The sequence below is a fragment of the Pantoea sp. JV6 genome (assembly GCF_025910055.1).
GTDB classification, from domain to species: Bacteria; Pseudomonadota; Gammaproteobacteria; order Enterobacterales; family Enterobacteriaceae; genus Pantoea; species Pantoea agglomerans.
Genome location: NZ_JAPCIM010000002.1, coordinates 56,992 through 287,677, shown reverse-complemented (window position 1 = coordinate 287,677; position 230,686 = coordinate 56,992). Strand labels below are relative to the sequence as shown.

At 56.0% G+C, this 230,686-nt stretch carries 187 protein-coding genes, 2 tRNA genes, 1 pseudogene and 1 riboswitch (2 of these 191 running past the window's edge); of the genes and pseudogenes, 61 read left to right on the top strand and 129 right to left on the bottom strand.

What is annotated here, in order from left to right:
- Together OK412_RS01965 and OK412_RS01960 are read left to right on the top strand one after the other, a co-directional pair.
- Positions 1 to 347: the 3' portion of a mannitol dehydrogenase family protein gene (locus OK412_RS01965; protein ID WP_033758422.1), read on the top strand. It extends 1,114 nt beyond the left edge of the window; only the last 347 of its 1,461 coding nucleotides appear in the window; its start codon lies beyond the left edge, outside the window; its stop codon occupies positions 345 to 347.
- A gap of 100 nt (positions 348 to 447) precedes the next feature.
- Positions 448 to 1,134 carry a GntR family transcriptional regulator gene (locus tag OK412_RS01960; RefSeq protein WP_010248206.1) on the top strand — a complete coding sequence of 229 codons (687 nt, stop codon included), beginning with the start codon at positions 448 to 450 and terminating at the stop codon, positions 1,132 to 1,134.
- 52 nt (positions 1,135 to 1,186) lie between these two features.
- Here the strand turns inward: OK412_RS01960 and thiD are convergent, their stop codons facing one another.
- Positions 1,187 to 1,987: a bifunctional hydroxymethylpyrimidine kinase/phosphomethylpyrimidine kinase gene (thiD, locus tag OK412_RS01955; RefSeq protein ID WP_033778762.1), complete on the bottom strand. Its 801-nt coding sequence runs from the start codon at positions 1,985 to 1,987 to the stop codon at positions 1,187 to 1,189.
- Complete coding sequence (thiM, locus tag OK412_RS01950) at positions 1,974 to 2,771, bottom strand: hydroxyethylthiazole kinase (protein ID WP_264352618.1); 798 nt, start codon at positions 2,769 to 2,771, stop codon at positions 1,974 to 1,976. Before thiM ends, thiD begins: the two co-directional genes overlap by 14 nt.
- Positions 2,772 to 2,805: 34 nt before the next feature.
- A riboswitch (TPP riboswitch) is annotated at positions 2,806 to 2,906 on the bottom strand.
- A gap of 307 nt (positions 2,907 to 3,213) precedes the next feature.
- Here thiM and OK412_RS01945 point away from each other — a divergent pair.
- Positions 3,214 to 3,411: a hypothetical protein gene (locus OK412_RS01945; RefSeq protein ID WP_010248217.1), complete on the top strand. Its 198-nt coding sequence runs from the start codon at positions 3,214 to 3,216 to the stop codon at positions 3,409 to 3,411.
- Between the two features lie 97 nt (positions 3,412 to 3,508).
- Positions 3,509 to 4,468 (top strand): AEC family transporter, encoded by a 960-nt coding sequence (locus tag OK412_RS01940; RefSeq protein ID WP_022625034.1) that lies wholly within the window; start codon positions 3,509 to 3,511, stop codon positions 4,466 to 4,468.
- A 54-nt stretch (positions 4,469 to 4,522) separates the two neighbouring features.
- On the opposite strand, the gene ahpF is transcribed toward OK412_RS01940, so the two are convergent.
- Both ahpF and ahpC read right to left on the bottom strand, forming a co-directional pair.
- The gene (ahpF, locus tag OK412_RS01935; protein WP_264352617.1) at positions 4,523 to 6,091 is read right to left on the bottom strand and encodes an alkyl hydroperoxide reductase subunit F; all 1,569 of its coding nucleotides are present in this window, start codon (positions 6,089 to 6,091) and stop codon (positions 4,523 to 4,525) included.
- A 71-nt stretch (positions 6,092 to 6,162) separates the two neighbouring features.
- On the bottom strand, positions 6,163 to 6,726 hold the full coding sequence (ahpC, locus tag OK412_RS01930) for an alkyl hydroperoxide reductase subunit C (protein ID WP_010248225.1): 564 nt from the start codon (positions 6,724 to 6,726) through the stop codon (positions 6,163 to 6,165).
- A gap of 236 nt (positions 6,727 to 6,962) precedes the next feature.
- Here ahpC and OK412_RS01925 point away from each other — a divergent pair, with 236 nt between their 5' ends.
- Entirely contained in the window at positions 6,963 to 7,418 is a 456-nt protein-coding gene (locus OK412_RS01925) for a GNAT family N-acetyltransferase (protein ID WP_010670997.1), read from the top strand.
- Here the strand turns inward: OK412_RS01925 and apbC are convergent.
- A complete protein-coding gene (apbC, locus tag OK412_RS01920; protein ID WP_010248231.1) occupies positions 7,415 to 8,527 on the bottom strand; it encodes an iron-sulfur cluster carrier protein ApbC in 1,113 nt (370 codons plus the stop codon). The genes OK412_RS01925 and apbC overlap by 4 nt on opposite strands.
- Before the next feature lie 178 nt (positions 8,528 to 8,705).
- Between apbC and metG the strand changes: the two genes are divergently transcribed.
- From metG to sanA, 6 genes are all read left to right on the top strand, one after another.
- Positions 8,706 to 10,739, top strand: a complete 2,034-nt coding sequence (gene metG, locus OK412_RS01915) for a methionine--tRNA ligase (protein ID WP_264352616.1) — start codon at positions 8,706 to 8,708, stop codon at positions 10,737 to 10,739.
- Between the two features lie 233 nt (positions 10,740 to 10,972).
- Positions 10,973 to 11,365, top strand: coding sequence for a CidA/LrgA family protein (locus tag OK412_RS01910; protein ID WP_010248237.1), 393 nt, complete (start codon positions 10,973 to 10,975; stop codon positions 11,363 to 11,365).
- Positions 11,358 to 12,050, top strand: coding sequence for a CidB/LrgB family autolysis modulator (locus OK412_RS01905; RefSeq protein WP_264352615.1), 693 nt, complete (start codon positions 11,358 to 11,360; stop codon positions 12,048 to 12,050). Before OK412_RS01910 ends, OK412_RS01905 begins: the two co-directional genes overlap by 8 nt.
- Positions 12,051 to 12,170: 120 nt before the next feature.
- Complete coding sequence (cdd, locus tag OK412_RS01900) at positions 12,171 to 13,061, top strand: cytidine deaminase (protein WP_264352614.1); 891 nt, start codon at positions 12,171 to 12,173, stop codon at positions 13,059 to 13,061.
- 269 nt (positions 13,062 to 13,330) lie between these two features.
- Complete coding sequence (locus OK412_RS01895; protein WP_031592077.1) at positions 13,331 to 15,028, top strand: NAD-dependent malic enzyme; 1,698 nt, start codon at positions 13,331 to 13,333, stop codon at positions 15,026 to 15,028.
- Positions 15,029 to 15,163: 135 nt separating this feature from the next.
- Entirely contained in the window at positions 15,164 to 15,883 is a 720-nt protein-coding gene (sanA, locus tag OK412_RS01890; protein WP_010248246.1) for an outer membrane permeability protein SanA, read from the top strand.
- Between the two features lie 700 nt (positions 15,884 to 16,583).
- Here sanA and mglC read toward each other — a convergent pair.
- From mglC to OK412_RS01855, 7 genes are all read right to left on the bottom strand, one after another.
- Complete coding sequence (gene mglC / locus OK412_RS01885) at positions 16,584 to 17,594, bottom strand: galactose/methyl galactoside ABC transporter permease MglC (protein WP_010248248.1); 1,011 nt, start codon at positions 17,592 to 17,594, stop codon at positions 16,584 to 16,586.
- A gap of 19 nt (positions 17,595 to 17,613) precedes the next feature.
- Positions 17,614 to 19,134 (bottom strand): galactose/methyl galactoside ABC transporter ATP-binding protein MglA, encoded by a 1,521-nt coding sequence (gene mglA / locus OK412_RS01880; RefSeq protein ID WP_134160815.1) that lies wholly within the window; start codon positions 19,132 to 19,134, stop codon positions 17,614 to 17,616.
- Between the two features lie 68 nt (positions 19,135 to 19,202).
- Positions 19,203 to 20,198, bottom strand: a complete 996-nt coding sequence (mglB, locus tag OK412_RS01875) for a galactose/glucose ABC transporter substrate-binding protein MglB (RefSeq protein ID WP_010248252.1) — start codon at positions 20,196 to 20,198, stop codon at positions 19,203 to 19,205.
- Positions 20,199 to 20,509: 311 nt separating this feature from the next.
- Complete coding sequence (gene galS, locus OK412_RS01870) at positions 20,510 to 21,550, bottom strand: HTH-type transcriptional regulator GalS (protein WP_010248254.1); 1,041 nt, start codon at positions 21,548 to 21,550, stop codon at positions 20,510 to 20,512.
- Positions 21,551 to 21,697: 147 nt separating this feature from the next.
- Positions 21,698 to 22,858: a DUF418 domain-containing protein YeiB gene (gene yeiB / locus OK412_RS01865; RefSeq protein ID WP_061703765.1), complete on the bottom strand. Its 1,161-nt coding sequence runs from the start codon at positions 22,856 to 22,858 to the stop codon at positions 21,698 to 21,700.
- A gap of 49 nt (positions 22,859 to 22,907) precedes the next feature.
- Positions 22,908 to 23,573 (bottom strand): GTP cyclohydrolase I FolE, encoded by a 666-nt coding sequence (folE, locus tag OK412_RS01860; protein ID WP_010248259.1) that lies wholly within the window; start codon positions 23,571 to 23,573, stop codon positions 22,908 to 22,910.
- A 125-nt stretch (positions 23,574 to 23,698) separates the two neighbouring features.
- Positions 23,699 to 24,826, bottom strand: coding sequence for an MFS transporter (locus OK412_RS01855; protein ID WP_264352613.1), 1,128 nt, complete (start codon positions 24,824 to 24,826; stop codon positions 23,699 to 23,701).
- Positions 24,827 to 24,943: 117 nt separating this feature from the next.
- Between OK412_RS01855 and ptrR the strand changes: the two genes are divergently transcribed.
- From ptrR to fghA, 3 genes are all read left to right on the top strand, one after another.
- Entirely contained in the window at positions 24,944 to 25,855 is a 912-nt protein-coding gene (gene ptrR, locus OK412_RS01850; protein WP_010248266.1) for a putrescine utilization regulator PtrR, read from the top strand.
- Between the two features lie 100 nt (positions 25,856 to 25,955).
- Positions 25,956 to 27,080 carry an S-(hydroxymethyl)glutathione dehydrogenase/class III alcohol dehydrogenase gene (locus tag OK412_RS01845; protein WP_010248270.1) on the top strand — a complete coding sequence of 375 codons (1,125 nt, stop codon included), beginning with the start codon at positions 25,956 to 25,958 and terminating at the stop codon, positions 27,078 to 27,080.
- A gap of 12 nt (positions 27,081 to 27,092) precedes the next feature.
- On the top strand, positions 27,093 to 27,935 hold the full coding sequence (gene fghA / locus OK412_RS01840; protein ID WP_154210354.1) for an S-formylglutathione hydrolase: 843 nt from the start codon (positions 27,093 to 27,095) through the stop codon (positions 27,933 to 27,935).
- A gap of 151 nt (positions 27,936 to 28,086) precedes the next feature.
- Here the strand turns inward: fghA and OK412_RS01835 are convergent, their stop codons facing one another.
- From OK412_RS01835 to OK412_RS01815, 5 genes are all read right to left on the bottom strand, one after another.
- The gene (locus OK412_RS01835) at positions 28,087 to 28,875 is read right to left on the bottom strand and encodes an ABC transporter ATP-binding protein (protein WP_010248276.1); all 789 of its coding nucleotides are present in this window, start codon (positions 28,873 to 28,875) and stop codon (positions 28,087 to 28,089) included.
- Positions 28,875 to 29,951, bottom strand: coding sequence for a FecCD family ABC transporter permease (locus OK412_RS01830; protein ID WP_264352612.1), 1,077 nt, complete (start codon positions 29,949 to 29,951; stop codon positions 28,875 to 28,877). Before OK412_RS01830 ends, OK412_RS01835 begins: the two co-directional genes overlap by 1 nt.
- A gap of 208 nt (positions 29,952 to 30,159) precedes the next feature.
- Entirely contained in the window at positions 30,160 to 31,626 is a 1,467-nt protein-coding gene (locus OK412_RS01825) for an amino acid permease (RefSeq protein ID WP_022625044.1), read from the bottom strand.
- A gap of 117 nt (positions 31,627 to 31,743) precedes the next feature.
- A complete protein-coding gene (yieE, locus tag OK412_RS01820; RefSeq protein WP_010248285.1) occupies positions 31,744 to 32,610 on the bottom strand; it encodes a DNA-binding transcriptional regulator YeiE in 867 nt (288 codons plus the stop codon).
- Between the two features lie 9 nt (positions 32,611 to 32,619).
- Entirely contained in the window at positions 32,620 to 32,994 is a 375-nt protein-coding gene (locus tag OK412_RS01815; RefSeq protein ID WP_031592072.1) for a YkvA family protein, read from the bottom strand.
- Between the two features lie 106 nt (positions 32,995 to 33,100).
- On the opposite strand from OK412_RS01815, the gene OK412_RS01810 reads away from it, so the two are divergent.
- Entirely contained in the window at positions 33,101 to 34,156 is a 1,056-nt protein-coding gene (locus OK412_RS01810) for a YeiH family protein (RefSeq protein ID WP_052272103.1), read from the top strand.
- A gap of 51 nt (positions 34,157 to 34,207) precedes the next feature.
- Positions 34,208 to 35,053, top strand: a complete 846-nt coding sequence (gene nfo / locus OK412_RS01805; protein WP_010671008.1) for a deoxyribonuclease IV — start codon at positions 34,208 to 34,210, stop codon at positions 35,051 to 35,053.
- 890 nt (positions 35,054 to 35,943) lie between these two features.
- On the opposite strand, the gene fruA is transcribed toward nfo, so the two are convergent.
- The 3 genes from fruA to fruB are packed head-to-tail and all read right to left on the bottom strand — an operon-like array spanning position 35,944 to position 39,738.
- Complete coding sequence (gene fruA, locus OK412_RS01800; protein WP_033778749.1) at positions 35,944 to 37,656, bottom strand: PTS fructose transporter subunit IIBC; 1,713 nt, start codon at positions 37,654 to 37,656, stop codon at positions 35,944 to 35,946.
- Positions 37,657 to 37,672: 16 nt separating this feature from the next.
- Positions 37,673 to 38,611, bottom strand: coding sequence for a 1-phosphofructokinase (gene fruK / locus OK412_RS01795; RefSeq protein WP_010248301.1), 939 nt, complete (start codon positions 38,609 to 38,611; stop codon positions 37,673 to 37,675).
- Complete coding sequence (gene fruB, locus OK412_RS01790; RefSeq protein WP_010248303.1) at positions 38,608 to 39,738, bottom strand: fused PTS fructose transporter subunit IIA/HPr protein; 1,131 nt, start codon at positions 39,736 to 39,738, stop codon at positions 38,608 to 38,610. The genes fruK and fruB overlap by 4 nt, the downstream gene beginning before the upstream one ends.
- 312 nt (positions 39,739 to 40,050) lie before the next feature.
- On the opposite strand from fruB, the pseudogene OK412_RS01785 reads away from it, so the two are divergent.
- Positions 40,051 to 40,287 (top strand): annotated as a pseudogene (locus tag OK412_RS01785) (type II toxin-antitoxin system VapC family toxin); the annotation flags it as partial.
- Positions 40,288 to 40,326: 39 nt separating this feature from the next.
- Here OK412_RS01785 and OK412_RS01780 read toward each other — a convergent pair.
- Positions 40,327 to 40,581, bottom strand: coding sequence for a YkgJ family cysteine cluster protein (locus tag OK412_RS01780; RefSeq protein WP_031292689.1), 255 nt, complete (start codon positions 40,579 to 40,581; stop codon positions 40,327 to 40,329).
- A 343-nt stretch (positions 40,582 to 40,924) separates the two neighbouring features.
- Between OK412_RS01780 and yeiP the strand changes: the two genes are divergently transcribed.
- The 9 genes from yeiP to yejF all read left to right on the top strand — a co-directional run bounded on the left by yeiP (position 40,925) and on the right by yejF (position 51,751).
- Complete coding sequence (yeiP, locus tag OK412_RS01775; protein ID WP_003854146.1) at positions 40,925 to 41,497, top strand: elongation factor P-like protein YeiP; 573 nt, start codon at positions 40,925 to 40,927, stop codon at positions 41,495 to 41,497.
- A 76-nt stretch (positions 41,498 to 41,573) separates the two neighbouring features.
- A complete protein-coding gene (locus OK412_RS01770; RefSeq protein ID WP_264352611.1) occupies positions 41,574 to 42,542 on the top strand; it encodes a CobW family GTP-binding protein in 969 nt (322 codons plus the stop codon).
- 45 nt (positions 42,543 to 42,587) lie between these two features.
- Positions 42,588 to 43,295, top strand: coding sequence for a phosphatase PAP2 family protein (locus tag OK412_RS01765; protein ID WP_010671014.1), 708 nt, complete (start codon positions 42,588 to 42,590; stop codon positions 43,293 to 43,295).
- 513 nt (positions 43,296 to 43,808) lie between these two features.
- The gene (gene mepS / locus OK412_RS01760; protein ID WP_010248316.1) at positions 43,809 to 44,384 is read left to right on the top strand and encodes a bifunctional murein DD-endopeptidase/murein LD-carboxypeptidase; all 576 of its coding nucleotides are present in this window, start codon (positions 43,809 to 43,811) and stop codon (positions 44,382 to 44,384) included.
- A gap of 222 nt (positions 44,385 to 44,606) precedes the next feature.
- Complete coding sequence (locus OK412_RS01755) at positions 44,607 to 46,169, top strand: cyclic di-GMP phosphodiesterase (RefSeq protein ID WP_029519627.1); 1,563 nt, start codon at positions 44,607 to 44,609, stop codon at positions 46,167 to 46,169.
- Positions 46,170 to 46,212: 43 nt separating this feature from the next.
- Positions 46,213 to 48,021 (top strand): extracellular solute-binding protein, encoded by a 1,809-nt coding sequence (locus tag OK412_RS01750; RefSeq protein WP_264352610.1) that lies wholly within the window; start codon positions 46,213 to 46,215, stop codon positions 48,019 to 48,021.
- Positions 48,022 to 48,032: 11 nt separating this feature from the next.
- Complete coding sequence (locus tag OK412_RS01745) at positions 48,033 to 49,127, top strand: microcin C ABC transporter permease YejB (RefSeq protein ID WP_010248326.1); 1,095 nt, start codon at positions 48,033 to 48,035, stop codon at positions 49,125 to 49,127.
- The gene (locus OK412_RS01740) at positions 49,124 to 50,146 is read left to right on the top strand and encodes an ABC transporter permease (protein ID WP_033772273.1); all 1,023 of its coding nucleotides are present in this window, start codon (positions 49,124 to 49,126) and stop codon (positions 50,144 to 50,146) included. The genes OK412_RS01745 and OK412_RS01740 overlap by 4 nt, the downstream gene beginning before the upstream one ends.
- Positions 50,147 to 51,751 (top strand): microcin C ABC transporter ATP-binding protein YejF, encoded by a 1,605-nt coding sequence (gene yejF / locus OK412_RS01735; protein ID WP_264352609.1) that lies wholly within the window; start codon positions 50,147 to 50,149, stop codon positions 51,749 to 51,751.
- On the opposite strand, the gene OK412_RS01730 is transcribed toward yejF, so the two are convergent.
- From OK412_RS01730 to rsuA, 3 genes are all read right to left on the bottom strand, one after another.
- Positions 51,738 to 52,058 carry a hypothetical protein gene (locus OK412_RS01730; protein WP_033788223.1) on the bottom strand — a complete coding sequence of 107 codons (321 nt, stop codon included), beginning with the start codon at positions 52,056 to 52,058 and terminating at the stop codon, positions 51,738 to 51,740. The genes yejF and OK412_RS01730 overlap by 14 nt on opposite strands.
- A gap of 293 nt (positions 52,059 to 52,351) precedes the next feature.
- On the bottom strand, positions 52,352 to 53,548 hold the full coding sequence (locus OK412_RS01725) for a Bcr/CflA family multidrug efflux MFS transporter (protein WP_010248339.1): 1,197 nt from the start codon (positions 53,546 to 53,548) through the stop codon (positions 52,352 to 52,354).
- Positions 53,549 to 53,597: 49 nt separating this feature from the next.
- Complete coding sequence (gene rsuA / locus OK412_RS01720) at positions 53,598 to 54,317, bottom strand: 16S rRNA pseudouridine(516) synthase RsuA (RefSeq protein WP_010248342.1); 720 nt, start codon at positions 54,315 to 54,317, stop codon at positions 53,598 to 53,600.
- A gap of 155 nt (positions 54,318 to 54,472) precedes the next feature.
- Here rsuA and OK412_RS01715 point away from each other — a divergent pair, with 155 nt between their 5' ends.
- Positions 54,473 to 56,227, top strand: a complete 1,755-nt coding sequence (locus OK412_RS01715) for a DEAD/DEAH box helicase (protein WP_264352608.1) — start codon at positions 54,473 to 54,475, stop codon at positions 56,225 to 56,227.
- A 176-nt stretch (positions 56,228 to 56,403) separates the two neighbouring features.
- Entirely contained in the window at positions 56,404 to 56,688 is a 285-nt protein-coding gene (gene rplY, locus OK412_RS01710; RefSeq protein WP_003854168.1) for a 50S ribosomal protein L25, read from the top strand.
- Between the two features lie 118 nt (positions 56,689 to 56,806).
- Here rplY and yejK read toward each other — a convergent pair whose 3' ends face one another.
- Complete coding sequence (gene yejK / locus OK412_RS01705) at positions 56,807 to 57,811, bottom strand: nucleoid-associated protein YejK (protein ID WP_010248346.1); 1,005 nt, start codon at positions 57,809 to 57,811, stop codon at positions 56,807 to 56,809.
- A 158-nt stretch (positions 57,812 to 57,969) separates the two neighbouring features.
- Here yejK and OK412_RS01700 point away from each other — a divergent pair, with 158 nt between their 5' ends.
- The 5 genes from OK412_RS01700 (at position 57,970) to OK412_RS01675 (ending at position 61,556) form a co-directional block, all read left to right on the top strand.
- A complete protein-coding gene (locus OK412_RS01700) occupies positions 57,970 to 58,197 on the top strand; it encodes a YejL family protein (RefSeq protein WP_010248348.1) in 228 nt (75 codons plus the stop codon).
- A gap of 22 nt (positions 58,198 to 58,219) precedes the next feature.
- Positions 58,220 to 59,974 carry an LPS biosynthesis-modulating metalloenzyme YejM gene (yejM, locus tag OK412_RS01695; RefSeq protein WP_022625056.1) on the top strand — a complete coding sequence of 585 codons (1,755 nt, stop codon included), beginning with the start codon at positions 58,220 to 58,222 and terminating at the stop codon, positions 59,972 to 59,974.
- 73 nt (positions 59,975 to 60,047) lie between these two features.
- Positions 60,048 to 60,124: transfer RNA gene (locus tag OK412_RS01690), tRNA-Pro, on the top strand.
- 440 nt (positions 60,125 to 60,564) lie between these two features.
- Positions 60,565 to 60,768, top strand: a complete 204-nt coding sequence (locus OK412_RS01680) for a hypothetical protein (RefSeq protein ID WP_003854174.1) — start codon at positions 60,565 to 60,567, stop codon at positions 60,766 to 60,768.
- A gap of 71 nt (positions 60,769 to 60,839) precedes the next feature.
- Positions 60,840 to 61,556: a 4'-phosphopantetheinyl transferase family protein gene (locus tag OK412_RS01675; RefSeq protein WP_264352607.1), complete on the top strand. Its 717-nt coding sequence runs from the start codon at positions 60,840 to 60,842 to the stop codon at positions 61,554 to 61,556.
- Between the two features lie 170 nt (positions 61,557 to 61,726).
- Here the strand turns inward: OK412_RS01675 and OK412_RS01670 are convergent, their stop codons facing one another.
- The 3 genes from OK412_RS01670 to apbE form a co-directional block, all read right to left on the bottom strand.
- Positions 61,727 to 63,379, bottom strand: a complete 1,653-nt coding sequence (locus tag OK412_RS01670) for a multidrug ABC transporter permease/ATP-binding protein (protein ID WP_010671022.1) — start codon at positions 63,377 to 63,379, stop codon at positions 61,727 to 61,729.
- A 96-nt stretch (positions 63,380 to 63,475) separates the two neighbouring features.
- Positions 63,476 to 64,117: a DNA oxidative demethylase AlkB gene (gene alkB, locus OK412_RS01665; RefSeq protein ID WP_033767444.1), complete on the bottom strand. Its 642-nt coding sequence runs from the start codon at positions 64,115 to 64,117 to the stop codon at positions 63,476 to 63,478.
- On the bottom strand, positions 64,117 to 65,163 hold the full coding sequence (gene apbE / locus OK412_RS01660; RefSeq protein ID WP_264352606.1) for an FAD:protein FMN transferase ApbE: 1,047 nt from the start codon (positions 65,161 to 65,163) through the stop codon (positions 64,117 to 64,119). Before apbE ends, alkB begins: the two co-directional genes overlap by 1 nt.
- A gap of 171 nt (positions 65,164 to 65,334) precedes the next feature.
- On the opposite strand from apbE, the gene OK412_RS01655 reads away from it, so the two are divergent.
- Positions 65,335 to 65,445, top strand: coding sequence for a hypothetical protein (locus tag OK412_RS01655; RefSeq protein ID WP_010248361.1), 111 nt, complete (start codon positions 65,335 to 65,337; stop codon positions 65,443 to 65,445).
- Between the two features lie 153 nt (positions 65,446 to 65,598).
- A complete protein-coding gene (locus OK412_RS01650) occupies positions 65,599 to 65,793 on the top strand; it encodes a hypothetical protein (protein ID WP_010248364.1) in 195 nt (64 codons plus the stop codon).
- A gap of 17 nt (positions 65,794 to 65,810) precedes the next feature.
- On the opposite strand, the gene ompC is transcribed toward OK412_RS01650, so the two are convergent.
- From ompC to OK412_RS01620, 6 genes are all read right to left on the bottom strand, one after another.
- The gene (gene ompC, locus OK412_RS01645) at positions 65,811 to 66,929 is read right to left on the bottom strand and encodes a porin OmpC (protein WP_010248366.1); all 1,119 of its coding nucleotides are present in this window, start codon (positions 66,927 to 66,929) and stop codon (positions 65,811 to 65,813) included.
- A 598-nt stretch (positions 66,930 to 67,527) separates the two neighbouring features.
- Positions 67,528 to 68,697 carry an HlyD family efflux transporter periplasmic adaptor subunit gene (locus OK412_RS01640; protein ID WP_010248368.1) on the bottom strand — a complete coding sequence of 390 codons (1,170 nt, stop codon included), beginning with the start codon at positions 68,695 to 68,697 and terminating at the stop codon, positions 67,528 to 67,530.
- Positions 68,694 to 70,841, bottom strand: coding sequence for a type I secretion system permease/ATPase (locus OK412_RS01635; RefSeq protein ID WP_086906152.1), 2,148 nt, complete (start codon positions 70,839 to 70,841; stop codon positions 68,694 to 68,696). Before OK412_RS01635 ends, OK412_RS01640 begins: the two co-directional genes overlap by 4 nt.
- Positions 70,842 to 70,857: 16 nt before the next feature.
- Positions 70,858 to 72,213, bottom strand: a complete 1,356-nt coding sequence (locus tag OK412_RS01630) for a TolC family outer membrane protein (RefSeq protein WP_010248373.1) — start codon at positions 72,211 to 72,213, stop codon at positions 70,858 to 70,860.
- Between the two features lie 304 nt (positions 72,214 to 72,517).
- The gene (locus tag OK412_RS01625; protein ID WP_264352605.1) at positions 72,518 to 74,461 is read right to left on the bottom strand and encodes an Ig-like domain-containing protein; all 1,944 of its coding nucleotides are present in this window, start codon (positions 74,459 to 74,461) and stop codon (positions 72,518 to 72,520) included.
- A gap of 347 nt (positions 74,462 to 74,808) precedes the next feature.
- The gene (locus tag OK412_RS01620; RefSeq protein ID WP_264352604.1) at positions 74,809 to 92,811 is read right to left on the bottom strand and encodes an Ig-like domain-containing protein; all 18,003 of its coding nucleotides are present in this window, start codon (positions 92,809 to 92,811) and stop codon (positions 74,809 to 74,811) included.
- A 738-nt stretch (positions 92,812 to 93,549) separates the two neighbouring features.
- Here OK412_RS01620 and OK412_RS01615 point away from each other — a divergent pair.
- Genes OK412_RS01615 through rcsB form a run of 3 tightly spaced genes read left to right on the top strand, consistent with a single transcriptional unit; the run spans position 93,550 to position 98,033 of the window.
- Positions 93,550 to 94,704: an MFS transporter gene (locus tag OK412_RS01615; protein ID WP_010248386.1), complete on the top strand. Its 1,155-nt coding sequence runs from the start codon at positions 93,550 to 93,552 to the stop codon at positions 94,702 to 94,704.
- 19 nt (positions 94,705 to 94,723) lie between these two features.
- The gene (gene rcsD / locus OK412_RS01610) at positions 94,724 to 97,381 is read left to right on the top strand and encodes a phosphotransferase RcsD (RefSeq protein ID WP_010248389.1); all 2,658 of its coding nucleotides are present in this window, start codon (positions 94,724 to 94,726) and stop codon (positions 97,379 to 97,381) included.
- A gap of 1 nt (position 97,382) precedes the next feature.
- Entirely contained in the window at positions 97,383 to 98,033 is a 651-nt protein-coding gene (gene rcsB / locus OK412_RS01605; RefSeq protein WP_009089068.1) for a response regulator transcription factor RcsB, read from the top strand.
- A gap of 54 nt (positions 98,034 to 98,087) precedes the next feature.
- On the opposite strand, the gene rcsC is transcribed toward rcsB, so the two are convergent.
- Positions 98,088 to 100,940: a two-component system sensor histidine kinase RcsC gene (gene rcsC / locus OK412_RS01600; protein WP_167433225.1), complete on the bottom strand. Its 2,853-nt coding sequence runs from the start codon at positions 100,938 to 100,940 to the stop codon at positions 98,088 to 98,090.
- Between the two features lie 899 nt (positions 100,941 to 101,839).
- Positions 101,840 to 104,512 (bottom strand): DNA topoisomerase (ATP-hydrolyzing) subunit A, encoded by a 2,673-nt coding sequence (gene gyrA, locus OK412_RS01595; RefSeq protein ID WP_022625068.1) that lies wholly within the window; start codon positions 104,510 to 104,512, stop codon positions 101,840 to 101,842.
- Positions 104,513 to 104,689: 177 nt separating this feature from the next.
- Between gyrA and ubiG the strand changes: the two genes are divergently transcribed.
- The 4 genes from ubiG to yfaE all read left to right on the top strand — a co-directional run bounded on the left by ubiG (position 104,690) and on the right by yfaE (position 109,693).
- Positions 104,690 to 105,415 (top strand): bifunctional 2-polyprenyl-6-hydroxyphenol methylase/3-demethylubiquinol 3-O-methyltransferase UbiG, encoded by a 726-nt coding sequence (gene ubiG, locus OK412_RS01590; protein ID WP_010671459.1) that lies wholly within the window; start codon positions 104,690 to 104,692, stop codon positions 105,413 to 105,415.
- Between the two features lie 526 nt (positions 105,416 to 105,941).
- A complete protein-coding gene (gene nrdA / locus OK412_RS01585; protein ID WP_010258098.1) occupies positions 105,942 to 108,227 on the top strand; it encodes a class 1a ribonucleoside-diphosphate reductase subunit alpha in 2,286 nt (761 codons plus the stop codon).
- A gap of 72 nt (positions 108,228 to 108,299) precedes the next feature.
- Positions 108,300 to 109,430 (top strand): class Ia ribonucleoside-diphosphate reductase subunit beta, encoded by a 1,131-nt coding sequence (gene nrdB, locus OK412_RS01580; RefSeq protein ID WP_010258096.1) that lies wholly within the window; start codon positions 108,300 to 108,302, stop codon positions 109,428 to 109,430.
- A 2-nt stretch (positions 109,431 to 109,432) separates the two neighbouring features.
- A complete protein-coding gene (yfaE, locus tag OK412_RS01575) occupies positions 109,433 to 109,693 on the top strand; it encodes a class I ribonucleotide reductase maintenance protein YfaE (RefSeq protein WP_010258095.1) in 261 nt (86 codons plus the stop codon).
- Positions 109,694 to 110,043: 350 nt separating this feature from the next.
- Here yfaE and OK412_RS01570 read toward each other — a convergent pair whose 3' ends face one another.
- Both OK412_RS01570 and elaB read right to left on the bottom strand, forming a co-directional pair.
- Positions 110,044 to 111,240: a nicotinamide mononucleotide deamidase-related protein YfaY gene (locus OK412_RS01570; RefSeq protein WP_264352603.1), complete on the bottom strand. Its 1,197-nt coding sequence runs from the start codon at positions 111,238 to 111,240 to the stop codon at positions 110,044 to 110,046.
- A gap of 239 nt (positions 111,241 to 111,479) precedes the next feature.
- Complete coding sequence (gene elaB / locus OK412_RS01565; protein WP_010258091.1) at positions 111,480 to 111,791, bottom strand: stress response protein ElaB; 312 nt, start codon at positions 111,789 to 111,791, stop codon at positions 111,480 to 111,482.
- Between the two features lie 335 nt (positions 111,792 to 112,126).
- Between elaB and OK412_RS01560 the strand changes: the two genes are divergently transcribed.
- Positions 112,127 to 113,785 carry a glucan biosynthesis protein D gene (locus OK412_RS01560; protein ID WP_022625071.1) on the top strand — a complete coding sequence of 553 codons (1,659 nt, stop codon included), beginning with the start codon at positions 112,127 to 112,129 and terminating at the stop codon, positions 113,783 to 113,785.
- Positions 113,786 to 113,818: 33 nt separating this feature from the next.
- On the opposite strand, the gene OK412_RS01555 is transcribed toward OK412_RS01560, so the two are convergent.
- From OK412_RS01555 to lrhA, 15 genes are all read right to left on the bottom strand, one after another.
- On the bottom strand, positions 113,819 to 114,277 hold the full coding sequence (locus OK412_RS01555; RefSeq protein ID WP_154210339.1) for a GNAT family N-acetyltransferase: 459 nt from the start codon (positions 114,275 to 114,277) through the stop codon (positions 113,819 to 113,821).
- Between the two features lie 124 nt (positions 114,278 to 114,401).
- Positions 114,402 to 115,859: an NADH-quinone oxidoreductase subunit NuoN gene (gene nuoN, locus OK412_RS01550; protein ID WP_010258083.1), complete on the bottom strand. Its 1,458-nt coding sequence runs from the start codon at positions 115,857 to 115,859 to the stop codon at positions 114,402 to 114,404.
- Positions 115,860 to 115,865: 6 nt separating this feature from the next.
- Positions 115,866 to 117,386, bottom strand: coding sequence for an NADH-quinone oxidoreductase subunit M (gene nuoM, locus OK412_RS01545; protein WP_010258081.1), 1,521 nt, complete (start codon positions 117,384 to 117,386; stop codon positions 115,866 to 115,868).
- Between the two features lie 210 nt (positions 117,387 to 117,596).
- On the bottom strand, positions 117,597 to 119,432 hold the full coding sequence (gene nuoL / locus OK412_RS01540; protein ID WP_264352602.1) for an NADH-quinone oxidoreductase subunit L: 1,836 nt from the start codon (positions 119,430 to 119,432) through the stop codon (positions 117,597 to 117,599).
- Positions 119,429 to 119,731 carry an NADH-quinone oxidoreductase subunit NuoK gene (gene nuoK / locus OK412_RS01535; protein WP_003854236.1) on the bottom strand — a complete coding sequence of 101 codons (303 nt, stop codon included), beginning with the start codon at positions 119,729 to 119,731 and terminating at the stop codon, positions 119,429 to 119,431. Before nuoK ends, nuoL begins: the two co-directional genes overlap by 4 nt.
- A complete protein-coding gene (gene nuoJ, locus OK412_RS01530) occupies positions 119,728 to 120,279 on the bottom strand; it encodes an NADH-quinone oxidoreductase subunit J (RefSeq protein ID WP_250327908.1) in 552 nt (183 codons plus the stop codon). Before nuoJ ends, nuoK begins: the two co-directional genes overlap by 4 nt.
- 10 nt (positions 120,280 to 120,289) lie before the next feature.
- Positions 120,290 to 120,832: an NADH-quinone oxidoreductase subunit NuoI gene (gene nuoI, locus OK412_RS01525; RefSeq protein WP_003854239.1), complete on the bottom strand. Its 543-nt coding sequence runs from the start codon at positions 120,830 to 120,832 to the stop codon at positions 120,290 to 120,292.
- 11 nt (positions 120,833 to 120,843) lie between these two features.
- Positions 120,844 to 121,821, bottom strand: coding sequence for an NADH-quinone oxidoreductase subunit NuoH (gene nuoH, locus OK412_RS01520; RefSeq protein WP_003854240.1), 978 nt, complete (start codon positions 121,819 to 121,821; stop codon positions 120,844 to 120,846).
- Positions 121,818 to 124,541, bottom strand: a complete 2,724-nt coding sequence (gene nuoG / locus OK412_RS01515) for an NADH-quinone oxidoreductase subunit NuoG (RefSeq protein ID WP_264352601.1) — start codon at positions 124,539 to 124,541, stop codon at positions 121,818 to 121,820. The genes nuoH and nuoG overlap by 4 nt, the downstream gene beginning before the upstream one ends.
- Positions 124,542 to 124,653: 112 nt before the next feature.
- Positions 124,654 to 125,994: an NADH-quinone oxidoreductase subunit NuoF gene (nuoF, locus tag OK412_RS01510; RefSeq protein WP_187508512.1), complete on the bottom strand. Its 1,341-nt coding sequence runs from the start codon at positions 125,992 to 125,994 to the stop codon at positions 124,654 to 124,656.
- Positions 125,995 to 125,996: 2 nt separating this feature from the next.
- Positions 125,997 to 126,512 (bottom strand): NADH-quinone oxidoreductase subunit NuoE, encoded by a 516-nt coding sequence (gene nuoE, locus OK412_RS01505; protein ID WP_010258066.1) that lies wholly within the window; start codon positions 126,510 to 126,512, stop codon positions 125,997 to 125,999.
- A gap of 2 nt (positions 126,513 to 126,514) precedes the next feature.
- Complete coding sequence (gene nuoC, locus OK412_RS01500) at positions 126,515 to 128,314, bottom strand: NADH-quinone oxidoreductase subunit C/D (protein WP_010258063.1); 1,800 nt, start codon at positions 128,312 to 128,314, stop codon at positions 126,515 to 126,517.
- A gap of 113 nt (positions 128,315 to 128,427) precedes the next feature.
- Positions 128,428 to 129,105 carry a NuoB/complex I 20 kDa subunit family protein gene (locus tag OK412_RS01495; RefSeq protein ID WP_003854245.1) on the bottom strand — a complete coding sequence of 226 codons (678 nt, stop codon included), beginning with the start codon at positions 129,103 to 129,105 and terminating at the stop codon, positions 128,428 to 128,430.
- Between the two features lie 15 nt (positions 129,106 to 129,120).
- Positions 129,121 to 129,564 carry an NADH-quinone oxidoreductase subunit A gene (locus tag OK412_RS01490; RefSeq protein WP_010258058.1) on the bottom strand — a complete coding sequence of 148 codons (444 nt, stop codon included), beginning with the start codon at positions 129,562 to 129,564 and terminating at the stop codon, positions 129,121 to 129,123.
- A gap of 639 nt (positions 129,565 to 130,203) precedes the next feature.
- A complete protein-coding gene (gene lrhA, locus OK412_RS01485) occupies positions 130,204 to 131,127 on the bottom strand; it encodes a transcriptional regulator LrhA (protein ID WP_010258055.1) in 924 nt (307 codons plus the stop codon).
- 960 nt (positions 131,128 to 132,087) lie between these two features.
- Here lrhA and OK412_RS01480 point away from each other — a divergent pair.
- Positions 132,088 to 133,305, top strand: coding sequence for a pyridoxal phosphate-dependent aminotransferase (locus tag OK412_RS01480; protein ID WP_010258051.1), 1,218 nt, complete (start codon positions 132,088 to 132,090; stop codon positions 133,303 to 133,305).
- A gap of 75 nt (positions 133,306 to 133,380) precedes the next feature.
- Positions 133,381 to 133,980, top strand: coding sequence for a 5'-deoxynucleotidase (gene yfbR / locus OK412_RS01475; protein ID WP_010258048.1), 600 nt, complete (start codon positions 133,381 to 133,383; stop codon positions 133,978 to 133,980).
- Positions 133,981 to 134,009: 29 nt separating this feature from the next.
- Here yfbR and OK412_RS01470 read toward each other — a convergent pair whose 3' ends face one another.
- From OK412_RS01470 to yfbV, 3 genes are all read right to left on the bottom strand, one after another.
- Positions 134,010 to 134,669 (bottom strand): sugar phosphatase, encoded by a 660-nt coding sequence (locus OK412_RS01470; protein ID WP_264352600.1) that lies wholly within the window; start codon positions 134,667 to 134,669, stop codon positions 134,010 to 134,012.
- 13 nt (positions 134,670 to 134,682) lie between these two features.
- Positions 134,683 to 135,177, bottom strand: a complete 495-nt coding sequence (locus OK412_RS01465) for a YfbU family protein (RefSeq protein WP_010671451.1) — start codon at positions 135,175 to 135,177, stop codon at positions 134,683 to 134,685.
- A gap of 145 nt (positions 135,178 to 135,322) precedes the next feature.
- On the bottom strand, positions 135,323 to 135,775 hold the full coding sequence (gene yfbV / locus OK412_RS01460; RefSeq protein ID WP_010258042.1) for a terminus macrodomain insulation protein YfbV: 453 nt from the start codon (positions 135,773 to 135,775) through the stop codon (positions 135,323 to 135,325).
- A 337-nt stretch (positions 135,776 to 136,112) separates the two neighbouring features.
- Between yfbV and ackA the strand changes: the two genes are divergently transcribed.
- Complete coding sequence (ackA, locus tag OK412_RS01455) at positions 136,113 to 137,315, top strand: acetate kinase (RefSeq protein ID WP_010258040.1); 1,203 nt, start codon at positions 136,113 to 136,115, stop codon at positions 137,313 to 137,315.
- Positions 137,316 to 137,400: 85 nt separating this feature from the next.
- The gene (pta, locus tag OK412_RS01450; protein WP_031292718.1) at positions 137,401 to 139,533 is read left to right on the top strand and encodes a phosphate acetyltransferase; all 2,133 of its coding nucleotides are present in this window, start codon (positions 137,401 to 137,403) and stop codon (positions 139,531 to 139,533) included.
- Positions 139,534 to 139,641: 108 nt separating this feature from the next.
- On the opposite strand, the gene yfcD is transcribed toward pta, so the two are convergent.
- Complete coding sequence (gene yfcD / locus OK412_RS01445) at positions 139,642 to 140,166, bottom strand: NUDIX hydrolase YfcD (protein WP_010258035.1); 525 nt, start codon at positions 140,164 to 140,166, stop codon at positions 139,642 to 139,644.
- Between the two features lie 108 nt (positions 140,167 to 140,274).
- Complete coding sequence (yfcF, locus tag OK412_RS01440) at positions 140,275 to 140,916, bottom strand: glutathione transferase (protein ID WP_010258032.1); 642 nt, start codon at positions 140,914 to 140,916, stop codon at positions 140,275 to 140,277.
- A gap of 182 nt (positions 140,917 to 141,098) precedes the next feature.
- On the opposite strand from yfcF, the gene OK412_RS01435 reads away from it, so the two are divergent.
- Complete coding sequence (locus OK412_RS01435) at positions 141,099 to 141,995, top strand: TIGR01777 family oxidoreductase (RefSeq protein WP_010258028.1); 897 nt, start codon at positions 141,099 to 141,101, stop codon at positions 141,993 to 141,995.
- A 33-nt stretch (positions 141,996 to 142,028) separates the two neighbouring features.
- On the opposite strand, the gene OK412_RS01430 is transcribed toward OK412_RS01435, so the two are convergent.
- From OK412_RS01430 to dalD, 3 genes are read right to left on the bottom strand one after another with little or no spacing between them, the layout of a single operon-like run.
- Positions 142,029 to 143,309, bottom strand: coding sequence for an MFS transporter (locus OK412_RS01430; RefSeq protein WP_182500225.1), 1,281 nt, complete (start codon positions 143,307 to 143,309; stop codon positions 142,029 to 142,031).
- A gap of 27 nt (positions 143,310 to 143,336) precedes the next feature.
- Positions 143,337 to 144,806, bottom strand: a complete 1,470-nt coding sequence (gene xylB, locus OK412_RS01425) for a xylulokinase (protein ID WP_010671450.1) — start codon at positions 144,804 to 144,806, stop codon at positions 143,337 to 143,339.
- Positions 144,807 to 144,808: 2 nt separating this feature from the next.
- On the bottom strand, positions 144,809 to 146,197 hold the full coding sequence (gene dalD / locus OK412_RS01420) for a D-arabinitol 4-dehydrogenase (protein WP_010671449.1): 1,389 nt from the start codon (positions 146,195 to 146,197) through the stop codon (positions 144,809 to 144,811).
- 196 nt (positions 146,198 to 146,393) lie between these two features.
- Between dalD and OK412_RS01415 the strand changes: the two genes are divergently transcribed.
- Complete coding sequence (locus OK412_RS01415; RefSeq protein WP_179256728.1) at positions 146,394 to 147,341, top strand: sugar-binding transcriptional regulator; 948 nt, start codon at positions 146,394 to 146,396, stop codon at positions 147,339 to 147,341.
- 135 nt (positions 147,342 to 147,476) lie between these two features.
- On the opposite strand, the gene hisP is transcribed toward OK412_RS01415, so the two are convergent.
- The 15 genes from hisP to OK412_RS01340 form a co-directional block, all read right to left on the bottom strand.
- Positions 147,477 to 148,250 carry a histidine ABC transporter ATP-binding protein HisP gene (gene hisP, locus OK412_RS01410; protein WP_010258014.1) on the bottom strand — a complete coding sequence of 258 codons (774 nt, stop codon included), beginning with the start codon at positions 148,248 to 148,250 and terminating at the stop codon, positions 147,477 to 147,479.
- An 8-nt stretch (positions 148,251 to 148,258) separates the two neighbouring features.
- Positions 148,259 to 148,975, bottom strand: coding sequence for an ABC transporter permease (locus OK412_RS01405; RefSeq protein WP_010258010.1), 717 nt, complete (start codon positions 148,973 to 148,975; stop codon positions 148,259 to 148,261).
- Positions 148,968 to 149,657: a histidine ABC transporter permease HisQ gene (locus tag OK412_RS01400; protein WP_010258006.1), complete on the bottom strand. Its 690-nt coding sequence runs from the start codon at positions 149,655 to 149,657 to the stop codon at positions 148,968 to 148,970. The genes OK412_RS01405 and OK412_RS01400 overlap by 8 nt, the downstream gene beginning before the upstream one ends.
- Before the next feature lie 179 nt (positions 149,658 to 149,836).
- Positions 149,837 to 150,619: a lysine/arginine/ornithine ABC transporter substrate-binding protein ArgT gene (gene argT, locus OK412_RS01395; RefSeq protein ID WP_010258004.1), complete on the bottom strand. Its 783-nt coding sequence runs from the start codon at positions 150,617 to 150,619 to the stop codon at positions 149,837 to 149,839.
- Positions 150,620 to 150,878: 259 nt separating this feature from the next.
- Positions 150,879 to 151,448, bottom strand: coding sequence for a UbiX family flavin prenyltransferase (locus tag OK412_RS01390; RefSeq protein WP_010258003.1), 570 nt, complete (start codon positions 151,446 to 151,448; stop codon positions 150,879 to 150,881).
- A 112-nt stretch (positions 151,449 to 151,560) separates the two neighbouring features.
- The gene (gene purF / locus OK412_RS01385) at positions 151,561 to 153,078 is read right to left on the bottom strand and encodes an amidophosphoribosyltransferase (RefSeq protein WP_010258001.1); all 1,518 of its coding nucleotides are present in this window, start codon (positions 153,076 to 153,078) and stop codon (positions 151,561 to 151,563) included.
- A gap of 37 nt (positions 153,079 to 153,115) precedes the next feature.
- On the bottom strand, positions 153,116 to 153,601 hold the full coding sequence (gene cvpA / locus OK412_RS01380; protein ID WP_003854265.1) for a colicin V production protein: 486 nt from the start codon (positions 153,599 to 153,601) through the stop codon (positions 153,116 to 153,118).
- A 265-nt stretch (positions 153,602 to 153,866) separates the two neighbouring features.
- A complete protein-coding gene (gene dedD / locus OK412_RS01375) occupies positions 153,867 to 154,655 on the bottom strand; it encodes a cell division protein DedD (protein WP_010671447.1) in 789 nt (262 codons plus the stop codon).
- Complete coding sequence (gene folC / locus OK412_RS01370) at positions 154,645 to 155,913, bottom strand: bifunctional tetrahydrofolate synthase/dihydrofolate synthase (RefSeq protein WP_264352599.1); 1,269 nt, start codon at positions 155,911 to 155,913, stop codon at positions 154,645 to 154,647. The genes dedD and folC overlap by 11 nt, the downstream gene beginning before the upstream one ends.
- A 94-nt stretch (positions 155,914 to 156,007) precedes the next feature.
- Entirely contained in the window at positions 156,008 to 156,922 is a 915-nt protein-coding gene (accD, locus tag OK412_RS01365) for an acetyl-CoA carboxylase, carboxyltransferase subunit beta (RefSeq protein WP_064690256.1), read from the bottom strand.
- A gap of 144 nt (positions 156,923 to 157,066) precedes the next feature.
- Complete coding sequence (locus tag OK412_RS01360) at positions 157,067 to 157,729, bottom strand: DedA family protein (protein ID WP_154210337.1); 663 nt, start codon at positions 157,727 to 157,729, stop codon at positions 157,067 to 157,069.
- Positions 157,730 to 157,758: 29 nt separating this feature from the next.
- Positions 157,759 to 158,562, bottom strand: coding sequence for a tRNA pseudouridine(38-40) synthase TruA (gene truA, locus OK412_RS01355; RefSeq protein ID WP_045139793.1), 804 nt, complete (start codon positions 158,560 to 158,562; stop codon positions 157,759 to 157,761).
- 2 nt (positions 158,563 to 158,564) lie between these two features.
- Positions 158,565 to 159,572 (bottom strand): aspartate-semialdehyde dehydrogenase, encoded by a 1,008-nt coding sequence (locus OK412_RS01350; protein ID WP_010257986.1) that lies wholly within the window; start codon positions 159,570 to 159,572, stop codon positions 158,565 to 158,567.
- Positions 159,573 to 159,874: 302 nt separating this feature from the next.
- Complete coding sequence (pdxB, locus tag OK412_RS01345) at positions 159,875 to 161,008, bottom strand: 4-phosphoerythronate dehydrogenase PdxB (protein WP_033778724.1); 1,134 nt, start codon at positions 161,006 to 161,008, stop codon at positions 159,875 to 159,877.
- 55 nt (positions 161,009 to 161,063) lie between these two features.
- Positions 161,064 to 161,843: an AraC family transcriptional regulator gene (locus OK412_RS01340; protein ID WP_010257982.1), complete on the bottom strand. Its 780-nt coding sequence runs from the start codon at positions 161,841 to 161,843 to the stop codon at positions 161,064 to 161,066.
- Positions 161,844 to 161,940: 97 nt separating this feature from the next.
- On the opposite strand from OK412_RS01340, the gene OK412_RS01335 reads away from it, so the two are divergent.
- Both OK412_RS01335 and flk read left to right on the top strand, forming a co-directional pair.
- Positions 161,941 to 162,840 carry a DMT family transporter gene (locus tag OK412_RS01335; RefSeq protein ID WP_010257979.1) on the top strand — a complete coding sequence of 300 codons (900 nt, stop codon included), beginning with the start codon at positions 161,941 to 161,943 and terminating at the stop codon, positions 162,838 to 162,840.
- 203 nt (positions 162,841 to 163,043) lie between these two features.
- The gene (gene flk, locus OK412_RS01330) at positions 163,044 to 164,093 is read left to right on the top strand and encodes a flagella biosynthesis regulator Flk (protein ID WP_010671443.1); all 1,050 of its coding nucleotides are present in this window, start codon (positions 163,044 to 163,046) and stop codon (positions 164,091 to 164,093) included.
- A gap of 1 nt (position 164,094) precedes the next feature.
- Here flk and OK412_RS01325 read toward each other — a convergent pair whose 3' ends face one another.
- Positions 164,095 to 164,538 carry a rhodanese-like domain-containing protein gene (locus tag OK412_RS01325; protein WP_010671442.1) on the bottom strand — a complete coding sequence of 148 codons (444 nt, stop codon included), beginning with the start codon at positions 164,536 to 164,538 and terminating at the stop codon, positions 164,095 to 164,097.
- Between the two features lie 87 nt (positions 164,539 to 164,625).
- On the opposite strand from OK412_RS01325, the gene OK412_RS01320 reads away from it, so the two are divergent.
- A complete protein-coding gene (locus OK412_RS01320) occupies positions 164,626 to 166,050 on the top strand; it encodes a PLP-dependent aminotransferase family protein (RefSeq protein ID WP_010671441.1) in 1,425 nt (474 codons plus the stop codon).
- A gap of 85 nt (positions 166,051 to 166,135) precedes the next feature.
- On the opposite strand, the gene fabB is transcribed toward OK412_RS01320, so the two are convergent.
- Complete coding sequence (fabB, locus tag OK412_RS01315; protein ID WP_010257968.1) at positions 166,136 to 167,356, bottom strand: beta-ketoacyl-ACP synthase I; 1,221 nt, start codon at positions 167,354 to 167,356, stop codon at positions 166,136 to 166,138.
- A gap of 154 nt (positions 167,357 to 167,510) precedes the next feature.
- On the opposite strand from fabB, the gene mnmC reads away from it, so the two are divergent.
- Positions 167,511 to 169,517, top strand: a complete 2,007-nt coding sequence (gene mnmC / locus OK412_RS01310) for a bifunctional tRNA (5-methylaminomethyl-2-thiouridine)(34)-methyltransferase MnmD/FAD-dependent 5-carboxymethylaminomethyl-2-thiouridine(34) oxidoreductase MnmC (RefSeq protein ID WP_264352598.1) — start codon at positions 167,511 to 167,513, stop codon at positions 169,515 to 169,517.
- Between the two features lie 33 nt (positions 169,518 to 169,550).
- On the opposite strand, the gene OK412_RS01305 is transcribed toward mnmC, so the two are convergent.
- From OK412_RS01305 to prmB, 6 genes are read right to left on the bottom strand one after another with little or no spacing between them, the layout of a single operon-like run.
- Positions 169,551 to 169,835 carry a YfcL family protein gene (locus OK412_RS01305; protein ID WP_010257960.1) on the bottom strand — a complete coding sequence of 95 codons (285 nt, stop codon included), beginning with the start codon at positions 169,833 to 169,835 and terminating at the stop codon, positions 169,551 to 169,553.
- A 32-nt stretch (positions 169,836 to 169,867) separates the two neighbouring features.
- A complete protein-coding gene (locus tag OK412_RS01300; protein ID WP_003854284.1) occupies positions 169,868 to 170,413 on the bottom strand; it encodes an elongation factor P hydroxylase in 546 nt (181 codons plus the stop codon).
- Between the two features lie 19 nt (positions 170,414 to 170,432).
- The gene (locus OK412_RS01295) at positions 170,433 to 171,236 is read right to left on the bottom strand and encodes a sulfite exporter TauE/SafE family protein (RefSeq protein WP_010257955.1); all 804 of its coding nucleotides are present in this window, start codon (positions 171,234 to 171,236) and stop codon (positions 170,433 to 170,435) included.
- A gap of 8 nt (positions 171,237 to 171,244) precedes the next feature.
- Complete coding sequence (gene mepA, locus OK412_RS01290) at positions 171,245 to 172,069, bottom strand: penicillin-insensitive murein endopeptidase (protein WP_010257953.1); 825 nt, start codon at positions 172,067 to 172,069, stop codon at positions 171,245 to 171,247.
- Between the two features lie 4 nt (positions 172,070 to 172,073).
- Positions 172,074 to 173,159, bottom strand: a complete 1,086-nt coding sequence (gene aroC, locus OK412_RS01285; protein ID WP_010257950.1) for a chorismate synthase — start codon at positions 173,157 to 173,159, stop codon at positions 172,074 to 172,076.
- 45 nt (positions 173,160 to 173,204) lie between these two features.
- Positions 173,205 to 174,137, bottom strand: coding sequence for a 50S ribosomal protein L3 N(5)-glutamine methyltransferase (prmB, locus tag OK412_RS01280; RefSeq protein WP_010257947.1), 933 nt, complete (start codon positions 174,135 to 174,137; stop codon positions 173,205 to 173,207).
- A gap of 159 nt (positions 174,138 to 174,296) precedes the next feature.
- On the opposite strand from prmB, the gene smrB reads away from it, so the two are divergent.
- Positions 174,297 to 174,845 carry an endonuclease SmrB gene (gene smrB / locus OK412_RS01275; protein WP_010257944.1) on the top strand — a complete coding sequence of 183 codons (549 nt, stop codon included), beginning with the start codon at positions 174,297 to 174,299 and terminating at the stop codon, positions 174,843 to 174,845.
- A 29-nt stretch (positions 174,846 to 174,874) separates the two neighbouring features.
- Here smrB and sixA read toward each other — a convergent pair whose 3' ends face one another.
- From sixA to OK412_RS01255, 4 genes are all read right to left on the bottom strand, one after another.
- Entirely contained in the window at positions 174,875 to 175,357 is a 483-nt protein-coding gene (gene sixA / locus OK412_RS01270; protein ID WP_010257941.1) for a phosphohistidine phosphatase SixA, read from the bottom strand.
- Positions 175,358 to 175,581: 224 nt separating this feature from the next.
- Positions 175,582 to 177,678 carry a fatty acid oxidation complex subunit alpha FadJ gene (gene fadJ / locus OK412_RS01265; protein ID WP_264352597.1) on the bottom strand — a complete coding sequence of 699 codons (2,097 nt, stop codon included), beginning with the start codon at positions 177,676 to 177,678 and terminating at the stop codon, positions 175,582 to 175,584.
- The gene (gene fadI / locus OK412_RS01260; RefSeq protein ID WP_033767497.1) at positions 177,678 to 178,988 is read right to left on the bottom strand and encodes an acetyl-CoA C-acyltransferase FadI; all 1,311 of its coding nucleotides are present in this window, start codon (positions 178,986 to 178,988) and stop codon (positions 177,678 to 177,680) included. Before fadI ends, fadJ begins: the two co-directional genes overlap by 1 nt.
- A gap of 158 nt (positions 178,989 to 179,146) precedes the next feature.
- The gene (locus OK412_RS01255; RefSeq protein ID WP_010671435.1) at positions 179,147 to 179,443 is read right to left on the bottom strand and encodes a YfcZ/YiiS family protein; all 297 of its coding nucleotides are present in this window, start codon (positions 179,441 to 179,443) and stop codon (positions 179,147 to 179,149) included.
- 358 nt (positions 179,444 to 179,801) lie between these two features.
- Between OK412_RS01255 and fadL the strand changes: the two genes are divergently transcribed.
- Positions 179,802 to 181,085: a long-chain fatty acid transporter FadL gene (gene fadL / locus OK412_RS01250; protein ID WP_010671434.1), complete on the top strand. Its 1,284-nt coding sequence runs from the start codon at positions 179,802 to 179,804 to the stop codon at positions 181,083 to 181,085.
- 136 nt (positions 181,086 to 181,221) lie between these two features.
- On the opposite strand, the gene mlaA is transcribed toward fadL, so the two are convergent.
- From mlaA to ccmA, 10 genes are all read right to left on the bottom strand, one after another.
- Entirely contained in the window at positions 181,222 to 181,986 is a 765-nt protein-coding gene (gene mlaA, locus OK412_RS01245) for a phospholipid-binding lipoprotein MlaA (protein ID WP_010257927.1), read from the bottom strand.
- A 150-nt stretch (positions 181,987 to 182,136) separates the two neighbouring features.
- Positions 182,137 to 183,345, bottom strand: a complete 1,209-nt coding sequence (ccmI, locus tag OK412_RS01240; RefSeq protein ID WP_249654694.1) for a c-type cytochrome biogenesis protein CcmI — start codon at positions 183,343 to 183,345, stop codon at positions 182,137 to 182,139.
- Positions 183,345 to 183,797 (bottom strand): cytochrome c-type biogenesis protein, encoded by a 453-nt coding sequence (locus OK412_RS01235; RefSeq protein WP_022625093.1) that lies wholly within the window; start codon positions 183,795 to 183,797, stop codon positions 183,345 to 183,347. The genes ccmI and OK412_RS01235 overlap by 1 nt, the downstream gene beginning before the upstream one ends.
- Complete coding sequence (locus OK412_RS01230; RefSeq protein ID WP_010257920.1) at positions 183,794 to 184,351, bottom strand: DsbE family thiol:disulfide interchange protein; 558 nt, start codon at positions 184,349 to 184,351, stop codon at positions 183,794 to 183,796. The genes OK412_RS01235 and OK412_RS01230 overlap by 4 nt, the downstream gene beginning before the upstream one ends.
- Positions 184,348 to 186,306: a heme lyase CcmF/NrfE family subunit gene (locus OK412_RS01225; protein WP_264352596.1), complete on the bottom strand. Its 1,959-nt coding sequence runs from the start codon at positions 186,304 to 186,306 to the stop codon at positions 184,348 to 184,350. Before OK412_RS01225 ends, OK412_RS01230 begins: the two co-directional genes overlap by 4 nt.
- Positions 186,303 to 186,788 (bottom strand): cytochrome c maturation protein CcmE, encoded by a 486-nt coding sequence (ccmE, locus tag OK412_RS01220; protein ID WP_010671430.1) that lies wholly within the window; start codon positions 186,786 to 186,788, stop codon positions 186,303 to 186,305. The genes OK412_RS01225 and ccmE overlap by 4 nt, the downstream gene beginning before the upstream one ends.
- Positions 186,785 to 187,018, bottom strand: coding sequence for a heme exporter protein CcmD (gene ccmD / locus OK412_RS01215; RefSeq protein WP_060680658.1), 234 nt, complete (start codon positions 187,016 to 187,018; stop codon positions 186,785 to 186,787). The genes ccmE and ccmD overlap by 4 nt, the downstream gene beginning before the upstream one ends.
- Positions 187,015 to 187,755: a heme ABC transporter permease gene (locus OK412_RS01210; protein WP_010257913.1), complete on the bottom strand. Its 741-nt coding sequence runs from the start codon at positions 187,753 to 187,755 to the stop codon at positions 187,015 to 187,017. The genes ccmD and OK412_RS01210 overlap by 4 nt, the downstream gene beginning before the upstream one ends.
- Before the next feature lie 68 nt (positions 187,756 to 187,823).
- Entirely contained in the window at positions 187,824 to 188,483 is a 660-nt protein-coding gene (gene ccmB, locus OK412_RS01205; protein WP_010257910.1) for a heme exporter protein CcmB, read from the bottom strand.
- Positions 188,483 to 189,100, bottom strand: coding sequence for a cytochrome c biogenesis heme-transporting ATPase CcmA (gene ccmA, locus OK412_RS01200; protein ID WP_010257907.1), 618 nt, complete (start codon positions 189,098 to 189,100; stop codon positions 188,483 to 188,485). Before ccmA ends, ccmB begins: the two co-directional genes overlap by 1 nt.
- Before the next feature lie 242 nt (positions 189,101 to 189,342).
- Between ccmA and OK412_RS01195 the strand changes: the two genes are divergently transcribed.
- Together OK412_RS01195 and OK412_RS01190 are read left to right on the top strand one after the other, a co-directional pair.
- Positions 189,343 to 190,278: a formate/nitrite transporter family protein gene (locus OK412_RS01195; RefSeq protein WP_010671426.1), complete on the top strand. Its 936-nt coding sequence runs from the start codon at positions 189,343 to 189,345 to the stop codon at positions 190,276 to 190,278.
- Positions 190,279 to 190,582: 304 nt separating this feature from the next.
- A tRNA-Arg gene (locus OK412_RS01190) sits at positions 190,583 to 190,657 on the top strand.
- Between the two features lie 229 nt (positions 190,658 to 190,886).
- Here OK412_RS01190 and OK412_RS01185 read toward each other — a convergent pair.
- The 25 genes from OK412_RS01185 to OK412_RS01065 all read right to left on the bottom strand — a co-directional run bounded on the left by OK412_RS01185 (position 190,887) and on the right by OK412_RS01065 (position 221,360).
- A complete protein-coding gene (locus OK412_RS01185) occupies positions 190,887 to 192,272 on the bottom strand; it encodes a VasL domain-containing protein (RefSeq protein ID WP_264352595.1) in 1,386 nt (461 codons plus the stop codon).
- A 91-nt stretch (positions 192,273 to 192,363) separates the two neighbouring features.
- A complete protein-coding gene (locus OK412_RS01180) occupies positions 192,364 to 192,834 on the bottom strand; it encodes a hypothetical protein (RefSeq protein ID WP_264352594.1) in 471 nt (156 codons plus the stop codon).
- Positions 192,835 to 192,848: 14 nt separating this feature from the next.
- On the bottom strand, positions 192,849 to 193,301 hold the full coding sequence (tssE, locus tag OK412_RS01175; protein WP_062758737.1) for a type VI secretion system baseplate subunit TssE: 453 nt from the start codon (positions 193,299 to 193,301) through the stop codon (positions 192,849 to 192,851).
- Entirely contained in the window at positions 193,294 to 193,830 is a 537-nt protein-coding gene (gene tssJ / locus OK412_RS01170; RefSeq protein WP_264352593.1) for a type VI secretion system lipoprotein TssJ, read from the bottom strand. The genes tssE and tssJ overlap by 8 nt, the downstream gene beginning before the upstream one ends.
- Positions 193,811 to 194,914 (bottom strand): type VI secretion system baseplate subunit TssG, encoded by a 1,104-nt coding sequence (gene tssG / locus OK412_RS01165; protein WP_264352592.1) that lies wholly within the window; start codon positions 194,912 to 194,914, stop codon positions 193,811 to 193,813. Before tssG ends, tssJ begins: the two co-directional genes overlap by 20 nt.
- Entirely contained in the window at positions 194,869 to 196,632 is a 1,764-nt protein-coding gene (gene tssF, locus OK412_RS01160; protein ID WP_158149145.1) for a type VI secretion system baseplate subunit TssF, read from the bottom strand. The genes tssG and tssF overlap by 46 nt, the downstream gene beginning before the upstream one ends.
- Positions 196,633 to 196,652: 20 nt before the next feature.
- Positions 196,653 to 198,248 carry a type VI secretion system protein TssA gene (gene tssA, locus OK412_RS01155; protein ID WP_264352591.1) on the bottom strand — a complete coding sequence of 532 codons (1,596 nt, stop codon included), beginning with the start codon at positions 198,246 to 198,248 and terminating at the stop codon, positions 196,653 to 196,655.
- Positions 198,248 to 201,667, bottom strand: coding sequence for an ImcF-related family protein (locus OK412_RS01150; protein WP_264352590.1), 3,420 nt, complete (start codon positions 201,665 to 201,667; stop codon positions 198,248 to 198,250). The genes tssA and OK412_RS01150 overlap by 1 nt, the downstream gene beginning before the upstream one ends.
- Positions 201,654 to 202,814 (bottom strand): hypothetical protein, encoded by a 1,161-nt coding sequence (locus tag OK412_RS01145; RefSeq protein ID WP_060680671.1) that lies wholly within the window; start codon positions 202,812 to 202,814, stop codon positions 201,654 to 201,656. Before OK412_RS01145 ends, OK412_RS01150 begins: the two co-directional genes overlap by 14 nt.
- A 3-nt stretch (positions 202,815 to 202,817) precedes the next feature.
- Positions 202,818 to 203,084, bottom strand: coding sequence for a PAAR domain-containing protein (locus tag OK412_RS01140; protein WP_072008757.1), 267 nt, complete (start codon positions 203,082 to 203,084; stop codon positions 202,818 to 202,820).
- 29 nt (positions 203,085 to 203,113) lie between these two features.
- A complete protein-coding gene (locus OK412_RS01135; protein ID WP_033772338.1) occupies positions 203,114 to 203,794 on the bottom strand; it encodes a hypothetical protein in 681 nt (226 codons plus the stop codon).
- Positions 203,791 to 205,695, bottom strand: a complete 1,905-nt coding sequence (locus OK412_RS01130) for a muramidase family protein (RefSeq protein WP_264352589.1) — start codon at positions 205,693 to 205,695, stop codon at positions 203,791 to 203,793. The genes OK412_RS01135 and OK412_RS01130 overlap by 4 nt, the downstream gene beginning before the upstream one ends.
- Before the next feature lie 8 nt (positions 205,696 to 205,703).
- Complete coding sequence (locus OK412_RS01125) at positions 205,704 to 206,243, bottom strand: hypothetical protein (protein WP_033772340.1); 540 nt, start codon at positions 206,241 to 206,243, stop codon at positions 205,704 to 205,706.
- A complete protein-coding gene (locus OK412_RS01120) occupies positions 206,236 to 208,872 on the bottom strand; it encodes a type VI secretion system Vgr family protein (RefSeq protein WP_256844631.1) in 2,637 nt (878 codons plus the stop codon). The genes OK412_RS01125 and OK412_RS01120 overlap by 8 nt, the downstream gene beginning before the upstream one ends.
- Before the next feature lie 303 nt (positions 208,873 to 209,175).
- Positions 209,176 to 209,640, bottom strand: a complete 465-nt coding sequence (locus OK412_RS01115) for a putative T6SS immunity periplasmic lipoprotein (protein ID WP_341850316.1) — start codon at positions 209,638 to 209,640, stop codon at positions 209,176 to 209,178.
- Between the two features lie 36 nt (positions 209,641 to 209,676).
- A complete protein-coding gene (locus OK412_RS01110; RefSeq protein WP_235194782.1) occupies positions 209,677 to 210,138 on the bottom strand; it encodes a putative T6SS immunity periplasmic lipoprotein in 462 nt (153 codons plus the stop codon).
- Positions 210,132 to 210,680, bottom strand: coding sequence for a hypothetical protein (locus OK412_RS01105; RefSeq protein ID WP_033772344.1), 549 nt, complete (start codon positions 210,678 to 210,680; stop codon positions 210,132 to 210,134). The genes OK412_RS01110 and OK412_RS01105 overlap by 7 nt, the downstream gene beginning before the upstream one ends.
- Entirely contained in the window at positions 210,673 to 213,312 is a 2,640-nt protein-coding gene (gene tssH / locus OK412_RS01100; RefSeq protein WP_264352588.1) for a type VI secretion system ATPase TssH, read from the bottom strand. The genes OK412_RS01105 and tssH overlap by 8 nt, the downstream gene beginning before the upstream one ends.
- Positions 213,313 to 213,614: 302 nt before the next feature.
- Entirely contained in the window at positions 213,615 to 214,106 is a 492-nt protein-coding gene (hcp, locus tag OK412_RS01095; RefSeq protein ID WP_033758542.1) for a type VI secretion system effector Hcp, read from the bottom strand.
- A 4-nt stretch (positions 214,107 to 214,110) separates the two neighbouring features.
- On the bottom strand, positions 214,111 to 215,835 hold the full coding sequence (locus OK412_RS01090; protein WP_264352587.1) for an OmpA family protein: 1,725 nt from the start codon (positions 215,833 to 215,835) through the stop codon (positions 214,111 to 214,113).
- A gap of 3 nt (positions 215,836 to 215,838) precedes the next feature.
- Positions 215,839 to 216,492, bottom strand: a complete 654-nt coding sequence (tssL, locus tag OK412_RS01085; RefSeq protein ID WP_223566161.1) for a type VI secretion system protein TssL, short form — start codon at positions 216,490 to 216,492, stop codon at positions 215,839 to 215,841.
- Positions 216,489 to 217,826 carry a type VI secretion system baseplate subunit TssK gene (gene tssK, locus OK412_RS01080; RefSeq protein ID WP_264352586.1) on the bottom strand — a complete coding sequence of 446 codons (1,338 nt, stop codon included), beginning with the start codon at positions 217,824 to 217,826 and terminating at the stop codon, positions 216,489 to 216,491. Before tssK ends, tssL begins: the two co-directional genes overlap by 4 nt.
- A gap of 17 nt (positions 217,827 to 217,843) precedes the next feature.
- Entirely contained in the window at positions 217,844 to 219,391 is a 1,548-nt protein-coding gene (gene tssC, locus OK412_RS01075) for a type VI secretion system contractile sheath large subunit (RefSeq protein WP_010671385.1), read from the bottom strand.
- Positions 219,392 to 219,424: 33 nt separating this feature from the next.
- Positions 219,425 to 219,925, bottom strand: a complete 501-nt coding sequence (gene tssB / locus OK412_RS01070) for a type VI secretion system contractile sheath small subunit (RefSeq protein WP_010671384.1) — start codon at positions 219,923 to 219,925, stop codon at positions 219,425 to 219,427.
- A gap of 565 nt (positions 219,926 to 220,490) precedes the next feature.
- Complete coding sequence (locus tag OK412_RS01065) at positions 220,491 to 221,360, bottom strand: helix-turn-helix domain-containing protein (RefSeq protein WP_264352585.1); 870 nt, start codon at positions 221,358 to 221,360, stop codon at positions 220,491 to 220,493.
- 177 nt (positions 221,361 to 221,537) lie between these two features.
- Here OK412_RS01065 and OK412_RS01060 point away from each other — a divergent pair, with 177 nt between their 5' ends.
- On the top strand, positions 221,538 to 222,437 hold the full coding sequence (locus OK412_RS01060) for a DMT family transporter (protein WP_132499571.1): 900 nt from the start codon (positions 221,538 to 221,540) through the stop codon (positions 222,435 to 222,437).
- A 36-nt stretch (positions 222,438 to 222,473) separates the two neighbouring features.
- On the opposite strand, the gene OK412_RS01055 is transcribed toward OK412_RS01060, so the two are convergent.
- Entirely contained in the window at positions 222,474 to 222,707 is a 234-nt protein-coding gene (locus OK412_RS01055; protein ID WP_010257893.1) for a hypothetical protein, read from the bottom strand.
- Between the two features lie 285 nt (positions 222,708 to 222,992).
- Here OK412_RS01055 and OK412_RS01050 point away from each other — a divergent pair, with 285 nt between their 5' ends.
- Positions 222,993 to 224,219, top strand: a complete 1,227-nt coding sequence (locus tag OK412_RS01050; RefSeq protein WP_022624176.1) for an OFA family MFS transporter — start codon at positions 222,993 to 222,995, stop codon at positions 224,217 to 224,219.
- Positions 224,220 to 224,257: 38 nt separating this feature from the next.
- Here OK412_RS01050 and OK412_RS01045 read toward each other — a convergent pair whose 3' ends face one another.
- The 5 genes from OK412_RS01045 to OK412_RS01025 form a co-directional block, all read right to left on the bottom strand.
- Positions 224,258 to 225,133 (bottom strand): SMP-30/gluconolactonase/LRE family protein, encoded by an 876-nt coding sequence (locus tag OK412_RS01045; RefSeq protein WP_033788124.1) that lies wholly within the window; start codon positions 225,131 to 225,133, stop codon positions 224,258 to 224,260.
- A gap of 512 nt (positions 225,134 to 225,645) precedes the next feature.
- Positions 225,646 to 225,927, bottom strand: a complete 282-nt coding sequence (locus tag OK412_RS01040) for a lipoprotein (protein WP_033758553.1) — start codon at positions 225,925 to 225,927, stop codon at positions 225,646 to 225,648.
- 274 nt (positions 225,928 to 226,201) lie between these two features.
- Positions 226,202 to 227,008 (bottom strand): hypothetical protein, encoded by an 807-nt coding sequence (locus OK412_RS01035; RefSeq protein ID WP_010257881.1) that lies wholly within the window; start codon positions 227,006 to 227,008, stop codon positions 226,202 to 226,204.
- Positions 227,009 to 227,017: 9 nt separating this feature from the next.
- Positions 227,018 to 227,470, bottom strand: coding sequence for a universal stress protein (locus OK412_RS01030; RefSeq protein WP_010257878.1), 453 nt, complete (start codon positions 227,468 to 227,470; stop codon positions 227,018 to 227,020).
- Between the two features lie 7 nt (positions 227,471 to 227,477).
- Positions 227,478 to 228,263, bottom strand: coding sequence for an IclR family transcriptional regulator (locus OK412_RS01025; RefSeq protein WP_264352584.1), 786 nt, complete (start codon positions 228,261 to 228,263; stop codon positions 227,478 to 227,480).
- Positions 228,264 to 228,412: 149 nt separating this feature from the next.
- Here OK412_RS01025 and OK412_RS01020 point away from each other — a divergent pair, with 149 nt between their 5' ends.
- The gene (locus tag OK412_RS01020) at positions 228,413 to 230,011 is read left to right on the top strand and encodes an MFS transporter (RefSeq protein ID WP_033778697.1); all 1,599 of its coding nucleotides are present in this window, start codon (positions 228,413 to 228,415) and stop codon (positions 230,009 to 230,011) included.
- 2 nt (positions 230,012 to 230,013) lie between these two features.
- A protein-coding gene (locus OK412_RS01015) for an HlyD family secretion protein (RefSeq protein ID WP_264352583.1) crosses the window boundary here: on the top strand, positions 230,014 to 230,686 show its 5' portion. Its footprint extends 356 nt past the window's final position; 673 of the gene's 1,029 nt are visible here — the first part of the coding sequence; its start codon is at positions 230,014 to 230,016; its stop codon lies off the right edge, out of view.

Genomic DNA, 230,686 nt, shown 5'->3' with positions numbered 1-230,686 from the left:
AATTGCCACAACGCATGCTCGACAGTCTGCGCTGGCACCTGCAGCGCGGCAGCCGCTGCGACCTGCTGCTGCTGGGCGTGGCGGGCTGGATGCGCTATGTCGGCGGCATCGATGAACAGGGTCAACCGATTGAGATCCGCGATCCGCTGAAAGCCACGCTGTCAGAGACGGTTGCCGGTAGCGAAGAAGGCGAAGCGCGTGTCCGTGCGCTATTGGGTCTGCGCGACATCTTTGGCGAAGATTTAGCGCAGAACGCCGATCTGGTGGCCCGACTGACGACGTATTACCAGCAACTGACGACTCAGGGCGCGCGGGCGACGGTGCAACAGTGTATGAGTCAGGCATAACAGCCTGGTGACAAAGCGCTGGCGCAGATGCAGCGCGCTGATTAGACTGACACTTTCCCATCGCGCTGGCCCCTGCCAGCCGTAATATGGATATTGCTGCATGTCGATCGCCTATACCATTACTACCAGCGAACCGGTAAATCAGCAGATTTACCGGTATCTGCGCAAAGATATCGTCACCTGCGCAATTCAGCCGGGCTCGCTGCTCTCGGAAAAAGAGGTGTCCGCGCGCTTCAACGTTTCACGCCAGCCGGTGCGTGAAGCGTTCATCAAGCTGGCCGAAGCCGGACTGGTACAGGTATTGCCGCAGCGTGGCACTTTCGTGCGCAAAATCTCCGCTAAGCGGGTGGCGGATGGCCGTTTTATCAGGGAGGCAGTCGAGGTGTCGGTGGTTCGCCGTGCGGCACTGGAGATTGATGATCCGGCCCTGATGGCGCTGGAGCATAACCTGCAGCTGCAGCGCATGGCCGCTGAACGGCATGACAGCCAGGCTTTTCTCACTCTGGACGATGAGTTTCATCGCCTGATTGCTGAAAGCATTGACTGTAAGCTGGCCTGGGAAACGGTGGAGAACATCAAAGCGGCCATGGACCGGGTGCGGTTTCTGACGCTGAGTGAAGTCTCTCCACCGGACAAGCTGATTGAGCAGCATGAAGAGATTTTTGCGGCGCTGAAGCGTCATGACGCCGATGCAGCCGAAGCGGCAATGCGTCGTCATCTGCAGGAGATGATCTTCTCTATCACCCCGATTGCCGAGCGTAACAGCGCCTGGTTTGAAGCACCCTGAACCTGAAACCGCCCGCACCACCTGATTACCAGGTCGATGCGGGCCTTCGTAGTTACCACCATTGATGAAAATGGTGAACCGGCCCGATACCCTTCCCGACCTCCAGCGAATCCGCCTGTAGCAACGCCTGCTGTAACCAGTTTTTGGCTTCCCCAATCGTCTCTGCCCAGTCAGCATGACGTGGTCGCAACGCGGCTAAGGCTGCCGACAGCGTACAGCCGGTGCCGTGCGTATGACGGGTATTCACCCGCGGCGTACTGAATCGCTGCTCTGCTGAGTGCGTGATCAGCCAGTCCGGGCTCTCCGCCGCCGTAAGGTGACCGCCCTTCATCAGCACGGCCTGACAGCCCAGTGCCAGCAATGCCCGTCCCTGCTCGCGCATCTCCTCTTCATCTGCCGCAATGGCGCAATCCAGCAACGCCGCCGCTTCCGGCAGATTAGGCGTGATCAGCGAGACCTGCGGCAATAACAGCTCTCGTACACTGGCTACGGCGTCTGGCGAGAGCAGCGCATCACCACTTTTCGCAACCATGACCGTGTCCAGCACGATAAACGGGATTGCCGCATTGCTCAGCCGGGCCGCAACCTGCTCCACGATAGCCGTTTCTGACAGCATGCCAATTTTTGCGCTGTCGATGCGCACATCACTGAGCACCGAATCGAGCTGGGCAGCAACAAAGTCAGGCGTAATGCGATAAACCGACTGCACGCCGCAGGTATTCTGTGCCACCAGCGCGGTAATGACGCTGGTGCCATAGGCTCCCAGAGCCGAGAAGGTTTTCAGATCGGCCTGAATACCAGCGCCGCCGCTGGGATCGGTACCCGCAATCGTCAGAGCGTTAATACGCTTCATGATTACCCTCCAGCGTCCAGAGTGCATCGATAAACGCCGTAGCAAAGCTGCCGGGTCCGGCAGCCTGCGCCGCCGCCTTTTCACCCGCCAGCGCCATCACCTGACAGGCGGCCGCGACATTCATCAGCCGATCGCCAGCCAGAGAGCTGAAACCCGCCACCACTGCCGAGAGGGCGCAGCCGGTCCCGACTACCCGTGTCATTAAGGGGCTTCCTCCGTGTACAGCAAGGAGTCGCTGACCATCGGTGGCGTAGTCCACTTCACCGGTGACGACCACCAGCGTGCTCCAGGTTTCCGCGAGCTGTTGGGCCGCATCGAGTGCTGCATCCGCCTGATGCAGCGTGTCGACACCGCGCCCGCCGCTGGCCTGTTGTGCCAGCGCCAGAATCTCTGACGCATTCCCCCGAATCACCGCCGGTTGCTGGCTTAACAACTGCTGGCAGAAGTCACTGCGCAGCGTCAGCGCGCCGACGGCAACCGGATCGAGTGTCCAGGGCGTGCCCGCCTGATTAGCCGCGGTGACGGCAGCCTGCATCGCCTGCTGGCGCTCGCGGGTTAAGGTGCCCACATTAATCAGCAGTGCATCGGCGATGCTACTGAACTGGGCGGCCTCAGCGGCATCGATCACCATCGCCGGTGAGGCATGGAGTGCCAGCAACACGTTGGCGGTGAAGTTCTGGACCACGTCATTGGTCATACAGTGCACCAGCGGTGACTGGCGGCGGAAAGCGTGCAGAATGGGCGCGAAGTGCGCGGCAGAAAGGTGTTGAGATTGATGTGTCATCGTAGCTCCCAACCGGCGAACAAGAAGGCGAATGCGGTCAGGCATCAGACTTCCCTACGCTGGCATTATCCAGTTCAGGTCAGCGGGTTTTTCTCAGCCCTTTCCGTGTGGAAAGCGGCACCCCGAGTCATCTTACGGCTTGCAGCATAGGCAAGCCGCGCAGCGAAAGCAAGCGACTCCCGCCGGGGAAATAATCGGAGCTGAAACAATTCACATGATCCCGATCAACGCCTGAGGGTGCAAAAAAAGGCTTAATGCTGCGGGTTAACGAGATACCTCTTTATAGGTAGTCCCGCTTATTACCCGGATGGGTAATATTTCCCGCAGTGACTCTGGTTACCCCATAATAATTAACCTGCTTGCAGCATCATCGTAAAAAACACTTTATTTCATGGGGTTAGAAAACTCCTGAAGCGGAACTTCATACTATTCAGGATGTATGATGCGATTTTTAGCGCTTATTCCACACCGCCATCGATGGCAGGATATTAATATTGAACGCAAGGGTGCCGTAGCACCCAATGGCAGACAGTATCTCTCCACCTATATTTCCGCCCGCTGCACAGGCTGTGGCGAAATTATTCACCGGGTCTATTATCGCGACATCAGCGATCGGCAGGCGCGCCGCTGGTTAGGTTAGCGTCCCGGCAACGGTCATTCCGGACACAGTTCAGATTAACAGTTAGTTAGCAATTTGTTAGTCTGGTAACTAATCATCGTCTGACCAGACTCTCTCTATGCCACTGCTGTTTGAAAGCTTAAGCCATCAAATTTACCTGTCAGCCCCGCTGTTTATCCTGATCCTGCTGGGGTACTGCCTGACGCGCCTCGGGAAATGGCCCGCCAGCATCAGCGAAGGGATGAACCGCTTTGTGTTTAACGTTGCCCTGCCCTGCATGCTGTTTCGGGTGATGAGCACCTTCTCGCAAAGTCCGCCGGTGGATGCGCGCCTGTTGCTGGCCTTTTTCGGCAGTTGCCTGCTGGTGTTTATCGTGGGGCGACTGCTGGCAACAAGGCTGTTTAATCTGGATGGCGTAGCGGCGTCGGTTTTTGCGCTGGGCGGCATCTTTTCCAACAACGTCATGCTGGGGATCCCGGTAGCCACGGTACTGCTGGGGCCAGAAGCCCTGCCCCCGGTGGCGCTGGTGCTGGTGTTTAACAGCCTGATCCTCTGGACCTTACTGACCGTTTCGGTCGAGTGGGCAAAACAGGGCAGCTTCTCGCTGGAAGGACTCTGGCGCACCCTGCTCGGCGTGCTGAAGAATCCGCTGATCATCGGTATTCTCAGCGGTACAGCCTGGAGCTTTCTGCAACGTCCCTTGCCGCTGCTGGCCGCTGAACCGCTAAAGATGCTGGCCTCACTGGCTGCACCTCTGTCGCTGGTGACGCTGGGCATGAGCCTGGCACACTATCGGGTGCGGGATGGCTTAAAAGAGAGCTATACCATCTGCCTGCTGAAGCTGGTGCTGCAACCGATGACGGTATGGGCTATCGCGTGGCTGACCGATCTGCCGCCGCTGGAGAGTAAAGTGGTGGTGCTGCTGGGATCGATGGCAGTCGGGGTTAACGTCTATCTGATGTCGCAGAAGTTCAATGTCATTACCGGCCCGGCGGCGGCGAGCATGCTCTTTTCTACCGTGTTTGCGGCGGTGACAACGCCAATCTGGATGATGCTGATGACGCTGGCGGGCTATTAACAAAAAAGCCCCTCAGCAGGCGTGCTGAAGGGCTATTGTCTGAGTGGCGAAAATTTACTCAGCCGATTTGGTACGAATCAGATAGTCAAAAGCGCTCAGTGAGGCTTTAGCACCCTCGCCGCTGGCGATGATGATCTGCTTGTACGGTACGGTGGTGCAGTCGCCCGCGGCGAACACGCCTTTCAGGCTGGTTTCGCATTTACCATCGATGATGATCTCACCCATTTTGTTACGCTCAACCGCACCTTCCAGCCATGGGGTATTCGGCAGCAGACCGATCTGAACGAAGATACCGGAGAGCGGCAGCTCATGAGTGGTCTGCGTCGTACGGTCGATATAGTGCAGGCCGGTGACTTTGGTGCCGTCGCCTTTCACTTCAGTGGTCTGCGCGTTCAGAATCACATCCACGTTCTTCAGGCTGCGCAGCTTATCCTGCAGCACCTGATCGGCGCGCATCTCACCGGCAAACTCCAGCAGCGTAACGTGTTCAACGATACCGGCCAGGTCAATGGCCGCTTCCACACCGGAGTTACCGCCGCCGATCACCGCCGTGCGTTTGCCTTTAAACAGCGGGCCATCGCAGTGTGGGCAGTAGGTCACGCCTTTGGTGCGATACTCTTCTTCACCCGGCACACCCATGTTACGCCAGCGTGCGCCGGTCGCCAGGATGATGCTGCGTGATTTCAATACTGCGCCGGAGGCGGTTTCGATGGCGTGCATTCCGCCCTCTTTCGCTGCCGGGATCAGTTTGATGGCGCTCTGGCTTTCAATGACGTCCACGTTGTAATCATCCACGTGTGCGCGCAGTGAACCGGCCAGTTTGGCCCCTTCGGTTTTCGGTACGGAGATATAGTTTTCGATATCGACCGTGTCCAGCACCTGGCCGCCAAAACGCTCACCCAGCAGGCCGGTACGGATACCTTTACGTGCTGAGTAGATGGCTGCCGCGGCGCCCGCCGGGCCGCTGCCGATAATCAGGACTTCATAGGCGTCACGCTTGTTCAGCTCTTCCGCCGCACGTTTGTCCGCATTGGTATCCACTTTGCTGACGATTTCCGCCAGGCTCATGCGACCCTGACCAAACTCTTTACCATTGAGGTAAACCGCTGGCACGCCCATCACGTTACGTTCCTGAATCTCGTTCTGGAACAGGCCACCGTCGATAGCGGTGTGGCTGATGCGCGGGTTAATCACCGCCATCAGGTTCAGCGCCTGTACGACGTCAGGGCAGTTATGGCATGAGAGTGAATAGTAGGTTTCGAAATGGAAGTCGCTGTCCAGCGCGGCAATCTGATCCAGCAGGCTTTGTGCTTCTTTCGACGGATGCCCACCGGTCTGTAACAGTGCCAGCACCAGTGAGGTAAATTCGTGACCCAGAGGTGAACCGGCAAAACGCGGGCCGCTGTTCGAACCTGGATTGGTGATTAGAAATGAGGGCTTACGCACCTGACGATCGTTCTCTTGGCGGAAGCTGACTTTGTCAGACAAACCGGCGATATCAACCAACAGTTCACGGATCTCGGTTGATTTTGCACCTTCGTCCAGCGTGGCAATCAACTCAACAGGTTTGGTTAATTTCTCAAGGTAAGCCTTGAGCTGGGTTTTCAGATTTGTGTCGAGCATAGTGATATCCTGGTCAAAAAATCGGGTGCCGCAGCACCCGATTGGAGAATGGTCGAAAGGCCGAAGCGGAATTAGATTTTGCCAACCAGGTCCAGAGACGGAGCCAGTGTTGCATCACCTTCTTTCCATTTAGCCGGGCACACTTCACCTGGGTGAGAAGCCACGTACTGAGCCGCTTTCACTTTGCGCAGCAGGTCAGAGGCGTCACGGCCAATGCCTTCAGCAGTGATTTCGATTGCCTGGATAACGCCTTCCGGGTCAACGATAAAGGTACCACGGTCAGCCAGACCTTCGTCTTCGCGCATGATTTCGAAGTTACGGGTCAGCGCGCCAGTCGGGTCACCGATCATCGTGTACTGGATTTTCGCGATGGTGTCAGAAGAACCGTGCCAGGCTTTGTGGGTAAAGTGGGTATCGGTAGAAACGGAGTAGATATCTACGCCCAGTTTCTGGAACTCTTCGTAGTGATCAGCCACGTCGCCCAGCTCGGTCGGGCAGACGAAGGTGAAGTCAGCTGGATAGAAGAAGAACACACTCCATTTACCTTCAACGTCTTTCTCGGTTACGTCGATGAATTCGCCGTTTTTGAATGCTGCGTTTTTGAACGGCTTGATTTTGGTATTGATAATAGACATCTGGTGGCCTCCGTTAAAATATGTGATGCAGGTTACATAATTTCCGGGCCAACATCTAATATGCAGTCGTTATCAATTTGATTAACGAAAGCTATCAAACGCTAAGAGCCTGATGCTCTCTGGCCCGGCAGGCAGTGTACAGCGATTTACGTGACATTTAACCCGCTTTATCTTTTCCGCCCCTCTCCGCAAATCGCTGCTAGTTTTGTTAGACCGGATTAAAAGGGAGCTGACTTGTGGAGATTCGTCCGTTTACTGAAGCCGATCGTCCTTTTCTGCGTACGCTGTTTCTGGCGGCGCGTCGGCATAACTGGCGCTGGCTGGACGGCAGCGAGTGGCAGCTGGAAGATTTTGATGGGGTAATCCTGGGTGAAACCGTGCTGGTCGCGGAAGCTGACGGACAGCGGGTCGGATTTGCCGGCCTGCTGGAGAACGATAATTTCCTGCACAGCCTCTATGTCGATCCTGACTGGCAGGGGCGCGGCGTGGGCAGCGCTTTGCTTAAGGCGGCAGAGGCGCGCTTTACCTCAACCGGTGCGCTGAAGTGCCTGCAGAAGAATAAAGCGGCGCAGGCCTTTTACCTGAAACATGGCTGGAAGATGATTTCACAGGGCGAAGGCGAACATGGCGGCTACGTGTTAATGCACTACCCGCTGGCCTCGCAATATGCCAGCGGGTCGGGTCGGGCTTAAAGCGCGCGGAACGCGATATCGCCGGGGATGACTTCGCCCTGCCAGTAAAGCTGGGCAGCAACGCGTCCGGCCAGCTGGCGATACAGCGCGGTAAACTCGCTATCGGGCCGGCGAATCACCGTCGGCTGACCTTCATCGAGATCTTCGCGCAGGTCAATGTGCAGCGGCAGCTGGGCCAGCAGTTGCGTCTGGTAATCCTCTACCAGTTTTTGTGCGCCGCCGGTGCCGAAAATCGGCTCATGGAAGCCACACTGACTGCAGACATGCAGGCTCATGTTTTCCACCACGCCAAGTACCGGCACATTGACCTTTTCAAACATCACCAGCCCTTTGCGGGCATCAATCAGGGCGATATCCTGCGGCGTGGTCACCACCAGCGCGCCCGTGACCGGTACGTTCTGCGCCAGCGTCAGCTGAATGTCACCGGTACCGGGTGGCATATCCAGCACCAGATAATCCAGCTCAGGCCACAGCGTCTCGTTCAGCAGCTGCATCAGCGCTTTGCTGGCCATCGGCCCGCGCCACACCATGGCATTGTCGTCCGTGACCAGATAACCAATAGAGTTGGTTGCCAGCCCGTGCGCCATGATCGGCGCCATGTGGGTGCCATCCGGCGAGGTAGGCCGTTGATCCTGGGTGCCAAGCATGTTCGGCACTGACGGGCCATAAATGTCGGCGTCAAGAATGCCGACCCGCGCCCCCTCTGCTGCCAGCGCCAGCGCCATGTTCACGGCGGTGCTGGATTTACCCACGCCGCCTTTGCCAGAGCTGACCGCAATAATATTTTTCACGCCGTTGACGCCCGGCTGGTTTTTCACCCGTTTCAGGGTGGCAATGTCATGGCTGAGTCGCCAGTCGATGGCACCCGCGCCGGTCTGACGCAGCAGTTCGGCGCTGACCTGCTCTTTCAGGACGTCGAACCCGCTGGCCCAGGCAAACGGCATGAGCAGCTCCACATGCAGCGTACCGTCAAGCTGTGCCACGTGATGTAACGCCTTCAGGGCGGTGAGATTCTGCTTAAGGGTCGGATGCTCAAAGCTTCTCAATACGCCAGCCACGATGGCGCGCAGGCCTTCTGGCGTCTGCGGTTCCCGGGATTGTGCTGTCATCCCCCTACTCCTTATTTCTGCTGTGCTTACGCTGTGTTTCAGCGATGTATTGTCAATGATATCAGATGCCCGTGGATCTGCGGTGACCGCAGGGGGTGAATCCCTTGTGTTTACGCAGGAGAAGCCTTCAGTTACCATCTAAGCCCGTTTTTTCAATCAACAGAAAGCTACGCAAACTATGACTCAAGTCGCTAAAAAAATTCTGGTAACGTGCGCACTGCCTTACGCGAACGGATCAATCCATCTCGGCCACATGCTCGAGCATATCCAGGCCGACATTTGGGTGCGTTATCAGCGAATGCGTGGCAATCAGGTTTATTTCATCTGCGCCGATGATGCGCACGGTACGCCTATCATGCTGAAAGCTCAGCAGTTAGGGATTGCACCGGAGCAGATGATTGCAGAAATGAAAAGCGAGCATGAAGCCGACTTTGCCGGTTTCAACGTCAGCTATGACAACTATCACTCGACCCACGGCGACGAAAACCGTGAGCTTTCTGCGCTGATTTATGGCCGTCTGAAAGAGAACGGTTTCATTAAAAACCGCACCATCTCCCAGCTTTACGATCCGGAAAAAGGGATGTTCCTGCCGGACCGTTTTGTAAAAGGCACCTGCCCGAAATGTAAATCTGCCGATCAGTATGGCGATAACTGCGAAGTGTGTGGCGCGACCTACAGCCCGACCGAGTTGATCGAGCCAAAATCGGTGGTCTCTGGCGCGACACCGGTTCTGCGCGACTCTGAACACTTCTTCTTTGATCTGCCATCCTTCAGCGCCATGCTGCAGGCCTGGACCCGCTCGGGTGCGCTGCAGGATCAGGTGGCGAACAAAATGCAGGAGTGGTTCGAATCGGGCCTGCAGCAGTGGGATATCTCCCGCGACGCGCCCTACTTCGGCTTTGAAATTCCGGATGCGCCAGGCAAATATTTTTATGTCTGGCTGGATGCGCCTATCGGCTACATGGGCTCGTTCAAGAACCTGTGCGACAAGCGCGGCGACATCGACTTCGATGAATTCTGGCGTAAAGACTCTACTACCGAGCTCTATCACTTTATCGGTAAAGATATCGTCTACTTCCACAGCCTGTTCTGGCCAGCGATGCTGGAAGGCAGCAACTTCCGCAAGCCGAACAACCTGTTTGTGCACGGCTATGTCACCGTCAACGGTGCCAAGATGTCGAAGTCGCGCGGCACCTTTATTAAAGCCAGCACCTGGCTGCAGCATCTTGATGCGGACAGCCTGCGTTACTACTACGCGGCGAAACTCTCTTCACGTATCGACGATATCGACCTGAATCTGGAAGATTTCGTCCAGCGCGTAAACGCCGACATCGTCAACAAAGTGGTTAACCTGGCGTCACGTAACGCGGGCTTTATCACCAAACGCTTTGACGGCAAACTGGCGGCTGAGCTGGCCGATCCGGCGCTCTATCAGACCTTTGTGGACGCGTCAGAGAAGATTGGTGAAGCCTGGGCCGGTCGTGAATACAGCCGGGCTATTCGTGAGATCATGGCGCTGGCCGACCTGGCGAACCGCTATGTCGATGAGCAGGCTCCGTGGGTGGTAGCGAAGCAGGAAGGCCGTGATGCCGATCTGCAGGCGATCTGCTCAATGGGCATCAACCTGTTCCGCATTCTGATGACCTGGCTGAAGCCGGTGCTGCCGTCACTGAGCGCCCGTGCAGAAGGCTTCCTGAACTGCGAACTGAGCTGGGATGCTATCGCGCAACCGCTGCTGGACCACCAGGTTGCGCCATTCAAAGCGCTTTACAGCCGCATTGAGATGGCAAAGGTTGAAGGACTGATTGAGGCCTCGAAAGAGGATGCCGCTGCCGCCAGTGCACCGGCCGCAAGCGGCCCGCTGGCAGATTCGCCGGTAGGTGACACCATCACCATCGACGATTTCGCCAAAGTTGATATGCGCGTGGCGCTGATTGAGCAGGCGGAACTGGTTGAGGGTTCGGACAAGCTGCTGCGCCTGCAGCTCGACCTGGGCGGTGAAAAGCGTCAGATCTTCTCGGGTATCCGCGCCGCCTATCCCGATCCCTCTGTGCTGGTCGGTAAAATGACCATTATCGTGGCCAACCTCGCGCCGCGTAAAATGCGCTTTGGTATCTCTGAAGGCATGGTGCTGTCAGCGGGTCCTGGCGGCAAAGAGCTGTTTGTGCTGTCCGTCGACAGCGGTGCTGTACCGGGAATGCCCGTTAAGTAACACTCTGCATTCTGCGGCTTTAACCGCTTAGCGCAGTGCCGTTCTCAAACCCTTCGTGCCTCATCACGGGCGCGAAGGGTTATCTCTCCTCGATCTGAATGTGCACCGCTTTCATTCCACTCCCGCCCCTGAAAATCTGTATCTGCTACGGCCACACCGCTGCATAAATGTGATCGCTAGCACGCTAAGCGGTTAATGCGTATGATGAAGCTCAGTGAAAACAGGAGCCTGCCATGCTCACCGTGCTGTCTGTCTGCGGGCGCTATCTTCGCGCCTTTATCATCATTTATCTCTGCTTATACGCCGGAATCGGCATCGCCTCGCTGCTGCCCATCAAACTGCCTGGCAGCATCCTTGGGATGTTAATTCTGTTTGCCCTGCTCGCCTCGCAGATCCTGCCTGTCAGCTGGGTTAAACCGGGCTGCCATCTGCTGATTCGCTATATGGCGCTGCTGTTTGTGCCGATCAGCGTCGGGGTAATGAGCTACACCGATATTCTGACCGCGCAGTTTGGCCCTATCGTGATCTCCTGCGTCGTCAGCACCTTCCTGGTTCTCTCTATTGTCGGCGTAAGCGCCCACCAGCTTCATAGTCGCCGTCCGGCCGGGGAGTCAGGCGATGAGTGAAATATGGTGGTCAATGCCACTGACGCTGGCGGCATTTTTTCTGGCGCGCAAACTGGCGATACGGCTGAAAATCTCGCTGCTTAATCCGCTGCTGGTGGCGATGGCGATTATTATCCCGATTCTGCTGCTGTTGCAGCTGCCCTATTCGCGCTATTTTGCGGGGAGTCAGATTCTTAATCAGCTGCTGCAACCGGCTGTTGTCGCGCTGGCACTGCCGCTGTATGAGCAGATGCACCAGATCCGAGCCCGCTGGAAATCGATTATTGGCGTCTGCTTTATCGGCAGTGTGACCGCCATGACCTCTGGCACCGCTATTGCTCTGTGGATGGGTGCCACGCCTGAAATCGCCGCTACCATCGTTCCTAAATCCGTTACCACGCCCATTGCGATGGCCGTCTCCGGTTCGCTGCACGGCATTCCCGCCATCAGCGCCATCTGCGTGCTGATTGCCGGGGTACTGGGGGCGGTGTTCGGACATACCGTGCTGAATCTGCTTGGCGTGAAATCTAAAGCAGCGCGCGGACTGGCGATAGGTAACGCGTCGCACGCCCTCGGCACAGCGCGCGCCGCTGAACTCGACTATCAGGAAGGGGCATTCAGCTCACTGGCGCTGGTGATCTGCGGCATCATCACCTCACTACTGGCGCCGTTTATTTTTCCGCTGCTGCTGCACTGGTTTGGCTGAAAGTTTGCGAGAGATCTCGCAAAGTTGAAACATGCAACACAGGTTACATTGTCAGAGCGATGTGGATCACATATAAACCGGTGACTGGCACATCGCCCTGCTGAATCTAATGAGGCTCACATGCAATCCCGTTTCCTCTCTGCCTTTGAGGCATTGCCGTCAACGCTGCAAACCGCACTCGCTCCGCTGCTGGACGATCCTGGCTTTCAGGCGGTGCTGAGCGCCGGCCAGGTCGCCTCACTGCAGCAACAGACACAAATGGATGCCGATACTCTGGCGCTGGCGCTGCTGCCCCTGGCGGCGGCCTGTGCCGTTGCTACCGTGTCGCATTTTAACGTCGGGGCTATCGCCCGTGGCGTCAGCGGCAACTGGTACTTCGGGGCCAACATGGAATTTACCGGTACGCCTTTGCAGCAGACGGTTCACGCCGAGCAGAGCGCCATTACCCATGCGTGGCTGCGTGGCGAAAGTCAGCTTGAGACGATCACCGTTAACTACACACCGTGCGGTCACTGCCGTCAGTTTATGAACGAACTGAACAGCGGCACGAACATTCGCATCAGCCTGCCACAACGCGCGATCAGCACCCTGGCCGATTATCTGCCGGATGCCTTTGGACCGCGCGATCTGGACATCACGACCTTCCTGATGGACCGCGTGGATCACGGCTATGTAGCCGAAGGCGATGAACTGGTGCAGGCCGCAGTTGCCGCTGCCAATGCCAGCCACGCGCCTTACAGCCAGTCACACGCCGGTGTTGCGCTGCTGACCGCAACCGGCGCGATTGTCACCGGGCGCTATGCGGAAAATGCCGCCTTTAACCCGAGTTTCCCGCCCCTTCAGGCGGCGCTGGTCCTGCTGAACATGCAGGGTGGCGATGTTCGTCAGATAAAAAAAGCGGTATTAGCCGAAGTAGAAAATGCCACGCTAAGCCAGTTCGCCGCCACACAGGCGACGCTTGAGACATTTGGTTGCGGTGAGCTGCTGCAGGTGACGCTGTACAAAGCATAACCCGCTGTCAGAGAGACCACAGTTTTGTGAGCTTTTATGAACAAACGCTGTACTTCTGCGGGAAATTTCATAGGATCTGGCGCCATAATTCACGTCATTACAAATTACTCTGAATAATTCAGGTTGCAGGATGGCAGCACGGTCGTGAATGTTTTAGCAGCGGTTCCCCTGCCGCTGCCAGGCCTGCAGTCTGAGCTATAACGGGTAAGAAAACTGGCGCTACCTTTCCGGCGTGACGCCAGACAACACTGCAACCGGAGCATTACCGCATGGAACTCGACTACGAAAGTAAACGCCCGCTGTATATCCCTTATGCTGGCCCGATTTTGCTGGAATTTCCCCTGCTTAACAAAGGCAGCGCCTTTAGTATCGAAGAACGTAACGAATTCAACCTCAACGGTCTGCTGCCAGAAGCAGTGGAATCGATTGAAGAGCAGGCGCAGCGTGCCTGGCGTCAGTTCCAGGACTTCAAAAACAATAACGATAAGCATGTCTACCTGCGTAACATCCAGGACACCAACGAAACGCTGTTCTACCGCCTGCTGGATAACCATCTCGAAGAGATGATGCCCATCATCTACACCCCGACCGTCGGCGCAGCCTGCGAACACTTCTCTGAAATCTACCGTCGTGCGCGTGGCGTGTTCATCTCCTACCCTAACCGCGACCATATCGAAGATATGCTGCAAAACGCCACCAAGCAGAATGTGAAGGTGATCGTGGTGACTGATGGCGAGCGTATTCTGGGCCTCGGCGATCAGGGCATCGGTGGCATGGGTATCCCGATTGGTAAGCTTTCACTCTATACCGCCTGTGGCGGCATCAGTCCGGCTTACACCCTGCCGGTGGTGCTGGATGTGGGTACCAACAACCAGCAGTTGCTGAACGATCCGCTCTATATGGGCTGGCGTCATCCGCGCATCACTGGCGAAGAGTATGATGCGTTCGTGAACGATTTTATTCAGGCCGTTAAACGCCGCTGGCCGAAAGTGCTGTTGCAGTTTGAAGATTTCGCCCAGAAGAATGCCATGCCACTGCTGAATCGCTACCGCGATGAAGTCTGCTGCTTTAATGATGATATTCAGGGCACTGCCGCCGTGACCGTGGGTACGCTGATTGCCGCCAGCCGCGCCGCCGGCAGCCGCCTGTGCGAGCAGAAAGTGGTGTTCCTGGGCGCCGGTTCCGCGGGTTGTGGTATCGCTGAACAGATCATCGCACAGATGAAATCCGAAGGTCTGAGTGACGAGGAAGCGCGTGGCCGGGTAATGATGGTGGATCGCTTTGGTCTGCTCACTGACAAGCTGCCTAACCTGCTCGATTTCCAGAGCAAGCTGGTGCAGAAGAGCGAAAACCTGCAGCAGTGGGATGTTACCAATGATTCCATCTCGCTGCTGGACGTGGTGCGCAATGCCAGGCCCGATATTCTGATTGGAGTCTCTGGCCAGCCGGGCCTGTTCACCGAAGAGATCATCCGCGAGATGCACAAGCACTGTAAGCGCCCGATCGTGATGCCACTATCGAACCCGACATCACGCGTGGAAGCGACGCCAGCCGATATCATCGCCTGGACTGACGGTGCCGCGCTGGTCGCAACCGGCAGTCCGTTCTCGCCGGTGAGCTGGAACGGTAAAACCTATCCGATTGCGCAGTGCAACAACTCCTACATCTTCCCGGGCATTGGTCTGGGTGTGATTGCTTCGGGTGCCAGCCGCGTTACCGATACCATGCTGATGACCGCCAGCCGCGCGCTTGCTGACTGCTCTCCGCTGGTGAATGAAGGTGAAGGCCCGGTGCTGCCTGAGATTAAAGATATCCAGGGTGTATCGAAAATCATTGCGATGGAAGTGGGTAAAGCTGCTCAGCTGGCGGGTGTCGCCGTAGTGACCTCTGAAGATGTGTTGTCACAGGCTATCGCCAACAACTTCTGGCTGCCGCAGTACCGTCATTATCGTCGTACCTCGATTTAATCTTCAGACTGCCGGATTGCATCCGATCCGGCAGTGTTCAAAAAGAGCACAGCCAGCCGGCAGTAACTTGCTTCACAGTGACAGCTCAAGTAGCCTTGTCCCATCTCACTATTCTGACATCGAGTCTCCAGGCGCATGCTGAAACGCGTTTTCATTGGTCTGCTTTTCATCATCTTACTGATGATGGCAACGGCGCTCGGCCTTGATCGCTGGATCAGCTGGAAAACTGCGCCCTTTATCTACGAAAATGTCGCCTCTTTGCCACATCGTCAGGTCGGTGTGGTACTGGGTACGGCGAAATATTATCGCACCGGCGTCATCAATCAGTATTACCTCTATCGTATGCAGGGCGCGCTGAATGCCTACAACAGCGGCAAGGTCAATTATCTGCTGTTAAGCGGTGATAACGCGCTGCAAAGCTATAACGAGCCGATGACGATGCGCCGCGATCTCATCAAAGCCGGTGTCGATCCGGCTGATATCGTACTGGACTATGCCGGTTTCCGCACACTGGATTCGATTGTACGCACTCGCAAAGTGTTTGATACCAACGACTTCATTATCATCACGCAGCGTTTCCATTGTGAGCGTGCGCTGTTTATCGCCTTACAGCTGGGTATTCAGGCGCAGTGTTATGCGGTGCCCTCACCAAAAAACATGCTTAGCGTGCGCTTCCGTGAGGTAGGTGCCCGACTGGGCGCGCTGGTGGATCTCTTCCTGCTAAAGCGCGAACCCCGCTTCCTGGGCCCACTGGTGCCGATCCCCGCCGTGCGCGATGTCCCTGAAGATGCGCAGAGTTACCCGGCAGTGACGCCGGAGCAGCTGCTTGAGCTGGAACAGAAGCTGCGGAAATAGCTCACGCGCTGCGGCTTATTTATGCTGGTTACTGCTGTGCCGAAGTCTGGCAGTGACGTGCAGGGCTCAGGGAGCTGACGGTAATATGCTGGCTCAGGGAGCATACGTTTAGTCGCCGTCTGTTACTATGCAGCGATCATTAAGCTGATTAATTACATGACTACGGTAGATAATTCAGTGCTACTTCCCCTCTGAAAGCCGACTTAGACTGCTGAGAAATCTGAAGAGGGTGAATCTTATAACAATGAATAAGCTCAACGCGCAGGGAACACGGTCAGAAGAGGAAAGCGTCCCACGCCAGGGATGGCGTGGGCCGAGCGTGTCATGGATGACGGCTTTTGCGACTTTCCGATCTGACCGTGTTCCCTACGCATACTCGATCTCACAGCAACGACCCCAGCACTCTCCGCTATAAAAAGCGTTCTGCGGAGGAATGACACGGGCAGATCATTTACTGGCCTTAGCGACTTTCCGATCTGACCGTGTTCCTGCGCATACTCGATCTCACAGCAACGACCCCAGCACTCTCCGCTATAAAAAGCGTTCTGCGGGGGGAATGACACGGGCAGATCATTTACTGGCCTAAGCGTCTTTCCGATCTGACCGTGTTCCCTTCGCAGCCTCGACCTCATAGCAGCTCCCCCTTGACTCCCCATAAAAAAAGCGACCCGAAGGTCGCTTCTTTAGCGTGGAGTTGGACTTACTTCTTACGAGAATATTTCAGGGAATCCAGCGCCACGGCGAAGATGATGATGCCGCCTTTAATGATGTACTGCCAGTAAGGGTTAACGCCGATATAGGTCAGACCATAGTTGATGACGGTGAAGATCAACACACCGGTCACTACGCCCGCCACGCTACCCACACCACCGGCGAAGGAGACACCGCCGACCACACAGGCCGCAATCGCATCCAGCTCATACATAAAGCCGAGGTTGTTGGTGGCCGAACCGATACGACCCGCTTCCAGCATCCCGCCGAAGGCATAGAACACACCTGACAGGGCATAAATCATGATCAGGTTCAGGTTGACGTTAACGCCTGAGACTTTCGCCGCTTCCGGGTTACCGCCGATAGCAAAAATGTTCTTGCCGAAACGGGTTTTATTCCAGAGCACCCAGACGAAAATAATGGCAATCACGGCGTAGAAGGTGATGAACGAAAGCTTGAAATCACCAAAGCGTAAGAAGCCCTGAGTAAATTTCGAGAACCCTGTATCAAAACCGGCAATCGGTGATGCGCCAACAAAGTCGTAATAGAGTGAGTTGATACCGTAAACGATGATCATGGTGCCCAGCGTGGTGATAAATGGCGTTACCTTGAGGTAAGCAATAATCACACCGTTGACCAGACCGATCACGCCGCCGATGATGCACACGGTCAGAATAACCAGTGGAATCGGCACCGTATCCAGCGTCGGGAAGACCTTGTTCGCGTTATCCATCGCCTGCAGCAGCGTCGCGGCGACCACCGCCGCCAGACCGACCTGACGTCCGGCTGACAGGTCAGTACCCTGGGTCACAATCAAACCCGCCACACCCAGTGCAATAATAATGCGCACCGAAGATTGGGTCAGAATATTACTCAGGTTCATTAAACTTAAAAATGAGGGGTCCTGGAAAATAATAATAGCCAGCAATACCAGCAGCACGACATAAATGCCGCCCTCTTTTAACCAGGTTAGCGCATTCTTTTTTGTAGTCGCTTTCATGTTAACAGCCCTTGCTTCATTAAAGGTGTAATGACGCTAAACGCAATATTTCGTTCTGCGTGGTCGTTTTGGTATCAACTATGCCTGCTACCAGACCATTACTCATTACCAGAATACGATCGGTAATGCCTAACAGCTCCGGCATTTCGGATGAGATAATAATGATGCCCTTTTCTCTTTTCGCCAGCTCAGCAATTAACTGGTAAATTTCGAATTTTGCACCAACATCAATACCGCGAGTGGGTTCATCAAGCATCAGGATTTCAGGCTGGGTCAATAACCAGCGGCCAATAATCACTTTTTGCTGGTTACCGCCCGAAAGCGAACCAATCTGAGTATGGTGGCCTGGCGTTTTTACACGCATAGAATCGATCACCCATTGGGTATCACTCTTCATGCGTTTATTATCCAGCAGTCCCATACTGTTTTTATATTTTTTGATATTGGAAATAAGCGAGTTAAAACCAATGTCGAGGAAAGCATAAATACCGGTTGAGCGACGCTCTTCAGTCACCAGCGCAAAACCGTGGTTAATGGCTTCATTGGCGCTGTGATTATTAATCGGTTTGCCATGCAGTTTAATGGTGCCGCCCGATTTTTCGCGAATGCCAAACAGCGTTTCGACGATATCGGTACGTTTGGCGCCCACCAGCCCGGCAATGCCGAGTATCTCCCCTTTACGCAAATCAAATGAGATGTCGCGAATCGATGGCTGACGCAGTGACGTCAGATGACGCACCTCAAGAATCGTCTCGCCTGGCACGTTGGTACGGTCAGGAAAACGCTGGTTCAGTGAACGACCGACCATCATGGAGATGATCTTATCCATATCCAGCCCTTCCAGCGGCTGAGAAGTGATCCACTGACCATCACGCAGGATAGTAATCTCATCACACAGCTGGAAAATCTCTTCCATTTTGTGCGAAATATAAACAATGCCACAGCCGCGATCTTTCAGCTTACGAATAATCGTGAACAGGTGATTAACCTCTTTCTCGGTTAACGAGGAGGTCGGTTCATCCATAATCACAATTTTCGCGTCGTAGGAAAACGCTTTAGCAATTTCAATCATCTGCATCTGCGATACAGAAAGATTGGCAACTTTATCGCGCGGATCGATATCAATATCCAGCTCGTCAAAAATCGCTTTGGTATCCCGGTACATTTTATCCTGATCGACAAAGAAGCCTTTGCGCGGATAACGCCCAAGCCACATGTTGTCCATCACGGTACGCTGCAGGACCAGGTTTAATTCCTGATGCACCATCGACACGCCATTTTCCAGCGCCTCTTTGGAACTTTTATAGTCGATCTCTTTACCCTGAAACAGGATACTGCCGGTATCTTTTTTATAAATACCAAACAGGCATTTTAATAAGGTGGATTTCCCGGCACCGTTCTCGCCCATTAATGCATGAACAGAGTGAGGCCGCACTTTTAAATTCACATTATCTAACGCTTTAACGCCGGGAAATGATTTTGAGACATTCGTCATTTCCAGCAGATATTCTCGCTGCGCGGTCGTATTATCACTGGCCATATTTTACCTGGCTAAAAAACGGTGGTGACATAAAAAAGGCGCGACAGCGGTCGCGCCCGTAATCGATCTTATTTCACGAACTGAGACAGATTTTCTTTATCAACCGGCACGTAAGGAACGCGGACGATCTTATCAACCATCTTGAAGTTTGTTCCGTCGGTGGCGGCTTTGCCGTTAGCCAGATTGTTGGCAATATCCAGCGTTGCTTTCGCCTGGTTTTCCGCATCGTTCAGCACGGTACCGGCCAGCGCACCGGATTTCACCAGCGCCAGCGCTTCTGGCAGTGCATCGACGCCGAAGACCGGGATTGAGGTCATGTTGTGCGCTTTCAGCGCTTCAACCGCACCCATTGCCATCGCATCGTTGTTGGCAATCACCACTTCGATTTTTTTGGCATTCGGGCCTGACAGCCACGCATCCATCTTATCTTTGGCCTGAGCGGTATCCCACATTGCAGTATCCATCGCTAACTGCTGGGTTTTCAGACCATCTTTGTTCAGGGTATCGATCACATATTTGGTACGGGCTTCTGCATCAGGATGGCCCGGCTCGCCTTTCAGCAGCACGAACTGAATCTGACCATCTTTGTTCAGATCCCACGCGGGTGTGGCTTTCCAGTGCTTCTCAATCAGCTGACCCTGAATGATGCCTGACTCTTTAGAGTCGGTACCGACATAGTAAGCTTTGTCATAACCGGCCAGCACTTTGGCGTTAGGTTCTTTGTTGAAGAAGACCACCGGCACGTCGTTGGCACGCGCTTTGTCTACAACAACCGCAGCCGCAGCCGGGTCAACCAGGTTAATCGCCAGCGCTTTCACGCCTTTTGCCATCAGCACGTCAATCTGATCGTTCTGTTTGGACTGGTCATTCTGTGAATCATTCATCAGCAACTGCACGCCACCGATCGCTTTCGCTTCTTTCTCGATGTCTTTGCGCACCATTGACATGAAGTTGTCATCATATTTGTAAATGGTCACGCCGATACGGGTGTCAGCTGCGTGAGCGGTTGCACCAAACATCATGCTGGCAACCAGTGCTGTAAGCGTGAAAACCTTCTTATTCATGGTATCTCCGGTTTTATTATGCAGGGTCTTTTTAGCGCTACCGCGCCATACAGGCGGGAGAGCAATCGGTAAAACAGATCGGCGCGTCGGTTAACGTAATGAGAATGTTAAGCCATTGAACACCGTCTAAAACCTGACTTCCCTGTGCCAGAATGCTTCCATGAAGAGGGTATAAACCCTTTAACCGGCTACTGAGACCACAACTGATGCCGTTACACTGGCGTTACATAATGTTTCAGTCCGGTAAGACGCTGCCATCATAGTGAGAGCAATGTTAATTAACTGTGAATGTAATCACAGATTGAAAACGGTTACATGACTGAATCGCCTGAATTAGTGACGGACTCCACATTTTGCCGCTGCGCCACCGAATGACGCCGCACCAGCGTTGGCATAAAGATGTGCGTTGCCGTGTCATCCAGCAGTCCGGCTGCGCCCTGCAGCGCCAGTTCAGTGGCGATTTTTGCCATAGATACAATGGGATAGCGCACAGTGGTTAACTGCGGATCGGTGTAACGGGAAATGGGGATGTCATCAAAGCCAATGACAGAAAAATGCTGTGGCACCTGGATGCCGTTGTCTTTCAGCGCAGTGAGTGCGCCAGCCGCCATGCCGTCGTTATAGGCAAACACCGCACTGAGGTTGAGATTGCGTCCCAGCAGCTCCACCATCGCCGCTTCGCCGCCCTGCATATCGGGCTCTGCGCTGGCTATCCAGCTCTCCTGCGGCCGGATGCCCTGCTCTGCCATCGCCTGAATCCACCCTTCACGGCGCTGCGCCACATCTTCGATGGGATGGCTGGAACAGAGATAGCCAATGCGGCTATGCCCCTGTTGTAGCAGGGTTCGTGAGGCCATCAATGCACCCGTGACGTTATCCAGACTGACACTGCGGTGTTCAAATCCGGGCACGATGCGGTTAATCACCACCATGCCCGGAACGTGGCGCATAAAATCCGCCAGCTCAGCGTCAGGCAGCGTTTTCGCGTGCACCACCAGGGCGCTGCAACGCTGACGAATCAGCACTTCAATGGCATGACGCTCTTTCTCTTCCTGATGCCAGGAGTTGCTGATTAACACATGTTTGTGCACGCGCTGCGCCACGGTATCCACCGCTTTAACCAGTGCACCGAAGAAGGGATCCGAAACATCCATCACCACCACGCCAATGGTGTCACTGACCTGCGTCGCCAGCGCCTGCGCATTGGCGTTGGGGCGATAGCCCAGCGCTTCCACCGCCTGTAACACGGCGTCGCGGGTGTCAGAGGTGACGGCGCTGCTCTGATTGAGGACGCGCGACACGGTCGCCACCGACACGCCAGCCTGACGGGCAACATCACGAATTGTTATCATGCAGCAGTTCCACAGAGGAAAAATAAGGCATCACGCCGGGTTGAACACCGGCGCTATTTTGTCAGGGGCAGGAGGCGTACAGCGTGAATTGCGTCACATCAATGAAAACGGTTACATACAATTCTGTAACCTTTGTGATGGCGGTCATTATCTGGCGTTGTCAGTGATGCGCGATTTACCGGCTGAGATCAGCGTAAGCCGCCGCCACAGCCACTCCAGCGGACCCTGTGCGAAGAAATGTAACCAGATGAGTGAAAAGAGGATATTGATAAGCCAGACCGCAGGCACCATCAGCACCAGCTCCAGCCGGGTAAAGTGCATATAGAAGCCGAAGCGATAGAACAGCGTGGTGCAGATCAGCGACTGCAGCAGATAGTTGGTCAGCGCCATGCGGCCCACGCACTGAATGGCATAGCTGATGCGCCAGCGCGCTATCTGCGGCCAGTAAGCCAGACAGAGCGCGGCATAGCCCAGGCTAATCAGCGGGCTGGCGAGATCGCGCGGGGCTTGCAGATAAAAAGCGGTCCAGCGAAATTCCCAATGTAACAGCCATTGCGCTGCCACACCGGCCACCGCAATTAATAACCCCATCGTCAGCAGCAGCGCCGCCGCCTGACGGTAATGTTGCGCTGAAAACTCGCCAATCAGCCAGCCACTGCGCAGCAGTGCGCCACCGATCATCATCAGGCCCGCCAGCTGCCAGCCATATTGCGCCGCCAGCGCCATCAGTCCTGAAGAGAGATGATCCAGCCGGTTCTGTATCGCTTCCCAGCCGCCGGTCAGTTTCCAGTACTGTTCATATTGCAAATCGGCAGCACCTGGCAGCCAGGATCGGGTCGGTTCAGGATCGGAGATCGACCCAAACACCAGCAGAACGCCACAGCCCACCAGGTAGAGCAGAATGCCGGTATTCATCAGGCTGCGGGTGGAAGGGACATCGCGCAACACCCGCCAGACCACCAGTCCGATAATGCCGTAGTCCAGCAGGATATCGCCCTCCCAGAGAAAGACGCCGTGCAGAAAACCGATCAGCACCAGCAGTGAGAGCCGGGCAGTCAGCCAGCGACTGCCGCGTGGCAGCTGCATTTGCAGACCTGCGCCAAACAGCAGCGCAAACAGGGTGAGGAATTTGAGCTGGGCAAAGGCGTCAGAGATCGCCCATGTCCAGACATCGGACAGGCTGACGCTGCCCTGCCAGGCCGGATTAAGGTAGGCGGCAGAAGGCAGGCCAAAGCCGACAATATTGAGCAGCAGAATGCCGAGAATGGCACATCCACGAATGAAATCCAGCGCGTGATAGCGTTGCATGCGGCACCTGCACCATTGAGGCGGGCAACGTTATGCGCCCGCCGTAGACTCAACTATGGCGCACCGCGCGCAAAAATTCCTGGCGGGTATTCTGGCTGGACTTGAACAGGCCGCCCAGAGAGGTCGTCGTGGTGGCACTGGTGGCATCTTTTACGCCACGCGCTTTCACGCAGTAATGCACCGCATCAATAGAAACAGCCACATTGTTGGTGCCCAGCAGCGTCTGCAATGCGACCAGAACCTGCTGCGTCAGACGCTCCTGCACCTGCGGGCGCTGGGCGAAGAACTGCACGATACGGTTGATTTTCGACAGGCCAATCACCTTTTCTTTGGGAATGTAGGCGACGGTCGCTTTGCCATCGATGATCACAAAGTGGTGTTCACAGGTGCTGGTCAGCGTGATATCACGCACGGTCACCATCTCATCAACCTTCATTTTATTCTCAATGACGGTGATTTTCGGGAAGTTGGCGTAGTCGAGACCGGAAAAGACTTCATCCACATACATTTTGGCGATGCGATGCGGCGTTTCCATCAGGCTGTCATCTTCAAGATCCAGATTCAGCAGCTGCATAATCTCGGTCATGTGCCCGGCAATCAGACTTTTACGTGTGTTGTCATCTATATCGCGCGTCGGTGCACGTAACGGCGTTTCCAGTCCACGCGCCAGCAGCGCTTCGTGAACCAGGGCAGCTTCCTGACTTAGGGTGCTCATCTTACTCTTCTCCGGCTGGTGTTGCGCCCGCCAGCTTTTGCCAGCGGGCCCTGTAATCAGGCGCGTATTGTGAAACTTTCTTTGCGGGGAATCCAGCAATCAATCAGATTGGTGATGAAAGCTTTTCACCCGGTTCGCCGCCACACCAGCAGGCCGGCCCAGACCAGGCTAACCCCGGCAACCCACAGGGCAGGCTCCAGCCGATGTAACAGGGCTGTGGAGAGAAAAGAGAGCAGCGGGCCGACCAGCTGCCCGATAGCATAGCCGGTGGTCAGCAGGCCAGCCATGTAGCGCAGATGATTAGGTGCCAGCTCACGGGCGCAGAGCAGCGACAGCTGCACCACGCTGAGGAAACCGCCCCCCACCAGCAGCGCACCGGCCAGCAGGCCGCTAAAGCCTGGCAGCAGCGCCGCGGCAAATACGCCCAGCGCCTGCGCCCACAGCACCAGAGCCAGGCGGACGTGGCTGTGCCCCCAGCGCCGCGTCAGGATCCCCAGCAGGATGCCGATCATCGCCGCGCCGCCAAAAATCGGCCAGACAAACTGCGCGAAGATGCCGTCAGGAAACCGCGTGGCGGCCATCTGCGACAAAAAGGTGGCGGGCAGAATGTAGCCAAAGCCTGCCAGACTGTAACTCAGTACCAGCCGTTTAAGGTTGCGATCCAGCACCAGCGGCTCGGGTGCCTGATCCGAGCGATGCAGTTCGCCCCGACGCGGCAGATTACGGGTAATCAGCGCAATCAGCAGCAGCGCCAGCGCACCATAAGCGGCCCAGGCCAGACCGGCAGAAACCTGCAATGTGTGCAGCGCTACCCCCAGCAGACCACTGACAAAAATGCCGCAGCCTGGCCCGGCAAAAACGGCCGCTGACAGCCCTGCCCGGCCATGGCGATGTAGCTGTTCATTGCTCCAGGCCGCCACCAGCACCATCGCCCAGCCGCTGGCCCAGCCAATCAGAAAGCGGATTGCGCCGTGCAGCCACGGTCCGCTGGCCAATGCTGAGAGCAGGGTCAGGATCACCGCGCCCCATACGCCCGCCTGCAATCGCAGCTCAACCCGCCGGTGCGCGCGCATGGCATCAAATGAGCCACACAGATAGCCAAGATAGTTAAGTGCCGCGACCAGGCTGGCACTGGTGAGTGTCAGCTGGTGTGCCTGAATCATCAGCGGCACCTGGGGCGTAAAGGCAAACCGGCCAATGCCCATCGCGACAAATAAGGTTAAAAACGCGCTGAGCGCGACGCGTAACGCCATTGCTGAACTCCTGTTGTTCTGCCCTGAGATCTCTTCTGACTTGCTAACAGCATGCAGGATGATTAAACTCACGGAAAGTGAATAATTTTAACCAACTTGCTTACAGGAAGAGAAGATATGGATTTAGTTCAGCTGCGTATGTTCTGTTCCGTCGCCGAAACGGGTTCGCTGGCGCGCGCAGCAGAACAGCTGCATCGCGTCCCCTCTAATCTCACCACGCGGCTGCGCCAGCTGGAAGAAGAATTAGGTGTGGATCTCTTTATTCGTGAGAAACAGCGCATTCGCCTGTCACCAATGGGCCATAATTTTCTGAATTATGCGCAGCGTATCCTGGCATTAAGTGAAGAAGCGATGAGCATGACCCGCACCGGTGAACCGGCGGGCAACTTTGCGCTGGGCTCAATGGAGAGCACCGCGGCGACGCGTCTGCCCGGCCTGCTCGCCGCCTATCACCAGCGCTTCCCCAAAGTGGCGCTGTCGCTGATTACCGGCACCTCGGGCGAAATCATCGATCGGGTGCGTGAAGGCACCCTGGCGGCCGCGCTGGTGGATGGCCCGGTCTCCCATGACGATCTCAATGGCTGCATCGCCTTTCGCGAAGAGATGATACTGATCACCGGGCTCGATCATGCGCCAATCGCCACCGCGCGCGACGTACAGGACGACACTCTGTTTGCCTTTCGCAACAGCTGCTCTTACCGGGTGAAGCTGGAGAGCTGGTATCGGGACAGCCAGACCGCGCCCAACAGTGTGATGGAGATTCAGTCCTATCACGCCATGCTGGCCTGCGTGGCAGGCGGTGCGGGCGTAGCGATGATCCCGGCCTCGGTGCTGAAGCAGATGGCGGATCGGTCACGGGTGCAGGCGCATACGTTACCTCCCGCTTATCGCGACACCGCCACCTGGCTGATGTGGCGACGCGACGCCTTTACGCCGAATGTTGAAGCACTGAAGTACCTGATTATTGAACAATTTGACGATCGTCCGCTCAACGATGAGCTGATTTACCCATTACAGGCGGCGGAATAAGCGTTCCACGCTATGTTTAAGAGCCTGACCCACCAGGCTTTGAATCATTACGACCACCCGGCGCCACTGCGCGTCACAATCTGACTGGAAGAGGGATTGCATGAATATGATCAAAACCCGTGCCGCTGTTGCCTGGGCTGCTGGCGAACCGCTGAAAATCGAAGAAGTTGATTTAATGCCACCACAGAAAGGTGAAGTGCTGGTGCGTATCGTCGCGACCGGCGTCTGTCATACCGACGCCTACACCCTGTCCGGCACCGACCCGGAAGGCGTTTTCCCGGCGATTCTTGGCCATGAAGGCGGCGGCATCGTCGAAGCCGTGGGCGAAGGCGTGACCAGCGTTGAAGTGGGTGACCACGTCATTCCGCTCTACACCCCGGAGTGTGGCAAATGTAAATATTGTCTTTCAGGCAAAACTAACCTCTGCCAGGCGATCCGCACCACTCAGGGCAAAGGCCTGATGCCGGATGGCACCACCCGTTTCTTTAAAGATGGCAAACCCATTTTCCACTATATGGGCACCTCAACCTTCTCTGAGTACACGGTAATTCCGGAGATCTCGCTGGCGAAAATCAGTAAAGAAGCGCCGCTGGAAGAGGTTTGTCTGCTGGGCTGTGGCGTGACCACTGGCATGGGCGCGGTGATGAACACCGCCAAAGTGAAAGAAGGCGACACCGTGGCGATTTTCGGTCTCGGCGGCATTGGCCTCTCTGCGGTCATCGGCGCGAAGATGGCGAAAGCAGGCCGCATCATTGCCATCGACCTTAACACCAGCAAATTCGATCTGGCACGTAAACTGGGTGCCACCGATCTGATCAACCCGAAAGATTACGACAAGCCGATTCAGGATGTGATTGTCGAGCTGACCGACGGCGGCGTGGATTTCTCATTTGAATGTATTGGTAACGTCAACGTGATGCGTTCCGCGCTGGAGTGCTGCCACAAAGGCTGGGGCGAGTCCGTGATTATCGGCGTCGCCGGTGCCGGTGAAGAGATCTCCACCCGTCCGTTCCAGCTGGTGACCGGTCGCGTCTGGCGCGGTTCCGCGTTTGGCGGCGTAAAAGGCCGTTCGCAGCTGCCTGGCATTGTGCAGGATTACCTCGACGGTAAATTTGCGCTGAACGACTTCATCACTCACACCATGCCGCTGGAAGAGATCAACGACGCCTTTGATTTGATGCACGAAGGAAAATCGATTCGCTCGGTCGTGCACTTTAACAAGTAATCAGGAGGCGTTATGGCATCCACTCTGGAGCTACTGGAAGAACACCGTATTTTTGGCGGCTGGCAGCAGCGCTGGCGTCATCAGTCTGCGGTGCTGAATTGCCCGATGACCTTCAGCATCTATCTGCCTGGGCCGCACGGTGATGCGCCGCCGCCGGTGGTCTGGTTTCTGGCCGGGCTGACCTGTAACGATGAGAACTTCACCAGCAAAGCCGGCGCACAGCGGGTTGCAGCGGAACTGGGTCTGGTGCTGATTATGCCGGACACCAGCCCGCGCGGCGAAGGGGTTGCGAATGATGAAGGATACGATCTGGGTCAGGGCGCGGGATTTTATCTCAATGCCACCCAACAGCCCTGGGCCAGCCATTTCCGCATGTTCGATTATCTGAGCAACGAGTTACCCGCCCTGATTGCGGATAACTTCAAGGTCAGTGAACGTCAGTCGATTATGGGTCACTCGATGGGCGGACACGGCGCGCTGATGCTGGCGCTGCGTCTGGGTAACCGCTTTGCCTCGGCTTCCGCTTTTGCACCGATTGTGAATCCGATGCAGGTACCCTGGGGCCAGAAAGCGTTTCAGGCCTATCTGGGCGACGATCGTGCGACGTGGCGGGAATATGACAGCTGCCAGCTGATGGCGGAGGTGTCGCATCGGCTGCCAATGCTGATCGATCAGGGCGACAGCGATCAGTTCCTGGCCGATCAGCTGCAACCGGAGCGGTTAGAAGACGTCGCGAATGAGGTGGGTTTCCCGCTGACGCTGCGCATTCAGCCGGGTTATGACCATAGCTACTTCTTTATAGCCAGCTTTGTGGAAGATCATCTGCGCTTCCATGCGCAGCATCTGCTGGCGTAAACAATCAGGGCCGCATTCGCGGCCCTGAACTTTTATGCCTGCTCTGCTGGCTAACGCTCTGTCACAGAGCCAGCGTCCTGCCAGCCTGCCCTGTAAAAATTCCTTTCTCAGAACAGTGATGCTCAGCGCCCTACCGGGCGCCTCCTCAATATCAGACCAGTGCCGGGCCGGTCAGCCCGTCGATCATCACCTGCGGGATACCACGCGAGCAGTGTTCGATACGACCATCGACGCCATACACTTTTGCCAGAGTGGCAGGCGTGATCACCTTATCCGGCTGCCCTTCCGCCACCAGCGCGCCCTGCTTCAGCATCAGCGCATGTTGCGCATGACGCAGTGCAATATTGATGTCATGCACCACTACCACCGTCACGATGTTACGCTGGGCGGTTTCGCGCCGCACCAGGTCCATTACGTGAAACTGGTAGTTGAGATCCAGTGCGCTCAGCGGTTCATCCAGCAGCAGCAGCTTAGGGCGACGGATCAGTGACTGCGCCAGCCCGACCAGCTGTTTCTGTCCGCCGGAGAGCTGATCGAGATATCGCATCGCCAGATGGGCAATGCCCAGTTGTTCCAGCAGATGCATGATTTCCGCTTCGCTGCTGGCGCTGTGCAGACCACCGGAGGCACGCTGCGCCACGATGATCGACTCCAGCACATGCAGATGTACGCCCGCAGGCAGCGACTGCGGCAGATAAACCACGTTCTTCGCACGCCGGGCAAACGGCTGGGTCATGAGATCCTCACCGTTGAGCCACATCTCGCCCTGGCCTTTATTCAGACCGGCCAGTGCACGCAGCAGCGTCGATTTACCACAGCCATTCGGCCCCAGCAGCACGGTGATCTCGCCGCGCGGCAGCGGCGCGATATTAAGATTATCAATGACTTTATTTTTTGGGTACCCGGCACTGAAGCCACGTAACGTCAGACCCTGTTCCATCATACCGTCCCCCGATGACGCAGAATAATACTCAGGAAGAACGGCACGCCAATCAGTGAGGTGACAATGCCAACCGGGATGATTACACCAGGGAGCAGGTTTTTCGAGGCGACCGACGCCAGCGACAGCACCAGCGCGCCGACCAGCGCACTGGCGGGCAGATAGAAACGGTGATCTTCACCAAACATCATGCGGGCGATATGGGGAGCGACCAGCCCAATGAAACCGATCGGGCCGACAAACGCGACCGCCAGGGAAGAGAGGATACTGATGCGCAGTAACGTAGTCAGGCGCAGACGACGCACATCAATGCCAAAGCTTACCGCGCGGTCTTCGCCCAGACGCAGCGCCGTCAGCTTCCAGCTGCTCATCATGGAAAACGGTACCAGAATGGCCAGCGCCACGCTCAGCACGCCCAGCTTTTCCCAGGAGGCTCGCGCCAGGCTGCCCATGGTCCAGAACACCAGGCCCTGCAGGGTATCTTCGCTGGCGATGAACTGCATCATGGATACCAGGGCGTTAAAGGTGAAGACCAGCGCGATACCGAACAGCACCACGCCTGCCGAAGAGACCTGAGTCCAGCGGGTTACGGCATCCAGCATCAGCGCGGCAAACAGGGCAAAGACAAAGGCATTGGCAGAAATTAACCACTGATCGGGAATGCCGGGAATACCCACGCCGAGAATGATCGCCAGCGCGGCACCAAACGCCGCCGCCGATGAGACACCGAGGGTAAACGGACTGGCCAGCGGGTTATTCAGGATGGTCTGCATTTCCGCGCCCGCCAGACCCAGCGACAGGCCCACTACCAGCGCCATCAGTGCATAGGGCAGACGAATGTCCCAGACAATGACGCGCGTGCCGGCATCGACGCTCTCGGGGCTGAGCAGCGTATTCCACAGCGTTTCAAGTGAGAGTCCCGCCGGACCCAGCGTGAAGTCGAGGATCAGCGAGGCGAGTATCGCCAGCAGCAGCACGCCAATCCAGATTAAGCGGCGGCGCAGCACCTGATGATAGTTCTGCATGGTGTGGTGAAGCGTCTCTTCCCCCGCCAGCAGCGAAGTTTCGGTAGTCATGTTTGAACCCTGTGTGGCTATCACGTCAGAAAACGCAGCCACAATAGTGCAGGTGATAATAATTATCAATTCGAGAACATAAGCGAGACGTGAAAAAACAGTAAAAAACGGTGTTGCAGGCAGGAGAAAAGCTCAGGGAGCCTGCGCCTTTCGCAAAGACGCAGAACCCGCCATCCCTGGCGGGCTCAGCGTGGGCGATGACGCAGAGTTAATCTTTGTGAACCGGGAACTCCATCTCGCTGTACTTCACGAAACGGCTGCCGCGCGTCAGCTTGTAGCCGAACCAGATAATCAGGAACAGCGGAATGCCGATATAGGTTGCCGCCACGCCGTACCAGTCGATGCTGTCGTTGAGGAATGCCTGGTAGTTCTGACCCAGCGTGATGATCAGGCAGAGCACAAAGGCGAAAATCGGACCCAGCGGGAAGAAGCCGGAACGGTAAGGCAGATCGTTCAGGTCACGTCCCTGGGCGACATAGCCCCGACGAAAGCGATAGTGACTGATGGCAATACCCAGCCAGGCGATAAACCCGGTCATGCCTGAGGTATTAAGCAGCCACAGATAGACTTCCTGATTACCAAATTTTGAGGTCAGGAAGCACAGTCCGGCCACCACGGTGGTGGCCCACAGGGCATTACGCGGCACGCCGCCTTTAGAGAGCTTCGCGAAAATCCGTGGCGCTTTACCTTCGCTGGCAAGGTTGTAAAGCATACGCGTTGACGCATACATCCCGGAGTTACCCGCTGACAGCACAGCCGTCAGGATCACCGCATTCATGACGGCGGCGGCAGAGAGCAGACCGGCATTCTGGAACACCAGGGTGAACGGGCTGACGCTGATATCGTCGATATCATTGTGCAGCAACTGCGGATCGGTGTATGGCAGGATCAGGCTGATAATCAGGATAGCGAACACATAGAACAGCAGGATACGCCAGAAAATCTGCCGCACAGCGCGCGGAATATTTTTCGCCGGATCTTCAGATTCGCCCGCCGCGATACCGATCAGTTCGGTGCCCTGGAAGGAGAATCCCACAATCATCGCCACCCCGATCATGGCCGCAAAGCCGCCCGCAAACGGCGCGTCGCCCACCTGCCAGTTCTGCCAGCCCGCATGTTCAGCACCACGCATAATGCCGGTGATCATCAGCACGCCAACGATGATAAAGATAATCACGGTGGCCACTTTAATCAGCGAGAACCAGTATTCCGCCTCGCCAAAGCCTTTGACCGAAATGTAGTTGAGCAGGAACATCAGCCCCAGGAACAGCGCGCTCCAGATCCAGCCAGGCGTGTCGGGGAACCAGTAGTTCATCACCAGCTGGGACGCTACCAGGTCAACCGCGATGGTCACCGCCCAGTTGTACCAGTAGTTCCAGCCGAGTGCGAAACCAAAGCCCTCTTCGACATATTTCGCGCCGTAGGTGGCGAAGGAACCCGATACCGGCATGAACGCAGCCAGTTCGCCGAGGCTGGTCATCAGGAAGTAGACCATCAGGCCGATGAGGATATAGGAGAGCAGTGCTCCGCCGGGGCCAGCCTGAGCGATGGTGGCACCGGAGGCGACAAACAGGCCGGTACCAATGGAGCCGCCGATGGCGATCATCGTCAGGTGACGGGCTTTTAACGCACGTCGTAATGCAGGTTGTTGTGTTGTATTTGAGTCATTATGCATGTGTTAACGCTACGCTGGGTAAAAATGAGGCGCGATTGTAGCAGCCAGATCGCCTCTGTATAGCGAATGCCAACCTGTTATTAGTTAACTTCATGATCGCGCCGGAATTATTAGTAATTACTCGCGACAATAGGAAAAAAACCGCGTCAGTGCTTTGGAAATATGCTTCTGCCGGTGGTGGATGCGATAGAGCGTGCGGATAAGACGCGGCAGCGGAATCGTCAGTTCAACCAGCGTGCCCGCCTCCAGCAGATCGGCAATCACCCGGCGCGAAAGACAGCTGATGCCCATGCCGTGCCGCACCGCATGTTTAATCGCCTCGGAATTGCCCAGCTCCATGCCCAGCTGAAAACTCGGCAGATGCGACAGCAGCAGATAATCGACAATTTCACGGGTGCCGGAGCCGCGTTCGCGCAGGATCCACGGGGCGTCAGCCAGGGTTTGCAGCGTCACCGGCTGTTGCAGAATCGCCGCATCTGGCGCGGCAAACACCACCAGCTCATCTTCGAGCCAGGGTTCACTGACCAGCTCGGTCATATGGCACGGCCCTTCAATCAATCCGACATCGACGCGGAAATCGGAAACCGCCTGAATCACATCCTGACTGTTGCCGACACTCAGCTCCAGCGGCAGGCGGGGAAAATCGCGACGATAAGCGGCCATCATACCTGGCAGCAGATAGTTACCGATGGTGCTGCTGGCAAAGATGCGGATCGCGCCGTTATCCTCTTTAAACAGCTGCTCGATTTCGCCCGCCTGCTCCAGCAGCCCTACTGCACGGGGATAGAGCAGCCGTCCATGCTCATTCAGCACCAGCCGTTTGCCGACGCGGTCAAACAGTTGCACGCCGAGCTGACTCTCCAGATCGGCCAGCGCTGCACTCACCGCCGACTGCGACAGCGCCAGCAGTTGCGAAGCCTGAGTGGTGGAGCCGCTCTTAAGCACTTCGGTGAAAACTTCAATTTGCCGCAGCGTAATGTGCATCGTTGCCTCTTAACTCAGTGACTGCCTGACCAGGTAAATGATTAATGCCAGCCAGATCAGCCCTATCGCCACCAGCCAGCCTGCAATCTTTTTGCCACGCGAACGTTGAGACTGCGCCCGCTCGCTGCTGCTGATGCGCACCTCTCTCGGCAGTAAACGCAGCAGCACCATGACGCCCGTCGGAATAATCACCGCGTCATCCAGCAGACCGACAAAGGGGATGACATCAGGAATGAGATCGATCGGGCTGATGCCATAGGCGACCAGCCCCAGCATCCCCAGCTTGTTCCACCAGGGTGTGCGGGGATCGCGGAAGGCAAACCCCAGCACAAACACATCTCTTTTGATCAGCGTCGCCCAGCGGCGCAGACGCGAAACTATCATGATTGCTGCCTTATCGTTTATTCTGGTTAATTATAAATATATTATCAATTTCACTTTTAAGCCAGTCGCCGTCATGATCGGGTCTCAACCAGGAGGAGTGACCACTATGACTGAACTGAGCATCGCTAAACCGCATCATCCCGTTCCGCTCTGGATCCCGGGTCTGCTGCTGACCGCCGTGATTGCCGGGGCAGCCAGCTGGCTGGCGCAGCAACCGATGATTGCCGCCCTGGGGCTGGGTTCACTGACTCTGGCGATTATGCTGGGCATCCTGGTCGGTAACAGCATCTATTCGCCGCTGGCGTCACGCTGCGACAACGGCGTGCTGCTGGCTAAGCAGAAACTGCTGCGGCTGGGGATCATCCTGTTTGGCTTTCGCATCACTTTACAACAAATCGCTGACGTCGGTTTCAGCGGCATCCTGATTGATGCGCTGACCCTGACCAGTACCTTCCTGATAACCTGCCTGCTGGGCATGCGGCTGCTGAAGCTGGATCGCGATACCGTCTGGCTGATTGGTGCGGGCAGCAGTATCTGCGGTGCTGCGGCTGTACTGGCGACCGAGCCGGTAGTCAAAGCCGCGCCGTCGAAAGTTGCGGTGGCTATCGCGACCGTGGTGCTGTTCGGCACGCTGGCGATCTTTATCTATCCGCTGCTGTGGCCGCTGGCGCATGAGCTGTTCCCGGATCTCAGTGCATCGCAGTTCGGGGTTTTTACCGGCTCAACCATCCATGAAGTGGCGCAGGTGGTGGCCGCCGGACACAGCATCAGCCCGGAAGCTGAGAACAGTGCGGTCATTGCCAAAATGCTGCGGGTAATGATGCTGGCTCCCTTTCTGCTCTGCCTGAGCGCCGTGATACGCGGCAAACGTCAAGGAAGCAACGCGCGCCAGGCTGTGACATTTCCCTGGTTCGCCCTGCTGTTTATTGCCGTCGCACTGTTTAACTCGCTGCAGCTGCTGCCTGCCGCGGTGGTGACCACGCTGAATCAGCTGGCGGGTCTGCTGCTGGCGATGGCGATGGCGGCGCTGGGATTGACCACCCGTTTCGGGGCATTGCGTGAGGCAGGCGTTAAACCGCTGCTGCTGGGTGCGATGGTGTTTGTCTGGTTAATCGCGGGCGGCGGTGCAATCAATCTGCTGGTGCAACATTTCATGGGCTAGCGGCATCGGGTATCATGCCGTCTCATCCGTGCACAGCCCCAGGAGAAAGGCATGAAATATATTGGCGCACACGTGAGTGCGGCAGGTGGCGTGGATCAGGCAGTGATCCGCGCCCATGAAATAGAAGCCACCGCCTTCGCGCTCTTTACTAAAAATCAACGTCAGTGGAAGGCCGCCCCGCTCTCGACTGAGGTGATTGATGCTTTTCGCGCCGCCTGCGAGACGTACAAATTCGGTCCGCAGCAAATCCTGCCGCACGACAGTTTCCTGATAAACCTGGGTCATCCGGTTGAAGAGGCGCTGGAGAAATCCCGCGCCGCTTTTATTGATGAGCTGCGACGTGCCGACCAGCTGGGCCTGACTTTGCTGAACTTCCATCCGGGCAGCCATCTGCATCAGATTGATGAGGAGGCCTGTCTGAAGCGGATTGCGGAGTCGATCAACATCGCTCTCGACCAGAGCCAGAACGTCACCGCCGTCATTGAGAATACCGCCGGTCAGGGCAGTAATCTGGGTTTCCGCTTCGAGCATCTCGCCACCATTATTGAGCATGTTGAAGATAAATCGCGTGTCGGCGTCTGTATTGATACCTGCCATGCGTTTGCTGGTGGTTATGATCTGCGTACCGAAGCGGATTGCGAAGCGACCTTCGCCGAATTTGAGCGCATTGTCGGCTTTAACTATCTGCGCGGCATGCACCTTAACGATGCCAAAAGCGCCTTCGACAGTCGCGTTGACCGCCATCACAGCCTGGGTGAAGGCAATATCGGCAAAACAGCGTTTAGCTGGCTGATGAAAGATCCGCGGTTTGATGGCATCCCGTTGATTCTGGAAACCATTAATCCTGATATCTGGAAAGATGAGATTGCCTGGCTGAAAGCCGAACAGCAGGGATAGAAAAGGGAGCCAGCTGGCTTAATGCTGGTCAGTTAAGATTAGATTTGTAAAGGCTGTCACGGTCAAACGTGGCAGCTTTTTTGTCAGTGCGAGCGAGCCGCAGTGCGGGCCAGAGCACCTCTGCTGCTGCCGGGCCGTCCTCGCGCCGCTCACGCGGTACCTTCGGCTTTGACGTCGTGCCGACGAACCGTTCGGGGATCGGCCCTCCCTGGCCGGCCCCGAACTGTCCACGCTTCCCGGCGTGGACTTCTGGCCCACCGTCACGCCTCAGCGCTGCGGATAGCCCTTTCAGCAGCAGAGGCGCTCAGGCCTCCACTCTCGTGCCCTTTTTAACAGTACGCACCAGAAGCTTCAGAGCAGGCCGGTGGCGATCAGGAGCAGGCAATCCGCAGCGCTGAACGGAATGAGTCTGCCAGGAGAGCCCGCAGGACGCGGGCGAAAGGCGGGGCGGCACAGGATGTGCCATCCCCGGCGGTCCGTCAGGCAGGCGAATGAAGTGAAGGAACCGCGCAGCGGCGCGAGGACCGCCAGCCCCTGAGCGGCACCAGACTGCGTTATCACCTGTCGCTTAACTGGCTGGCATGCTCCCTTTTCGTTTAGAGAGAACGCTGGCTCAGGGAGCATACGCCTTCCGTAAAGACGCAAAAAAACGCCATCCCTGGCAGGCGCAGCGCGGGCGATTACGCACCTCATCCCTAAGGTGCGCCCGCAGCCGGGCCAACGCTTTGCGTTGTTCAAAAACGCTCCCGGCTTTTTGTCCATGGCCCGCGATGCTTTACTCCAGGCGTATGCTCCCATCGCTTTGACTTCGGGAACCGTCTGTAAATGCAAACAGGGAGCCATCCGGCTCCCTGTTATTTTCACTTCAGCAGATTATGCACTTCTGCAAATCAGGCTTTCACCAGCTGCTCTTCCGGACGTTTCAGTACCGCATAGCTCAGACCCGCAATCGCGGTGCCGATGATAATCGCCATCAGATAGCCGATAACCGGGGTAATCGCGCCAGGGATCAGCAGTACGAACAGTCCACCGTGCGGAGCCATCAGTTTTGCGCCAATCGCCATGGAGATCGCGCCGGTGGTTGCACCGCCAACGATACAGCAAGGCAGAACGCGCATCGGGTCACGGGCGGCAAACGGAATCGCGCCTTCAGAGATAAAGCAGAGACCCAGAACCAGTGCTGCTTTACCACCTTCCTGCTGACCTTTATTGAATTTACGACGGGCAACCAGCGTCGCCAGCCCCATCGCCAGCGGTGGCACCATACCGGCTGCCATAATGGCTGCCATTGGCGCATAGGTCTGCGAACTCAGTAACCCGACGCCAAACGCGTAAGCCACTTTGTTTACCGGACCGCCCATATCGGTACACATCATGCCGCCCAGAATGGCACCCAGCAGGACCGCATTCGCCGTTCCCATGTTGGCCAGCCAGTGCGTCAGGCCGTTCATGATGCCAGCAACCGGTTTACCCACTACATAGATCATCAGCAGACCGGTGATCAGACTGGCGAACAGGGGAATAATCAGTATCGGTTTCAGCGCTTCCATACTCTGCGGCAGTTTAACTTTGCCGCTGATCAGCTTCGCCGCATAACCGGCAATAAAGCCCGCGATAATACCGCCTAAGAAACCTGCGTTGATGCTGGTGGCGATCATACCGCCAATCAGACCCGGCGTCAGACCCGGACGGTCAGCGATGGAGAAGGCGATAAAGCCCGCCAGCACCGGCACCATCAGGGCAAAGGCGCTGCCACCACCAATTTGCATCAGCGCCGCAGCCAGCGTGCCCTGCTCTTTAAACGCCGTGATACCAAAGGCAAACGACAGCGCGATGCTCAGACCACCTGCGACCACCATCGGCAGCATGTAAGAAACACCGGTCAGCAGGTGACGATAAGCCCCTGCTCCGCCTTTCTTCTCTTCTTCACTGCTATTGTTCTGTCCGCCAGCCGCCGCTTTATACGGCTTCGCTTCTGCTACCGCTTTATCCAGCTCCTGCGCGGTTTTCTTCAGCGCCAGACCGGTTGAGGTACGGTACATCGGCTTACCGGCAAATTTCGCCAGATCGACTTCGATATCAGCTGCGACGATCACCAGATCGGCGGCAGCGACTTCTTCCGGAGTGATCGCATTACCGGCACCCACTGAACCACGGGTTTCAACTTTCACCCACCAGCCGCGACGGGTCGCTTCAGCCTGAATGGCCTCGGCAGCCATAAAGGTATGCGCCACGCCGGTCGGACAGGCGGTCACCGCGACGACGCGTTTCTGCGCGCCAGCCTGAGCCGGTGCAGCAGGTGCGCCTGCTGCAGGCGTTGCTACCGCAGCCGTTGCCTGCCAGGTTTTCGCTTCTGCTTTCGCGCGGTTCAGGAAGGTTTCTGGCTCACGTACTGCCAGCTGGATATCGCCCAGCCAGACCGCTTTGCCGTTCAGCGCCGCATCGTCCGGCACGTTTTTGCCCAGCACAATCGCCAGCTCAGCGTCGGCAGGATTATCAGTCAGGGTCAGGCCCGCCGCAGCGGCGGCAGCCGCCAGACGCTGTTGTGCCATATATGCGGAAGCCAGTCCCAGTGTAGGGTCTTTAATCAGCAGCGTTTTCATTATCGCTCTCCTGCTGTCAGTTAACGGGTTGTAAGTCGACGCGCGCCATCATTGCGGCCAACTGAGTACGATCGGAAACGCCAACATTGCTCTGGCTGACGGCCATCGCCGCCACGGCAGTCGCAAGACGCAGCGTGTGTTCGCTGGATTCGCGCATCAGCAGGCCATAAATCAGGCCGCCAACCATTGAGTCGCCTGCACCCACGGTGCTGACCACTTCGCACACCGGCGGTTTAGCGATCCATTCGCCAGAAGCGTTGACCCACAGAGCGCCTTCTGCGCCCAGCGAAATCACCACATGGGCGATACCCTGCTCGCGCAGTTCGTGCGCAGCGCCAATCACATCCTGCAGGGTTGGCAGTTTGCGACCGGCCCAGATTTCCAGCTCACGTCGGTTAGGTTTAACCAGCCACGGTGCCGCCTTCAGTCCTGCCACCAGCGCCTCGCGGCTGCTGTCAAAGATGATGCATGGGCAGTGGGTGCGAAGTTCGGTCATCCAGCGGGTAAAGGCATCGTGGTCGACGCCCTCTGGCAGGCTACCGCTGACACAGACCATATCGAACTGGCCCAGCCAGGTCAGAGAATCGGTAGTAAAACGATCCCAGTCCTGCGCCGTCACCTGAAAACCGGAGAAATTCAGATCGGTGACGTCACCGGTCTGTTCAGTGAGTTTAACGTTGATACGGGTACGGCCAGGCACGACATGGAAACGGTTGGCTATGCCCAGCTCACTGAACAACTGCTGGAAACCGTCCTGATTCTCTTTCCCCATGAAGCCACCGACGGTGACATCGATACCCAGATCTTTAAGTACTTTGGCTACGTTGATGCCCTTGCCCGCAGCATGCAGCCCGGTGGTTTTCACCAGGTTAACTTCGCCACGTTCAATTTCAGGGGTATATCCCACCAGATCATACGCCGGATTCAGCGTAATGGTGGCGACGCGTCTGCTCATGATGCCCCCTCACCCAGACCACTGGTGATCGCTTCTTCAATCGCGTTCAGTGCCTGCTGTGCATCTTCACCGCTGGCGGTGAAGCGCAGGCGATGACCTTTCTTCACGCCCAGCGCAACCACTTTCATCAGGCTGCGGCCATTAGCGGGTTTGCCGCTGCCGTCGAGATTGGTCACGGTGATGTCGCTGTTGAACTGCTTGATCACGCTGACCAGCGCCGTGCCTGGACGGGCGTGCAGGCCGTGTTCGTTGCGAATGGTAAATTCAGCCGTCAGCACGTCAGCCTGCTCATCGACTTCGCTGGTGAGCAGTGCGTAAACGCCTGCAGCATCCGCTTTCAACAGACGATCCGCTTTGCCCTGCTGCAGCAATGCGCTGAGGTAACCCAACACTTCCAGCGGACGTTCATCGGTCGCCGAAACGCTGATTAACATCGCAGCCGATTCGCCCTGATGGTCGAAGGCATGTTCAGCGCGGCTGATAGCCACGCCGCTGCGCAGGTTGCCGAGGCTGCTGTCGCTGAGCCAGATACCCTGCCCCAGATTCAGCGGAGGCGTTGAAACTACGTCTGCGACGTAGCTGGCATCCACCACACCAGCGGACTGCAGCCGACCGGCGTTCATCGCCTGGAGGGTGATCAGATCACTGGCAGCCACGTTGAGCGTAATTAATGAGGTGTCGAAGCTGAATTCAGCGGCTTGTTTCTCGCCCATCAGCAACGCACGAAGATCTTCAGCAGAGGCGGTTTTTAACTGTTCTGCAATGGTGTCATCGCTCAGCACATGGGTCAGCTGACGCAGCAGCGCCAGATGTTCATCCGACTTAGCGGCAATCCCGATGGCAACATAGGCTGTCTGATCGTCACCCCAGGCGATGCCCTGCGGAAACTGGAATACCTGAACGCCGGTTTTCAGCACCAGATCGCGGGTATCGGTGGTGCCATGAGGGATTGCGATGCCGTTGCCAAGAAAGGTTGAGGTCTGCTGTTCGCGCGCCAGCATGCCGTTGACGTACCCTTCGGTCACATTGCCCGCCGCGGTTAACGCGGCAGCAACCTGACGAATGGCCTCTTCTTTATTCTGGGCGCTGGCTCCGGTATGGATGGCCTGCAATTCGAGCTGGAACATAATTCTCCTCGCTTGCTGAGATTGAATCGTTTCAGCTAGTGGGAAAGATTTTACGCCATGCTGAGGAAAACAGATGGCGCAGTCACCGCTGAAACGTTTCAGGGATTGTGGTACAGCCGCTTTCACCAGGCAAGAAAATGCGCAAACGGCGTAGCAGATTTTTGACGTTACGCACATTTCGGGCAGGTTTAGCGGATTAACGGACGAACAGGCTGACGCTGCTGCTGTAAAGTGAGAATGAGTGGACCGAAAAACTTCAGCAGCGTCAGCGCCTCAGGGCGCGGTATCCGCTTCGGTTTACAGCAGATACGTTTGCAATTGGTGGATGCATTCTGCGCACGTCTTGATGCTGTGCTTTCATGGGATCGCGCAGCGGTAGATGCAACCACTGAAATCAAAGCGGCGCTGGCTGCTGCCGGAACGCCCATTGGTCTCAACGACACCGCGATTGCCGGGCATGCCATTGCGGCCAGGACTATTCTGGTGACCAATAACACACGCGAGTTTGAACGGGTACCCGGATTGCAGCTGGAAGAGTGGGTCAGCTAACTGCTGACGCTGGGCTGAATCTAAGCGGTGGGAGGGTTCTCAGGCACGAGTGCTGGCTTCAAGCTCAATCAGGTAGGTCATGGCTGAGGTACGATCTGTAAGACACATATCAACTGAAGGTTGCAGACTTCCGCATACTTTCGGCCTTAGATCTGAACCGAAAATCATGCACAAATTTTCATCCGATAACTGAATGCATCGGACATTCGCGGGTTTACCCTGCGGCATTCCGGGGATGGGGCTGGAGATTGACGGCGCGATGCAGCAGGCACCACAATCAATACGACACTGCATTAACACCTCTCACGCGACCTTCAGGATACAACAGACAGTAACAGAACCTCAGAGGGAGCGACACCACACCCTTCAGCTCTTAACTTCCTGCTTAAATCGTTCACTGTCACCCATGCCAGAAATCGGTGAAGAAATAGCGCGCGCTATGCAACAGGCACCGCCCTGGCTACGGCATTGCATGCTGTGCTCAGGCAGAGAAAGTCGCGGCGACAATAGCAGTCCGGGGCGGCAATTGCTATGAAAGCCGCGGCCTGAGACAAAATTTCACGCCGGTGATATTGCCAGTTTTCATCGGCGCGAGTAACGTTGCGCGCACTTCACTCTCAAGATAGCGAGAACAGCAATGCCAAAAGCCAATGAAATTAAAAAAGGGATGGCCGTCACGCACAACGGTAAACTGCTGCTGGTTAAAGATATTGATGTCCAGAGCCCCAGCGCACGCGGTGCCGCCACCCTGTATAAAATGCGCTTTACCGATGTCCGCACCGGTTTAAAAGTGGAAGAGCGCTTTAAAGGCGACGAGATTATTGATGCAATTTCGCTCAGCCGTCGCAGCGTGACCTTCTCTTATATAGATGGTGACGAATATATTTTTATGGATGATGAGGATTACACCCCCTACTCCTTTAAACAGGAGCAGATTGAAGAGGAGCTGCTGTTTATCCCCGAAGGCGGTATCCCTGGCATTCACGTGCTGACGATGGAAGGTCAGGTCCTGGCGCTGGAACTGCCACAAACCGTGGATATGGAGATTGTTGATACCTCACCAGGCATTAAAGGTGCTTCCGCCAGCGCCCGCACCAAACCCGCCGGTATGAGTACAGGCCTCTCGATTCAGGTACCGGAATACCTCAGCAACGGTGACCGCATCCGCATCCACATTGCTGAACGCCGCTATATGGGCCGTGCAGACTAAATCAGAAGCCTGCTGCCGATCGTGATAGTGTTATATTATTACATTATCACGTTATTCCCCGGCAGGAGTCACTCCCATGACACGCGTTAATCTGATTACCGGTTTTTTGGGCAGCGGCAAAACCACGCTGCTCTGCCATCTGCTGGCTGCCAGGCCGTCCGGGGAAAACTGGGCGGTGCTGGTTAATGAATTTGGCGAGATCGGGATCGACGGCGCCCTGCTGGCCGATCGCGGTGCCACGCTGAAAGAGATCCCCGGCGGCTGCCTGTGCTGTGTGAATGGCCTGCCGATGCAGGTCGGGCTGAATATGCTGCTGAAGAGCAAACCCGATCGGCTGCTGATCGAGCCAACCGGCCTGGGCCATCCTCGTCAGGTGCTGGAGATGTTGAGTGCGCCCGTCTATCAGTCGTGGCTGCAACTGAATGCCACACTGACGCTGCTGGATGCGCGTCAGCTGGCCAATCCTCGTATCGTTGCCAATGAAAACTTCCGCGATCAGCTGGCTGCCGCCGACCTTATTATCGCTAATAAGCGCGACTGCTGGGATCAGGCGGATCGTCAGCGCCTGGCTGACTGGCAGCAGCAGATGCAGCCTGCGCGCCCTCTGATAGAGACAGAATTTGGTCAGATCCCCCTTTCTCTGCTGGATACACCCCGGCAGCCGCGCGAGCTTCCCGTGCCGCAGCACCATCATTCGTCGGGTCCCACCAGCGGTCTGGCGGCGTTGCGACTGAATGGCGAGGCGCGCTGGCGTCGGGCGCTGAACCACGGACAGGGCTTTAGCGCCTGCGGCTGGCTGTTTGATGGTGATACGCTGTTCGACAGCGGCACGCTGCTGGAATGGGTTCGGCAGGCGCCGGTAGATCGCGTTAAAGGAGTGATGCGCACGAAAGAAGGCGCTCTGCGTATCAATCGCCAGGCAAATGAGCTGCAGAGTGAAACACTCCCCTCACCGCCATCCGATAGCCGCATTGAGATCATTCATTCTCAACAGGCTGACTGGAATCGTCTACAATCGGCATTGTTGAAGTGCCGTTTACGCTGACAGAGGTATTGTCGGCGGTTATTTTTAATAATAATGAGTTTAACTATGCGCGTAACTCGCCTTATTACTATCCTGCTGCTTAATGCACTGGGCGTGGTGCTATTTCTGTCATGGTATCTGCCCCCGGAACATGGCTTCTGGTTCGGCGTCGATAAATCTATTTTCTTTGGCTTCAATAGCCAGATGGTGACCCATCCGCTGTTCGCGCTGATCGTCGCTATCACGAATTACCGTGGTTTTGATGCGGTGTCATTGCTGGCGATGGGTCTGCTTTACCTGTCGATCTGGCGGCGCGAAACGCCACAGGCGCAGCGCCGGATGCTGGCAATCGGCATCACCATGCTGCTGACCGCCGTCGTTCTCAATCAGCTGGGCCATTTATTGCCGGTTAAACACTCCAGTCCGACACTGTTCTTCGAAAACGTGCATCGCGTCAGTGAACTGACCGGTATTCCCGCTAAAGATGCTTCAAAAGATAGCTTCCCCGGCGACCACGGTATGATGCTGATCATTTTCGCCTGCTTTATCTGGCGTTACTTTGGTTTCAGCCGCTTTTTAATTGCCACGGCTATTGTGGTGATATTTTCACTGCCACGCATCATGGCCGGTGCGCACTGGTTTACCGATGTTGCCGTCGGTTCAATGTCGGTGGTATTAGTGGGTCTGAGCTGGTGGCTATTAACGCCAGCCAGTGACGTATTGGTTAACTGGTTTTATCGCAAATTGCCGGGTAAATATAAGCCCGTGACGTAAATGTTAAGCGCGGGCGATTTAAACCCCCTGGTTTGAACCGCCCGCGCTTATAAAAAACACCCCATCACTATTAGCCTGCTAATTAAATTCACGAAAAGAAAAGGTTATGACCCTGCTGGCAGGTTAAATAGTCGCCAATATCCTCTGTCAATAAAGAAAACTCTAAAAATAGCGGCTATGCCCCGAATTAGCCCCCCTTTAACTCCCTGTTCTCACCATCATTTGACCACAATTGTAGCTAAAGTAGTCAGTGTGTTACGGTTTGATTTCACATCAAAAAAACCTATATGAAATTGATTAAAAGCACTCGCCACGGCGTCTGTAATCAGTTAACCTCAGTCGCAGTGAGGCAAAAGCGGCAGAAAATTCGGATTTTTTACCGTTAAAATGTGTCCATTAACACATTTTAGTAATTAAGGATTTGTCTTAGTCTGTTTCGCTTATTAATCTCCCTGTTTTGTCATCTGGCTGGCGACAATCTTGTCGTAAGGAAATCGAAGGAAAACCCGAATAATGGTCAAGTCTCAACCAATACTGAGATATATCTTGCGGATCGTGCCCGCAGTGGCGCTGGCAACACTCCTCTCAGCTTGTAGCAGTACCCATAGCAGTCAAAACGCGAATAACGAGAATCATGAAGTTAACAACCACAATGGTTTTTTACTTCAGGCGTCTCAGGATGAGTTTGAAGAAATGGTGCGTAATGTCGACGTTAAGTCGCGCATCATGGAACAATACGCCGTCTGGAAAGGTGTCCGCTATCGCCTCGGTGGCGATACTAAACGCGGGATCGATTGTTCCGCCTTTGTACAACGCACCTTCCGCGATCAGTTTGGCTTAGAATTACCGCGTTCTACCTCTCAGCAGCAGGACACCGGTAAAGAGATTACCCGCAGTAAACTGCGTCCCGGCGATCTGGTGATGTTCCGTGCAGGCTCTACGGGCCGTCACGTTGGCATCTATCTTGGCAACGATAACTTCGTTCATGCCTCGACCAGCAGTGGCGTGATGATCTCCAGTCTGAATGATGATTACTGGAAAAAGCGCTACCGTGAAGGACGCCGTGTATTAAGTCGTAACCCGACCTGATAACCACTTTCGATCTTCTCTCAGCCAGAGAAAATGAAACGCTGCTTATGCAGCGTTTTTTTTCGCCTTTAATCATTTTTACCAGCAGTTATATAAGATAAAAGCATTCTGACTCAGATTAATAGCAAGACATTTCCCGCCGTCTCGTTATATTCTCGGTCGCTTAAACCGAAGCCGTCGTGCGCAATAACATAATAATAATTTGATTAGGGGAAGCTCCTCATGCCACTGTCGGGGGCGCTACGGCGCCATGCCACCTATCCTCGCCGTATCGCATGGAGTAGTGCGATGGCTGGCGGCTTATTCTTTCTGTTATTTGCTGCACTCTCGCTTCACCAGACCTGGCAGAAGCGCGAACGACAGCATCAGCAACTGCTGGAGAACAGCCGCACGGCATTGCAGCAAACGCTCTCCAGCCTGATTAACAGTACTCTCAGTCCCCTGCTTCCGTTTACCCACACTGCCTGCAATACCATCAATCGTGAACTCACCTCACGCGCCGCATTTGCCGGAAATCTTCGTGCCATCCTGCTGGTTAAAGAAGGTAATGCCTTTTGCTCCTCGGCCACCGGCAGTTTTAATCTGCCGCTCAATGTAATTGCGCCCCTGAGTGATATTTCGCGTGATATCGATCTGCAGCTGATGCCGGGCACGCCGTTGCAGCCCAATAAACCGGCGCTGGCGTTGTGGATCAAAAATCCCGGCAGCCTGCAGTCAGGCGTTTTCGCGACGCTGAATATTACCCTGGCACCCTATCAGCTGCTGGCGTCCGGGCATCCGGAAATCACCGGTATGGCACTGGTGGCACAACGCAGTGCCTTAACCAGCTGGCAATCCGTCGTCATGCAGAATAAAAACCTGCCGACGCCGCTGCACCGGCAGGCGCTGACAGGCTATCCGCTGCAGTTTGTGTTGTACGGTTCCACTCTGGCGTTCAGCGATTATCAGAATATCCTGCTGAGCGGCCTGCTACTGTCGCTGCTGGTTTCAGGCGCTTGCTGGCTGCTGTTGTCGGTTTATCAGCGCCCTGGTAAAGAGCTGATTCGGGGCATGAAGCGCGGTGAATTTCACGTCGAATATCAGCCGCTGGTCACCTCCCATGATGGTCAGCCGTATGGGATGGAAGCGTTACTGCGCTGGACCCACCCGACGAAAGGCCCGATTCCGCCCGATGTGTTTATTCACTATGCCGAGGCGCAGAACCTGATTATTCCCCTGACCCGACATCTGTTTCAGCTGGTTTCCCGTGATGCCCACCTGCTGTGTCATACCATTCCCCGTCATGCCTGCCTCAGCCTCAACATTTCGCCCCTGCATCTGGCTGACAGCGGTTTCCGTCAGGATGTGCTGCGCTGGCTTGATACTATGCCTGCGGACCACTTTACTTACGTGTTTGAGATCACCGAGCGAGCCATGGTGCGCGACGAAAACGTTGGAGAACTGTTTGACTGGCTGCATCAGCAGCAGATCCATATCGCCATTGATGATTTCGGTACCGGTCACAGCGCGCTGATCTATCTGGAACGTTATGACTTTGATTATCTGAAAATTGATCGCGGCTTTGTTCAGAGCATCGGTACGGATAGCCTGACCTCGCCGGTGCTCGATACCGTGCTGCAGCTGGCGAAGAAGCTGAATCTGAAAAGTGTGGCCGAAGGGGTAGAAACCGGCGAGCAGGCTGCCTGGCTGATTAACCGCGGTGTGACCCATCTGCAGGGTTACATCTTTAGCCGTCCGCTGCGACCGGAAACGCTGATAGACTATTTCCGGCGTCATAACGCCTGACACTACCTGGCCCAATCGCGCCAGACATCTGACAGGAGAGTGCATGCTGTTTCGTTCCGGACTTCTGCTGCTGTGCGGCCTGCTCAGCGCCCCGCTGCTGGCGGCCTCTGTCCAGCAAAGCTACGCGTTCACCCAGGCCGGTGAAGCGAAATATCCGCCTGGCTTCAGCCATTACGACTACGCCGATCCCCGCGCACCCAAAGGCGGCAGCATCACCATGGCGGTAGTGGGCACTTACGACAACTTCAACCGCTACGCTTCTCGCGGTAATCCGGGCATTAACACCGGCACGCTTTATGATGGGCTTTACACCAGCTCAGACGATGAACCTGGCAGTTATTATCCGCTGATTGCCGAGTCAGCGCGCTACGCCAGCGATTTTACATGGATTGAGATCCGCCTTAATCCCCGCGCACGTTTTCAGAATGGCACACCCATCACCGCCCGCGACGTGGCGTTCACCTATCAGAAATTCATGACCGAGGGCGTGCCTCAATTTCGCGTCGCCTACCGTGGTGTGACCGTTAAAGCGTTGAACGATCTCACTGTACGCATCGAGGCACAGAAGCCGGATAAAGATCTGCTGCTTGGCTTACTGACGCTGCCGGTTATCGCAGAGTCGTTCTGGCGCGATAAGAAGTTTAATGAGCCGTTAAGCGAGCCACCCTTGTCGAGCGGACCCTATCGCATCACTCGCTGGAAGCTGGGACAGTTTATTGAGTTCAGCCGGGTAAAAGATTACTGGGCCGCTGATCTGCCGGTCAATCGCGGACGCTTTAATTTTGATCGAATGCGTTATGACTACTATCTGGATGACAATGTGGCATTTGAAGCCTTCAAGGCGGGTGCTTACGATCTGCGTGAAGAGACATCGGCAAAGAAATGGGCCACTCAGTATCGTGGCCGCAATTTTGACGATGGCAGCATCGTTAAAGAGACCACGCCTAACGATGCCGCTATCGATACCCGCTGGCTGGCATTCAACAATGAAAAACCGCTGTTCCAGGATCGCCGCGTGCGTCAGGCGCTGTCACTGATGTTCGATTTCGAGTGGATGAACAAGGCGCTCTATTACGGTGCCTGGCAGCGCGCCAGCAGTTATTTCCAGAACACGGCGTATGCGGCCAGCGGCGTGCCGGATGCACAGCAGCAGGCCCTGCTTGAACCCTGGCGCGCGCAACTGCCACCTGAGCTGTTCTGCCAGCCTTATCAGCCACACAAAACCGACGGCAGCGGCTATGACCGCGCCAGCCTGTTAAAAGCGTCTGACCTGCTGGAACAGGCGGGCTGGCAGATAAAAAATCGCCGTCTGGTCAATGATAAAACCGGTCAGCCGTTTACCATAGAACTCCTGCTGCGCGGTGGCACCAATACCGACTGGGCGTTACCGTTCCAGCACAATCTTTCCCGGCTTGGCATTACGCTGAACCTGCGGCAGATCGATAACTCGCAGTATCTGCGGCGGTGGCGCGAAGGCGACTATGACATGATTGCCACGGTCTATGGGGCAATGCCGATCCCGACCTCCAGTCTGCAGATCCTGTGGCAGTCTGACTTTATCGCCTCGTCGTGGAATACCGCGCGGGTCAAAGAGCCTGTAGTCGATCATTTCGTGAAACAGATTGTGGCGCATCAGGGTGATCCCGCCGCGCTGCGGCCGCTGGCCCAGGCGCTGGACCGGGTGCTGCTGTGGAATGCGTATATGATCCCGATGTGGTACAACGCAGAGCAGCGGCTGGCGTACTGGGAAAAGTTTTCTCACCCTGCCCGCAAGCCAGCCTACAGCGTCGGACTGGAAAACTGGTGGTACGACACAAACAAAGCCGGACGCCTGCCGGCCAGCAAACGCTAAGGAGATCACCGTTGGCCGCTTACTTTCTGCGCAGATTGCTGCTGATCATCCCGACGTTATGGGCGATCATCACGCTTAATTTTTTTATCGTGCAAATCGCGCCCGGCGGACCGGTCGATCAGGCGCTGGCTAACATTCAGTTTGGTCAGACAACCGGTCTGCCCGGCAGTGGCGCAGACAGCGCCGGTTCACGCGCCAGCGTCAGTCATCTCAATCCTGCCGATAATCAGTATCGTGGCGCACGCGGGCTGGATCCCGAAGTGATTGCTGAGATTAAACAGCGTTACGGTTTCGATAAACCTCTCTGGCAGCGTTACGGCGAGATGCTGTGGAATTATCTGCGTCTGGATTTTGGCGACAGCCTGTTTCGCAGTGCCTCGGTGATCGGGCTGATCAAAGAGAGCCTGCCGGTTTCGATCAGTCTGGGATTATGGAGCACACTGATCATCTACCTGGTGTCGATCCCGCTGGGGATCCGCAAAGCGGTGCGCAATGGCAGCGCTTTCGATGTCTGGAGCAGCGCTTTTATTATCATTGGCTACTCCATCCCGGCTTTTCTGTTTGGCATCATGTTAATCGTGCTGTTTGCCGGTGGTAGCTATCTGGACTGGTTTCCGCTGCGCGGCCTCACCTCTGCGCAGCACGACACACTGCCCTGGTATGGCAAAGTGCTGGACTACTTCTGGCATATCGCCCTGCCGGTGCTGGCGACAGTGATCGGCGGCTTCGCCACGCTGACCATGCTGACGAAAAACGCGTTTCTGGATGAGATCCGCAAGCTCTATGTGGTGACTGCGCGCGCCAAAGGGGTGCCGGAGCGCCGTATTCTCTATCACCATGTGTTTCGCAATGCGATGCTGCTGGTGATCGCCAGCTTCCCCGCCACCTTTATCAGCATGTTCTTTACCAGCTCGGTGCTGATCGAGGTGATGTTCTCGCTCAACGGGCTTGGACTACTCGGCTATGATGCGACTCTGCAACGCGACTATCCGGTGATGTTTGGCACGCTCTATATTTTTACGCTGATAGGTTTGCTGATGAATATTCTCAGTGATCTGACCTATACGCTGGTCGATCCGCGCATCGATTTCGGGAGCCGCTCATGACGCTCTCTCCGCTAAATCAACAGCGCTGGCAGCGCTTTCGTCATAACCGGCGCGGCTACTGGTCGCTGTGGATCTTTCTGATCATCTTTCTGCTGTCGATGGGTGCCGAACTGATTGCCAATGACAAGCCACTGCTGGTGCATTACCAGCAGCGCTGGACAGTGCCGCTGCTGTTTGACTACAGCGAGACCGACTATGGCGGCGCACTGGCGACAGCGGCGGATTATCAGGATCCCTGGCTGCGGCAGCGCATTGAGCAGAATGGCTGGGCCATATGGGCACCGATTCGTTTCAGCGACAGCACCATCAACTTTGCCACCGAGGTACCCTTCCCCTCTCCGCCCTCTGCGCAGAACTGGCTCGGCACGGATGCTAACGGCGGCGACGTGATGGCACGCCTGCTCTATGGCACGCGCATTTCTCTGCTGTTCGGACTGATGCTGACGCTCTTCTCCAGCGTCATCGGGATTGTGGTCGGCGCGGTGCAGGGCTATTTCGGCGGCAGGATTGACCTGATTGGGCAGCGGCTGATTGAAGTCTGGTCCGGCATGCCTGCGCTGTTTCTTCTGATTCTCCTCTCCAGCGTGATCCAGCCGGGTTTCTGGTGGCTGCTGCTGGTCACCGTGGCTTTCGGCTGGATGAGCCTGGTCAGCGTGGTCCGGGCCGAGTTTCTGCGTACCCGAAACTTTGATTACATCCGTGCGGCGCAGGCGCTGGGGGTCAGCGACGGCCGGATTATGCTGCGCCACATGCTGCCTAACGCCATGGTCGCCACCCTGACCTTCCTGCCATTTATTCTGTGCGGATCGATTACCACGCTGACCTCACTCGACTTTCTCGGCTTTGGCCTGCCGCTGGGTTCGCCCTCGCTGGGCGAGTTACTGCTGCAGGGCAAAAATAACCTGCAGGCACCCTGGTTAGGCCTGGCGGGCTTTTTCACCCTGGCGATCCTGCTTTCGCTGCTGATTTTTATTGGCGAAGCGGTACGCGACGCTTTTGATCCGGGCAAAGGAGCCTGAATGAACACGCCATTGCTTGCCATCAATCATCTCTCAGTCGCCTTTCGTCAGGGCCAGACGCTTCGCCAGGTGGTGAATGACGTTTCACTGCGCATCGACGCGGGCGAAACGCTGGCGCTGGTGGGCGAGTCGGGTTCCGGCAAGAGCGTTACGGCACTGTCGGTGATGCGACTGCTGCATGAGGCTGCGGTGGCTTATCCCAGCGGGGAGATTCTGTTTAACGGTGAAGATCTGCTGCGCGCGCGCGAGCAGCGCCTGCGCGGGATTCGCGGCAACCAGATCGCGATGATTTTTCAGGAGCCGATGGTATCGCTTAATCCGCTGCACACCGTGGAGAAGCAGCTTTATGAAGTGCTGTCGCTGCATCGCGGCCTGCGTCGTCCGGCGGCACGCGGTGAAATTCTCAGCGTGCTTGATCGGGTCGGGATACGGCAGCCCGCCACCCGGCTCAATGATTTCCCCCACCAGCTCTCGGGTGGGGAACGTCAGCGGGTGATGATCGCCATGGCGCTGCTGACCGAGCCTCAGCTGCTGATTGCCGATGAGCCAACCACCGCGCTGGATGTGACGGTGCAGGCGCAAATCCTGACGCTGCTTCGTGAACTGCAGCATGAGCTGAATATGGGCATGCTGTTTATCACCCATAACCTGAATATCGTGCGTCAGCTGGCGGATAACGTCAGCGTGATGCGCAATGGTCACATCGTCGAACAGAACCGCTGCCAGACCCTGCTGAATCAGCCGCAACACCCTTACAGCCAGCAGTTGCTGGCTGCCGAACCGGAAGGAAAAGCGCTGCCGCTGCCCGCAGACGCGCCGGTCATTCTTCGGGTCGATAATCTTCAGGTCAGCTTTCCGCTGCGGCGCGGGCTGTTCCGCCGGCAGAGTGGTGAGAAACAGGTGCTCTCCGGGCTGAGCTTCAGCCTGCGGCGCGGCGAAAGTCTGGGGCTGGTGGGCGAGTCCGGATCAGGTAAAAGCACTACCGGGCTGGCACTGCTGCGGCTGATTGCCTCGCGCGGCGAAGTCTGGTTTGACGGCCAGCCGCTGTATCAGCTGTCACGTCGTCAGTTATTGCCGCTGCGTCAGCGCATTCAGGTGGTGTTTCAGGATCCTAACTCTTCACTGAATCCGCGTATGACAGTGCAGCAGATCATTGCGGAAGGGCTTGCGGTACATCAGCCCGAACTTAGCCGTGCGCAACAGGAGCAGCGGGTCATCGAGGTAATGGCGGAGGTGGGGCTTGAAGCGGAAAGTCGCCATCGTTATCCGGCCGAATTTTCGGGCGGTCAGCGACAGCGTATTGCCATTGCGCGTGCACTGATTCTGGAGCCGGAGTTGCTGGTGCTGGATGAACCGACCTCATCGCTGGATCGCACGGTGCAGAAGCAGATTCTGACGCTGTTGCGCCGCTTACAGCAGCAGCGGCAGCTCAGCTATCTGTTTATCAGTCACGATCTGGATGTGGTGCGCGCCCTGTGCCATCAGCTTATTGTGCTGCGTCAGGGAGAAGTGGTGGAACAGGGAGAGTGTGAAAGGTTGTTTGCTTCACCCGCGGCCGGGTATACCCGCGAGCTGCTGCAGTCGGCGCAACTCAACCTGCGATAAAAGTCTCGGCAATCGCTACGCCCTGATTTTTCAGGCAGCAGTTGGTGGCGCTTTCGTCACGACGCTGAATGAACAGGCAGGGCTGTCCTTCGCACTCGGCCACTTTACAATCGACCTGAATATCCGCCAGAACCTCTTTTAGCTGCTGAAGGATCTCCCACGCCGGAATGCCATCATGGCTGATCAATCGCAGCGCAACGAAATCCTGCTCGTCCAGCGTTGCGTCATCGGATTCGATAGCACTGTGGTGATCGCTGGCCCAGCGAAAATGCTGTGGCAGACGATGCACAATCGAAAGTTGCAGCATAGTTTACTCTCCCCGGATGAGTTTATGTCGCAACACAAAGCAGCCCAGTTGGAAGCGGCCTGATAACCGCTGAGTCCGGACAGGGTTTAATGGCCCGTCCGTGTGGATTGCAGAAGCGCATTTTTGCGACTCACATCGCACTTCAGCCTATATGTACCGCGTTCACACGCCGTTAACAATCATTTTAGCTGCATTGTGATTACTTTTTTAACTAAATATTTTCACAATATCGAAACAAAGTCAGGAGGCGTGCAAGTCGGCAGGTCATTGCAGAGGGAAACCACTGCGCCCGATTACCGGGACGCAGTGCGGGGACGTGAAGCGTAGAAAAAGAGCAGCAGAGAGATTGTCGCGCACAGTGCAATCGTGCCGACCATTGGCCAGGCGCTGTTGAAACTCACCAGCGACAGCAGTGCGCCAACAAATGCCCCGACGCCAAAACGCAGGGTGCCCGCCAGCGACGATGCCGTACCCGCCATATGCGGAAACTCATCCAGAATCACCGCCATCGCATTCGATGAGACCATCGATACGCAACCGATAAACATCGCGATCCCCATCACCAGCGGCAAAAAGCCGAGGCTGAAGGCGCTGACCAGCAGCAGCCAGATCCCCATACAGAACTGTATCAGCAGTCCCATCCGGAACATCGCCACCGGGCCAAAGCGGCGCACGGCGCGGCTGTTAATCAGCGTCAGGACAAACAGAAACACCACATTGAGGCCAAAGTAGTAGCCAAAGTTTTGCGGTGAAACGTGGTTCAGTTCGATGTAAACAAAGGGACCGGCATTGAGAAAGGTAAACAGCCCGGCAAAGGAGAAACCGCTCGACAGCATGTAACTGAACGCGCGCTTGTGGCGAAACAGCGTTACGAAATTGCCCAGCGTAGTACGCAGATGAAACCGCTGTCGCTGCTCCGGCTTCAGGGTTTCACGGATCTGCGTGGTCACCAGCACGGTCGTCACTAACGCCGCGCCCGCGAGCGCCCAGAAGATGGCGTGCCAGCTCCAGAGCACCAGCAGCCAGCCGCCGATGATCGGCGCCAGCAGCGGCGCAATGGTGGTAATCAGCATCACAAAGGACATCATGCGGGAGAAGTCCTCTTTCGAGTAACTGTCACGCATTAACGCGTTGATCACCACACTGGCTGCGGCAGCCGACAGCCCATGCAGAAAGCGCATCGTAATCAGCTGATCGATGGTTTGCGACAGCGCACAGGCCGCGGCGGCGCAGGCAAAGATCAGGGTGCCGAGCGCAATCACCGGCTTACGCCCATAGCTGTCTGCCAGCGGCCCATAGATCAGCTGCCCAATCGCGAAGCCAAGAATGTAGAGGTTGAGCGACATCTGCACGCTACCGGCTGAAACGCCGAACTCACGTGCAATCTGCGGCATGGCGGGCAGATACATGTCGATCGACAACGGCATCAGCATGGCTAACAGACCGAGGATGACCACCAGTCCTGTTGGCGAATTCTTTTCCTTACGCACACCCTCTCCTGCCCTTATGGTCGTGATGCGGGCCGCCGGGCCCGTCCGGTTATTTTGTCTGCAGCTCTTTCGGCAGACCGATGCTGGCGATCTCTTCTTCTGTCAGCGCACGATATTCGCCCGGTTCCAGATCGGCGTCCAGTACGATGTCACCGATGCGCTCGCGATGCAGCTCAAGAACCCGATTGCCTACTGCCGCAAACATCCGTTTTACCTGATGATAACGGCCTTCGCTCAGTGTCAGCCGGACGTCTGTCGGGGTGATCACCTCCAGCTGTGCCGGTTTAGTCAGGCTTTTCTCATTGTGCAACTGCACGCCCGCCGTAAACTGCGCGGCGGTATCGTCACTGACCGGTGATTCCAGGGTCACACGGTAGGTTTTCTCGCAGTGATGACGTGGCGAGGTAATACGGTGTGACCACTGGCCATCATCTGTCAGCAGCACCAGTCCGGTGGTGTCGATATCAAGACGCCCCGCCGCGTGCAGTTTGAATGACATCGGTTCTTCAATGAAATAGATGATGGTGGGATGATCGGGATCGTCGGTTGAGCAGACGTAACCCTGCGGTTTGTTCAGCATAAAGTAGCGTGGACCGGTCTGCATCTGCAGTACGTTGCCGTCATAGACGACTTCGTGGTCGGGCAGCAGTTTAAACGCGGTATCGCGTACGATTTCCCCGTTAACGGTGACACGCTGGCCACGGATCTCGCGATGGGCGATGGCGCGGCTGATTTCCAGTTGCTGAGAGATGAATTTGTCGAGTCGCATGAATTCGTTTTGCCTGTTACTGCGGAGGGAATCTGAAACGGCCTGGTTAACCGTTGAAAATGTGCGGGAAGTATAACGTGATCCGCGCCAGCCTGACAGCGCGTTTACCGCACTTTCATGGCATAATTACCCCCAGTTTTGCAAAAGTGAGCATCATGTCTTTTACCTTACGCCCCTATCAACAGGATGCGGTGAATGCCACCGTGGCGCATTTCCGTCGTCATCAACAGCCTGCAGTCATTGTGCTGCCGACCGGTGCCGGAAAGAGCCTGGTCATTGCCGAGCTGGCACGGCTGGCGCGTGGCCGGGTGCTGGTGCTGGCGCACGTCAAAGAGCTGGTAGCGCAGAACCACAGTAAATATCAGGCTTACGGGCTGGAGGCGGATATCTTTGCCGCCGGACTTCAGCGTAAAGAGAGCCAGCGCAAAGTGGTGTTTGGCAGCGTGCAGTCAGTGGCGCGTAACCTCGACCAGTTCGACAGCGCCTTTTCACTGGTGATTGTCGATGAGTGCCACCGTATCGGTGATGATAAAGAGAGTCAGTATCAGCAGATCTTCAATCATCTGCGTCAGCATAATCCGCAACTGCGCTTACTGGGCCTGACCGCCACCCCTTTCCGGCTGGGTAAAGGCTGGATTTATCAGTTCCACTATCACGGCATGGTGCGTGGCGACGAAAAATCGCTGTTTCGCGACTGTATCTATGAACTGCCGCTGCGCTACATGATCAAACATCAGTTTCTGGTGCCGCCGGAGCGACTGGACATGCCGGTGGTGCAGTATGACTTCAGCCGCCTGACGGCACAAAGCAGCGGCTTGTTCAGCGAAGCCGATCTTAATCGTGAACTGAAACAGCAGCAGCGCGTGACGCCCCATATTATCCGTCAGATCGTGGAGTTCGCTGAAGATCGGCTGGGGGTGATGATTTTTGCCTCAACGGTGGAGCATGCGCATGAAATTTTGCGGCTGCTGCCCGCTAACAGCGCGCTGGTGTCAGCCGAAACGCCTGCCAGAGAGCGCGATGCTCTGATTCTGGCCTTTAAGGCGCAGCAGCTGAAATTCCTGGTTAACGTGGCGGTGCTGACCACCGGGTTTGATGCTCCGCACGTTAATCTGATTGCGATTCTGCGCCCGACCGAGTCGGTCAGCCTCTATCAGCAAATCGTCGGACGCGGCCTGCGGCTCTCGCCTGGTAAAACCGACTGTCTGATTCTCGATTATGCCGGTAATCCGCACGATCTCTTTACGCCCGAGGTCGGCGCGCCCAAAGGGGCCAGCGACAATCAGCCGGTACAGGTTTTTTGTCCCGCCTGCGGTTTCGCCAACACCTTCTGGGGCAAGGCGACCGAAGATGGCATGGTCATCGAACATTTTGGCCGACGCTGTCAGGGCGTGCTGGAAGATGATGAGGGCGAGCGCGAACAGTGTGACTTCCGCTTCCGCTTTAAAAGCTGCCCCGACTGTGGCGCAGAGAATGATATTGCCGCCCGGCGTTGTCACCAGTGCGACAAAATTCTGGTCGATCCTGACGATATGCTCAAAGCGGCGCTGAAGCTTAAAGATGCGCTGGTGCTGCGCTGTGGCGGCATGACGCTGGAACAGGGCCGTGACGCCAAAGGTGAATGGCTCAAGGCGACCTATTATGACGAGGAGGGCACCAGCGTCAGCGAACGGTTTCGTCTGCAGACACCGGCCCAGCGCAAAGCGTTTGAACAGCTCTTTATGCGCCCGCATCAGCGCGCGCCCGGCGTGCCGCTGGGCTGGCAGAGCGCCGCTGACGTGCTGGCGCTGCAGCCGCTGCTGCGTCATCCCGATTTTGTGGTGGCGCGGGCCAAAGGTCAGTTCTGGCAGATCCGCGAAAAAATGTTCGATTATCAGGGTCGCTATCGCCGTGCCAATGAGCTGCGCTAATGAGCGCTATCGGGTCCGGCTAACCGGATACCGAACCCGGCTGGCGGGTATATCGTTTGCTACCACCCGGCATAACGGCTATACTGCCGCCCGCTTTTGCATGTGCATCAGCGGTATTGAATAACCAGCCTGTTACTGGGTCGCCTGTAGCAGGAATTAAATAAAGAGATATATTAATGCTCACTATCAATGCAGTAGAACGTAAAGAGCAGGGTAAGGGTGCGAGCCGCCGCCTGCGTACAGCAAACCGTTTCCCGGCCATCATCTACGGTGGTTCTGAAGCGGCTGTTGCCATCGACCTGGATCACGACTCCGTAATGAACCTGCAATCTAAGCCAGGTTTCTACGACGAAGTGCTGACCCTGTCAGTTGACGGTAAAGAAACTAAAGTGAAAGTTCAGGCTGTTCAGCGTCACCCGTTCAAGCCAAAACTGTTCCACATCGACTTCGTTCGCGCTTAATCGCGAACTTCGTTGAAAGCAGAAGGGCCGGTTGCGAAACCGGCCCTTTTCTTTTGGCGCTGCCCGGTGAAATGATCGCCGCGTGCAGGGAATGAAAGCCGGGCTAAGCCCGGCTTTTTTATTTGCTGCTGGTACGGCGCTGCAGCTGATCGCGCAGATTGGGTGGTGTGCCCTTAATCGTCAGGGTGTCCGTTGCCGGATCCCAGAAAATGCGTTCGCCCAGCAACATCGCATCGAAGTTCAGGGTCAGTCCCCCGCCGCTTCCGGCAAACTTCGTCAGCTGGCGCAGAGTACTGCGATCCGCCGGGAAGCTCTCTTCCAGTTCATACCCCTGCTCCTGGGTAAAAGCCTGGAACGTTTTTTCACCCAGTGGTGGCAGTTCGCTCGACAACTCTTCCAGCGCAATCTCCTCGCCCGCCTGCAGCTGCTCGTTGCAGTAGCTGTAGACCTGCTGGCGATAGTTCTGCCGCTCCTGCTTATCCAGTTCCGATTCGTTGCAGTAGTCATCTACCGCCTGCAACAGACCGCGGTTCTGCGCCTTGGTGTCTAATCCCACTTCGGCACCCAGGAAATCCATAAAGAAGTCAGCCACTTTACGTCCGACGCGGCCACGCAGGAAAGTCAGATAACGGGTCGATTCCGGGTTAGTTTCCCACTCGGTTAAATCGATGCGTGCCACGATATCGGCATGATTGATGTCAAGATAGTGGGTGCTGCTGATATCCATCTGCTCGTTGACGCGCATGCTGGACTGGCTGTTCAGCACCGCAATCAGCAGGTATTCCACCGCCAGATAGCGGTAGTGAATAAACAACACCACGCCGCCTTCAGCGAAGGGGTATTTTGCAAGCTCATCGCGCAGACGACCGGTCGCGGCACGGCTAAAAGCGAGAAAATCATCGTTGCCCTTACGACAATTACGCAGCGCTTCTGCCAGTTCACTCTCTGCATTGAACAGGCCATAGGCTTTGCTTTTTGCGCTATAAACCCGGTGTAACTCCTCCACCATCGCGTTGACCGTGTTGGTGGCAGGCAGCAGCGAATCGCGCAGCGCCAGTTCAAGCTGGTTTTCATCGCGTTTGATTAACTGATGCAGGGCAATCTGGTCGATATCCAGACTCATGGTAGACTCTCCTTTTAGCACAGGCGCGTATTCAAACACCGCCAGCATCGGCTTTCAACTCCATGCGTATAGCGAACACGCTGCTTTCGATAAAATTGCGGTAAAAAGTGCGCTGTTCCGGTAATATATCGCCTTTTGAAATGAGCTTAGACGACGATATGGCACAATCATCCCGTTACAGTGACGAACGCGTGGAACAACTCCTCGCGGAAATGGCCCAAATCCTGCACAAGGACAAGGCCCCCACCGATCTCTCCCTGATGGTTCTGGGAAATATGGTGACCAACTTAATTAACAGCGATGTCGCTCCGGCGCAACGTCGTTCACTGGCACGATCTTTCGCCGATGCCCTTCAGGCGTCTGTGCGTGACGATAACGCCCATTAATTGGCTGATTTGACTTCATAATATGGTAACCAACCGGCAGCGCTACCGCGAAAAAGTTTCCCAGATGATCAGTTGGGGTCACTGGTTTGCTCTGTTTAACATCTTATTCGCGCTGATTTTAGGCAGTCGCTACCTGTTGGTCGCCGACTGGCCTTCTTCGCTGGCGGGGCGCATCTACGCCTATACCAGCTGGGTTGGCCACTTCAGTTTTGTTGTTTTTGCCGCCTATCTGCTGATTATCTTCCCGCTGACTTTTGTGGTGATGTCGCAACGGCTGATGCGGGTGTTGTCCGCGGTAGTCGCTACCGCCGGGCTGACGCTGGTGATGGTCGACAGTGCGGTGTTCAGCCGCTTCCACCTGCACCTGAATCCGGTGGTGTGGGAGCTGGTCATTAACCCTGATCAGAGCGAGATGGCGCGCGACTGGCAGCTGATGTTTATCAGCGTGCCGCTGATTTTCCTGGTTGAGATGCTGTTTGCGACCTGGAGCTGGCAAAAGCTTCGCAGCCTGAATCGCCGTTCGTTTGGTAAGCCTGTCGCCGCCCTGTTTATCAGCGCCTTCTTTGCCAGCCACCTGATGTATATCTGGGCCGATGCGAATTTCTATCGCCCGATTACCATGCAGCGTGCCAACCTGCCGCTCTCCTACCCGATGACTGCCCGCCGCTTCCTTGAGCGTCATGGTCTGCTGGATGCCCAGGAGTATCAGCGTCGGCTGATTCAGCAGGGCGACCCGGAAGCAGTGGCGGTGGAATATCCGCTGAGCGAGATTACTTTCCGTGATGCCGGCACACGCAACAACCTGCTGGTTCTGACGGTCGATGGTCTGAACAACGCCACGCTGGCCAAAGCGCTGCCGGAGCTTAATCAGTTCGCCAGCGAGAACGTGCGTTTTACCCAGCACTACAGCGCGGGTGATACGCCGGAGAAAGGGTTGTTTGGCCTGTTCTATGGGATCTCATCCAGCTACATGAACGGTATTCTGGCATCCCGAACGCCGTCGGCGCTGCTGGGCGCGCTTAGCACCCAGGGTTACCAGTTTGGCCTCTTCTCCTCGGAAGGCTTTAATCCGCCGCTCTACCGGCAGGCGTTGCTGACTGATTATTCACTGCCTGCAACCACCAGCCAGCCCAACGCCAGTACTGTGGCACAATGGCAGAACTGGCTGGAGAAACAGAACGGTTCACAGGCACCGTGGTTCTCATGGATTGCCCTGAACGGCCCGGACGTCACCGGCGACAGTGCAAAAGCGCGTCAGCGCAGCTATCTGCGCCAGGCTCCTGCCGTTGATGAGCAGATCCACGCGGTGCTCAGCAGCCTGCAGGCGCGTGATTTACTGAAGAACACGGTGGTGGTGATTACGGCGCAGCGTGGACTGGCACTGGATGGCAATCCTGACAGCGCTGGAAACCGCCAGACGCTGCAGGTGCCATTAGTGATTCACTGGCCTGATACGCCCGCACAGACCGTTGATCGCCTTTCTGATCATCAGGATGTGATGTCGACGCTCATGCAGCGACTGCTGCATGTGCGGACCAATCCGGTGAACTACTCTCAGGGTGAAGATCTGTTTGCTGCGCGCCGTCGCCATGACTGGGTCGTCAGCAGCGAAGAGAATAAGCTGGTGATTACCACGCCGCAGGTGACGCTGGTACTCAACAATAACGGCAGCTATCGCGCTTATGATGCGCAGGGCAACGCCCTGAAAGATCACAAGCCAGAACTGGCGCTGCTGTTGCAGGTATTAACTGAAGAGAAGCGGTTTATCGCTAACTGATTAATAATCAGGCAAATAGTCGGCAGGTATCTTGCATTAATGGTGATAACCAGTAGACTAATCCTCCAGTGTTCGGCACGTAGCGCAGCCTGGTAGCGCACGGTCATGGGGTGTCCGGGGTCGGAGGTTCAAATCCTCTCGTGCCGACCAAATTCCCTGAAAAGCAGCCCTAAAGGCTGCTTTTTTCGTTTATGTCATCAAACCTTAACTTTCCTCGCACCTCCCGCAATCCGTTCTATACTTAACTGCGTGTGGGTAACAAGAGGAGAGTTCATGACATATATTGAAAAAGACGATCCAACAGAAGCACCCGAGTCAGGCGATAAGCAACCTTCCCCGCCAGACCAGAAGTAACCCACGGGGCCGCGTCTGACGCGGCCTTTCTATGTAAGCTTACCTCTCCGTTTAACATTCAGAATAGTCCCGTGTGGCAGTTAACATTCCTCTTACAATCAGCAGGTTAACAGTTGCATTATAATCTGATCTGCTTCACAAAATCGGCTACCGGCTGCGCTTATTCATCAAACTGAAACAAAAATGTCACAGAAAATGCCTACCCTGAAATCCCCAGAAATTGACGGATAATTTTTATGGCGATCAAAGCGAAAAGCCTGAAAGATGCAGAAGCGTTGCTGCATTCAGGCATTAGCAAAGTGGAACTGGCGTATGACATTGGCAGCGACGATTTCTTTCGTCTGGCAAGCCACTGGTGCGACCGAGGTGCACGCATCAGCAGGGGTCACCACCATTTCGTTGTTTCTCTGAAGAGTTTTGCCATTCCTCCCAACGACTGATTCCGGCGGGCTGCTTGCCCTGATCCATCGCGCCTGATTTAATGCCTTTTTGGTTTTGATGATGGTCCCGCATGCGCTATCCCGACCTGCCGCTGCCGCCTGTTGCAGGCGGCTTTATCCTTTCCCGGCACCTTAACCGCAGCGATCCTTTGCTGGCGGTGAGTCACTTCGATCCGCAAAAGTATCATGACGGGCTGGCTGTCGAATGGGATATTCCGCTGCCCGCCCGACTGCAGCAGGCTGTCAGTAAACGGCGTGCTGAATACCTCGCCAGCCGTCTGCTGGTCCGGTCAGTGATGGCAGAACTGGGTATTGCTGATTTCATTCTGACCAATGCAGCCGATCGATCCCCCTGCTGGCCCGCTGGCATTCAGGCGTCACTGTCGCACAGTGCAGGCATCGTTGTGGTAGCGGCAACCCGTCAGCCCTGCGCTGTTGGGGTGGATGTCGAGCAGTTCATGTCGGAGACGACGGCGCATGAAACGGCTGAGTTGCTGATGAACGAGCAGGAACAGCACCTGTTACGGACGCTGCCCGTCTCTTTCCGCGCTGCCGCTACCCTGCTCTTCTCCCTCAAAGAGAGCGTTTATAAAGCCATGTGGCCGCAACTGCTTCAGCCGATGGACTTTCCGGATGCGGAACTGGTGTCGGTAGATTTCTCACAGCAGCGCGCGACGTTGCGACTGACTAAGGACTTCAGCGGATGTTTTGCGATGGGGACGTTACTGGAGGCGAGCTTTGTGTGGCGGGATACTCAGGTAATCACGCTAATCACACATCGGCTTTAAAAAAACCGGCTAAACAATACGCGTTAAAACTTTGCGGTTTAGCCGGGGGTAACACAGACGAAAGAAAAGGTTCAGAATGGCAGAAACCGGAGTTTCTGCTGATCGCTAACGTAGCCTGGTTCAGGCGAAGCATGCCACTACGCTTTTTTGCTAAGCTTTGCCAGCTGCCGTTAAAGCCCGGTGTCGGTGCGTTTCACCGAGTCGAGCGTGGCAAGATCGCGCTCATTACCGGTCAGCTCCGTCAACTTGCCTTCACGCATCTCCAGCAGCCGATCGGCATGAATGAAGTAGTGATCGTCATGGCTGATAGCAAACACCGTTTTACCCGCCTGCTGTAGCCACGGCAGCAGCTCGCGATAGAAGATACGTCGGAAGTGAGGGTCCTGATCCGCCGCCCACTCATCCAGTAGCAGCACATCGCGCTCTTCTGCCACCGCCAGCAGCAGTGCCAGTCGCTTACTCTGTCCTTTAGAAAGCTGCAGATTCAGCACTTTGTTACCTTCAATCTTCAGCTTATCCTGCATCTTCAGTCTCTCCAGCCAGAGCTGAACCAGCGCCGGATTGGCCGCAATCCCCTCCCGCCCGATTAACCGGTCAAACAGGTGCAAGTCGGTAAAGACCGCCGAGAACTGACTGCGCCACACATCAAGCTCATCCGCCGTTATCGGCTTGCCATCCAGCAGCAGCGTGCCGGACTGAGGCTGATAAAGACCGGTCAGCAGCATCGCCAGCGTCGATTTCCCGCTGCCGTTGCCGCCAATCAGAAAGACCAGTTCGCCCCGGCGCAGCGTCAGGTTAACCGGCCCGACCTGGAAGCCGTTATCACCATAGTGAAAAGAGACATCGCGCAACTCCAGCGTTTGCCAGTCTGAGGACGTGGAGGCGGAGTGGAATCCTGACTGATAAGGAGCGAGGTCAAAGGCGTTGAGCTTACGGAATGCGACCTGGGCACTGAGCAACGTCGGTAACGCGCCCACCGCGGAGAGCAGCGGTGTGCGTAAAAACAGCAGCGTCAGGGAAAAGGTAGCGGCGACGGCGGTATTGGCCCAGCCCAGGCTGTTGGCCATAAAAAAGACCATGCCGATAGCGCCTAACGTCATGATATTTGACCAGTTGACCGCACTGAGATGGTAAGTATCGGCGCGGACAATGTGGTGTCGCCAGGCGCGGGCATCTTCCTGATAAACCGTGTCGTAAACCTGCTGAGCGCGTGAGCGGTTAAGCTGTAGCTCTTTGCGCCCTTCAATCACCGTCTGATAATCACGATAGAGGTTATCTTCGATTTCCCGCAGCTTTGCCATGTGCTGGTAAACCCGCGAGACCAGCAGCCAGCCGCCAACCAGCGTGACACCCAGCCAGACACTGGTTACCAGCAGCATTTTAGGCGACAGCCACGCAAGATAGATCGCCGAGCCAAGCGTAATAATCACACCCTGAAAGAGCTCCGGCAGGCGCACAAAGGCCAGAGTAATGGCCCGCACGTCGCTGGTCAGGCCCGCCAGCAGCTGCGCACTGCCGAGTTGCTCGATGCGTTCAATGCGGGTATCGAGGATACGCTTGATAAATTCGCCGCGCAGTCGCCAGACAAACTGATGGCCAAGCATGGTCAGCGCCAGCTGCGAGGCCAGCGTCACCGCCATCAGCACCACCAGCTGCAACAGAAACTGCGGCAGTACCGCGAATGAGGTGTTGATGGCGACAATCATTTCGCGATTGATAAAGGCGATCATGCCGATACCCAGCACGGCGCTTAACAATGTGAGCGCAATTACCCCGATAAAAGGCCAGCGGAACTGGCGAAAAACAACGCTTAGCAACGTCATGCAGGCAATCCAGCAGTCAAAAAACAGCCTGCAGTGTAATGGGATGCAAAATGATAGCAATAGTTATTCGTACCACGCCGTAACCGGCATGGTGGGTCAGAAAGCGCGTCGAAACGTCAGGTTATAACGCCAGGCACCCACCAGCGGATGAACGCCTGGCTTAAGTGGCAGGATGCCGTGGTAACGCAGGCGCGACGGCCCGCCCCACACCACAATGTCGCCATGCTCCAGCAGCACACGCTGGGTACTATCACCCCGTTCGAAACCGCCAAACTGAAAGACCGCCGGTAAACCCAGCGACACCGAAACGATAGGCTGACGCAGATCTTTCTCATCTTTATCCTGATGCAGCGTCAGCTTCGCGCCCGGCTCATAGCGATTAAGCAGGCAGGCATCCGGATTAAAGCCAGGGAACCCCGCCTCAGACGCCGCCTGCTGCGCCAGAGTACGAAACAGCGGCGGCATAGCCGGCCATTTACGCCCGTTCAGGTTGTCCTGCTGCTGATACTGGTAGCCGCGTGAATCCACCGACCAGCCGAAATCGCCACAGTTGGTCATCGCCACCGACATGCGATGGCCGCCGGGCGTAATGCGATGGGCAAACGGATTCTGCTCCGCAATTGCCATTATTTGCTGATAAAGCGCCTCTGCATCCTCACGTGCGCGACGCCGCAGGATCACCGCGCCCTCAGCCAGCGTCTCCTGCCAGGGTTGTTCTTCACTAAACAGATCTAACATCAGGGTTCTCCGGATTCAGCGGGGATCAGGAAAGCAGCGAACTGCGGCGACATCCAGCTGACAAATTTATCGCCCTGCTTGCTGATCAGATAGACCGCCAGATGCTGTTCAATCGCCAGCGCCTGGGCTTTTTCCGTGCCAAGTACCATCAGTCCGGTATCCCAGCCATCGGCTTCCAGCGCCGTGGTGGCGATCACCGTGGCGGAAACCAGTTTATGCTCAATTGGCCGTCCGGTAACGGGATCGATCACATGAGAAATGCGTTTGCCGTCCAGTTCATAATAGTTGCGATAGCTGCCGGAGGTACTGATGCCGTGTCCCTGCAGATTAACGCGCGCCTGAACCGCATTCTCACGATCGGTCGGTTTCTGAATCGCCACCCGCCACGGCTGCTGCTGCGCATTAAGGCCACGGCTCAGCACGGCGCCGCCCACAGACACCAGATAGTTATTGATGCCGAGCTGCTCCATCAGTCGCGCCAGATGATCGGTGGCGAAGCCCTCGCCCACCGTCGAGAGATCGACATAGAGACCTGGCAGATCTTTCTGCAGCCACTGTCCATCTGCGCCCTGCACCACCCGCAGATGCTGCAATCCGGTCTGCGCCCGGGCGGCGGCGATTTGTGCCGCATCCGGCGTATGGCCGGGCTGCTTCGTCGGGCCAAAGCCCCATAAGTTGACCAGTGGCCCTACGGTAATATCCATCGCCCCGCCGGTTTTACGGCCAATCCGCAGTGAGGTCGTGACAATATCTGCCATGTTTTCACTCACCGGCTGCGGTGACAGGTCACGGCTTTGGTTGAAGCGCGATAAGGCGGAGTCTGGCTTCCAGGTAGAGAGTTCCGCATCGTCCGCATCCAGCTGCTGCTGAATCCGCTGTTGCAGTTCCGCTCTGCGCTCACTCGCCACACCGGCCAGGCTTACCCGCCAGACGGTTCCCATGGTTTTTCCTTCCAGCACCAGCGCGGATGTGGTCGCTGGCATATCACAGGCCGTTAACATCAACGCTAACATCGCTATAAACAGCAGATTAATCTGAGAACGCATCTTTCCTCACTTGTAACACTTTATTCAGCTCTACTACAAAGCATAAACTTCGGGTAAAGACGCTTAAAGAGAGTTGAATATTTCTCTGAAACCCATCAGTATTCACCGGTCATCTACCCTGTATCCGCCTTTTATCAGGCGACTAACGTTAACCAAAGTAAGGAGCGGCAGATGATCTATCTGATTCTCGTCATTGCCCTGGGGCTGTTTATCTTCAGTAGCTATAAAGTCTTGCATCAGCGTCGTCATCGTCACATGACACCCTCACGCCCGCGCCAATAACAGGCTTCACTGCACCTGATTGGGGCAAGATCCCCCTGACGCGCGCGGCAAGCAAGTGTACCAAAGTGCGCGCGAGGTCTGTGGCTGTGAGAGCGGTAAAGCTGGCATGAATTCTGCACTGTTGAAACAGTGTTTATCTCTGAGAGGTGCAGAATGAAAAATTCACAGAAGTGGCAGTCAGCATGGCATCACTGGCTGAGCTTTTCAGCCTTCACCCTGGCAGGCGTGGCATTTGAAGGCGCGCGATTCGGCAGCGTGGTGTCGTCAGTGACAACCGCGCCGGAAGCCACGAAGTGGCGAAAGGCTGAAGCGCTCAGCCCGAAAGGTGACGCAGGAGCGCAGCGGTAACTGCGCTCCCGTACAACTCAGAACTGGTAAACCAGACCCAGTGCCACCACGTCGTCGGTATTGATACCGGCTGCGTCGGTGAAAGCGTTGTCGTCCAGCAGGTTGATCTGGTAATCAACGTAGGTGGACATGTTTTTGTTGAAGTAGTAGGTCGCGCCAACGTCGATATATTTTTTCAGATTCTGTTTACCCCAGTTCTGAACATCGGTGCCGCGTGAGGTGACGTACGCCAGGGATGGACGCAGGCCAAAGTCGAACTGATACTGCGCAACCAGTTCCCAGTTGTCCGCTTTATCCGCATAGCCATAAGCTGAAGAGTCGTTAGTGCTGTCGCCGAAGCGGGTCGCATTGTACGAGCGTGAGTACATAGCCGCCAGATAGACGTTGTTCGCGTCATATTTCAGACCGCCAGTATAGACTTCCGCTTTATCGCCACTCCCGAGGATGCCGGATGTTGCGCTGTTCTGGTCGTTGGTACGGTCAGACTGGAAAGCAGCCGCACCAATGCCGAAGCCTGAACCCAGATCATAAGTGGTGCTCAGACCCCAGCCGTCGCCGTTCTGACCCAGTACGTCACGGCCATTCGGAGACTCGGTGCTGTTGCCATTCTTGCCCTGATACTGGACTGCAAAGTTCCAGCCATCCACCAGACCGAAGAAGTTATTGTTACGGTAGGTCGCCATGCCGTTACCGCGCTGATACATAAAGTTATCTGCGCCGTAGGTGTCGCCGCCGAACTCTGGCAGCACGTCGGTCCAGGCGCCGATGTCGTAAGCTACACCGTAGTTACGACCGTAGTCGAACGAACCTGCATCACCAAATTTCACACCGGCAAAACCAACACGGGTGTAGCTGTCAGCCGTACCTTCAGACTCGGCGTTGTTCAGCGCCGCCTGGTATTCCCACTGGCCGTAACCGGTCAGCTCATTGCTGATTTCGGTTTCGCCCTTAAAGCCGAAGCGAACGTAAGACTGATCGCCATCAGAACCATCGTTATCAGAGAAGTAGTGCAGACCGTCAACTTTACCAAAGAGATCTAATTTGTTGCCGTCTTTGTTATAGATTTCAGCTGCGTTTGCTGATCCTGCTGCAACCAGCAACGCAGGGATCATCAGGGAGAGAACGCGACGTTTCATTTTATTACCCTCTGTTATGTGCCTTTATTATTTGCCACTGCTAACTGAATGATTAAAAATTCAGCCGGCAGGCCATTGTTGTTTTATAACGGGCAATAATCCACCAGGAAAATGCTACTAAATTTCCAAAAGTGTTTCATACGTCGAAACAGTTATTTCATAATGTAAATAACGGGGAACTAATAACCAGCACGGATCGATAAAAAATGGCGCACAAATCGATAAACCGATTCAGAGAGCTATGTTATCAACAGGTTACATAAGAGTATTCCGAAGCACTGAATGATAAAACTTATACGGCATCTGGTAATAGAATAGACCCCGCTATCATCATTTATTCCATTATTACCTTCATTCTCCCCGAATGAGATGTACAACTTATTATTTCCCGCCGGACAGGTTGTCCGGCATTTTTTTGCCTGCTATTTACCGTTCCGTTATATCTTCGTAAACTTTCTTAACCGGGTTAAATTAACTACGGCCTGTTTCCGCACATATTGTTAAAATACGCACGCTTTGCGCCCTGACTGCCCAAATATCCGCCATGTTAATTTATCACCGTAATTAAGCAGGCGGATATTTTAGCTGGTGCGGATTTTCAGCGCTCGCGCATCGATTCTTTGACTTTATTCAGGGGCTTAATCAGATAATCCATAACCGATTTCTGACCGGTTTTAATCTCTACATTGGCCACCATACCGGGCACGATCGGGAATTTACGTCCGGCACGGTTAGTCAGCTCGGCTTTCTGGGTACGAACATAAACACGATAGTAATATTGATCACGTTTTACCTCATCCTGCAGGGTATCTGGCGACACCGTTTCAACTTCGCCGTGCAGATCGCCATAGATGGAGGAGTCATAGGCGGTCACTTTGACGGTAGCCGCCAGACCGGGCCGGATATAAGCGATATCGCGTGGATTGATGCGCGTCTCAATCAGCAGTTGATCCTCCAGCGGGACGATTTCCATCAGTTTACCGCCAGGCTCCAGTACCCCACCGACCGTGGTGACCTGAATATCTTTAACAATGCCGCGCACCGGTGAATAGAGCGTGGCACGCGTCAGCTGATCCTCTTTGCCTGCAGCAACCTGCAATTGCGCATCCAGTTCGGCATTATTTTTCACCTGCTCTTCGTGGGCGCGCACCAGATAGTCATTGCGCGCCTCATCGATTTTGCCGCGCAGATCGCTGACCTGACGACGCAGGCGAATCACCTCGACCTGCCCTGCTGCGCCTTTGGCAACCAGCGGTTCCGTCAGGCGCAGTTCATCCTGCACCAGTCGCAGCGACTGCTGCAGATTACTGATGGTTTCGGTGAGATTACGGCGTCGCGACTCGTAGAGCTGCCGTTCACGCGTCACCAGGTTCGGCTCCTTCAGCGTTTCGGCGCTGAATGTCAGCGGCGTGCCCGACAGCTCCGCCTCCAGCCGCTCGGACGAGGCGCGCAGGGTGCGCACTTTGGCCTGCGCCTCGCCGAAGTTCGACTGGAAGCGCGTCGGATCGAGGGTCGCCAGCACCTGCCCTTTTTCGACAATGTCGCCTTCATGCACATTAAGCTGTTTGACGATGCCGCCATCCAGGCTGTCGATCACCTGCGCGCGGCTGGAAGGGGTGACTTTACCGGTGCCGACCGTGACCTCATCCAGAATGGCAAAGTGCGCCCAGATGAGAAATATCGCCAGCGCGGCGGTGCAGAGCCAGATAATCGCCGATGTCCGGCGTTCATGACGGGCAAGATCTTTATCAACAATAACCAGACTCATGCGGTGTCTCCCTTAGCTGGCGATGGCGCGGGTGTCGTCGCGCGGCGCAGGATCTCGTCGCGCGGGCCGTCGGCCACAATCCGGCCGTTATCCATCACCACTATACGATCGACCATCTTCAGCAGCGCCGGACGGTGCGTCACCAGCACCAGCGTCCGGCCGCTGATCCAGCCCTGTAGCTGACGGATCACATGCTCCTCCAGCTGTTCATCCATCGCCGCGGTGGGTTCATCCAGCAACACCACCTGCGGCTGACGCAGGATCAACCGGCTCAGCATCACCATCTGACGCTGGCCGCCCGAAAGCCCGCGCCCGCCTTCATTGATAATGCGGTCCAGGCTGGCGGCATCCTGCTGGACCAGCGACAGCGCGCCACTGATGCGCAGCGCCTGCAGCATCTCCTGTTCGCTGGCATGGGGATTGCCCAGCATCAGATTCTGCCGCAGCGTGCCAAAAAAGAGGCGGGAGTCGTGCGACAGCCAGCCGAGCTGACGACGTAAATCGGTGGGATCGATACGCTCAATATCGACGCCATCGACAATCACTTTGCCCTGAGTCGCCAGTGCCTGACCGGCGAGGATCTTCAGCAGCGTCGATTTCCCTGCTCCGACTTTGCCCAGAATGGCAATCTTCTCGCCGGGCTTAATCTGCAGCTGCTGAACGTTGAGCACATTCTTTTCATTCTCTTCGTCATAGCTGTAGTGCACATTGCGCAGATCGTACTGGCCGGTGAGCGTCGGGCAGTGTGCCAGCGTCGTCGCTTCAGGCTGATCAAGCGGCTTTTTCAGCAACTCATCCAGCCCTTTCATCGCCATTTTGGCGTGCTGCCAGCGCGAGAAAACCATGGTCAGCTGCATCAGCGGGGCGATGGTGCGTGATGAGAGCAGGCTGCAGGCAACCAGCGTACCGGTAGTGATTTGCGAATCGAGTACCAGATAGACACCAAACACCAGCATGCCCGCATAGGTGAGCTGCTGCACAGTCGAGGCCCAGCCGGTGAGACGCGCGCCCCACAACCGCTGCTGGTTACTGATTGAGGCGCTGACTTCGTGCGTCTGCTCCCACTGACGCTGAAAATAGGGTTCCGCCTGCAGCGCCTTGATATCCTCAATCCCTTCAATGGTCTCTACCAGCACCGCATTGCGCAGCGCGCCCTCGCGCAGCCCCTCTTTGGCCAGCCGCGCCATCGGGATCTGCACCAGCAGACCGGGAATGACGATCAGCGGGATCGCCGCCAGCGGAATCAGCACCAGCCAGCCGCCAACAAACGACATAATAAACAGGAACAGGATGACAAACGGCAGATCGGCCGCTGCGCCTACCGTGGTCGAGGTGAGCAGCTCACGCACCTGGTCGATCTCACGCAGCTGCGAGATAAACGAACCGGTCGATTTCGGACGCGCCTCATTACGTATGCTCATCGCCCGGGCAAACAGCATGGCCGAGACTTTCAGGTCGATGCGTTTGCCCATTAAGTCTGACACCTGGGTCCGCATCAGCCGGATCAGATACTCAATGGCCGCAGCGATCAGCACGCCGACAAACAGTACCCACAGCGTGGACTGCGACTGGGCCGGAATAACCCGATCGTAGACCTGCATCGAAAAGAGAATACCGGCCAGCGCCAGCACATTACTGATCACCGAGGCCAGCGAAATTTCCGTGATACGGCGGCCCATACCGCGAAAATTTTTCCAGAACCAGTGTGGTTCATAAGGCTGAACGAATTCGTCGATGCGCGCATCACGGCCACGCGCCGCTACGCCAATCACGCCGACATCGCCCTGGGCGCGTGCCAGCAGTTCTGATAACGCGCTTTCACGCACCACATCGCCACCTTCACTGAGCCAGTAGCGCGCGCTGTTGTCTGAATCGATGCTCTCCAGCACCGCCACGCTGGCATTCTCCAGCACCAGCACCACCGGGGTGATCTCCTGACGCCAGCGCAGTTTGTTCTGCGGCACCATAGTCAGATGCAGTCCCAGCAGGCCGGAGAGTCGTTCCAGCTGCTGTGACACCGGCAGATGTTCAAACCAGCGCATCTGCTGACGCAGGGTTTTGCCATCGGCAGGTTTACCGAATCGCGCGGCTACGCGCAGCATGGCGGCAATCCAGTTATCGGTATTCAGGGTTGATGTACTCATTATTAATGCCTTATCGCTATTGCAGCGAAGGAAGGAGATCGCCGCTGCTTTGCTGGCGATCGATACCCATGATATCGAGCAGATTGTCTACCGCGGCGGCATAACGCACGGTGGCGTCCCAGCCATCGTAAAGCGCGGTGATACGTGAGCTGTCAGCCTGAAACACATCCTGTTCCACGCTAAGCAGATCGTTCAGGCTGCGCTTACTCAGGCGATATTCATCGGCGTAGACATTACGGGTATGGTCGGCACTGGCCAGCTGCACTTCCCCGGCAGCCTGCCGCTGCTGCGCGCCAATCATGTCGGCATAGGCGGTAGAGGCGTTTTGATTGATGGCGAGCTTAGCCTGCTGAATAGCGGCCTGCGCCGCTTCACGATCGCCCTCCGCTGACTGGGTTTTCGCATTCACCAGGCCGCCCTGATAAAGCGGCGCTTCCACCTGCAGCTGCACTTCATCATCCCAGTAAGATTGACGATCGTTTTCATAGCGGGTCCGGCCCGCCTGCACTTTAATCGTCGGCCAGTGACCGGACTCTGCCTGGCGCACCCGTTCACGAGCGGCTTCCTGCTTCGACTGCGCACTGCGCACCGCCGCGCTGCTTTCATAGGCGATTTTGTCGAGGGTGATCTGCTGCTTAAGCAGCGCCTGTGGCAGTTCAGGCAGCGTAGCGGGGACCACGCCGGTCAGCACGGTCAGTTGCGCGGTGGCGGAACGATGCTGGGCGCGATATTGCTCCAGCGTGGCCTGCATCGCGGCGATGCGGGTTTCTGCCTGCAGCACGTCGGACTGGGAATTGAGGCCGGCATCGGCGCGCAGCTTCGCGATATCCCGCACGCGCTTCAGTGAGGCAATATTGGTATGCGCCGTTTCTGCCAGCGCCTGATAACGTTTGACTTCGAGGTAGGCCTGCAGCGTATCTTCCGCCACAGTGGTCATCGAGTCGAACAGGCTGTAACGATAAGCATCCGACAGCGCGTGCTGCTCATCGATGGCGCTGCCGGTGCGGCCAAAGTCGTAGAGCAGTTGGCTGAGCGTGATGCCACCGGAGCCGTTATTGTTCAGGCTCCCGGCGGAGTCGGTCTGATGAGAGCGTCCCGCCGCGCCCTGCAGTGAGATCTGCGGATACCAGGCGCTGCGGGCGGCATCAAGATCCCCCTCACCGATGTGGATCTGTGCCGCCGCTTCCGAGATTTTCGGATTGCGGGCAAAGGCCCGAAGAATGGCGTCACGCAGGGTTAAGCTGGCAATCTGCTCTTCGGTGGGCGCGGCGCGCCAGTTAAATTCGGCTTTAGGTAACGGTGCGGCAAAGGCCGCGTGCACTGCAACGCCACTCAGGGCGCACAACAAAAAAGTTAATCGCGCTTTGTTCATTATCCATACCAACAGGGGTTCTTATCATCATGGTGTTTTTCCTGGTGAACAAAGCGAGCAAAAAGGGGTACTACTCAGCGTCTGACAGATTCACTGCGTTATTTTATTTATGGTTCGCAAGCGAGACGCTAAACGACCTTTAACATTATTAGATCAGATCCCGCGCTTATTCCTGCTAAAAACAGATGAAATCGTTAATATTTCTGCTGAACGAACGAAAAGCAACCACTGAGCGAGCTCGCGCCAATCCAGACAGGCTTAACAGACCTGTCCGGAAGGCAGTGCGTTTACTAATGTGTCAGCGTCAGACCAGGGGGTGTACCGCAGGATGCTGCAGCAGGTGGTCGGCGAGCGTATAAGGAATATCAGAGAACAGATGACTTTCCTGCGGTGCGGCGGCGGCAGAAGATGCCTGCGCCACGTGCGTTGTCTCCGCCTGCTGGGTCAGGCTGACCGTCTCCAGCAACTGGTCCACCGTCTGACCCTCCAGCGGGTTGGCACTTTCGGTATGTGAGGCCACCTGTACCGTCTGGCTGGCACTGGCCAGATTACCGGCGCTGTCTTTGCCGCTGACTGTCATCTGGTACTCACCATCGTCCAGCGGTGCCAGCTGCCCGGCCAGAATGGTCAGCGCCCAGCCGCCATCGGCTTTTACACTGGCGCTGTAGTGCTGATCGCCCAGCGTTAATTCCACCAGGCTGCCCGGTTGCAGATGACTGGAGCTGCCCTGAATCAGATGCCAGCTGTTGACATCGGCAGCATCAATTTTGTTATCACCAAAAGCCGTGTCCAGGGTCAGCGTTGGCCGCTGGTGCACGGCTACGGTAAAGAGTTTATCGCTGGTCTGGGTGTCGCTGTTGCCATATTCATCCCAGCGGTGAAAGGTGGCGGCGACCGGGCCATCCGGCAGTGCCAGCAGCTCGCTGGAGGTCAGTGTTACCATACCTTTGGCATCGGGCTGGTAGGTTTTACCGTTGATCTCCAGGGTGTTGGCGCCTTCAACGTAGAAGCTCAGATCGTGCTGCGCCTCCTGATAGTTAAGCGTCATGTCACCGCCGATATCCATTTCGGTGTAGATCGGAATAAAACCGGTGTGGATATTCAGCTCATGCGTGACGTCGATGTAGTTTTTGGCCCCGTCGATCGACCAGGCGCGGATTTCCCCAACGTTGATAAAGGCGTGCACATCCGCTGCCGGGATCACCACCTGCCAGTGTCCATCATCGCCTATGGTGGCGGCATAATCTTTCTGGTTGGCACCCGTGATCACCAGGCGATGGCCCGGCATGACGGTGGAGAGCGTGCCGCTCAGTAGCAGATCCTGCTGGCTTTCTGCCAGGTTTATCACATCGTCCGCAGTGACCTTATCGAAGCTAATTTTTGGCAGGCTACTCAGATGGGTGATCAGCGTCAGATCATGATATTCGGTGGCGCTTTTTCCATTGGGATCGGTCGCAGTGACTTTCAGGCTGTAGACCCCGTCTTTCAGCGCCTGCATATCGCTTTCATGAAATGTGCCATACCACTTACCGTCGTTTCCCATGCTGGCGGTGGTGGTTTGCGTCCCCAGCGTCAGTTTCAGCACCGACCCCACCGGCAGATGCGTTGCGCTGCCGCTGATCTCAACGCCATAAATGCTCTCAGCAATACTCACCGCGTTATCACCACTGACCGTGTCCACGGTCAGCGTAGGTTTGATCGTGCGGTCGGTATAGAGACCAAAATCTACGGTGGTTGCCGTGCTTTGCCCTGCTTTATCGGTAATGGTCAACGTCAGCGTGTGATTGCCATCCGCTACGCCTTTCAGCGTATCAGCCGGCATTGAGGCGTTCCAGTAGCCCCACTTATTGACGGTGCTGTGCCAGCTTTGATCGTTGAAGGTCAGCGTTACGGTGGAGCCCGCTTCACCTTCAGCACGACCGCGCAGATGCACCGGCTTTTGCGCTTCCCAGCCAGCGATCACGCCATCACTGGCGATCGGTTCATAGGGTCGCAGCATAGCGGGCGGCGAACTTTTGACCGCACTGACAGCCAGTGTGCTGTCGTTGAGCGGGCTGCTATGCAGTGACTCGGTGGAGAGCGTGGTGATCGGCAGGCTCTGGCCCGGCGTGGCGAAAGGAAGGCTCAGACTTTGCGTAGCGGCTGGCGCAATGGCGGGCACAGCGCTATCGGCGACGGCAAAATCGCTCACCGCCGTCTGGAAAATGGATTCGAGCCGGATGGTACGAAGCGTATCGCGTGATGACATAGGTAACCTCAGTTCAGAACAGAAACGCAGACAAAAACCATCGGATAAACCGATCGTTTAGTCTGACGACATGGTAGTGGGACAGCTGAAGCTGCCCGTTTCCGCTGGTCGGAACTGATTACCCGCAGGTAACAAGGATTGATAAACAGGACGCTAATAAAAGCGACAAATAGAGTCAGAATGCTGATTTTACGGCGTGACGCCGTTTGTTGCGCCTACCCTAATCTTTCATTCTGCTAATGAATAGTGGCGATAATCTGGAAAATGCAATTATCACGTGACTAAAACAAAAAAAGCGGGTGCTTTCGCACCCGCTCTGTTCATCAACTGAACTGACCTTTCAGTCACTACACAACATGGACCTGCAGGTTCTGCTGCACCAGCACATCGCCCAGGGTGTTATCACTGGTCAGCGCCGAGTTGTGGTAGATCTCAAAGACTCTGCCCTCAACGGTACGCTCGCCCGTCACTTCCCAGATTCCGCCGTTGCTGTTAGCCAGTGTCACCTGGCTGCCATCTGCGCCTTTGATCAGCAAATCGTCACTCTGTTTATCCGTAATATTGAGTGCTTCGTTGAGATCGAGCTTCACGGAGTTGGTTCCGGTTTTACCCAAATCGAGCACCTCAATGTGTTCGACCTTCAGGCCCAGCGCGGTGAGATCCAGACTAAGATGCTCACCATTCAGCACCAGGGTATCGGTGCCTGCGCCGCCATCAATATGGGTAAAGTTAAGGTCACTGACCGTTACGATATCCGCCCCGCTGCTGCCGGTCACTGCCGCCCCCTCAATGGTGCTGCCATCGGCCAGCGTAATCACGACGCCGCCGATGGTGTAACCCACCTCCTCTGCCGGTGCCGCTGCCACCGCGGCGTCATTTGCCGCCGCGTTTTCACTGCTGCTGACTGGCGTCACGGTATCCGCTTCGGTGATCAGCGTGGAAGCCACCGCCACATGGGCGCTGCTCTCATCGCTGCTGGTGCTGCTGTTATGCTGCGTCTCCGCGCTGGCGACAGTGGCGCTGTCATCCGCCACCGAGAACAGCGCAACCGATTCGTTTGCCGCCAGCGTTACCGGCAGCAGCGCACCCAGCAAGAGAGTATTGGTGGTCGAATAGCTGTTACCGGCAGCGTCGGTAATCGTGACTTTCGCCAGCGTTCCCAGCGACAGCAGCAGCCCCCCCACCGACAGCAGTGAAGGTGAGAAGTTAACCGCGTAACGCCCCAGCGCATCGGTCGTGGTGTTCAGCGTCGGGCCGTTGTTGCCGTTGGAGAGCAGCAGCGTAACGTTCACTTTCGAGCCCTGCGCGGCATTCAGCGATCCCCCCTGCACCACCAGACCCGCCAGTAAGGAACCGACGATGCTCAGCACCGGATCGACCCCGACCAGCGGCTGATTGTGCGACAGCGCGGTAAAGCTGCTGGTGCTGGTTGCGGTGTTGCCGCCAATATCCGCCACCGTGACGGTGAGAGGATGGCTGCCATCGGCGATCCCTTTCAGCGTCGCTGACGGCACGCTGATGCTCCATGCGCCATTCGCACCAATAGTAGTGGTGAGGATATTGCCCGCCACGTTCACCGTCACCGTGCCGCCCGCCGCGTTGGTGCTGGTTCCTCTGATGGTTTCAGTACTGTTGGCTTCCGCAATATTGAGGTAGCCATCGCCGCCAAAGAAGCTGTTGACGCTGACCGTTGGCGTGGTGTGACTGACCACACCCAGCGACGCCGAGGTGTTGCCAATGCTGCCCGCACCGTTGGTCACGCTGGCGGTGACAGTCTGCAGACCGTCAGTAATGGCAGCAAGGTTAGCCGCCGGAACAGAGAGACTCCAGTTGCCGTTGCTGCTCACCGTCGTGCTGTAAGTCTGACCACCCAGCGTGACACGCACAACCGATCCCTCGGCGTTGCTGGCGGTGCCGCTGATGGTCTGCGCCGTTTTCACATCCACCGCGCTCAGCGCACTGTCACCAAACAGCGAGGTAATGGCGACCACCGGCGTCGACTGACTGATGACGCTCAGCGTTCCGCTGCTGTTTGCCACGTTACCGTAGGCATCGGTGCCGGTGACCGTGACGGTTTTACTGCCGTCAGTGATAGCAACAAGATCCGCTTTCGGGACGGTAATACTCCAGTTGCCGCCGCTGACCACTTTGGTGGTGTAGGTCAGGCCATTCAGCGTGGCGCTGACGGTTGAACCGGCAGAGAGGCTGGACGTCCCGCTCAGGGTCTGGTTAGAGGCCAGATCCGCGGCGCTCAGCACACCATCGCCAAACACCGTATTCACCGACAGGGTCGGCTGGAACAGTCCCAGTGACACGCCGGCGCTGGTGCTGCTGACGTTTCCGACCGGATCGGTGACGGCCGCGCTGACGGTGAAGTTCCCGTTCAGCAGCGTTGACAGAATCGCTGGCGAGACGGCGGTTGAGAAACTGCCATCCGCGTTGACCTGCGCGTCGACGATAGTGTTGCCAATCGTCAGCCTGACGCTGCTACCCGCAGCCAGCCCGGAGACCGTGCCGCTGATGGTCTGAGTCACCAGCGACTCCGCCAGGTTCAGCACGCCGTCGCCAAACAGCGGACTGAGGGTGACTTTCGGCAGGTTGTGAATACCGACCAGTGCCCCGGCCGTGGTGCTGTTAGTGTTACCCGCGCTGTCGGTGACGCTGATGCCCACGGTCAGATTGCCATCTGCAATCCCCTGCAACAGCGCTGGCGTCAGCGAGACGTTAAAGTTGCCATTGGCATCGGTCGCCGTCACCAACTGCTGTGAACCTACCGACACCACCACGCGCGATCCCGCTTCCGCGCCGCCAATCACCCCACCGATCACCTGGGTGACCAGCGAATCCGCCACGTTCAGCAAACCGTCGCCAAACAGCGGATTCACGGTGATGGTCGGCAGCAGCGTATCGACCCGGATACCGGCGCTGGTGCTGGCGGTATTGCCCGCCGCATCCGTTACCGATGCGCCCACCGTCAGGTTGCCCTGCGCCAGCGTGCCCAGAATATCTGGCGTCACCGTGGCGCTGAACGCCCCGCCCGCACCCACGGTGGCGGTCACCTGGCTGTTGCCAACCGAGAGCGTCACCACACTGCCCTGCGCGACGTTGTTCACCACCCCGCTGATCACCTGTCCGGTGGCGATATCGGCCAGGTTTAGCACCCCATCACCAAACAGTGAGGTCAGCGAGATTGATGGCGTCTGAGTAAAGATGCCGATGGATGCGCTGCTGGAGGCGACGTTACCCGCGACGTCTCTGACGCTGACGCCCAGCGTCAGATTGCCATCCAGCAGAGAGGTCAGATCGCTGCCCGGCAGGTTAACGCTCCACACTCCACCCGCCTGCACCGTCGTGCTGTAACTTTTGCTGCCAAAGGTGACCGTTACCTGGGAACCCGCAGCCGCATTTTCTATCACGCCACTGACCAGCTGTCCGGCAGCGGCTTCCGCAATGTTCAACAGGTTATCACCGCCAAACAGCCCGGTGAGCGCGCCAACCACCGGCACCGCATCGACAATCGCGGTGACGGTTTCACCAACGGTGCGGGTGTTGCCCGCGGCATCGGTCAGGGTGACGTCAAGCGCAAGATTGCCATCGCTTAACAGGCCCAGCACCGAAGGCGGCACCACGATGGCCCATTTACCATCCTGGCCCACTGACGCAGAGAGCGTTGTGCCGCCCAGCACCACCGATACCGTGGCGCCCACGCCCGCCGAGGTCGCAACCCCGGAGATAGTCTGCGCCACCGTAGTATCCAGCGCGCTGAGCGCGCCGTCGCCGAACACCGAGTCGACCACCAGCGTCAGCGCACTGTTGACCACTTTGTTGACCGTCAGCGTGGCGTCGGTCTGGTTTCCGGCTACATCATTGACCCGCACGCCAAACACCAGCGCACCGTCAGTGAGACTCGACAGGACATCCGGCGCGAGATCGATGCTCCAGCGTCCGTCAGCACCCACCGTCGCGGTGGCGATTGGCGCGGCATCGCCCAGATAGAGCCCGATGGTCTGGCCTTCTGCTCCCTGCGCGCTGCCGGTCAGCACCTGGCTTAGCACCAGGTCAGCGGCGTTGATCACGTTGTCGCCGAGGAACGCGTCGACCTGGACCAGCGGCGCGGCGGTATCCACCGTCACCGTCTGGGTGGTCGTCGTCACGTTACCGGCCGCATCCGCCAGCTGCGCGGTGATCACCGGCGAGCTGCCATCGGGAAGAGCCTGCATCGCGCTGGCAGGAACCGTTGTGGACCAGGTGCCGTTGCTCTGCACCACGGCGTTGTAGGTCTGATTATTGAAGGTCACCACCACTGTGCGACCCACTTCGCTAAGATCGGCGGTGCCACTGATGGCCTGGCTGGTGGCACTTTCATTGCCATTGACCTGGTTGTCACCGGTAAATGGATTGAGAGTCAGTGCCGGTGGCGTAAGGTCGATCAGCACGTTACCGCTGGTGGTCACAGGGGTAGTGCCATCGGTAGCATTCACAGTGATGGCGACGCTGCCGTCCGCATTGCCAAAGGCGCTGACCGGCAATGCCGCCGTTGACCAGTTGCCCGACCCATCCAGCGTAGTTGCGTACTCCTGATCACCAATCGACACCGTCACTACCCCACCTACGCCGAGGTTAGCGGAGGTGCCACTCACTACCACACCACCCGCCACATCCTGGGTGCTGATGATGTTGTCGCCCGAGACTGTGCCCAGCGTAACCAGCGGCCCTGGCGGTGGGGTAAGATCTACCGTCAGCGCAACCGTGCCGTTGGCGGTATTGCCTGCCAGATCGGTCACTGCCAGCGCCAGGGTCGTCGATGGACCAAAGGTGGCCATCTGTTCTGGCGTCAGCGTTACACTCCAGTTGCCGTTGGCTGTCACTATCGCGGTGCCAAGCAGCGTGTCATTCAGCGAGATTGAGACCACTGATCCCGGCTCGGCTCCCGCTGCAGTGCCGCTGAGACTCTGCGGCTGAATGCTCTCGGCGTAGTTCAGCGCATTGTCACCGGTAAAGGCGGCAACATTAAGCACCGGTGGTGTGGTGTCGAGCACCAGCGAGCTGTTAATGGTGGTGCTGTTGCCCGCCGCATCGGTTGCTGTCACGGTAACCGGATAGGTGGCATCCGGCAGCAGTGAAAGCTCCGCCGTTGTCAGTGGCACCGTCCAGTTACCATTGGCATCGACGGCTGCAGAATAGGTTGTGCCGCCAAGCGTAAGCTGCACAGTCTGATTCGCGCCCGCTTCACCGGTGGTTCCGCTCAGCGTCACTCCCGCGGTCACATCGCCGCCATTCACATAACTGCCAAGGAATTCCGGATTGACCGCAGGCTGCGGCGCGCTGAGATCCGCGGTGAACGGCAGCTGCGCCGACGCGCTGTTGCCCGCCGCATCCACGACGTTAACCGTCAGTGATTGCGCACCGTCACCCAGTGAACTCAGGGCGTTGGCAGGAATGTTAACAGTCCAGTTACCGTTGCTCGTCACGGTGCCAGAATAGAGGCTGCCGTTGACATCCACGGTAATGCTGACCGCCTGGTTCGCCCCGACACTGCCGGTGGTGCCGGTCAGGGTCACCCCTGCCGCGGCTTCACTGATGTTCAGCAGGTTGTCGCCGCCAAATGCGCCTGGGTTGAAGGTCGGCACAGGCAGCGCCACCTCTGTCACCACGTTCTGCGCCATCGCGTCGCTGTTACCCGCGATATCGGTCGCCGTCACGGTAATGGTGTGGGTGCCGCTGGTGAATGTGGCTAACTGCGCCGGCGACAGGGCCAGAGACCAGCTGCCATCGGTCTGCACCGTGGCTGCCAGCGGCTGACCGTTGTTAAAGCCGGAGATCAGCACCGTTACCGTCTGTCCGGCACCAGTAATGCCGGTAGTGCCACTGAGGATCTGTTCACCGGCCGCTTCTGCTGCATTCAGCGCACCGTCGCCAAACGGCAGGTTCAGGGTGACATCCGGCAGCGCGTTAACGGCGACCAGTATCGTACCGCTGGTGCTGCCGATGTTGCCGTTCACATCGGTAACCGTCACGCTCACCGGCCAGTTGCCATCCGGCAATGACTGCAATACAGAAGGTGGCAGATCCAGCGACCAGCGCGAACCATCCGCACTGAGCGTAGCGGAATAGACCGTGCCATTAACGGTCACCGTGACCGACGCGGCGTTATTAATATTCACCGCACCAGTCAGGGATCCGCCTGAGGCGGCCTCTTCAGCATTGATACGGCCATCAATAAATGGCGTATCCAGCGTTGGATTAGTAATCGGCGTAATCGCAGCGACAAACGTTTTGGTCGTTTCAATGCTGTTACCGGCCCGATCCGTGGTGGTGAGGGTCAGGGTATGTTCACCGGTTCCCAGGCTGGCGATGAACTCTGGGGGCAGGCTGGCAGTCCAGTTGCCATTGGCATCGACCGTCACCGACAGCGGGATATTGTCATCGCCTACCGTGACGCTCAGGGTCTGACCCGGCACGACGGTGGAGGTGCCGGTGACCAGCTGAACGGAACCGGCTTCGCTGATATTAATGATGTTATCGCCGAACAGTGTCGTGTCGAAGGCGGCTGAAACAGGATCACTCTGCAGGATCTCAACGCCTGCGGTAACCTGCGCCGGATTACCGGCACCATCCGCGGCGCTGACCACCACCTGGGTCAGTCCATCGGCCAGGCCTGTCAGCGCACCCGGTGCCAGGTTCAGCGTCCAGTTGCCGCTGGCATCCGTGGTGGTGCTGAAGTTCTGCCCGCCTACAGAGATGTTCACCACACTGCCTTCCGGCAGATTGGTACTGTCACCACTCAGCGTTAACGCCCCTTCAGCATCTGCCGCACTGACCAGCGCATCGCCAAACGGCGTATTCAGGGTCAGCGCTGGCAGGGTATTAAACGCTACGTCCAGTGTCGTGGTGCTATCCGTGGTGATATTGCCCGCCGCGTCGGTGACCGAAACGGTAATCGCATTGGGGCCGTCCGCCAGCTGCTGCAGGTCAGCGGTCGGAATAGTAAGTGACCAGTTACCGTCGGCATCTGCCGTGGTGGTATAGCTGACGTTATTCAGCGTCACCGTCACCGGCAATGCGCCCGTGGTGCTGCCGCTGATGGTGAGATCCTGCAGCGACTCCGCCAGGTTAAGGCTATCACCCGCGTCGACCGTGATATTCGTCAGCGCAGGCGGTGTGGTAATGAAACTGACCTCCTGAGTGGCGGTCGCCGGATTGCCTGCGACATCAGTGGCGGTCACGGTAAAGATTTGCGTGCTGCCCGGAGCCACGCTGGTAAAGGCAGCAGACGGCACATTCACCGTCCAGTTGCCGTCAGCGTCGAGCGTGGTGCTGTAGTCAGTGCCGTTAAACGACACCGTCACCAGCGTACCCGCTGCCAGCAGGGTGCTGCTGCCGCTGACCGCAACATCCGCTGTGGCCTCGGTGGCGTTAATCACATCATCGCCGGCTACCACGTTCATGGTCAGCGTCGGCTGAACCTGCTCGCTGGCCAGCACGACCAGGCTGGTGCTGGCGCTGGCCGGATTGCCAGATGTATCCGCTGAGACCACGACCAGCAGCTGATCGCCATCCGGCAGATTACCCAGATCGGCGGCCGGAACGGTCACCGTCCAGCTGCCATCGGCTGCCACCGTGCCGCTGTACTGAATGTTATTCAGCGTCACCGTCACCAGCTGGCCTTCCGCCAGGTTGTTACTGGTGCCGCCGATGTTCAGATCCTGTAGCGACTCCGCCTGGTTAAGGAAGTTATCATCACTGATGGTCCCGATGGTCAGGGTTGGCAGGTTCAGAGTGTCAGCATCACGCGTCAGGGTCTGGGTGGCCGTGGCCGGGTTCCCCGCCGCATCGGTCATCGAGACAGCAACGGTGTAGCTGCCGTCAGCCAGCCCCTGCACGACGCTGGCTGGCAGTGTCACCTCCCAGGTGCCGTCAGAGAGCACCTGAGTGGTGTAATCGACGTTCTGGAAGCTGACGGTGACCGTCTGTCCGGCATCCGCTACCGACGCACTGCCGCTGATGGCGACCGCTTCCAGCACCTCTACCGAATTGATGATGTTGTCGCCGCCGATGGCATTGACGGTCAGCACTGGCGGCGTGAGATCGACCGTAACGGCGCTGGTCAGCGAACCACTGTTACCGGCGGCATCGCTGGCATTGACCACCAGCGTAGTAACCCCCTCGCCCAGCGTCTGCACCTGATCTGCTGTTAAGGTCAGCGTCCAGTTACCCTGCGCATCCACCGTAGCGGAATAATCATTCCCGCCCAGCGTCACGCTGACGGTCTGGCCGTTGCCCGCTACACCGGTGCTGCCGGTCAGCGTCTGACCGACCCCCTGTTCCGCCAGGTTCAGATAACCATCACCAAACGGGGTGTCAATGCTGACGGCCAGCGACGCCGTCGCCACGGTGATTTCACGGGTTTCGGTTACCGGGTTACCCGCCGCATCGCTGACCGTCACGGTCAGAATGTACGCCCCGGCCGGAATACCGGCCAGCGAACCCGCAGGCAGCGTCAGATTCCACTCGCCGTTCTGGTCAACCGTGGTAGTCCAGGTCTGGTTGTTCAGCGTAATGGTGACCTGCTGTCCCGCTTCGGCATTGCTGTTACCGCTGAGAACAATCGGCGCGGTGCTTTCGGCAATATTGATACTGTTATCGCCCGCAACCGTATTCAGTGTCAGGGTCGGTGGCGTCAGATCCACCGTCACGCTGCCCTGGCTGCTGCCGGTGTTACCCGCTGCATCCTGGACTGTGACGGTATAGTTCAGGAGATCTTCCGGCAGGCCGGCCAGCGCGGAAGCCGGCACGCTGATCTGCCAGTTGCCATTGCCATCGACGGTGCCGTTGTAGGTTGCGCCATTCAGCAGCACGCTCACCGTCTGGCCGTCACCGGTTATGCCGGTGGTGCCGCTCAGGGTTTGTGCTGTGGCGATCTCGCTGCTGTTGAGCAGGCCATCGCCAAAGGCCGAGACGATCTGCGGTGCTGGCAGCGTCGCCAGCACGCTGAGCGCTGCCTCGCTGCTCAGGGTCGCCCCGCCGCTGTCCGTTGCGGTGACCGTCAGAGTGTAAGGCCCATCGGCGAGCGCCGTCAGTGCCTCAGCCGGAACGATCACTGTCCAGCGGCCGCTGGCCGAGACCTGCGCGGTGTAGCTGATGTTGTTAAACAGCAACGTGACCGTGCTGCCCTCTGTCACGTTCACCGACGTACCGGTGACGACCAGGGCCTGACCCAGCTCCTGCGCATTCAGGTAGTTATCTTCGCTGATGGCATCCATCGCCAGGCCAGAGGCGTTGCTGTTGACGTCAAAGGTGAGATTGCTGGTGGTGGTGTTGCCCGCCACATCGCTGACTGCCACGGTAAAACTGGCGCTGCCATCATTAATCGCGGCCAGCGCACCGGCTGGCACGATCAGGCTCCATGCCCCGCTCGCCTGCACGGCGGCGCTGTAGACTGTGCCGTCAACGGTGACGGTAACCAGCTGACCCGCTTCGACGTTGGTGGTGGTGCCGGAGAGACGTTGATCGGTGAGGCGCTCCGCACCATCGACCACGTTGTTACCGGCAAAGGCATCCAGCGTCAGGGTCGGCAGTGTGCCTGGCTCCACTTTCAGCGCCAGGTCGCGGCTGGTGGTGGTGGCATTTCCTGCCGCATCGCTGGCGGTCACGGTCAGCGGATAGCTGCCGTTGCCCAGCCCGGTGTAAACCGTGGCGGGCAGATCCAGCGACCAGACGCCGTTGACGTCAGCGGTGGTGCTCAGGGTGGTGCCGTTAAAACTGGCCACAATCAGGGCGTTAGCTTCACTGCTGCCGGTCAGCGTCAGCGGCTGCTGACTTTCAGCGGCGTTAATGATGCCATCGGATGGCGTAATGAAGTTCAGCACCGGAGGCAGCGTATCCACCACGAGGTTGCCATCCGCCTGGCTGCTGTTGCCCGCCACATCACTGACGACCACGGTGTAGCCACTATTGCCCTGTGGCAGCGCAGACAAGACATCGGCCGGAACGGCGACCTGCCAGTTGCCTGCGGCATCGACCGTGCCGCTGTAGTTGTTGCCGCCCAGCGTCACGACGACGGTCTGGCCGTCGCCGGTCACGCCCGTGTTACCAGTGATCGTGCCACCGGCGGCGGCTTCCTCACCATTCAGAATGCCATCATCAAAGGCCACGCCCGGGGTCGCCACCGGCAATGCGCTGGCGATCACCGTCAGGGTAGCGTCGCTGGTCGCCAGCGGCTGTCCGTTAGCGTCGCTGGCGGTGGCGCTGATGGTTTGCGGGCCATCTGCCGTTCCGGTAAAGGTGCCTGCCGGTAAGGTCAGGCTCCAGCTTCCATCTGCCGTCACGGTGGTGCTGACCGTGGTGCCGTTGGCCAGCACGGTGACAATGCTGCCATCAGGCAGACCGCTGGTGCTGCCGCTGACCACGACGGCGCCACCCAATTCCTGCGCATTGAGGTAGTTGTCGTCACTGACGGGTGCCAGCGCGATCGACGGCAGGGTGTTGTCCACATTGAAGTCAAGCGGGCTGCTGGCGGTGTTACCCACGGCGTTGATGACGCTGACGTTCAGCGTCTGAGTGCCTTCTCCCAGCTCAGCCAGGGCACCCGCAGGCAGAATAATGCTCCAGTTGCCGCTGGCCTCGACCACACCGCTGTATTCGATGCCATTCAGGGAGATGATCACCTGCTGGCCCGGTTCGACATTCGTGCTACTGCCGCGCACCGTTATCGGCTGCAGCTGCTCCGCTGCCGTGACGATGCCGTCACCGGCGAAGGTGCTGCTGTCGATGGTCAGTACAGGCTGCACGTCCGGCGCGGTTGCCACATTCAGATCAACCACCTGGCTGCTCTGATTCCCGTTAGCACTGGTTTCCGTCACCGTCACCAGATTACTGCCAGGAGGCAGTGCCGCCAGTGCTTCAGGGGCGATCTGCAGCGTCCACTGGCCGTTAACGCCAACGGTGGTGCTGTAAAGCTGGTCATTGAGCTGGACCGTGACCACGTCGCCATTCTGACCACTGCCACTCACCACCAGCGGCTCTGCCAGTTCCCCGACGTTCAGCGCGTTATCACCGCTGACCGGCGCGACGACCAGCGGAGGCGGCGTAGTCGCAACCGTCAGGGCACTGTTCTGGCTGCTGCTGTTACCGGCTGCGTCGGTGACGGTGACCACCACCGGATAGCTGCTGCCATTGGTCAGACCGGCAAGCGCCGCTGGCGGAACAGCCAGCGCCCAGTTTCCGTCACCATCAACGGTGCCGGTGTAGGTCACGCCATTCAGCGTCACACTGACGCGGTCGCCTTCACTGCCTGCGCCGCTGAAACTGAACCCTGCCGCCTGCTCAGCGATATTCAGCACGCCATCACCCGCGGGCGCAGCGATACTGAAGTCTGGTGCCGTGGTATCCACGGTAACCGGGAATGGCGTGGTGGCCACGTTGCCACTCACGGTCGTGACGGTCACGTTGAGATCGTAACGGCCATCTGGCAACTGTTGCAGATTCGCAGCAGGCACGGTGGCGGTCCAGCTGCCATCGGCGGCAACCACTGCGTCATAGGTCTGGCCATTCAGCGCAAGGCTGACGCTGCTGCCCGGCGTAACGGTGCCGCTGAGGGTCAGATCGGTGGCGGTTTCAGCCTCATTAATCGTGCCATCGGTAGCAATCGGGTTAACGGTCAGCGCCGGTACGCCGGTATCAACAATCAGCGGCTCGCTGATGCTGGTGCTGTTACCTGCTTCATCACTCACCGTCACGGTAATCGGATTGCTGCCCTGCGCAAGTGCCTGCAGTCTGTCTGCGGGTATCGTCACGCTCCATTCACCATTCGCGTCTACAGTGGCCGGATAGCTGGTACCGCCCAGGGTCACGCTGACGGCCTGGCCTGGCAGCACTGTGCCGGTCAGCGTCTGCGCCGCGCTGGCTTCATCGGTATTGAGTATGCCGTCAGTGAATGGCGTGTTGATTTGCGGGTCTGCCAGCGGCGCGGTCGCCACCAGCAGCGGCAGGCTGTTCTGCACATCACCCGAAGAGACGGTAACGGTGGTCGTGCCCTGCGGCAGCGTCGCCAGATCGGCAGCCGGCACGGTCAGGGTCCACGCACCGGTTTCATCGGTTGTGGTGGTGTAGACGGTGCCGCCAGTCACCAGCGTCACGCTGATCGGGCTGTTAGCCGGCAGGTTCGCTGAACCGCCGCTGAGGATAAGATCGCTCTGCGCCTCCAGGGCACTCAGCGCATTGTCGTCACTGATTGGGGCAATCGACAGCGACGGTACGGGTGAAGTAACCACGCTGAACTGCCCTTCAGCAGGCAGCGCCGGGTTACCGGCCACATCGGTAATCGCCACGGTGAAGGTTTTATCGCCTGCACCGCCCAGCGATCCGGCTGGCAGCGACACACTCCAGCTACCGTTCGCCTGTACTACGCCATCGTAAGACTGGCCATTGATGGTCAGCAATACCGGCTGACCTGCCGGTACGCCGGTGACGTTACCGGTGACCAGAATGTCGGTGAGCTGTTCAGCGCTGTCGACCTGATTATCGCCGGTCACGGGATTAATGGTCAGCGCCGGCGACGTTGCCGCCAGCACAGTGACGCTGGTCGGTACGGTGCTGCTGTTGCCATAAGCATCGCTGAGTACCACATCCACCGGATAGGTTGCGTCACCCAGCTGGCTGATAATCGCGGCGGGCACCGTAACACTCCACGCGCCATCGGTATCCACGGTGGCGGTGTAGGTCTCGCCATTGAAACTCACCGTGACGGTGTCGCCCTGGGCCCCCCCGCGTCCGTCGAGTGTGAGATCCTGAGTGTGTTCAGCGATATTGATATAACCATCACTGCCCGGCGTGGAGACTTCCAGCAACGGCGGTGTGGTGGCGAAAATCAGTGAACTGCTGGCTGGTGTGGTATTACCATCGGCGTCTGTCGCCACTACCGATACCGGTTGGGTACCGTTGGGCACATTTGCCAGGTCGGATGCCGGAACGGTGACACTCCAGCTGCCACCCTGCGCCACCACGGCGCTGTAGGCCACGTTATTCAGCGTGACGCGGATGATGTCGCCTTCGTCGCCGGTTCCGCTGACGATTAGCGGCTGCTGCGCGTCGCTGACGTTGATCACGCCATCATCACTGAGATCGTTGAGCGTCAGAGCGGGCACCGCGGTAGCCACCCGCAGTTCCGTATTCTGAGTGCTGATGTTACCGGCCGGATCGGTCACGGTGACGGTCACCGGATAGGTCTGACTGGTCAGCGTGCCGAGATCGGCCACCGGGACGGATGCACTCCAGTTACTGTTTTCGTCAACAATGGCGGTGTAGGACTTACCGTTTAATTCCACCGTCACGCTGTCGCCCGGGGTGCCGGTTCCGCTGATTTGCAGCGGCGTAGTGAGTTCGTTGTTGGTCAGGACGCCATCACCGCCCGGAGCGGTAACGGTTGCAACCGGAGGCTGCGTGCTGACCGCCAGGGGCTGCGTCTGCGTGGTGGTGTTACCGCTGGCATCAGTCAGCGTAACTACCAGCGTATAGCTGCTGCCATCTGACAGGGCCTGCAGCGCCGCTGGCGGCAGATCCACCGTCCAGTTGCCCTGCCCATCTACGGTGGCGCTGTAACTCACGTTATTCAGCGAGACAGAAACCACTTCGCCCGGCAACGCACCTGAACCGCTGACCGGCAGACCGGCAGCCACTTCGCTGCTGTTGAGAATGCCATCGCCGCCTGCGACCTCTGCCACAATCAGATTCGGTGGCAGCGTGTCGACGCTGAAGTTGAGCGTCTCATCCACGCGGTTGCCTGCTTCATCAATCGCGGTAATGATCAGGCTGTTGGCGCCCTGTGGCAGTAAGGCGAGATCGGCGGCCGGCAGCGCCAGGCTCCAGCTGCCGTCTGCATTGACCGTGGTGCTGTAGGTTTTACCGTTAAGTTCCAGTTCAACCTGCTGGCCCGGCACGGCTTTGCCAGTGCTGCCGCCGATCAGCAGATCGCTGCCCGCTTCCACCCGGTTGAGAAGGCCATCGGTGATTGCGCTCTCCTCCAGCGTGATTTGCGGCAGCGTGGCTGCGACTACATTCAGTTGAGCGGAGTCGGTCAGCAGTGCGCCGGTGGCGTCGGTGGTGGTGACCGAAATCAGTTTTACGCCGTCGGTGATAGTGGTGAGATCGCCTGCCGGAACAGTGACGCTCCAGAAGCCATTGCTGTTCACTACCGCGCTGTAATTATTGCCATTAAAGTTAACCTGCACCGCCTGGCCCGGGTTAACGCCTACCGCAGAGCCGCTGATGATCAGATCGCTGCTCAGCTCCTGCTGGTTCAGGAAGCCATCCACGCTGACCGGTTCACTAATGGAGACCACGCCAGGTTCGCCTGCCGCCGGGGCGACGTTAATATCGCGGGTGTCGGTAGCTGAGGCGCCTGCCGCCGTTGTGACGCTGACCGCGATGGTGCTGCTGCCCGCCGCCAGTGCGCTGAGCGCCGCAGAGGGGATCTGCGTGCTCCAGCTGCCATCCGCGTTGACCAGCGCAGTGTAATTTTGGCCGCCCAGGGTAATGGTGACCGTCTGGCCCGCCTCCACGTTGCTGGTGCTGCCGGACAGCGTCTGGTCCAGCGCTTTTTCGCTGTTATCCAGCAGATCGTCACCGGCAAACAGGGCGATCGTCACCGTCGGCGTACCCGGTTCCGCTGGCGCTTCCACCGCAATCACCCGATCTTCGCTGACTGTTACGCCCGCCTGATTGGTGACTGTGGCCGCGATAGTCGCGTTGCCCGCCGTCAGTGCCGCCAGCGCGCTGGCCGGGACGCTCAGGCTCCAGCTGCCATCCGCGCCGACCGTGGCGCTGTAAGTCTGGTCGCCCAGCGTAACGGTCACGACCTGACCCGCCTCGACATTGGTTGAGCTGCCGCTCAGCAGCTGATCGCTGGTTTTCTCATCGTTGCTCAGCACGTCATCCACGGCGAACTGATCGAGCGTGATAGTGGGCTGGCCCGGCTCGGTAACCGGCGGCTCAACCGTGATCGGCAGCGTGTCACTGACGGTGGTGCCTGCCGCGTTGCTGACCGTGACCACCAGCGAGGCAGAACCGGCTGCCAGCGCACCGAGTGCATCGGCCGGAATGGCAATGTTCCAGCTGCCGTCGGCGCCAACCGTTCCGCTGTAGCTCTGGCCGCCCAGCGTCACCGTGACAATCTGGCCCGCCTCGACGTTGGTGGTGCTGCCGGAGACCGCCTGCGCTTCCAGCTTCTCATCGTTGCTCAGGATGTTGTCGTCAGCAAAGGCATTGAGGGTTAGCGTCGGGGTGCCTGGCCCGGTGCCCGAGGACTCCACCAGGAAGTCGCGGGTTTCAGTGATCTGAGTACCAGACTGATCTGTCACCGTCACATTCAGGGCTGCGCTACCGGCTGTCAGCGCAGCCAGTGAACTGGCAGGAATCGACACGCTCCAGCTGCCATCCGCGCCGACCGTGGCGGTAAAAGTCTCTCCGTTCAGAGTGACAGTGACCTGCTGGCCTTCACCGATATTAGTGGTGGTGCCGCTCAGCAGCTGATCGCTGGCTTTCTCGCTGTTGCTGAGGATGTCATCCCCGGCAAAGGCGTCGATGGTTACGGTGGCTTCACCCGGCTGCGTTACCGGGGCTTCGACAGTGACTGGCTGCGTTGAAGTGACTGTGTCGCCCGCTGCATTACTGACCGAGACGGTCAGTGTGGTGGTGCCTGCTGCCAGCGCATTCAGCGCGGCTGACGGCACGGCGACGCTCCAGCTGCCATCACCCTGCACGCTGGCACTGTAGGTCTGACCGCCCAGGGTGACCGTCACGATCTGCCCGGTTTCGATATTACTGGTGCTACCGCTGACAAGCTGATCGACCGCTTTTTCGTCGTTACTCAGAAGGTTATCGCCGGCGAAATCATTCAGGATCAGAGACGGCACGCCCGGTTCCGTTACTGGCGTCTCAACCGCGATATCGCGGATTTCGGTAGTGCTCACGCCATCGGCATTGCTGACGGTAACGCTGATGGTATTAGCTCCCGCCGGCAGATTACCCAGCGCGGCTGCCGGAACAATTACACTCCAGTTACCACTGCCATCGACGGTGCCGAGGTAAGTCTGGCCACCGAAGGTGACTGTCACCGTCTGGCCCGCTTCGATGTTGGTGGTGGAGCCGGAGAGCGTCTGGGCCGTCCCTTTTTCATCGTTGCTGAGGATGTCATCCCCGGCAAACTGACCAATGGTGACTGTGGGTTCGCCCGGCAATGTGACAGGCGCTTCCACGGTAATGGGCAGCGTGCCGGTCACGGTATCACCGGCCACATTGCTGACTGAAACCGTCAGCGTCGTTTCACCTGCCGCCAGGGCGCTCAGGGCCGCCGATGGCAAAGTAACGCTCCAGTTGCCCTGCGCATCAACGCTGCCGCTGTAAGTCTGGCCGCCCAGGGTGACTGTTACCAGCTGACCGGGTTCAACATTGCTGGTGCTGCCGGTGAGTGTCTGATCGGTGGCTTTCTCCCCATTACTCAGCACGTTGTCCCCGGCAAAATCATCCAGCGTGACGGATGGCGGGCCCGGAACGACCGGCGTATCAATGCTGATCGCGCGGTTTTCACTGGCTTCAATGCCAGCCTGGCTGGTGACGACCGCGGAAATCGCAACCGAACCGGCTGCCAGCGCATTCAGTGCCGCAGGCGAGAGCGTGACGCTCCAGTTGCCCTGCGCATCCACTACTGCGCTGTAGGTCTGATCGCCCAGCGTGATGGTGACAATCTGGCCCGCTTCCACATTGGTGGTGGTGCCGCTAAGTACCTGATCGCTGCTTTTCTCGGCATTGCTGAGAATGTCATCACCGGCAAACTGATCGATGGTGATAACGGGCGTACCCGGCTGAGTCAGTGGTGGCTCTACGTTTACGGTCAGGCTACCGCTGGCGGCGGTTCCTGCCTGGTTAGCAACGGTGGCAGTCACCGTGGTGGTGCCGGATGCCAGTGCGGTCAGCGCATCAGCAGGCAGGGTAATACTCCAGCTACCGTCGCCTGCCACGCTGCCGCTGTAGCTCTGGCCGCCCAGTGTAACCGTGACGATCTGCCCGGCTTCGACGTTGGTGGTGCTGCCGCTAAGAATCTGATCGCTGGTTTTTTCTGCGTTGCTCAGCACGTCGTCGCCGGTAAACGGGGCGATCGTCAGGGCTGGCACGCCAGGGGTGGTGTCAGGTGCCTGCACCTGGATACCCAGGCTGGCGGAAGCCGTCGTGCCCGCGGCGCTGGTCACACTGACCGAAATGGTGCTGCTGCCTGCAGCCAGCGCCGAGAGTGCGGCAGCCGGTATTGAGACGCTCCAGCTGCCATCCGCCCCCACAGTGGCGTTATAGCTCTGTCCGCCCAATGTCACACTGACCTGCTGGCCCGCTTCGACATTGCTGGTGCTGCCGGACAACGTTTGTGGCGTGGTTTTTTCGCTGTTATCCAGCAGGTTATCGCCCGCAAACGGGTTCAGGCTAATGGACGGCGCAGCCGGTGTGCCGGGATCGGCGGCCGCGACGGTAATGGGCAGGCTGCCGGTGGTCGTCGTGCCCGCCGCGTTAGTGACGCTGACGTCGATGGTGGTGGTGCCTGCGGCGAGTCCCGCCAGCGCGGCAGCAGGGATAGTAACGCTCCAGCTGCCGTCAGCACCGACAGCGGCGTTGTAGGTCTGGCCGCCCAGCGTGACAGTGACAATCTGACCCGCTTCGACATTACTGGTGGTGCCGCTCAGTACCTGATCGCTGCTTTTTTCCGCGTTATCCAGGACATCATCGCCAGCGAACGCATTGAGCGTGATGGCAGGCGTCCCCGGCGTGACCGGTGTTCCGGGATCGGTGCCACCGTCATTGCCGCCACCGTTACCCCCGCCGCCACCACCACCACCGCCGACGCCAACGGCCAGACCGGCTAAGCCGAGCACACCCAGACCGCCCGCCGTTATCACACCCATCGAGGTGTTGGCGTTATCTGCCAGCAGCAGCGGCTCTACGCTGTCGAGTGATTCATAGGTTGGCGTGACCGACGTGGAAGCGAGTTCAGCCCCTTCTGCGGTCTGGGGAAAGAGCGCGTGTTCCGGTGGGTTGACGCCATCATCGAACACCAGTTCGCTGTGCTGGCCATCGGCGTCGTCGAGGAAGAATTTCTGATAGCGGACAGTCTTGCCGTCGCGCATATGCAGCACCAGATCGTTACCCTGGCGCTCATACTGCGTCACCATGTCGCGGGTGCCGCTGATGCGCACGACGCTGGGCTCGGTGAGGTTAATGGATTGTGACGAACCGCTGACGGACTGCGAGATGAGTGTGCCGTTTTCGCGCGAGATAATGTCTACACGGCCTTGCGTGAGTTCTGCCATTTGTAACCTCTACTCCACCAGATTAGCTAATATACTGAATCCATAAACATAAAATTATTTTATGCTTACAGTGTTCACACATAGTTTCACCTTCTGAAGATCAGAAGATGTCTTAACCTGGTGTATGTCGAAACGGCAAAGCCAAAGCTGGTCACACGTCCCTAATAAGAGTGGCGAGTGACGCTATTATTGTTAGTTTTACTTGTACAGACTCACGCAAAATGTAACGTTTCTGACAGATTAACTTTTAGCGTAGCCGTGTTAAAAAACAATTTCAATGTACAGATTTCATTATGGTTTAATCTTCATTACATAAGCCTCACTTGAAAAAAGGTTTTCATAAAATCCGCTTTGCCTTTGTTTTTACATGTCAATTTATTGCTGACTGTTTCCGGAAATGATGCGGGAAGGTTAAAAAACCATCACTACCGGAACATCATGGCTGTAAAAAAAATTTGTTCATTAAGCGATTCAGCCATCATTTATCAGTGGCCCTGATCCGATTTTTCAGCAGCAAGTCGTTGAAAAACGACAGTGAAATTTGAGTTAAGTCATTCTGCGGGGCGGTGGTCATGCCAGGAAAGTTCTGGAAAAAATTCGCAGCGCGACAAAAGTCGGTAAACTCCCGGTTTTGTCATTTATGCCATGTTGCTGCCCCCTTCCTGATAAGAGGCGCAACGACCACTGACTCACGGCCAGTGCTACACTTTTCCGCTTTACCATTGATGAATCTGACCTATGACCGCACTGGACGCTGCACAACAAAACAAACATCAGAGCCGCCTGAACTGGGGCACACGCACCATCTTTTTGATCAATGGCTTAGGAATGTCAGCCTGGGCTCCACTGGTGCCGTTTGCCCGCGATCGTCTGCAGCTCAGCGGTGCATCACTGGGCGCGTTACTGCTCTGTCTGGGTATTGGTTCGCTGGCCGCGATGCCGGTGACCGGCACACTGGTGGCGCGGTTTGGCTGCCGTCGGGTGATGTGCTTCTCTACCCTGTTAGTGCTGATGATGATGCCGCTGCTGGCCACGGCTGACTCTCATCTGGTCATGGCGGCTGCGCTGATGCTGTTTGGCGCCGGGCTGGGCATGCTGGATGTGGCGATGAATTATCAGGCGGTTCAGGTTGAGCAGGCGGCGGATAAACCGATGATGTCCGGCTTCCATGGCTTCTTCAGTCTTGGCGGGATTCTGGGTGCGGGCACGGTCAGCCTGTTGCTGAGCCAGTCTTTTACACCCCTGGCCGCCACGCTGGTGGTGATGGCAGTGATGTTATTGCTGTTGCTGTGGCGACTGCCGGTCTTAATGAATGAACGCCTGCATCAGCCCGATCAACCCTGGCTGGTGATCCCACGCGGCTGGGTCGCGTTTCTTGGCCTGCTCTGCTTTATCCTGTTCCTGGCGGAAGGGGCCGTGCTGGACTGGGGCGCGCTGCTGTTGCTGCAGAACCCGGAGATGTCACCCGCCTGGGCCGGGCTGGGCTATGCGGTCTTTTCCGTGGCGATGACGCTGGGCCGTTTTAGCGGCGATAAGATCATCCAGCGTTTTGGTCGCTACCCGGTGATGCTGACCGGCGCGCTGACCGCCGCCGCGGGCATGAGTCTGGCCGTCTGGCTGCCGTGGCCGGAGATCGCCCTGCTGGCTTTCCTGCTGGTCGGCTTTGGTTTATCTAACACGGTGCCGATGTTGTTCAATGCTGCCGGGAATCAACAGGATATGCCTGCGAACCTGGCGATTTCTGCCATGACAACGCTGGGATATGCGGGTATTCTCTCAGGTCCGGCTTTAATCGGATTCATTTCGCAATGGATCAGCCTCAGCGGCGCATTTTTAGCGATCGCCCTGTTGCTGTTAGCGGTAGCCGCCAGTGCGCGAAAAGTTGCGCAATAATTCAGGTACCTGACACGCTATGTTGTATAAGTTTCCACTGACCTCCGGCAACGTCACCCGCTTTTTTGTGGTTTTCAATCTGGTGCTCCTGCTGGCGCTGGGCTTTATGGTGCATAACTCGGTGAATGCCTGGCTGACCGGGAAGCGCTATGCCATGGACGATCTGGCACGTGACGTTCAGAAGCGCATTGATGCCTATCGCTTTGCCACCTGGCAGATCTATGAAAACCTCTCTACCAGTGCGGCAGGTGCAACACCCGGCAGTAACCTGCAGGAGACGCGACTGCGTCCTGACGTCTACTACCTGGAAAAAACCCGGCGTAAAACGGAAGCGCTGATTTTCGGCTCACATGACAGCAGCACGCTGGACATGACCATGCGGATGTCGAACTATCTCGACACGCTGTGGGGCGCAGAAAATCCCACCTGGTCGATGTACTTTTTAAATGGTCAGGACAATAGCCTGATTATGATCTCGACCCTGCCGCTGAAAGATATGGCGACGCGCTATAAAGAGAGCGCCATCAGTTCAATGGTTGATGGCCGTCGTGCTGAGATGTTGCAGCAGGCGAATGCGCTCGATGAGCGCGAGAGTTTCTCACCGCTGCGCCACCTCGCCTTCCAGAACGATCACTATTTCACGCTGCGTACCACCTTTAATCAGCCAGGCCATCTGGCCACGGTGGTCGCCTTTGATCTGCCGGTTAACGATATTGTTCCGCAGAACATGCCGCTGGAAAATTTCCAGCTGCGTCAGGACAGCTCAATGCCTGCCAGCAGCAGTGAACAGCAGGAGGTGGAAAATACCCGCATCTCACTGGTTAATCCCAATATCGAGATTACGGCCACCCTGCCCAGCACCTCGCTGCAGCTGGTTTATCAGGTGCCGATTGGCCGTCTGATTATCGACACCCTGCATAATCTGCTCTGGCCGCTGCTGATTAACCTGCTGCTGTTCCTGCTTTCACTGGCGGGTATCGTGCTGCTGCGCCAGCAGTCGCTGCGTCCCAGCGAGAACCAGAGCGCTGAACTCGATTCGCTGCGGGTATTGAATGAAGAGATTGTGGCCAGTCTGCCGGTCGGTCTGCTGGTGTATGACTTTGCCAGCAACCGCACCCTGCTGAGCAATAAGATTGCTGAACATCTTTTGCCTCACCTCAATCTGCAGAAGATCATTAATATGTCCGACCAGCATCAGGGCGTGCTGCAGGCCACCATCAATAACGAAGTGTATGAGATTCGCCACGCCCGCAGCGTGCTGTCGCCGCATACCCAGCTGTTTATGATGCGTGACCAGGATCGCGAGCTGCTGGTGAATAAGAAGCTGCAAAAAGCGCAGCAGGTGCTGGATCGTAACCATCAGATGCGACAGCAGCTGCTGCACAATCTGGGCCATGCGCTGAATCAGCCCCTGGAGAAGATGGTGACGCAGCTGGTACAGCTCAGCCAGCGTGATGCCGATGAGACCGTGCTGGATCTGCTCGATGAGAGTCAGGGGCTGGCGCGGCTGGTGGATGATATCGTGCTGCTGAACCGGCTTGAGGCGCACGACTGGTCACCCGATGCGACCGTCTTTAACCTGCAGGAACTGCTGGATGAGATCGCGCTGGAAAGCCTGCCGCTGATGCGCCGCAAAGGGCTGTCGCTGGTGGTGAATAATCACCTGGCTAATGATGAGACGCGCTTTGGCGACCGTCGCGCCCTGCGTAAAGTGCTGACCACGCTGATGCACTACGCCCTGACCACCACCCGCTGGGGGAAAATCACCCTGGAAGTTAAGGCTGCGGACAAGCAGGCCGATAGATTGATTATCGAACTGGTGGACACCGGTGCGGGCCTGACGGTGGATGAACTGGCCAATGTCGACTTCCCGTTCCTGGGCGATACCAGTCAGGATCGCTACGGACAGGCTTCTGGCATGGCGTTCTTTCTGTGTAAGCAGCTCTGCAAGCAGATGGGCGGCAGCCTGGATATCGTGGCAAAAGCGGATATCGGCACGCGCTATAACATGCAGTTGCCGCTGGTGCTGGAGCAGAAGCGCGAAGAAGAAGAGGAAAAAATTCTGGATGGCGTTACCGCGCTGGTGGAGATCACCGTGGAGGACGTGCATAAAATTGTCTGCCGCCATCTGGAAAACTGGGGAGCGCGTTGTCTGACACCCGACGAGCGCATTTCCGGTCAGGATCACGATGTGCTGGTGACCGACGATCCATCAAAGCTTAGCGGCTGGGCACTGCTGCTGGCGGAAGATGAACTGGGGCACCATGCACTGAACGACCAGCAGTATCGGGTCAATTTCAATCTCAGTAATGCGCTGCTGGATGCATTGCTGGCACTGATAGAGAAGCAACTGTCGCATGATGTGATGGATAACGACACGGAAGACGACGCGGCCACGCCATTGATGAGCGGCGGCTATTTCCAGCTGTTTACGGAGACAGTACCGGTTGATGTGAAGAGGCTGTATACTGAGTCGGCGGAAAAGGACTACGCCTCGCTTGCTCAGACAGCGCATCGCCTAAAGGGCGTGTTTGCCATGCTCAATCTGACTCCCGGCAAACAGCTTTGTGAAGAGTTAGAACACCACATTAAAGCGTGTGACGATTCAAACATTACAAATACCACCAGTGATATTGACGCTTACGTCAATCAACTGCTGCAGCAAGGTAACCAATAAGATGAATAACTTAAACGTAATTATTGCCGATGACCATCCAATTGTCCTTTTCGGTATCCGAAAATCTCTGGAACAAATTGAATGGGTTAACGTTGTAGGTGAGTTCGAAGACTCAACAGCACTGATCAATAATCTGTCCAAGCTTGACGCCAACGTCCTGATCACCGACCTCTCTATGCCAGGTGAGAAGTATGGCGATGGTATTACGCTGATTAAATATATTAAACGCCACTACCCGGATCTCTCGATTATTGTTCTGACCATGAACAATAACCCGGCGATTCTGAGTTCAGTGCTTGATCTCGATATCGAAGGGATTGTACTGAAACAGGGCGCGCCAACCGATTTGCCAAAGGCACTGGCTGCACTGCAGAAAGGCAAGAAATATACGCCGGAAAGCGTTGCGAAACTGCTGGAGAAAATCAGCGCGGGTGGTTATGGCGACAAACGCCTGTCACCGAAAGAGAGCGAAGTGCTGCGTCTGTTTGCAGAAGGTTTCCTGGTCACCGAGATTGCCAAGAAGCTGAACCGCAGTATCAAAACCATCAGTAGCCAGAAGAAATCAGCGATGATGAAACTGGGCGTGGATAACGATATCGCACTGCTGAACTACCTGTCGTCTGTCAGCCAGACTCAGGTCGAAAGAGACTAAGTTACTTCCTGAGGCGGTGCAGCCTGCACCGCCTCGCCTCTGCCCTTTCCTGCCCTACCCCATCCGCGTTTTACGTACCCGATCAGCATAGATTGCCAGCGTCACTTTCAGCACATCTAACGTCACCGGTTTCGACAGGCAGTTATCCATGCCCGCATCCATGCAACGCTGTTTCTCTTCCGCCAGCGCATTCGCCGTCACGCCAACCACCGGGAAGAGATGGCCCAGCTGACGCAACCGCTGCGTCAGGCGATAACCATCCATATTCGGCATGTTCACGTCGGTCAGTACGATATCAATCTCATTACGACTCAGTACATTAAGTGCATCAACGCCATCCTGCGCAGTCTTCACCTGATAGCCCAGCGTGCCGAGCTGTTCCGACAGCAGCATGCGGTTAATCGGATGGTCATCGACAATCAACACCATGATGTCATCGTTATGCACTTTCTCTTCTACCGGCGCGGCCAGCAACAGCGCATCTGCGGCGTCGTTGCCGAGTGCGATCCGATAGATGCGCGCCAGCAGCGCCGGAACCTCATGCAGCGTGGCGGTAGAGTGGATCCAGCGGCCGGGCTGACGTTCACGCGGCATATCCACATGCGATCCATCGAAAGTGACCAGCGCCCGCAGCGGAACATCAATATCCAGTTCGTAATCGGTCATCACCACATCGTCGTGGCCGGGCTTACCGTTATATTCTGCGACCTGAATGCCCTGCTGCTGAATCTGACGCGTAATAAATTCCGCGAGGTACTCGTTGCGCATCGCCAGCCAGATTTTCTTATCCTGTAAATCCTCCAGCAGCATCAGTGACGGCTTCTGCCCTTTGTAGATTGGAATACGCACAATAAACTGGCTGCCCATACCTGGCTCTGAGTCGACCTCAATGTCGCCGTCCATCATATTGATCAGCTTTTCACAGATCGCCAGTCCCAGCCCGGTGCCCTGGAAATTACGCTGCACGCCATTTCCCACCTGGAAGAAAGGATCAAACAGGCGTGGCAGCTCTTTCGCCGGAATGCCAACGCCAGTATCACGGACGCGGAATGCCAGATAGCCCTGCGCAACGTAAGCGTGGAGGATAATACAGCCCGTATGCGTGAACTTAATCGCGTTATTCAGCAGGTTAGAGATCACCTGCTGCAGACGCAGCGGATCGCCGTCCAGCACCTGCGGAACGTCATGTTCTATAAAGCAGTAGAGCGTAAGCCGCTTCTTCACCACCAGCGACAGATAGTTGCCGACGATGTGGGTCACGATTTCACGAGGTGCAAACGGACGCGGCTCAATTTTCAGCTGCTCTGACTCGATTTTTGAGAAGTCGAGAATATCGCTAATGATTTTCAGCAGCAGGCTGGAGGAGTTGTTCATCGCCGTCACCAGCGAGTCGATACCGCTGGGCAGCTCTTTGGTCTGCAGCAGATCGAGATTACCAATAATGCCATAAAGCGGCGTGCGCAGTTCGTGACTGACCGTGGCAAGGAACATCGATTTTGACTGGCTCGCCTGCTCTGCCGCGTGGGCCATCTCCTGCAGCGACTGCTCCATCCGCACGCGCGCCGAGACATCGACCAGCACGCAAATCGCCACGTTCTCATTACGATAGCGCGAATGCACGAAGCTGATTTGCAAATTGGTATTACTGCCGGTGAGCACATCGACAAAGTTGACCTGCTGCCCTCCAATAATCTCATTCAGCCGCAGGCGATCTTCCTGCGTCAGCAACGTCAGATAATTGTGCGCCAGCTCGTTACTCAGAATATTGGTGCCGTCGCTGGTGCGTAAAATACAGATCCCGACCGGCGCAGAGGCGACAATCTTACGGTTAAACTGCTCATGCTCTTCCAGCCGGTGCGCGTTCTCCTCCGCCGGCAGGAACATCCGGCGCTCAAACAGCCAGGCGAGGGTAAACAGAATGACAGCGCTGAAAATATTGAGCAGCAGCGCATTAATGATCATCAGCTTGAGCTGATCCACCATCACGTCGGTAGATATCGACCACACCACGTTAAGATCGGAAGGCGGCAGCGGCTTTTTCAGAACCAGCTGACGATAACCATTCAGGTATCCGAACCAGGTTTTATCATCAGGAAGACTATCGAGCGAGAAGCCCAGCCCGCCGCGCCGCGAATTTAGCAGTGGACGATAATTTTCATCGGTAATGGACGCGATAATCGGCAGGCTGCCCGGCTGAATAAACTCATCCAGCCGGATATTCTGTTCGACGCCCAGTAGCGCCTGTAACTTATTAGCAACGTAGACGGGCACCACCATAAAGAAGGTTCCGACGCCTGGCTGAGCACTGCTGTTAATCCAGTACATCGGATTGCGGCGATCTTCTTCGCTGCTATTGCGATAGCGCAGCACATTCTCACGCAGCGATTTCAGGCTGCGTTCCCGGTCAGCATTGCTGCTGCCAATCGTAAAGTCGGCCAGACACTGGCTCTCGCCACCGATAAAGAACACCCGATTCAGCTCATACGATGAGGCGAAGTTACTTTTCCAGTAATTGATGTAGTAACTGAGTGAGTCGAGCGAGTTGCGCCAGGTATTGCTCATCGAGGTACAGTCGCCATCCGAAAACAGGGGCGTAAACTGCGGCTGAGATGTTTTGCCTGGCATCATACCGGTCAGCACATCCAGACCGCTGCTGGCGTTGGTTAAGCGGTTCTCGGTGATATATTTCAGCTCACGCATCATGTCCGCCGAATGGCGCACATACCACTCTATCGTGCCGTAGTTGCTGGCAAACTCCTGCCGAACCTGCGTCTCTTTATTGTGCAGCACGCTGATAATGTAAAACGCAGTAAGAACGGCGCCCAGCGTCCAGATTAGCAGCGCCAGCGCGCGAAAAAGATAGCGCGAGATGCGAAGCGTAGTGCGGAAAGAGACAGGATATTTCAAAGGTAACTCGCAGTTGGCAAGGTTAGTCGCATCATCGATTTTTAATGCCCATACACTAGCTTTATCGGGCGTAAAAAGCCAGCCAGCCGCAGGCTTAGCGGGCGGTTTGGGAATCTTTTAAGACAGCCAAAGCAACATCTTTATCTTAGGAAGAAGTCGCCGCCTCTCCCCCTCAAACAAATGCACGCACACATCTCCTTAAAGCGACACCACAACCCCAACAAGAAAGGCCTGCTGTGCCCGAAGAGCAAAGCGTCCACGCCAGGGATGGCGTGGCCGATCCGCATGGATGCGGGAATCCTTTGCGATCGGGCACAGCAGGCCTTGCGACGGCTCCCGAGTCACAGCCACCAGCCACCAGCCACCAGCCATTTTCCCGACCCGCCTCTAAGACCTCAAACAACACGCCTATCCCCTCAAAGCGACACCCAAATCCCAACAAGAAAGGCCCGCTATGCCTGAAGAGCAAAGCGTCCACGCCAGGGATGGCGTGGCCGATCCGCATGGATGCGGGAATCCTTTGCGATCGGGCATAGCAGGCCTTTCGGCAGCTCCCGACTCACAGCCATCAGCCATTTTCCCGACCCGCCTCTAAGACCTCAAACAACACGCCCATCCCATCAAAGCGACATCACAACCCCAACAAGAAAGGCCTGCTATGCCCGAAGAGCAAAGCGTCCACGCCAGGGATGGCGTGGCCGATCCGCATGGATGCGGGAATCCTTTGCGATCGGGCATAGTGGGCCTTTCGGCGGCTCCCAACTCACAGCCACCAGCAACCAGCAACCAGCCTCCAGCCCTAAGCTCCCTGCTCCCTCCCCATCACACAAAAAAAACGGCAGGCCGGGTTTCCCCTGACCTGCCGTTTCTGCAACGAACCTCAGCTCACGCCAGACAAATTACTCTTCGTCTTCAGCCGCGTCGTCTTCGTCTTCTGCATCCGCTTCCGGCGCAATCTCTTCATCGTCGTTCTCTGCTTCCGGCGCGATATCTTCCTCGCCTTCCGCCACGCTACCGTCGATTGAATCCAGCTCTTCTTCTTCAACCGGCTCGGCAACACGCTGCAGACCCACGACGTTCTCATCCTCTGCGGTACGAATCAGAATCACACCCTGGGTATTACGACCCACGACGCTCACTTCTGAAACGCGGGTACGCACCAGCGTACCGGCATCGGTGATCATCATAATCTGATCGCCATCAACGACCTGAACGGCGCCAATCACCGGACCATTACGTTCGGTCACTTTGATTGAAATAACACCCTGAGTCGCACGCGACTTGGTCGGGTATTCGCTGTTGGCAGTACGCTTGCCGTAACCATTCTGCGTCACGGTCATAATTGCACCCTCTTCACGCGGCACAATCAATGACACAACGCGATCGCCTTCAGCCAGCCTGATGCCGCGTACGCCAGAGGCGGTACGACCCATCGCACGGACTGCGGTTTCTGCAAAGCGCACCACTTTACCGGCCGCTGAGAACAGCATCGCTTCATCGTTACCGTTGGTCAGCGCCACACCGATCAGCTCATCGTCGTCACGCAGATTCACGGCAATAATGCCCGCGCTGCGTGGACGGCTGAACTCTTTCAGTGCGGTCTTCTTCACGGTACCGAGCGCGGTCGCCATAAAGATATTAAAGCCTTCGGTATACTCACGTACCGGCAGAATCGCCGTAATACGCTCGTTGGCTTCCAGCGGCAGCAGGTTGACGATTGGACGTCCACGTGCGCCACGGCTTGCTTCCGGCAGCTGATAAACCTTCATCCAGTAGAGACGGCCACGGCTGGAGAAGCAAAGAATCGTGTCATGCGTATTGGCGACCAGCAGACGATCAATGAAATCCTCTTCTTTGATACGTGCGGCTGACTTGCCCTTACCACCACGACGCTGCGCTTCATAGTCGGTCAGCGGCTGATACTTCACATAGCCCTGATGCGACAATGTCACCACAACATCTTCCTGATTGATCAGGTCTTCGATATTAATGTCAGCCGTGTTGGCAGTAATCTCTGTGCGACGCTCATCACCGAACTGATCACGCATCAGCTCCAGCTCTTCGCGGATCACTTCCATCAGACGGTCCGCGTTCGACAGAATGCGCAGCAACTCAGCGATCTGCTCCAGCAGCGCTTTATACTCATCCAGCAGCTTCTCGTGCTCAAGACCGGTCAGTTTCTGCAGACGCAGATCCAGAATCGCCTGAGCCTGCTGCTCGGTCAGATAGTATTGACCATCACGGATGCCATATTGTGGATCCAGCCACTCCGGACGGGCGGCGTCATCACCGGCACGTTCCAGCATCGCTGACACGTTACCAAGATCCCACGACTGCGCAATCAGACCCGCTTTCGCTTCTGCCGGGTTTGGTGCACGACGAATCAGCTCGATGATAGGATCGATATTCGCCAGCGCAATCGCCAGACCTTCCAGGATATGCGCACGATCGCGCGCTTTACGCAGTTCGAAGATAGTACGACGCGTCACAACTTCACGACGATGGCGAACAAAGGCGTCCAGAATCTCCTTCAGCGCCATGATCTTCGGCTGACCCTGATGCAGGGCGACCATGTTGATACCAAACGAGGTCTGCAGCTGGGTCAGTGAATAGAGATTATTCAGCACGACTTCGCCAACCGCATCGCGCTTGATCTCAATCACGATACGCATGCCGTCTTTATCAGACTCATCGCGCAGTGCGCTGATGCCTTCGACACGCTTCTCTTTCACCAGCTCCGCAATCTTCTCAATCAGGCGTGCCTTGTTAACCTGATACGGCAGCTCATGAATGATGATGGTCTCGCGGCCCGTTTTAGCATCAGCTTCCACTTCGCCACGCGCACGAATATAAATTTTACCGCGTCCGGTGCGATACGCTTCTTCGATGCCACGGCGACCATTGATGATAGCGGCGGTCGGGAAATCAGGCCCCGGAATGTGCTCCATCAGCTCTTCAATGCTGATGTCTTCATTTTCAATGTAAGCCAGGCAGCCGTTAATCACTTCACGCAGGTTATGCGGCGGAATGTTGGTTGCCATACCTACGGCGATACCGGAAGAGCCGTTCACCAGCAGGTTAGGGATTTTGGTCGGCAGAACTTCAGGGATCTGCTCAGTGCCGTCGTAGTTCGGTACGAAATCGACGGTATCTTTTTCCAGGTCAGCTAACAGGTCGTGGGCGATTTTCGACATGCGAATTTCGGTATAACGCATCGCCGCGGCGGAGTCGCCGTCGATGGAACCGAAGTTGCCTTGTCCGTCCACCAGCATGTAACGCAGGGAGAAAGGCTGGGCCATACGTACAATGGTGTCGTAAACGGCGGAATCACCATGCGGGTGATATTTACCGATAACGTCACCGACGACGCGGGCAGATTTTTTATAGGGTTTGTTCCAGTCGTTACCCAGTACACTCATCGCAAAAAGTACGCGACGATGAACCGGCTTCAGGCCATCACGCACATCGGGTAAAGCTCGGCCAACGATGACCGACATGGCGTAACCGAGGTAAGAATTTTTTAATTCTTCTTCGATATTGACCGGTGTAATTTCTCTCGCAAGGTCGCTCATGGAGCCGCTATCCCTCTACTTAATCCCGGATTTTAAAGGTGCGAAAGTATATCACACTGCAATGCTCTGGTGAACGCTAACCACCGATTTCACCCGCTTTTCCTTGCGCCTGAAAGGTGTGCCATCTGCGGTTAAGCGTTTATACTGTGGGCACATTTTGTCAGGAGTTACGATTCAATGAATGCACAACCGCAGAATCATCAGCAGAACGTCGATGCGCAGGAAATTGCCAAGTTTGAGGCCGTTGCCTCGCGCTGGTGGGATCTGGAGGGTGAATTTAAACCGTTGCACCGCATTAACCCGCTGCGCCTGGGCTATATCGCGCAGCACAGCAACGGCTTATTCGGTAAAACCGTGCTCGACGTCGGATGCGGCGGCGGCATCTTAGCCGAAAGCATGGCGCGCGAAGGTGCCGTGGTCACGGGCCTGGACATGGGCGCGGAACCGCTGGCCGTGGCGCGCCTGCATGCCCTGGAGAGTGGAGTGACGCTGGACTACGTGCAGCAGACCGTCGAAGAGCATGCGGAGCAGCACGCCGGAAAATATGATGTGGTGACCTGCATGGAGATGCTGGAGCACGTGCCGGATCCGCGCTCAGTCGTTCACGCCTGTGCGAAGCTGGTCAAACCCGGCGGCGAAGTCTTCTTCTCTACGCTGAACCGCAATCCAAAAGCCTGGCTGCTGGCGATATTTGGTGCGGAATATGTGTTGCGCATGCTGCCGCGCGGCACTCACGACGTGAAGAAATTTATCCGTCCTTCCGAACTGCTGGGCTGGGTCGATGAAACGGCCCTGCGTGAACGCCACATCATTGGCCTGCATTACAACCCGGTGACTAACCGATTCAAACTGGCTCCCGGCACTGACGTGAATTATATGGTGCACACCCACCGCGCCGTCTGAGTGACCCGCCCGCCTGAATCAGGGCGGGCATCCCCTCTTCTGCGCCCGTTCTCCCTGTGCCGGTCACAGCACTCACCGCGCCAGAGGCATTCTGATGTCTGCCAATAGGTTACATCAGCCCGGTTCCATCCTCTTCAGCGTTACCGCATCCGATTCTCTGCTGACCAGCAACCCGCTAGCGGCTTTTAGCCATTTTTCATCCCTTTTCCTGCTGAATCCTGAGGATTGAATAAGAAACACGCGCCCGATCATAATAAGAAAAAAAAGTGTGATCTGGTTGACATGATGCCAGGCCTTACAAGGCGTGGGCTAAGAAATTTCGCAAGAATTACAACCCCTCCAGCCATCATTTTTTGCTCTTGTTAAGCGGCCGTAAAATACTAAAATATGCCCCCATGTAGTTATGGCTTTTCCCATCACCCCCTAGATGTAGTGTTTATCCACACATTATTCACAATGAATAGGCTGTGTATAAACCGGGATTTCTTTTAATTTTTGGATACTCACGCAAAGGTAAAAACGCGACATGAACCAGAGTCTGCTCGTTACTAAACGCGATGGCCGCCAGGAGCGCATTGATCTCGACAAAATTCACCGTGTGCTGGACTGGGCAGCTGAAGGGCTGAACAACGTCTCAGTTTCACAGGTTGAGCTGCGCTCTCACATTCAGTTCTATGATGGCATCAGAACCTCTGACATTCATGAGACCATCATCAAGGCCGCAGCAGACCTCATCTCCCGCGATGCCCCTGACTATCAGTACCTGGCTGCCCGCCTGGCGATCTTCCACCTGCGCAAAAAAGCGTATGGTCAGTTTGAGCCGCCAAAGCTCTATGACCAGGTCGTTAAGATGGTCGACATGGGCAAATATGATCGGCACCTGCTGGAAGATTACAGCCAGGAAGAGTTTGCGCAGATGGACGAGTTCCTTGACCACTGGCGTGACATGAACTTCTCCTATGCCGCTGTGAAGCAGCTGGAAGGCAAATATCTGGTGCAGAACCGCGTTTCGGGTGAAATCTACGAAAGCGCGCAGTTCCTCTACATTCTGGTCGCCGCCTGCCTCTTCTCCGGCTACCCGCGCGACACGCGTATGGATTACATCAAGCGTTTCTATGATGCGATCTCGACGTTTAAAATTTCCCTGCCGACGCCAATCATGTCTGGCGTACGCACCCCGACGCGCCAGTTCAGCTCCTGTGTGCTGATCGAGTGCGGCGACAGCCTGGACTCCATCAACGCCACCTCCAGCGCGATTGTGAAATATGTCTCTCAGCGTGCCGGCATCGGTATCAACGCCGGTCGTATCCGTGCGTTGGGCAGCCCGATTCGCGGCGGTGAAGCGTTCCATACCGGCTGTATCCCGTTCTACAAGCATTTCCAGACCGCGGTGAAGTCCTGTTCTCAGGGCGGCGTTCGTGGCGGCGCAGCCACCCTGTTCTACCCGATGTGGCATCTGGAAATCGAAAGCCTGCTGGTGCTGAAGAACAACCGTGGTGTTGAAGGCAACCGCGTGCGTCACATGGACTATGGTGTACAGCTCAACAAGCTGATGTATCAGCGCCTGCTGAAGGGCGAAGATATCACCCTGTTCAGCCCGTCTGACGTGCCTGGCCTGTATGACGCATTCTTCGCCAATCAGGATGAGTTTGAGCGCCTCTATACCAAATATGAGCAGGATCAGAGCATCCGCAAGCAGCGTGTTAAAGCGGTCGATCTCTTCTCACTGATGATGCAGGAACGCGCCTCTACTGGCCGTATCTACATTCAGAACGTCGATCACTGCAACACCCACAGCCCGTTTGACCCGAGCATCGCGCCGGTTCGCCAGTCTAACCTCTGCCTGGAAATCGCCCTGCCGACCAAACCGCTGGAAGATGTTAACGACGAAAACGGTGAGATTGCCCTGTGTACGCTCTCTGCGTTCAACCTCGGCGCCATCGAAAGCCTCGACGATCTGGAAGAGCTGGCTACCCTGGCCGTACGTGCGCTTGATGCGCTGCTCGACTATCAGGACTACCCGATTCCGGCTGCCCAGCGTGGCGCAATGGGTCGTCGTACCCTGGGTATCGGCGTCATTAACTACGCCTACTATCTGGCGAAGCATGGTGTGCGCTACTCCGATGGCAGCGCCAATGGCCTGACGCACAAGACCTTTGAAGCGATTCAGTATTACCTGCTGAAAGCCTCAAACGAGCTGGCGAAAGAGCAAGGTGCCTGCCCGTGGTTCAATGAAACCACCTATGCGCAGGGCATTCTGCCTATCGACACCTACAAGAAAGATCTGGATGCGATCAGCAACGAACCGCTGCATCTCGACTGGGAAAGCCTGCGTGAAGAGATTAAAACGCACGGCCTGCGCAACTCGACCCTGTCTGCGCTGATGCCGTCTGAAACCTCGTCGCAGATCTCCAATGCCACCAACGGTATTGAGCCTCCGCGCGGTCACATCAGCATCAAAGCGTCAAAAGATGGCATCCTGCGTCAGGTCGTGCCGGAGTATGAGCGTCTGAAAGATCAGTACGAACTGCTGTGGGAAATGCCGAACAACGACGGCTACCTGCAACTGGTGGGTCTGATGCAGAAATTCATCGACCAGGCGATTTCGTCCAACACCAACTACGATCCGTCGCGCTTCACCAACGGTAAAGTGCCGATGAAACAGCTGCTGAAAGATCTGCTGACGGCGTATAAGTTCGGCGTGAAAACGCTCTACTATCAAAACACCCGTGACGGTGCTGAAGATGCGCAGGATGACCTGGCACCTTCTATCCAGGATGATGGCTGCGAGAGCGGCGCCTGTAAGATCTAATGGTCAGGCGGGAGAATCTCCCGCCTCATTCATTTCACGAGGCCTGGCTTCGTCTACTTTTGGACAACTTTTATGGCTTACTCCACTTTCTCACAGAACAAAAATGATCAGCTGAAAGAGCCGATGTTTTTCGGTCAGTCCGTAAACGTGGCGCGCTTCGACCAGCAAAAATATGACATCTTTGAAAAGCTGATCGAAAAGCAGCTCTCCTTCTTCTGGCGTCCGGAAGAGGTCGACGTTTCACGCGATCGCATCGATTACCAGGCGCTGCCGGACCACGAAAAACATATCTTTATCAGCAACCTGAAATATCAGACGCTGCTGGATTCGATTCAGGGCCGCAGCCCGAACGTCGCGCTGCTGCCGCTGATCTCGATTCCTGAACTGGAAACCTGGATTGAAACCTGGGCGTTCTCAGAGACGATTCACTCCCGTTCTTACACCCACATCATCCGTAATATCGTTAACGATCCGGCAGTGGTGTTTGACGATATCGTCACCAATGAGCAGATTCTGGCGCGTGCTCAGGATATCTCACGCTATTACGACGATCTGATTGAGATGACCAACTACTGGCATCAGCTGGGTGAAGGCACGCATCAGGTCAACGGCAAACCGGTTGTCGTCAGCCTTCGCGCCCTGAAGAAGCAGCTCTATATCTGCCTGATGAGCGTCAATGCGCTGGAAGCGATCCGTTTCTATGTCAGCTTCGCCTGTTCCTTCGCGTTCGCTGAGCGTGAGCTGATGGAAGGCAATGCCAAAATCATCAAGCTGATTGCCCGCGATGAAGCGCTGCACCTGACCGGCACCCAGCACATGCTGAACCTGCTGCGCAGCGGTGAAGACGATCCGGAGATGAAAGAGATTGCGGCAGAGTGCCGTGAAGAGTGCTTCGAGCTGTTTAAGAAAGCAGCGCTACAGGAGAAAGAGTGGGCAGAATATCTGTTCAGCGGCGGCTCAATGATCGGCCTGAACAAAGATATTCTCTGCCAGTACATTGAGTACATCACCAATATCCGTATGCAGGCTGTCGGACTTGATTTGCCGTTCCAGACGCGCTCAAACCCAATCCCATGGATTAACTCCTGGCTGGTCTCTGACAACGTTCAGGTTGCGCCACAGGAAGTGGAAGTGAGCTCCTATCTGGTGGGTCAGATCGATTCTGAAGTAGGCGCTAACGACTTCGACGACTTCCAGCTTTAATGATGAGCCGCGACGTTGTTATTCTGCGCAGTTCCGGCACCCGGCTGGAATGCACAGACGAACATACCAATCTGCTGACGCTGCTGGAAGCCAACAATCTCTGCGTGGAGTTTCAGTGCCGCGAAGGTTACTGCGGCTCCTGCCGGATGCGGCTGCTGAAAGGCGAAGTGCATTACCCACAGCGGCCGCTGGCCTTTGTGCAGCAGGATGAGATCCTGCCCTGCTGCTGCAAAGCCAAAGGCGAGATTGAGCTGGAGTTATAACTGAGGTGGCGTTTGTCAGATTGCTGCCCAAGTTAAATACGGGTAAACCTGACAGCAATTGATCAGCCAGAAGCGCAGGGAACACGGTCAGAATAGGAAAGCGTCCCGCCGCCCGGATAAAAACGCCGGGAGCGTTTTTGAACAACGCAAAGCGTTGGCCCGGCTACGGGCGCACCTCAGGGATGAGGTGCGTAATCGCGCGGGCCGAGCAGTCAAGGATGACGCTTTTGCGTCTTTCCGATCTGACCGTGTTCCCTTCGCAGGCTCGATCTAAAAGCCACCAAGGCTAAGTTGGTCAGCATTCTGAAACGAAACGGGCGCCTCAGGCGCCCGTTTTATTTTCACTGATATTACTGTCTGACAGTTTCAACCACATCAATCCAGCCGTGACCGGTGCTCACTTCGCTGCCGTGTAACCAGCGGCGCAGCATATTCATCGCCATCATCGCCACCACCTTCTGCCGCGTCTCCAGATTATGGCGACCGGTACTGAACTTCACGCGCTGACCAAAGCTACCATCCGGCGTATGCAGCGCCACCGAAATCTCTTCCTGCTCCAGGCTGCCAACAGAGAGCGCCAGCGCGGCCTGCTGCTGTGCAGCAAGTTCGCGGGTGCGGATCACCTGCTGCTCCAGCGTCTCCTGCCAGGGTGGAAAGATGTCAGCCCCGCGCAGCGGCACGCTGGCGCCAGCCAACTGCCAGTAGAGCAGTCCGGCGGTGTATTGCTCACTGACTGCCAGCTGCTCACCGCGCTGCTCCAGCTCACGTGCCAGCAGCGCCGGTAAGCCTTCGGTGCCTTCGAAAATGGTGCACTCCGCCAGTTGCAGGCGCACCTGCTGCCACACCTGCTCCATCGCTACCCGCTGACTGGCCGGGCCGGTGAGCTTGATCTCAATGATCGGCATGGACGAGCGATATCCCATGACCACGCCTTCCGGCAGCGCCAGCGGCTCCAGTTCGGCGGCAATATCGCTTTCACCGCGACCAAAGGTGGTCAGCCGCAGACAAATCGGTGGCTCGGGCGGCGAAAATTTCGCTTTCAGACGGGGGATGATCTGCTGCTCCACCATCACTTTAAATTCAGACGGCACACCAGGCGTGAAGAACATCCAGCAGCGATTGAGTTGCAGGGCAAAGCCACAGGCGGTACCGACCGGATTATCAATCAGTTCCGCATTGGCCGGGATTTCCGCCTGCTTGCGATTGCTGGCCGCCATCACGCGTCCCCGGCTGGCGAACCAGGCTTCCATCTGTTCCAGCCACTTCTGCTGCACCTCAAGCTCAACGCCACAGGCTCTGGCGGCTGCCAGCGCACTGAGATCGTCACTGGTCGGCCCCAGACCGCCATTCACAATCAGCACATCTGCCTCATGGCTGCGCGCCTGTAGCGTGGCGATTAGCGATTCGAGTGAATCTCCTACCGTGGTACGGCTGGTCATAGGCAACCCTTGCTGGAACAACATATCCGCCAGCCAGGCTGCGTTGGTATCGACGATTTGGCCATGCAGCACCTCATCCCCGGTCGACAGCATCTCTACTCTAATCACGTTGAGTTCTCCTTTTCACGTTTGCTTTACTGTACGAACTCCTCCCGCCAGACACAATCGGCATCACCAGGGATTGTGACCACTGCGTCTCAGGCACGTTGCACATAAAGATAGCGAGGGTGAAGCAGGATCAAGGGTGGTGAAGGTGTTCAGGGAGTTAAAAACCAATAAAAACGGCGGGATTGCCCCGCCGCTTTTTTACTACAGTTGTCTGCTACAACTGAGTCAGCGAATCGCGATTAACGACGCGCCAGCAGCAGACCAAGTACCAGACCGGCTGTTGCACCGATACCGACACCCTGCCACGGTTTTTCGTGCACGTAGTCGTCTGCACGGTAAGCCGCTTGTTTAGCGCGATAGTAGTAGCTATCGGACGCCTGGCTGACACGGGATTTCACATCGTTCAGCGCCTGTTCGGCTTTGCTCTTAAGCTCAATGTACTTCTGATCGGCCGGATCACCTGATGCCTTAAGAACTTCTTCCAGCGTTTCAGTCAGTAACGCAATATCGTCATCGAGGCCCGTTTCGAATTGATTTGTCTGATTTACCATCGTTTCCTCCGTGTGAATTGCAAAGCAGTTCATTAACTATAGTCATAATCTGGCGCTCTGCTGATTTCCTGCTCCAGGAATCACCTGATTTTTCATCTGTTAATCTTGCTCAGTGCAGGCTGTGCGCCGTTTCGCTACGCAAAGAAGTGTAAGACGCAGCGGCAACCGCGGAATTTCGCTTCGCTTCTTTGATTAATCTGATAAATTTTGTCGTGACTGAATTTTCCAGTAACCCTACTGTCGTACCCCTCTGTTGCCTGTGATTATCGGGCCATGAAAGTGCATTTTGCACGACAGTCACGACACCCTCGAACAGCTAAGGAATAATCTCTGGCATGAATCGAAGAATGTTTATGAAAGCGTCAATGGCCTTCTCCGCCGTCAGCGGCATGACCGGCCTGTCAACGCTGTTTGCGCAATCCGCATGGGCAGAAGATGGCATTGCTGACGGAACCGCCGTACGCTTCGATTTCGACGTATTGAAGAAAAACGCGGCTGCACTGGCGAAAAAACCCTGGGGCGGAGCACCGGGCGCGCTGCCGGAGACGCTGGCCACACTGACCCCGCAGGCGTACAACGAAATTCAGTATGACGCCAACCACTCACTCTGGAACAACCTGCCCGATCGTCAACTGGACGTTCAGTTCTTCCATGTCGGTATGGGCTTCAAGCGGCGCATCCGCATGTTCTCTGTTGACGGTGAGAGTCGCGAAGCACGCGAAATTCACTTCCGTCCCGAATTGTTCAACTACAACGACGCCAGGGTCGATACGAAGCAGCTGGAGGGCAAAACTGACCTCGGCTTCGCCGGGTTCCGCGCCTTTAAAAAACCGGAACTGGCCCGTCGCGACATCGTCTCCTTCCTTGGCGCAAGCTACTTCCGTGCCGTTGACGATACTTTCCAGTACGGCCTCTCGGCGCGTGGCGTAGCGATCAACACCTTCAGCAATGGCCAGGAGGAGTTTCCCGATTTCACCGCCTTTTGGTTTGAAACGCCAAAAGCGGAAGATACCACTTTTACCTGTTATGCCCTGCTGGATGGTGCCAGCGTCACCGGTGCTTACAAATTCATCATCCATTGCGAAGAGAAACGCGTGGTGATGGAGGTGGAAAACCACCTGTTTGCCCGTAAAGAGATCCGTCAGATTGGCATCTCGCCAATGACCAGTATGTTCAGCTGCGGCACCAACGAACGCCGCATGTGTAACACTTACCATCCGCAGATCCATGACTCCGATCGCCTGGCGATGTGGACCGGTAAAGGCGAATGGATTGCCCGCCCGCTGAATAATCCTCAGCGTCTGCAGTTCAACGCCTATGAAGATGAGAATCCGCGTGGGTTTGGCCTGCTGCAGCTTAATCACGACTTCAAAGATTATCAGGATGTGATTGGCTGGTATGACAAACGTCCCAGCCTGTGGGTTGAGCCGGTCGGTAAGTGGGGCAAAGGCGCGATCAACCTGATGGAGATCCCGACCACGGGTGAAACGCTGGATAACGTGGTCTGCTTCTGGCAACCGGCTGAGCCGGTCAAAGCGGGCAGCGAGCTGAACTTCTCCTACAAGCTTTACTGGAGTGGTCTGCCGCCGGTGCGTAGCGGTCTGGCGCGCGTGGATGCAACCCGTACCGGTATCGGTGGTTTCCCGGAAGGCTGGGCGCCTGGCGAACACTTCCCGGAAACCTGGTGCCGCCGCTTCGCCATCGATTTTATTGGTGGCGATCTGCAGGCGGCTGCGCCGAAAGGTATTGAGCCGGTGATTACCGTTTCATCCGGCAGCGTGAAGCAGGTTGAGATTCTGTATGTCGATCCGCTTAAGGGCTATCGCATCCTGTTTGACTGGTATCCGAACAGCGATTCCACCGAGCCGGTAGAGATGCGTCTGTTCCTGCGCAGCAAAGATGAGACGCTGAGTGAAACCTGGCTCTATCAATATTTCCCGCCTGCGCCGGATCAGCGTAAATATGTCGATGACCGCCAGATGACGGTGGGTTGATGTAAAAAAGGCGAGGCTCAGGCCTCGCCTTTTTTATGGCGCGTTCTTCAGCATATCGACGTGAGGGATCCCATCTTCCAGGTAGTTCTCCCCCACCGCGACAAAGCCATGCTGCCCATAGAAACTTTCCAGATGCGCCTGCGCGGAGAGAAACAGATCGCGGCCCGGCCAGTGCTGCTGACAACTGTTGATTGCCTGCTCCATCAGACGATTCCCCAGCCGCGCACCACGAACCCGATCTGAAACAATCACCCGTCCGATTTTCACCGGGCTGGTCTCATCCTCCGGAGAGAGCAGTCGCGCATAGGCCACCAGCTGGTCATCCGCCATTCCCAGCAGATGCCGGTTTTCCGCCTGCAAATCTTTGCCATCCACATCAAGGTAAGCGCACTGCTGTTCCACCACAAACACGGCACTGCGCAACGCCAGCAGTGCATAGAGCTGTGAGAGGGTCAGTTCGCTATGGTGTTTATCCTGCCAGTTAATGTCCATGGTCTCTCCTTTAAACCACACACTCTACATCAGCGCGGTGTCGCCAGCACCTGCTGGTGACACTCTCTTACAGGCAAAAAAAAATCAGGCCCGGAGGCCTGATTCGTCAGTCGCAGCAACGCGCTTACATCAGCGGCTGAGCCATCTGCACCAGTCTGATCAGCGGCTGCGGGTAAACCCCTAACAGCAGCACCAGAATGGCAGAGATCAGTACCACTACACCACCGGCCGTAAATGCCCAGTTAGCCGGGGTATCACGGGTATGCAGTTCCGGCGGGCTGAGGTAGAGACTCACCGTCACGCGCAGATAGTAGTAGAGGCCAATCGCACTACCCGCGACTACAGCACCGGTCAGCCACCACAGGTGCGCACTGACGCCTGAAGCGATAACGTAAAATTTACCGATAAAGCCCAGCGTCATCGGGATACCCGCCAGTGACAGCATCATCACCGTCATCACCGCTGACAGAATAGGACGATGCCAGAACAGGCCGCGATAGGAGTAGAGCGAGTCAGCATCCGGGCCACGATACGGGCTGGACATCAGACTTACCACACCAAAGGCACCCAGGCTGCTGAACAGATAACCGGCCAGGTATACGCCAGATGTTTCCAGCGACAGCTGATGATCTTTCACCGCAATCAGTGCCACCAGCAGATAACCGAGGTGGGCGATAGAGGAATAACCCAGCAGACGCTTGATGTTGCTCTGCGAAATCGCCATCAGGTTACCGAACAGAATCGACACGAAGGCGATCATGGCCAGCACTGTGCGCACCGCTTCGCTGTCGGTCACCGGCGCATACATAAACAGACGCATGATGACACCGAAGATAGCAATCTTGCTGGCGGTGGCCAGGAAGGTTGAAACCGGCGCAGGCGCACCCTGATAAACATCGGGGGTCCAGAGGTGGAACGGAACCAGTGAGAGTTTAAAGCCCAGACCGATGATCATCATACCCAGACCCACCAGCAGCAGTGGCTCGTGGATCATGCTGTCAGTCAGGCTCTGGCCCAGCGCCACAAAGCTCAGGTTACCGGAGTCGGCGTAAATCAGCGCAATACCAAACAGCAGGAACGACGAGGCCGCCGCCGAAAGAATGGTGTACTTCAGTGCGGCTTCAAGCGAACGTTTCTGGCGGAAGGCGTAACCAATCAGACCAAACAGCGGCAGCGAAAGCAGCTCAATACCGATGAACAGCGAAGCCAGATGGTTAGCACTGGCCAGCACGATGCCACCAAGTGCCGCAATCAGCACCAGCAGGTAGAACTCATCTTTGTTGTCCGGGAAGCCCGCCAGCCATGGATAGGCAAAGGTACAGGTCGCCAGACTCGCCAGCATGACCAGCGCGGTATAGAACATCGAATAGCCATCGACGCGCAGCAGCGGCGTGACATCCATCGCCCCGACCTGACCGACAAAGTACAGCGAGAGCAGCGCCAGGTTCAGGCCAACTACCGTTAGCGTGGCGTTAACGAAGTGGTTGCGTCGCCAGGCAATGGACAGCATCACAACCACCACCGTCAATCCGACGATTAACAGCGGTAGCAACGCAATCAATTGGTGAGGAGTTATTGTCATGGCGAATTACGGCCTTGTAGTTGAAATTGAAGCGGTAAACCACTGCTGAATATTGCTCATGGCAGCGTGCGAAGTATCCAGAATCGGCTGTGGATAGACGCCCAGCAGCACCAGCAGCACCACCAGAACACCGATGGTCATAAACTCACGCGGTGACATGCCTGGCAGCGGATCTTTCGATTTCGCTTCGCCGTAATAAGCGCGCTGCATCATCACCAGCGAGTAAATCGAGGCAAACACCAGACCAAAGGTCGCGATGATGATAATCATCGGCACCACCTGGAAGCTGCCGGTCAGAATCATAAATTCGCCGACGAAGTTACCGGTGCCTGGCATACCGAGGTTGGCAACAGCAAAGAACAGCGACAGACCCGGAATCCATTTGATGCGCGACCACAGGCCACCCATCTGACGCATATCACGAGTATGCAAACGCTCATACAGCTGACCACACAGAATGAAGAGTGCTGCAGCGGAGAGACCGTGCGCAATCATCTGAATCACCGCGCCCTGCAGCGCCAGCTGGCTGCCGGTGTAGATGGCAATCAGCACAAAGCCCATGTGCGAAATCGAGGTGTAAGCAATCAGACGTTTGATATCAGTCTGCGAGAAGGCCATCCAGGCACCGTAGAAGATACCGATGATGCCTAACCACATGGCGATTGGCGCAAACTCGGCTGACGCATTCGGGAACAGCGGCAGGCTGAAACGCAGTAAACCGTAAGCTGCGGTTTTCAGCAGGATACCCGCCAGGTCGACAGAACCGGCCGTTGGTGCCTGACTGTGCGCATCCGGCAGCCAGCCGTGCAAGGGTACCACCGGCATCTTCACCGCAAAGGCGATAAAGAAGCCCAGCATCAGCAGATATTCAACACCGCTCGACATTGGCGTCTGCAGCAGCTGTTCGTAGTTGAATGTCCAGACGCCAGTCGCGTTGTAGTGAACAAACACCAGGCCCAGAATCGCAATCAGCATCACCAGACCTGAAGCCTGGGTGTAGATGAAGAATTTGGTCGCGGCGGAAATACGGGTTTTGCCGTCCGATGCTTTATGACCCCAGAGCGCGATGAGGAAGTACATCGGCACCAGCATCATTTCCCAGAAGAAGAAGAACAGGAACAGGTCGATGGAGAGGAAAACACCGATTACGCCGCCCAGGATCCACATCAGGTTCAGGTGGAAGAAGCCCTGATACTTTGAAATCTCATTCCATGAACAGAGCACCGCCATCAGACCGAGCAAGCCGGTCAGCACCACCATCAGCAGCGACAGGCCATCAATGGCTAAATGGAAGCTGATGCCGAAGCGTGGGATCCACGGAACGGAGAAACTTGACTGCCACTGCGGAATGCCCGCTGCCTGCGTCAGTGAATAGCCTCCCTGCAACCAGAGTTGCAGTGAAAGCGCCAACGTCAGCCCCATAGTGATCAGTGCGATCCAGCGTGGCACCTTCGCGCCGAGGCGCTCAGTGAGCCAGCAGATCAGACCACCGACGAAGGGTATGATAATTAGCCAAGGTAATAACACGGCACACTTCCCTTTTCTTTGTCTTAGTTCGGGCTATCTTACTTGCCATTTTGGCTCCCGGCAGTGCTCGCAATCCTCACATACTTCAGTATGCTCCGGTTGCTGTGCGCTGGCGGTAACCAAACTGGCCGCGACGATAACGCCCTTGCTCAGGACAATTTTTGACATTCTCAATGGGCAGATTAGCTAACCTGCCCCGCTCATCAATCTTTAAATCACCAGCAGCAGAGCCAGCACCAGCACGGCGCCCACGCTCATTGACGCAACGTACCAGCGCAGGTAGCCATTCTCACTGACTACCAGGCCTTTGTTGGCAATACGTGACAGCAGCGCAGGCAGGTTCATCAGGCCATTCAGTGGGTCGCGCTTCAGCAGCCACGCAATACCCAGATAAGGTTTGACGAACACTTTATCGTAGAGCCAGTCGAAGCCCCAGGCCGCAAACCACCATGTGCCGAAGAAACGGCCTGGTGCACTGTTTGCGATACGGGTAACCAGCTCACGTTTGCCCAGCCACAGCGCGGCAGCGATCAGAATGCCGACAATCGCTACAACGCCCGAGGTGATTTCAAGTCCCACTTTACCCGCTTCACCGAACTCATTGGCTGGCAGTACACCTGCCAGCGGCGGCGTGATCAGCGCACCAATAAAGGTGGAGAGCAGCAGCAGCACAATCAGCGGCAGATGATGGGTAATACCCTTACCGGCGTGCGCATGAATTTTCTCTTCGCCGTGGAACACGATGAAGATCATACGGAAGGTATAGATAGAGGTCAGGAACGCCCCCACCAGACCCGCAACCATCAGGTTGATGTGACCGTTAGCCAGTGCGCCAAACAGGATCTCATCTTTACTGTAGAAGCCTGCCGTAATCAGCGGAAGTGCCGCCAGCGCCGCGCCGCCCACCAGGAAGCAGGTGTAGACCAGCGGAATGCTCTTACGCAGGCCACCCATTTTGAAAATGTTCTGCTCGTGATGGCAGGCCAGAATCACTGAACCCGAAGAGAGGAACAGCAACGCTTTAAAGAAGGCGTGCGTCATCAGATGGAAAATCGCCGCATCCCACGCCTGAACACCCAGCGCCAGGAACATGTAGCCAATCTGGCTCATGGTGGAGTAAGCGAGAACACGTTTAATGTCGGTCTGTACCAGCGCGGCAAAGCCTGCCAGCACCAGGGTAATCGCCCCGATAATCCCGACCAGATGCAGCACTTCCGGCATCAGCAGGAAGAGACCGTGGCTACGGGCAATCAGGTAGACACCTGCTGTCACCATGGTCGCGGCGTGGATCAGTGCCGAAACCGGTGTCGGACCAGCCATCGCATCTGCCAGCCAGGTCTGTAACGGCAGCTGAGCCGATTTACCGACCGCGCCACCCAGCAGCATCAGCGTTGCCCACTGCAGCATATGGTTATCTGCGGCAAAGTGCGCAGGTGCCAGCTCCATCATCTCGCGGAAGTTCAGCGTGCCCAGCTCGTTGTAGAGGATGAACAGACCAAATGCCAGGAAGACGTCGCCCACGCGGGTAATGATGAACGCTTTCATCGCCGCTTTGCCGTTTTCCGGATTGCTGTAGTAGAAACCGATCAGCAGATAAGAGCAGAGCCCTACCCCTTCCCAGCCCAGATACATCAGCATCAGGTTATCGGCCAGCACCAGAACAACCATGCTGGCGATAAACAGGTTGGTGTAGGCGAAGAAGCGGGAGTAGCCCTCTTCTCCACGCATGTACCAGGAGGCGAACATGTGAATGAAGAAACCGACACCGGTCACGACAGACAGCATGGTCAGCGACAGGCCATCCAGCGTCAGGTTCACCTTCATGTCGAAGTTGCCGACATGCATCCAGGTCCAGAGCGCCTGCGTGTAGGCTTGCTGACCGTTGGCGAAGAAGTCAAAACCGACCATAGCCGTGGTCAGGGCCGCCAGACCCACGGATCCCATACCAATCGTGGCCGACAGGTTCTCTGACCAGCGACCGCGCGAAAACGCTAACAGCAGAAAGCCGATCAGCGGAAACAAGACAGTTAAATAGAGAAGATTCATCCGCGCATCTCGCTCACAGTATCAATGTTCAGCGTCTGACGACGACGATAGAGCTGAAGCAGCAGTGCCAGACCAATACTGGCTTCCGCTGCCGCCAGGCTGATCGCCAGGATATACATCACCTGTCCATCGGCCTGACCCCAATAGCTCCCGGCAACCACCAGGGCTAAGGCGGCGGCGTTGATCATGATTTCAAGGCCGATCAGCATAAACAGCAGATTGCGGCGTATTACCAGCGACGTCAGTCCAAGGACAAACAGCACGGCAGCAAGAATCAATCCATGTTGTAACGGGATCATGCGTTCTCCTTTTTCACCTGAGTGGCGTCAGCATTACGGTTACTCAGGACTTCGCCCTGACGCTCTTCACGACCGATATGGAACGCCACGACCAGACCCGCCAGCAGCAGCATTGAGGCCAGTTCAACCGCCAGTACGTAAGGACCAAACAGGCTGATGCCGACCGCTTTGGCGTCGATGATGGTGCCATCGATGCCCTGATCGTTGGCGGTCAGGATGGCGTAGACCATTACGACCAGCAGCAGCAACGAGACGATACCCGGGCCAATCCACAGTGACGGGCTGAGCCACTCACGCTCCTGCTTCTCGGTCTGCTTGCCTAAGTTCAGCATCATGACCACGAAGACGAACAGCACCATAATGGCACCGGCGTAGACGATGATCTCCAGCGCACCGGCAAAATAGGCTCCCATAGAGAAGAAGACGCCCGCGATCGATAACAGCGAAACGATCAGGTACAGCAACGCATGTACCGGATTAGTGTGGGTAATGACGCGCAACGTCGTCAGCACCGCCACCAGCCCGCAAAGATAAAACGCAAATTCCATGCCTTGCTCCTTAAGGTAATAAGCCTTTGACGTCGATAGGCTTCGCTTCGTTTTCTGCTTCGCCCTTATCTTTACCGTCAATCGCCATACCTGCCATGCGGTAGAAGTTGTACTCCGGATATTTACCCGGCCCCGAAATCAGCAGATCGTCCTTCTCATACACCAGATCCTGACGCTTAAACTCACCCAGTTCGAAATCGGGGGTCAGCTGAATCGCCGTGGTTGGACAGGCTTCCTCACACATGCCGCAGAAGATGCAGCGTGAGAAGTTGATGCGGAAGAACTCCGGATACCAGCGGCCATCTTTGGTTTCGGCTTTCTGCAGCGAGATACAGCCAACCGGGCAGGCAACCGCACACAGGTTACAGGCGACGCAACGCTCCTGACCATCCGGATCGCGGGTTAATACGATACGGCCACGATAGCGGGGTGGCAGATAAACCGGCTCTTCCGGATACATCTGAGTTTCACGTTTGGCGAAGGCGTGCAGCCCGATCAGCCAGATACTGCGAACTGTCGTGCCAAAGCCTACGACAATATCTTTCAAAGTCATTTGTTAACCCCTTACGGCGCTGTGTAGAGAATCACTGCGGCAGTCGCCAGCAGGTTCAACAGCGTCAACGGCAGACACACTTTCCAGCCGAATGACAGCACCTGGTCGTAGCGTGGGCGCGGAAGCGCAGCACGAATCAGGATGAACATCATCATAAAGAACGCCGTTTTCAGGGCGAACCAGATGAACGGCGGCAGGAATGGGCCGTGCCAGCCACCAAAGAACAGCGTCACAATCAGCGCTGAAACGGTGGTGATCGCCACATATTCACCGACAAAGAACAGGCCGAACTTCATACCGGCATATTCGATGTGATAACCGTCCGCCAGTTCCTGCTCCGCTTCTGGCTGGTCAAACGGATGACGGTGACACACCGCCACGCCAGCAATACAGAAGGTCACGAAACCGAAGAACTGCGGAATGATGTTCCACAGGTGCGTCTGGCTGTTGACGATATCGTTCATATTGAACGAGCCCGCCTGCGCTACCACACCCATCAGCGACAGACCCAGGAACACTTCGTAGCTCAGGGTCTGCGCCGAGGCGCGCATCGCGCCCAGCAGCGAGTATTTATTATTACTCGACCAGCCGGCAAACAGCACCGCGTAGACCGCAAGGCCCGCCATCATCAGGAAGAACAGCAGACCGATATTCAGGTCTGTCACCATCCAGGTTGGCGAAACCGGCACGATAGCAAAGGCCAGCAGCAGTGAAACAAAGGCGATAACCGGCGCAAGGGTAAAGATAAAGCGGTCGGTAAACGGCGGAACCCAGTCCTCTTTAAAGAACATTTTGATCATGTCCGCTACCAGCTGGAGCGAGCCGCCCCAGCCTACGCGGTTTGGTCCGTAACGGTTCTGGAACAGGCCGAGTAGACGACGCTCGGCGAAGCTCATGAACGCGCCGCAGGCCACAACCACCAGCAGAATCACGATGGCTTTAACAATGGCCAGCAGAATGTCGATAACGTCCGGTGTTAACCAGCTCATTGCGCCGCCTCCTGCAGAGTGTCGATTTTACCGTTCGCCAGGAATGGCGGAACGCCCGGCATGCCCAGCGGCAGACCAATCTGTCCCGCCTGCAGTGACGCCGAGAAACGGACCGGCAGACGCACTGTCTCACCGGCACAGATGAACTCAACCGCCGCGCCATTGTTGACGCCCAGCTTCGCTGCATCTTCCGGGTTAATCACCAGTGCAGGCGGTGCCATACGCTGCTGGAAGACCGGTGAACGCTGTGACATCTCTTCGCTACCAAACAGCTGGTAGAGAGGGGCCACGCGCCACTGCGCTTCACTGACGAATGCCGCCGGAACGTTGCTGAACCAGGGCAGACTGGCTGCGCTGGCTTCAAACAGCCGTACACCCGGATCGCCATTACGCAGTTTGCCGCCCACTTCAACCTGGAACTTGTTCCACGCCTGCGGTGAGTTCCAGCCCGGTGCCCAGGCAAACGGAATCTGCGAACGCGGTGCGCCTGGCTGGTTGTTCCCTTCCATTGAGAAGGCGAACATCGTGTCCTGATCCTGCGGCTGACGCGGTTCGTGCACGCTGATATTGGCGCGCGCCGCGGTACGGCCACTGGCACGGTGCGGTGAACGCGACAGTTTCTGTCCACGAATACGGAAGCTGGCATCCGGTGCCGCATCCTTGATTCCGGCCAGCTGTGGCAGATGAGTCACCACCGCATCGATCACGTGGTCCAGTTGCGTCCAGTCGACGTGACGGCTTTCCAGCGTGCTGTGCAGCGAATGCAGCCAGCGCCAGCTCTCCAGCATCACTACGTTGTTGTCATAGTAAGAAGGATCGTAAACCTGGAAGAAACGCTGTGCGCGGCCTTCATGGTTGATCGAGGTGCCATCACTTTCGGCGAAGCTGGCGGTTGATAACACCAGACCCGCTTTCTCAAGCGTCGCGGTGCGCTGATGATCAACCACAATCACGTTAGTGGTCTGGGCCAGCGCCGCATCCACCAGCGCTTTCGGTGCATGGCGATAGAGGTCATTTTCCAGTACCACCAGCGCATCGGCTTCACCGTTGCTCAGTTGCTCCAGCGCGCTTTCCAGAGGATTGCCGCCCATCAGGCCAAGACCCACGCTGTTGGCGTGTCCCGCCAGCAGCGTAATCCCGACGTCGGCACCGCGCGCTTTCAGCGCTTTGGCCACGTTGGCAGCCGCTTCGATCATCGCGCTGCTGCCGGAATGGGTCCCGGAAATAATTAACGGTTTTTTCGCGCCGGCCAGCGCCTGCACGATGACATCCATTTTGCCGTTCAGTTTGCTGTCGAAATCGGTCACTGCCGGAGCGGTTTCATCCAGCGCACTGGCGATAGCGAAACCGAGACGCGCCTGATCTTCAACCGGTGCGCGATAGCTCCATGCCGCAATATCATCCAGACGGGTTTCATCGACGTTAGTGATAAACAGCGGATGTTTCGCATTCTGACCGATGTTCAGGATCGCGGCGATCTGCCAGTCTGCCACTTTCTGAGCCGCAGCCATGTCGCGCGCTTTGCCTTTCACGGCCTGACGCACTGACAGCGCCACGCGTGCGCCCACCTGGGTCAGATCTTCGCCCAGCACCAGCACCGCATCGTAGCTTTCAATTTCACGCAGCGATGGCGTATAGATACCGCCCTCACGCAGAACTTTCAGCATCAGTTCAAGCCGGGCCTGCTCGCCCGCTGGCATGCCGGTAGAGAAGTTCTCTGCACCGACCAGTTCACGCAGCGCGAAGTTACTTTCAATGCTGGCGCGCGGCGAGCCGATACCGATCACTTTTTTCGCCTGACGCAGCAAATCTGCACCGGCATTGACCGCCTGCTCTGCGTTCAGCGTCACCCAGTCGTTGCCGCGCAGCAGCATCGGCTGGCGTGGGCGATCTTTACGGTTCACGTAGCCATAGCCAAAGCGGCCACGGTCACACAGGAAATAGTGGTTTACGGTGCCGTTATAACGGTTTTCGATACGGCGTAACTCACCATAACGCTCACCCGGGCTGGTGTTACAGCCCACACTGCACTGCTGGCAGATGCTCGGCGCAAACTGCATATCCCATTTACGGTTATAGCGTTCGGAGTGCGTTTTATCGGTGAAGACGCCGGTCGGGCAGATTTCAACCAGGTTACCGGAGAATTCGCTCTCCAGCGTGCCATCTTCCGGGCGTCCGAAGTAGACGTTGTCGTGTGCGCCGTAGACACCCAGATCCTTGCCATCGGCATAATCTTTGTAGTAACGCACGCAGCGGTAACAGGCGATACAGCGGTTCATCTCATGGGAGATGAACGGGCCGAGATCCTGATTACGGTGGGTACGTTTGGTAAAGCGATAGCGGCGGAAGCTGTGGCCGGTCATTACTGTCATATCCTGCAGGTGACAGTTACCGCCCTCTTCACACACCGGACAGTCGTGCGGGTGGTTGGTCATCAGCCACTCCACCACGCTTTCGCGGAATTCTTTTGCTTCGCCATCATCGATGGAGATGAATGTGCCGTCAGAGGCCGGCGTCATGCAGGACATGACAAGACGGCCGCGGGTATCTTCGGCATTCTGGAATTGCTTTACCGCACACTGGCGGCAGGCCCCAACGCTTCCCAGCGCCGGATGCCAGCAAAAGTAAGGAATATCAAGGCCCAGAGAGAGACATGCCTGTAGCAGGTTGTCCGCTCCGTTCACATCATACTCTTTACCGTCTACATGAATTGTAGCCATAGTGACATGCTTCCGTAAGGCTCGTCAGAGACGAGCGTTAATCATATTCTTGCCCCGACGCACGACATTGTCGGGGCGGCGGCACCAGGCCTGTTCCGTGTTCTTCGGCGAATTACCAGCGCGCTTTCAGCAGGTTTGGCTGGATCCCGCCAATGGCGCGGGTATTGCCAAACACCTGCGGTGCCATGCCGGCTTCAAACTCTTCACGGAAATATTTAATCGCGCTCTGCAGTGGCTCAACCGCACCCGGCGCATGCGCACAGAAGGTTTTACCCGGGCCAAGCTGACGGCAGAGTTGCAGTAAGGTTTCGATATCGCCTGGCTGACCCTGCTTCTGCTCCAGCGCGCGCAGAATTTTTACGCTCCACGGCAGGCCATCGCGACACGGTGTACACCAGCCGCACGACTCACGGGCAAAGAACTCTTCCAGGTTACGCACCAGCGAGACCATGTTGATCTCGTGATCGACCGCCATCGCCAGCGCCGTACCCAGACGACTGCCCGCTTTGCCGATGCTGGCAAACTCCATGGGCAGATCCAGGTGCTGTTCGGTCAGGAAGTCAGTCCCTGCCCCGCCGGGCTGCCAGGCTTTGAACTTCAGTCCGTCACGCATACCGCCCGCATAATCTTCAAGGATTTCACGTGCGGTGATACCAAATGGCAGCTCCCAGACGCCGGGATTTTTAACCCGTCCGGAGAAGCCCATCATTTTGGTACCGGCATCTTCGCTTTTAGAGATGTTTTTGTACCACTCCACGCCGTTGGCCAGAATCGCCGGAACGTTGGAGAGGGTTTCCACGTTGTTCACGCAGGTCGGTTTGCCCCACGCGCCCGCACTCGCCGGGAATGGCGGTTTCGAACGCGGATTGGCACGACGGCCTTCCAGTGAGTTAATCAGTGCCGTCTCTTCGCCGCAGATATAACGACCTGCGCCGGTGTGGACAATCAACTCAAAGTCGAAGCCGGTACCGAGAATATTTTTACCGATATAGCCCGCTTCCGTCGCTTCAGCAATCGCACGACGCAGATGCACCGCGGCTTCAATGTATTCGCCACGTAAGAAGATATAGCCACGGTAAGCCTTCAGCGCAAAGGCGCTGATCAGCATTCCTTCCACCAGCTGGTGAGGCATCTGCTCCATCAGCAGACGGTCTTTGTAAGTGCCCGGCTCCATCTCATCGGCGTTACACAGCAGGTAACGGATGTTCATCGACTCATCTTTCGGCATCAGGCTCCACTTCAGCCCGGTGGAGAAGCCCGCACCGCCGCGCCCTTTCAGGCCTGAATCTTTGACTGCCGCAACGATTTCATCCTGCGACATGCTTTTCAGCGCTTTTTCCGCACCGGCATAGCCGTTTTTACTGCGATATTCGTCAAGCCAGACAGGTTGCTTGTCGTCACGCATCCGCCAGGTCAGCGGATGAGTTTCTGCAGTGCGAATGATCTGTTTAATTGTCATTGATACTGCTCCAGCAAACCAGGGATGCCTTCCGGCGTCAGATGCACATGCGTGTCTTCATCCACCATCATCGTTGGCCCCTTATCGCAGTTACCCAGACAGCAGGTTGGCAGCAGTGTAAAGCGGCCATCGGCAGTGGTCTGACCCGGTTTGATATTCAGTTGCTGTTCCAGTGCTGACTGGATGCCCTGATAACCGGTGATATGACAGACCACGCTGTCACAGTAACGGATCACATGACGGCCAACCGGCTGACGGAAGATCTGGCTGTAAAATGTCGCCACACCTTCAACATCACTCGCCGGGATACCCAGAACCTCGGCAATCGCATTGATGGCGCCGTCCGGCACCCATCCGCGCTGTTTCTGCACGATCTTCAGCGCTTCAATCGAGGCTGCACGCGCATCTTCATAGTGGTGTTTTTCGTGCTCAATGGCGTGATGCTCTTCCGCGCTCAGCACGAAGACCTCGTTAGGGTCGATCGTTTTAATGGCAATGTGTTGATCGTGCATAATTAGCGGTCCACGTCTGACATAACAAAATCGATACTACCCAGATATACGATCAGGTCGGATACCAGGCTGCCACGGATTACTGAAGGAATCTGCTGCAGATGCGGGAAGCTCGGCGTACGCACGCGGGTGCGGTAGCTCATGGTGCTGCCATCGCTGGTCAGGTAGTAGCTGTTGATCCCTTTCGTCGCTTCAATCATCTGGAACGACTCATTGGCTGGCATCACCGGCCCCCACGAAACCTGCAGGAAGTGCGTGATCAGCGTTTCAATGTGCTGCAGCGTGCGCTCTTTCGGTGGCGGCGTGGTCAGCGGATGATCCGCTTTAAACGGACCCTCTGGCATGTTGTTGAGACACTGCTCAAGAATGCGCAGCGACTGCCACATCTCTTCCATTTTCAGCATGACGCGGCTGTAAGCATCGCTGATGCCGTCGCCGACCGGGATTTCAAAATCGAAGTTTTCGTAGCCGGAGTAGGGACGCCATTTACGTACGTCAAAGTCGAGACCGGTAGCACGCAGACCGGCACCGGTAGTGCCCCATGCCAGCGCCTCTTCCATATTGTAAGCGGCAACGCCTTTGGAACGGCCAATCAGTACGCTGTTGCGCAGTGCCGCTTTGTCATACTCTTTAAGACGTTTTGGCATCCAGTCGAGGAAGTCACGCAGCAGACGTTCCCAGCCTCGCGGCAGGTCATGCGCGACGCCACCGATACGGAACCATGCCGGATGCATACGGAAACCGGTAATCGCCTCAACCACGTCATAGATTTTCTGACGGTCGGTAAAGGCAAAGAACACCGGCGTCATGGCCCCGACGTCCTGAATAAAGGTGGAGATATAGAGCAGGTGGCTGTTGATGCGGAACAGCTCAGAGAGCATCACGCGGATCACATTAACGCGATCGGGCACCACGATACCGGCCAGTTTCTCCACCGCCAGTACGTACGGCATTTCGTTTACGCAGCCGCCGAGGTACTCGATGCGGTCAGTGTAAGGAATGTAGCTGTGCCACGACTGACGCTCGCCCATCTTTTCGGCACCACGGTGGTGATAGCCGATGTCAGGCACGCAGTCGACAATCTCTTCACCATCCAGCTGCAGAATGATGCGGAATGCCCCGTGCGCCGACGGGTGGTTAGGCCCGAGGTTCAGGAACATGAAGTCTTCGTTGGTGGTGCTGCGCTTCATGCCCCAGTCTTCAGGCTTAAAGGTCAGCGCTTCCATCTCCAGATCTTCTTTCTGCTTGGTCAGCGTAAAAGGATCGAATTCGGTGGCGCGCGCCGGGTAATCTTTACGCAGCGGATGGCCTTCCCAGGTCGACGGCATCATGATGCGCGTCAGATGCGGGTGACCATCAAAGGTGATACCAAACATCTCCCAGGTTTCACGCTCATACCAGTTGGCATTCGGGAAAAGGCGGGTGATGGTCGGCAGATGCATATCGTTTTCAGAGAGTGCCACCTTGAGCATGATGTCGCGGTTGCGTTCAATCGACAGCAGGTGGTAGAAAACGGAAAAATCCGCCGCAGGCAGGCCTGCACGGTGGGTACGTAAACGCTCATCCACGCCATGCAGGTCATACAGCATGACGTAAGGCTTGGGTAATTTACGCAGGAACTCGATAATTTCCAGTATCTGTTCACGCTTCACCCACACCACCGGAATACCGGTACGGGTTGGCTGAACAGTGAAGGCATCCGGCCCAAAACGGTTACGCAACTCGCCGATCACCGGGTCATCAAGGTGATCACGGGTTTGCCATGAAGGCTGAGCGAGATCTTGCGTGGTCAAATCTGTCATACGTTACTCACCATTCCGGCCTGGTCTCAGGCACTCAAATGAAGGCGTCAGGATGGGGCCATGCATTAAATTGTGATGTTCTGCTGCAGGCGCTGTTTTCCATCCATACGGTTTTAAACTTCGTCCGGGCTGCGCAGGTTTGTGACTGCGATGCGCTCGCCGCGTTTTCTTTCACGCTCAGATGGCATGTTGGCGCGATAAACGCCCTGATCGCCAACCACCCACGAGAGCGGACGGCGCTCTTTGCCGATCGACTCCTGCAACAGCAGCAGTGCCTGCATATACGCTTCAGGACGTGGCGGACAGCCAGGAATATAAACATCGACCGGCAGGAATTTATCGACACCCTGCACCACGGAATAGATGTCATACATGCCGCCAGAGTTGGCGCAGGCACCCATGGAAATCACCCATTTGGGTTCCAGCATCTGATCGTACAAACGCTGAATAACCGGGGCCATTTTGGTGAACGGCGTACCGGCAATGACCATGAAATCGGCCTGACGTGGCGAAGCGCGCATAACTTCGGCGCCAAAACGTGCCACGTCGTGGACCGCGGTGAACGATGTTGTCATCTCAACGTAACAACAGGACAGGCCAAAGTTATAAGGCCAGAGGGAGTTTTTACGCCCCCAGTTCACCATGTCATGCAGGGCATTTTCGAGTTTGCCCATATAAACGCTGCGATGAACGTGCTGCTCCAGCGGATCGCTGACGATTTCCTGCTTTTGCAGAGGATAACGGTCGTTCTCACCACCGTTCGGGTCTATGCGGGTGAGCGTATAGTCCATCTTATTGCCTCTCTTTTACTGCTTATGAGGATTGGTGTGGCTGACCGTAGTGGTTTTGACCACCACGCGACGGCGAGCTGGAGCCCAGTCCAGTGCGCCAATGCGTACCAGATAGACCAGACCCGCCAGGAGCACCAAAATGAAAATTGCGGCTTCCACAAAGCCGATCCAACCGCTTTCACGGATTGAAGTCGCCCATGCGTATAAAAAGAGGGCTTCGACGTCGAAGATGACGAAAAACATCGCAACCAGATAAAATTTCGCCGACAGGCGGATATGGGTATCACCAACGGATTCAATGCCCGATTCGAATGGCGTGTCTTTGTAGCGGGCGCGCGCTCTGCCGCCAAGCAGCCATCCTCCGGTCAGCATGAAAGCACACAGGCCAAAGGCAATAACGATAAATACGATAAACGCCCAGTGCTGAGCGATGATTTCGGTGGTAGTTGACATACTCATTGCTTACTCATCAAAAGTGGCGCTGGCATCCTGCATGCGTTTCCCGCAGCAAACTGACCACATCGATTCAAGGGAAGGATAAAAACCTTTCAAATGTCGCTGTTATTACGTAATAAGCAGCTATTTTATGGGGTTTTTTACTCCTTTCTATAACCTTTTGTCAACTTTGACAAAAGTATCCAAACATTATTTCACACCTGCATCATATTATTAACAAATGATGCCCCGCTTTCCAGCTAAATCGCTTCAGTCTGTAGGGTTAATTTTAGTGTAGCGGGTATTCACATGCATGGATCGTGCATTTAACAAACATATTTTGACAGGTATCACTGAATTTTCCCTCCCCTTTCCAGGGCTATTTTTTTGATCCAGAACACACTTTTGCCCTTTATGCGTTAATTTTCCCCACCTGAAACGGTGATTCGGAACAAAGCGTTCGGTTTTTTGGTCTGGAAATTTCAATTCAGTAGATGGTGAAATTTTTTTAGTCGGGTCAGAAGAGGCAGATGAGTCAGTAAGGAGCATCGGGCGGGGGTCAGGCACAAAAAAGCCTCTCGTTCTTTTCAGGGAAGGAGAGGCTTATTTATAAGCGTTTATTAAGGCAATCACGCGGGTATTGAGTACAACACGTTAGCGAAATTACTCTTCGTCATCCAGCAACAGTGAACCGTCGGGATTATTGCTCAGGTTATAAGGATCATTGGTGGACTGCATGGCATTGAAGATAGCCAGCGCCAGTTCATTATCGCTGTCAGGATTACGGCACAGCAGATATTGCGTATCCGGCAGTACCGGCAGTCCTTCAGCTGCACCCATAACACGCAGTTCCGGGCTCATCATCTCGACCGGACGTGCCGTCACGCCCAGTCCCGCTTTCACCGCTGCGCGTACTGCAGCCAGTGTGGAAGCGACATAAGAGATACGCCAAGGGATGCCCGCTTCGTTGAGATGATCGATAGCCATATCACGATAAGGACTTGGCTCATCCAGCAATACCAGTGGAATGGCTTCGCCACGCTGGAAGATATAATCCGCTGCGCAGTACCACAAGGTAGGTGAAGTACGCAGTACCTGATAGGTAAAATTGCCCGGGCTGGAAGTCGTCACAACCAGGTCCACTTCACCCTGATTGAGCATTTCCATCATAAACGGATTACGTTTAACCCGCACATCGATTGCCAGTTTCGGATAAACCGAGGTCACCCGGTTTAGCAGGAACGGCAGAATAGTGTCAGAGGTGTCATCAGAGGCGCCAATAGTCAGCACGCCCTGAATGTTGCTGTACATCAGAGATGTGCAGGCTTCGTCGTTAAAACGAAGAATTTTTCTCGCATAGCCTAAAAGCTGGATACCGTGCTCTGTCAGAAGCTTATTACGTCCATGTCTGGCAAACAGCTCTTTACCTACCAATTGTTCCAGACGCTGCATCTGCTGACTGACTGCTGACTGGGTTCTGCAGACCGCTGCAGCAGCAGCTGCAAAGGTATTCAAATCCGCAACGGCAACGAAGGTTCTCAGCAGATCGAGGTCGAGATTCAGTATCGGACGATTTGCATTAGTCATGTTTTTTCTTCACTTATAAGATTTTTACGAACTACTACCCTGGTGTTATCACAAGCTTATCAAAGTGATAAGCAGTAATGGTGCTCAATGACAGTCCTGTGTGAAGACTGACACAAAAAAAGTTTATGTGGATCATGCACTGTTGACTCCTCTGAAGGGTCATAGTGCTATTCAAGACAGATACAACTTCTGAACCGATGGCGCTGGGTGCGCAAATGCAGGAAGCTGCGTAGTTGTCTTATTCCCACCAGAAAGAATCGTGTGGGATAGAAAGCGCACTTTACGGGCTATCAAAGCGAAGCGGCAAAGTGCACTAAATAATAAATTATACTTAATCATTTTTGACTTCAAAATGGAAATGATTTTGTGAAAAGCGCTGTAAATTTTGTGCTAAAGGCATTTTCAGACCCTTATGCCACATTATTGATCACTTTTTAAGCCTTCAGCGTTCTGAAATTTAGTGAGGAAGTGTTAAGTACGGCTCACAATCCTGCAATAAAGGTGCCATATGAAGCTCTGCTTTTGGCACTTTTCCGGCGAACACAAGGCCTTAAACATGCCACTCTTAAGCAGCGTTAAGGCGTAATCTTCAGGCACGCTCTAAAATCGTCCATAATTTGAACATTTATAAAATATCCTTTAACTATTTCTCTAAGTGTATATTTCAGGTGCAAAGAAAAGTTCCATTTCAATAACTTCCAGATAGCGTTCATGATGCTAAAGCCATATGTCGGTTCAGCAGCGCTTTGGGCAAGTTAAAATCCTGCATTAATGCCAATTTATGGTTTTATTAACCAGTTTACGCGACAACAAATATTTTTTACGCTGCGCACCGGGTAAAAAGTTGTTGAACCCGCCAAAACGGGGCGGCGCCCTTCTTTTGTGACTGTCAGGAGAGTACATTGTGCTGGTTGGATTTCTGTGGCAGCCAAAAGGATTCTGCCCATTAAGGCGGTAACAATGACTTTTCAAATTGATAAATCCGGAAAACTCGATAACGTCTGCTATGACATCCGTGGCCCGGTACTGAAAGAGGCTAAGCGCCTCGAAGAAGAAGGTAACAAAGTTCTGAAGCTGAACATTGGCAATCCGGCGCCGTTTGGTTTTGAAGCACCGGATGAGATACTGGTCGATGTTATTCGTAACCTTCCCAGCTCTCAGGGCTATTGTGACTCCAAGGGTCTCTATTCCGCCCGTAAAGCGATCATGCAGCACTACCAGGCGCGCGACATGCGCGATGTCACCGTAGAAGATATCTACATTGGCAACGGTGTTTCAGAACTCATCGTGCAGGCGATGCAGGCGTTACTGAACAGCGGCGACGAAATGCTGGTGCCGGCACCCGACTATCCGTTATGGACGGCTGCGGTTTCCCTCTCCAGCGGTAAAGCAGTGCACTATCTGTGTGACGAATCAGCAGGCTGGTTCCCTGACCTCGATGATATCCGCAGCAAGATAACGCCTCGTACCCGCGGCATCGTGATTATCAACCCGAATAACCCCACTGGCGCGGTCTACAGCAAAGAGCTGCTGTTAGAGGTGGTTGAAATTGCGCGTCAGCATAACCTGATTATTTTCGCCGATGAGATCTACGACAAGATCCTCTATGACGATGCACAGCATCACTGCATCGCAGCGCTGGCACCCGATCTGCTGACTGTTACCTTTAATGGCCTTTCTAAAACCTATCGCGTTGCCGGTTTCCGTCAGGGCTGGATGGTACTGAACGGGCCAAAGAAACATGCTAAAGGCTATATAGAAGGACTGGAGATGCTCGCCTCGATGCGCCTGTGTGCCAACGTACCGGCGCAGCATGCGATTCAGACGGCGCTGGGCGGCTACCAGAGCATTAGCGAATTTATCATGCCGGGTGGTCGTCTCTACGAGCAGCGGCAGCGCGCCTGGGAGTTGATTAATGATATACCAGGCGTCAGCTGTGTGAAGCCACAGGGCGCGCTTTATATGTTCCCGAAAATCGATGCCAAAAAATTCAACATTTTCGACGACCAGAAAATGGTGCTGGATTTTCTGTTACAGGAGAAGGTGCTACTGGTTCAGGGCAGTGCCTTTAACTGGCCATGGCCCGATCACCTGCGCATTGTTACGCTGCCACGTGTGGATGATCTTGAGATGGCGATCAATAAGTTTGGCCGCTTCCTGCAAGGCTATCGTCAATAATCAGGCCCGCGTATACTGACGCTATTTGGGGAGAGCCAGAGCCTGTCTCTCCCCCGCCAGCCAACAGGAACGCTCATGACACAAAGCCACTTCTTTGCTCATCTCTCCCGTCTTAAGCTGATCAATCGCTGGCCGCTGATGCGCAATGTGCGCACCGAAAATGTCTCCGAACACAGTCTGCAGGTCGCTATGGTGGCGCATGCCCTGGCCGTGATCAAAAACCTTAAATTCAACGGCTCGCTTAATGCCGATCACATTGCCATGCTGGCGCTTTACCACGATGCCAGTGAAGTGCTCACCGGCGATTTACCGACTCCGGTAAAGTATTACAACGCGCAGATCGCCCACGAATACAAGAAAATCGAGAAGATTGCTCAGCAGAAGCTGATTGAGATGCTGCCTGAAGAGTTTCAGGCGATCTATCGCCCGTTGATCGATGAGCATCTGCACAGCGAAGAGGAGCAGGCGGTTGTGAAACAGGCGGATGCGCTCTGTGCATATGTAAAATGTCTTGAGGAGTTGTCTGCCGGGAACAACGAATTTTTACTGGCCAAAGCGCGGCTGGAAAAGACCCTGGCACTTCGGCGTTCGCCGGAGATGGATTACTTCGTTGAGGTGTTTATTCCGAGCTTCAGCCTGTCACTGGATGAAATCTCGCAGGATACGCCACTCTAAGCCCGACGGTCTGGCCGCCGGGCCAGCCCTTAAGCCTGCTGACGGAAGGCAAAGCTACCGTCAGACTCGCGGGTTATCACCAGTGACGCCAGTGAGTCGAGCTGAAGCGCTACCTCATCCAGCCGGGGTGTCTCCGCCGGCGCATTGATGGCAATCACCGCACAGCCAGCATTCAGGCCGGATAAGATTCCGGCAGGTGCATCTTCTGCAACCACGCACGATGTCGCCGCTAATCCCAGCTTCTCCGCACCAAGCAGGTAGGGATCGGGCTCCGGTTTACCTTTAGCCACCTGTTCAGCGGTAATAAACACGGCAGGCTTAGGTAATCCTGCGGCTTTATGACGTGCATGTGCGACCGGCACTGAACCGGAAGTGACAATCGCCCAGGGAATCTGCAGTTCGTTCAGCCGGTTCAGCAACGCGTTGGCCCCTGGCAGCGCCTGCACACCGTCGGTGTCCGCCGCTTCAGCCTGCTCCAGCGCAACAAACTCCGCCTGAATAGCCTCTTCCGACTGGCCTGCCATGAAATGACGCAGAGAGGTGATCGCCTGTTTGCCATGAATGAAATCCAGAATCTCATCAGCCGCGATGCCATGACGGGCACCCCACTGGCTCCAGGCTCGTTCAACCGCTGGCAGTGAATCCACCAGCGTGCCGTCTAAATCAAATAGAAAACCTCTGTAGGTCACGCGCTCCTCCTCATCAGGCATTAATCACTTGCGCAATTTCGTTTGCACTTAAATGGTACTGGCGCGGACAAGTCTGCCACAAAGCTAACATCCGTTGATACTTTTCCCACATTGGGGTCTGCGCATTAAAACCATGGGTGCCGGAATCGAAGTGCGTATAACGCCCTTCTGTATTGACCATAAAACGGACATAACCCAGCAGGCGCGCTTCCGTTGCCGCATCGAAGCCCAGAAAGGCCAGACGGCGCTCTTCAAGCTCACCTTTCTCTTTAAGGTTTGACCAGGAGACGTGGAGAGCGTGATGCATTTCCATAATATCGATCACCGTCCGGCAGATCGCTTCGCTGAGTTCGCCAAACTCTTTGTCCAGCTCCCGCATCTGCAGCGCATAACCGCGTTCGATGATAGTCTGGTAACGACGAAAACGCTCCGCATTTTCCGGCTCAAGCATGGCCATCATTTTGTACTGATTAGTGAGAATCAAACGCTGTGCATGGGTCATTTCCATCATTTACTCCCGGTCAGAGACCGCTCAGTTAATCGACAATGGAGAAATCATTGCACAGCGTTAGCGACACGGAAATCGCCGTATCACCATTCTTTGATTTGGCCGCAGGTTAGCGGTAAATATTTTACCGCCAGCCCGGGATAGGTCAGAGATCGTCGAGGAAAGTGCGGTCGAGTTGTTTGAACGCCCGCTTTAGCAGATCGGCCAGCGCCTGATAGGTCGGCTTGCCTTCTACTGGCGCTGTCGCCTGCCCCGCTTCTTCCAGCCGGGCACGAACTTCATGAAACCAGTTAAGCAGCGTCGGCGGCAGCGGCGTCACAGAACGCTTTCCCAGCCACCATAATCCCTGCATCGGCAGGGTACAGGCAAACAGCGCGGTCGCCACGGCCGGGCCTAACTGACCGCCCATCGCGATCTGCCAGGTCAGCGTAAAAATCGCCAAAGGGGGCATAAAGCGAATAGCAAAACGCGTTGCCGATGAAACACGGTTTTCCGGGAACATGGGTGCCAGGCGCTTATCAGCCGGCCAGGTCTTCATATAGTGTTGGCCGCGCTGAAACATCCGAAACCAATTGGTACTGCCAGATTCATTCGCCATGGCTCACCTCAACTAATGCTGTAAAAATTAAAAAATAGTTATAACTACACAACTTTACGTGACATCCTTCAATTATTTTTGTCTTTAAAGGTGACTCCAGCTATTCTGACGCCGTTTTACCCCCTTTCCGGAAGCGGATTGCGCTTTTGGGAAGAGGCCTGAGCCAGGTTCAGACAAGGCAATCTTCAAATTTTCGCGTAAGATTGCCGAAATTTTTTGCGGAAATGCAGAATTCTGTCTACCGCATGATGTTTGTCATTAATCTACCAGCTTTCATGGGCTACGCTGTTAGTCTGATTGCGTTTTATTTAGCCACTCTCAAAAAATAGGTACTTCCATGTCGAGTAAGTTAGTTCTGGTTCTGAACTGTGGCAGCTCTTCCCTTAAGTTTGCCATCCTCAACCCTGCCAGCGGTGAAGAATTCCTGTCTGGCCTGGCGGAATGTTTCCACCTTCCTGAAGCCCGCATCAAATGGAAGCTGGAAGGCGAAAAACAGGAAGCGCCTCTGGGTGCTGGCGCAGCGCATAGTGAAGCGCTGAACTTTATCGTTAAAACCATTCTGGCACAAAAACCTGAGCTTTCGGCACAAATTGCTGCAATCGGCCATCGTATCGTTCATGGCGGCGAGAAGCTGACTCAGTCAGTCATCATCACTGAAGAAGTGGTACAGGGCATCAAAGACGCCTCTTCTTTTGCACCGCTGCACAATCCGGCTCATCTGATCGGTATTGATGAAGCGATGAAAAACTTCCCGCACCTGTCAGATAAGAATGTCGCGGTATTTGACACCGCTTTCCATCAGACAATGCCGGAAGAGTCTTATCTCTATGCGCTGCCGTACAAATTGTATAAAGAGCATGGCGTTCGTCGCTATGGCGCGCATGGTACCAGCCACTTCTATGTGACCCACGAAGCGGCCAAAATGCTCAACAAGCCGCTTGAGTCACTGAATATTATTACCTGCCACCTCGGTAACGGCGGTTCTGTCTCTGCCATTCGCAACGGCGAGTGTGTGGACACCTCAATGGGCCTGACCCCACTGGAAGGCCTGGTGATGGGTACCCGCAGTGGCGACATCGACCCGGCAATTATCTTCTTCCTGCACGATACGCTGGGTATGAGCGTCGATGCCATCAATAAACTGCTGACCAAAGAGTCTGGCCTGTTAGGTCTGACTGAAGTCACCAGCGACTGCCGCTACGTGGAAGATAACTACACCACCAAAGAAGATGCGAAGCGCGCAATGGATGTCTTCTGTCATCGCCTGGCGAAATATATCGGCAGCTACACTGCGCTGATGGATGGCCGCCTTGATGCCGTGGTATTTACTGGCGGCATCGGTGAAAACGCCGCGATGGTTCGTGAACTCTCACTGAAAAAACTGGCGCTGCTGGGCTTTGACGTCGATCACGATCGCAACCTGGCGGCCCGTTTCGGTAAATCTGGTTACATCAATAAAGAAGGCACCCGCCCGGCGCTGGTGATCCCGACCAACGAAGAGCTGGTCATCGCCCAGGACGCCGCGCGTCTGACTGCGTAAACACTTCTCTCCGTCAGCTCAGGCTGACGGAGTTGTTTTTGACACCCTGCCATTACTGAGAGGTTCAAACGTGTCACGTACAATTATGCTCATTCCGACCGGCACCAGCGTCGGCCTGACCAGCGTCAGCCTCGGCGTTATCCGCGCCATGGAACGCAAAGGCGTTCGACTTAGCGTCTTTAAGCCGATTGCTCAGCCGCGTACCGGCGGCGATACGCCGGATCAAACCACCACTATTATCCGTAAGAACTCTTCGATTCCTGCCGCTGAACCGCTGCAGATGTCACGTGTTGAATCACTGCTGGGATCGAACCAGCAGGATGTGCTGATGGAAGAGATCATCTCCCGTTACCATGCCAACACGCAGAATGCGGAAGTGGTGCTGGTTGAAGGTCTGGTCCCTACCCGTAAGCATCAGTTCGCCAACGCGCTGAACTATGAAATCGCGAAAACCCTGAATGCGGAAATCGTCTTCGTGATGGCGCTGGGCAATGACTCTCCGGCACAGCTGAAAGAGCGCATTGAACTGACGCAGAGCAGCTTCGGCGGTCAGAAGAATAAAAATATCACTGGCGTGATCATCAATAAACTCAACGCGCCGGTCGATGATCAGGGGCGTACCCGCCCTGACCTGTCAGAAATTTTTGATGACTCGTCAAAAGCCAGCATCGCCAATATCGATCCTAAGCAGCTGTTCTCAGACAGCCCGCTGCCGGTGCTGGGCTGCGTGCCGTGGAGCTTTGATCTGATCGCCACCCGCGCAATCGATATGTGCCGCCACCTGGATGCGCGCATCATCAACGAAGGTGAGATTCAGACCCGCCGGGTTAAATCGGTCACCTTCTGCGCCCGTAGTATCCCGCACATGCTGGAGCATTTCCGTCCAGGCTCACTGCTGGTGACTTCCGCAGACCGCCCGGATGTATTGGTCGCCGCCTGTCTGGCCGCCATGAACGGCATTGAGATTGGCGCTATCCTGCTGACCGGTAACTACGAGATTGACGATCGCATCGCGCGCCTCTGTGACCGTGCCTTCCAGACCGGCCTGCCGGTGTTCATGGTGAAAACCAATACCTGGCAGACCTCTCTGAGCCTGCAGAGCTTTAATCTTGAAGTGCCCGCTGACGATACGCAGCGCATCGAGAAAGTGCAGGAATATGTTGCCAGCTACATTAATGCCGACTGGATTGAGTCACTGACCGCCACGTCAGAGCGCAGCCGTCGCCTGTCGCCACCGGCCTTCCGCTATCAGCTGACTGAGCTGGCGCGTAAAGCGGGCAAACGCGTCGTGCTGCCAGAGGGTGATGAGCCGCGTACGGTTAAAGCGGCCGCTATCTGTGCTGAACGCGGTATCGCCACCTGCGTACTGTTAGGCAACCCGGATGAGATTCAGCGTGTTGCTGCGGCTCAGGGTGTCGAACTGGGCAAAGGGGTTGAGATTGTTGATCCGGAACAGGTGCGTGAAAACTACGTGCCGCGTCTGGTTGAGCTGCGTAAGAGCAAAGGGATGACCGAAGTGGTCGCCCAGGAACAACTGGAAGATAACGTGGTGCTGGGCACCATGATGCTGGAGAGCGGCGAAGTGGATGGCCTGGTTTCAGGTGCGGTTCACACCACCGCCAACACCATTCGTCCGCCTCTGCAGCTGATCAAAACTGCGCCTAACAGCTCACTGGTTTCATCGGTGTTCTTTATGCTGCTGCCGGAGCAGGTGCTGGTTTACGGTGACTGCGCGATTAACCCGGATCCCACCGCTGAGCAACTGGCTGAGATCGCTATTCAGTCAGCCGACTCTGCTAAAGCCTTTGGAATCGATCCACGTGTTGCGATGATCTCCTACTCTACCGGCACGTCAGGTGCAGGCAGCGACGTTGAAAAAGTGCGTGAAGCAACGCGTATCGCGCAGGAAAAACGTCCTGATCTGGTTATTGATGGTCCGCTGCAGTATGACGCCGCGATCATGGAAGATGTGGCGAAGTCGAAAGCGCCAGATTCACAGGTTGCCGGTCGCGCCACCGTCTTTATCTTCCCGGATCTGAACACCGGTAACACCACGTATAAAGCGGTACAGCGTTCAGCCGATCTGATCTCAATCGGGCCGATGCTGCAGGGTATGCGTAAGCCGGTTAACGACCTGTCGCGCGGTGCGCTGGTTGATGACATCGTCTATACCATCGCCTTAACCGCCATTCAGTCTCAGCAGGCTGAACAAGGCTAAGTGTCAGGTAAGAACGAAAAAGGCATGCCCAGGGCATGCCTTTTTTTCGCCGGTAACAGAGCCGGAGGCTTTAATGCGGATCGCTGAGACGCGTTAAAGCGCCCGTTTTCAGGCCCGGTTATCGCCGTTACGGCTCATCCACAGAGAGAGCGCTTTAAGCGAATCGTCAGTGAACTCATCACAACGTGCGGTGATCTCATCGGGCGTCATCCAGATAATCTCATCGACTTCCGATTCCTGCATGGCGAATGGCCCGTGTGACACACAACTGAACAGTCCGCCCCAGACGCGACAGTGCTGATCTTCGAAGTAGAATTTGCCATGCTCAGCAAACGGCACCGCGGCAATCCCTAACTCCTCTTCCGCTTCACGTCGCGCAGACTCCAGCATATCTTCACCGCTCTGCACCACGCCGCCTGCGGTTGCGTCCAGTTTGCCCGGCATAAAATCTTTTATCTCAGTGCGACGCTGCACCAGAATCTTGCCCATACCGTCATGAACCACAATATAGGTAGCGCGGTGACGCAGGCACTCAGCGCGCATCTGCGCACGTGTTGCCTGAGCAACAACTTCATTCTCTTCGTTTACGATATCGACCCACTCGATGCCGTCACCCGCAGTTTGATCCACCATCCGTAACCCTTTCCTGTTTGGCGTACACTTGGGTACGCAGTTTGCCACGTCTTTATTTTTATGTGGCGTAAGGTAATCACTTCCGGCAGCCTGAGCAAGCCCTGGCTGTTACCGATTTTTACCACTTTCTGCTAACCACAGCTGTACTGAGGCTCGCTGCCACTGAAACTCAGCATAATCCCGCAGACGCGCGGGCAAAGGATCGCCATGCAATACCAGCCGGTTAAGCATCACCGCCAGATCGGTATCCGCAATTGACCACTCGCCAAACAGGTTCTGTTGCCCGTCCGGCAGCAGGCGATCGACGGCCATAACCAGTTTATCCACCGCCTGCTGCGCTGATGCGGTCAGCGGCGCAAAGCGCTCACCGGCAAACAGCACTTCTGTGGGACGCTCCTGACGTATCCACAGGAAGTCACTGCGCAGCCAGGCCTGGATCTCTCTGGCGCGGGCACGCTTCTCGCGGTCGCGGGGATAGAGGCGCTCAAATTCGGGCGCCGGAAAGCGCTCTTCAAGATATTCGGTAATCGCCGAGGATTCGCTTAACAGGAACGCATCAATTTGCAGGGTCGGGACCCGGCAGGTCAGCGACAGCTCGCGGTAAGCCGCGGCGTATTGCTGATTCTGCGACAAATCGACGCGCTTCAGCTGGAAAGGGATCCCTTTTTCGGTAAGAGCAACATAGGCCGACATGGCGTAAGGACTGAAAAATGATGAATCTGACCACAGGGTGATGGACGGATAATTCATCGGTTACCTCAATTGGCTGTCAGGGTTGCATCATGTTTACCGATTTTTATTTGGGAAGGCAACGCTGAGCTGATCCGATCTCTGCCTCCGGAATAAGAAAGCGCGACGCGACTCACGATAGAGTGGCTCGACTCTTCTATGCTGAAAGATGCAAATAACAAAAACATCAAGGGAGCCGCAACATGCACATTCTTATTACCGGTGGCACGGGACTGATTGGCCGCCACCTGATTCCGCGCCTGCAACAGCTGGGGCATCAGATCAGTGTGGTGACGCGTGACGTGGTCAGCGCGCGTGAAAAACTGGGCGAAGAGGTCGCGCTCTGGTCAGGGCTGGCGCAACAGTCGAACCTGGATACGATCGATGCGGTCATTAATCTGGCGGGAGAACCTATTGCCGACAAACGCTGGACGGAGCCGCATAAACAGCAGCTGTGTGAAAGCCGCTGGCAGATAACCGAGCAGATTGTCTCACTGATCAACGCCAGCGCCACGCCACCGTCCGTGTTGATCTCAGGTTCGGCAACCGGCTTTTATGGCAACACCGGCGATCTGGTGCTGACTGAAGAGGATCAGGGTCAGGATGAGTTTACTCATCAGCTCTGCGCCCGCTGGGAGCAGCTGGCGCTCGCGGCTGAAAGCGAACGCACCCGCGTCTGCCTGCTGCGAACCGGCGTGGTGCTGGCGTCTGAGGGCGGCGCACTCAGCAAAATGAAGCTGCCCTTTAAACTCGGCATCGGCGGGCCGATTGGCAGTGGTAAACAGTACATGCCGTGGATTCACATTGATGACATGCTAAACGCCATTATCTGGCTGCTGGAGCATGACGATCTGCGGGGTCCGTTCAATATGGTCGCTCCCTACGCGGTGCGTAACGAGCAGTTTGCCGCCACGCTGGGCCGGGTGATGCATCGTCCGGCCTTTATGCGCACGCCTGCCAGCGCCATTAAACTGATGATGGGCGAATCGTCGGTGCTGGTGCTGGGAGGACAGCATGTGCTGCCAAAACGGCTGGAAGCCTCAGGCTTTGGTTTCCGCTGGTACGATTTGCAGGAAGCGCTGCAGGATGTCGCAGGATAAACATACGGCGGCCCTGGGCCGCCGTATGTTTCGTTAGTTACGCTGCTCTGCTACACGCGACTTCACTACCTTCTTTTCACGCGTATGCCCCGGTTGTGGCACACGAATAATAAAGGTCAGCACGCCAGCGAACACGTATAGCCCGGTATAGGCCCATACCACACCGACAATGTCGAAGAACGGCAGCATGACTGAGGCGATAGCCGGTGCCACAAAGTTACTGAGTCCTGCGGAGAGGTTGTAAATAGAGACCGCAGCGCCTTTATGATGCGGTTCCAGCGTGGGAAATACAGCGGTCATCGGTACAAACGCGGCGACAAAAATGCCCAGCATTACCGCAGGGATTAATGCGACCCAGAAGTTATGACCCGCATACAGCGGCAGATAATAAAAGGTCAGGCTGGAGATGGCCATCCCCAGGCAACCAAACCAGCGCACCTGACGGATCCAGCCCAGCTTCTCTCCCGTGAGGCCCCAGAAGATATTCGTAAATATAGTGACAAAGAAGAACACCGCCCAGATTTGTAGCCATTCAGAGATGGTAAAGCCGAGACGATCGACAAACAGCAGTGGCATGATAATGGCGAAACCAAACAGCGACAGCGTGTTGATGATGCGAATCAGGCAGGCATAAAACACATTCTGATTGGTGAACAGGATGGTCACGGCACGCGCCATCTCTGTCATCTTGTCACGCATCGGCAAATTCACACGAGAGCGATCCACCGGTACCTTGCGCAGGCTGAAGTATGCGAGGATCCCACCACAGGCCACCCAGATAATAGCCAGCCACAGCGTCCCCGTTTCCCCCAGCATCGGAATGGTGAGACTTGGCAGATAGCTGCCAATCACCCCGATGCCGACAGAATACATCGCCCAGAACCAGCCGGTCGCCGCCGCCAGTTTTTCGCGCGGTAAGACCTGCACCAGCATCATCATGAAAGAGTAGATAAACAGCGGATAAGCCAGCCCGCGAATGCCGTAGAACAGCACCATCAGCGGATAGTTGCGCAGGCCAAGCCCCAGCGACATAAACAGCGTATGCATCACAATCCATAACACAAAGCCAATCATCATCGCGCGCTGCGGTGTGATCAACTCGGCTACCACGCCAGATGCCCAGGCCGCCAGGGCTGCCGCTAAGCCATAGAAGGTGAATACGACTGCAGACTGCGCGGGCGTAAAGCCCATATCGGTGATATGGCGCGACAGAAACGCCATTTCAAAGCCATCACCCGCCATAAAGATTGCGATAGCGAGGAAACCCCAGAACATCTTTTTCGGTAAGCCAAACCAGTATTCGTTCGATTGCATCACAATTACCTTCTGTCTGGTTAGTCGTTATGCAGGCAGCAAACTGCGCACCTGTTGTTGCTGGACGTAGAGTTCCCGGAACAGACATAGCCGCTTTTGCAGCACGGCACCGCGCGTCTCGTCCGGTTGGTAGCGCGCCTGCACAGCCGGCTTCAGACACACCTCATGCTCAAGGCCGCCATCAGCCAGCCACGCTAAACGTGCCGCACCCAGCGCGCCAGATGCGCTGGCGGGATGGGTAACAATGGGCAGTTGCAGCACATCGGCAATCAATTGAGCCCACAATGTGCTACGTGCGCCACCACCGGTCAGGCTGCACTGCTGAATGTGATGCCTGGCATCGCCGAGCACACTCAACCCATCAGCCAGCCCAAATGCCACGCCTTCAACCACCGCATAGCCCAGCAAGGCGCGCGGGGTTTCATGGCGCAGATTGAAGAAAGAACCGGATGCGTCAGGATCGTTATGTGGTGTGCGTTCACCAGACAGATAGGGCAGGAAAACCGGGGCGCTACGCACTTGCTCATCACTGAGCTGGACCATCTCCTCCATCAGCTGGCTTTCACTGACCGACAGCAGATTGCACAACCAGCGCAGACAACTGGCGGCGCTAAGCATCACACTCATCTGGTGCCAGCGGCCCGGTAACGCATGGCAAAAGGCGTGCACCCCGCATTGAGGGTCAGCCCGTAAGCGGTCGTTTACGACAAAAATCACACCGGAGGTACCCAATGAGATAAACGCATCACCGGGATTCACCGCCCCCACACCGACTGCCGATGCGGCATTGTCACCGCCGCCTCCCGCGACAGTAACCGCAGTAGATAAACCCCACTCGCTCGCCAGCGTCGGCTGCAGGCGTCCACTTATGGCACTGCCTTCTACCAGTTCAGGCATTTGGGCACGCTTCAGTCCGGTGATGGCCAGCAGTTCTTCCGACCAGTCACGCCGGGAGACATCGAGCCACAGCGTTCCGGCAGCATCCGAAGGCTCACTGACAAAGCGCCCGGTAAGACGCCAGCGCAGGTAATCTTTCGGCAGCAGGACCTTATCGATGCGGCTGAAAATTTCTGGCTCATTTTCCGCGACCCAGTGCAGTTTCGGCAAAGTGAAGCCGGGCATAATCATATTGCCGCTAATTTCCATTATCCGGGGATTGCTCTTCCGTAGCCTTTCACACTGCGGTGCACTGCGCGTGTCGTTCCAGAGGATACACGGACGCAGCACCTTCCCCCCGGCATCCAGCAACACGGCCCCGTGCATCTGTCCCGATAATCCAATAGCGCGAATCGCGGCCCATGCCAGAGGAAACTGATGACGTAATCCCGCCAGAACCTCGCTGCAGGCTTGCCACCAGCATTCAGGATCCTGTTCAGCCCAGTGGGGATGGGGACGCTGCACGCTCAGCGTGGCGTGCTGAGCCGCCACAATCTCACCGTGCGTATTAATGATCAGCGCTTTAAGCTCTGAGGTACCAATATCAATGCCGAGATACATAATTACACCGCCGCCAGTTCAGGCTGTTTCAGCCACTGCTGCAAACTCGCAACACGGCGGGTGACTAATTCATGAAACGCCTTATCAGATGCCAGTTCCGCAAACAGCGCGCTATCACTCAGGTACGCATGGAGCGGATCGGCGCTGGCGAACTGCTTACGCAGCGTATCGACCTGTAGCGCACCGTCCTGATAGCAATAGGGTAAATTGTCATCGGCCCATCGCTGCATAAACAGGAAGAACAGTGCCGGAATCACCGCCGTTGCGGTGGGCTGCGCACCGCGCTGGTAGCACTGTTGCAGGGTTGGCGTCACCATGCCGGGAATTTTGGATAAACCATCGGCACCGACGCGCTGATTGGTATCTTTAATGTAAGGATTACTGAAGCGGGCCAGCACCACGTCACGATAATCCGCTAAATCAAGCGGGCTGGGAGACAGAGAAGGAATGACATCCTGGGTCACATAGTCGTGAGCCAGTTGATAAATCGCCGGATGGCTGGTGCTCTCATCGATATAGTTCAGACCAATCAGTGTGCCCGCCCAGGCAATCGCAGCATGTGTTGCATTGAGGATGCGAATTTTCGCCTCTTCCCACGGCAGTACCGATTCCACCAGTTCAACACCGACCTTTTCCAGCGCCGGGCGCCCGGCAATAAAATCATCCTCAATGACCCACTGAATAAAAGATTCGGCCATTACTGCTGCGCCATCCTGTTTGCCGGTCGCCGCCTGCACGCGTTCTGCCACCTCCGGAGTAGGACGGGGTGTAATGCGATCAACCATGGTATTCGGTGAACGGGTTTGCGTGCGCACCCAGTCGGCCAGCGCGGTATCGCCTTTGGCCGTAAGAAACGCCAGGAAGGCGTCACGGAAACGCTCACCATTGTGCCGCAGATTGTCGCAGTTCAGCAGCGTAACCGGCGGACCGCCTTGCGCAACACGCTGTGTCAGAATATGGCTGAGTGCACCGTAGAGGGTGCGGATATCGCCACCCAGATCGGCCTTCACATCTGCCTGATTGAGATCCAGGGTAAACGCGGGCGTCAGGTAGTAACCCGCTTCGGTCACGGTAAAGCTAATCACACGCGTTTCCGCACTGGCCCCCTGCTCGATCAACGCACTGATATCACTGTCCCAGGGCAAAATTTTGCGCAGCGAAGTGATGGTTTCGTAGTCGCGCTTACCTTCAGGCGTCACGGTTTCCAGCACATATTCTCCCTGCTGCGCCGCGAGCTGATTGAGCAGCGGCACTGCGTCATTACGGATATTGCCGAGCGCGATGCTCCAGCTTTCATCACCCTGCTCACGCAGTTTATGCAGATACCACGCCTGATGTGCCCGATGAAAAGATCCCGCGCCGATGTGCATCCACACTGATTGGTTGTTCATAATCGCCTCAATTTAAACATTTGCCACACCTAAGGGCATTTGCCCGATGACCTGTAGCATAGTGCCTATTACGAAGAGCCTTCTGCGAGCCGAGTCACAAATAATACTTTTGCTCCCATCCCGGGCTTTTGCTCAGTTAGTGCTTTTCGATCCGCACGGCGTTAAGATGTCCCCTCAAATTCGACGGAACATCGTGATGAGCAGAGAAGAAAAAAAGCAGGAGCTGGTCGCACGTGCTGCATGGATGTATTACGTCGCAGGCGTGACACAGCAGGAGATTGCGCAGGCATTGGGATTGTCACGACAGGTAGCGCAGCGGCTGGTATCCAGTGCACGTGAAATGGGCATGGTGAACGTAAAAATTGATCATCCCGTCACACACTGTCTGCAGCTGGCGCGTGAGGTACAGGCGAAGTTTGGTCTGGATTTGTGCCGCGTTGTGCCATCTGCCAGTCTGAATGATGAGGCTATTCAACAAATGCTGGCAGTTGAAGGCGCGGCGGTGATGACACAATTCATCAATGAGGAAACGCCTCAGGTGTTCGGTATTGGTTCCGGTAAAACCCTGCGCTCAATGATTGATGCGCTACCCTGGGTTGATCGCCCGCAGCATCATTGCGTTTCCATGATTGGTGCCATCGCGCGGGATGATTCCGGTACTCGCTATGACGTACCGTTGAAGATGGCCGAAAAGATGCAAGGTAAGTATTTCTTTATCCCAGCGCCCTTATACGCCGACACCCCAGAGGATAAAGCGATGTGGGTTCAGCATAAGGTTTACCAGCGCGTCATTGATCGCGCATTACAGGCGGACGTGGCTTTTGTGGGTATTGGCGAAGTGATGCCGGGCTGTCCTTTGAATGCCGAGGGATTCATCACAGATGCGCAGGTCGAGGCGCTAAATGGGCGCGGCGTGGTGGGCGAAATGCTCGGTCACTTTTTCAATCAGCAGGGTGAGCGGGTATGGGGCGAAACGGATGAGCTACTGACCAGCGTGCGACTGGAAAGCCGGACTCAGCGTAAAATTATTGGCTTTGCGGGTAGCGAGCGCAAGTATCCAGCAATCCGTGCCGCATTACAGGGCGGCTGGGTATCGGGACTGGTGACCGATGAGGATACGGCGCTGAAGCTACTGCAAAAGTGATATCTCAGCATGGATGCAGAGTGCGAGGGCAGAACGCAGAGATGACGCAAAATCTCAAACGCGGCTCGCACTTATTCTGCGCAGGGCACGTTACGCCGGTGCCCTGATTCCCTCGCCTTAACTAACATCTAACCGTTACTTCAGCGATCCCTTGAGGAACTGCTGTAAACGCGGGCTTTTCGGGCTGCCGAACAGTTCCGCAGGCGGTCCCTGCTCTTCGATTTTACCCTGATGCAGGAAAATGACATGGCTGGAGACGTGACGGGCAAACTCCATCTCGTGGGTCACGACCACCATGGTTTTGCCCTCCTCCGCCAGCTTCTGCATGATGCGCAGTACTTCCCCGACCAGCTCCGGATCAAGCGCCGAAGTGGGTTCGTCAAACAGCAACACCTCTGGCTCCATCGCCAGCGCGCGCGCAATCGACACACGCTGCTGCTGACCGCCGGAGAGGTGAACCGGATATTTTGCCTGTGCCCGCGCATCAATCCCGACTTTATCGAGGTATTTGATGGCACGCTCACGCGCCGCCGCTTTACTCAGCCCCAGCACCTGAATCGGGGCTTCCATCACGTTTTCCAGCACGGTCATGTGACTCCACAGATTAAAGTGCTGGAACACCATGGTCAGGCTGGTACGTAACGCGCGCAGCTGCTCTTTGTCAGCCACTTTGAGCTGACCATCTTTGTCACGGACTAAGGTGATTTGTTGGTTATTCACCATGATGCTGCCTTCACTCGGTTTTTCGAGGAAGTTGATGCAGCGTAAAAAGGTACTTTTCCCTGAGCCGGACGATCCAATGATACTGATCACATCGCCCGCTTTAGCAGTTAACGAGACCCCTTTCAGCACTTCATGTTCACCGTAACGCTTATGCAATTCGGTGACGCTTAATTTATTGTCAGCCATAGTTCTACTCAATGCGATGAAGAGGGTTTCACGTGGGCCAGCCAGCGACGTTCCGCCAGGCGGAACAGGCTGATCAACACGTAAGAGATAATCAGGTACAACACAGCCGCCAGACCAAAGGCGGTAAACGGCTGATAGGTCGCCGAGTTAATATCCCGCGCGATTTTCAGCAGATCCGGCACGGTGGCGGTGAAGGCCAGCGCCGTGGAGTGCAGCATCAGAATCACTTCGTTGCTGTAGGCCGGCAGTGCCGTTCGCAGCGCCGATGGCAGGATAATGCAGCGATAAAGTTTAAAAGTAGAGAAGCCGTACGCCCGTGCCGCCTCAATTTCACCGTGTGGCACCGAGCGAATCGCACCGGCAAAAATTTCCGTGGTGTAGGCGCAGGTGTTGAGAGTGAAGGCGAGCAGCGTACAGTTCAGACCACTGCGGAAAAAGGCATTCAGCAGTTCAGTGCCTTTCACAATCTCCAGCGTGTACATGCCGGAGTAGAACACCAGCAGCTGCACATAGAGCGGCGTGCCGCGAAAGACGTAGGTGAAGAGCCAGACCGGAAAGCTGATAAACCGGTTAGGGGAAACCCGCGCTATCGCCAGCAGGATTGCCAGACATCCGCCAATGGTGACCGAGAGGATCAGCAGCCACAGGGTGATAGCTACACCGGTAAAACGATAACCGTCAGTCCAGAGCAGCGATTTCCAGTATTCCTGAATAATATCAATCATAACTCGCCCTCTTCACACCCACCGTATAGCGCCGGTTCAGCCACCACAGCACACCGTTTGACAGCGTGGTGAATACCAGATAAATCACACCGGCCACAATGGCGAAGTAGAACGGCTGCCAGGTACTTTTTCCTGCCAGCTGCGTCGCCTTCACCACATCTTCCAGCCCCAGCAGCGAGACCAGCGCGGTGGCTTTCAGAATCACCTGCCAGTTGTTGCCGATGCCTGGCAGCGCGTAGCGCATCATGGCCGGAAACAGAATGCGGCGGAACACCTGCGCGCCGGTAAAGCCAAACGCGGTTGCTGCTTCAATCTGCCCCTGAGGCACGGCCATAAAGGCGCCGCGGAACGTTTCGGTGAAGTAGGCACCATAGATAAAGCCGAGCGTGATGATACCGGCGACCATCGGGTCGATATCAAACTGCGCCATGCCCAGCGCATCGGTTATCTGGTTGAGGACAATCTGCAGACCGTAGAAGATCAGCAGCATCAGTACAAGGTCTGGCACGCCACGAATCAGCGTGGTGTAGCCTTCAAAAATCATCGCCAGTGGCCGGCTGCGCGACAGTTTCGCGCCTGCGCCAATCAGGCCCAGCAGCACTGCCAGCACGACGGAAGTGAGCGCCAGCTCCAGCGTCACCAGCGTGCCCCGAAGAATTACATCAGAATAGCCATACAGCATCGAGAGGGTCCTGTCGTGGGGTGAAAACGAAACGCTGCCCGCAAGCGAGACGGGCAGTTTAGCTTTACCTCTCTGTTGCAGATGCCATCCGCCATTAGCGGAAAAGAACCCGATTCTGCACCTGGCAGAACCGGCTCAGACCCGGCAAAACGGACACAGAGGGTAAAGCGACAGGATGGTTAGTCGCCGTACACGTTGAAATCGAAGTATTTCTTCGCAATCTTGTCGTAGGTGCCATCTTTACGCATGTCAGCAAAGGCTTTGTCGATGGCGGCTTTCAGTTCGCTGTCATCTTTACGCAGTCCCATGCCGGTACCGACGCCAAAAATCTTGTCATCTTTCACGGCCGGACCGGCGAAGGCGTAATTTTTACCGACCGGCTGCTTCAGGAATCCTTCGCTGGCCTGCACTTCATCCTGGAAGGCAGCATCAATACGACCGGCATTCAGATCCTGATAGACCAGATCCTGGTTTGCATAAGGCGTGACGTTCACCCCTTTTGGCCGCCAGTTCTGATTGGCGTAAGTTTCCTGGGTGGTGCCCTGCAGCAGACCGATGTTTTTGCCTTTCAGGGACTCAATGGTCGGCTCAATTTTCGATCCCTTCGGCGCGACTAAACGCGCGTTAGCGGCGTAGAGTTTTTCCGAGAAGGCGATCTCTTCCTGACGTTTCGCTGTGATGGAAAGTGAGGAGATGATGGCATCAATTTTCTTCGCTTTCAGCGAAGGGATCAGCGCATCAAAGTCGCTCTCAACATAGGTACATTGGGTATGAATACGTTTACAGATTTCGTTAGCGAGGTCGATATCGAAGCCCACTAACTTGCCTTGCGCGTTTTTCGACTCAAACGGTGGGTAAGTTGGATCTGTGCCGATACGGATTGAACCCGGAACCGCCGCGAAGACGCTGGCAGCACTGGATAAGCCCAGCATCAGGGAAAGAGCCAGAACACGCTTTTTCATAGATTACCCTCAAGTGAAGTGCTTTTTGTTATGTGGTTCGTGATGTGTTTGCGCAAAGTAATTTGCATGTTTCATGCCAGTTCTGCAAGTTAACCACGCTGTTAGCGTGATGTCAGACAGGCGAAAACGCTGTGTTTGTGAGGGGAATATAGCAGTGAAGTAAAAGAGAAAAAGCGACGTTGTTAACTTTTGGTGCGTCAAATGCACGAAGAGTGATCCGAGGCGCGCTTATGCACTAAATAAGTGCGCCAGCGGAACTTTATGCACCCTGCCAGCGCGTGAAGAGATCTTCCGATAATTCGATATCAAACTGGTCGATCACCCGGTTAACGGTCTGATCGATCAGCTGATCGATCGTTTCAGGCCGATGATAGAATGCCGGCACGGGTGGCATAATAATGGCACCCAGCTCTGCGGCAGTGGTCATCATTCGCAGATGGCCAACATGCAGCGGGGTTTCGCGCACGCACAGCACCAGCTTACGCTGCTCTTTTAACACCACGTCAGCCGCACGGGTCAGCAACGAGTCACTGTAACTGTGGACGATGCCAGAGAGCGTTTTCATTGAGCAGGGTAAAATCGCCATGCCCAGCGTTTTAAACGATCCAGATGAGATATTTGCTGCAATATCGCGCACGTCATGCACCACATCGGCCAGCGCCTGCACGTCACGCAGCGAATAATCGCTCTCCAGTCCCAGCGTCTGACGCGCCGCCTGACTCATAACCAGATGCGTTTCTACTTCTTCCACCTGCTGCAACACCTGCAGCATGCGCACGCCATAGATCACCCCGCTTGCGCCAGAGATGCCAATGATGAGTCGTTTCATATTCCAACCTTATGTCAGCCAATGGGCCATCATACGCGGCCTGCGGGTTTCTGAAAACAAACAGGGCGGGATTGCTCCCGCCCTGTTTTATGCTGCCCGCCTGCTGAAGGTATCAGCCTTCGTTGTGCAGCTCGAGGTTTTCGACTTCGTTCTGCCGCTGAAGCGCTTTGGCATCATCATTACGCAGCGACTCGAGATACTCCAGATATTGCTGATCGACATCTTTCGTCACGTAAATGCCGTTGAACACCGAGCACTCAAATTGTGCAATGTCCGGATTCTCTTCGCGAACCGCTTCGATCAGATCGTCCAGATCCTGGAAGATCAGCGCATCGGCTTTAATCAGCTGGCGAATCTCTTCCACTTCACGGCCATGCGCAATCAGTTCCGTGGCGCTGGGCATATCGATACCGTAGACGTTCGGGAAACGAATTTCCGGCGCCGCTGACGCCAGATAAACCCTTTTTGCGCCCGCTTCACGCGCCATCTCAATGATCTGCTCTGAGGTGGTACCGCGAACAATAGAGTCATCCACCAGCAGCACATTTTTATCACGGAATTCGGCGCGGTTAGCGTTGAGCTTGCGGCGCACCGCGCTGCGGCGTAACTGCTGGCCCGGCATGATAAAAGTACGGCCAACGTACCGGTTCTTCACGAAGCCCTGGCGATAGGGTTTGTCGAGAATACGTGCAATTTCCAGCGCGATATCGGTGGAGGTTTCAGGAATCGGAATCACAACGTCGATATCGAGATCTTCCCACTCGCGCGCAATTTTCTCACCCAGTTTGGTGCCCATACGAACACGGGCGCTGTAGACCGAGATTTTGTCGAGGAAGGAGTCGGGACGTGCAAAATAGACATACTCGAACAGGCACGGATTGCTTTTCGGATTTTCAGCGCACTGACGGGTAGACAGCTGGCCAGCTTCAGTCACATAGACCGCTTCACCCGGTGCAACGTCACGGATGAACTCAAAGCCCAGCGTATCCAGCGCCACGCTCTCGGAGGCGACCATATATTCGGTGCGGCCATCAGCGATAACGCGCTTGCCCAGCACCAGCGGACGGATACCGTTAGGATCACGGAAGGCGACCATGCCGTGGCCGATAATCATCGACACCACCGCATAGGCTCCGCGCACCTGCTGATGCACGGCAGCAACCGCAGCAAAGATGTTATCGGCTGTCAGCGGATCGTTTTGAAAACGATCTAACTCCTGCGCAAAGATGTTCAGCAGGATTTCAGAATCTGAGGTGGTATTAACGTGACGGCGGCCCTTTTCAAACAGGTGCTTACGCAGCACGTGGGCGTTGGTCAGGTTACCGTTGTGCGCCAGGGTGATGCCATACGGGGAGTTTACATAGAATGGCTGCGCTTCAGAGGCACTGGAGCTTCCCGCGGTTGGATAACGCGCGTGACCGATCCCCATATTGCCCTGCAGACGCTGCATGTGGCGTGCTTCGAAAACGTCGCTGACCAGGCCGTTTGCCTTTCGCAGGCGAAAACATTTCAGCGCATCGATAGTACAAATGCCTGCGGCATCCTGCCCGCGGTGCTGGAGCACCGTTAACGCGTCATAGATCGACTGGTTGACCGGCATGAAACCGGTGATACCGACAATACCGCACATGTTGTCATTTCCTCATTAAGCCGCACTCCCGGTCACATCACCGGGGTAAAAAACTCGACGTGCTTTTCAGGTAATCAAAAAACCACCTGATTATATAACTGAACTCGGGAATGAGTTGAGACTGTTGCCAGTCCGGACTTTTGGAAAACCCAGTGAATGTATCGAGGAAGAACAGCAAAGCGGCTACGATCAGCACACCACGCAATGCCCCGAAACAGACGCCCAACACCCGGTCGGTTCCCGACAGGCCGGTTTTTTCCACCAGCGTGCCGATAACGTAGTTCACAATGGCCCCCACAATCAGGGTCGCCACAAACAGCACACCGATGGCGATACCGTTACGAACCAGTTCGTCGTCAAACCCTGTAAACCAGACTGCAAGGTAGGCGTAGTAATGACTGGCGACAAAAAACGCGCATCCCCAGGTAACAAGAGATAAGGCTTCCCGGACAAACCCACGGACCAGGCTGACCAGAGCCGAAAAACCAACTACCGCAATAATGACGTAATCAATCCAGATCATGAACTCTTCCAGCGCCAGTGCAATTGCACCCCTGCATCCAGTTCGGGGCGCATTCTAACAGAAAAAGAAAACGTTTGCGTAGCGGTTTTCTTTTTCTGCATCCATAAAAAAGGCGATGAAAAAAAACGCTATCGCCCGGGTGATTCTCAGCCGGACAGGCCGTTGAAAATCGTCAATTTTTTTCGCGGCAGCGCGCATTAAACGCGCTGTCTGAGGGGTAAAAGACGCTGCCTGTTACTGCTATCGGCAGCGCCAATCGCCCGTTTTAGCGGGCGCTGTAGGGTTTCACGACACCGCCCAGTCCTGAGATACTTTTCAGCTCGCCAACCGCACTCTGCATTTTGGCTTTCGACGCATCAGGCCCAACGTAAATGCGGGTGATCTGACCCTGTACCGGCGTTGAAGGCACGGTAAAGGCGCGATAGCCCGACAGCCGCAGCTGCGCGACAATCTCATTCACTTTGCTGGCGTTTTTCAGCGCACCTAACTGCACCACATAAGCCTGCCCTGCCGGCGCTGTCGTCTCTGCCGTTTTCGGCGGCTCTTCCTGCTTCGGCTGTTCGACCACTTTAGGCTGTTCAACCGGTTTAGGTTTAGGCTGCTCCACGACTTTTGGCTTCTGCTGTTCGACCGGCTTCTGCTTAGGCTGCTCTGTTACTTTCGGTTTCTGCTGCTCAACGACCTTCGGCTTCGTCACCGTCTGTGCGGGCACAGACTGATGGACCGGCGGCGGCGAGACCACTACCGGATCGCTCTCGTCTTCCGGTTGAGTCCGACCCTGCTCTGCCGTAGCGTTGGTTTTACCGTTGCCATTGCCATTGCTGCTGCTGACCGCATTGCCCGCGCCTTCCGGCGGCTGTGCCGGCAGCGACTGGGTTACCGGCGGCACCATTTCGCTGTCCTGCTGATCGTCAGGTTTCGGCACCAGCGGAATGGCGGCGAACTCCTCTTTGTAATGCTTTTTCTGACCATCCAGCAGCCCTGGCAGCACAATCACGCCAACGGCGACCAGAATAACGGTGCCGACTAAACGGTTCTGAAACTTACTTGCCACGTCCTTTCTCCGTTTCAATCGATTCCATGACCTGTGCAACGGTGTGGAATGAACCACAGACCAGCACAATGTCCTGCGGCGCTGCCCGCTGGCGTGCCTGCTGCCAGGCCAGCTCAACCGAACTAAAAGCCTCGCCCTGCGACAGGTTGTTCAGCAGTTGCTCAGCACTGGCGCCGCGCGGACCCTCAAGGGGCGCGCAGTACCAGGCATCGACCACCGGTGCCAGCGCCGCCAGCGTTCCGGCGATATCTTTATCATGCAGCATGCCCACCACGGCATGCACTTTGCCGCGTTTCGGCAGTGCCGCCAGCCGCGACGCCAGATACGCTGCCGCATGCGGGTTATGGGCGACATCCAGAATAACGCGCGGTGATTCGCTGAGGGTCTGAAAACGGCCTGGCAGCATCGCCAGCGGCAGGCTGGCGCGAATCTGCGCCTCACTGACCTCAAGCCCGGAGACCCGCAGCGCCACCAGCGCGGTCGCCGCGTTAGGCAGCGGCACCTGCGGCAGCGGCAGATCGTTCAGCTCACCCGTCGCATCACGCAGTGACCAGCTTTCTGTCTGCGCATGCCACGACCAGTCACGGTTGCGCTGCAACAGCTGCGCACCTTTTTCCTGTGCGACCACGGCAATACTCTGCGGCATATCCGGTTCACCCACTACCGCAGGTTTCCCCGCCCGGAACACACCGGCTTTTTCACGCCCGATGCTTTCGCGATCCGGGCCAAGCCAGTCGGTGTGATCGAGTGCAATGCTGGTGACCACCGCGACATCGGCATCCACGATGTTTGTCGCATCCAGCCGTCCACCGAGGCCGACTTCGAGGATCACGACATCCAGCTGCGCCTGGCGGAACAGATTCAACGCAGAGAGCGTGCCAAATTCAAAATAGGTCAGCGAAATATCTGCACGTCCGGCTTCAATCTCCGCAAAACTGGCGCAGTGCTGCGCTTCACTCAGCTCTTCTCCCTGAACCCGAACGCGCTCGGTATAGCGCACCAGATGCGGTGAGCTGTACACGCCAACGCGGTAGCCCGCGGCGATCAGCAGCGTTTCCAGGGTGCGACAGGTGGTGCCTTTGCCATTAGTACCGGCCACGGTAAAGACAAAAGGAGCGGGTTTCAGCAGGTCGAGACGAAGCGCTACCTGACGAATACGGTCCAGACCCAGTTCAATGGCCTGAGTATGCAGGTGCTCAAGATAATAAAGCCACGTGGCCAAAGGCGACGTGGCTTGGGGAAGGTGAAGATTGTCCATATGTCCCGTTTTGCTTATTTATACCTGGCAGGCTGCTGCTGCGGTATACGGTGCATTGGTAAGAGGTGCTTTGGACGCACCTCTCTATCTCCTGTCAGGCCTCGTTGCTTTCCGATTCAGTCGTCGCCGGAGCGGACTGTTCACCATCATGCAGCGGTGCCGGCAGGTTCATCATTTTTGCCAGCAGGCTTGCCAGTTTGTAGCGCATTTCCGGACGGCGAATGATCATATCAATCGCGCCCTTTTCAATCAGGAACTCACTGCGCTGGAAGCCCGGCGGCAGTTTTTCACGCACGGTCTGCTCAATAACGCGTGGGCCGGCAAAGCCGATCAGTGCTTTAGGTTCCGCGATATTGAGGTCGCCCAGCATGGCAAAACTGGCCGAAACACCACCCATAGTCGGGTCAGTCAGCACGGAAATATAAGGCAGACCGCGCTCACGCATTTTTGCCAGTGCCGCACTGGTTTTCGCCATCTGCATCAGCGACTGCAGCGCTTCCTGCATACGCGCCCCGCCGCTGGCGGAGAAGCAGATCAGCGGGCAGTTATCTTCTAACGCCTGCTCAACCGCACGTACAAAACGCGCACCGACCACAGAGCCCATTGAACCGCCCATAAAGGCAAATTCAAAGGCCGCCGCAACAACCGGCATGCTGTGCAGCTGACCTTTCATGACCACCAGCGCATCTTTCTCACCGGTGTCTTTCTGGGCCGCGATCAGACGATCTTTGTACTTTTTGGAGTCACGGAACTTGAGCAGATCTTTAGGTTCAAGTTCACTACCCAGCTCAACCATCGTGCCCTGATCGAGGACACTGCCGAGGCGCTCACGGGCGTGCATCCGCATGTGATGGTCACACTTCGGGCAGACCTCAAGATTACGCTCCAGCTCGGCGCGGTAGAGCACCTGACCACAGCTGTCACACTTGGTCCAGACCCCTTCCGGGATACTGGCTTTGCGCACAGGCGTTCCGGTGCTTTTATTAAGAATGCGTTCAATCCAGCTCATTGATGACCTTTCTGTTTAAAACTGACCTGGTCCAGTCGTCTTGATACTGCTGAAAACCGCTTCAGCAGACGGTAAATGTCGCTCATTAAACCACAACCTGTTCAGACTGTGGATAAAAATCTGGTCTTACCCCTGAGCGCAGCCTTACGGCTGCTTCTGCTGCTTAGCCTGACGGCGATGACGCCAGACTTCAATCACACCTGGCAGAATCGAGACCAGGATAATGCCCACAATCAGCAGCTTCAGGTTTTCCTGCACCACCGGCAGATCGCCAAACAGGTAGCCGGCATAGGAGAACAGCAGCACCCAGAGCAGCGCACCCGTTACGTTGAACAGCGCGAAGTGGCGATAGGACATATGGCCCATACCGGCAACAAACGGCGCAAAGGTTCGCACGATCGGCACGAAGCGCGCCAGGATAATGGTTTTTCCACCATGACGGGCATAAAACGCATGGGTTTTATCCAGATGGCTGCGACGGAAAATCTTCGAGTTCGGGTTACTGAACAACCGTTCGCCAAACAGGCGGCCAATGGTGTAGTTCACTGCATCGCCCAGAACCGCGGCCACCACTAATAATGCCACCATCAGATGCACATTAAGATCGTTACCCGGCAACGCCGCCAGTGCGCCCGCCACAAACAGCAACGAGTCACCCGGCAGGAAGGGCGTCACCACCAGACCGGTTTCGCAGAACAAAATCAGGAACAAAATAGCGTAAATCCAGATACCGTACTGTGCAACCAGTTCGGCAAGATGCACATCAATGTGCAGAATAAAATCAACCAGAAAATGGAGAAACTCCATGGCGCGCCCTTTTAAGTCCTGAAAGTGAATTAATCCGCGAGGAACAACGGTCCCATCGACGGCTGTGGTAACGCAAAGTGGGATGGGTAATCCACCGCCACCAGATACAACCCCTCTGCCCGGGCTGTGGCTGCGGCTAATGTCCGATCCTTCGCCGCCAGCAGCGTTGCCATCCATGACTCCGGCTTATTGCCGCAGCCTATCTCCATCAGGCTGCCCACGATATTGCGCACCATGTGATGCACAAAGGCATTGGCTTTGATATCCACAATCACGTAGGGACCCTGACGCGTCACGTTGAGGTGAATCACGTTGCGCCACGGTGTACGCGACTGGCACTGCACGGCTCGGAATGAGGTGAAATCATTCTCGCCTAACAAACACTGCCCGGCGCGCTGCATCTTCTCTGCATCCAGAGGATGGTAAAAGTGCGTCACGCCCTGCGCCAGCACCGCCGGACGCAGACGCTGATTGTAGATCAGGTAGCGATAGCGTCGGGCCGTGGCGCTGAAGCGGGCATGAAATTCATCCGGCACCGCTTTCACCCAACGCACCGCAATATCCGGCGGCAGATTAGCGTTGACGCCCAGCGTCCAGGCGCCATCAGGCCGCTGCGAGGTGGTCTCGAAATGGACCACCTGCCCCGTCCCGTGTACGCCTGCATCGGTGCGGCCAGCACAAAAAATGCTGACCGGATGATCGGCGACTTTCGACAGCGCGCGCTCAACCTTCTCCTGCACGCTGCGGACTTCATTCTGACGCTGCCAGCCGTAGTAATGGCTGCCGTCATACTCGATGCCGAGCGCCAGTTTTTGCGTCTGACCATCGGACATGGTTACAGATACTCCTGAACCAGTTTCTCAGCGGTTTTCACCGCCATCAGCGCGCCGCCAAAACGAATGTTGTCCGCCACTGACCAGAACTGCAGCAGTTCGGGGATACCGTAGTCGTTGCGCACAGCGCCGATGCTCAGTTCGCCGTTGCCTGAGGCATCCGTGACCGGCGTCGGCACTTCATCCTCTTCGCTCAGACGAATATCTGACGCCAGCGCCAGTTCGGCACGCGCTTCTTCAGCAGAGAGCGGGCGCAGGTTTTCGATATGCACAATCTGCGCATTACCGTAGAACACCGGAGCCTGTACGCTGCTGACCGCAATCGGTAAGCCTTCGTCCTGCAATACCTTACGCACCTGATCAATCAGGCGACGCTCACTCTCCACGCTGCCTTCTGCGTCGGCCTGTTGTGGCATCAGGTTAAACGCCAGCTGACGACCAAAATGGTGTTCATCGGCCGGAAGACCGTTCAGCAGGCGGGCACTTTCCCCGGCCAGCGCATCGACAGCCACTTTGCCGTAGCTGGAGACTGAGATCAGGTTAGTCACCTGTAAACGACTCAATCCGGCCGCATCCACCAGCGGTTTAATTGCGGTCAGCAGCTGGCTTACCAGGTTGTCCGCCACGCTGATGATGTTGCGATTGCGATAATCTGCCAGCACCTGCGGATTCACATCCGGCACCACCAGCGGCACATCGGGTTCCAGCGCAAACAGCTCGCTGCTGTCGATTACCAGACAACCGGCATTGGCCGCTTCCTCGGCAAAGCGCGCAGAGGCGTCACGTCCCGCCACGAAAAAGGCCAGCTGCGCCTGTGACCAGTCGAACGTCTCCGCATTTTCGACCCGCACCGAGCGGCCTTCGAAACGTTTGATTTCGCCCGCGCTGTTTTCGCTGGCCAGCAAATATAATTCACCAACCGGGAACTGGCGTTCCGCCAGCAGTTCCAGTACAGCGTTCCCTACTGCGCCTGTCGCGCCAAGTAGCGCAATATTCCAGCCGTCAGACATGTTGGTTTACTCCAGACAATGACATAAAAACAGAAGGCGGTGATATTCACCGCCCAGGGATTCAGATTTATCCCCGTCGTCTTTCACGTTGCATCTTTGTTGGCTGCGTTCACTCACCCGAATCACTTACCTGAGTAAGCGCATCGGGATTCGTTCTCTTGCCGCCTCAATGCAACCCGAAATCCATTGGGTATATCCCCCCAGAACCCGCCGTCATGCAGACATGCCAGCAGCGCGCGCCTTCCGTTCACTGATTAATTCAGTGCGGAAACCGCGCCAGGGCGCCTGACCTGCAGCGCCCGCTATTCCGGGGAGATGATTGCGTTAAAGCCCAGCTGGTTCAGCAGCTCAGCGGTTGTGGCGTCATCGCAGTTCACCTGCAGCGATGACCACTCGCGGCGCTCCTGATACTGCTTGCGCAGGCGATCAAACTCGCCGGGTTTCGCCGCCACTTTACGCAGGGGGGCATCATCGCGGCGCACATCATACACCAGATGCGCCAGGCGTTTCAGCGTTGGCTGATCCAGCGGGCCATTCAGGGTGATTTCACTGAATTCCGGCACCGGCAGTAAGGTGCTGAGCGGCACCTGCTGCGGCTGACCAATAAAGTCGCACCAGGCTTCAAACACCTGGGTGGTGCCGCGCGCTTTGCCTTCCAGCGTGTAGCCCGCGATGTGCGGCGTGGCGATATCGACCTTATCCAGCAGCGCCAGCGACAGATCCGGCTCCGGCTCCCAGACATCCAGCACGACGCTAAGATCGTGCCGCATTTTCAGCACCTCCAGCAGCGCGCTGTTGTCCACCACCGGGCCGCGACAGGCGTTGATCAGAATAGTATTAGGCTTTAGCGCCATCAGCAGCGCCGCATCCGCCAGATGCCAGCTTTTATACGGGCCCTCTTTAAACAGCGGCGTATGGAACGTCAGAATATCAGCCTGCTCTGTCACAGCCTCCAGCGACAGGAAATCCCCCTCATCACCGCGATCGGCGCGCGGCGGATCGCACAGCAGGGTTTTGATGCCCCAGGCCTCAAGACGCTTTTGCAGTCGCCCACCGACGTTACCGACGCCAACGATGCCGACAGTGCGGTCACGCAGCTGGAAACCATCGCGTTCCGCCAGCAGCAACAGCGCAGAAAAAACATACTCCACCACCGCAATGGCGTTACAGCCGGGTGCGGCAGAGAACGCAATGCCCGCCTGCTGCAGCCAGTTCTCGTCGATATGATCGGTGCCCGCCGTGGCGGTTCCGACAAATTTCACCGGCTTTCCTGCCAGCAGGGCCTCATTAACCTGGGTGACTGAGCGCACCATCAGGCCATCGGCATCGGCCAGTTCAGCCACCGGCAGCGGACGCCCCGGCACCGCGACCACGTCGCCGGTACGGCTGAATAGCTCACGGGCATAAGGCATATTTTCATCGACCAGAATTTTCACCACGGCTTTCCTGTCAGTTACATATCAGGCAATTATTCTGGCACAAAGCGACGCGTTAGCCTAACCGCGCACGGTAGCGTTCGGGCGTGGTTCCCGCCTGTTGCTGGAACATCACAATCAGCGCCGAAGCTGAACTGTATCCCAGTTCATGGGCGATGCTCTGCACGCTTTCCCCCTGCTCCAGCAGCACAATGGCGCGCAGAAACCGCAGCCGCTGCCGCCACTCGCCAAAGGTCATATGAAGCTGCTGCTGGCAGCGCCGCGCCAGCGTCCGTTCGGTGGTAAAGACCCGCGCCGCCCAGCCTGCCAGCGTGGTGTTATCGCCCGGATGCGCTTCCAGCGCATGTAACACCGGCGCCAGAAATTTATCGTCAGAGGTGGGCAGATAACTCTCCTGTACCTGAGCCAGCTGCAGGCGATCGCGCAGCACCTCGCACAGCCGCCACTGCGCATCCGTTTCGGGTTGCTCGATTTGCTGCTCAGCAAACTCATCCATAATGGCATGTGCAATGGGATCGACCAGCAGCAGGCAGGCGCGCCGGGGCAGATCGGCGCATAACGGAGCCGCCAGATTAAAAGTACGGAACTGTGCCTGACGATGGTTATAGCTACTGTGAAGCTGACCCGGTGGGATCCAGACCGGAATATCTGCCGGTGTCAGCAATCGCTCACCCTCGACCTGCATCTCCAGTACGTGGCTTTTCACCATAATGAGCTGACCCCAGGCATGCGCATGCGGCAGATATTCGGTGCGGGCATTGGCCTGCTCATAACGCATAAAGTAGCGCAGTTGCGGCGCGTCAAGGGGCGGCTGGTAGATCACTTTCAGGGTCATTCTGTCCGCTCCACAACTAATTTTGTCCGATATTAACTATCTGAATAAATCCGGACAAGCGTACACTGCGCCTCATTATGGCGTGTGGAGAGTCAGCATGTTTTTCCTGTACCCGCTCTTTGCGGTAATAATCTGGTCGATCAACTCAATTGTCAGCAAACTCTCGGCGGATGCGATCGATCCGGCGGCGATCTCATTCTACCGCTGGTTACTGGCGCTGCTGGTGCTGACGCCCTTTGTGCTGCCCGGCGTGTGGCGCACGCGTCAGGTCATTAAACCGCACCTCTGGCGGCTGGCGATCCTTGGCCTGCTCGGCATGGTGCTCTATCAGAGTCTCGCCTACTACGCAGCACAAAGTGTCAGCGCACTCTTTATGGGCATTATCGGCGCCCTCATCCCCCTGCTCACCGTACTGCTGAGCGTGGTGATCCTGCGGATTGCGCCGACGCTGGGCATCCTGCTTGGCAGCATCATCTCCTTTACCGGTCTGGTGTGGCTGGTCAGTGAGGGCAACGTGATGCAGCTGCTGAATCACGGTCTGGGCAAAGGTGAACTGCTGATGCTGGCCGCCTCTGCCGCCTATGCGCTGTATGGCGTGCTGACACGCCGCTGGGCGCTGCCGCTGCCAATCTGGCAAAGCCTGTATGTGCAGATTTTATTTGGTGTCGTACTGCTGTTGCCTGGTTTTCTGCTGGCCCCCGAGGTGGCGCTTAACCGGCACAACCTGCCGCTGGTGGCCTTTGCCGGTCTGTTTGCTTCGATCATCGCGCCGTTCCTGTGGATCCACGGTGTGCAGCGTCTGGGTGCCAGCACCACCAGTATCTTTATGAATCTGATCCCGGTATTTACCGCGGTGATCGCGGTGATTTTCCTGCATGAGCAACTACACAGTTACCACTGGATTGGCGGTGGTCTGACGCTTGGCGGTGTGATACTGGCGCAGCGGCTGCGTACCCCCTTATCCCGCCGTAAACCGGTGAGCCACCCACAGGCCTGAATAGCGCGGCCGGCAGATTACGGGTAGCGGCTGTGGCGAGTGAGGGTACTGTTGAGGATGGCAGTGAAGAGAGTCTACAGCTGAAGCGTAAATCTCGCGCCGAAACGCATGTCCCCCGTGGGATTTCCCGGGGGCTTTTGCTATCATGGCCTATTCATTTTCCGGCGCACCCCACGCTGTTCTGTTTTCCCAAGGAATCCGCCATGCAACCACTCAGCGGCCCCGGTGTGCCGGTCGGCGATCGTTCATCTGTCAATCCGCAAACTGGCGTAACGCGTCACGGTTCAGTGGCCGGTGAACAGCCCCTCTCCCCTGCGCAGCGCACGACGTTAGAACGCCTGATCGTGCGTATCTCATCGCTCAGTAATCTTAAAGCGCCTGAACTGTGGGCGGGCGTACGCCATGAAGTGGGCGTAAAAAGTGAAGCGGAGTTGCAGTCGCGTCATTTTCCGGCAGCGGAACAGTACCTTAATGGCCGCCTTACGCAGACGCAAAATGGGCATGCCACACGCCAGCTGATGACCCAGCTCACCGATCTGCTGCCGAAAGGGAATAACCGTCAGGCCGTCAGCGATTTTATCCGTCAGCAATTTGGTCAGACCGTACTGAGCGCGCTGAGCCAGGATCAGCTGCGCCAGGTGCTGACGATGCTGCAGAACGGGCAGATGACCATTCCTCAGCCGCAGCAGATCCGCGTCAGCGATCGCACGCTGCTGCCTGCCGAGCACCATACGCTGAATCAGCAGGTGGTACGCCTGGCCGCTGCCACGGGCGAATCCACCGGTAAGCTGTGGACGGCTGCGCTGAAACTGGTGAATCTGACCAGCGGTGATCCCATCCCGTCGCGCCACTTCCCACTGCTGACACAGTATCTGCAGGTACGTCAGACGTTGAGTCAGCACAGCGCACCGACGCTGCAATTGCTGGAAGCGTCCCTGAAACAGCCGCTTGATCAGCAGGAGCGGCAGCAACTGGAGGATTACAGCCAGCAGCGTTTCCAGGCCACGCCGCAGACGGTGCTCACCGTAACGCAGACCCAGGATCTGCTGAACTTCCTGTTCAGCCGTCGCGCCGACCGGGCAGAAAAACTTCTCGAACAGCCGCTGGCAGCCAGCGAGATTAAACCGCAGCCGATCTGGTCGCCCTTTGTTGCGTCGCTGCCGCCCGCGATTCAGCCTCTGGCAGAGCGCCCCCTGCTGGGCTTCTTTGTCGCTCTGGTTGTCATCACCCTTTTGCTCTGGCTGGTCCTCTGAGTTAACAACCACAGAATGCTTTGGGCGCGGCGACTGGCCATTCGCCCGGTGCATCACCCCAGGTCAGCGGATGACCGTCACGTTTCCAGAAATCCAGCCCGCCAATCAACTCCTTCACCTGAAATCCCAGCGAGGCCAGTTTCCAGGCCGCTTTCGTCGAGCCGTTACAGCCAATGCCGTCACAATACGTGACATAAACTTTGCTGCGATCGAGCCGGGCCGTGGTAGTGGCATCCATCTCGCGATGCGGAAAGTTGATCGCGCCGCAAATATGCCCGGCGCGATAAGCCTCCGGTGCGCGAGCATCGATTACCACGATATCCGGGATTTGCCGCCCCAGATCTTCCGCCAGATCCCAGGCGTCGGTGTAAAAAGCGAGTTTTGCCTGCAGATAGTCGAGGCTTTGCTGCGGGGTGGCGGCCGGAATTCGTAAAACCGATGACATAGCGATTCTCCTGTTGTGGTGAGTCTGCAGTTTACGGCAAAGTGGACTGCTTACTGATACCCATTCCCCATCAGGTATAAGACCCATATGTCTTCACCGTTATTACAACTTTTCCAGCATCAGACCAGTGGCGGCGTGCGCGAGCGGCTCTGCTCTACCCTGCGACTGGCGATCAACCGGCACCATCTGCATGCTGGTCAGCAGTTGCCGTCCAGTCGGCAGCTGGCGCAGGATCTGCGTCTGTCACGTGTGACGGTGGAAGCGGCCTACGGACAGCTGGAAAGTGAAGGCTATCTGCGACGCGAGACCGGTCGCGGTACTTTTGTTGCCATCATCATCCCCACCCACTCATCATCATTTCCGGCCCGGCCTCAGCCCGTCCGTTTCTCGGCGCGGGGCCAGCAGGTACTGGCAACCGGTGGCTGTCAGGATCCCCCTTTTCCCCATGCATTCGCCGCCGGTTCACCGGAGTTACGCGCTTTTCCCCATGACACGTGGCGACGCCTCGGCAGCAGCGTGCAGCGTTCACTGGGCAGTGCCGCAATGGGATACGGCGATCCCTGCGGCTACCTGCCGTTACGCAGCGCACTCGCGGATTATCTGGCACTTTCCCGGGGCGTGGCATGCCAGCCGGAACAGGTGATCATTCTGACCAGTTCACAACAGGCACTGCAGTTACTGGCAATGATGTTCGTCGATCCCGGTGATGAGGTATGGATGGAGGAGCCGGGCTATCCTGGTGCGCGTAACGCCTTTCTGGCTGCCGGCGCACAGGTGCGCGGGATTGAGGTCGATGCCGAAGGTGCCATCCCCGCCAGCGGCAGTGCAAAACTGATGTATCTGACGCCATCGCATCATTATCCTACCGGCGTGACGCTGAGCCTGACGCGACGCCTGGCGTGGCTGGACTGGGCGCAGCGCAACCGGTGCTGGCTGATCGAAGACGATTATGACAGCGAATTTCACTACGACGAACGTCCTATCCCTGCGCTACAGGGACTGGATCGCCATCAGCGGGTGATTACGCTGGGCACCTTCTCGAAGTCGCTGTTTCCCTCCCTGCGGCTGGCCTGGATGGTGGTCCCGCCCGCGCTGATTACCCCCATAGGCCAGGCACGCAGCGTGCTGGATGGACACAGCGCCCTGCTGCCGCAGGCTGTCACAGCCGCCTTTCTGCAACAGGGACATTTCGCCAGCCATCTGCGGCTGATGCGTCAGCTCTATCACAGCCGTCGCGATCTGCTGCTGACGCTAATCGCTCAGCAACTGTCGCCGTGGATCACGCCGATTGTCAGCAGCGGCGGATTACAGGTAACTGTCAGACTGCAACAGGATGAAGCGCGATTAAGCGCATTGGCGGCTCAACAGGGTTTGCTGCTGCCGCGTCTGAGTCCGCTCTATGCCGGGCCTTCATCTCAGCAAGGCTGGATGCTGGGCTTTGCCGCACTGACGCCTGACGAGATTGTGGCAGGATGCGATACATTGCTGCGGCTGCTGCAGCGGGAGGGCTAAAACGGAGGGTTGAACGAGGTAAAGCGGATGGGCTGTAAAACAAAAAGGGCCGGCAAGCCGGCCCTTCAGAGTGCTGACGTAATAATTACGCCTGATATTTACGCATGGTCAATGTGGCGTTGGTACCGCCAAAACCAAAGCTGTTAGACATCACGGTAGTCAGCTCTTTTTCCATCGGCTCAGTGACGATGTTCATACCGGTTGCTGCCGCATCAAGCGAGGTGATGTTGATGCTTGGCGCGATAAAGCCATGCTCCAGCATCAGCAGCGAGTAGATCGCTTCCTGCACGCCAGCCGCACCCAGAGAGTGGCCGGTCATCGCTTTCGTTGCTGAGATGTATGGCGTGTTATCGCCAAACACTTCACGAATCGCGCCCAGCTCTTTCACATCACCCACCGGGGTAGAGGTTCCGTGGCTGTTCAGATAGTCAATTGGGGTATCGACACCGTGCATCGCCATCTTCATGCAGCGCACTGCGCCTTCACCTGATGGAGCAACCATGTCTGCACCGTCTGAAGTGGCACCATAACCGACGATTTCGGCATAGATATGCGCACCACGTGCCAGCGCATGCTCCAGTTCTTCAACGACGACCATGCCACCGCCACCGGCGATAACAAAGCCGTCGCGCTCATTGTCATAAGTGCGTGACGCTTTTTCTGGCGTGTCGTTGTAACGGGTAGAGAGCGCGCCCATGGCGTCGAACTCACAGGCCATTTCCCAGCACAGCTCTTCGCCGCCGCCCGCAAAAACGATATCCTGTTTGCCAAGCTGGATCTGCTCAACGGCGTTACCGATACAGTGCGCAGAGGTGGCACAGGCGGAGCTAATCGAGTAGTTTACGCCATGAATTTTGAATGGCGTTGCGAGGCAGGCAGAGACGCCAGAGGCCATCGCTTTGGTGACAACATAAGGGCCAACCGCTTTCAGGCCGCGTGGGCTGCGCATTGCGTCAGCACCAAATACCTGGAAACGTGGGGAGCCGCCGCCTGAACCCGCAATCAGACCCACACGTGGGTTGCTCTGATACGCTTCAGCGCTAAGGCCAGAATCTTTAATCGCTTCTTCCATGGAAAGATAAGCATAGATGGACGCATCACTCATAAAGCGCACAACTTTGCGATCGATGAGGCCGGTGGTATCTAATTTAACGTTACCCCAGACGTGACTACGCATGCCGGAATCTTTCATCTCTTCAGAAAAGGTGATGCCAGAGCGTCCTTCACGCAGAGATGACAGCACCTCCTGCTGGTTATTACCAATACTGGAAACGATCCCTAAGCCAGTAATCACAGCACGTTTCATTCAATCTTCCTCATCCACTTCTTCTTAATTGGCATGCACTCTAGCGTACACTTGTACGCCGAACAAGTCCGATCAGCTATTTCCTTTTGTAAATTTGCGTCATGTCACGCGGGTCGCTAGAATCGCGCCACTGCCTGAAAAACGAGCCTTTACCGTGAAATTGACCCCGGTTGAACATGCAAAGCTAAACTGGAATGAACAGGGTACACCTGTTTCCCGAGCGTTTGGCGATGTCTATTTCTCTAATGACAACGGTCTGGAAGAGACACGCTATGTCTTCCTTGGCGGCAACGGTTTTCCCCAGCGTTTTACTGAGCATCCGCGCGATCTGCTGATCGTGGCGGAGAGCGGTTTTGGCACCGGTCTTAATTTCCTGACGCTGTGGCAGGCGTTCGATGCGTTTCAGCGCGAACAGCCCGACGCCACTTTAAAACGTCTGCATTTCATCAGCTTTGAGAAATTTCCGTTAACCCGTGAAGATTTAACTGCGGCGCAGCAGCACTGGCCCGAACTGGCCCCCTGGGCGGAGGCGCTGCAGGCGCAGTGGCCCGCTGCCCTGCCCGGCTGTCAGCGTCTGCTGTTTGATGGCGGCCGCATCACGCTCGACCTGTGGCTGGGCGATATTAACCTGCTGATGGGCCAGCTGGATGAGAGCCTGAATCGTCAGGTAGATGCCTGGTTCCTGGATGGGTTCGCGCCCTCAAAGAACCCGGATATGTGGACGCCGGAGCTGTTCGGCATGATGGCAAAACTGGCGCGGCCGCAGGGGACCTTCGCGACCTTTACGGCCGCAGGTATTGTCCGGCGCGGTCTGCAGCAGGCGGGCTTTGCGGTCATCCGCCGCAAAGGATTTGGTCCGAAGCGCGAAATGCTATGCGGGCCGTTGCAGGATGCGCCTCCGCTGCCCGCCGCACAGCCCTGGTATCATCGTCAGGCTGCGGAGCAGCGTGATGTAGCCCTGATTGGCGGCGGCGTCGCCAGTGCCACCCTGGCGCTGGCGCTGCTGCGTCGCGGCTGGCGGGTAACGCTTTATTGCGCCGATGAGGCGCCCGCGCTGGGCGCATCCGGCAACCGTCAGGGAGCGCTCTATCCGCTGCTCAATCAGCACGACCCGGCACTTGCCACTTTTTTCCCCTCGGCCTTCAGCTTTGCCCGGCGGCTCTATGATCAATTAACCGTCACCTATGAGCATCACTGGAGCGGTGTGCTGCAGCTGGGCTGGGATGAGAAAAGCCGTAAGAAGATCGATCAGATGCTGGCGATGGACCTGCCTGAAATCATCGCCTGTGGCGTCGATGTGGCAGAAGCTGAAAAACGGGCAAATGTTGAACATGGCTGTGGCGGCATTTTCTATCCGCAAGGCGGCTGGCTCTCACCGGCAGAGCTGACCACCGCGATGCTGGCGCATGGCGAAACCCAGGGATTGCGCATTCACTGGCTGCACCGGGTGAGCGCGCTTTCCCGGGAGGATGATCACTGGACGCTGACGTTCAGCGATCGTCCGGCTGTGCGTCATCCGACCGTCGTACTGGCAAACGGTCATGCGATTGCCGACTTTGCGCAAAGCGCCCCGCTGCCGACCTATCCGGTGGCCGGTCAGGTAAGCCATGTTCCCTCCACGCCGGGCCTCAACGCGCTGCAAACGGTGCTCTGTTACGACGGCTATCTGACGCCTGTCAGCCCGCAGTTTGGTACGCACTGTATCGGGGCCAGCTATCACCGTGGCGATACCGCAACCGCGTATCGGGAGGAGGATCAGCAGGAGAACCGCAGCCGCCTGCTGCATTGCCTGCCTGACAGCAGCTGGGCCGAAACGGTGGATGTCAGTAACGGAGAGGCAAGAATGGGGGTGCGCTGCGCCACCCGGGATCACCTGCCGATGGTGGGCGGCGTGCCGGATTATGCTGCTACGCTGGCGCAGAATGCTGATTTACCGGCACAGCAGGCGGCAGGCGGCGATATCGCTGACGCACCCGATCTTGCGGGCTTGTATCTGTTTGGGGCGCTGGGATCGCGCGGCCTGTGCAGTGCGCCGCTGGCGGCCGAAGTACTGGCAGCTCAGCTGGCGGGCGAGCCGCAGCCTCTGGATGCCAGTACCCTGGCAGCACTCAATCCGAATCGTTACTGGGTGAGGAAATTACTGAAGGGAAAAGCCGTTTAGCGGACGCTAAGGGCGGCACGCCGCCCTGCACCACTACGCGGAGAGCTGGCGTGCCTGAACAAACAGGTTATCCCACATCCCGACCACTAATGCCTGATCGCGCGGCGAGAGTTCTCCGGCAGCAATGGCATTTTGCAGACTGCGGGTCACCTGAATCTGCAGCGCTTCTGGCGTATGTTCGCCCAGTTGCTCCACTTCAGCGACGGCCAGTGTCAGATGCCCGCGCAGATAACCGCTGGCGAACAGCTCATCGTCACTGGCATGCTCGACCATGTCGTCAATCAGGGCCAGAATACGCGCTTCAAATTCTGCGATCATCTCAATTCCTCTTTTAATAATGCCGTTCTGCATCACAGATCGTCCGGCCAGGGAAACTGCGATGCTGTTAATGAAGGCCTGCCATAAAATTCCGCCAGGGCGGTAATAAAACGCGCGGGACGGTCGGGAATGCCCGACGTCAGATAGCTCATGACCTGAGCATGCACTTTACGCTGGAACGCAATGCGATCCGGCTCACAATCTCCGTCGAGATTGTCACAACTCACGTTGAAGGGAAAGCCTGCCGCCGTACAAAACATCCATTCCAGCGCCTGTGGCTTCACTTCCACCGCTTCAAACTGACTCTGGGTCAGCGCATCGCGGCCATCCGGACAGTACCAGTAGCCAAAATCGACCAGTTTGCGGCGCGCTTCACCAGCGATGCACCAGTGAGAGATCTCATGCAGGGCGCTGGCGTAGAAGCCGTGAGCAAAGACCACACGATTCCACGGCGATTCGGCATCAGCAGGAAGATAGATCGGTTCATCATCGCCTTTAATTAGACGGGTCTGAAATTCATCGCTGAAACAGCGATCAAACAGCGTGATCAGCTGTTCATAATGATGTGTCGGGTTCATGACGGTATCAGGTTTTAGGTTACGATTGCAGCGTGGCAAGCCAGGCCATAACGGCGCTGCCATGGCTGTCCCACAGTAATTTAATGCTCATGACGGCAGACACAATCACCACCATCGGGCGGATCAGCTTCTGTCCGCGGCTCAGCACCAGTCTTGCGCCCAGACGCGCGCCGCAGAAAGCGCCGAGCATCATGATCAGGCCGGTTCCCCACACCACTTTGCCGCCGAACATAAAGAACAGCAGGCTGCCGAGGTTCGAGGTGAAATTGAGGACCTTGGCATGGGCGGTCGCTTTGGCAAGGTTGTAGCCGCAGAGCGTGACGAAAGCCAGCGCATAAAAAGATCCTGCGCCCGGTCCGAAAAATCCGTCATAGAATCCCACTGCCCCGCCGCCGACCAGTGCAAAGGCCAGACCATGCAGACGGCGCGCGCGATCCACTTCGCCGAGTCGCGGCATCAGCAGGAACCACAGACCGATAGCGATTAAAAACAGCGGCAACATCTGGCGCAGGAAATCCGCCTGCAGGCGCTGAATCAGTATCGCGCCCAGCACGGAACCCAGCAGCGTCATGGCAATGTTCAGCCACTGTTCATTCAGATTGACCGCACCACGCCGGATAAAGTAGAGACTGGCGGAAAACGATCCGCCGACCGATTGCAGTTTATTGGTCGCCAGCGCCTGGGCCGGAGAGAGGCCCGCCGCCAGCAACGAAGGTACCGTAAGTAATCCCCCGCCACCCGCGATTGAATCAATAAAACCGGCGAGCATGGCGATTAAAAACAGCAGCCCGACGAGCAGCGGGCTGACCACAAACCAATCCATGGAATCCCTTACAGTAGATGTTTATCCAGCAGGGCCTGACAGGCAGGCGGTAATGGCGGCGGCTCACGTTTCACCGGTGCGCCCGAACCAGGCTGTTTTGGCAGGAACCAGCTCTGCAGCTCTGCGCCACAGCCATCGCCAGCAGGCGGTGCAGGCTGATCTTCACAGCCGATACTGCCCGCCGGGCAGCGCAGGCGCACATGCATATGGGCACGGTGAGCAAACCACGGGCGCACTTTACGCAGCCAGTCACGATCGTTACCCGCATCGGCACAAAGCTGCTTTTTAATCGCCGGATTGACGAAGATCCGTGTCACATCATCATCTTTGGCGGCCAGTTTAATCAGGCTATCAATTTCTGGCTGCCAGTGGCGCGCAATCACATTTTTGTCACCCGGCCCGACCAGATCGAGCGGCTGCGGCTTCAGCAGTTGCTGGGCGCTCCAGCGGGTTTTCGGCAGTTGCAGCCAGATATCGACATCCAGTCCGGTCTGATGGCTGGCGTGACCACTGCTGAAACGTCCGCCTGCTGCCATGCCCATGTCACCAATCAGCACGTTGCCCAGTTGCAGGTTATGCACCTGCGTACTGAGACGCTGAATAAACTGAATCAGATCGGGATGACCAAAGTAGCGCCGCTGATCCTGACGCATCACCTGATAGTGCGGTGAATTCAGCGGCAGCGCCTCGGCGCCAACAATACAGCCGTTGGCAAAGCCGCCGATTGACTGCGGTGCGCCGGTGATCGGCTGCTGGATGCGTTGCCACGGCGTCGCCGCCAGGCTGGAGGCGCTGATCAACAGCGCACTCAGGGTAAGCAGAAGAGCCTTCATGGCATCACCAGCGCGGTACGGAGCTGTTAACGTCACCGTTCTGCGCCCGCTGGCGCAGCAGATGATCCATCAGGACGATCGCCATCATCGCCTCGGCGATCGGCACTGCGCGGATCCCGACGCAGGGATCGTGGCGGCCTTTGGTGATCATCTCCACTTCTTCGCCGTCGCGGGTAATAGTTTTACCCGGCACGGTGATGCTGGAGGTTGGTTTCATCGCCAGATTGGCGCTGATGGTCTGGCCGCTGCTGATGCCGCCCAGAATGCCCCCGGCGTGGTTGCTCTGGAAACCATCGTGGCGGATCTCGTCGCGATGCTGACTGCCGCGCTGGTTAACCACCGCAAAGCCGTCGCCGATTTCAACGCCTTTAACGGCATTGATGCTCATCAGCGCATGTGCCAGATCGGCATCCAGCCGGTCAAATACCGGCTCGCCCAGGCCTGGCGGCACGTGATCTGCCATGACCGTGACTTTAGCGCCAATGGAGTCGCCCTCTTTTTTCAGGCCGCGCATCAGTTCATCCAGCGCCTCCAGCTTGTCCGCATCCGGGCAGAAGAAGGGATTCTCTTCCACGATGCTCCAGTCTTTCAGCTCACAGGCGATGTCACCAATCTGTGACAGATAGCCGCGCACCACGACACCGTGTTTCATCTGCAGGTATTTCTTGGCAATCGCACCGGCCGCCACGCGCATCGCGGTTTCGCGCGCCGACGAGCGGCCACCGCCACGGTAGTCGCGCTGACCATATTTCTGCTCGTAGGTGTAATCAGCATGGCCCGGACGGAAGAGATCTTTGATAGCGCCGTAATCCTGCGAACGCTGATCGGTATTTTCAATCAGCAGGCCAATCGAAGTACCGGTGGTCACACCCTCAAAGACACCGGACAAAATTTTCACCTGATCCGGCTCGCGGCGCTGCGTGGTATAGCGCGATGTGCCAGGACGACGGCGATCGAGGTCATGCTGAATATCCGCTTCGGTCAGCGGGATGCCTGGCGGCACACCATCAACGATACAGCCCAGCGCAAGACCGTGGGACTCGCCAAAGGTAGTTACTCGAAAAAATTGCCCGATGCTGTTTCCGGCCATGCTGTTTCCTTCTCAGGGTTCGGCGGGCGATGCTTCGCCCCACTTTTAGTCTTTATAAAAAGAGAAATGGTGTTTTGCGTCGACAATCTGCTGGCGCGTCAGCGTAAAGACGCCGTCACCGCCGTTGTCGAATTCCAGCCAGGTAAAGGGCACGTCGGGATACTGTTCGATCATGTGCACCATGCTGTTGCCCACTTCGCAGACCAGTACGCCCTGCTCGCTGAGATAATCTGGTGCACAGGCAAGAATGCGACGCACCAGCTTCAGGCCGTCGCTGCCTGCCGCCAGCCCGAGCTCTGGTTCGTGGCGATATTCGTTCGGCAGATCATCCATATCTTCCGCATCAACATACGGCGGATTGGTGACGATCAGATCATATTTCAGCGGTGGCAATTCGCGGAACAGGTCAGCGCGAATCGGCGTAACCTGATGAATCAGACCATGTTCTTCAATGTTCTGCTCGGCAACCGCCAGCGCACCGGTGGAGATATCCACCGCGTCCACTTCCGCCTCCGGGAAGGCATAGGCGCAGGCAATCGCAATACAGCCGCTGCCGGTACACATATCCAGAATATGATGAGGTGGCGTGCTGACCAGACCGGCAAAGCGGTTCTCAATCAGTTCGCCAATCGGTGAACGCGGCACCAGCACGCGCTCATCAACAAAGAACTCGTGGCCGCAGAACCAGGCTTTATTAGTCAGATAGGCGACCGGAATGCGCTCGTTAACGCGACGAATGACGCGCTCAACGATCAGAAGACGTTCGCTGGCGGTCAGACGCGCATTGCGCATATCTTCAGGAATATCCAGCGGCAGCCAGAGTGACGGCAGGACCAGTTGAACGGCTTCGTCCCAGGGATTGTCTGTGCCATGTCCGTACCAGATTCCGGCAGCGGAAAAGCGGCTGACCGCCCAGCGCAGCATGTCCTGAATGGTGTGCAGTTCGTTCACTGCCTCATCGACGAAAATTTTGTCCACGTAGCCCTCCGCAGGCCTTTTGCTAAATCGGCCAGTAGTGTGCCATGAAGCCGGGGAGAATTCAGCGCAGCGAGGTGAAAAAGCTGACATTTAATGACGCTTAACGGTAAGGTATCGGCTCTGCTGTGTGACAGCCTTTTCTGATATGACTGACCTGCCATGAGTAAAAAAACACCACTAAGCCCGGATGACCAGGCGCTGTTTCGCCAGTTGATGACGGGTACACGCCAGTTAAAACAGGACACGTTTGTCCACAAAGCGCCGGTTAAAACCCGCCACATCCCGGTAAAACGTCTGCTTTCAGAGCAGGCGGACAACAGTCATTACTTTTCGGATGAGTTTCAGCCACTGCTCTCAACGGAAGGTGCCACCCGTTATGTGCGCGCCGATGTCAGCCATTTTGAGCTGAAAAAATTACGTCGTGGCGACTATACGCCAGAGATTTTCCTCGATCTGCACGGCTTAACGCAGCAGCAGGCCAAGCAGGAACTGGGGGCACTGATCGCCGCCTGCCGCCGTGAACATTTGTTCTGCGCCAGCGTCATGACCGGTCATGGAAAGCATATTCTGAAGCAGCAGACGCCGCTGTGGCTGGCCCAGCATCCGTGGGTGATGGCTTTTCATCAGGCACCCAAAATGTTCGGCGGTGACGCCGCATTGCTGGTTTTGATTGAGATTGAGGAGTGGCAACCGCCTGAATTGCCCTGAGAGGGGCCGGAATGATCGGCCCACAGACGTCAGATTGCTTTAGCCAGCTTTTTGGGACTGACCTGCCACAGCAGTTTACCGGCACTCGCCGCGGGATCGAATTCCACGCAGGCAATAGCGGAAGTGGCGAACATTGGCGGTGCTTCCTGCGGGCACAGTTCAGAGACTAAATACCCCACCAACGGTAAATGTGAGATCACCAGAGCCGATTTCACGCCTTCATTCGCCAGGGCCTGCAGATAACACCCGACCATCTCCGGATCGCCGCCCGGCGTTAATTCCGGCAGAACGTCCTGGCTTTCCGGCAGGGGAAAGGCTTCACGCACGGTCGCGAGCGTTTGCTGCGCGCGTAAATAGGGACTCACCAGGACACGCTCAATGTCCGGCGTCTGGCTGTTAAGCCAGTTGGCCATCTGACGTGATTCATTGCAGCCACATAAGGTTAAAGGCCTGACTGAATCACTGGCTGCTTCCAGAGCCGCATCGCCGTGACGCATGATAAAAACTTGCATAAAGCACCGCTGTTGTTTGTCGACATCGCCCGACGCGTAGCGCCTGACTCTTCACTCTGCGAATGAACGCTGTGTTTTACCCTAATGGCTTTAGTATAGTCAACCGGTTGTTTATTAAATAAGCACTTCTCAGAATCATGCTGCGCCGCACACTCTGGCGGCGCTTTTCTAAGCCGCTGAATCGGATTGGTTATTCCATTTTCAGCAGAAATGTAAAATTTCGTCTATTTTGCAGCCGCCTGAATGAGCGCCTCACAGGGTGTGAATCGTTCGCCATGCTGCTGCGCAAGCCGGGTTAATCTGTTGACCACGTCCGCCGCGCCCAGTTTGTCCATGTAGTGGAACGGGCCGCCTAAGAAAGGCGGAAAGCCGATGCCAAACACCGCACCGATATCCCCATCGCGGGCGCAGCGAACCACCTGCTCATCAAGACAGCGAGCCGCTTCGTTCAGCATCATCATCACGCAGCGTTCAGCAATCTGCGCTTCACTCTGCCTGGCCTGCGGCGAGACTTTCAGCAACGTATACAGCGAAGCGTCCGGTTTTTTACGCTGCCAGCGCGGCTGGTCATAGCGATAAAAGCCTTTGCTGTTTTTACGTCCCTTGCGGCCATCTTTCAGCACCGCATCAAAAGCGGCTGGCGCGGCAAAGCGTTCACCATAAGCCTGATACAGGATGGGACTGATTTTGCTGCCAACGTCGATACCGACCTCATCCAGCAGCTGAATCGGGCCGACCGGGAAACCAAACTTCACCAGCGCACGATCAATATGGTCAATCGGTTCGCCCTCCAGCAGGCAGCGCATCGCTTCATTTATATAGGGCGTCAGGATGCGGTTAACATAGAAGCCAGGCTTGTCCGCCACCACAATCGGGGTTTTACCCTGACTGCGCGCCAGCGCCACAATCGTCACCAGCGTCGCGGTAGAGGTATTCAGATGAGGAATCACCTCCACCAGCGGCATTTTCTCTACCGGACTGAAATAGTGCAGCCCGATGACGTTCTCAGGACGCTGGGCGCCGGCGGCGATCGCCTCAATCGGCAGCGAAGAGGTATTTGAGGCAAACAGCGTATGCGGCTGACAGTGTGCCTCCACTTCGCTGACCATCTGCTGCTTCAGGGCTAAATCTTCGAATACGGCTTCAATTACCACGTCGCGCTGTGAGAAGCCCTGATAATCGATGCCGCCCGTGATACGTGCCATTTGCTGCTGACGCTGTGCCGGAGAGAGCTGGCGGCGTTTAACCTTTTTGCTCAGCAGTTCCCAGCTGGTTTTCAGCGCATGGTTCACCCCTTCCAGGCTGATATCTTTAATGCGTACCGGCAACCCGGCATTGATTGCAGTGACGCTGGCGATGCCGCCGCCCATCAGGCCGCCGCCGAGGATACCAACACGCTTAACGGTGCCGGGTTCCGCTTCACCGCCCCGCTCCTTTTTCATGGCCGTAGTCGCGAAAAAGATCCCGCGCAGCGCAACAGATTCTGGCGTCATCGCCAGCTCACCAAAAGCGCGTGCTTCAGCCTCATGTCCGGCCCGACTGCCCTGCTCCAGCCCGATGCGCACCACCTCAATAATGCGTTTTGCTGCCGGATAGTTACCCTGCGTTTTGGCTGCGGTCTGTCGGGTCGCCAGCGCAAACAGCGCCTGACGGCCAACCGGACCATGCAGCAGACGATCGCGCAGCGGCAGCGTTCGTCCACTAACCTTGCCCTTTTTCACCCGGGCAATGGCGGTCTCCAGCAGAATCGCCTGCGGCACCGCGTCATCGACCACGCCCAGCTTACGGGCCTGTTTCGCCCGCAGGGCTTTGCCAGTCAGAATCAGTGGCAGCGCCTGCTGCACGCCGATTAAGCGTGGCAGCCGCTGAGTGCCGCCAGAGCCTGGCAGTAAGCCGAGTTGCACTTCCGGCAAACCGAGGCGGGTTTTATCATCCAGCGAGCAGATACGGGCATCACAGGCCAGCGCCAGTTCCAGCCCGCCACCGAGGCAGGCGCCGTGGATTGCCGCGACCACAGGGAACGGCAGCGCGTCGAGCGCAGCCATTACTTCCTGGCCCTGTTTTGCCAGCGCTTCGGCTTCCTGCGCGCTCTTACAGCGGTCAATCATGCTGATGTCTGCGCCCGCGATGAAGTTGTCCGCTTTGCCGGAAATCAGCACCAGGCCAGCCAGTTGCGGATCGCGTCGCGCTTCCGCAATGATGGCGGTGATCTGCCCGGCAAATTCCGCTTTCAGGGTGTTCATCTTCTCACCAGGGACATCGATCGTAATGATGCCGACGTGATCCAGTCGCATCTTCAGATGAAACGCATTCTGCTCCATTATTCGGCCTCCAGAATCATTGCCGCACCCAGGCCGCCTGCCGCGCAGGCCGTGACCAGTCCTAACCCGCCACCGCGACGGCGTAATTCATTCAGCGTCTGGGTGATCATGCGCGCACCCGTGGCGGCAAAAGGATGACCATAGGCGATCGATCCGCCCAGCACGTTAAAGCGCTCTTCATTCACTTCGCCTAGCGCATGTGGCCGATTCAGCACCTCACGGGCAAAGCGCTCGTCGCGAAACATGTGCAGGTTGCTCAGCGTCTGGGCAGCAAAAGCTTCATGCATATCGATCAGCGTCAGATCGGCCAGGGTTATGCCGGCGCGATCCAGTGCCAGTGGTGAAGCGTAAGCCGGGCCCAGCAGCATATCCTGCTGCACACCAATGGCGGTAAAGGCGTAGCTGCGCAGATAGCCCAGCGGCCTGATGCCCAGTTCACGGGCGCGGCCCTCGCGCATCAGAATCACTGCCGCCGCGCCGTCGGTGAGAGGCGTGCTGTTGGCCGCGGTGACGCTGCCGTGCTGGCGATCAAATGCCGGACGCAGTCGGGCGTAATCCTCCGCTTTGGCATTCATCCGCACGTTATTGTCCTGATCGATGGCGCTTTTCCACGGCGGCACAAAGGCTGCCATGACTTCCTGATTCAGTACCCCGGATTGCCAGGCTCTGGCGGCATGCTGATGGGATCGCAGCGCCAGCGCATCCTGTGCTTCGCGCGTAATGCCGTGACTCTTAGCCATCTGCTCCGCAGTGTCGCCCATGCGCAGGCCGGTCGAATACTCCGCCACTGCGGGCGGGACCGGCAGCAGATCACGCGGACGCAGACGCCGCAGGATGTGCAGTTTTTGACCGAAGCTGCGGGCTTTATTGAGATCCACCAGCGCGCGGGCCAGCGTTTTGCTGACCCCAATCGGCAACACCGACGAAGAGTCTGCGCCACCGGCAATACCGGCAGAGATGGTGCCCGCCAGCAGACTTTCTGCCACATTCGCTACCGCCTGAAAGCTGGTGGCGCAGGCACGGCTGACGCTGTAGGCATCGGTATGCACACTCAACCCGCTGCTTAATACAATTTCACGCGCAATGTTCGGCGCTTCCGGCATCTGCACCACCTGCCCAAAGACCAGTTGCTCGATCACCTCAGCCGGCAGTTCACTGCGCGCCATTAATTCGCTGACCACCATACGTCCCAGCTCAATGGCGGGAATGCCATGGAAGCCGGTCGCCTGGCGTAAGAAAGGGGTGCGTAATCCGTGGGTTATTGCGATGCGTTCACCATCACGCGTCAGCAGCGGCTGCGCTTTGCTCATTGTTCTCACCTGTGGCTGGGACTGTGGCATCATTGCCTGAAGAGGTCTGACCTGATCAGTGTTAACCACAAGCGGGTGAGCCGCCAATATCGGAAGGGAAAAAGTGCGAAGGGAAACACGAAAATGAAAAACGCCGCAGTGACGCGGCGTAATGGGACTTAACGCAAACCGAGCTGAAAAATCATGGTTTCAGCCTGGCAGCTGAAGGTGAAATCGATATCCAGCTGCACTCCCTGATCCACTTCGCTGAAGCGCGATTCAATCAGACAGGGTTCTGATTCAACCTCGCGGGCACGTTCGGTCAGTTGCGCTAATTTCGCTTCCGCATCGGCACGCTGAGCAAACCATTCTGACCAGCTGGCGGTGCAATCGGTGTTATCCATTACCGTGCCGACATCAACACAACAACAGGCTGCGGTTTCGGTCGCACTGCATTTTTTAATGGCATCAGTCATTTCATTCTCCAGACCAGCAATTGCATAGGTTGAGCGATTTTATGGACGAAATCTTACCTGCTCGCTGAAAGATGCGCCACGCACCTGTTGCTAAGTGACGAATATCACAATAAAAATTGATCCAGAACAAACTGGAATGGTTATGCTGTCCAGGATCAGGGGCTTTTTGTTATGCAGATCGAATTTTAAGCGATCAAACCTGAAATATTTTAAAAACAATATTGCAACATGCACACAGGTCGGACCTATACTCTCCGCACTGGTCTGATATGTGCGCTTTACATCAGTCCCTACAATCCGCCGTCCTTTGTTACGCGACGTTATAGCGTTAAATAATAATTCACATGAGGTTGTGGTCATGAACCATAAAAACCTGTTTGCAAAGTCAGCCGTGGCGGCTGCAGTGGCGCTTGTCTCTTCCCACGTTTACGCTGCTGGGTTTCAGTTAAATGAATTCTCTTCGATTGGTTTAGGTCGCGCATATTCAGGCGAAGGGGCAATGGGTGATACCGCGGCGTCTGCCAGCCGTAACCCGGCGACAATGGCGTTAATGGATCGCCCGGAATTTTCTATCGGGGCTGTCTATATTGCGCCGGATGTAAATATCAGTGGTCGCAGTCCCAGTGGCCGCAGCCTGGATGCGAATAATATTGCCCCTAATCAGTGGGTACCCAATATTCACTACGTCCAGCCCATCAACGATCAGTGGTGGATTGGCGCATCTGCAACCTCAAACTACGGCTTAGCAACAGAGTTTAATAATGGCTACACCGCTGGCGGTTACGGCGGTAAAACTGACCTGATGACCGGCAATTTAAATCTCAGCACCGCTTATCGGTTTAATGAACATTTTAGTGCAGGCATCGGTTTTGATGCGGTTTACGCTAAAGCCAAAATTGAGCGTTATGCCGGTGAGTCAGGCGCGAGACTGGGGGTTCCGGCTGATACCCAGGTTGCCCATCTGAAAGGCGATGAGTGGGGCTACGGCTGGAATGCTGGCATCCTGTATGAAGTGGATGAAAATAACCGCTTCGGCTTTACCTATCGTTCAGAAGTGAAAGTTGATTTTGATGGCGATTACAAAAGTAATCTCTCATCCCGGCTGAATGCAGTGAATAATCCGGAAGTGTCAGGCGTACCTTTTGGCACCAACGGCACCACCGTTCCAGGCGCATTAACGCTGAATCTGCCAGAGATGTGGGAAGTGTCGGGCTGGCATAAAGTGGCACCGCAGTGGGCGGTTCACTACAGCATGGCGTACACCAGCTGGAGCCAGTTCCAGGAGCTGAAAGCCACTGGCTCTAACGGCCAGACACTGTTCTATAAAGATGAAAGCTTCCACGATGCCTACCGCATTGCACTGGGCACAACCTATTCCTACGACAAGAACTGGACGTTCCGTACCGGTATTGCCTTTGATGACAGCCCGGTTCCGGCCGATAAGCGTTCTATCTCCATCCCGGACCAGGATCGTTTATGGCTGAGTGCCGGTACATCCTATGCCTTTAACGATGATGCCTCGGTGGATTTAGGCATCTCTTATATGCACGGACAGAAAGTGACGGTGAAAGAAGGTCCTTATACCTTTACCTCTGAAGGCAAAGCCTGGCTCTACGGCGCGAACTTTAACTATAAGTTCTGACTGGCTGGTACGATCAAAAAGGGCGACTCTGGTGAGTCGCCCTTTTTTGTGGCCGTGGATCGCTTAATGGCTCAGGGAGCATACGCCCTGCGCAAAGAGGCAAAAACCGCCATCCCTGGCGGCGCAGCGCGGGCGACTACTCGGCGTCAATATCCTTCAGGTCATCCTGAATCGCGGCTGCGTTAGGATTATCTTCCGGCTTGAGCTTGCCGCCGCGCGCCAGGAAGTCGTGACGCTGGAAGTAAGCATTACGGATAAAGGCGTACGGATCGCTCTGCTGTTTCAGGATTGCATCAGAGTCCAGCAGCTGCGCGCGGGTCTCAATCCCTTCAAGCGTCCATTTACCAATCGACATTGGCCAGGTCAGCCAGCCAAGTATCGGATAAAGCGTATCAACGTAGTCGCCGCCATCCTGACGCACCGTGAAGCTGCCGTAAGCAGGCAACTCAACGTAAGGCCCGTAGCCGACGCCATAGTGACCCAGCGTGGTACCGAAACGGTGCGGCTCTTCACGCGCCAGTTCCGGATTCGCTTTACCGGCAACGTCAATGAAGCCGCCCAGTCCCAGCACGCTGTTCAGGAAGAAACGGGTGAAGTGAATACCTGCATCACGTCCGTTACCGATCAGGATGGCGTTGACCATGCTGGCAGGTTCTTCCAGGTTGCCGAGGAAATTGCTCAGGCCGGTACGTGCCGGCACCGGCACATAATCACGCCAGGCCACAGCGACCGGACGCAATACATACGGATCCAGCACGTTGTAGTTAAAGTTAAACATCGTGCGGTTAAAGCCTTCGAACGGATCGCTGCGCTGAGCAGGATCGCTATTCGCCGGCTTTGAACTGGCACAACCTACCAGAAGGACGCTGGCGACAGCCAGGCTGGTCAGGCGATAATTCATTCCAATCTCCCTGTGCGGATGAAAAAGGTCTACCCATCGTTCAGGTCACAGCCCGGTATCGTATCGACTTACCCGATGAGCATAGCTGACTTTGTGCCAGAGGCAGCAGGCAATGGCACGCATCATCCTGAACGCGGTCAGTTGATGCGTTCAGGGAAGCTGCTGATTAATCTCTACCGCGATCGGCTGATGCCCATCCCAGGGCGTCACTGCGCTCAGGCCCAGCCAGTCACCCGGCCGGGGATTGGCTGGGTCACGGGAGATACGCACCCGGACCTCGACCTGATGCTGCGCCGAAAGCAGGCGATCCGGCATCATGGCGTTGCTGTCATCCAGCGTCAGCGACAGCGGGAAGTGACTGAGCGGCATCCGCTTAACAGCCACCGGCACCGGTGAAGCACCGTCAGAAACCGAAATATACAACACTCCGTCCTGCGGTAACATTTTTTCTGCCTTAGGTGCCAGCGTCACGGTCAGTGCCAGTTGACGACTCTGTTGCCCGGCGGCACTTCTGGCCTTTTCGATGCTGCGGGCGATCATCGCCTGTCGCGAATCACCGGCCGGCAACAGACCCAGCAGGGTCTGCCATGCGTCGATAGCCTGATCATATTGCTGCTGTCCGTAAGCATTAAATGCCAGCAGGCTCAGCGTACGCAGGTTTTGCGGATCCGCTTTTAGCAATGCCTGCAGCAGCAGTGACGCCTGACGGTTATCCTGCGGGTCGGGGGATCGCGTCAGGACTTCGGCATAATCCTGTTTTAGCGCCAGATCGTTGGGAGCAAGCTGTAGCGCATGCTCAAATGCCTGGCTGGCCGTATCGGCATTATTCAGCACCATGCCGAGCCGTCCCAGCATCGTCCAGTCAGCCAGATTATCCGGTTCCGTTTGCAACGCGGTACGCAATCCGAGCTGTAAACGCGCCAGCTCCTCCATGCTCAGCGGTTTAGCGCCAGGGTCCATCAGCCGGGCACGCAGCTCAGGATACGCCTGCTGCACCTGCTTCCAGCCCGTGAGCTGTGCCAGGCCACCGGTTTTCAGGTAAGTCCCCAGCGATACCCCAATCAGTACGATCAGGCCTGGCAGCAAAATCCAGCGACCGCTGCTGTGTGATTTCATCGTTTGTGCCGGTGGAATATCCGCCAGCAGTGTCTGCTGTAACTCCCGCTCCATCAGTGGACGCTCAGCGACGACGCCCTGATCTTCATCCTGTGCCAGCTCATCTATCCGCTGATGGTAGAAGCGCTGATTAAGGCGATCGCGATCGCCTGTGCTGGCCTGACGTTGCCGCCAGCCCGCCGCCAGGAACAGCGTACAGGCCGCCAGCAGTAACAGAAAAAGGGTAATCCAAAATGCACTCATTACGGCTTCCTGTCTGACTTCAGTAGCGCATTAAGACGCTGTTGCTCATCTTCATCCAGCTCACTGCGGGTTTTGCGCTGACGGCTGCGCAGGATAATCACCGCACCGCCCAGTAGCGCAAACAGCGCCGGACCAGCCCACAAAACCAGGGTTGAGGGCGTGACCGGTGGCGAATAGCTGACAAAGTTGCCATAACGCGCCACCATATAGTCGATAATTTGCTGGCGACTCTGACCCTGCTTCATCAGCTGATAGACTTTCAGCCGCATATCGGCGGCAATCATGGCGTTTGAGTCGGCGATGCTGTTGTTCTGGCACTTCGGACAGCGCAGTGAAGCGGTCAGGTCGCGGTATTGTTCTTCCTGGGCCACCGAGTCAAATTGCAGCGTGTCGATGCTTGCCCACAGGTTGATGCTGAACAGCAGGCCGCAGAGCAGTAACAGCGTTCTCATGATCCCGCCTCCGCGCTGTATTTCACCCACAAAGGTTTCACTTCCTGATCCCAGACGCGCGCATTGAGATCGCCCGCGTGGCGATAACGGATGATCCCTTTACCGTCGATCAGGAAGGTTTCCGGCGCGCCATAGACGCCGAGATCCAGTCCCAGCATGCCGTTGCCATCATAGAGGCTCAGCGCGTAGGGGTTGCCCAGCGTATTCAGCCAGTTAACCGCCTTGTGACGATCGTCTTTGTAGTTCAGCCCGACGACGCGAATGCCCTGCTCCGCCAGCGTATTCAGATACTGATGCTCGGCGCGACAGGTCGGACACCAGGTCGCCCAGACGTTCAGCAATATCGGTTTACCATCCGTCAGCACGCGCTGGTCGTAGGTTTTGCCTGGCTGATCGAGTGCTTCCAGCCGGAACAGCGGCACCGGCTTACCGATCAGAGCGGATTCGAGACGGGTCGGATCGTCGCCATCGGCATTACGTGTCAGCTGCCACAGCAGCGCCGCCGCCAGCAACAGAAACAGCATCAGGGGAATAAACAGGATTTTTTTGTTCATGTCCGCTCCTCAATTCCCGCTTTTTTGCGCGAACGATAACGGGGATCAAACAGGCAGAACAGCCCACCCAGCGCCATCAGCGCGCCACCGAACCAGATCCAGCGGACAAAGGGTTTGTAATAGATGCGCACGGCCCAGCCGCCATCCTCCAGCTCTTCGCCCAGCGCCGCATAGAGATCGCGGCTGAAACCCCCATCAATCGCCGCTTCGGTCATCATGGTGCGGGCGGCCGTATAAAAGCGTTTCTCTGCCTGCAGCGTCGCTTCATGTTTGCCGTTGCGCGTGACATCGATGATGCCCATGCCACCGCTGTAGTTAGGCCCCTGCAGATTCTGCACGCCGCGGAAGACAAAGTGATAGTGATGAATATCGATGCTATCACCCGCCTTCATCCGCACATCGCGTTCCACGCTGTACTGGGTGCTGAATGCAATACCGATCACGGTCACCCCTACCCCAAGATGGCCCAGTACCATGCCCCAGTGACTGCGCGACAGGTGACGTAAACCGGCAAAGAACGGATGACGGTGAGTGGCGCGCTCATGCAGTTCCAGCAGCGTCAGCACGATAATCCAGAGTGACATCAGCAGGCCAACCACGGTCATCGCCTCAATGCGATCCTGCAGCCACCAGGGAATGATGATGGAACAGGCCAGGGTCACGATCAGCGCCAGCGCCAGCCGCTTTGCCAGCTTCTGCGGCTCATCGCGACGCCAGCGCACCAGCGGCCCGATCCCCATCAGTAGCGCAAACGGCGCCATCAGCCAGCTGAACATGTTGTTGAAGAACGGCTCACCGACCGAAATGCTGCCCAGGCCCAGTTGCTTGTGCACCAGCGGCAACAACGTGCCGAGCAGAACCACCAGCATCGCGGCAATCAGCAGCACGTTATTACCCAGCAAAAACGATTCGCGCGACCAGGTTTCATTCTGCACCCGGCCACGTACCTGCCCGCCTTTAATAGCGTAGAGCAGGAGCGAACTGCCGATAACAATCACCAGAAACGCGAGGATAAACATCCCGCGTGCCGGATCCGAGGCGAAGGAATGCACCGACACCAGCACCCCGGATCGCACCAGGAACGTCCCCAGCAGGCTCAGCGAAAACGCGGTAATCGCCAGCAGCACGGTCCAGGCCTTAAAGGTGCCTCGCTTTTCCGTGACCGCCAGCGAGTGCATCAGGGCGGTACCTGCCAGCCACGGCATAAACGACGCATTTTCAACCGGGTCCCAGAACCACCAGCCGCCCCAGCCCAGCTCGTAATAGGCCCAGGCCGAGCCAAGGACAATACCAATCGTCAGAAAGACCCAGGCCGCCGTGGTCCAGGGACGCGACCAGCGCGCCCAGGCCGTATCCAGCCGTCCGGCCATCAGCGAGGCGATAGCAAAGGCAAACGCCACCGAAAAGCCGACATAGCCCATATAGAGCAGCGGCGGATGGAAGATCAGGCCGATATCCTGCAGCATCGGATTCAGGTCGTGCCCGTCTATCGGAAAGTCCGGCAGCGTGCGGCCAAATGGATTCGAGGTCAGCAGGATAAACAGCAGGAAGCCGAGATTGATCATGCCCATGACCGCCAGCACGCGTGCCAGCGCATCCTGCGGCATACCGCGACTGAATATCGCCACCGCTAATGTCCAGGTGCTGAGCAGCAACACCCACAGCAGCAGCGATCCTTCATGCGCGCCCCAGGTGGCAGCAATGCGATAGTAAACCGGCAGCAGGCTGTTGGAGTTTGTGACGACATAGGCAACGGTAAAATCGTTGCTGATAAAGGCCCAGACCAGCAGCGCGAAAGCCGCCGCGATGCAGATAAACAGACCGCAGGCCAGCGGACGCGCCATCGCCATCAGGCGGGCATCCTGGCGCACTGCGCCCCACAGCGGATAGCTGCTCAGCAGCAGGGAGAGTCCCAGTGCCAGGCAGAGCAGAAAAGTACCAATCTCGGGCATCATGATGATTTATTTCCCGCCTGATACAGCGACTGCGGGCCGGTGTGATTACTCTTCATCGCGTCTTCAATCTCCGGCGGCGTATATTTCTCATCATGTTTCGCCAGCACTTCTTTGGCGATCACCTGGTTGCCCGCCGCCAGCACGCCCTGTGCGACGACGCCCTGCCCTTCACGAAACAGATCCGGCAGGATGCCTTCAAAACTGACGCTGACCACGCCGCGGGCATCATAAAGTTTGAATGACACGGCAAGCGTATTCGGATCGCGCCGGACGCTGCCGGGCATCACCATGCCGCCGACGCGCAGCCGCTGGCCCGCTTCGGGCTTCTCGTGCGCCTCGCCTTTGCCGTAGAGGATTTCACCTGGGGTATAGAACAGATCGATGTTTGAGCGCAGCGCATACATCACCAGCGCGGTGGCCAGGCCGAGGCCGAGCAGAATCGCCACTGCCGCATAGAGGCGGTTGCGTCGACGGGTATTCACAATATCTCTCCTGCCGCTTCAGCCGCGGCTTTTTTAGATTTCGCTGCCCGGATGCGGCGTTCCCGCGCGTCGTGCTGGCGGATCTCAGCCAGCAGGCGGCGGCGCAGCAACAGGGTATGCAGCGTCAGCCCGACAAGCGGAATCAGCGTGCAGGCAACCGCCAGCCAGACATAGAAGGCGTAGCCCCCCATCTCAAAGAAGGCGTGCCAGGAGGAAAAGGCGGGTGTCATGCCTGCTCTCCCCGCTTCGCCACATCAATCGCCCAGGGACGGTGACGTTCGGTTAACAGAATCAGGTTGCGCAGCCGCATCAGGGTCAGCGTGATAAACACCAGCAGATAACCGATGATTGCCCAGCGCAGCGGCGTTCGCATCACTGGCGCAATCGCCTGCTGGAGAATGCCCGACGAACCCTGATGCAGGGTATTCCACCACTGCACTGAGAAGTGAATGATCGGCAGATTAACTACGCCGACCAGAATGAGAACACCCGCGGCCCGCCCTGCGGTGCGGCGGTCATCAAAAGCGTGCCAGAGCGCAATCACGCCCATATAGAGGAACAGCAGCACCAACTCCGAAGTGAGGCGCGCATCCCAGATCCACCAGGTCCCCCACATCGGCTTGCCCCATGCGGATCCGGTGACCAGCGCAATAAAGGTAAAGACCGCGCCCACCGGTGCCATGGCGGCGGAAACCAGATCGGCCATTTTCATCTGCCACACCAGGCCGATAAAGGCGGCGATGGCCATCGAGGCATAAATGCCCATCGACCACATCGCGGCGGGCACATGAATGTACATGATGCGGAAACTGTCGCCCTGCTGATAGTCAGCGGGAGCAAATCCAAAGCCCCAGGCCCAGCCCAGCAGCAACGCCGCCAGCCCTGAGATGGCGAACCACGGCACCAGTCGCCCCGAAAACTGATAGAGCCGTTCGGGCCTGGCCAGCTGATGTAACGCTTTCCACATATCAAATGCTCACATTAACGATAAAAGAGTGTTGCCGCGTCTTTTACGCGCGGTTATTTCAACGGCTGTTATTGCAAAGTAATTCTTAGCGCTGCCGCCGTGGCAAACGGGGAGAGCGTGGCGCTGCCCAGCAGCATCGCGCCGAGAATCGCCAGATAGCCATTAATCGGCAACCCCTGACTGGCCGCCTCCATCGCCGCACTGGCGAAGATCAAGACCGGAATAGCCAGCGGCAGCACCAGCAGGCTAAGCAGTACGCCACCGCGCCGTAAACCCACCGTGAGACCTACACCAATGGCACCGAGAAAACTCAGGGTTGGCGTGCCGAGCAGCAGCGTCAGGGCCATCGCCCGCCAGCCATTAAAATCCAGCGACAGCAGCAGCGCGGCCAGCGGCGACAGGATAATCAGCGGCACGCCTGTGACCAGCCAGTGCGCCACTACTTTGCCGATAACCGTTACCGGGAGCGGCGTCGGCAGCAGTACCAGTTGCTCCAGCGAACCATCGCTGAAGTCATCGCGAAACAGCCGCTCCAGCGCCAGCAGCGACGCCAGCAGCGCGGCAACCCAGGCTACGCCCGGTGCAATGCGCGCCAGCTGTTGCGGGTCAGGTCCGATGCCCAGCGGAAACAGGGTAATAACAATCAGGAAAAACCAGAGCGGATTGATCACATCAGCCCCGCTGCGAAAGGCGATGCGTAATTCACGCTGGATGAGGCGAAACAGCATCAGCCTTCCTCCCCGTCGCCGAGGCGAATTTTGCGCACCCGCGCAGCATCCGCGGGCAAATCCTGATGGGTTGTCAGGATCACTGCGCCACCGTTATCGGCATGCCGGGCGAATTTCGCCATTAATTTTTTAACACCCGCTTTGTCGATGGCGGTCAGCGGCTCGTCGAGAATCCATATGCGGGCCTGGCTGAGCCATAGCCGCGCCAGCGCTACCCGACGCTGCTGACCCGCCGATAACCGGCTAACCGGCACCTCTTCGTCGCCCGTGAGATCGACGCTTTCCAGCGCAGCAAAGATCTGCGCATCACTGCAATCAGGATGGTAGAAACGCAGATTTTCCAGCGGTGTAAGCACGCCTTTGACACCGGGATGATGGCCCAGATAGAGCATCGCCTGATGCCAGGCTTCGCGCTGCCGCAGGATTGGCTGCTGCTGCCAGCGTATTTCACCCTGTTCAGGACGGCTCAGACCAGCCAGCAGCCGCAAGAGTGAGGTCTTACCGGCACCATTAGGGCCTTCAATCTGCACAATGTCGCCTGCAGAGACGCGAAATGAGAGCTGCCGGAACAGCGCACGTTCGTCGTATGCACAAGTGAGCGTAATGATTTCCAACATCGAGGGGGGAATCGCACCAACTAAAAGTGGCCGGGATATTACCACAATGTTGCTGTGGGCCGAAGTGTGAGCCACCGCTCAGTTTCGATGCCATGGGTTTATTCGTGCGGTATCGCCCGCAGTCTGAATAAAAATGCAGTTCCGAAAAACGTTGTTACGCTTATTCGCATCGATCGTTACATTATCGGCAAATAAAAAACGGCTACGCTTATTACGCGACAGCACTATCACCAGGAGAAAATATGAAGCCTTCATCAGGTAATGAACAGGGTCCTAACGACGTCGAGAGTGAAGAGAAGGATAAGGGCACTGACATCGAAGTCGATGAGGAGGCTTTACCCTCCCGCGCCGCTGCCATCCATGAAGAGATCCGCCAGGATGGGGAAAAGGAGCTGGAGCGCGATGGTATGGCGCTGCTCTGGTCAGCCATTGCGGCGGGCTTATCCATGGGCGCCTCGCTGATGGCGAAGGGGATATTTCAGGTACATCTGGATGGCGTACCAGGGGCATTCCTGCTTGAAAACCTGGGTTATACCTTTGGTTTTGTTATCGTCATCATGGCGCGTCAGCAGCTGTTTACCGAAAATACCGTCACGGCAGTCCTGCCGGTGATGCACAAACCGACCTGGAGTAATGGCGCCCTGCTATTACGTTTATGGGGCATCGTCTTGCTGGGTAACCTGATCGGGACGGCGCTGGGTGCGCTGGCGTTTAATGAGATGCCGATATTTGACGAGGCTACCCGTCAGGCGTTTACCAACATCAGTATGAAGGTGATGGAAAATACGCCCGGCGAGATGTTTGCCAATGCAGTGATCTCCGGCTGGATTATCGCCACCATGGTCTGGATGTTCCCCTCGGCGGGCGGCGCCAAACTGCTGGTGATTGTGATGATGACCTGGCTGGTTGCGCTGGGTGATCTGGCGCATATCGTGGTGGGATCGGTGGAAGTGCTCTATCTGGTCTTTAATGGCAGCATCAGCTGGTATGAATTCTTCTGGCCGTTTGCCCTGCCGACGCTGCTCGGCAACATTACCGGCGGCACGCTGATTTTTGCCCTGATCAGCCACGCGCAGATCCGCAACGACATGAGTGAAGCGGCCGTGGCTAAAGCGAAGGCTGAGAAGAAGAAGCAGGAGAAACGTCGCCAGCGCGAAGAGCAGGAAAAGGCTGAGTAAATCCAGGGCAGGCAGAGCAGATTGAACCGCTCTGTCTGCCTTTCTGGTCTGTTTGCTGAAGGCGATTTGCCAAGCGGGCGTCTGAAAAACGTTTACTGGAAGTGTCTGCTGCAAAAGGGGAGTGAAGATTTTAGAGTCGGGGTGCCGCTTCAGTCTGGATGACATCCCGGACTTCAGTACAGCTGTTTCCGCTTTCTGCACGTAACGTTAGCGCGCGCAGAAAACCGGGATTGCTGGCGGAATGAGCAAACGGACGGCGATGTAGTGAATCTCACTGCCTGTTTGCGCTATACTGCGCGCCGCTGTCCTCTTAGTTAAATGGATATAACGAGCCCCTCCTAAGGGCTAGTTGCAGGTTCGATTCCTGCAGGGGACACCAGACCTGCCCTGTACTTAAACCCGCCCTATCAATTAAAACTCTTAATAATCAATATCAAGCCATTACTGACGGCTATCCCCCTTTGCCCTTTTTCTTCTCAGAATCAATAATCATTTGCCGGCCCTGGCTATGTTCTTTAGGCAAATCCATCAACACCAGTGAATGAGTTGTGATTATGACCTGCCAGGTCTGGGTTATTAGCTGGATACCTGTGCTTTAAATATCTTTTTTATTTTAATGAATCCTGTTTTATTTCTGCATAACGGGCAATCAGTTGCTTCAGATGCATCTCCAGCTGAGCTCTGGCAGCCGCAGGCAAAGGTTCGCCTGCTGGATTTTGTGACAATACTCTTAGCTGCTCTTCAGCCGGTATGGATTGATTAAAGGATTGCATAGCGGAAAAAACGACTGACTTCAGCTCACTGACCGTCAGGTATTTTCCTTTCTGCCCATCCAGTTCGTTCAGCCTGTCACTCAGTTTTTGTAGTGTCGCCACTCCCTGAGACCAGCCATTCAGCTGTTCTGTTGGCAATGCGGCAGCATTAAGCTGTTGCTGCCACTGCAGGATTAGTGGCTTAGCCTGCTCCGGCCAAAGTACCCGGGCCTGTTCCAGCAACTGTCGACTGTAGTCAATATTCCAGTCAGGAGGCAATTTATCCAGCCGGGCAAGCTGCTGCTGTGTTTGTGTTATTAAAACCTGTGGTAACGGAGCTTGCTGACGCCACATATCCAGTTGTTCAGGCGTGAGAGATGCAGGCAATGGAGCCAGTGAGACTGCAAACTGAGTCTGCAACGGAACTTGCCGATTAAGAAACTGCCAGCTCCATAGTGTGACTGTGCTTACCACCAGCATGGTACACATCCCGGCAGCGAAGAATTTCCATTTTTTTACCTGATCGGGCATTGCCGCCAGTGCTTCTGCATTCGCATGGTGTTCCGGGAGCGCCGCATAAACCCATTTAACTACGCTTGCTGACGTATCTTCAGGCGGACTACCAGCAAGGTCCCTCGTGGATGCTGCGGCACTATTCATCGCGGTGGCAGGCAACCTGATACCTGGCTGAATGTCCGGCCCGGTGCTGGTTATGCTATCGCTGTTTTCCAGCCTGGCAGCACTGTTGTGCATCAGGGTACGTAACGTATCGAGCTGGCTCAGATGCTTAAGCTCCAGGCCCTGCAGCACCTCACCCAGAGCGGTAAGCTGTTGCTCCGCCCGATACAGCTGGCTGAGGTCGCTGTGATTTAGCGGGAGCGAACGTATCAGTTGCTGTAAACGCTGACTCAGACTGCTGAGGATTTTCATGCGAGCATGGACAGGCTGCGGCCAGAGTGCGCCCCACTGATGGCTTATCAGTGCCTCGAGTATCGCCAGACCTTCATTGAGCCCCAATAAACCAGCCAGTTGCGTTCGGGCCAGCGTGTACCAGGACAGCGTCTGTAGCTCCACACCATTCTGCTCAAACAGTGAGAGACAGCGTTTTTCGGCATAACGCCAGTTCACATCCGGGCGAGCCGGATGTGTCAGCTTACTCAGTTCATCACGCAGGGCGGCATAATCCGGTAGCGTGCGCGGGTCACCACCGGTTTTGATTTTATGTGGGGGGATGTGATTCATGACCAGTTGTCCATTTTGACGCGTACGGAAATATGGAGGATTAACGCTTATGCGGGCATATTCAGAGGAACGGGTACTGCAATACCAGCAGTTATGGCAGAAGCGCCAGAATCAGACTAAAAAAGGTGCTTTCATCAAAACTCTGTCCGGGACGGGATAATGCTCCCGGCGGAGTAAAGGACCAGTCACTGAAATGACCTGCCCGCATGAAAAGGCGCCCCACAGACGTCACACTGCCTTCTGCATGAAGAGTCACTTCCACGCATCCTGTCACGCCCTGACCGTACAAAAATACCGGTGTAAATTTTACAGAGCGATCGTCGTAACGCAGGGTGATAGCGGCAATCTCAAAAGTCCTGTCCTCCATCAGCAGATCCGTAACAGCAACGGTAAATGTTTCCACATTCAATCCGGTACCCACCAGCCACGCATCCATCTGCTCCTGAAGCTGCACCATTCGCAGGCGAAACTCTGCAATATCGGCCTGAGTCTTGCTGGTAGATAAGATCGGGGCTGGCTCTCTGGCCTGTAGTTTTTCGAGGAACTGTGATTTTACTGACATGGTATTAACTGGCCTTACAGCCGGGTTGCTGTGTCGAGATACTGCTGTTGCTTCAGGTGTCGCAGGAGAACCCGCCCTTCTGGCATAAACTCTGTGCCATAGCGTACGAGGCCAACACCGTTAAGTTCCGCATCAATGGCGTAGCGCAACTCACCGGGGATGTTCTGTTCCAGCAGGACAACGGCTATTTTTCTCAGGCGTGGCTCATATCTGAGCAGAACAGCCGACAGAGCACCCATCAGTTCATGGGCAGTCCCCGGCATGCCCTGCAGGATTTTGGTCATATCCGGCAGGCCATAGTCCGGCAGATGCGCCAGCGTGCCAGCACGGCAGTTAAGGATCCGTTGCATGTTATCGAGCACGGACAAAATCACCTGATTTTGTTCACTGACCTGATGGAGATCGAGGCCGCCGGTGAAGTTGCCGTAGAGTGTTTCATACAATGAAGGACGGGATAACTCACTCATCTTTCAGCGCCTGAAGTGTCAGCCGATTGTTCCCCGCCTCAATGACGCGTGCTTTATCCGGATCGAGATCGTCACGACTCAGCACCACACGCCAGGTGTTGTTCTCCTGGTCCGGTGACATAAACATCCCGGCCACCGCCACATACTGCGCACTCTCTTCCATCGGCATATCAACCGTCACTGCCCCACCCGGCTGCAGGCGGATGTCTTTCTCCGCCACCAGGTCTGCTTTGATGGCCTGACTGTCAGCCTTAAACAGTGACGGATAGTCCGTCATGTCGAATGTTTTCCGGTCTTTGAGGTGGTAAATACGCACCACCGTCGACAGCGCCACCCCGCCTGCATTGCTGTTAACGGCCTCGCGGGCGCGGATATCCAGATGCAGGGTTTTTACCTGCTTGTAAAAAATCGATTTGGTCACGGCAACGGTGCCGTCCGTCACTTTCTGGGTCAGCCCACAGCCAGCGAGCATCAGTGTGATGCCCGCGGCCAGTGCAACCAGAGGAAATTTACCAGCGGTAATCGCCATCTTCATCGGTCTCCCTGCGGTGAATATTTTCCTGTACCCGCTCATAGCGGCCAAGATTGATGGTTATGGTTTTGGGGTGCATGACGGTGTTCGCTGCATTCAGCGGCCGCATCACGGCGGTACGGCCCAGTTGCACGGCACCTGCCTGCGGTTTACTGCTGATGGTCGCGTCAGGCAGCAGACTTCGGTCGACACACAGCTGTAACCGCACATCGAGGCGGGAGCCAAGATAGACATGCAGCAGCGCCATTAAATCCGTGTGAAGCTCCCCGCCCGGTAACCAGCCCTGTACTTCAGCCGGGTCAGAGGTAGTCAGGCGCATCAGCACCCGGCTGTTCACGTCGGTGGCATAGCTGCCCATCACCGGACGGTTTGTCAGGGTGACGGGCTGGCTGACGCTCATGGTCAGGGGCTTTTTCAGCGGCGCGCGGCGTTTATCGTGGTGCCAGATTTTCGCCTGTGTGTTGGATGCCAGCAGGCGCACCAGCGAGGCCATGCCTTCTGCGGTACGCCCCGGCAGCAACATGACCGGCAGCAGTGCCAGAAAGCGTGAAGCCGGAGTCGCGATACTGTCCGTGCAGCCGTTAATCCCGAGCCCGGCAAGTCCCAGCAGGTACTGCGAGGTGTTGTCCTTACCGCCTTCTTCGAAAGTCGCCGGGTATGAGTATTTACGCCAGATACGGTAGTACTGGGCAATCAGCCGGTGGTTGAAGATATCGAGGAAATCCGCGGTGGCCTCATACCCTTCCCGTCGCTGGGTAATGTCATCGATATAGTGCGTCGGCAGCGGGGACTCCACGCCGTAGAGTCCCATAAAGGTGATGCGCACAGTCGGCGGCAGATGCGAATGCTCAGACTGCTCAATACCTTTAATCTCTGAAGCCGGAAAACCCATCCCCGGGTGTGGCCGAAAACGTACCGGTTCATGACGTACCTGCCAGGTACTGCCCGTAACCGGTTTGTCCGGCTGGTTCTGCTCCAGCAACTGGCAGAAGCGGTAAAAGTTGATATATGGCAGCCGGTCCCCCAGTTGCGCTATCAGCCGGGCAGGCGCGGACTGTGATTCTCTTTCCACCGGATGCATTTTCCTTCTGGCTGAACAATGAGGGTGAGCTGGTTAAACTGGTTCATATCGGCATACAGAGCAAAGAACCGGTTTAGCATTTCACCGAACAGGTGAATATCGCCCTCGCCGGTGAAGCCGTTGCTGTCGAGGGTCACTTCGATATCCAGCCCCCGCAGCAGGTAGCCCTGCTCAAAACGTTGCAGGCGGTGGTGCTCCACCTGCTGAATCGCCTCCAGACGCCGGGTATTCAGTTCATCTCCCTGCCAGTTATAGAGTGCCAGCGTCCCGCGCAGCACTTCGGCAGTACTCATCATATTCAGAAACCCGGAGCCGAGGTGGCTCAATACCCGCCAGTGGAAACGGTCTTCCGCAGGCGGGTAAACCGGCAGCGTGGGCTTACAGAGGTTGCGTACTGAAAGCGGTGTACTGACCACCTGCTCACTGCGGTCGAGCAGCGTGCTCTGAAGCGCCCGGCGCGGTAACTGACCGTTGGTGCCGGTGATTTGCAGCGATACGGCTTCGCGCTCAAACAGGCGGTCATCTTCCCACTGGTGCCCGCCCAGAATCAGCCAGGTGTCATACAGCCCGGTGACACCCCGCTTAACGCGGGTGTGGTAATAGCGAGGTGGCGCATGACTGCGCATCATCCCGCCCTTGTGGCGGAAGCTGCTGAACGGCACGTATTCGGCATCACTGGTGCGGTTTGAACCGGTAACCGAATCCACCGAATAAATCTCAGTATGCCCGTCCTGGAGCCGCTTAGGACGCAGCAGGTACTCACTTTCAAGCCCGGTGATGGTGAGAGGGTCAGCCTCCAGCGTAAACAGGTTAATCACCGGCACGCAGTGGAGGCGAACCGCATCATCGGTGACCGGCAGGTCTGATGGCCACGGCGTGCTGAAGACCACTTCGATGTCGAAGTACTCAGCCCCGGCAGGCGGCGTAATGTCGTCCAGACCGTTGAGGTGGACAAACATAAACTTGTTGCGGAAGGTGAAATACTCCAGCAGCAGCTGGTAGCCACTGAATGCGGTGTCGCCTTTCGGCCACAGCCCATCCTCTTCGGCAAACCCGCCCGGTGAGAAATACCCGTCAAGCCGGATACGGTCGATCTGCCCGGGCAGGCGCATATACAGAGCGGCCTGCCTTCTGGTCAGCATCAGGTGCAGCTGGCTACTGACGGGCGCGTCAGCCTCAAGATAGAGGCTCAGGTGACTGAGGTCAGCATGGGACCAGTCTGCCTGAGTGCTGCAGGCAAAGCGCATCCGCAGCAGCGAACGCCCGTCAGGCTCAGTGGTCATAGTCACCCCTGAGATGTTCAGCGGGTTGAGCATCACATCCCGGGTAGTACGGTAGCGACAGACCGTATTTTTAGGCCCCACCGGGCGGGAATACACTTCCAGACCCGCTGGCATCACTTCCGCCATCTTCACGGCCTGAAGCGCAGGTGTGAACGCCACTACTGAGAGTGAAGGAATGGTGCGCAGGTAGTGTGGCCAGAGCATGCTGACCAGCCCTTCGGTCAGTTCCGGCAGGTCGTCGTCAATCTTCTCGCGCAGCCGCCCCATCGAAAAAGCAAAACCTTCAAACAGACGTTCGACATAGGGATCAGGTGTGCCGGCCTTATCCAGATCCAGCATCGCGGCCCGATCCGGATGGGTCTGAGCAAATTCTTTGGCCGCTTCACGGAGGTAGCGCATTTCCGCGTCGTAATAACGCAGGGTCAAATCTTCCATTTATTTCTGTTCCTGTGGATTTAACCGCAAAGCACGGCGGCACGGGCGGGATCGACGGCGATCAGCCCGGCAAGTAACTGGTCCATTACCGGCGTAAGGCGGGTCTTATCAGCCTCACTGCGACCGGCTTTCAGGCGCAGGAGTTTCAGATGACGGGCCTGTACCTCAAACAGCAGCTCTGGCTCCCAGTCATTGAGGGTCACTTCTCTGGCGCGCTCACCCAGTTCTGCAAACAGGTGCACCGCCAGGTCATTCTTACCGTACTGCTCAGCAATGCGGCCCATTAGCAGTCGCAACAGCCATTGCTGGCGCGCGGTGGCGATGCCGGGCCGGGTCTGCAACCAGCCCAGCGCCGCATCCGGGCCTTCACTGTCGGCCAGCGCTACGGCTTCCGGCTCCAGCGACAGAATGTCATCGTTACCGGCGGTGACCGGGGCTGATGGCGTGTCATTACCCCAACCGCCGACGGTGTCCAGCACGCTCTGCTGGATCCAGTTCAGCGTCACTTCGTCCGCAAACGGCGTGCCGTCACTGAACGCCAGCGTCTCCAGCCCGGACAGGCGCGACAGCAGCCCTTTCAGATCAGCCGTGACAATGTCGGCCAGCGTTTCCTTGCCGGATTTCGTCAGCGCCTGGTGGATGTACCACTGTAAATCCAGCCACAGGTGGTTGGCACCGCGGGAAAACGTGCTGTCTGCTGTATCCAGCATTTCAGCCCAGTTCTGCTGCAGGTAGAGGCGTTTGAGTAACGCGCGCTGATCCGCCCTTGGTGGCTCGATGCGTGTACGCCCCTGCGCATCCGGGGCCGGGATAGCCCGCAGGGTGTCGTGACGCAGGCTCTTCATCAGATGGTGTGCTGACAGCCAGCCGTCCGGCTGCTCACGCAGATATTCGGTGAGGGTGCGGGCCTGGGCCAGCAAATCCTGGCCGGACGTGATCCGCCCGATAGCCGGTGCATCGTTGTGACTGGCAGGTGAAGGGGTTTCGCTGGTACTGGCGTTCTGCGGTACCACGGCATCCACGCCCCCCGCTTTGTGCAAACGACTTTCCAGGGCACCGTACAGCGCATTGAGTTCAGGACGGGTTTCATCGGGCTCATTCTCAATAAGCTGTGATATCAGCAGCAGCGCACCAGTGGTTCGCATCGCATCGATCCTGACCACTTCCGGGTACAGGGAAAGCGAGTCGGTCATGCGCGACCCTGCCAGCCATTCCAGTGCCGCCTTACGGCTGCGGTCACGCTGCGGGTGCAGCTGTGGTCCAAAGCGCTCCAGCAAACCGGCCAGCAGTTCGAGCCCTTCCGCCAGCCCCTGCTCACCTTCGCGGTGCAGCTTCGCCCAGCAGTAGTACGTCGCCACACGGATATCTTTGGCGGTCGTGGTCAGCAGCTTCTCTGCCAGCCGGCAGATGAGCTCGGTATCCGCGCCGGAGAGCTTGTTGACCTCCTCGCGCATCTGCTGGAAGTCATCGTTATAGCCCGGATCCTCGCCCACGGGTGATGAACCGGACAGCAGCTGCAGCCAGCTGCCCCACTGCGCCACACGCTCACGGGTTTCTAAAAGTAATGGTTCCTGCTCTGCCTGGCAGGCACTGAGTAAGGCATTGAGTGTGCTCATCAGTACGCCTCCCCGTCGTCACTGGCCGTATCTGTCGCCGGGTCTGACGGTATGACGCCGGTGGTGCTGAAGATAGTTTCCGGCAGGCGAAAATTACGCAGCTTCAGCAGCGCCAATGGCCCCTCGCCCGCTTCGGTACGCAGGGTGTAATTGAGCATACGGCCATCCTGCGCTTTCCAGCTCAGACTGTAACTGCTGTCGACACCCGGGTAAGCACTGACGGCGGCTTTATCAAGCAGGCGTATCCAGCCCCATGCTCCCGGAATTTCGGCATATTGACGGGTGCCAGCCTGGATACTAACCCAGCTCAGGTTCGCGCCAGGGACTTCGGTATCCGCAGGCCACGAAAAGCGCTTCCACGCTGGCAGTTGGTTCAAATAGGTCAGCTTCTGGCTGTCGATAATCATATCCGTCTGCATCACGCCAGCGGCGGTGCCCGGGCGCAGCTCGAAGTTCATGCCGGCATTGCCTTCGGTGAAGGCCACATCCGAGATATGACTCAGGGTGTTGATGGCGTTGAGGAACGCCGGATTAAAGGCCAGGCCCTGCGAGTTGATGCTGTCCGGCACCCAGTGGTTGCCCTCTTTGTGCAGCACGCCTTTGAGGCGGATTTGCAGGAACTGCGCGATACGCCCGGAATCTGCGTTGAGGTATTTGGCCAGCAGCGGCAGAGAAACATCACTGCTGGAGTTGTTGAACGGATAACGGCCACCAAAGGCACTGTTCCACTCAGCCACCACCGCCTGCTGCCACTGTGCATTGAGGCTGTCGGCCGCCGGGGTCAGCACCTGCTGCCAGGCCTGCTCCATTGGGTTCACAAACACCGTGCGCCCAAAGTCGCTCCACTCCTGACCGAGACTCGCGGCAATCAGGCTGCCGTAGTCGCGGGTTTCGGTCAGATCCACAGCCTTGCCCTGGAATACGGTCTGGGCAATGGTCTGGGCCATAGCCTGCGGGTCAGCAGCATTGGTCACCTGCTGCAGTCGCAGACGCACCTGCGTCACGCGGGTCAGAAACGACTGCAGACTCAACTCCTGTGCGCCCGTGCGGATCTTGTCCATCAGCGCCAGCACCGGGCCAAAGGTCGCATCCAGCGGGCCATGAACCCCGACACTCTGGTCAATGGCATCTTTGTTGTCACCACCGAGCAGGTTCTTCGCTGACTTCACCAGCGAGTCGGAAATCGCTTCGCCAGTTTGACCCGTGCGCCCCTGCACATTGAGGGTGTTCATCAACGCCACCAGAGGTGACTGACGCACATCAGCCATCAGAGTCAGCTGGTCAATAGAGTCCGACAGCGTGGTGGCCCGGTTCCAGCGCAGGCTGTTGAGAAACGCCAGCCAGGCTCCGCCGAAGTCAGCGAAGTAGCGCTCGGTCAGACGTTTTTTCAGTGCTTCCGGCGAGGTTTCGTTCTGTTTATTCACCTGACGCTTACTGTCAGTCAGCACCCAGTCAAGCTCGTCCCGGCGCGCCTTCACCACCTTTTCGATGGCGGGCTGCACGGCCTGCTCCCAGGCCTGACGGGTGAACATGCCCGGCACGATTTCCGTAGTGCTGAACAGACGGGATGCATCGGTATCGCCGGTCATGTCTTCAAGGCGCATATCGACATACAGATGCGCCACCTGGGAGAGCATCTTCTGGTACAGGGTCGACTCACTGTTACGTAAGCCCATCAGGCGAACCAGCAGGGAACGCGCCTGGCTGACCATGTTCTCATCTGCCCGCAATTTCCACTCAGGGTGCGCAACCAGCTGCGCACCATAGAACGACAGCAGTGACGGCGCCACGCCCTGCCAGACACCGTCTTTCACGCCATCGCGTTTTGGCCAGTCGTGCAACAGCGCCGGGCTGAACCAGGCCGCGTCCATATGTTCCGGACGCGCCAGCATCAGGTAGAGCTTGAGCTGGTCATAGGTGGCTTTTGCCATCTGCTCACGCAGTGGGCTACCCGGCGGCAACGCGTTAAAGGCGCTGACTTGCTTTTGAAGATGGGTTGCGGCCGCATCCCGCAACAGCGGCAGTGCACTGTCCTGATAGCGTGGCCAGAGTGCTGCCAGCAGGGCATTATTCTGGCTCAGGCCGGCCTTCTCGTACCACGGCACGCCATGCTCAGAGCGGTACTGCAGACGAGCCAGGGTTTTCTGGAGTTCAGACAGCGCGTGCAGGCGCTGCTCCAGCGGCTGATTCTGTCGGGCGGCAAGTGCGGTCTGGATATTCGCGCCGTCAATCTGGCTGCGGTTGGTGACATACGCGATGCTCATCCATGCAGCCCAGCCCACCATCGCCAGGGCGATAACCGACGCAAACACTTTGCGCCATGGAATGCCCGGCTTGCGCGGACGCAGTCCGGCAGGAAGCGTCCGGACGGATTCAGGCAGAATATCCCAGCGGTTATCCATGCCCCAGTGGTGCGTAACAGCACGTTCAGCACCGGCAGAGGGCTGACTAAACACCACACCAGCCAGCGGCAGCGGGCGGTACGGATTGAGCATCACCGACAGCGGTGCAGTCACACTTTCTGGTTCGCGAATGAGCTGGTCAGCCAGCGTCAGTAAGAAGTTATGTTTCACCTCACAGCAGGTCTGCTGCAGACCCTGTGAAGTCAAATCCGGCGTCAGGGCAGAGAGTTGTTCTGCCAGCCCTTCGGTACGACAACCGACAGGTAACAGGCAGCCGGTAGCCTGCGTAATGCGCCCTTCCTGCTTATCGGCGCGCGGGTGCAGGGACCAGACATACAGCGGGAGTTTCCAGCCAAGCGTTTCCATACGCGCGCTAATGGCATGAGACAGGGAGTCCATGGTGCTTTCAGACGGTACCGGCAGCGGCTGTTCCAGTCCCGGTGCTGAGAGCTGGTCAAAGGCCGAGGTGACCCACACCAGCCCATCCACCGGACGGCGGCGCAGTTTGCGCAGCGCGGTCAGCCAGGCGCTGTCTGCTGGCGTATTGAGGTCACCGCCCCACAGCAATAGCGTGCCGCGATCTTCCTGCCAGAGCTGGCTGGTGAGGCCGGGTGTGAGCTGCTCCACTTCTGCAGCAGTACCAGTTATCAGCAGGATACGTGTTTTACGGCCCCAGCGCCGACCGTAGAGGTTACGCATGGCCAGGCGGATGGAGTCGACGGTGACATTGCGTGGGGCGGTCTGTTTGACACGTCCTTCATCGGCAGGCAGGACACTTTTACGCTTTGCCTGAAAACGCGACCACTGTTGTTTAATCGCAAGACAAATGATTTTGCCATGGCGGACAAGCAGCAGAAGGATTATCACCGCCATAAATACCAGCAGCTTAAGGCCAATACTGGTCAGTCCGAACGCATCCCCCTTTTTCCAGATAGCCAATCCGATCGCGACAGCAATCAGCGCAGTAATACTGATGCGTCCCCAGTTACCACGCCACACTGAGTTATCCTTCGCCATTCATCAGATTCCCTGTAGTTACGGTATTTACAAATCGCTGCTCTTTGTCACCCGAAAGCATCAGGCAATCTTCTTTTGTGAGCATAGCTATATCACTGACGACGGCGGCCATAATCCACGGTGAGAAAGGACCGCTGAGCCCGGCATATTTCTCCAGCCAATGGCACTGCTGGGGTTTCCAGCGGCCTTCATATTGTTTTGCACTGGCCAGCAGAGTGGAAAAATCATCACCCCACTCCATGCTGTCACCCACTATTGCACGCGCAGCGATAGCCTGTGATTGGGTCGAGAAAAAGGTATCAAGCTCTTCACTCAGCATTTGGGTTGATTCAAGCGACATAGGCCGAAGAAGGCGAGCGTGATGGTTAAGCTGATACTTCGTTGCTACATCATCAGAGGTCAGCATTAAAGCCGAGAGCGAATCACTGTACTCATTCCCTCCCTGAGTCTGGTGAACTAACAGAAGCTCAACATCCAGAATCGGGGATTTAAGACGTTCGCCCACCCAATCGAAGGTTCGGTCTTTAAGAATTGTCAGTAACGGTACGGGAAACGCCTGTCCAACTAACTGGAGCCAGCATGCTGAAAATTCTCTCTGCAATGTCTTATCAGGATCGTGTGAATCCGTCAGTAAGGTTGCGTGGAAAGGGAGGTCAGTTAAGCGCTGTAATTCTGATATGTCCAGGCCCCCAATCAATGCTGAAAAAGCATCTTCGCCCACAGGTAACGTTATTCCCCGAGAAAGAGAGCTACCCTGCTCAAGATCTTTGGGGGCCTGCAGAAATGTGGATGGCGTCAATTCATGAGGCAGGATAACCCGGCTATGCAGAACCGCCAGATAACGCCCGGCCCAGGAAATCCATTGCTGCTGTGCATAATCTGCTTCATCAGATTCAAACTGGTGACGATCCATTGCGTGGTTATACATCCAGCCGCGAATACAAATCGTCACGAACCAGATAAAAAGAGGGCTTCCGGCAACAATCCAGAGGTTAAATTTTTGCAATTCATCCAGAAACTGATTGGCGTGGAGTACAAAGAGCAACACTCCAGCAATAACAGCAATAAGGCCTGCAATCAGCCAGATGACCAGTGACGGCTCATCAGGTTCTGCAGAAATTGTAGCTTTCTGACGCTCCCAGCTCATAACTTATCCTACTGAACAATCCGGCGCACTGGAGATAACATGGCAACCACATTCACATTCGCAGCCATCCACAACAACAGGCTTCCCATCAGAGATCCATTCTGGTGACCCTTCTATAATGGCATTAATACCATGCCCTTCAACAGGGCAATTAATTTCATCGCCAACGAGGGCTACATTCTTTCCGTTCACGATTATGGTCGAAGATGCAGATATAACCTCACCGCCGTGAGTAGTTTTATCTCCTAGCAATACAAATCCTTTGGACATATCACACCTAACAAATTAGTTTATATGTTTTAATTGAGTCGACGGAAATGAATCCATCCGTTTTTAATTTGAGGAACAATATCATCATCGAGAAATGCAGAACAAACACCGAGTTCACCGACTGCAAAAACCGTTGCAGGATAAGATAAACCTATCCCTTCCCGTCCTTTTGGATCTGGCTCTTCATAATCAGGAATACCATTCTCCCTATAAGCATTAATATCCAAGTATTGATTACAGTCCACATTAAAACTATTGTCATCAATTAATGACAACGGAACCACTTCATCCTTTTTAAGCCTTATCCGTTTCCCTAAGAATTCCTCACCAACAAATATATGGTCTGTGGCATCCTCTGTGACCATTCGAATAGTGCTTGTAGAAATAATCATATCCCCCTCAGTAAATCTAGCGCCAGCCCATCCAACCGTATTCAGATCAGACCCAACACTTTTTTGATAAAAATATACGATTGGGATACCCCCCTTAACTTTAATATATATTTCATTATCATCAGTAAACTTATGAACAGGCGTTAATATATATTCACCCATCAATTTTCTAGGTTCGTTAGCTAAAACACCATACTCTTTCACGGCACCATGATCTTTATAAACCCAATATCCATAATACAGACCATCTTTTACCTTAATAGTATTGCAAAATGCAAAAAAAGGAACGACAGCAATAAAAAACAATATTTTATTCATTGTACAATCTCCACATGGAATGCTGGCTCACCACGATTTTCAAATGGACTGATATATTTCACTTTTCCTGGATTATCTTTTACATATTTTGTAATAGCCTTATCAAAAGCCCGCTGCAAAGTGACAGGTAATAATCTTTTACTTATATCAAATACATTTCTCTGAGCATACGATTCAAGCGAAACACAATGTTTTGAAACAAGACGTCCATCTTTTTGTAAAGAATTGACTTTATCAATCATGGCTTTTTTAACCTGATTCTCCTTACTTTTATCTATGCCACCCACAGCGATACCTACTTGTACAACCTCCCGACCCGCAGCAGCATAATAATCAAGCTGGGATTGTACACCCTTGTTGCACATATTGTTGTACATTGCTTCCACTTGCTCTTCGGGAGTGCGTAGGGTGCTAGTGATAGTAATTTTATGGACACCTGCAGATTTCATTATTCCTTTAATAACATCAATTGAATGAGCAGAAACCAAGCTCTGTAATTTTTCAGATATATCAGTTCGAAACTTGACTAGAGGTTCAAAGTCGTTAACAACAGAAATTTCTTTTGCCTTTCCCTCTGAAGTAGTCTGATGCTTCTCTGGTTCATTTTTACTCCTGCGAGCAACGGACTTATCCGTCGTCGTCGTTTTAATATGAATTACATTATTTTTCTTTTCCGAGTCTGCTGACTTGCTTCCTTTAGGTAAAACGATATGGCTTCTTGAATACTCAATGGCTGCTTTAGCATTAGCATTTTCAACTCCGATGCTTTTGAGAATCTCTTTCCTGGTCTGCTCAGAAACATAGCGGCTAACATATCCATGGTTTTGATTACTATCAGGTATTTTTAATTTCGCACCAATGCGCAACATGTTGACGTTATGGATCTTATTAATTCTTGCCAATTTCTCTACTGATACACGATATTTCTTCGCTATTGCTGATAAAGTGTCGCCTTTCTTAACGGTATAAGTTAGAGTCTTATGCTTTTCATTGGTATTTTTTTCAACAGTTGCTTTGGCTAATTCTTTGTAATTATCAGCAAGAATAGCAAACACAATTTCTGAACCTGCGATAGCATTGACTGATTTAGTCATCCCGTTTGCATCAGTCACGCCTTTGATAAAAACTAGAGCTTTCTCATAGTCTGACACTAAATTTGGGCATATTGAAATGGGAAATGGAAAAATTGCAGCAATATAATTTTTATTTTTGAATGCTGTATTATTTCCGGTAGACAGTTTAAATATAGTATTAACTTCAGTATTTTTTAGTAACCCTTCCACAACTGATAAATGCTTAGTTATATAAAGCGCCCACTTCTCGCCATCTGCACTTTTCTCACGTGTACCATCGAGATATTTTCCTAAACTATAGGCACCATCATGATGCAACAAATAAAGCCATTCCCAGTATTCACTTTGATCTGATGTGTAACTCTCCATCACCTTCGATTTGTTAAGTAAAAAGGAATAAATAACCGCATAGCATCCTTTTTCAGCGTCAAAAACTTCCTCATTACGAAGATCTAGCTGAAAACCAAGAATGTCTTCAGATTGTGTCAATGCATCGTTGATAAAACCAACCGTTCCTTGTGCTAAACCAGCTGCACTGGTAGTCCCCGCTGCCGCATCGGGATTAAATCCAGACTCAACCTTAGTAGTTAATAATATATAAGATATCTCTTTATAACTTAATCCATAGCGGACAGCTATGGTAATTATCATATCTATAATAGTATCCTGGACATCTTTATTAGCATCTCCTATTGTACGACTGTTACCTCTTAGCTTTCGGGATGTATCTATATCCGGATAGATTGAGATTAAAGAAAATGGTTTAATCTGGTCATCAAAATATGCCTTTCCCTTTTTGGCATTTAAATACTCATATAAATCAGACATACCATACCTCAGCGATTGCTAATAAAGTCTATGCTTGTATTATCGTAGGGGTTTTTCATTTCTCGAGATCTAAGCTCAGAAAGCTTGTTGCCTGTAATAAAGTTCCCTGAAAGATCAATAAATGGGGCATCAATATATGACAACAATGATCCCTTTACGCTCTCATCTTCATCCAGCCCAAGATGGTATCCGATCACAATATTTTCATTGTCATAGCATTTCATAGTGGAGGGAGCCCAATCACCAGGCTTAACTACATTATTGAAGGAATAACCCTGTTTTTCCAGGAGAGCTTTTTGGCTGTTCGGGATGTATGGCAAAGAAAACTCTTTATTATTAGTGCCGTTCTTTATTTCCAAGTGGTAATTTTTGCATATATTCTCCGTTGGGCTTTTTTGATTCACCTGGCATTCAGCACTGACCTTTACCAAAGCTGAGCCACATTGCATTTGTGCTGATTTAGCATTCCATGTGCCACTTGCAAAAGAAAAAGATGGAGTCAGCAACATACATAACAAAATTTTAAACTTAAAAGTAATATCACGCACTTTTATTCCCCTCACAATCACTGCATTGACAGCCATCGTCCTGGAATGACATATCTGAAAATGATGTGCAATGTACTCTGTCCACAATATTTTCACTATCGTACCAATAATCACTTTGAATCATTTCAAGTTCAAAAGACTCATTCGGGTTTGATGAGTAAACAGGAAATGTTTCACCGTTCTCGTCTGTTCTACCAAATAATTTCTGCCCATTACTCGATGTCAACATGTATGCCGCGGCAGCAACTGGAACTCCTGCAACAGACGATGCAGTAAACTTCCCACTATATCCCGATGGAAACTGGGGCATAACACTACTCATGCTTACACTGCCCATTTTCTGCGCATTGGCACATTTCCACAGGATATTACCTTCACAGCCCAGAATAATATTCTTACCCTGCAACTGGATGAACGAACCCTCCAGATTTTTAAGCACGACATCTTTCGCAGCCGTGATTTCTACCCGCCCATCTGTGCTGGTTACGGTCACATCCTTTTTGGCTATCGCCTCAAGCGCATCATCCTGAGCCTGGATTTCTACTTTTCCCTTAGTCGCAAAGAGTTTCATCCCGGCCTTACGGGCCAGCATACTCACGGCTTCACCTGCTGCTACGGTAAATCGTTTAAGAGCGCTAATGTCTGTATTCTGTTGCGACATGATCCCAACGCTGGCACTACCCGACGCCATGCGAACCGCCTGTGGGCTGGTGATGCTCACGCCTTCTGGTGCATTCAACACCATTCCTGGCTGCACAAGATCTTTGAGGGCATTAGTCAACTTCACCTGGCTCTGAATATCCGCGGGTAGCGCCTGCGCAGTTTCAGCTGCGTCTGACATGCTTCGCGCAATACTCAGTGCATTCTCGAGCTGGGCAATCGCCTCCTGCATAGAGAGCATATTGTCCCCGGCAAACGGCTGTTTATCTGCAGTGATAAACACCCCGGCACCACCCCGGATGGACACATACCGATCGGTACGCAACTCCGCACCTTCACCGCGCAGTTCGCGGGAAGCATCCACGTTGTGACCTAAATTAAGCTGCGTCTTACCCCCGTACTCTGTACTGAGCTTGATGTGTTCCTCGCCGCGCTTATCCTCCATCCGCAGCTTGTTCAGGCCAGCTGTGCGGATAACATTGCGCGTGCTGTTGGCCTCAGTGACGTGGTCGACGTGGCGGGAGTCGTGCATGGCATGGGCGATATACGGACGGTCCGGGTCGCCTTCATGAAACGCAATGGCGACTTCAGTGCCCTGTATCAGCGGGAAGTGGAAGCCGTACTTATCACCACCGTAAGGCCTGGCAAAACGCACCGGCATGCTTTCCATGCCCTGTTTTTTATCATCACGGTCGGCATCAAACTTCACCCGGTACATGCCGGATGCATCCTGCCAGGCGTAGATGTCGTTATCTTTAGCGCTGGTCACTCGTGCCGTCAGGGTGCCGCTGACCACCGGGCGCTTTTTAGCAGCAGGACGCCAGCAGCGGTTCTCGTAATACGGCATCCCTTCCCACATCACGATCAGGGCATCTTTACGGCTGGCTATATAGCCCGTTCGGGTGATGATTATGCCGTTGTCCGTTTCTGATGGCAGTGTCGGTGGTACCACACTTTCACTGATGGTCAGCACCTGGGCCGGAGAAAGCAGGGCATCATTGCTGCACCCGCTGATAATCGTCTGTCCGGAAAGAAAACGCTCATGCTCAAGGCGTGCCCAGAAATTGCCGGTTTCCGCTGAAGGTGTGATTTTGTCGCCACGTTCAAGATGACGCGGTAGATAGTGATAAACCTCACCGTAGGTAACACCGTCACCGTCGCCGCAGGTCATGTCCGCCGGTACAGAGGTCAGGACATTCTGGGCTTCACGGTGATTGTAATCACTGGCGGTGACAGAGCGCTCAACCACGTTCTGTCGGACGTTAACCCCCCAGATCGAGTCCGCTGCACTGTCACTCATTCCCGATGGGCTGCTGAGCGGCAGAGACTTACCGAACGTCCATGCGCTCTGCTTGTCTGCGAAATGCACCACTTCGGTCTGGGTATCGGGTTGCAGGGTAAAGAAGTAGAAAATCCCCACTTCGGCCAGCAGACGCTCAATGAACGCGAGGTCATTTTCCTTGTACTGGTTAATCTGTTCACGCTTCGGATAGTCGGCTTTTAGGGTGAACTCATACTCCCAGCCTTTCAGGCCATGCTCCTGCAACACTTCGGCGACAACTTCCGGTACCGACTTATTGACAAAAAAGCGGTGGGTACGGAATTGCTTGCGCAGCAAAGACAAGAACGGCTCAATAATAATCTGGTACGTTGCCTGGTCACGTGAACCACTGATACGCTTAAATTGCGTCACCACACCATGCACCACTTTCAGCCCGGTCAACCCCATCAGAGACCCGGTTCCCATGGTCAGCGTGGCAGGCTTAGTCAGCAGTTGCGCTGAGCTGATATTCTGGTCACTGCTGGTAAAGATAACCTGATAGTAGTAAAGCTCACTCATGAACTCCTTACCGCTGAAACTTTCCACATCCAGTGATGCTGTACAGGATGGAATATCCAGGCGGTAGCGGTTCAGCCCGCTTTCAGTTAATGCAGACAGGGTGTTCTTGAGCGTATCTGTCAGACTCATGATATTGACTCCATGGGATAACCTGCAGTCCATGACTTTCTTGCCGGCGGGCAAATTGCAGGTTTAATCGGGGTACTCAGCGAGTACGAAAAAGCGTGATTATGGCTCCGGCCCCGAGGGCACTGGCGAAGGTTTTAATCAGCAACACGGTCATTTCAAAATTGTTTATGCCGTATTCGCCATCGCCACTAATGGGGATAAAGCGCTTAACAAACGTGTAAATAAAAGCATCCGGAAGAAAGAGTACGCTTATCACGACCAACGCAATAAAGGTGAATGTTCTCATTATCTTATATTGACCAGCTACTCGGAAACTTGAATTGATCCATATGGCCTTGCTATTTCTCGATCGGTCAGAGGAAAATTGTATACCTGCCCATTATTCACCCCCACGCCAACGACAAATTTCCGTGGCTCATCTTCATGTTTCTTTGAAATCAATACATACTCAAAAATAAGCTTCCCCTTATCCGGAAAATGATAAAAAGAAGGTGGAATGCATAATTTTCCATTAACGATCGTGAGACCTGGAGAGAAATTAAAATCCTTCTCCTTCGAAGGTGTTCCTCGTGGATTTATCCCCATGTCAGCAGGTTGATAATCCTGAGCATCTGGAATATCTAAACATACATTTTCCCCCTGCTTGCTGACAGATGTGGTTTCATGAGGAATCATCCTGTCTCCCGGGCCAGGACATCCTGTCAGCACGGAAAGGAAAAAGAAGGTGAATATTCCTTTCAGACATAAATCAAAGCATCGGATTATCATCATATAGAAACCGAATGTTACTATTCAGTATAGTGTTTAGCGTGCCGTCGCTGGCACATGGTATTCCCGTGTCGTCAACGATACATCCCGGGCCTTACCGTTGATCATTTCAAATCCGGTGACAAAGCTCCTTGGATGGTTACTTTTACTCTTAGACTGCAATACAACCTCAACAATAAATGGGGCTTTTGACGTATCAGGAAAATGGTAAAACGAAGGACTAATACATAATTGACCATCAATAATTCGTAAATTCGGGTTTTCGGTAAACTGCCTTTCTTTAAACGATTTATTCCTGAGGTTGATAGAGATGAAAACAGGCTGATAATCCTTACTATCTGGGACGTAATAACAAACTGCATTATTCTTCATCCAGACGCTGGCTGTTTCAGCTGGGTAATATTTCATCCCACCCCACGGGCATCCGGTTAATGTAAATGCAGAAGTGACAGCTAAAATAAGAAACAGTACTGAATGCCACCACTTTATTTTTACCATGGAAACCCTCTCAATGAATTTCTATACATTTCTCGGATGATTGATTCAGATGCATCACCATCAAGAGTAACGATCTCCCAGCCCCTGAGACGCAACCAACCATCATAGCCATGAGCCTCTAGTGTAAAATTATCTGCAATAATCTGCGCCTGCTGCTCCATCGGATATTCACTTAACAGGCGACCATCAAGAGTGTAACGATAACTCACCATCCAACTGACCAATCCTCTCATAATAATATTCATGCCTTTCATTCGTTGCCAGACATGCCCCATTTCATGGATGAACATATGTTGAAGATCGTCAGTTGTCTGGGAGAAATCGTCGCAGTATTGGTCACGAAAATAAATCTCCCCATTTGGGGTCATAGCCGTATTCTTATCCTGTAGATTGAAAGGGAGATAACTCTCTCTGTGGATCCATACTTTCGAATAATCAATGGTGGATAAAAATACAGAGTGTGCCATCTGTATCTCACCCGTCGTAAGTAGCCTGACACCACCTTCTTTAATCCTGTACTCATCCTGCGTTTCATCAGTCATGTGTAAATTCCAGTACAATCCCTTCTTCATCATCCCATCCAAGCCGCAGCGACTGCGGTTTCTGTTTCGCTGCTATGTGGGTCAGCAACTGCTGACTCAGCACCGGCAGGATTTGCTGGTTGAGCAGACTGTCGACGTTACGTGCACCGGTGTCCGGCAGCAGGCAGGCGGCGACCAGCGCGTCATACAGGCTCTCCTCAATCTGCGTGGTCAGGCCGTAGTGACGATGTAAGCGCTTGCTGACCTGTGCGAGCTTCATTTCCACGATGGTGCGCATGGCAGGCTCACTCAGCGGGCGGTAAATCACGGTCTGGAAACGGGCCAGCAGTGCGGGCTGGAAGTGGTCGCGCAGGATCGGGCGCAGCAGTTCGTGCAGGTCGCCTTCGGTGGCGTCCGGCTGTTCATCCAGCAGCTGCATGATGTGGTCGCTGCCGAGATTGGAGGTCATCAGGATGACGGTGTTGCGGAAGTCGATTTCACGCCCTTCACCGTCGCGCATAAAGCCACGGTCAAACACCTGATAGAACAGGTTCATCACGTCACGGTGCGCCTTTTCCACCTCATCGAGCAGTACCACGCTGTACGGACGCTTGCGCACGGCTTCGGTGAGGATGCCACCCTGACCGTAGCCCACGTATCCCGGCGGTGAACCTTTCAACTGCGACACGGTGTGCGGTTCCTGGTACTCCGACAGGTTGATGGTAATCAGCGATTTTTCACCGCCGTACAGCACATCCGCCAGCACCAGCGCGGTTTCGGTCTTGCCGACGCCGCTCGGGCCGACCAGCAGAAAGACACCCTGCGGACCATTTTCTGAGGTGAGGCCTGTTTTCGCCGCACGCAGGCGCTGAGCGATGGCGGTCAGAGGAACATTCTGGCCTACCACTCGCTGGCCAATTTCGTTTTCCAGGGTCAGCAGGTCGGTCTGTTCGTCTTTCATCAGTGACGACAGCGGCACGCCGGTCCAGTCGGCAATCACGGTGGCAACGGTGCGTACGTCCACATCAACGGAAAGCAGCGGGTTGCTGTGCTGCATGCCCTTCAGCTCCTGTTGCAGCGTGTGCGTCTCGCTACGACGTGAGATGTCCTGCCGGCTTTCCAGCAGTTGTCCGGTGAGTTTCAGTTCCTGACCGTACTGGGTTTGAAGCTCGTCGAGTGCAACGATGAGATCGTTCTCTTCCTGCTCAATGGCGGTCAGGCGTTCACCATGACTCTGAGTGCCGACGGCGATATCTTCCTGCAGCGCCTGCTTCTCCATTTCAAGAGAGGTAATCTGCGAGCGAATGCGGGTCAGCTGTTCCGGCACGGTGTCGAGGCTCATGCGCACGCGCGCAGCGGCGGTATCCAGCAGGTCAACGGCCTTGTCCGGCAGCTGGCGACCTGTCAGGTAGCGACGGGACAGCGTGACCGCAGCGCGCACCGCATCGTCAGTGATGTGTACATTGTGGTGTTCGGCATAGCGGGATTTGAGGCCGCGCAGCATCAGACACGCCGTCTCATCGTCCGGCTCGTCCACCAACACCCGCTGGAATCGGCGCTCCAGCGCGGCATCGCGCTCGAAGTACTGCTTGTATTCGGACCAGGTTGTCGCAGCAATGGTGCGCAGTTCGCCGCGAGCCAGCGCTGGCTTCAGCAGGTTGGCCGCATCGGCTCCGCCCGCCTGGTTACCGGCACCAATGATGGTATGCGCTTCGTCGATAAACAGCAGAACCGGCACCGGCGACTGCTGTACAGCATCGATGACGTTTTTCAGGCGTTGTTCAAATTCACCTTTCACGCCTGCGCCCGCCTGCAACAGACCGAGGTCAAGGGTGCGCAGGATGACCGGTTTGAGGGATTCAGGTACGTTGCCCTCGGCAATACGCAGCGCCAGACCTTCGACCAGAGCCGTTTTACCGACACCCGGTTCACCGACCAGAATCGGGTTGTTCTTACGACGGCGCGAGAGAATGTCGACCATCTGGCGGATTTCGGTATCACGGCCGAACACGGGGTCAATCTTGCCCTCCTTCGCTTTGGCGGTGACATCCAGAGTGAATTTATCCAGCGCGTTCTGCAGCGCCAGGTTCAGTTCGCCCTCTTTCAGCTCTGCACCGACCGGGCGGCCAACAAACTCGACCTCACCGCCGTGGTTCTGCGCCAGTCCGGCTTCCTGCTGCACTTCCGGACGTTCATCCGACTGCCCATCAAGCAGCGGACGCAGACGCTCCAGCTGACTCTGGCCCAGCGTCAGCAGCGGCCACAGCCCGTCACAGCGAACCAGTTTCTGTTTGTAAACCAGCGCCATTAGTAGATGGATGCTGCGGATTTGTTCCTCGCCGTTAAGGGAAGCAATCAGCCAGGCTTCCTGCATCAGCGTCTGAATGGCATCAGACAACTGTGGACGTTGACGTACTGAACGCGGTTGTTTATCCAGCCAGGCAAGCAAATCCTGCCAAAGCTGGTCCATATCCCACTCATAGCGGCGGGCCAGCACCGTCAGGTCACCTTCCCCCTGTTCGAGCAGCTTCAGCAGCCAGTGCTCCGGCAAAATTTCCGCATGGGCACGGGTCTGGCAGAGCGAAGCCGCACCTTCCATCGCACGGGCACAGTAAGGGTTCAGACGTCGCAACAGGATGGCTGGATTTTCCATGAATCTCTCTCTTTGTCGGTTCCTGGACACGCTACCGCCCATCGCTGTTCCCGTTAAGGGGGCCAAAGCGCATACGGTCAGGCTGGCAGTTTGTGATTTTCTTTGCTGAAAGCCCGCGAGCTGCAGACGTTCAGCAAAACAGCGGAAAGGTCATCCCCCTCCGCTTAAAAACGAGGATTACGCTAAAGAGTTCATGTCGCAGGAAGGCGGCAAGTTCGTAAGTCTCCAGGAACATAGATAACTATGTGACCGGAGCGAGCGAACGCAGCCAACGCACCTGTGGCGCGAAATATGACGCGTAATCAGGCGGTGGCGCGTTCGTTCCAGCTATCGGAATGGATGATGTTGCCGTCTTTGTAGGTCCAGGTGATTTTTTCGTAACGCAGTTCAATGCGCTCAAGGTGGTTGTGCTTCTCTTTAGAAGGATCCTTGATGTCATACATTTCAGGATTCACTTTCACCACTTTCACGTTTTCCAGTTTGGTGTTGAAGTACTCCACTTCCTGGCCCGCGTCGTTGATTTTGTACCACCTGAATTCCGCAGACTTGAGGGTCTGACCGGTGGTCACAGCCTTGTACAGGTACGGGCTGGACGAGTCGATTTCCTTGGTGAACAGGAACGGGGTGTGGATACGGGTACCGGTCAGCTTGCCGGTGTTGTTGTCCGTCGGGATGTACAGGTTATGTTCCTGAGCGACAACTTCGATGCTGCCTTCACGATCCTGAACGTCCACAGACCCTTTAATGTCCGCGCCGCCGTCGTCTTTCAGCCAAAGATAAACAGGAATTGCCATGGAATTACTCTCCATTGTGTTGTGATGCGCCATCATCCTGCGATGACGCCTGGGTGTAGCCCGGTATCTGACAGGCATTGGCCTGCGGTACCAGACTGATTTCGACACGGCGGTTGAGCGCGCGCCCATCCGGGGTGTCATTGGTTGCGATCGGACGGCTTGCGCCATAGCTCTGCACCGCAAAACAGCTTTCCGGCACGTCACCGGTATCACGCATCCAGTCGCGTACCGCTTCGGCACGCCTCAGTGACAGCGTCTGATTCATTTTCGGATTACCGGTGTTATCGGTATGGCCGGCGACCACAATCAGCCAGCCCGGCTTCGCCCTGATACCGACCAGTGAGTTCACCAGCATTTTGGTGGAGCCAGCCTTCAGCACGGATTTGCCGGAATCGAACAGCGACATGCTGTCGAGGCGAATGGTTTTCGGACCCTGAATGATTTTCTTGATAACCGGTGGAGGCGGTGGCGGCGGGGCCCAGTCGCTGACGGCGGCCTCAACAGGCGGCACCAGGCGCAGCCCCTGATACAGCCCCAGGCGATAACGCAGTGGCTCCCCGCGACGCTGCCAGTCGTCCAGCAATGCGCCATCGGCTCGCAGGCGCTGCTGCGCACGCAGTTTCGGGGCAGCAGGCTTATCCGCCAGTTGGTGATATAACGCAAGGTGCTCGCCCACATTACGAATGAGACGCTGGTTGTTCATCCAGGACGCCAGCATGGCAAGGGCCAGGAAAATCCCGCCCAGTAATCCGACATAGCGCCAGAACACCATTCTGCGACTGACACCGCGTCGGCGCGGTAACGCTGGCAGCAGCAGCTCAGGCAGCGGCAGTGGCTCTGTCGTCACAACGGCATCCGGTGGCAGCGCCGTCACGGAAGTAATGTGCTGTTGCCAGAGATTCCCCGCGATACCGCTCACCGGCACCATGCACATGCCCTGTACGCAAGGCTTCATCACCGGCAGCTCGCCCTGGCGTACCGACAGCAGGTCATTCACCGCGCTGTTCTGCCAGGCAAGCAGGCTGTCCAGCCACAGACCCTGACTCAGACGAGAAAGTCTCCCGTCAGATCCACTCTCCCGGGTCCACTCCGTCAATGACACATTGCCCTGACCGGGCTGATACACCTGAATACCGCTTCGCTGGCTTACTGTGGTAAACCAGACGGGTTCGGCCTCCGCGCAGACCACTGGGGGCGATACCCAGGTCACGGTCCACAGCGGGGGGATCGTGCCAAATGCCGCACGGCACTGGACGACAGCCCGCTGCCAGCCCCGAAGATTCTGGGTAAAATCATCACCGGAGGTGTGCTGTTCAGGTACCACCGCCAGCATGACGGAAATTTGCGACGCCAGGGCCGGGCGCACCAGGCTCAGGTGCTGTGCCAGGAGTGGCAGCTGTTTTGCATCCTTCACCCACAGATACCAGCCCTGCCGGGTTTCCCGGTGACGGAAACCGGACACAAACAGCGGGGTGTTGTCGCCGCAGACGAGGATCACCGCCCCCTGAAAATCTTCCGGCGGCAGGTTTTCATCCACAATCTCCCGGACAGCGGTCGCCCGCGCCCCGGAGGCCCGACGCTGACGCCAGAACATCACCCCGGACACCAGAACAACCAGCAGACTGAGCGCCGCGCGGCTGCCCGTGGACAGTGGCCAGAATCCCAGAATGAGCCACAGCGCCAGTACGGCACCCAGGGCAGTTAACAGACTTCGGTACGCATCCCGCATCGCTTACCCCGGCCTGACAGTCTGGCTCACCAGCTCGGTAAGCGAAGACGAAAGGAAGAACCACAGCGCCACCAGGGCGACAGCGGCCACAACCAAGGTCATCCAGTACCAGCGACGACCGCTTCGCAGGCGTGATACCCGGGCAACAATGGGGGCGTCCTGTGTCAGCGTGAAGGCCGGCACCCGTTCCGCGAGCGCACGAACGATATCTTCCCGACGCTCATCATCCTGGGCGCGATACTGACCGACAAAGCCCAGCTGCAAAGTGCGGTACATGCAGGTCAGAACGGCGGCGTCAGGGGCGGTTTCTTTCAGCAGGTTGCGGATCCGTTCCCACAGCTCCTCACCGGCATTGAGGGTACCAAAGAAGTGGGCCTGCAGCGGATCACGACGCCACGTCAGGTAACCATCATCAGTGGTTCCGCGATTCATCACGCTCTCATCAAGCAATGCACACAGGGCATACACCATATGGTCACGGCTGATGTCGCTGTAACCTGCCTCCGTGAGCGCCGTTTTCGCCTCCTGCACCAGACGGCAGGCACGGCGATAAAGCCCTTCCCCGTCCCGGACTTCCTGACCGCCCCGCAGTTGGCTGGCCATCAGCCAGCCCGGGTAGAAAATACGTTCTATCTGGCTGAGTTCGGATTTATTCATGAGCGCAGGACCGCAAAGAGTTCCAGATTTACATCCCCCAGTGAGCGCGGGGTGTAGAAGGTGCAGCTGCCCATCTCAAGCATTGCCCGTGCCGCCTCCGTACTCAGATCCAGCGAGAAATACTGGTTCTCAAGACGTAAAGGGATAGCGGCCGGAACATGGGCCAGCGGCTTGATAACCATCCCGCTCAGGGCCACATTAACCACATCCGACACATCGTCAAAGCTGCCCGCTTTACACAGCTGCGGGAATTTCGTCTGTAGTTCATGATTCGGCATGGAGGATCGAACGGAGAGATAGAAGTCTGCCCCTTCGCGCAGGCGCGCATCGTGCAGGGCACCTTTCCAGATCTGATCCTGATGCTCCAGGTGGATACTCACCACCCGCGACGGCAGGCTCGCTTCCAGAAGCTTGTCGAGCAGTGCCAGCAGCGGCGGAAATACCCGTTCCGGTGCATCGTGCTGATAAGCAGGAATATCCCCGGCGTCGTGCTCAAGTGAGAAAGTCAGCAGGCTGCCGGCCAGGCGGGTCAGTTCGCGGTACAGCAGTTCCGGGTGACGAGACGGGGTCTGCAACAATTCCGTTAGTACGGGTTCAGCGCTGTTCAGGGCATTGAGCAGCCAGAACAGGGAGACATCGGCGACCGCAAAGTCGGCCATCCGCTCATTGCTTTCACGGCGCATGGCCATCAAACGCTTCCTGCGTGCCTGCAGGCGCACCAGCAGGTCATTCAGTTCGGTAGTAAGCCACGGACTGGCCGCAACGGACATCATCGGCGGGATAAAAGCCGGGTCCCGGCTCCACTGCCCCTGCGCATTACGCACCAGACGGGCTACCGGACAGGTCAGGTATGCCGTGTTTTCCTGGCTGTACAGACGCAGGGTCAGCGCATGACGGAGGATCGCGAGTTCCCCGCTTTCATGGCCGGCCAGTTCCTGCACGACGACACGCTCCGCTTTCCAGCGGCGCGGCCGCTCACTGTCCTGACCGTTATCGAGGTTGCCACCGCCGGCACTCAGCAGTGGCAGCGCGACAACCACGTCAACAGCCTCACTGCCGGCGGCAACAGACAAATCACAGACCGGAGGAAGCGTGTCTGCCAGGTCGGTATCAACAAGGGTCCCGTCCTGAAAGCGCACCACCAGACGTGTGGCATTCAGGCGCGAGAGCGCAAGCACTGCATCATCAAATTCTGCCGCAACCACGCCCCAGGGATGAGAAATACCCATCCGGGCGACCATGTCTGCAACACGTTCATTCCAACGGGCCTGCTGCTGGAACTGTTGCGGGGCCAGAGCGGCCCCATCTTCCCAAAGTGGGCGGTAAATTTTCATCCCTGCTCTCCCTCGCCTCAGGATTTAGCTTTCGGCATCTGGGAAACCAGCGACAGATTGACGTCCATCCCTTCCACCTGGAAGTGCGGCACGGCATAGAGCTTCACACGGAAGAAACCTGGGTTGTCCTCGATATCCTCCACCGTCACTTTCGCGTCGCGCAGCGGGTGAGAAGCCTGCAGCTCGTCGCCCGGATCGGTCATTTCAGTCACCAGACTACGAACCCAGGTGTTCAGCTCAAGCTCCAGCAGACGACGGTCTTTGGTAGTCCCGATATTTTCCCGCTGTATAAGCTTCAGGTAGTGGGCAATACGCGACAGCAGGAAGATGTACGGCAGACGCGCATTGATGCGGCTGTTGGCTGTCGCATCCGCGGTGTCATACAGGGCTGGTTTCTGGGTCGAGTTCGCCGAGAAGAAGCACGCGTAGTCGCGGTTCTTGTAGTAGGAGAGCGGAATAAAGCCGAGATTGGCGAACTCAAATTCGCGGGTTTCCGGGATCATCACTTCAGAGGGGATTTTCACCTGATTGCCGGTGCCGAGGTCATACAGGTGGATAGGCAGATCCTGAACGGCACCACCGGCCTGCGGGCCACGGATTTGCACACACCAGCCGTTATTGATAAAGCTGCGCACCATGTTGGATGCAAAGGCGAAGGATGCGTTGGCCCAGAGGTATTTGTCGTGATCCGGGCCTTTCACTTCTTCAACATAGTTGAAGCTGCGCACGGGTACGGTATCCGGGCCATACGGCAGGCGGCCCAGCACACGCGGCATCACCAGACCGATATAGCGGGAATCATCCGTCTCACGAAACGATTTCCACTTGATGTACTCGGCACGGTCAAAGTAGTTACCGATATCTTTTATAGCCGCCACTTCCTCCATCGAATCCTTGAGGAAAAATTTAGGGCCAGCGGAGCCGATAAACGGCATATGCGCAGCAGCAGAGACTTTAGAGATGTTGCGCAGAAGCGTTACATCCTGAGCGGAAGCATCAAACTCGTAGGCGGAAATCAGCGCGGCAATCGGCTCTCCACCCGGGGTGTCATACTCATCAATATAGGTATGTTTATACAGTCCGCTCTGGATAATTTCCGGGCAGTCTTCGAAGTCCTGTCGCAGGTCTTCTTTGGACATATCCAGCAGTTCAACCTTCACGTTCTGACGGAAATCGGTTTTATCGACCAGGGATTTCACGCCGCGCCATAGACTTTCTACCGCCTGGAAGTCCTCATGGTGCATGACAGCATCAAGCTGACGACTAATCTGGTAGTCCAGCTCAGCGATATGATGGTCAATCAGGTTTTTGTCGAGTTTTTCAACTTTTGAGCCCGCTTTTGTCAGGCACTCCAGGAACACCTGCATCCCGGCCGTTAAACGTTCATCCGCAGTCGCATCCGACATCGCCTGCGCATCCTGCCAGATATCCAGTGCACTGAGTTCGGAGACCGGGTTCAGATTGATTTTTTTAAACAGAGACGCATAAACCCCACCAGCGGCCGGACGTTCCAGCACCACACTCTCGCCACCCGCGGCATTCTCATTTTTTACAGACATCAACATCTTCCTTATTAATCCGTTAAAACATCCTGACCGTTATGGCTGTTTAGGGGCCAGAGCAGACAACTCAGATCTGAGTTCTGCGCTTAATGCCGGGTCGAGCAGAATTTTTTCAAGCTCTTTCCGGAAAGCCTGATTGTCCAGCAGGTTAGCTTTTAAATCGCGAAGCAGATTACGCATGGAAAGCATCGCCTTCAGCTGAGGGATCTGCCGGGAAACCTGCTCAGGGGTGAAATCCTTCATGCTCTGGAATGTCAGATTGATATTGTCTTCGCTACCGTCACCGGCAAGCGTGTTTTTAACGGTGAGATTTACTTTTGGGGAATATTCGGAAAGTACTGAGTCAAAGTTATTTTTGTTCAGATTAACTTTTTTGCGTTCAGAGAGTGGCGCGGACTCCTGACCATTACTGAAGTCGCCCGCCACCAGTAATTTCAGGGGGAGTTCGGTTTTCTTGCTCGCCCCGCCCGTATGCAAATCAAGTTTTAAATTGATACGTGCCTTGGGTATTTCGGACTGAAAGGAAGAGTTAGACATGGCTGTCCCTGTTCTATTGAGTGATAGAAACCGCCACAGCCAGTGTCAAATATTAAGAATGGCTTACCCTGCCATAAAACATTCCTGCTATTAAACATTCAATGAAAAGCAGGACCTGCGGTCAGAAGCGAGTACATTCCATTTACTGGCGATATGACGTGATGAAAGAGCGTAAATCCTGAATTTATTTTTCAGATAAACACCCATGGCGCGAGTTTAGAAATAGTGGGTCAACCAAAGGAAATGATAATATGTAACCATATGTAACAGGATAAACTTGCCAGCAAAAATCTGATACTGATCTGATATATAAGATTTTTCTTAAGATTGCGGCTGTGGGGCGCATGATGGCTGGGACTAAAAAATGTTTCAGTGAATAGTTCATTGCGGGATTGAACAGAGAAATTACCCAATGCTAAAAAGTGCGGTTCATGCTTTTTTTACAGGATAGCGGCAGAAAGTAAAAACGAGAATCAGCCCAAACAGGTTAGTTTGCATGATAAGTTATGTTAATGATTTGTGGCACTGTTATATGCTGCTAATGTGCCTGTTGCCGCTAAGAAGTTCATCGACTTTCCCGACGACACGCCGAGGGCGTCATGCCATAAACCTGCCGGAAACGATGGCTGAAGTGGGCTGAAGAGTGGTAACCACACTGAAGGGCAATATCGGTCAGCGTCAGCTCGGGCCGCTCAAGCAATATCCTTGCACGATCCATACGACGGCGCATCACGAACTGGTGTGGTGCCTCGCCAGTGGTGTGACGGAACATGCGGGCAAAGTGAAACTCACTCAATGCCGCTTCCTGCGCCAGCACAGACAGGGTTAAAGGCTGATCGAGATGGGTTTCAATAAATTCCAGAACCCGCCGTAATACCGCGGGAGCCAGTCCACCCCGCACCTGGGGCAGTTGCCACTTTACTTCACTGTAGTGCTGCATCAGATGGGTCAGCAAGAGTGTTGATGCGCTGCTCAGCGTCAGCTGGCTGGCGGGCTGTTGCCAGTCGCTGCTCAGCAGAAAGTGTCGATAGAGCTGGGTAATGCGGTCATCAGCAGAAAAGACTTTCTCATGCAGGTTTAACTGCGCCGGACTGCGGTCCCAGACCCGTTCGGCCAGTTGCCGCAACTGGTTCTCGCTGCAATAGAGATGAACAAAGGCGAGATCCGCACGCAGATCCCAGGTCGATTCCGTGCCTGCCGGCATCAGACAGAAGCGGTCCGGTGCGCCACCGTTACGCCAGCCATGCGGGGTTTTATGCCAGGTATCGTAGCCGCCCGCCACGTAAAGGCTCAGCGTGTGATGGTCGCTGAGGTTTGTCACGCGATCGCCACTATTAAACCAGGCTGCCAGCTGAATGCCGCTGTGAAGCTGCACCTGATCGCGCAGTTGTGCTTTGTGTCGTTGCAGCATGTCAAAGGTCTGGAAGCGACTCATCGGGGTATCAGTTCAGATAAACAGAGTGCCAGTTTACGGATTGCGTGGGACAGAAAACAGAGCACATCGGGACAGAGAGTAAAAATGCGCAAGATTTTGCAAACCCTGCGCAATCCGCTGCAAGACCAGGGAGCGTTGCGGGTGCAGACTCGGCGTTTTGCGGTGGAGAATCTGGTAATGAACCTGTTTTTGTATCTCTCAGTCGTGCTGATCTGGGGCACGACCTGGATTGCGATTTATGCGCAACAGTCTGCAGGCATCAGCGCCGTAACTGTCGCTGTCTTCTGGCGTTTTTTGCTGGCCTCGCTGGTCATGTTATTGCTGCTTAAGCTGATAAAGCGTCTGCACAGGCTGACGCTGCAGGATCACCTCTTCTGTGTGCTGCAGGGCTGTTGCGTTTTTGGCTTTAACTTTGTCTGCTTTTATTACGCCTCTGGCTATATCAGCAGCGGACTGGAGTCGGTCATTTTCTCTATGGCTGTGATGTATAACGCCATTAACAGCTGGATATTTTTCCGTCAGCGCCCTTCCGCACGTCTGATTCCGGCGATAGTGCTCGGCATGGCGGGTATTGTTGCGTTGTTCTGGCACGATCTGCGCAGCACTCAGGCCTCGGCCGGCTTGATGTGGGGCATTGGGTTAAGTGCGCTGGGCACCCTGGGATTTTCATTCGGCAATATGATCAGTCAGCGGCATCAGCGTCTGCAACGTGACGTGCTGACAACCAACAGTTACGGCATGTTATACGGTGCGCTGATCATGGCACTGGTCTCGCTGCTGCAGGGTGTTTCGCTGCAGCCGACATGGAATACACAGTGGTTTGGGGCATTGATCTATCTGGCTATCGTGGGATCGGTGATGGGATTCGGGGCCTATTTTACGCTGGTGGGACGTATCGGACCCAGTCGGGCTGCCTATACAACGGTGCTGTTTCCGCTGGTGGCGCTGGCACTCTCTACCCGTTATGAAGGATATGAGTGGCATGCCAGCGCCATCCCTGGCCTTGTCATGATTTTACTGGGCAATATCGTGATGTTTGCCCGTTGGCCGGCAAGTCGTCGCCGGATAATCATCTGACGCGGAGGCGGGCTGAGGCCCGCGTCCGGATGGGCGTTATGCCCACTGCTGCTGAAGGAGTTTCTGTGGTTTATTGATCGCTTTACGCGCAATCCAGTAGAGCAGAACACGCTCATCGTCACTATCACGATCGGCCATCGACAGCAGTTTTAATGCCAGCGTCGATTTGGTCACAGGCTGTTGTTCTGTACTGAGTTCAATCACCGCCTGACCGATGATGCAGCAAACTTCATCCTCACTGGTGCTGGATTCATATGTCCGGTCTTTCATATTTCCTCCTGATAAGTGAACTCTTAGCCTGGCAAATAATCTGTAAACCTGCTCACAGAATCATCTGATTGAAACATTATCTTACGGCTAATTACGCTTAATCATTAAACTGCCGTTTAGCTTACTTTTGACGCGACGTTGCCAACCCCTCCCGATGCCATTCATACCGCCTGAATGGCATTTCATTCCCCGATCCGTTCCGTTCATGCCTTTACTGCTCACGCGCGCGAATCACTGCTTTATTCTGACCGCAGTTTCCAGATTCCCGGATGGGAGAGAAAAATTATGAACCAGACTCAACAGGCTTCTTACCAGCGTGCTCGCTGGCTTACATTGTTCGGAACGGTAATCACTCAGTTCGCGCTGGGGTCAGTCTACACGTGGAGTTTGTTCAACGGCCAGCTGTCACAGAAGCTGGATGCGACGGTCAGTCAGGTCGCTTTTTCGTTTGGTCTGCTGAGTCTGGGGCTGGCTATTGCCTCCTCGCTGGCCGGTAAATTACAGGAACGTTTTGGCGTACGCCGCGTCACTATCGGGGCGGGTGTGCTGATGGCGCTGGGTTTCTGGCTTACCGCGCATGCTAATAACCTGATGATGCTCTATTTCAGCGCCGGGCTGCTGGTGGGCCTGGCCGATGGCGCAGGTTACCTGATGACGCTCTCAAACTGCGTGAAGTGGTTTCCGGAGCGCAAAGGGATGATCTCTGCCTGTGCGATTGGCGCTTACGGTCTTGGCAGTCTGGGATTCAAATTTATCTGCGGGGCGTTGCTGGCAACGGTGGGTCTGGAGCAGACCTTTATGATCTGGGGCGTGCTCGCGATGTCGATGATTATCCTCGGTGCACTGCTGATGCGTGATGCCCCCCTTCAGGATACCGGGAGCAGCACGAATGGTCAGCAACATGCGCGGGATTACACGCTGGCACAGTCGGTGCGTCTGCCACAGTACTGGATGCTGGCGCTGATGTTCCTGACAGCCTGCATGAGCGGTCTCTATGTGATAGGCGTTGCCAAAGATATCGGCGAAGGGCTGGTGCATCTGACTACGCAGACTGCTGCCAGTGCGGTAACGGTGATTGCGATTGCCAACCTGAGTGGCCGTCTGGTGCTGGGCATACTGTCTGACAAAATGATGCGCATCCGGGTTATTTCACTGGCGCAAATCGTGTCACTGATCGGGATGAGCGTGCTGCTGTTTACCCGAATGAATGAGATCACCTTCTTCCTGTCACTCGCCTGTGTAGCCTTCAGCTTTGGCGGTACCATCACGGTATTCCCGTCGCTGGTCAGTGACTTTTTCGGCCTCAACAACCTGACAAAAAACTATGGTCTGCTCTATCTCGGATTTGGTATCGGAAGCGTGCTGGGCTCACTGGTCGCCTCGCTGTTTGGCGGGTTCACCGTCACCTTCAGCCTGATTATGACGCTGCTGGTCATCTCCCTGTTCCTGTCACTCACCATCCGCTTGCCACAGAGTTCTGTTACAGCAACACCTGTATTGCAACGTCATTAACCATCACGACGGGCCGCGCCAGAGCGGCCCGTTCACGTTTAGCCGCGGAATCGCGGCTCTGCCATGCCCGCCACCGAGACGTCCACCGCAAAGATATCGCCTGACTGCGGATAGCGCGCCAGCTCCTCTTCGGTGCGATCTTCCCGTGAACTGGTAATAAACAGCGTTTTAAGATCGGCACCACCAAAGGCCACCATGGTTGGCCACTTCACCGGCAGCAGGATCTCATCGACGATTTCGCTGCTCCGGGGATCGATGCGTACTACGCGTCCGCCATCAAACTGTGCGGACCAGTAAAATCCTTCGCTATCCACTGCGGCACCATCCGGCAATCCACCTTTCGCGTCGAAACGGCGGAACAGGGTGCGTTCGCCCGGTTCGCCCTGCGCGTTTAATGGATAGCGATAGAGCGCTTCATTCGGCGTGTCACTGTGATACATCCAGCGCCGGTCGGGAGAGAAGGCCAGCCCGTTGGAAATTTTAATGTCACGCGCTTTGACCTCCAGCTTCAGGTCAGGCGTCACACGGCACAGCAGCCCGCCATTTTTGTCCTGCGGTTCCCACAGGCTGCCGCACCAGAAATTCCCCCAGGGATCAACGCGGCCATCATTAAATCGGCTTTGCGCAGCCTCACCGGGATTCTCTGCGATCTTTTTCTCTGGCTTACCCTGCGCATCCAGCAGCCAGACACCGCCACGTAATGCTGCTATCAGACCGCCCTGCTCACGCAGACCGATGCATCCCACCTCTTCCGCCTGCGGGAAGGTTTGCAGTTCACCGCTGACCGGATCAAAACGGTGAATGGCGGGTGCCAGAATATCGACACAGTACAGCACCTGTTCTTCCACTGACCAGAGCGGGCATTCGCCCAGTTCAGCCTGTAAAGCCAGAATATTTTTAACGTCATGCGCCATGTTTCTCTCCCATTGAACTGACATGCTAATAATGTAGTTGTAAAAACTTTCAAATGAGAATTATTTTCGCTTGATTTTGAGACTATTCTCTTTGATAGTATTTACTATTCAGTTCATTCTTATTTCTTTATTATTCTCCGCTGCAAAACGCAGCACTCTGAAATATTCCGTCATACCTTCTTAAATAACTCTACAAAGCCTGCATCTTCACTCCACTTTTCCAGCGTAGTGTCATAGTCATTGGAAAAGAGGAGAAGCTTCCGATGAAGAGATTAATTAAAGTCGCTTCGGTGGTTGCGCTGATGACCTTATTAAGTGGTTGTATCATCAGCCCCAGACACGACAATGGCTGGCACCGCGGGGGTGGCGGCGGATATCATGGAGGCTACTATGGAGGTTATCACGGTGGGTATCATGGCGGTCACCATCGCCGCTAACGGGCAAAGATGTCACACAGCATAAAATAAAAGCATTAAACTTTAAGGGCGGGATAATTATCCCGCCCGTTTTATTTAGCTTTTCACAGCATAATTACACTGGAACCACGCTTTCTGCAGTCCCGGAATATGACTCTCCTGCGCAGGTAACGCCTCGACTTTATCAAAGCCTTTATTACTGCAGTAATTCGCCAGATCAATATTCATTGCATCACGATTGACCTTTACCGGGTCAAAACGGTACTGCACGGTATTTGAGCCTGGATCTTCATCTACACGTTCAAACGCCCCGGGTTTGCTGGCAGTACATCCACTCAACAAAATCAGCGCCAGTGCGCCGGTTATTAGTTTTTTCATTTAGTTATCCTCACGTTGCCGCGCAGTTTATGACGCAGCATGCCGCGCATCCATAGGATTAATGCGCGAAAGTTCAAAACTTGAGAAGCTTTTACCGATTAATGTAATACGATTAAACGGCTATCACTATCATGCACGGCGTGACAAGATGCATTCAGACAAAACGAAGACTGCACCACACCAGGAAATGCCAAAAATAAAAATCTGTTCCTCTCTTCCCTGCCCGCGCTTAGCGGGCTTTTTTTCGCCCGCTATTCCGCTGCTCCGCTGCCGCTTACTGGCCAGTCAGTGCAATCATTCTACGTAACAGGTTAGCGGCGCGCTTGTCAGGTAATGCCAGAATCGCACTGTAGAGATCAATCGACATGGCACACAGCGATGAGCGATCAACCGCCGTGTCGGCAGGCATATTCAGCTGCTGCAGCTTATCCCCCCACTGCTGATAAAGCCGGGCGACAATCTTTTGCAGATCATCCTGCGCCAGCGCCTTATCCAGTGGCTGATCGGGCAATGGACTGTTCAGCAGCAGCTGCTCCATGGCATCCGCCTCTTTGCGATTCAGTGACGGCGGCAGCGTGGTCAGCAGATTGATGCCGCCACTCACCTGCGGATAGAGATAACGGAAGCAGAGGCCCGGATCGATTTGGTTCAGCGCCCGCATCTCTTCAACTGAGACGCTGATATAGTTGACCACCGCCGCGTCAGTTCCGCGCATCAGCCGCTGATTAATCACCTCAATCAGCCAGCCACGTAGCTCGCCCGTCGCCTTCTCAGCTGGCTCCCCCGCACGGATGCGCCGGGTCAGCTCCTGGGTCAGCAATAGCCATAACGCCGGTTCCTGAGTCTGCAGCACCCGATAACCGGGCATCTTTGCCAGTTGATTTACCGCCTGCTCACGCTGACTGGCCTGCAACTGATGCGGCGCAACCCAGCTGAACCAGAGCAGATTCGCCAGTATCAGGGGCAGCAGAAAGATGATCAGCCCCTGCCACAAACGCAGCCGGGTGGTTTTGATCAGCACAATAACAATCAGCGCCAGCAACGCAAACGCGGCCAGCGTAATAAAAAGCAGAGCATTCATGCGGCGGGATTAATCCTTACGCACATCGATCAGCACAGGACAGTGAGCGCGCTCAATAACCGATGCGCTGACCGAGCCTTTTAACAGCCGATTCAAAGAGGAGAGATGGCGACGTCCCATGATAATCATGCTGGCCTTAAGCTGTTGCGACTGGGCAACGATAGTATCTGCCGCGTCACCCGCCAGAATCATGCCCCGCGCATTAATGCCCGCGCGCAGTAACGGAGCCAGTGCATGGCGCACCACCATTTCTGCCGTATTCTGCTCATCCTGCGCGGCCACAAAATCGGCCGGATCTTCACCCGCATCGATTTCCATTGGCTGATTACAGGAGGAGTAAGCGGGATCGACGCAGCACAGCACGACCACCTCGGCGCGATGCGCCAGCGCTTCTTCAATGGTTAAGGCGACCACTTTTTCCGCTACCGGAGAGTGATCAATGGCCATCAGCAGGGTTTTCATCGAATGCTTATCCTTCTATCGCGGCGACTTTGCCGATTTCACGCACCAGTGCCTCTTTACACTTCAGCATCTCGTCACGAAAACAGGCTTCGTGTCGCAGAAAACGTGCAGAGGGCACCAGCAAAGAGACAGAAAAGCGACCAAACAGCGTATCCAGCGCAAACGCCATGGTAGAGATACCTTCCAGCGTTTCACCGCGATCCACGGCGATACCGGTTTCGCGCACTTCCCTGATAAGTTGCAGCAACTGAGGCAGCGTTTTCACCGTCATATCGGTTAACTCCTGCCAGGCGTCGCCAACGATCGTCCGTACATCTTTTTCACACTCCAGCGCCAGCAACGCCCGTCCACCGGAGGTGCTGTAGAGCGGCAGATTGAGTCCCATATGCGGAACCACCCGAAGCTCACGCGACGCCACCACGTGGTGAATAATCGCCAGCTGACTGCCGCTGGCGCGCGCCAGCGAGACGGTTTCATTGGTGTCGGAAGAGAGTTTTTCCAGCAGCGGACTGACCAGATCAACCACATCGGTATGTACGCTGGAGATCAGTTTTAACAGCGCCGGCCCCAGACGCAATCCGCCCGCCCCGCTGCTGCGCACCAGCTCTGCGCTGTCGAGCGCGGCAACAATACGCTGCACCGTTGAGCGCGGCAGTTCGACCGCCTGAGCGATCTCACCGAGGCTCATGCCGCCGGGCTGTTCGCCAAGCGCATTAAGAATTTTTGCCGCACGGGCGATGACCTGTATACCGCCCGTTTTTTCATCCTCGCGGCTGGAGGGTTGATGTGCCATAGCGTCGTCCTGTTTGAGCTGCCTTACTGTAGCGCGAATGCCGCACTTTTTACAGCCTGTACCACATTGCAATACAGTATACCGGGATGTAATATTACGACCTGTATCACATCGCAGTACACTGCATCATAATAACGAGATCGCCTGCAATGAACGCTAAGCCTGCCGCCGCGCCGGCCCCTCATCCTTTTACACTGCGACTGGCACTCGGATTAGTCGGCGTGCTCATCGCCGCCCTGACCTCCGGGCTGAACGATCGCGTCAGTGATATCGCGCTGGCCGATATCCGTGCCGCGATCGGCATCAGTTACGATCAGGGTAGCTGGATTATCTCTGGTTATCAGGCGGCAGAAGTAGCCGCCATGATGATTGCGCCCTGGTTTGCCGTCACCCTGTCGCTGCGGCGTTTTACGTTAGGCGTGTCGGCGGGATTTATGCTGACCGGCATTCTGCTGCCGCTGGTGCGGGATCCGACGCTGTTTATCAGCCTGCGCGTATTGCAGGGCCTGTTTGGCGGCGCCTTACCGCCAATGCTGATGACGGTCGCCCTGCGCTTTCTGCCGCCGCCCTTTAAACTTTTTGGCCTGGCGGGCTATGCCCTGACCGCGACGTTTGGCCCCAATATGGCGGCCTCGCTGGCCTCGTTGTGGACCGATCACGTCAGCTGGATGATGGTGTTCTGGCAGGTCGTGCCGTTGATGCTGATCGCTATGCTGCTGACAGGATGGGGATTGCCCCAGGATCCGCTGCGACCGGAACGCTTTCAGCAGATCGATCTGTTCGGCATGGTGACCGGCTGCAGTGGTGTTGCGCTGCTGATTCTGGTGCTGACCCAGGGTGAGCGCCTCGACTGGCTGAACTCGCCACTGATTACCGGTATGTTGCTCACCGCGCTGCCGCTGCTGCTGGTTTTCCTGATTAATGAGTGGTTTCACCCGCTGCCGCTGTTTAAATTGCAGATGCTCCGCCGGCCAAATCTGGCGCATGGCTTGCTGGGGCTGGCCTGCGTGCTCATCCTTGGGCTTTCTGGCTCCGCGCTGCCTTCGGCCTATTTTGCTCAGGTCAGCGGCTTTCGCACCCTTGAGTTTGCCCCGCTGGCGCTGGCGGTGGGCCTGCCGCAGCTGCTGATCGCACCGCTGATTGCGGCCCTGCTGAATATCCGCTGGATCGACTGCCGCTGGATGCTGACGGCGGGCGTCGGCCTGCTGGTGACCTCCTGTCTGCTGGGCACACAGATCACCAGTGACTGGGCGAGACAGAATTTCTGGCTGCTGCAGATCCTGCAGGCGTTCGGACAACCGATGATCATTTTGCCGATACTGATGAGCGCCACCAGCGTTGTGGCCCCGCCAGAAGGCCCGTTTGCCTCGGCGATGTTTAATACGGTGCGCGGCTTTTCCAGCATCGCTGCCTCTACGCTGGTTGAGGTTTTCCTTTCGCATCGTGAGCAGTTTCACTCCAGTGTGCTGATTAATCAGGCGGCCAGTCGCAGCTGGCTGATGACAGCGCCGACGGCCAGTCAGGCCAGCAGCAGCTTGCCGCTGTTGCCGGATGGCAGCATCAGCGCTGCCGATAATCTCAGCGGATTCGCTACCCTGGTCAGGCATCAGGCCACGATCCTTGGTCTGAGCGACAGCTGGCTGATGCTGACCGGCTTTGCCGCCTGCCTGTTATTGCTTACCGCCATCCTGCCAAAACGGGTGTGGCCGCCTCAAACTTTGATTCAAAACCCTTCCCGGAATAACTGAATATGCGTGCTTTCGAAATGAAAAGAACCCTGCTGCTGAGTCTGTTGCTGCTGGTGTTACTGGCCATCGCTTTTGTGGTCTGGTCACTGATGACCGGCAACGATCACCGCACCAACGACGCGTACGTCAATGCGGACTACACCCTGGTGGCACCGAAAGTCTCGGGCTACATCAGCCACGTGCAGGTGCAGGATAATCAGCAGGTCAAAGCGGGTCAGCTGCTGGCGACGCTGGACGATCGTGACTATCGTGTGGCGCTGGAAAGTGCGGAGGCTGACCTGCAGGTGAGCCAGGCGAAACTGCTGAGCAGCCAGGCACAGCTGGAGCAGCAGCTGTCGGTGATTGATCAGCAGAAAGCCAGCGTCGCGGCCAGCGAAGCCTCTGCGCAGTATGCCGGTCAGAGCGCCGATCGTTATAACCGCCTCTATAAAAGCGGTACCGTGGCAGCCGACGATCAGCAGAAAGCCAGCTCAAACCAGCGCTCGGCGCTGGCAGCCGTGCATCAGAGTCAGGCCGCGCTGGCGTCAGCAATAAAACAGGTGGGAGTGCTACAGGCGGCGGTGCGTTCAGCAGAAGCAGACGTTGCAGCGGCGAAGGCCAGCGTCGATCAGGCCAGACTGAATCTCTCCTACACCCGCATTACTGCGCCCGTTGACGGCATGGTAGGTCAGCGCT

Coding starts and splice junctions, on each gene's coding strand:
- OK412_RS01960 (WP_010248206.1), top strand. CDS start 448: ATGTCGATCGCCTATACCATTACTACCAGCGAACCGGTAAATCAGCAG.
- thiD (WP_033778762.1), bottom strand. CDS start 1,987: ATGAAGCGTATTAACGCTCTGACGATTGCGGGTACCGATCCCAGCGGC.
- thiM (WP_264352618.1), bottom strand. CDS start 2,771: ATGACACATCAATCTCAACACCTTTCTGCCGCGCACTTCGCGCCCATT.
- OK412_RS01945 (WP_010248217.1), top strand. CDS start 3,214: ATGCGATTTTTAGCGCTTATTCCACACCGCCATCGATGGCAGGATATT.
- OK412_RS01940 (WP_022625034.1), top strand. CDS start 3,509: ATGCCACTGCTGTTTGAAAGCTTAAGCCATCAAATTTACCTGTCAGCC.
- ahpF (WP_264352617.1), bottom strand. CDS start 6,091: ATGCTCGACACAAATCTGAAAACCCAGCTCAAGGCTTACCTTGAGAAA.
- ahpC (WP_010248225.1), bottom strand. CDS start 6,726: ATGTCTATTATCAATACCAAAATCAAGCCGTTCAAAAACGCAGCATTC.
- apbC (WP_010248231.1), bottom strand. CDS start 8,527: ATGACAGCACAATCCCGGGAACCGCAGACGCCAGAAGGCCTGCGCGCC.
- metG (WP_264352616.1), top strand. CDS start 8,706: ATGACTCAAGTCGCTAAAAAAATTCTGGTAACGTGCGCACTGCCTTAC.
- OK412_RS01910 (WP_010248237.1), top strand. CDS start 10,973: ATGCTCACCGTGCTGTCTGTCTGCGGGCGCTATCTTCGCGCCTTTATC.
- OK412_RS01905 (WP_264352615.1), top strand. CDS start 11,358: ATGAGTGAAATATGGTGGTCAATGCCACTGACGCTGGCGGCATTTTTT.
- cdd (WP_264352614.1), top strand. CDS start 12,171: ATGCAATCCCGTTTCCTCTCTGCCTTTGAGGCATTGCCGTCAACGCTG.
- OK412_RS01895 (WP_031592077.1), top strand. CDS start 13,331: ATGGAACTCGACTACGAAAGTAAACGCCCGCTGTATATCCCTTATGCT.
- sanA (WP_010248246.1), top strand. CDS start 15,164: ATGCTGAAACGCGTTTTCATTGGTCTGCTTTTCATCATCTTACTGATG.
- mglC (WP_010248248.1), bottom strand. CDS start 17,594: ATGAAAGCGACTACAAAAAAGAATGCGCTAACCTGGTTAAAAGAGGGC.
- mglA (WP_134160815.1), bottom strand. CDS start 19,134: ATGGCCAGTGATAATACGACCGCGCAGCGAGAATATCTGCTGGAAATG.
- mglB (WP_010248252.1), bottom strand. CDS start 20,198: ATGAATAAGAAGGTTTTCACGCTTACAGCACTGGTTGCCAGCATGATG.
- galS (WP_010248254.1), bottom strand. CDS start 21,550: ATGATAACAATTCGTGATGTTGCCCGTCAGGCTGGCGTGTCGGTGGCG.
- yeiB (WP_061703765.1), bottom strand. CDS start 22,858: ATGCAACGCTATCACGCGCTGGATTTCATTCGTGGATGTGCCATTCTC.
- folE (WP_010248259.1), bottom strand. CDS start 23,573: ATGAGCACCCTAAGTCAGGAAGCTGCCCTGGTTCACGAAGCGCTGCTG.
- OK412_RS01855 (WP_264352613.1), bottom strand. CDS start 24,826: ATGGCGTTACGCGTCGCGCTCAGCGCGTTTTTAACCTTATTTGTCGCG.
- ptrR (WP_010248266.1), top strand. CDS start 24,944: ATGGATTTAGTTCAGCTGCGTATGTTCTGTTCCGTCGCCGAAACGGGT.
- OK412_RS01845 (WP_010248270.1), top strand. CDS start 25,956: ATGAATATGATCAAAACCCGTGCCGCTGTTGCCTGGGCTGCTGGCGAA.
- fghA (WP_154210354.1), top strand. CDS start 27,093: ATGGCATCCACTCTGGAGCTACTGGAAGAACACCGTATTTTTGGCGGC.
- OK412_RS01835 (WP_010248276.1), bottom strand. CDS start 28,875: ATGGAACAGGGTCTGACGTTACGTGGCTTCAGTGCCGGGTACCCAAAA.
- OK412_RS01830 (WP_264352612.1), bottom strand. CDS start 29,951: ATGACTACCGAAACTTCGCTGCTGGCGGGGGAAGAGACGCTTCACCAC.
- OK412_RS01825 (WP_022625044.1), bottom strand. CDS start 31,626: ATGCATAATGACTCAAATACAACACAACAACCTGCATTACGACGTGCG.
- yieE (WP_010248285.1), bottom strand. CDS start 32,610: ATGCACATTACGCTGCGGCAAATTGAAGTTTTCACCGAAGTGCTTAAG.
- OK412_RS01815 (WP_031592072.1), bottom strand. CDS start 32,994: ATGATAGTTTCGCGTCTGCGCCGCTGGGCGACGCTGATCAAAAGAGAT.
- OK412_RS01810 (WP_052272103.1), top strand. CDS start 33,101: ATGACTGAACTGAGCATCGCTAAACCGCATCATCCCGTTCCGCTCTGG.
- nfo (WP_010671008.1), top strand. CDS start 34,208: ATGAAATATATTGGCGCACACGTGAGTGCGGCAGGTGGCGTGGATCAG.
- fruA (WP_033778749.1), bottom strand. CDS start 37,656: ATGAAAACGCTGCTGATTAAAGACCCTACACTGGGACTGGCTTCCGCA.
- fruK (WP_010248301.1), bottom strand. CDS start 38,611: ATGAGCAGACGCGTCGCCACCATTACGCTGAATCCGGCGTATGATCTG.
- fruB (WP_010248303.1), bottom strand. CDS start 39,738: ATGTTCCAGCTCGAATTGCAGGCCATCCATACCGGAGCCAGCGCCCAG.
- OK412_RS01780 (WP_031292689.1), bottom strand. CDS start 40,581: ATGCAGTGTCGTATTGATTGTGGTGCCTGCTGCATCGCGCCGTCAATC.
- yeiP (WP_003854146.1), top strand. CDS start 40,925: ATGCCAAAAGCCAATGAAATTAAAAAAGGGATGGCCGTCACGCACAAC.
- OK412_RS01770 (WP_264352611.1), top strand. CDS start 41,574: ATGACACGCGTTAATCTGATTACCGGTTTTTTGGGCAGCGGCAAAACC.
- OK412_RS01765 (WP_010671014.1), top strand. CDS start 42,588: ATGCGCGTAACTCGCCTTATTACTATCCTGCTGCTTAATGCACTGGGC.
- mepS (WP_010248316.1), top strand. CDS start 43,809: ATGGTCAAGTCTCAACCAATACTGAGATATATCTTGCGGATCGTGCCC.
- OK412_RS01755 (WP_029519627.1), top strand. CDS start 44,607: ATGCCACTGTCGGGGGCGCTACGGCGCCATGCCACCTATCCTCGCCGT.
- OK412_RS01750 (WP_264352610.1), top strand. CDS start 46,213: ATGCTGTTTCGTTCCGGACTTCTGCTGCTGTGCGGCCTGCTCAGCGCC.
- OK412_RS01740 (WP_033772273.1), top strand. CDS start 49,124: ATGACGCTCTCTCCGCTAAATCAACAGCGCTGGCAGCGCTTTCGTCAT.
- yejF (WP_264352609.1), top strand. CDS start 50,147: ATGAACACGCCATTGCTTGCCATCAATCATCTCTCAGTCGCCTTTCGT.
- OK412_RS01730 (WP_033788223.1), bottom strand. CDS start 52,058: ATGCTGCAACTTTCGATTGTGCATCGTCTGCCACAGCATTTTCGCTGG.
- rsuA (WP_010248342.1), bottom strand. CDS start 54,317: ATGCGACTCGACAAATTCATCTCTCAGCAACTGGAAATCAGCCGCGCC.
- OK412_RS01715 (WP_264352608.1), top strand. CDS start 54,473: ATGTCTTTTACCTTACGCCCCTATCAACAGGATGCGGTGAATGCCACC.
- rplY (WP_003854168.1), top strand. CDS start 56,404: ATGCTCACTATCAATGCAGTAGAACGTAAAGAGCAGGGTAAGGGTGCG.
- yejK (WP_010248346.1), bottom strand. CDS start 57,811: ATGAGTCTGGATATCGACCAGATTGCCCTGCATCAGTTAATCAAACGC.
- OK412_RS01700 (WP_010248348.1), top strand. CDS start 57,970: ATGGCACAATCATCCCGTTACAGTGACGAACGCGTGGAACAACTCCTC.
- yejM (WP_022625056.1), top strand. CDS start 58,220: ATGGTAACCAACCGGCAGCGCTACCGCGAAAAAGTTTCCCAGATGATC.
- OK412_RS01680 (WP_003854174.1), top strand. CDS start 60,565: ATGGCGATCAAAGCGAAAAGCCTGAAAGATGCAGAAGCGTTGCTGCAT.
- OK412_RS01675 (WP_264352607.1), top strand. CDS start 60,840: ATGCGCTATCCCGACCTGCCGCTGCCGCCTGTTGCAGGCGGCTTTATC.
- OK412_RS01670 (WP_010671022.1), bottom strand. CDS start 63,379: ATGACGTTGCTAAGCGTTGTTTTTCGCCAGTTCCGCTGGCCTTTTATC.
- alkB (WP_033767444.1), bottom strand. CDS start 64,117: ATGTTAGATCTGTTTAGTGAAGAACAACCCTGGCAGGAGACGCTGGCT.
- apbE (WP_264352606.1), bottom strand. CDS start 65,163: ATGCGTTCTCAGATTAATCTGCTGTTTATAGCGATGTTAGCGTTGATG.
- OK412_RS01655 (WP_010248361.1), top strand. CDS start 65,335: ATGATCTATCTGATTCTCGTCATTGCCCTGGGGCTGTTTATCTTCAGT.
- OK412_RS01650 (WP_010248364.1), top strand. CDS start 65,599: ATGAAAAATTCACAGAAGTGGCAGTCAGCATGGCATCACTGGCTGAGC.
- ompC (WP_010248366.1), bottom strand. CDS start 66,929: ATGAAACGTCGCGTTCTCTCCCTGATGATCCCTGCGTTGCTGGTTGCA.
- OK412_RS01640 (WP_010248368.1), bottom strand. CDS start 68,697: ATGAGTCTGGTTATTGTTGATAAAGATCTTGCCCGTCATGAACGCCGG.
- OK412_RS01635 (WP_086906152.1), bottom strand. CDS start 70,841: ATGAGTACATCAACCCTGAATACCGATAACTGGATTGCCGCCATGCTG.
- OK412_RS01630 (WP_010248373.1), bottom strand. CDS start 72,213: ATGAACAAAGCGCGATTAACTTTTTTGTTGTGCGCCCTGAGTGGCGTT.
- OK412_RS01625 (WP_264352605.1), bottom strand. CDS start 74,461: ATGTCATCACGCGATACGCTTCGTACCATCCGGCTCGAATCCATTTTC.
- OK412_RS01620 (WP_264352604.1), bottom strand. CDS start 92,811: ATGGCAGAACTCACGCAAGGCCGTGTAGACATTATCTCGCGCGAAAAC.
- OK412_RS01615 (WP_010248386.1), top strand. CDS start 93,550: ATGACCGCACTGGACGCTGCACAACAAAACAAACATCAGAGCCGCCTG.
- rcsD (WP_010248389.1), top strand. CDS start 94,724: ATGTTGTATAAGTTTCCACTGACCTCCGGCAACGTCACCCGCTTTTTT.
- rcsB (WP_009089068.1), top strand. CDS start 97,383: ATGAATAACTTAAACGTAATTATTGCCGATGACCATCCAATTGTCCTT.
- gyrA (WP_022625068.1), bottom strand. CDS start 104,512: ATGAGCGACCTTGCGAGAGAAATTACACCGGTCAATATCGAAGAAGAA.
- ubiG (WP_010671459.1), top strand. CDS start 104,690: ATGAATGCACAACCGCAGAATCATCAGCAGAACGTCGATGCGCAGGAA.
- nrdA (WP_010258098.1), top strand. CDS start 105,942: ATGAACCAGAGTCTGCTCGTTACTAAACGCGATGGCCGCCAGGAGCGC.
- nrdB (WP_010258096.1), top strand. CDS start 108,300: ATGGCTTACTCCACTTTCTCACAGAACAAAAATGATCAGCTGAAAGAG.
- yfaE (WP_010258095.1), top strand. CDS start 109,433: ATGAGCCGCGACGTTGTTATTCTGCGCAGTTCCGGCACCCGGCTGGAA.
- elaB (WP_010258091.1), bottom strand. CDS start 111,791: ATGGTAAATCAGACAAATCAATTCGAAACGGGCCTCGATGACGATATT.
- OK412_RS01560 (WP_022625071.1), top strand. CDS start 112,127: ATGAATCGAAGAATGTTTATGAAAGCGTCAATGGCCTTCTCCGCCGTC.
- OK412_RS01555 (WP_154210339.1), bottom strand. CDS start 114,277: ATGGACATTAACTGGCAGGATAAACACCATAGCGAACTGACCCTCTCA.
- nuoN (WP_010258083.1), bottom strand. CDS start 115,859: ATGACAATAACTCCTCACCAATTGATTGCGTTGCTACCGCTGTTAATC.
- nuoL (WP_264352602.1), bottom strand. CDS start 119,432: ATGAATCTTCTCTATTTAACTGTCTTGTTTCCGCTGATCGGCTTTCTG.
- nuoK (WP_003854236.1), bottom strand. CDS start 119,731: ATGATCCCGTTACAACATGGATTGATTCTTGCTGCCGTGCTGTTTGTC.
- nuoJ (WP_250327908.1), bottom strand. CDS start 120,279: ATGGAATTTGCGTTTTATCTTTGCGGGCTGGTGGCGGTGCTGACGACG.
- nuoI (WP_003854239.1), bottom strand. CDS start 120,832: ATGACTTTGAAAGATATTGTCGTAGGCTTTGGCACGACAGTTCGCAGT.
- nuoH (WP_003854240.1), bottom strand. CDS start 121,821: ATGAGCTGGTTAACACCGGACGTTATCGACATTCTGCTGGCCATTGTT.
- nuoG (WP_264352601.1), bottom strand. CDS start 124,541: ATGGCTACAATTCATGTAGACGGTAAAGAGTATGATGTGAACGGAGCG.
- nuoE (WP_010258066.1), bottom strand. CDS start 126,512: ATGCACGATCAACACATTGCCATTAAAACGATCGACCCTAACGAGGTC.
- nuoC (WP_010258063.1), bottom strand. CDS start 128,314: ATGACAGATTTGACCACGCAAGATCTCGCTCAGCCTTCATGGCAAACC.
- OK412_RS01495 (WP_003854245.1), bottom strand. CDS start 129,105: ATGGACTATACGCTCACCCGCATAGACCCGAACGGTGGTGAGAACGAC.
- OK412_RS01490 (WP_010258058.1), bottom strand. CDS start 129,564: ATGAGTATGTCAACTACCACCGAAATCATCGCTCAGCACTGGGCGTTT.
- lrhA (WP_010258055.1), bottom strand. CDS start 131,127: ATGACTAATGCAAATCGTCCGATACTGAATCTCGACCTCGATCTGCTG.
- OK412_RS01480 (WP_010258051.1), top strand. CDS start 132,088: ATGACTTTTCAAATTGATAAATCCGGAAAACTCGATAACGTCTGCTAT.
- yfbR (WP_010258048.1), top strand. CDS start 133,381: ATGACACAAAGCCACTTCTTTGCTCATCTCTCCCGTCTTAAGCTGATC.
- OK412_RS01465 (WP_010671451.1), bottom strand. CDS start 135,177: ATGGAAATGACCCATGCACAGCGTTTGATTCTCACTAATCAGTACAAA.
- yfbV (WP_010258042.1), bottom strand. CDS start 135,775: ATGGCGAATGAATCTGGCAGTACCAATTGGTTTCGGATGTTTCAGCGC.
- ackA (WP_010258040.1), top strand. CDS start 136,113: ATGTCGAGTAAGTTAGTTCTGGTTCTGAACTGTGGCAGCTCTTCCCTT.
- pta (WP_031292718.1), top strand. CDS start 137,401: ATGCTCATTCCGACCGGCACCAGCGTCGGCCTGACCAGCGTCAGCCTC.
- yfcD (WP_010258035.1), bottom strand. CDS start 140,166: ATGGTGGATCAAACTGCGGGTGACGGCATCGAGTGGGTCGATATCGTA.
- yfcF (WP_010258032.1), bottom strand. CDS start 140,916: ATGAATTATCCGTCCATCACCCTGTGGTCAGATTCATCATTTTTCAGT.
- OK412_RS01435 (WP_010258028.1), top strand. CDS start 141,099: ATGCACATTCTTATTACCGGTGGCACGGGACTGATTGGCCGCCACCTG.
- OK412_RS01430 (WP_182500225.1), bottom strand. CDS start 143,309: ATGCAATCGAACGAATACTGGTTTGGCTTACCGAAAAAGATGTTCTGG.
- xylB (WP_010671450.1), bottom strand. CDS start 144,806: ATGTATCTCGGCATTGATATTGGTACCTCAGAGCTTAAAGCGCTGATC.
- dalD (WP_010671449.1), bottom strand. CDS start 146,197: ATGAACAACCAATCAGTGTGGATGCACATCGGCGCGGGATCTTTTCAT.
- OK412_RS01415 (WP_179256728.1), top strand. CDS start 146,394: ATGAGCAGAGAAGAAAAAAAGCAGGAGCTGGTCGCACGTGCTGCATGG.
- hisP (WP_010258014.1), bottom strand. CDS start 148,250: ATGGCTGACAATAAATTAAGCGTCACCGAATTGCATAAGCGTTACGGT.
- OK412_RS01405 (WP_010258010.1), bottom strand. CDS start 148,975: ATGATTGATATTATTCAGGAATACTGGAAATCGCTGCTCTGGACTGAC.
- OK412_RS01400 (WP_010258006.1), bottom strand. CDS start 149,657: ATGCTGTATGGCTATTCTGATGTAATTCTTCGGGGCACGCTGGTGACG.
- argT (WP_010258004.1), bottom strand. CDS start 150,619: ATGAAAAAGCGTGTTCTGGCTCTTTCCCTGATGCTGGGCTTATCCAGT.
- OK412_RS01390 (WP_010258003.1), bottom strand. CDS start 151,448: ATGAAACGACTCATCATTGGCATCTCTGGCGCAAGCGGGGTGATCTAT.
- purF (WP_010258001.1), bottom strand. CDS start 153,078: ATGTGCGGTATTGTCGGTATCACCGGTTTCATGCCGGTCAACCAGTCG.
- cvpA (WP_003854265.1), bottom strand. CDS start 153,601: ATGATCTGGATTGATTACGTCATTATTGCGGTAGTTGGTTTTTCGGCT.
- folC (WP_264352599.1), bottom strand. CDS start 155,913: ATGGACAATCTTCACCTTCCCCAAGCCACGTCGCCTTTGGCCACGTGG.
- accD (WP_064690256.1), bottom strand. CDS start 156,922: ATGAGCTGGATTGAACGCATTCTTAATAAAAGCACCGGAACGCCTGTG.
- OK412_RS01360 (WP_154210337.1), bottom strand. CDS start 157,729: ATGGAGTTTCTCCATTTTCTGGTTGATTTTATTCTGCACATTGATGTG.
- truA (WP_045139793.1), bottom strand. CDS start 158,562: ATGTCCGATGGTCAGACGCAAAAACTGGCGCTCGGCATCGAGTATGAC.
- OK412_RS01350 (WP_010257986.1), bottom strand. CDS start 159,572: ATGTCTGACGGCTGGAATATTGCGCTACTTGGCGCGACAGGCGCAGTA.
- OK412_RS01340 (WP_010257982.1), bottom strand. CDS start 161,843: ATGACCCTGAAAGTGATCTACCAGCCGCCCCTTGACGCGCCGCAACTG.
- OK412_RS01335 (WP_010257979.1), top strand. CDS start 161,941: ATGTTTTTCCTGTACCCGCTCTTTGCGGTAATAATCTGGTCGATCAAC.
- flk (WP_010671443.1), top strand. CDS start 163,044: ATGCAACCACTCAGCGGCCCCGGTGTGCCGGTCGGCGATCGTTCATCT.
- OK412_RS01325 (WP_010671442.1), bottom strand. CDS start 164,538: ATGTCATCGGTTTTACGAATTCCGGCCGCCACCCCGCAGCAAAGCCTC.
- OK412_RS01320 (WP_010671441.1), top strand. CDS start 164,626: ATGTCTTCACCGTTATTACAACTTTTCCAGCATCAGACCAGTGGCGGC.
- fabB (WP_010257968.1), bottom strand. CDS start 167,356: ATGAAACGTGCTGTGATTACTGGCTTAGGGATCGTTTCCAGTATTGGT.
- OK412_RS01305 (WP_010257960.1), bottom strand. CDS start 169,835: ATGATCGCAGAATTTGAAGCGCGTATTCTGGCCCTGATTGACGACATG.
- OK412_RS01300 (WP_003854284.1), bottom strand. CDS start 170,413: ATGAACCCGACACATCATTATGAACAGCTGATCACGCTGTTTGATCGC.
- OK412_RS01295 (WP_010257955.1), bottom strand. CDS start 171,236: ATGGATTGGTTTGTGGTCAGCCCGCTGCTCGTCGGGCTGCTGTTTTTA.
- mepA (WP_010257953.1), bottom strand. CDS start 172,069: ATGAAGGCTCTTCTGCTTACCCTGAGTGCGCTGTTGATCAGCGCCTCC.
- aroC (WP_010257950.1), bottom strand. CDS start 173,159: ATGGCCGGAAACAGCATCGGGCAATTTTTTCGAGTAACTACCTTTGGC.
- smrB (WP_010257944.1), top strand. CDS start 174,297: ATGAGTAAAAAAACACCACTAAGCCCGGATGACCAGGCGCTGTTTCGC.
- sixA (WP_010257941.1), bottom strand. CDS start 175,357: ATGCAAGTTTTTATCATGCGTCACGGCGATGCGGCTCTGGAAGCAGCC.
- fadJ (WP_264352597.1), bottom strand. CDS start 177,678: ATGGAGCAGAATGCGTTTCATCTGAAGATGCGACTGGATCACGTCGGC.
- fadI (WP_033767497.1), bottom strand. CDS start 178,988: ATGAGCAAAGCGCAGCCGCTGCTGACGCGTGATGGTGAACGCATCGCA.
- OK412_RS01255 (WP_010671435.1), bottom strand. CDS start 179,443: ATGACTGATGCCATTAAAAAATGCAGTGCGACCGAAACCGCAGCCTGT.
- fadL (WP_010671434.1), top strand. CDS start 179,802: ATGAACCATAAAAACCTGTTTGCAAAGTCAGCCGTGGCGGCTGCAGTG.
- mlaA (WP_010257927.1), bottom strand. CDS start 181,986: ATGAATTATCGCCTGACCAGCCTGGCTGTCGCCAGCGTCCTTCTGGTA.
- ccmI (WP_249654694.1), bottom strand. CDS start 183,345: ATGAGTGCATTTTGGATTACCCTTTTTCTGTTACTGCTGGCGGCCTGT.
- OK412_RS01235 (WP_022625093.1), bottom strand. CDS start 183,797: ATGAGAACGCTGTTACTGCTCTGCGGCCTGCTGTTCAGCATCAACCTG.
- OK412_RS01230 (WP_010257920.1), bottom strand. CDS start 184,351: ATGAACAAAAAAATCCTGTTTATTCCCCTGATGCTGTTTCTGTTGCTG.
- OK412_RS01225 (WP_264352596.1), bottom strand. CDS start 186,306: ATGATGCCCGAGATTGGTACTTTTCTGCTCTGCCTGGCACTGGGACTC.
- ccmD (WP_060680658.1), bottom strand. CDS start 187,018: ATGACACCCGCCTTTTCCTCCTGGCACGCCTTCTTTGAGATGGGGGGC.
- OK412_RS01210 (WP_010257913.1), bottom strand. CDS start 187,755: ATGTGGAAAGCGTTACATCAGCTGGCCAGGCCCGAACGGCTCTATCAG.
- ccmB (WP_010257910.1), bottom strand. CDS start 188,483: ATGCTGTTTCGCCTCATCCAGCGTGAATTACGCATCGCCTTTCGCAGC.
- ccmA (WP_010257907.1), bottom strand. CDS start 189,100: ATGTTGGAAATCATTACGCTCACTTGTGCATACGACGAACGTGCGCTG.
- OK412_RS01195 (WP_010671426.1), top strand. CDS start 189,343: ATGAAGCCTTCATCAGGTAATGAACAGGGTCCTAACGACGTCGAGAGT.
- OK412_RS01185 (WP_264352595.1), bottom strand. CDS start 192,272: ATGAATCACATCCCCCCACATAAAATCAAAACCGGTGGTGACCCGCGC.
- OK412_RS01180 (WP_264352594.1), bottom strand. CDS start 192,834: ATGTCAGTAAAATCACAGTTCCTCGAAAAACTACAGGCCAGAGAGCCA.
- tssE (WP_062758737.1), bottom strand. CDS start 193,301: ATGAGTGAGTTATCCCGTCCTTCATTGTATGAAACACTCTACGGCAAC.
- tssJ (WP_264352593.1), bottom strand. CDS start 193,830: ATGGCGATTACCGCTGGTAAATTTCCTCTGGTTGCACTGGCCGCGGGC.
- tssG (WP_264352592.1), bottom strand. CDS start 194,914: ATGCATCCGGTGGAAAGAGAATCACAGTCCGCGCCTGCCCGGCTGATA.
- tssF (WP_158149145.1), bottom strand. CDS start 196,632: ATGGAAGATTTGACCCTGCGTTATTACGACGCGGAAATGCGCTACCTC.
- tssA (WP_264352591.1), bottom strand. CDS start 198,248: ATGAGCACACTCAATGCCTTACTCAGTGCCTGCCAGGCAGAGCAGGAA.
- OK412_RS01150 (WP_264352590.1), bottom strand. CDS start 201,667: ATGGCGAAGGATAACTCAGTGTGGCGTGGTAACTGGGGACGCATCAGT.
- OK412_RS01145 (WP_060680671.1), bottom strand. CDS start 202,814: ATGAGCTGGGAGCGTCAGAAAGCTACAATTTCTGCAGAACCTGATGAG.
- OK412_RS01140 (WP_072008757.1), bottom strand. CDS start 203,084: ATGTCCAAAGGATTTGTATTGCTAGGAGATAAAACTACTCACGGCGGT.
- OK412_RS01135 (WP_033772338.1), bottom strand. CDS start 203,794: ATGAATAAAATATTGTTTTTTATTGCTGTCGTTCCTTTTTTTGCATTT.
- OK412_RS01130 (WP_264352589.1), bottom strand. CDS start 205,695: ATGTCTGATTTATATGAGTATTTAAATGCCAAAAAGGGAAAGGCATAT.
- OK412_RS01120 (WP_256844631.1), bottom strand. CDS start 208,872: ATGAGTCTGACAGATACGCTCAAGAACACCCTGTCTGCATTAACTGAA.
- OK412_RS01115 (WP_341850316.1), bottom strand. CDS start 209,640: ATGATAATCCGATGCTTTGATTTATGTCTGAAAGGAATATTCACCTTC.
- OK412_RS01110 (WP_235194782.1), bottom strand. CDS start 210,138: ATGGTAAAAATAAAGTGGTGGCATTCAGTACTGTTTCTTATTTTAGCT.
- OK412_RS01105 (WP_033772344.1), bottom strand. CDS start 210,680: ATGACTGATGAAACGCAGGATGAGTACAGGATTAAAGAAGGTGGTGTC.
- tssH (WP_264352588.1), bottom strand. CDS start 213,312: ATGGAAAATCCAGCCATCCTGTTGCGACGTCTGAACCCTTACTGTGCC.
- hcp (WP_033758542.1), bottom strand. CDS start 214,106: ATGGCAATTCCTGTTTATCTTTGGCTGAAAGACGACGGCGGCGCGGAC.
- OK412_RS01090 (WP_264352587.1), bottom strand. CDS start 215,835: ATGCGGGATGCGTACCGAAGTCTGTTAACTGCCCTGGGTGCCGTACTG.
- tssL (WP_223566161.1), bottom strand. CDS start 216,492: ATGAATAAATCCGAACTCAGCCAGATAGAACGTATTTTCTACCCGGGC.
- tssK (WP_264352586.1), bottom strand. CDS start 217,826: ATGAAAATTTACCGCCCACTTTGGGAAGATGGGGCCGCTCTGGCCCCG.
- tssC (WP_010671385.1), bottom strand. CDS start 219,391: ATGTTGATGTCTGTAAAAAATGAGAATGCCGCGGGTGGCGAGAGTGTG.
- tssB (WP_010671384.1), bottom strand. CDS start 219,925: ATGTCTAACTCTTCCTTTCAGTCCGAAATACCCAAGGCACGTATCAAT.
- OK412_RS01065 (WP_264352585.1), bottom strand. CDS start 221,360: ATGAGTCGCTTCCAGACCTTTGACATGCTGCAACGACACAAAGCACAA.
- OK412_RS01060 (WP_132499571.1), top strand. CDS start 221,538: ATGAACCTGTTTTTGTATCTCTCAGTCGTGCTGATCTGGGGCACGACC.
- OK412_RS01055 (WP_010257893.1), bottom strand. CDS start 222,707: ATGAAAGACCGGACATATGAATCCAGCACCAGTGAGGATGAAGTTTGC.
- OK412_RS01050 (WP_022624176.1), top strand. CDS start 222,993: ATGAACCAGACTCAACAGGCTTCTTACCAGCGTGCTCGCTGGCTTACA.
- OK412_RS01045 (WP_033788124.1), bottom strand. CDS start 225,133: ATGGCGCATGACGTTAAAAATATTCTGGCTTTACAGGCTGAACTGGGC.
- OK412_RS01040 (WP_033758553.1), bottom strand. CDS start 225,927: ATGAAAAAACTAATAACCGGCGCACTGGCGCTGATTTTGTTGAGTGGA.
- OK412_RS01035 (WP_010257881.1), bottom strand. CDS start 227,008: ATGAATGCTCTGCTTTTTATTACGCTGGCCGCGTTTGCGTTGCTGGCG.
- OK412_RS01030 (WP_010257878.1), bottom strand. CDS start 227,470: ATGAAAACCCTGCTGATGGCCATTGATCACTCTCCGGTAGCGGAAAAA.
- OK412_RS01025 (WP_264352584.1), bottom strand. CDS start 228,263: ATGGCACATCAACCCTCCAGCCGCGAGGATGAAAAAACGGGCGGTATA.
- OK412_RS01020 (WP_033778697.1), top strand. CDS start 228,413: ATGAACGCTAAGCCTGCCGCCGCGCCGGCCCCTCATCCTTTTACACTG.